Below are 164,636 nucleotides of genomic sequence, written 5' to 3'. Positions count from 1 at the left end.
AGCTTTTACTATTTTTGATAAAAAGAAAAAATGAGTAGAAATTATAAGTTTCATAATTCCGAAGGATTATATTTTGTAAGTTTTGCTGTTGTGGGTTGGCTGGATGTCTTTACAAGAAATGAATACAAAGATTTAGTTTTAGAAAGTTTAGAATTTTGTCAAAAAAACAAAGGAATGGAAATACATGCTTGGTGCATAATGACCAACCATGTTCATTTAATTTTTAGAAGTATAGAAAATCAAAAACCAGAACTTTTATTAGGCGATTTTAAAAGGTTTACAAGTAGAAGCGTTGTCAAAGCCATACAAGAAAACCCAAAAGAAAGCAGAAAAGAATTTTTGTTAGATTATTTTAAAAAAGAAGCTGAAAAAAGTTCAAATACAACTAATTTTCAATTGTTTTGGGTTTACCAAATTAGGCAATATTTTAATGAACGCAAAAACAAGTTATCAACAAGTATTTTGTAAATTACCTAAACTAAAACAAAAGCGTGACAAAATTTTCATTTTGAAAAAAATGTCACAACAAGTGTGGCAAAATTTTTGATTTGAAAAAATTGTCACAGAAAGCGTGACAAAAAAATGGTTTAAAAAAAAGTGTCACACTACATGAAAAACAAAAACAACATTAGAGCATTAACAGGAATGAGTCAAGAAAATTTGGCTTTACTGCTTCAGGTGAGTCGAAGTCAAATTGCTATGTTTGAATCTGGCAAACGCAACTTACCCATCCAAGCGATGGAAAAACTAGCTTTGTTATTAACACTTTCACAAAAAGAAAGCACTACCACCGAAACCAAAAAAGCAACTCGAACTCAAGAACAAGAATTCTTGCAAAATTGTATCGTTAAAAACAAACATCAACAACTTTTAGTAGCACGTAAGATTACTAGCTTTATAAAAAAACAAGAGCGAATAGCTGTTTTAGAAAAGATGAGCAGACTTATCATGCAAGAAGAAAAAAATTTAAAAAACTACGATCTAAGTCTTTTAAAATATAGGACTACAAAAAACCAAACACAACCTAATTTTAATACACAATTAGTTGCTCTTCAACTCAAAAAAAAGGTTTTAGAATATGAAGAGCAATTGATAAAAGAACAACTAAAAGAAACCAATTCTCTACTAACTAAAGATAAAAAAACAAAATAAAACTTTTAAAAGGAGGAAAAAAACGTAAGAAAATGTAGGTTATTATATTTTTAATTAAAGTTTAACTATTGTAGTTAAAGTTGTATTAAAATACTAAATGAAAAAATGATCTGGCATTGGAGTTGCTGATGTAAAAAAAATAACTATAAATTTTTTTATTATGTACTCAGTAACAAATCTTACAACAATTGCCGACTGCGATGTGTTGTTAACCATGGCAAACAAAGAACAAGGAGATTTAACATTCAAAAAACTTTCCGAAGAACGTTTGGTAACCAATTACAGTACCACCTCGGTAGAGATTGATGCCGTGCTACAAGGAGTATTAGCAGAAATTAGTGCTGTTGATACTATTATAGCTGCTTTACCAGAAGGCCCAACAAAAGAAACGGAAGAAAAACGAAAAGTACGTTTAGAGTACAAAAAGTTTTTATTAGAAAACCGAAAAGAAAGCTATGGAGCTGTTGCGCTTTTAGAAAAGCAATTGGACTTAGAACGTGTTAACAAACAATTAGATGAAGTTAATGCTTTTATTGCCGCAATTACCGCCCACAAGGCCACTTTGTAAAACCAACTATAACCGTCATTAACTTGGCGGTTTTTTTATGATGAAATTTCAAACTTTTGTTATAATTTCATCAATATTTGCTAAGTCGTTTGAATATTCTATATTTTTGCATCATTAAATAACACACACAATGAAATCGCTACAAAAAACTCGTTTGCGTAAGCAAACAACCATAAATAAAAAGGCGATTCTATATGTTTCCGCTAAAAAATAAAATCAAAACATATGAAAGTAGCCGTAGTAGGCGCTACCGGAATGGTAGGCGAAATAATGCTTCAAGTATTGGCAGAACGTAATTTTCCTGTAACAGAGTTAATTCCAGTTGCTTCTGAAAAATCAGTAGGAAAAGAAATCGAATGGAAAGGGAACACCTATAAAGTAGTAGGTTTACAAACCGCTGTAGATATGAAACCTGAGATTGCTTTGTTTTCGGCAGGAGGAGAAACTTCTTTAGAATGGGCTCCAAAATTTGCTGCTGCAGGAACAACTGTAATCGATAATTCATCGGCTTGGCGTATGGATGCTACTAAAAAATTAGTCGTTCCAGAAATCAATGCAAACGTTTTAACTAAAGAAGATAAAATTATTGCAAATCCAAACTGTTCAACGATTCAAATGGTAATGGCTTTAGCGCCTTTGCACACAAAATATGATATCAAACGTATTGTTGTTTCAACATATCAATCTATTACAGGAACAGGTGTTAAAGCAGTGCGTCAGTTAGAAAATGAATATGCAGGAATTGAAGGTGAAATGGCATACAAATATCCTATTCACAGAAATGCCATTCCACAATGTGATAGTTTTGAAGCAAACGGCTACACCAAAGAAGAAATGAAATTGGTGCGCGAAACGCAAAAAATCTTAAACGACAAAACCATTGCGGTTACTGCAACTGCCATTCGTATTCCAGTCGTTGGTGGACACAGTGAAGCGGTTAACGTTCAGTTTGAAAACGATTTTGATGTAAACGAAGTACGTCAAATTTTACACAACACGCCTGGTGTAACAGTTCAAGATAATTTAGACACTTACACCTATCCAATGCCAATTTACGCACAAGGAAAAGATGATGTTTTTGTAGGAAGAATCCGAAGAGATGAAAGTCAACCCAACACCATTAACATGTGGATTGTAGCTGACAACTTAAGAAAAGGAGCTGCAACAAACACGATTCAAATTGCGGAATATTTAGTTGCGAATAAATTAGTATAATTTTAGCCACTGATTTCACAGATTAGCACGGATTGAATCCTTTTGAATCCTTTAATCCGTGGCAATAAGAATTCACTTTGAATTAATTTCAAAATACTTGTTTGAAAATAATCTAGAATAAATTTTTAGCCACTGATTACACAGATTAACACGAATTGAATCCTTTTGAATCTTTTAATCCGTGGCAATAAGAATTCACTTTGAATTAATTTCAAAATACTTGGTTGAAAATAATCTAGAATAAATTTTTAGCCACTGATTACATGGATTAGCACGGATTTAATCCTTTTGAATCCTTTAATCCGTGGCTAAAACAAACAACCACGAACTAGCGAATAAGTCATCAAAACTTAAAAATTCGTTAATTCGTGGTTTCTTTTTTTCCTTTCTATCGAAAAAACTATCTTTGTGATTGTGAAAAAGAAGTTACTCTATATCAATCTAGTTTTGATGCTCTCAGTATTATTTGCTGTAAGTTATCAGTCTATTCATACTTTTTCGCACGAACACCATCTTAAAACTGAATGTTGTGATGATTCACATCATTTGACTTTTAAAACTTCTGAAAAAACGTTTACCGAAAGCGAAGATTGTCCTATTTGTGATTTCAAATTTGCGGCTTTCCTTTCACCAGAAGTTTTACACTTTGATTTTATTTCTTCGTTTTACGAAATTCCGTATCAATTCAACAGTAATGAATCTTGCATTACGTTTGAAGGAAATTCGTTCTATCTTCGTGGCCCACCCGTTTTTATGGCTTAAATAATTGCTCCCGAAACTTCGGGATTGTTTTCTAAACAAGGCTTACATTGTTGTATATCAAAATGATGTACAACAAATTGCTGTATTATTTATCAAATAAAAACAAGTTAAAAAATGAAATATCTTTTCAATATACTACTGCTATTGTCTTCAATAGCGGGCTTTTCTCAATTTAAAATTAGCGGGTATGTTACCGATGCCAACAACCAAAAATTATCTGGTGTTATCGTTCATATCGAAGAAAATAATTCGGAAACTACAACCGACGAAAATGGTTTTTATCAATTTTCATCGTTACCAAAAGGAACTAACAAAATTATTTTTCATTTATCGGGTTACGAAACCAAGAGTGAAATCGTTACAAATAACGGAGCCGAAATCAAACTGAACGTAATTCTAACCGAAAAAGAACAACATTTAGAGGAAGTAATTGTTTCTACTTTATACAACAAAATGCAATCGCAAAATGTGATGAAAGTAGAACATGCTTCGGTAAACACTTTAAAAGAAAACGGAGCTACTTCGCTTATTGACGGAATTGCAACGATTCCAGGCGTATCTCAGATTTCAACAGGAAATTCGATTGGAAAACCTGTAATTCGTGGATTGAGCGGAAATCGTGTTTTGGTCTATTCGCAAGGTGTTCGCATGGAAAATCAGCAATTTGGTGAAGAACACGGCTTAGGTTTAAACGCTGCTGGAATTGAAAGCGTGGAAGTCATTAAAGGTCCGGCTTCTTTATTATATGGTTCTGATGCATTGGGCGGTGTTATTTATTTTAATCCTGAAAAATATGCGCCTTTTCAAGAAAAATCAGCCGATTTCGAGCAACAATATTTTACCAATACGCAAGGAACTTCCACTACTTTCGGATTTAAAGCATCGCCATCGAATTTTAAATTTTTGGTTAGAGGAAATTACACGTCGCATGCCGATTACAAAGTTCCGAATGGCGATAGAATCATCAATACGCGTTTCATCGAGAAAGATTTTAAATCGGGAATTGGCTATTCGAATTCAAAAATTTCTACCGATTTTAGATACAATTATAACAACTTAAATTTGGGTTTACCCGAAGAAGATTTAGAAAATTCTGGATTCCGAAATCCACTTTATCCAAAACAAGAAGTGGTTAATCATGTGTTGAGTTTAAACCAAAAAGTGTATTTCAAAAACTCAAAAATAGAAGGTGATTTTGGCTATTCATTAAACGATAGAAAAGAATTAGAAGCACCAGACGAAATTGCGTTATCCATGAAATTGAAAACTGCGAGTTACAATGTGAAATATTTTTTTCCAAAAATGAATCGTTGGGAAAGCATCATTGGAATTCAAGGAATTGACCAAACCAATACTAATTTCGGAGAAGAATTGTTAATTCCAGATGCAAATGTGAAAGATTTTGGTGCTTTTGCTACAACCAATTACACTTGGAACTCCAACATTCTACAAGCGGGAATTCGTTATGATAATAGAAAAATCAACACTTCCACTCACGGAATTGAAGGTGAAGAAGGCTATTTTGAAGCTATTGATAAAAACTTCAATAGTTTCAACGCTTCTTTAGGTTACAAAACCAATTTATCAAGCTATATTTCAACCCGAATTAATATTGCTTCTGGATTTAGAGCTCCGAATTTATCCGAATTAACTTCAAATGGCGTTCACGAAGGAAGTAATCGTTATGAAATTGGTAATTCTGAATTAAAAAACGAACAAAATTTTCAAGTGGATTTGAATTTAGAATACAAAAGCGAACACTTTGAATGGTTCATAAACGGATTTTACAATCACGTAAACAATTACATTTACATTACGCCAACAGGTACCGAAATTGACGGAAATGACGTGTACAATTATGTGCAAAACAATGCTTATTTATTTGGTGGAGAAGCTGGAATTCACTTTCATCCGCATCCGTATGATTGGTTACATTTTACGAGTAGTTTTGAGAGTGTTACAGGAAAACAAGATGATAATTACTTACCATTAATCCCAGCGAATCAATGGAAAAACAACATTCGTATGGAATTTGAATCGTTTAAATATTTCAAAAACGCTTATCTATCCTATTTCTTCAATTACACATTCAAGCAAAGTAATATTAGTGAATTTGAAACTAGAACGCCAGACTACTTGTTGATTAATTTCGCTGTTGGAGGAAAAGTAACAATCGGGAAAACAGCATTCCATTTAAACTTGAATGCTAATAACCTTTTAGACAAAACTTATACGAATCACTTATCAAGATTAAAAGCAGACGGCATTAACAATATGGGTAAAAATGTAATATTGAGTTTAAACTTTGATTTATAATTAACAACTCTTTACAATTCATTTGAATATCTTTGTTATCATCAATAAACACAATATGAAAAAAACAATAACAATATCCGCTATTGTTTGTACACTTGTTATGAACGCACAAACAACTAAAATCAATTATCCCGAAACGAAAAAAATCGACCACATTGACACTTATTTTGGTGAACAAATTAACGATTATTATCGCTGGTTAGAAGACGATAGAAGTCCGGAAACAGAAATGTGGGTAAAAAAACAGAATGTAGTAACAAATGTTTATTTAAATAGAATTCCATACAGAAACCAGCTAAAAGAGCGAATGGAAAAACTATGGAACTACGAAAAAATTGGAGCTCCTTTTAAAGAAGGTGATTATACGTATTATTACAAAAATAATGGCCTTCAAAATCAATCTGTACTTTACAGAAAAGACGCTAGCGGTAAAGAAGAAATCTTTTTAGATCCGAATACCTTTTCAAAAGACGGAACAACTTCGTTAGGCGGAATTAACTTTTCAAAAGACGGAAGCTTAGTTGCGTATTCCATTTCGGAAGGCGGAAGCGATTGGAGAAAAGTAGTTGTAATGGAAGCCAAAACCAAAAAAATTATCGGCGATACAATTGTAGATGTAAAATTCAGTGGTGTTTCTTGGTACAAGAATGAAGGTTTCTATTATTCAAGCTACGACAAACCAGTTGGAAGCGAATTATCAGCAAAAACCGACCAACACAAATTATATTATCACAAATTAAACACTTCGCAAAAAACAGATAAATTGATTTTTGGTGGCGATGTAAAAAGAAGATATGTTGGTGGTGGCGTTTCGGAAGATGAGAAATATTTGTTTATTTCTGCTGCGAATTCGACTTCTGGAAACGAATTATATTATTTAGATTTATCTAAACCTGATAGTAAAATCGTAACGTTAATTGACAATTACGAAAACGACAATGATGTTTTAGACAACAAAGGGTCAAAAATTTATTTGGTTACCAATTACAAAGCACCAAACAAACGCGTGGTGACTTTTGATTTATCAAATCCAGCAAAAGAAAACTGGAAAGATTGCATCGCTGAAACTGAAAATGTATTGTCGCCAAATACTGGTGGTGGTTATATTTTCGCAAGTTATATGAAAGATGCAGTTTCGTTCATCAAACAATACGATTACAACGGAAAATTAGTGCGTGATATTCAATTACCAGGTGTTGGAACAGCGGGTGGTTTTGGTGGAAAAGAAAAAGAAACTACTTTATATTTTTCCTTTACAAATTATGTAACACCAGGAACTACTTATGCTTTTGATCCAAAAACAGGAAAATCAGAAGTATATCAAAAACCTAAAGTAGATTTCAATTCGGCAGATTACGAATCAAAACAAGTGTTTTACACTTCAAAAGATGGCACCAAAATTCCAATGATTATTACGTATAAAAAAGGGACAAAATTAAACGGAAAAAATCCAACTATTTTATATGGTTACGGAGGATTTAATGTTAGTTTAACCCCTTCTTTTAGCATCGCGAATGCCGTTTGGTTAGAAAATGGAGGCATTTACGCTGTTGCGAATTTACGCGGCGGTGGAGAATACGGTAAAAAATGGCACGATGCCGGAACGCAATTGAAAAAGCAAAACGTTTTTGATGATTTCATTGCGGCAGCTGAATATCTAATCAAAGAAAAATATACTTCGTCTGATTATTTAGCGATAAAAGGAGGTTCAAACGGAGGTTTATTAGTTGGTGCGGTAATGACACAACGACCTGATTTAGTAAAAGTAGCGTTACCAGCAGTTGGCGTTTTAGATATGTTACGTTATCATACATTTACAGCTGGTGCAGGATGGGCTTACGATTATGGAACATCGGAACAAAGCAAAGAAATGTTTGAATACATTAAAGGGTATTCACCAGTTCATAACGTAAAAGCAGGTACTAAATATCCAGCAACTATGGTGACTACTGGAGACCATGATGACCGTGTTGTTCCAGCACACAGTTTCAAATTTGCTGCAGAATTACAAGCCAAACAAGCGGGTGATAATCCAGTTTTAATTCGCATTGATGTAAATGCGGGTCACGGAGCTGGAAAATCGGTTGCGGCTACGATTCAAGAAAATGTGGATATGCAAGTCTTTACACTTTATAATATGGGTGTTAAAGAATTAAAATAGAAAAGTTAAAAAACTGATAAAAGAGCCTTCGGGCTCTTTTTTTATGCAATAAAATTTCAAAAAGCGGGTTTTCTATTTTATGAGAATTTCAGTTTTTATATCCATCATTATTGCTTCTATTGGATTACAAAGTTGTAATTCAACCGTAAAAAGCGTGTATCGAGATGACTTTAGAAGTGCTTCAAAACCTGAAATCGAAAAAGTTCAAAAAGAAGTCAATGCCCAAAACAGTAACAAAAGTATTTTATTTCTAACTCAAGTGTACAAGGGAGAAAAAATCATCATTACGCAAAAAGGAAAAACGATTTACTCTGAATATCCCATCACTAATTTAAACAATAGAATTGCTTCTTATTTAAGTTTCAACAACCAACAAGATTTGGTAATTAAAGATATAAGCTCTAAAAAAGAAATCTTAATTCCTACCAAAAAATCAAGCAAACACAAATATGTTTATGTAATGAAAAAAGTAACTAAAGGAAAATTTCAATTCATTATTACCTATAGCAATACACTTAGACCGATAAAATAAAAAAAAACAGCAAAATCATAATGAGGTTTTGCTGTTTCTTGTTTTTCTAAAATTTTTATTCTTTTGGAAGTGGTGCCCCTACCGCGATATCACAACGATGACCTTCTTGACCATGAGGCGGATTCATTCCTGGAGGAGTTGATGTTCCAACAATTGTTGTTGAGCCACTTTTTGAATTAATATTCATCACCGGTTGCTCAATAGGTTTTTGATTTACTACAGGAGTAGTCTTTTGAGATTGAGTGTTTTGTGCTGGTTTTGAATTCAATGGTGCTCCAACAGGTATTTCACAACGATGACCAGGTTGACCATGTGGTGGATTCATTCCTGCTGCCGTTTGTGTTGCTGCTTGAGCGGTTTGTTGTTGTACAGGTTGCACTTGCTGACCTTGATTACCAACTCGCTGTTTCAACCAAGCTTCACCAGAAAAAGGCTGAGCTGGTTGTTGTGTTTCTTCAACTGGTTTAACTTCTTCATCTTTTTTACAAGAAAAAAATAAGATTGAACTTAGAACACTTAGTAATACTATTTTCTTTTTCATCGATTTGCAATTTTAACGTGTTCAAATATAAAACTTTAAATTTTGATTTAGAAAAATAGCTTACATTTTATTACTCAAACAGAAATAATTAGACATAAAAAAACCTCTCATTTCTGAGAGGTTTAGTACCCGGAGTGGGAATCGAACAATCCCCAACATCCTCTTTATTTTCGGGTGTTTCAAATCTTGAGATTTGAATGGTCACCGAATTAGTCCCCTTAAATATGATTTCAATTATATTGAAATAGCATACACAAATATAAGTATTTAATATCAATTTACCCAATAATATAAGGTTCAACTTGTTCAAATTTTAAGCCTGTATATTGGCAAAATTCTTCAATACTTACTAAGCTCTTTTTAGGCTTATTGAGTGACTTTCTTATGTCGTTCAATAGTCTTGAACTTTGACGATTACTTCTTCCTGTTATGAGCTGTATATCTTTTGGATATATGCATGCTCTTTTTAATGGTCGATTCATACTTTAACCTAGCTTTTGAGTTGGCTTTGAGATAGCTTAAAATTACTTAATTCTTGTTTCGGTTTTACGCCGATTGGAGATTTTACTTTAGAGTGAAAAAGGAAATATTTAGACAAAAGTGTTGACTTTGGACATTTTGGACATAGCAGTGTTTTTTGATGGGTTTTGTGTGGGAAATTTGCGGTGTAATTATTTCAGGAAGGGTTGCAACCGAGTTTTGAATGATTAATGAAAGTGAATGAATGTTGAATTAAAATTTTGAAGTTATGGCTAGACAGAAAGGCATAATTAAATTAAAAGGTACTATCGGGGATATTACTTTTTACAAGACGCAGGATGGGCATTTAGCTCGTGAAAAAGGTGGTATTGAAGCAAGTAGAATTGCTAGTGACCCTGCGTTTCAAAGAACGCGTGAGAACGGTTCTGAGTTTGGTAGAGCTGGAAAAGCAGGTAAGCTTTTGAGAACAGCTTTAAGACCATTGTTGTTGAATTCTGCTGATGGTAGAATGGTAAGTCGTTTGACGCAACAAATGGTGAAGGTTATCCAAATGGATGCTGTGAGTGAAAGAGGATTACGAAATGTAATTGATGGTGAAATTGAATTGGTACTTGGTTTCGAATTTAATATTCGTGGGAAATTAGGAACTTCTTTGTTTGCCCCTTTTACAACGGATATTGACCGCGTTGCTGGAACTTTGGATGTTAGTATCCCATCTTTTATTCCTGCGAACATGATTGCTGCTCCTAGTGGAACAACTCACTTTAAGGTGATCTCTGGTGGTGCTGCGATTGACTTTACTGGAGAATCGTATGAAGTGGCTACTTCTGAAACTGCGATTTTACCTTGGGATGCTACAGCTACGACTGTAATTAACTTGAGTAATGCGGTGACTGCGAACTCTACTCACCCACTTGTTTTGGCTCTTGGTGTGGAGTTTTACCAACAAATTAATGGGCAAATGTATCCGTTGAAAAATGGAGCTTTTAACCCGTTATCGATTGTGGCAGTTGATGGAGGTGTTTAATTAGTAGGCAGTCTCAGTCGCAGTTTGCAGTTATGGTGCTGTTTTTGACAAGAACTTATTTCCCTGAAGGAACGAATGGAAAATTGGAATGTGAGGGCAAATTGATTAGTTATACTATTGAATTGCCATGGAAGCGAAATGAGCGAGGGATTTCCTGTATTCCTGAAGGGAAATATTTTATTAGAAAGCGATACAGTGCGAAATACAAATGGCATTTGGAATTGGTAGATGTACCAAATAGAACGTATATTTTGGTACATCCTGCGAATAATGCACAAAAGGAATTGCGTGGTTGTATTGCTCCGGTGACGAAACTTTCTGGACCTGGTTTAGGTTTGCTATCTAGAAAAGCTTTTACGAAGTTGAAAGACTTAGTTTATAAAGCTTTGGACAATGAAGAAAGTGTAGAATTGATTGTACAATAGATCCTTTACAGGATGACAAAAACAAAGATTATGAATGTAGTAGAACGTGCTAAGGCACCCACCCCGAAATTTTTTAAGGTGTTGCGCACCATTGGATTAGCCTTGTTAGCAGTAAGTGGAAGCATTGTAGCTGCTCCAGTAGCTTTACCTGCTGTTGTTGTAACCGTTGCGGGTTATGCTGCCGTTGCAGGTGGTGTTTTATCTGCGGTAAGCCAAATTACTGTTGATACTTCGACAAGCTCAGTACAGGTTAAGGATAATACTATCCTAGGCAACAAAAAAGATGAGGTTAAGCCCGAAACTGACGTTGGAGCGAATGGATAATTCGTTAACTTTGAAGGCAGGAACTTTTGGAGGATTTGCATTGAGTGTTATCCCTAATTTAACCTCAGCAGATGTCTTAAAAACAATAGTTTTAGCCTTTATTGGAGCAGTAGTTAGTTTTGGTGTTACGTTGCTTTTAAAGCAATTGACCTCGAAAAAGAAATAAGCTTAGTTTTGATTGGTAACCTTTACTGAGTATGAGAAAGCCTAGTCGTAATAGATTAGGCTTTTTGTATTTTAATGTTCCTTAGCTTTGTTCTGTTGAGGAACTTAGTACTGAGTTCAGTGAGCTGGGCTAAATTAATTAAAAAAAAATGCAACCTATAAAGCAATAGAGCCAAAAGGTAAATGAATTATTTATTTTTTGAATGGTCTTAATTTCTTAATTTTTGTACCATCCTTGAGAGAAACATTAACGTTATCATCAATCTTTTTATTATCTAAAAATGAGAGTCTTGTTTCGAACTTTTTAATACTCTTTCTTCTTTTTTCTTCTTTTGAAAGAGTTTTAAATTTGTTATTAAAATCTGATTCTATCAATCCTTGAACAACAAAATTATCATTATCAATTATATTTAAAAGTTTGAAATAGTTTTCGAAGTCGTCAAATTCAATATTCAGTAAACTTGCTGCTATGAGATAAGCAGAATATTCTTGATCTTTTTTTTCTTCGATTGACACGAACGTCTTATTTGAGAGTTCTTCTATCATTTCATTAAATAATGAATTCAATAATTCCTTAAGAGTAATCGATGAATGGTGGAATTCATACCAAAAGGCTAATATTTTATTTGCACCGTAAGTAGTATGTAAAAAAGATTTGATATCTAAATATTTTTCTTCATCAGTATTTGTAATGAATTTCAAAGCACTTTGAATACTTTCCAAATTTTTCAAAACGGCTTTTCTTCTATTTTCAACAGGGGTATTATACAATGCTTGAATTAAATATCCCAAACCACTCACATTAATGATATATTCATGAAAATTTTGAGGAACTGAATTTTGAAGTATATCATCGATTAATTGAGGAGAATCTTTCGTCATACCAGCATAATAAATCGCAACATTTTGCCACCAAACATCATTAAAGTTTTTTATAAATTCAGATTTTCCGTTAATGCTATGATTGTAAAACTGATATGCTGTGAAGTACTCTTGAAAAGAAAGGTGTTTAAATTCAATTTCTCCGCGCTCATTTTCGATTAATAGATTGATATCTTGTATTAAGTCGTTTAGCAACTCTGAGACATCATATTTTTGACCGCGTTCTGATGCGAAATCAGATATTAATTTTTCTAAATTATCTTTTGAAATACTCTTTGACCGATTGACGTGCAAATATTCAGCAATAAATGACAATACACTTCTATGGACCCCTACTTTTAATAAATCAAGATGACTTTCATTTATATTTTTGTTCAACAAAACGTCAACGAAATATTTGTATAAATCTGATATTGTTGCAGGAATTTCATAACCATCTTCATCAAAAAGTGAAGTTAACAATGTAAGAGTTAATGGCGTTTTAGGAAGTTTATCTAAAATTCGTGAATCTTTTAAAGACTTAATAAGTCGCTTACCCTTTAGTTCTTCACCATCAAAATATCGATCAATAAATGTTTCAGCTTGTTGAATTGAAATATTAATTATATCAAAGTATCTAAAATTTAGTTGACGACATGTTCCTAACAGTGAATCAGAATTTCTTGATGAACAAAAGATTTGAATTGTTGAATTAGTCATATGAAATGTTTTAACTGCCTCTAACGCTTTATCTTTGTTCTCTTTATCTCCAATTTCATCTAGCGCATCAATAAACAATATAAAATTTTTCTCTTCAAACAATACTTCAGTATCAAAATTTAAATCTTTATAAATTTCATTAGTAAAATATTTGTGAATTGTATTACTAACATCAAAATTGTTATCTTGTAAATCTCTAAACTTGATAATTATAGGATAAAATTCAAAATCATTCCTGATGGAATTTTCATAAATTATATTATTAGCAATTTGTTTAAAAAGTGTTGTTTTCCCTGAACCTGACTCACCAACAATTAGAGAACACTCTTTAACTTTATTTAACTCCTCGACTTCAAACCATTTTCTGCGAAACTGTGCATTAACCTCATCATAATAGTATTCAGCCAATTTCAATTTGATAGTATTTTTTAGAAGTTTCTCTATTTTAGAATCGTTGAGACTAAGTGTCTTAGAAAAGTCATCGTATTTATTTCTGTTTTGAAATAACTCAATGTAATGTTTGTATTTTTTTGAACCTTTAAGCCAAAATCTAGGATAATATTTATCTATAAATTTTACTAATTCATCGTAACTCCAAAAAGATATATTTGCATTGTTATAAAATTCATCCTTAAAAAATTTCTGCTTCGCACCACTATTGACTTTACCATTGGTTACTATTCTAACTTTTGCAATATTAATCTTCCCAAATTTTAAGGACTCGTAAGCATAATCAAAACATTCTTGAACTTGAGCTTTTAACTCTGCATTCATTCTAGATGTTCCAGTTATATCACCTTTTTTAACAACGAAAGCCGTCCATTCATCAATCTCTTCAATTCTGTCAGGTAAAGATGCAATTAAATCTTTTCCATATTCTGGAACATTTCCGCTCTCGTGAGTAATTGTAACATTTTCATAACCCATATAAGGAAGCAAATCTTTTAATATTTCATGTATATCTGTTTCTTTAGAAACACTTTGAAGCTTTGCTATTTTCTCTTTTTCAAGCATTTTTAGATCTTTTGAAATTTAGGATAACTATCTACAAATATATCAATAATTTTATTTGTAAAATTATTTTTGCTAAAGTAGGACTTATTGACAACTAAAATCACATATAGCTTATATATAACTATACAAAGTAGAACCAATGTATAAAATTTTGGTTGTATTTGCTATATTTTTTATTAATATCAAATATATACATCATTTTGATTATCTATCCTTTTTTGAATAAAAAAGCCCAGACTAATTGGTCCAGGCTATCTGTTACTTCATTCTATACCTCATCATAATAGCGTTTTTGAGTTCGTTGATGAGGTGGATGTTTTTGTTGTAGTGGTTTTCCTGTTCTTGCAGCAGCTTTAGTGCTTGCACGTTTTTTTTGTGCAGCAGGTGTTCTTGCATCATACGTGTAGCTCTTGGATTGAACTCTTTTCTGAAGTCATAAAGCGTTATAAATGGAATTACAGAACCTTTAAGATAAGGATACCAGAACTTAGATTTCCATAGGCTCATGGCTATCCAAAAAATGTCCTCTTTTTGAGCTTCGGTTTGAAATACTAAAACAAAGCTGTTTGTAAAAGCTTCATTGCTAGGCTTTCCGCTATTCAGTCCTTTTGATAATACGAAAAAGTGCGGTTTGGCATAGTGCGCCCCAGGTTGGTGGGTTTTAATAAAAATTGTGTCCATAATACAAGGATTTAACAGGTTAACTTCCTTCGTCTTCCTATTTTGGTGCCCGAAATGTGATTGAATACCGAGATGCCCCACACACATTTTTGCAAAAGAAAAAAGGAAAAAAAAGAAAGCCGTCTTGCCTTGTGGAGGGTTTCAAAAAAGCAAGTTTTTCGGATAAAATACTACCCATATGCGTCTGTGGAAACGCTAAGTGGATGTTGTGGTATTGAAAATGTATGGGTGGAGATTTTATCCGGAACCGAAGGCTTGAACTTGCTTTTTTGAATACCCGGAACAAACCTTTGGCTTCTTTTTTATCCTTTTTTTTGTAAAAATGTTTACCCCAAATGTTCTTGTGAACTGGGGTTTTAGGGGTGTTCAATCGGGACTGGTGAACAAGGGTGTGGTTTTCTTTTTTTTTGCTAGACGACCTCGACTACGCTCGGTTTGACAATATGGCTTTGTGAAGATGAGAAAAAAGAAAAACACACTCTTGTGGTAGTTTGATTTTTGAGGATGCTTGATGGTTCAGTTAGCAGTCGCAGTTTTCAGTTAGCAGTTAACGCCTGATGAAAATGGGAAGCATCTTCAAAAAACAATGAAAATTACGTTAGCGGTAGCGTTCCTATTTTTTTTCGGGTGGGTGCGGCTGGGAGCGGATATTTTACATAATAACCCTTATAACTTTCAGGGGGACTGCGTGGGGTGTTGGGAATGAATTATAAGGTTTATTATGTAATAATAGCTTGGGAGTGGTTTTTGTGTGTTTTTAGCGTTTGTTTTTTGGATTGGGTGCAAGTGGATAAAAAAAGGCGGACTGTGCGCGAGGGGTTGGGAAAACAGGGAGCCTTTTTTTATTGACTTACTTTGGGTAAAACAAGTGCTAAAAACACACAAAATACCACTAGTGTGGTGGGGAGCTTTGGACTGGGTGGGCGCAAATAAATTAGCGAAGCGTTCCTATTTAAAACAAAGAAACCAAGAAAGCCATTTGCTTACTATCTAGCCCCGATAGAAGTGATACCGTGTTTAACGGATAGCGGGAAAATGGAAACCAGGGATTTCAAAAACATTCACTTTTATAGATATTAAATTAGATTTCTAAAAGCTCTAAATAATTTAAGAATGTTTTAATTTCACTTTTATATTTTTCTGGAAGTTTTTTGACGTCATTATTTACAAGATATAATACTAAAAAAGAAATATGTTTTCTAAAAAACAAAAACTTATTGTTTGTTTTTTGAAAATCTGGATTGTAATAATCCTTTAAATTATTGCTTTTTAAAACTAAAATATCAAATAATTCATCTATTGTTTTATTTTCAGTTTCAATCCCAATTTTATTTAGTTCTTGGAAAATTGTTTTAGAATCTGTTTTTAAATTAATTATTTCTCCTTTGTCATTTTCAAAACAAATATTATTTAACAGCTTCTTTATATGTTGTTCAAACTGTTCTTCTTTAGAAAGCTTATTATATTGTGCAATTGTCATTATTAATTATTTTTAAAATTAGAAATAAGTAAAATAAAAATTCATCTATTAACCGACTAACCATAACTTCAGTTATATCTTCAGTATTAAATAAATTAATTCCTTCTACCCTATCAGGTTCTGTTTTGGTGTAAACGGATTGTGCATTCGAAGGAACCGATAAAACCAAAAAAACGAATTGAAATACCATCCTAGATTATCAAGAAACCATTTACATTAACAAATGGACTAATTACACTTTCTTGATTAATTGCAGCAATAGTTAAGAAAACGATATGATGTTTGTTTTTATCCATACTCTTTAATTTTTACGTAACCAACCTAAAATAGACGCCTTGTCTAATTCCCATTTGCTATTTACTTGGTTCAAATTGATGGTTTCTCTTGAATTCCCAAAACGTCCTGGATTCTGTTGGATGATTTCGATTTCATCTTCTGTTACTTTGGAAACAATAGCAACGTGACCGTAAGGATTAAAGCTATTGGCATCAAAGATGAGAATGTCATTGATTTTTGGTTTTGTGTTACTTGGATTGGAAAACTGAAGCAAATCTCTATCGGAATTGCGTTCGTTGTCTTTCAGATTTGGATTATAAAAATCTTTTGCGTGACCGAACGTATTTGGCATTTTGTGGTTTAAGTGGTCGTAATAGTAGCGTTTTACAAACTCTACGCATTGGTATTTAAGTCCGTAATTGTAGCCTTCTGCGCTACGATTTCTTCCTAAATTGGTATCTGTACTGCCATTGTAATAGACTGGAATGTTATTAAAACTGTCTATTTTATCCCCTACTTTAGGCTGGTTTAAAATGTGTTTTTTTGTAATGCATTTTAACATTAACACTACAGCTAAACACATCACTGCAATGACTGCAGCTCTTAAAATTCTATTTATTTTCATCTTCTTATTTTTGATTATCAATTGCCTTTTTTAAATTATAATGAAATATGAATTCGTTTTTGTAGTACACTAAATTTCCTTTGTACAAAGTGTTTAATCCCTTTGAATCGGTAATAGCAACAACAGCTTGGTCATATTCTTCCACTCCTTTTCTTTTATGTATTTCAAATTTAACATTAGCCACTCCTTTTACTTCATTATAGCTATTAGAATAGTTCCAATCAAAATAATAAATCGTATGGAATTGGTTTACCTTATCTACTTTAATACTCGTTACACTGCCCATACTGTGTGAGTTTTGAACTAAAATTACATTAGCAAAATCAATATTCCCATTGGACTCTTCCCAAAGTAAATACCTCTCATTCTCATAAGAATAATAACTATCTTCTTTGTTGTTATGACTGCTGTAGGTTACTTGAACCGCTCCGAAAATAGGATTGTCGTCCTGTGCAAAAGTTATTACATGAATTACTAGTGCTATTAAAATGTAAATAGTTTTCATTATAAAATGTTTGTTTTATTATTTGATGAGTAGGTTGGTTTTATTATCAACGAAATATTGAATACTACTATTTTTATAAATTACTTTCCTGTTCCAATTCCCATCATCGTCATATTCATGTATGAAATTGATATCCTCAACTAATCTTTTTGAAGTACCGAATACCATTTGTTCTTTGATGCAGTTGTTGTATTCGTCGAAAAAATACAACCTACAATGCTCTGGTTCTTTTTTATAATTGAAACGTTGCATCTCGATACAATTGCCATTACTATCGAATTTGTGTTCCCAAAATTGTTTAATTCGTTTAAATGGTAATTCAACCTCAACCAAAGTCATTAGTTTGTCATTATCATAATAGTATTCATATCTTTGGTAAGGGCGTTTGTCTTCTTTCCAATATTCCACTATTTTTTTGTCTTTTAGAAGCGTTGTTTTATCATAATATGAAGGTTTGTCGTATAAGAAATGTAGACAAATGGTACTATCGTTATCATAAAAAAAATTCTTTTCTGTATGCTCCACTTCAAAATTATCATTGTAAGAAATGAAAGTTGTTTTCTTTAAAACACCTCCTTTTTCATAGTGATACATTATTTTCTTTTCCAAATAACTGAACATATGATGCATCAGCTTTGCCGTTGGCAATAAATCCATAAAGACTGTTTTCTCTTCATAACCGTTTTTAATTTCATAAAAAAGTAAACCATCTGGGTTGTATTTTTTCACAGAAGTGTATTTTGAATGATAATCAATACCATCTTCAGGTAACCAAATACCTGGGGTTACTTCTTTTGGTTTATATGCTAAATACTCGCAGTTCATACTTAAAATGTTACATGATACACATCAGATTCGTTTCTTGGCATGTTTCTGTACTCAAATGCTCCTTCTTCATCAATAATTTCTACAATATCAAAAGTGGTACAATCGGCTGGTAATCCTTCAAACAATAAGGTAAAATTATGTTGACCAGATGGTCCAATTGGTTGCCATTTGGGATACATTACGATATTGAAATGATGCAGTAATTTGCATTTATGCGAAGTCCCTTTTGGAATTAAATAAATGGTTGGCCATACACGAATGGTATGAAAGTTTGGAATCCCGAACGTATTTGCATGTACAATTACTTGTTTTTCCACTTGTGTATTGTATTGCTCCAGAAGTTCTGGAGCAATATCAATTTTTTCTTCTGTTACTGTTACCATAGTTACTTATAAATTTTACAATTGATTGTAATGCTCTGTATTTTTTGCTATAATATTTCCTTCTACATCCAAGAGAACACCACCCGAAGGAATACTATTTAGTGTTGGTTCTTTGTCTTGTTCAAAATAGTAGGCTTTGTTAGCATTAATGACTAAAGCCACTTTTACGTTTCTATTTTGTTTTTTACTTTCTTTTTGTTGTACCAAAGTGACATGCTCTACCATGATTTGTTCTATTTCCTCTGCTGTTATTTCTACTTCTGCATTTATAACAATCGAAATACCTGGTAATGTATTGGAAACTGGATTGATGTGAACCGGAATTTGTGAAAAACAAGGCGAATTTTCCTGTTTGATAATCACATAAGGAAATCTACCATAATGGGTGGGAAAATTTTGACTAGTGAATTGGTGTTCGGCGGTTTCTTGCCATTCGAAATACGAGCAACGGAAATTGGCTAAATACTCACTTGTTTTGGTATTTAGTTCTGTATTCCATAGCAAAATGTATTTTGCTTGTGTTTGGATGATAAAACTACCTGAAGCCTCTCCGATACTGAAAGCTTTTCCTGTAAATTCCAACTTTTCGTTGAAATACCAGATTTCGTATGGTTTACAATTGGTCCAATCTAAAAGTGTGGTGAGTTGGTCGTGTTGTATTTCTAAAAATACAGGATGTGTTTTATCAAACGTTATATCGCTAAGACTTACGTTTGTTTTTTGGATGATGACGTGTTGCGCACCAAAGATTTTATATTCTTTGTGTGTATTGTTATGAACTGGATTGTGATGTAAGCTTATGAAGTGAATATTAGTTGTTTTCATTTTGATGCGATTTTAAAATAAGGGTTTGATTTACTAACTGAATTGGATTTTGTAATGACACGGATTTTACTGTGCCGTTTTGATGGAATTCAACGAATGAATTGAGGTTCCATTTCCGTTCCAACATTTCTGAAATACACGATTTCAACAAATAAGTTCTAGCTGTTGTCCAGCCTTTTTTTTGTGTTTCCTGATTGAATACTTCGATGAGTTCTTCATCAGAAAGGGAATGGAAATTTGTTTTCCATTGGCTTTGTACTACTGCATAATTTAGCATAACATAACAAATTAAAAATTAAACAAAAGTTGTTATGTCGCATCAAAACGGTAAAAGAATTGTGGTTTCTCAACACATTTGAACGACTGTTCCGCATACTAGGCCACCGTGTCGTGAGTTGATCGGTTGGCTAGCCCGAGGGCTATCTGGATGCTGGACACATAATTAAAGAAAATAAATGAGATATGCAAATTTATTTAAGTACGTGTGTTAACTCTCCGAAAGCTGGAGGATACATAGGTACTTTAGCTTCATCGTTAGTTGTAATATAAATTTCTAACCTTTCGGCTAAAATTCTACAACCATCATTAAAAACTTTAATATTTTCCTCTGTTGGTTCAAAAACTTTTACATAGTCACCTATGTACTTTTGATCTTCAAGCCAAGTTAGTGTGTATAAAAAATATCCTCCTTTCTTTTCTAATTCAGCAAATACGGTTCCTTCATTATTGGCAATTACCAAACCTCTCAATTTTTGACAAAACCGATTGTAGTCTTCAATGTTGGTGAAAAATGAATTAATTAAATTTCTTTCGTTTGACCATTCCATGTTTTTTAAGTTTTAGATTATTATTTAAAAATTTTTAGTTGAATCATTCTTAATTAAACCTTTAATTGGTTTTATTTTTTTGATGGTGAATCACTAAAAAAACTATACAATCCAAGAAATAAAACAAATGGAATAATTACAAACATTGCTATTTTTATTACTTGTATTACTAATCCAATAAATAACATTGTGAGGAACACACTGAAAGGGTCATTACCAAATAATTTCATAATTTCTATATTTTAATTGTTTTATAGTTTATATGAAAAAGATAAAAAGGTAACCCTATTGCTAAAAAAAATTATTCTAGTAGTACAAAACCTGCCCAATAGTAAGGGGAATATTTTTCTTTCATTTTGTTTTGGGCTTCACTGAAAGCTTCTTGTATGGATTTACCACTAAAACATGCTGCATAGAAATTTTCGAATAATTCTGAGGTTTGGGCATCAGGAACTTTCCACAAACTCATGATGATATTTTGAACACCTGCCATTTTAAATGCGCGTTGTAAGCCAAAAACACCTTCGCTACCATTTATTTGACCTAAACCCGTTTCACAAGCACTTAACACTACTAATTTACAATTACTTAAATCTAGATTAGCGATTTCTTTAGCGGTTAAAATACCATCATCTGCATTTGTTTCATTATTGGTTTTTCTCCACGAATTATTTGCTCCAGCAAGTAGTAAACCAGAACGCATCATAGGGTCTTCTGATGCTAAATAGATTCTTTTTTTAGCTTCTACTGGAATGTTTTTATCTAAATCTGATAATTCCTGTTTTGTATTTTCAAAGAAAAAGCCATGAGTTGCTAAATGTAATATGAAAGGATTTGCTTTTCCGCTTAATTGCTTTACACTCTCTTCTGTAGCTGCACTTTCTGTTTTAATTGTAGTTTTGAAGTTATACATAATTGCTTCTTTATTAATCTTATTTACCTCATCATTGGTGCCAGGTAAATAATTAAACTCCAAAATTCCACTTCTGGTTGCTAAATCATTTAATTCGTTTGGATAAGCTTCTTTATAAACCTCAACCTGTTTTTTGTTGTAATTAATTCCACCATATAAAACAATCTCAAAATTATCTTTTTTATTGATGGTTAATGGTTTATAATCTACCAATGTAGTTGTAGTACCTAAAAGAATTAACTTGTACTTTTCGCCCAAAGTTTGATTTGTATTTACAGGTAAGGCTTTAAAATTTATTTGGTGCGCCAAACCCGAAGGAGCTAGATAAATTGTATTACTATTTTTTAATTCTGCTTCTAGTGGTTTGTAAAACAAATCGCTGATTTCTTTATCTGAATATTGCTTATTAATTATTTTGGATTGTATTGAATCGTGCGCTTTGTTGTTTCTTTCTAATAAAACCGCTAGTTGTTTTTCTTCAAACAGACTTACAAACTTTGGAAACTTGCTGTCTTTTTTAATTACAAAAGCACCATACATAGTACTATCAGTCCATTTGTTATTGTAATAATTGAACGAAACTAAGTCTATAACTACATCGTTTGGTTTTAGTTTTTCTTGAATTTGCTTCCAAGTAACCGATAATGATTTTTTTGCCTCTGCAAAAGTAGAAGACAAACGTGTTATTTCTTTTTCGAGACTTTCTGTTTCTGCTTTTAATTGGTCATATGTTGCTGGTTTTTGTGCTGCCGGAAGTTCTTCAATTTTGGTGATATATCTTTTGTTGTCTAGAAATCGTTGGTACTTTTCTTTAAGATTAGTATCCCCGTTTTTTTCAATGGTTGCTTTTATTCGTTGTTGGTTGCGAAGGGATAGGTTCTTAAGAAGAAGTTGGTTTTCGTATATTGCGCTATTGAGCGATGGATATTGGTTTGGGTGATTCTGGACATACGAATAAGTTATGGCTCCTTGCTTTTTATTAACAAAAATATAATTTTGAATTTCGGTTACACTAAAAAAAGAAGTTATCTTTTCTAAAACGTTTTTTTCTCTTTCATGAGCTCTTAATAAATATTCCATTGCCTTTTCGGATAATGAAAATTGATTGTAAAAACTAAATGTATAGTACATTAAATCATCATAAAAAGAGAGTTCACCATCAATTTTATCAGCTAATTCAATAGCTTTTACAAAATATTTTTCTGCATTATTAAAATCATTTTTTTGCTGATACATCAAGCCTATACTTAATAAAAGAGAAGCGTCATTTCGGGGGTTCTGACCTATTTTATCTTTTCTAATTTCATAAGCTAGTAGATAATTTTTTTCTGAATTAACATAATCAACTCTATATTTATATATCAAACCTAAATCAGATAAATCTTTAGAATATGCATATTTTAAGCTATCAAATAAGGGATTTTGTCTTATTAATTGAATCCTTTTTAAAGCAGAATCCAAAGCATTGTTCAAATCTCCAATAGCTAAGTAATAACTACACCAAGAGCGAAAAATCATGTAATGAGATATATCGTTTTTATCATAACTTGATTTCATACTTTGGTATAAAGCATCTGCTTTAGTCAAGTAATAGTAAGCTTTATCATTATTATTCAACTCCAAATAAAAATCTACGATTCTATTTAGAATGTTTAACTGGTCACTAGAATTAATTTTTTCAATCTCAGTAATTGATTGTAGAAAAAAAATTTCTGCGTTATTTAAGTCGCCTTTATTTAAATAATTTTCTGCCAATAACACTAATGATTTTATATACTCAAGACTTTTTTCACCGAAAAAAATTTTATTAATCTTAATAAGTTCTTGTAAATACAATTCAGATAAATCGTATTTTCCTTCAAAACTATAACCAGTGATTAAACCTTGTAAAGCAATCGTATAATTATTTATATTATCAGAATTCAGATTTTTATTTATTGACAATACTTTTTCGAAAAAAAATCTAGACTTTGAATAGTCTGATTGTTGCGAATAAGATATTCCTAAATTTATTAACGATTTAGTGTATTCTTTGCTCGATTCTCCAAAATATTGCTTTTTTAGCTCGAGACTTTCACTATAAAATTCTTGTGATTCTTTAAACTTTTGTTGATTTCCAAATCTCATACCCAAAATGTCTACAACAAAAAAGTAAGCTGAAATTGTTGATTTATCAATATTATTTTTAAGATTAGTATAGGATTCCAAAAGCAATTGATCTGTTTTTTTGTGATTACCTATTTCGTCAAAATAAATTGCAAATGATATCAATGCACTATTATAAATTTGACTATTTACACCCTGATATTTTTTAGTTAACTCACAAACATATGTATATACTTCTTCGGCTTTTTTATAATTTTTATTCTCTTTGTAGAGAACCGCTAAATCCAACAAAAATTTACTGTATTCTGGGTGTTCTATACCATCAATATTTTTTTTTATTTCTATTGCTTTTAGGAAATAATTTTCAGATTTGATAAACTCTTTATCAGAAAATTTTAAATTACCTAGATTCCTATATGTATTTGCTATAATAGCATGATTTTCCCCGAATAGACTTTTTTCTATTTCTAACTCCTGTAAATAATTAATTTCAGCTTTTTTTATATCCCCAATTTTTGAATAAGATAAAGCTAAATGATTTAATAAAATACCAAGATTTGTTTTTGGAATTGAATTATCCTTTTTTAATTTTTCTCCATACAATATAGCTTTATTGTAATTTCCGTTTTGATAATAATATCTAGTACTATCAATTTGCGATCTTGATAATTGAAAAAATAATACAAAAAATATCACCAATTTTAACTTCATATTACCAATTGATTATTTGATTAGTGAAAGATTTAGATGATTTAGAAAAAGCTAATTCACAATAGCTATCTGGATCATTTGGTTTCAATATAACCTTTTTTTCTTCTACCTTATCAAGTTCATAATTATCATCAAAAACATCATACTTCATTGCTATATTTATTGCTGACAAATCATCTTGAACACTTGGAAATAAAATGCATTCAATTTCACCATTATGTAAAAAATTAAATATTCTATTAGCATAAAACGAACTTAAAAAGTAGTCAAAGTGATTATTAGCATCGACATCCTTTGAAAAACAATCCGATAAAAAACAAACGAATAAATCTATATTTTTTTTAATTTCACTATCCTTTTCATTTAGTTTTTTGATATACTCTTGTCTTAGTTCGAAAAAATTCAAATTAAATACTTCATTATAAATAAAAGGAAAATTCTTAAAAATTGGAGAAACTGTCAGCATTCTTTCGTTTTTTAATTTCCACACTGAAACAGTTATTATATCATTGTTTTCAGCTCTAGATTCTTTTAGAGCTGAAATTATATTATCAGTTCCATACAATATTTTTTCTCCAATCAAATTTGCTCTACCGTTTGTTTTTGCGCCTTCGGGTGGATATTTTAATTTTTTAATTTCATTAATTGTTTTCTCGCTTTTATCTTCATTTACCCTTTTATTAATTGTAACTCTTGAAAATGAATGTATTTTTTTCTTAAAAGTTAAATTTGAAATAAATCTAAATTGATTCAATAATATAAATTCTATTTGCTTGGCTGTATTTTCATTGATTGAGTTTTTTTTTAAATATTGTCTCAAGTTTGATATGTAATATTTAATTTCTTGGTGATTGTTCATAAAAATTATTTAACATGATTAACCCATCAAAATTTCAATTCAAAATTCCATTCCACCTTTTGCAGCTTACTTTTAACTTCTTCCAAATTGTTGATTAATTCTTCGAAAGAAGGTTTATTTTCTTCGTAAATCATGTCTTCTTTCATTTTGGTATAATCTGTTTTCCATTCGTCCATTTTACTCTCTATTGGAATTGGATTAAGTGTTTTTGGGTTGTGTAAGTTGTAATCTACATCGCCCACTTTAGAATACTTGTATCGGTGTGCCACTATAGTTTCGTATAATTCTTTGTCGTTTATTGCTTTATCTGCAATTCCGTTTTTCGATAGATGGTATAGGTCATATAAATGACGGCTTAAACGATCTACTCGCATTTTATCTGTTGGGCGGTGAAACTCCTCTTGTAATAAAAACATTTTTTCTAGGAAGGTTCGTTCTGCATTTACTGCAGGTACATGAAACAGAGGCTCTGAAAATTCCCTATCGACAAAAACCTCATCTACTAATGCTCCAAAAGATCTAACCGTGAAAGGTTCTCTTAATGAACGACAACTTACTTCAATTTGAACTCTTGGTAAAATGTATGCTGTATCCGCTGGAATTACATTAGGATAATAGATTTCTAATACTCTAGGGTCTTGGTCACTGTCTTTCGCTTCTATAATTTTAAAGTCAAGATTTTTGTACCCTCTTTTTTCAAATGCTGCTTCTAGCTCTTTAAAAAAAGTTTCAGTTGTATAAATACCCGCTGTTTTTCTTAATTTATCTCTTTGGTTCTTTCCTAACTCACCTTTGAACCCAAAAAACTCTTTATCTATAGCTAAATCAATATCTTCTGAAAATCTATTTATTAGTTTCCAAGCTTTACTTAAAGAAGTTCCTCCTTTGAAAACTAAGTGCTGTGCTATTTCCATTTGAAAGATAATTTCTAATGTGCGACTTACCCACCAATCTTTTTCAACAGCAAAAGGCTTCATACCCATTTGAGTTGCAATAGCGTTAAAAACCGCTTCTTTTTCTGTTCTGCTTACTTTATAGAAATCAATTTTTGCCATTTTCTATTGCTTTTCTCATTATTTTTTGAATCCAAACCGGAGCCAATGCTATATCGTGTAATAAGTCTTTTGTATCTTCTTTTTTCAACAAACCAATAATTTTGATTTCTTCTTCTGTGGTTACCTTACCATTTCCAATTTCTTTCAATGCTTGAATGACTAATCGACTAATTTTTCCTTTTGCCAGTAAGTTTTTAGGTGTAGTTTTTTTAAATCTTATCTTTCTTTTACCTACTTTTATTTCTCTTGGAGAGCCATCTGTAAGTAATACAATATTCATAGGTACTTGTGTACTCAATCCTAGTGCATTAAGTGCATAGCTCCCTGTAGGTATGGTTCTTATTCTGTCTCTTTTAGCAATGGCTTCGGCTACTTCTTCTGCTGAAGGAACTAATGGCCCTATCAATTTGCTGATTTTTGGGCGAACGTAAATACCCTGTGCTACACGAACAATTATTTGTTTATTTTCCAACCTATCCAACGCTTTTCGTACAGCATCGGACGAACCATAATCCATATAATCGTCAGGAATAATCAAAACTCCTTTTGGTTTGCTTTTTATAGATTTTTCTATTTGTTTTTCAACACTTTGAGTCATTTTAAAACTGTATTATTTGTCACAAATATAGCAAAAATTTGTGACAGAAAAATTAAGTTTACTATACTAACGATTTCTTCATTAATCAAAGGCTTGTAACAAAATTATTTTTCTATTTCCTGCCAAATGGCATCTGCTTTTGTTTCGTTATCTGCATGATAATAGGCAATTGCTAGAATTCGTTTTGCTTCGTTTGTATTTTGTTGTTCTTTTGATAATTCTTTTATTTTACCAATAGCAGCTTCTGGATTATCTAACAAATCGAAAACACAAGCAAGATTAACAAATGCCATAGTGTAGTTAGGGTCTAAACTGATTGCTTTTTCAAAGTCTTTTTGAGCCGATTTTAAAAGTTGTACCATTTTGGCTTGGTCAGCTTCAGCACCTCTAGTTCCATTTTGATTTAAACGGCTCGAGTTGTCCAGCTCCAAAGGATATAGAAAACGTTTTGGAAATTTGTGTTCTTCCAATGTTAGCACTTTTAAATCTAAAGCGCTTAACGTTTTAATTACTCCTAAATTATTGTAATTTTCACGTGATGGAAAATAAGTGTTGATTTCTTCCAATAGTTGCATTGCTTCATCATACTTTTTTGCTTCTTTTAACCGAATTGATTTTTGAAAAGCAAGATAGAGCTCACTAGTTTTTTGTTTCACGGCAATTGCCATTTGTTTTCTTTCTGCTTTTGAAGGATAACCCGGATTAATTTCAGGTAATTGATATTGTTTATAGATACCCTCTATAGTTTTTTCATAGCAATCAAAAGGATTGTAGCCTGCAATGGCTGCATAGAAAAACCCTTGATAATCGGCTTGAGTTTCTCTACTTATTTTATCGGACTTAGAAACCATTTTTAGTTTTTGAGCTAATTCAGCATTATTTTTTCTAACTACAAATGCAAAATCAGCACAAAAAGTATGGTCGTTATAGTAATGTGCTAATTCATGACTTAAAACTACGGCTAATGCATTTGTACTATCCTTACCAAAAGAACGACAGAGATCATAAAACTTAACGTCGACCATAATAGTTGGCTGAGGTGAAGTTGTGTACAAAGCTGGTGTTGTTTTGATAGCTTCCTTTTTAAAATAGGCTAATTTTGGAGCTGCTTTAGAATTGCCATAAGCCAATACTAAGTTTTTGAAAACAGATTCAATTTGTTTTTCTGTATAAGTTTGACCCATAGAGAAAAAAGAAATAAAAGCAAGTATTAATGTCGTGCTTAGTTTCAAATTATTTTGAAGATTTCTATTCATTTTCAAAAATGATTTTTTCTAATTCTTCTCTAACTTTATTATCTTTTACTTTTTCTAATTCAAGTGGAATTTCTGTTTTTTGTAATTTATAAAAATCGGATTTATCGTAAAAATACAGTGAACCGTCAGCTGTTGTTAAAATAGATTCTTTACGATTTAAGGCTTTTTTATAAACCGAAAGCGAAATCCCATCAAAAATATATTTATTATTTAATCCCGTTAATTTTTTATATTCTTCTATATATTCGGGGTTGTTATCTCTTTTTAAAGCCTCCTTTAAACCTTCAATTTTTTTACTGTAATCGATATAGTTGATTTTAAATCCTTTTTTGTTGTTTGAATCTGAATATCCTAATGCGCTCTGACTTGACAACACCGAAACAGCTGTGTCTTTAGCTGCTACAGAAGTTGATTTATCCTTAACTATTTCTTGTATTGGGTCTGTCTTGTCTAAATTCTTAACAGAATCCAAAGGTTTTTGATTATCCTTTGGAGTTACAACAAAATCTGTATCAGGTTGCTTTATTTCAGAATTTGAAAAGTAAACCCAAGTACCTACAGCGACAACAAAACAAGAGGCAACAGCATACTTAACCCATGTTAAAGAAATCACTTTAGAAGTAGCGGATTTCTCCGATACTGGAACTAATGATGTTGCAGCAGCGACATGAGAAAAATCGGTTAGTTCTTCATCCCATTGTTTGAATTTTTTTTTTAGGTTTTCTCTTTCGGTCTTTTTAATTGCAGCTTCTAAATCATTTTCAGGAATTTCAAATGTTACTTTTTCATAAGCTTTGGGTAATTCCTCTCTAATGCGTTCGCGTTCTAATTTTGTTATTACACCTTTAACGGTTTTAAAATAGTTAACCTGTTCAATAAACAGTTTACTATTATTCGCTAATAAAATATCAATAGCTTCGTCGCTACCCTCTAAAACATGAAGTTCAGCAAGTTCTTTAATGAAATTAGTATGAATTGATGTGAGATTTTTAATTACTTTCTCTGGATCCTTTAATTGCAATTCATAAACCACTTTGAAAATAGGTTTAGCATCATTTTCGTAAAGTAATATTGATGAGGTAAATGCTTTCCAAAAATCATCATTCAAATTTGATTGATTGAAGTTATTGTCCTTTTCCAAAACTGGAAGCACTAATGATTTTATTATTTGTTCTGATTTCTTCATGTTTAGTTATTCAACTCATTGAACGCTAATTTCTCTAATCTTTTTTGACATCTTGCCTTTTGATTTTTTGTATTATCTGCATTAGAATAACCAAAAGTTTCCGCTAATTCACTCATACTTTTTTTATGATACCAAAACAACGTTAAAAGCTCATAACAATGCCCTCCAGCATCTTTTATTTTTAACAATGCTTTCTCAATTGCTTGAAAATAAGGCTCATTCGTATTATCAATAACATCTAAACTATCTGTAATATTTAGGTAAGATAGCTCTGAATTGTCATCATCATCCTCATTATTTTCAATAAAATCTACTGTAATTTCACTTTTATTAAAGGTGTTGAGTAATTGAAATCTACAAACAGAATTTAGATACGTTTGGAAAGAACAAGTTAATTCAAAATTTCCTTTGGTTATTTTCTCGTACAACACTAAAATAGCATCTTGAAATACGTCTTCTAGTTCGTATTCATTCATTTTAGAAGTCATTTTTTTCATAAAACGAATGCTGTTAGATTTACAATTTTTATAAACGTAACCTAAATTATCGCTATTTTCTTTAATTTTTTTAAGTAACTCTTGGTCTGAATTTTGAGATAAATTGAGAATTTTTGCCATTATAGTTGGTTTAATAAAACTTATAAACGGCTACAATTTAGGAATTTTTATATAAAAAGTCACAATTCTCAACATCTGTTTATTTTTTCCTCCAATTCCAAGGTGCAATCGGATTTCTTTGTTGCCACAAACCTACTTTAGATTTTCTGGCTTGAATTTCCAATTTTGCATAGTCATTATCTGAAGAGTATTTTTTAAAGTGCCAAGCTAATCCATTTTTAATTAACTCTTTGTTGATATTTATGTTATAACAATACACTTCTGCAATCAATCTTTTGTATCGGTCTTTTTTACCATTACTCACTATTTTTACCATTTTACCAAAACAAAGATCAGATGCTTTCCACTTAGCATTTTTTCCATAAGGTTGGTTTTTTTCAGGACAATCAATGTGATTTAAACGAATTGTTATTTCGGAATTGTTATATAATACTTTGAACGTATCTCCATCTTTGATTCCGACAACTTTTGCTTGAAATGTTTTTGGAATTTGCGTTTGGCAGAACGACCAATTATGGGCTAAAATTGTAAAAAAAAGAATTGCTGCTATTTTCATTGTTTTATGAATTGGTTAATTGTATTTACTGTTATATCTGTTGCTTGTTCGCGATGTGAAAATTGGATTTTTCTAGCATTCATTCTTTGTAACCAATCTGTCCAGTAGGCTTTTAAAATTTCGAAATCTTTACCTTTTCCAGTTTTTCGTTCGTTTACTTCGCAAATTAATATTTCGGTATTGGATAAATCTACGTTTACTTTTGGAATGTTTAAGCCTAACATTGAAATCATTTCGTTTGTATTTCCGATGATTAAAGATTTGTATAGTTGAGGTATCAGTTTTGTATCAGCCGCTCTATCTTCAGCTTCTAAATATCCATCTGTAATAATAACAATTTTATTTACGTAGTTATCAAATAGCGTATTCTTTTTAATCCTGCTCTCTAAGTATCTTTTGAAATAAAATACATAATCTGCGCCCAGTGGTTTTTGAATTGCCGAATTGTACATTTTCTCTATCCCCATATTAAATTGGTCTGTTTTATCGGCTGTAAAATACAATCGATTACTTTTTCCTTTATGACTTGACAAATCAAATTGTAGATTATTTGCTATTGCATTAAATTGTCCCTTAGCTTGTTCTACATCCGTTACATCAATTATCAATTTGTCTTTTGAATCCTGTTTTAGCATTGAAACTTCTACAAATGACTTCCAGATGTTTGAAAGTATTATTTTGTCGTTAGCCACTTGATTAGGATTATTAATTTGATCTAAAATTCTTCTTGACAAGTCTGGAACCACAATTACATTTATGCTAGTTTTTGCTGATGGTAACCACTCTAAACATTGTTTGATTTCTTCTTCATTTAAATTGAAAGTACTCAACTTTTTACGTACCTCATCTTGAAATTCAATGGCAATACTTTTATTTCCGTTTTCGTATGTTTCTAACAAATCGAATTTATATTTGTCAAAAATTGATTTTACTTCATTCATATTTGCACTAACTTGAATTTCATCGATAGCAGTATTTAATTTTGACGGCATTGAAATTAGACTTATGAAAAGTATAAAAAATACTATTACTGCGATTAAAATGTAAATGGGTTTTTTACTTTTAACTTTATTCACTCTTCTTGTTTCCATAACTTGATTGATTACGCGTTTAGATTTTCAATTTTTGATTTCATCCAATTTGTTTGTACTCTAATTGCTTCATTATTTAATTTTAAAGCTTCATCCGAATTGAAATTTCCATTAGTAAAATATTGCCAACCTCCCATAAAATCTCCGATTGCTGCTTTTAAAGTTGAAATGTTAATTGGGATGTCTCCAGTTTCATAACCACTTATGTTTTTTTCTTTGTCTTCAATTTTCGCATTGCATGATAAAATATCACTTTCTGCCTTAGCAATTTTCGATAGAATAATGTTTAATTCATTTCTCTTTTCTTGAATTCTATTGCTAATGTTTCCTAGCATTATTTTGGTTTTTTCATTTTCTGTTTTTAAATAGGAATGACTTAACACATAGTTTAATAAGAATCCCCAAATAACATAAACTACAAACCCTAATATCAACACTAAGTAAAAATTAATATCCGAAAATATCATATTGAAATTCCATAGTTCATTCGTTCGACCAGCATTAAACTCATTGTTATGAACTCCTTCGGCAATTTTATAACCGATGAACGCATCGGCAATAAATGTTATAAAGAGCAATACCGAAATCAAACCATATTTTTGTGATTTTCCTTCTTTAACCAATCCTTTATTTTCTTCTAATGCATTGTGAATTAAAAACCCTAATCCTAAAAAAATCACTGGAAAAAGTATTATCAAAGCAAAAACCCCACCACCTCGATTCAAAGCATCTGAAAAAACATTTGCATTTATGAAACCTAAACTTCCTTGCTTTATTCCATAAAAAGAAGAATAACCGGAAGAAGAATAAAAGACAAACAAGTAAAGTGTAAGTAGAATTGTTATGAAAGCTCCAATGATAAAGGAAGTTGTATCACCTAATTCACCTTCACCATTTTTAATATCAATTCTTTCTAATTCAAGTTCTTGAATTTCGTTTTCTTTATCAATTTTGTTTGCGTTGTAAGTAGTGATTTCGGCTTGAAGATCATTTTTTCTGCTTTTTTCCAATATTACTTCTTCTCTCAATCTTGAAATTCTATTTTTAACACCTGTTTCGTCTAACTTTTGGTCTTCTAAAAACTTGTCATATACTTTGTTTAAATAGCCATCGATGCTTTCAGGATTTGATTGTGAATTTGTTGCTGATTGAAAACCATATTGGGTTAATGTAATTTTATCGGAAGTTATACTTTCTTGCATGTCTTTTTGATTTTAATTAATTATCTCACATACGTTTTATTTCCATTGCTATTGATGTAGTAGGTTCCACCTCTAGGACCCGTATAGATAGTTTGTGAACTATACGAAGGTGTTGAGTAAGTTGACGGATAACTTGCAGGCGTCACATAAGTGGAAGTTGAATAACTCGGTGTTGAATAACTTGATCTAGCAGGAGTTGAATAAGTTGGAGTTGTGTAAGGAGAACTTACAGGCTTGTAATATGTATTTGGATACGAAGTACTTCTAGGTAATGTTCCTGCTTTACCTGTATGGGGATTTACATTTCCTCTTGTTGTCCAATTATCATTTACTGTATGATTTTTCTCTGTTCTATAGTGTCCTTGAACATAGGTTCCATTACTTCTGTAATACCCATCAACCCAAACTTGAGATTGTGCAAATGAAAAAGCTGTTGTTAAAAAAAATACGATTAAAAAGAATAAATTTTTCATGATAATAAGTTTTAAAATGTTATTGATAATTTGTTTTATACTTGTTTATATGAAACATTTAAAAAGGTAACCCATCAATTTTTATTTTTTTTTAAAAAACTTAAATAAGAAAATTACATTATTAAAAAAATACAGCATTAAACCTTGTTAATCAATGATTTATAATGTTTTAAAAATTTCAATTATTCAAAAAATATTTTCAATTTTCTACTGTAATTAATCTTGGAGAGATACTCTATGAATTCAGGTAACTCTGATAATTGAAGAAGTCCGTTTGTTTTTTTGGTAATTTGTTTTACTTCAAAATCAGCTATGTGCTTTTTATAATTAACTTCTCCAAGTGTAAACATTATAGCTAATTCAGCTGAAACAAATAATTGATATTCATTTTCAAATTCAAAATTTTCTGGTAAGTACAATGTTATTTTTACTTTTTTACTGGATATATTGTAATCATCTAATTTTATTAAAGATTGTTGTATGATCTTATTGAAAACTTCTGGTATTTGATTGTAATTCTCAGGTGTCACCGGTTTTATAAAAGTTTGAACTGAAAAATGCTCTAATCTAGGTGCGGTATCTCCTAAAGCAACAAGTTTCGGAAATAGTTTTTTGTATCCATAAGCCGAAAAAATAATTTGATGTTTTTGAGATTCTGAAGAATTTTCCAAGAAAAAGCACTCGATTCTTTTTGAAACATAATCTAAATTTTGATCAAAATATTTGATTACTTCATCGGTATTAATACCCAGTTTTACTGCGTAGTAAATAGTTTTTTCATTATCTTGGAACCAGGTCCAAAAGTTTTGGATGGTTTTTAGTTGGCGAGGGTTTAATTCTTTGTTCATTTTGTTTCAAGTTTAAGGTTTCAGGTTGTGGTTTTAAGCTGCGCTTAAAAGTTAGCCTACTTCGTAGGAGATATTTCGACAAGCTCAGTATGACAATTCAATTCTTTAGAAATATTGAAAATTATCTTTTATCCTTGGATTCATTGCTGAAGGTGATTAGGTTGAACATTGACCTCATCCTTGAACGGAGGCGGTTGCCGTAGAGGGCTTCAATTTCGCTGGCGGAGAGGTTTGTGGTGATGTGGGTGATGGATTGATTTTGAACGAAGTCTTCGTAGCGTGAAATGATAATTTCTGCCATGACGTTGAGGTCGTTGCCGTAGTGTTTTATGTTTTGTTCGGCACCTAAATCGTCAAAACAATAGCCGTTTAGACGTGATTGTGTGTGTTCTTTTTGGGTGTAATTTTGGAGTGATTCGAAGCCGTTTTTTGCGAACTCGAATGATATTTCTCTACACGTTTTAATTTTGTAGTCGTGTTTGTGGTAAAAAAATGGTCGAATTAATGCCATAATTGACGTTTTACCGCATCCAATTGGTCCCGACAATAAAATACCTTTCCGAAGGTCTAAATTGAGCTCTAAAGCCATTTTTTCATCTCGAATAGCATAAATTACCAATTTGAGAATGGTTTGGTGGTCGATGGCTTCAATTTTGAAATAACGACCGTAGATGAGTTTGCCCTGGTACTCGATGTAGTTTAAGCACCAGTTGAAGTTATATACCTTGATTCCGTTTTGGATAACGAAAGTGTCTTTGATGGTGTTAAAGTGCTTCTCCATAATTTTTTTGATTTGTTACGTGAAGGTGGTTTGGATTAAGATTTATTGTTTTGGTTTCTGTTCTAACAGAATTATTCGGTTTGTTTCCAAACTTCTTTGTGTTAAGCATCCAATTTCTTGCTGCTGCTTTCCAGTCTTTCATTTTGGTTCTGCCACCAACTAGCCAGCCGTTGCTTTCGAAGTAATTGAAAAAGCGTTGTGCTTCAACTTCGGGAAATTTTTTTTCAAGGAAGTAGATTTGGGTTTCTTCCAAAGTGGGTTTTGGAGGTCTCGACTTCGCTCGACTTGACAAAGGAGCTTCCTCAATCTTTTTCTTTTTTTCGCGCAACTTTTTTTCTTTTTCTTTTTCAATTTTTAAATCCGATTCTTGAACCTCATCAAAAATTGAATTTGTAAAAATTAATTTTTTTTCATTTTTTAAATTTTCTTGCTTAGCTATGTTTATAATGTTTGTATTGTTTATATTGTTTATATAAGGTACATGTTTAGAGCTTGTTTGATGCTTGTTTAGAGCTTGTTTAGTAACCTGTTCATTAACCTGTTCAATGACTTGGTCATTTTTTGACTTGGTTGCACGCTTTTTTAGTTCTTTTTTTGGCACTGGTTTGGTGTAAAAATCCAAGTTGCAGACTTCCAAAATAGAACCTTTAAATGGGTTGAATGATGGTTTATAAATCACGTATTCTCTTTCGGTTAAATCTTTCATGCATTTGTGGTAGGTTGCTGTTGATGCAATTTTGCTAATGCGCATCAACTCATCACGTGAAATACTAATTGGATTTTGAAAGCGGTTTTGGTTCCATAGTTGGAAAATGGCCATGTAGAGGCTTATGTGGGTTGGGTTGAGGTCGTAATCGGCGCTTACTTTTTCGAAGAAGCCGGTTAGGTGTTTTATGTAGTTCATTTTTTGAGTGATTAATAATTAGTGAATAGTGATAAGCGCTGCTTGAACCGTGTTCAAGATTATACCTGCTTTGCAGGACACTTCGACAGGCTCAGTGTGACAATTGCTGTTGTATTGTTGTATTTGTGTGAGATTTACAGGTGCATACTTCGCAAGTGCCGTTGCAGGTGTTTGTGTTTTCCTCCATGTTACTTTTCTAGCATTTTTATGATGTCCTCGTAGTTGTAGTAAATGATTCCTCCGATTCGTTTGTATTTTAGCGTTCCGTTGATGCGGAGGTTTTGTAAGGTACCTGGAGAAATTTTTAGGAGTTCACGAACTTCGGCTGATTTGAGCCATTGTTTCGATGAAGTGTCGGTGTTGTTTGTGTTTTTGATTTCATTCAGAAGTAAATTTCCAAAGTTGAGTAAATCTCGTTTCGTTACAATTTGATGTTGTAATAATTCGATGTTGTCTGTTTCTGGGAACAGGGCTTTGTGATTGAAGTTCATAATGCTATTTTTTGTAGTTATTTGGTACAAAACAATCGCATTTGAAAAAGAAAAGTTCCCAAGTTGGTACCAACTTGGGAACGATTTTTATACTTTTTGAATGAATTTAGTTGTCTTTATTTATAATCGTTTTCGATTTTGGTTTCCAAAACCTTTTGTAAGTGACTTAAAAATCGAGTTTGGTTAGTTTTACGTTTTTTTATATCTCCGAAGCTTCCGTAAACTTTGTCTTCTAATTCAATTTGAAAAGCTTTTTCAAAAACGTGGGTGATTTCTTTAATATCAGCTTCACCATTATCGAAAACTTTAGCTTCATGTAACGCATAAATCAATTCAATTAAATCGACATTTTTAGCTGTCCAATGAAGATTGGAATTGAATTGAATATTCATAATTGAACATGATTTATTTAAATTGTCTATTCTATTTTCAACATGTAAAGCAAGCAATTCGTATGCAATTACTTTTGCTAATAAATAATCATGCGATGTACAAAGTTTCGCATCTTGATTGATAACAATACAATCGTTCAAAATTAAGTCCTTGTATTCTTTTCTAGTGAAGTATAATTCGTCAAATTGAGTTGATTGACTTTTAATGTACTTAATAAATTCTCTATTCTTTCTATGAAATTGATTGATTGAATCCAGTTTTTTCTCGAAATGTTTTACTTTTTTGTTTTTGTCAATCGGCTGGGTAGCAATCAACAATAAAACCTCTTTGTAAAATATAAGTTTAGCGACTATGTTTGGTTTTACTTCTTTAAAAAAAGTGATTTCATCTTGTACCGTTTCAAAGGCATGATTCTTTAACCAATCGGAAAGCTGTTTTAAAATGTCTTCAATAAACATTATTATCTTTTTTGCTTTTTCTATCTCATCGGAATAGGTGTTAAGGATTAAACTTAATTCGTTTTCAAAATCTAATAGGGAGTTGTTTTTTATAGCTGTTATCATAAAAAAAATAGATTTTAGTTTGTCAAAATAAACTAAAATCTATTAAAATATTGCAAAAAAATACTAAAAATATTACAAGAGTCTAAAATTTTTAGTAATTTATTGATTTACTTTGAGTTTGTAAATTTGAGTTGAATTTGGCTTTCAATATTTGCATATCCTCACTAATTTTCTTGTCTAAAATCTTAGCGTAGTGTTGCGTTGTTTTTAAGTTTGTGTGCCCTAACATTTTACTTACTGTTTCAATAGGAACTCCATTACTCAATGTTACAGTTGTTGCAAAAGTGTGTCGCGCTATATGGAATGTTAGTTCTTTGTTGATTCCGCATACATCCGCAATTTCTTTCAGATAGGCATTCATTTTTTGATTGGAGAGAATAGGAAGAATACTACCTGTGTTCAAACAAACTGGATTCTCAGAATATTTATCAATAATCATTTCTGCAACTGGTAACAATGGAATTTTTGAAGCTATATCTGTCTTTTGACGATTTTTAAAAATCCATTTACTACCATCAATCCCAATGCTAATATTCTCCTTTTTAAGTTGCTGCACATCCACATAGGCTAAACCTGTAAAACAACTGAAAACAAAAATGTCTCTTACAAGTTCTAATCTAGGTACTACGAATTGTTTGTTCAACATACTTTCAATTTCAAGCTCGGTTAAATATTCTCTCTCCACAACTTTGAGTTTGGCTTTGTAGTTAGATAGTGGGTCTTTTTCTATCCAACCATTATCAAGACAGATATTGATGATTTTACCGACACTTTTTACATATTTAATAGTCGTATTGTTGTTGCACTTCAAAGTAGATCTCAGATAAAAATCAAATCCGGTCATCATTGCAAAATCTATTTTCTTAACAGGAACATCCGAAACATTATAACTCCCTACAAGATACTTTTCAAAATGTGACAAAGTAGTTTTGAAATTCTTCCAAGTGTTATAGGAATATTCAGTTCCAATAAGTTTATCCATTTTATCGTTGTGCTCTTTAAACACCTTTACAATGGTGATTGCTTTTTCTTCTTTACCAAACAACTTATTCCTTAATGTTTCAAATGTGATAACTTCATTCTCCAGAAGTAGTTGTTTTTGCGCTTCAAACAATTTGTTGCTTAACAATGTTAGATATTCATTCACTGAACGAGCTTCTTCTGAATTTCCTTTCATTTTGCGCATTTCAGTTGACCATTTGGATTTTTCCACTTGTTTTTGTGTAGAAATTTCGAATCGTTTTCCATCTACAGTAACTCTCATGTAAATTGGAATTAGTCCTTTTGAAGTCATTTTAGCGGACTTCAAAATAAATGTTGAAGAGATTTTTGCATTCATAGTCTGGTAACCTTTTGATTAAATAATTTACTAATTCTTTATTATTTAGTCAAGATGTTTAATGATTGAACAGCCTTATTTTATTGGGCTTTTCATCATTTTAGGGGACCAATTTTTGATTTTCAAAATAGGTCACCTAATTGGACACCTTGCGAATGCTATTTCTTGAATAATTTGGATGGGTTGAAAATGAAAAAACCCCTTAAATCGTATTATTTAAGGGGTTTTGTATGATTTTGTAGTTAAAATCGTACCCGGAGTGGGAATCGAACCCACACACCTAAGTACACGAGTTTGAGTCGTGCGCGTCTACCAATTCCGCCATCCGGGCAATGGAAAATGATGGTTATATCATTAAGTGGGTGCAAATGTAAAAAATATTTCTGCAATTCATAAAAAAATAGTTAAAAATATCCTTTCAGAGTTCGATTTTATTTCTAAATTTGCACCTCGTTAACACAACACAACACTAACTAACTACTAAACAATAAATTAACATGCTGTATCAAGAACCAGAAGCAAAAATTTTTGCATGTTCTCAGAGTGTGTATTTAGCCGAACAAATTGCTGAAAAGTATGGCGTTCCGCTAGGTAAGATTACGTTCTCTAAATATAGTGATGGCGAATTTCAGCCTTCTTTTGAAGAATCGATAAGAGGATTGCGCGTATTCCTTGTTTGTTCCACTTTCCCAAGTTCGGACAATTTAATGGAATTATTATTGATGATTGATGCAGCAAAAAGAGCATCAGCCCGTCATATTACAGCGGTTATCCCTTACTTCGGTTGGGCAAGACAAGACAGAAAAGATAAGCCAAGAGTGCCAATTGGAGCTAAATTAGTTGCAAAACTTTTAGAAACTGCTGGAGCAACCCGAATTATGACTATGGATTTACATGCCGATCAAATTCAAGGGTTCTTTGAAAAACCAGTAGATCATTTGTTTGCTTCTACTATCTTTTTGCCTTATGTGAGAAGTTTAAATTTAGAAAATTTAACTATCGCATCTCCAGATATGGGAGGTTCAAAAAGAGCGTATGCATATTCTAAATTTTTAGAATCTGACGTTGTAGTTTGTTACAAGCAAAGAAAAAAAGCGAATGTAATTGACACAATGGAGTTAATCGGAGACGTGAAAGGCAGAAATGTTATTTTAGTTGACGACATGATTGACACCGGAGGAACATTAGCAAAAGCAGCTGATGTAATGATGGAAAAAGGAGCTTTAAGTGTAAGAGCAATCTGTACACACCCAATTTTATCAGGTGAAGCGTACGAAAAAATAGAAAATTCTAAATTATTAGAATTAATTGTTACCGATTCAATTCCGTTAAGAAAAGAATCAAAGAAAATAAGAGTCGTAAGTTGCGCGCCATTATTTGCGGAAGTAATGCATATGGTACAAAACAACAACTCTATCAGTGGTAAATTTTTGATGTAATTATTGGCAATAAGCTCTAAGCAAAAACCTTTGTTACATTCAGCATAAAGCCTAAAGCTTAATGCCTAAAGCAGAATTATTAATAATTATATATATTTTACAATGAAATCAATTACGATTAAAGGATCAGAAAGAGAAAACGTAGGTAAAAAGGCAACTAAAGCCGTACGTGATGCTGGAATGGTTCCTTGCGTTATCTACGGAGGAAATCAACCAGTTCATTTTGTTGCAGACGAAAGAGCATTTAAAGATTTGGTTTACACTCCAAACGCACACACAGTTGTAGTTGAGTTAAACGGAACGTCTTACAATGTTATCATGCAAGACATTCAATTCCACCCAGTTTCTGACAAAATTTTACACATTGACTTCTTCCAATTAAGTGATGACAAAGAGATCATCATGGAAGTACCAGTTAAAGTTACAGGAACTTCTCCAGGGGTATTATTAGGAGGTGTTTTACGTTTAAACCAACGTCGTTTAAAAGTAAAAGCTTTACCTAAATTCTTACCTGACTTCGTTGAAGCTAACATTTCAGAATTACAAATGGGTAATAAATTGTATGTAACTAAATTAGAAACAAACAATTTCAAATTAATGCACCCAGATAATACTGTAGTTTGTCAAGTGAGAATTTCTCGTGCGGCAATGAAAGCAGCTCAAGAAGCAGCAAAAGCAGAAAAAGGAGCAAAAAAGAAAAAATAATTTCTTTTCAATCTATACAAAAGAGCATCAGTTTTTACTGGTGCTTTTTTTATGCTTTTCTGTATCTAAACTTTGCATTACTTTTGCAAAATGAATTGGCTATCAAATCTATTTAAGAAACAAAAACAAGAATGTTTACCCATGAAGAAATTCTTAATTGTAGGGCTAGGAAATATTGGCTCAGAATATGCAAATACACGACACAATATCGGATTTAAAGTTTTAGATTATTTAGCTCACAAGGAAGGAATTTCTTTTCAAACGGTAAAATTGGGTGAAATAGCCGAACTAAAAATTAAAGGAAGAACCTTATTATTACTTAAGCCAAATACCTACATGAATTTGAGTGGGAAAGCGGTAAAATATTGGTTAGAAAAAGAAAATATCGAAAAAGAAAATATGTTGGTCATTACTGACGACTTAAATTTAGCCTTTGGAACTATCCGAATAAGAACCAAAGGAAGCGACGGCGGTCATAACGGACTTAAAAACATTCAATTATTATTAAACTCAACAGAGTATCCTAGATATAGATTTGGGATTAGTGATGCTTTTAAAAAGGGGCAACAAGTTGATTATGTTTTAGGCGAATGGTCAGAAGAAGAAAAAGAAAAACTAAAAGAACGATTAGAAATTAGTTCTGAAATAATAAAATCTTTCGCTTTGGCAGGTTTAAACAACACCATGAATACTTATAATGGAAAATAAAAAAGGGAAGCTTTAAGCTTCCCTTTTTCTATAATTACTAATCCAATTATTGAACTACAATTTTCTTTACTTCTTTTCTAGCACCATCTTGAACTGTTACAAGATAAATTCCAGATTGAACATTATTTAATTGAATAGACTCGTTAAATAAGCCTGAATTGTTATAATTATGAGTGAAAATTTCTCTTCCTCTTAAATCATGTACAACAATTTTAATCTCATTGTTTGAATTTGAAGAAAATTGTACATTAAAGTTTCCACTATTTGGATTAGGGTAAATAACAAAATTATCTAATCCGAAGGATTCACTTGCTAAAACGGCAACTTGTTCAGTACGACATAACTGAATCATAAAAGTGTTAAAAGAAGCAGCACTAACGTTTGAATCTACTACAGTATCTTTAAAATACACTTTCCAAGATCCAGCACTATTATTTCCTGCATAAGCTGCAATATTAGCACTTGAAAAAGGAACAAAAGTACCGCCGTCATTTGTAGTTGCGCAATTAACAGGAGAGCCTGAAACGTCAAACCCTTTGTTCATATTTGCTCCTGTACAAGTAATATTATTATACCAAAGCGCTGTGTTTAAAGATGCTTGCCATGGAGCCATTAATAAGATATTAAATTGGCCAATATTTGGATGCGTTACGTTTGCATAAAAATTAGCATCTGAAATTGTATAAGAATCAGTAATGGTTAATGCAACTCCTGGGTAAGAAGCGTCTGCACTTTCAGTAATTGCTGCATTTAATGTAAAAGGATAATCAGTACAAATATTTTGTGTTTGGTATGTATAATTTCCAACAGCAAATGATTTACTAATATTAAAGAAGATATTTGCACTTGCTTTTACTTTAAATCTACAATCAGCACCCGAAACACCTGCTGGTAAAGTTACTGATTGCGAACCGTCATTAGGAGTTCCTGATAATAAAGTATAAGGGAATGTTAGCCCTCCATCATTTGAAAACAAAATATCTACATTTGCCGCTCCTGCTATAGTTTGGTGTCCAGTTGTAGCACTTGTAGTTCCTGTCCAAGTAACAACATGAGATGAGCCAATAGCATAAACATCTGTATTTGCAGCAGCTGGATATGAAACGGTTAAAGCGTCTTTATTAGCAACGTTAACAACCATATTATCAAACTGTGTTAAACCACCACCACCAACAACTGAATTATCTCTTCCTGTTAATCTGAAGTTAAGTGTTCTTGTAACAGAAGATAAAAATTCAGCAGGAATATTTCCCCCGGCTGTGCTTACTGAACCTCTTAATACAGATTCTAATCTAGGAAAAGTTCTAGATGGAGATGTGCTAGGAGGGTATGATCTGAAAACAGCTCCTGAAGTCTTTGTTGCTGAAGGAACACAATCATTATCTTCAGTTCCATTAAGTAATGAAACTGTACACAAATCTGAGTAGGTTGCAGCCTCATCATATTGTTCCCAACAATAAGTAAAAGTTCCTCCTCCAGTATCTGTCATAGTTCCAGTTAAAGTAAATGGGGTGCTTTTAGGAATTGAATAGTCTGCACCTGCATTAACAACTGGTACTCCATGAGTTAAAGCGGTTTCAACATCACATGTTTTTGTTGCCATATTAGCTTGCACTTGAGCAATACTTGCCGCATGAAAGTAATCGTCAGAGTTGTTTTGAAGATTAAAATTTGTAATTCCAGCGTAAGCCATGATTGTTGAACCTCCTCCTGGTTCATAGTTTACAGAATTGTTCTCTCTTGAGTGTGTAAAAGTGTGATTTGCACCTAATTGATGTCCCATTTCATGCGCTACATAATCAATATCAAATGAGTCACCTGATGGTACGTCATCTGCAGGAGAAGTGAATCCAGAACCTTTATTTTTATCTGTAGTTGATGCAGTATCATCGGTACAAATACATCCAATACATCCTGCGTTACCTCCACCACCAGAAGCTCCAAATAGGTGACCTATATCGTAAGCAGCATTGTTTGCTACTAAAGATGTAGCTGGACCAGTTAAACTAGAACTTAAAGTGTTTTGTAATTCCGCATTCCAAGCACCCGCAGATCCTGTAGCTGCGTCAGAATATGGGTCAGTAGCTGGATTATAATAAATAACATTTGTTGAGTTAGCTACAATGTTCATATGAATAGCTAAATCTCTATTATTAACTCCATTAACACGTGTCATGGTGTTGTTATATGCTGTTAAAACCAATGCGCTTTGTGTAGCATTAGAAGCGCCAAAATAATTAGCATACTCAGCAGTACATGATAAAGCTAAACGAAATGTTCTCAAAACAGGATCGCTTGTCATGGTTGTATTACCGTTTCTTCCTAAATCAGCAATTTGTTGCTCTTCATTAGTAAGGCAAGTAAAAGGTAATTTGTTGTTAACATTTGACTTTTTATAAACAGAAAAAATAGTAGCATCAATATTGTATGGCTCCATAAATTCAGTAGATTTGTTAGCTCTAAAAGTCATTGTTTGAAGAGAGTTAACTCCAAAACTCAAGCGAACTTGAGCAGTTTTATCATCAATACCCAAACCTGCATAGGCACGAATGTTTGGATACTGTGCTTGAAGTTCTGCATCAAAATTAGATGCTTCAAACATTTCAAAGCGTTCTAATTTTCCGTCTGCGTTTGGTAATGCGATTATTACTCCTCTTTTGTCAAGTTCTTTTCTGTCAGGAGCACTTAATAAAGCCTGTTTGATTCCATCAAGATTTAGCTGAAATAATTTAAATTCTAGCGGAAAATTTTCCCTTGTAACACTTTTGTGTTTAACTATACCTTCATTTTTAGGTACTTCTTTCCAAAACTTCTCGGTTTGTGCATTTGAGACAAAACCACAGAACATAGAAAAAGTTAAAATTAGTAATGTTTTTTTCATGATTAGTTAAATTTAATAAATACAAAAATAGATATTTTTTGATTAATAGTTCTAGTTTTTAAAATATTAACAAAATTATTTCTTTTTTTAGTTTAATTAAATTGCTTAATAAATAATTAATTTAAACCTTTTATTCTTTGAGTAAAGTCAAATATCTTTGCAGAAACCATTTTAATTTGAAAACCCACTATTCTGTTTTTGATTTTAACCAATTAAAGCAAACAATCATCACTATTGGTACTTTTGATGGTGTTCATTTGGGACATCAATCTATTTTAAAAAAAGTAGTTGAAGCAAAAGAAAATAATACTTACGAAGCTTCATTACTTACTTTTTTCCCGCATCCAAGAATGGTTTTGCAACAAGATACCTCTATTAAGTTGTTAAATACAATCGATGAAAAAGCAGAATTACTAGATAAGTTCGGCATCGATAACCTTATCATTCATCCTTTTGATGCAGCATTTTCTAATTTATCTGCAGAGGAATTTGTAAAAGAAATCCTGATTGATCGATTAAATATTCATAAAATTATTATTGGTCACGACCATCGCTTTGGAAAAAATAGAACAGCTGACATTAGTGATTTAATTTTATTTGGAAAAAAATATGGTTTTGAAGTGGAGCAAATTAACGCTCATGAAATTGATGAAATAGCTATTAGTTCTACCAAAATACGAAAAGCTTTGATGGAAGGAAACATCAAACTAGCTAATCAATTTTTAGGATATTCTTATTTTATTTCTGGAAAAGTGATTGAGGGAAAAAAAATTGGTAGAACTTTAGGTTTTCCAACCGCTAATATTCAGATTAACGAAAGTTATAAATTGTTGCCTAAAAATGGGGTTTACATAGTGTCTAGTGAAATTAACGATAGTCTGTATTTTGGTATGATGAATATTGGCAAAAATCCAACAATTGGAGAAAATGACCAATCAATTGAAGTTCATTATTTTGATATGAGTGAAAATATCTACAATGAAAAATTAAAAATATCAATCCTAGAACATATTAGAGACGAGCGAAAATTCAATTCGCTTTCAGATTTACAAGCCCAACTTGAAAAGGACAAATTATTTTCACTAAACTACATTCAAAATTTAAAATGAAATTTCTTTTCAAAGCAATCGATAACAGTCCATTAGTCGTTTTCCGAATATTTTTTGGGTTTTTAGTTGCTTGTGAAAGTTTTGGTGCTATTTTTACTGGTTGGGTTAAACGAGTTTTGATTGACCCCGAGTTCACTTTTTCATTTATTGGTTTTGAATGGCTTCAACCTTTGCCAGGATTTGGCATGTATTTATATTTTGCTCTTATGGGAATCTTCGGATTAGCCATAATGGTTGGATATCGATATCGTGTTGCCATTATTGCTTATACCCTTTTGTGGGCTGGTGCTTATTTCATGCAAAAATCATCTTATAACAATCACTATTACTTATTACTTTTAATTAGTTTTTTGATGATTTTTCTTCCCGCAAATCGATATGTTTCGCTTGATGTGAAACAAAATCGAGTTTCAGAGGAAAAAACAATGCCATATTGGATAAATTTACTTTTTATCATTCAAATTTCCATTGTTTACTTTTACGCTTCAATTGCAAAATTTTATCCCGATTGGCTTGACGGAACATTCACAAAAAACTTACTAGCAGGAACTACCACAAGACCATTTTTTTTAGAACTTTTCTCCCAAAAGTGGTTTTATTTATTTATTGCTTATGCTGGAATTTTATTTGATCTTTTGGTAGTACCTTTACTTCTTTTTAAAAAAACTAGAACTTTAGCTTTACTTACATCACTGGTATTTCATATCTTCAATGCGATAACATTGCAAATCGGTATTTTTCCTTTTTTTGCTTTAACTTTTGCTTTGTTTTTTTACGAACCCGAAACTATTCGGAAAATATTCCTTAGAAAGAAGCCAAGTGTTGAAAATGAAAATTTACCTCAAAGTTTCTACAGAAAAAGAATCGTATACGTTTTGATGGTTCCTTATTTAATTATACAACTTTTACTTCCGCTTCGTCATCATTTTATTGAAGGGGATGTACTTTGGACAGAAGAAGGTCATCGGTTGAGCTGGCGCATGATGCTACGCGAGCGAAATGGCTTTATCACAATCCAGATTAAGGATTTAAAAACGGGAAATGTTTCTATTTACGATTACCGAAAAAACCTTACTGATAAACAAGCGCAAAATTTAGCCACTAAACCCGATTTCATTTGGCAATACTGTCAAAGAATCAAAGAAGAATACAAAGGCAAACCCATTGCTATTTACATCGAGTGTAAAAACAGTATTAATAGAAAAGAATATAAAAGTTTAATTGATCCCAATTATGACATGGCAAAAGCCGAATGGGATTATTTTAGACATAACAACTGGATTCTTAATTAGAATTGAAAAAGCATTTTATTGAAATGATTTGGTTAAATAAAAATAATTTCCAATATTTCATATGCGGAATATGTACGGGATATGTACGGGATATGTACGGGATATGTATGGGATATGTACGGGATATAAATGCGACATATACAAGACAAAAAAATCCCGATTTGCATCGGGATTTTTTTTATTTATTCATTTCTGTGAAATACTTGTAGAATAATGGAATGGTTTCGATTCCTTTTAAGTAATTAAAAACCCCAAAATGTTCGTTTGGCGAGTGAATTGCATCGCTATCTAACCCAAATCCCATTAAGATAGTTTTGCTTTTTAATTCCTTTTCAAATAACGCCACAATAGGAATACTTCCACCAGAACGAACCGGAATTGCAGGAACGCCAAATGTTTCGGTATATGCTTTATTCGCAGCTCTATAACCAACGCTATCGATAGGTGTAACATAACCTTGTCCACCGTGATGCGGTTTTACTACCACTTTCACAGATTTAGGTGCGATACTTTCGAAATGTTTTTTGAACAATTCCGTGATTTCTTCCCAATCTTGATTTGGTACTAAACGCATTGAAATTTTAGCATATGCTTTACTTGCGATAACCGTTTTAGCTCCTTCACCTGTGTAGCCACCCCAAATTCCATTAACATCCAAAGTTGGACGAATTGAGTTTCTTTCATTGGTAACATAACCCGTTTCTCCGTGAACATCTTCGATATCTAAAGCTTTTTTGTATTTCTCTAATGAGAAAGGTGCTTTTGCCATCTCAGCTCTTTCAGCAGCAGATAATTCTTCTACTTTATCGTAAAAACCAGGAATAGTAATGTGATTGTTTTCATCATGTAACGAAGCGATCATTTTGGTTAATACATTAATTGGATTCGCTACTGCTCCACCATATAATCCTGAGTGTAAATCTCTGTTTGGTCCAGTAACTTCGACTTCAACATAACTTAAACCCCTCAAACCTGTTGTAATAGATGGTTGTTGGTTAGAAATCATTCCCGTATCTGAAATCAAAATTACATCATTCGCTAATTTCTCTTGATTTCTTTCTACGAACCATCCTAAGCTTTTTGAACCTACTTCTTCTTCCCCTTCAATCATGAATTTTACGTTACATGGCAAGCAATTGTTTTGAATCATGTACTCAAACGCTTTAACGTGCATATACATTTGTCCCTTATCATCACAAGCCCCACGAGCAAAAATAGCTCCTTCTGGGTGAATTTCTGTTGTTTTAATTACAGGTTCAAAAGGTGGCGAAGTCCATAATTCCATTGGATCTGGTGGTTGCACATCATAATGTCCGTACACTAAAACTGTTGGTAAATTTTTATCGATGATTTTTTCTCCGTAAACAATTGGATAACCTGGTGTTTCGCAAAGCTCTACGAAATCGCAACCTGCATTTTCTAAACTTGCTTTAACTGCCTCGGCTGTTAATACTACATCGTGAGCATAAGCGCTATCAGCACTTACTGATGGTATTTTTAAAAGTTCTATTAATTCGTTTAAAAAACGTTCTTTATTTTCTTGAACGTATTGTTTTATATTGTCCATTGTGATTGTTTGATAAAGTTCAAAAATACAAAATTGATTTCAAATGAAATAAAAAAAGCCCAATCTTTAACGATTGGGCTTTTAAAACATATACAGTTATAGACTAAAAAATCAATTTCTTAGAAACTTTTTTACCATTTTCAAGGGTAACTTGAATAAGTAATGGCGCTTTATTTTTTTGTAGCGTGTTAATTTCAAATGTTTCTGCATTAATCTCTTTTTCGTTGATCAATAATTGCCCTAACACATTGTGAATCTGCACACTTTGAATACTTTGATTTGTTGCCTGAACCGTAATTACATCTGAAGACGAAATCAATATATTAGAATCGTTTTCAAAGTCATCGTTACTTAATGTTTCATTTGTGTATCTAATAATAAAACGCTCTGAAAAGATCCCTGCATTAGACGTAAATACATAAGGTGCTGTCGATAAATTATGAATTATATTTAACTGTTTATCTTCTAAATATACTGTTTGCCCTTGAGCAAATATCCCATCAGCTTTTCTTATTGCAATTGTAATGTTACTTGTAGCACCTACACTTAATCCCATAGGAACTCTATCATTCACATCAAATGGAAGACTTCTACCTTGAATTATGAACGGTTCTTTATCAATTAATGAATAGAAACTAATCGTTGTATTTGGTTTATGAATACAATCGTAGAAATGATCCCTTCCATAAGTTGCATTTGAAGCATACCCTAATAAAGTTCTATCGGATTGACCTGTGGTTGTATTAACAACATCTAACCACACTCTGTGTTTTTCCTGGTCTTCAAATGATTCAGCAACAGATGCATTTCTAAAGAAATCACTATTGTTATAATTTGCATACCCTACACCAGTTCTAAAACTATTATTAAAATCGATTGTATTTGGTGTAGAAGCAACATGTAACATATTAACCATAAACCCTTGCCCAGAAGCAATTTTTCCAGCAAAAGTATCAGGATCTGTAGAACCTAAACCATTATATTTGATATAATCTGTTGCAGAATAATTGTATTGATAATTGTTGTAAAATGGATCAGTAATAGATGTTGGTAATAACCCATGTGTCCAAACCCAAACAGCACCTTCAATTTTAGTTTGATTGGCTACTAAAAACTCTTCGGCGTCAATGGCTGAAGGATAAGGGTTTCCAACTAAATTCCAGTTATCATCATATTTGGTTGTAAACACATTATTTGAATTAGCTGGCTCCGCATCATAATCAGCTCCATCAAAAATTCCTCTTTGAATTGGTAAAGTAAATGCTCCGTTATTTGGTTTACCAGAAAAAATAAGATTCATTGCTTGAGCTGTTGTAGCACCATTAGATGCTCTTGCTATATATCCTTGTCCTTTGGTCATGTTACCAGATGCATTTGCCCAGTTTCCTAATGTCCCATTCGCATTTGCTGCTAAAGTATTCCAATAATAGCGGTATGCATTTGGTAAACTTGTCACTGCAAAATTCTCAACAGGTGAACTCCAAAATACATAATCTAAATTGCGAACTTGAGCCGTTCTATTTACTTGAAATTTTGTTCCTGTGTAAACACCATCATTAGTATCAGTCTCGTTTACTTGAATAAATTGTCCGTTATTTTGAATGGTTAAATCTCCATTATGAGTTAATCTATTGTTTACTCTAACATAACCAGCACCATCAATATTTAAAACTCTTCCTGAATTAATTACTAAATTTCCTTCCGCAACTAAATCATTAGAAACACTAGTGTCAAAAGAATTATTTAACACAACATTGTAGAAAACTTCTGTTCCTAATGGTGTAACGTTATTTATTATTTGTGGAGAAGTTCCTGTAAAATAAACTGTTCCATTTCCTTCTGAAAATGCTGCATTTCCAACACTATTTGTCCAATTCCCAAACAAATACAATTGACCATCAGCAGTACCTGCATTACTATCGTCCATGTCTAAAACTCCTGAGGGTAAATCTATAAGTAAATTACCATGCACTTCGAGTTTATTATTAACATTACTAGTTACTTCTACTTTTTCACCTGTAATCGTTAAGTTTTTTGCTTTCGCAATATTTCCATAATAGGCAGCAAAAGGTTCTGTTATATCTACAATTGCCTGTCTATCGAATGTGTTATCGCCAACTAAAACATCTACTGTTTCATCAGGAACTACCAAAGTATCCCAGTTTCCACAATTGAACCAGTTGGTATCTTGTTTACCTGTCCACTTTCCGTTAATATAAGTATTTCCGGCTACCGTTAAAGCAGGGCATACTGTTGACCCTTTATAATCATAACCACCAGCAATGTAGGTTGCGTTTGATATATAAGTATCCCAATTTGCAGAGTTATTTATTAAAGCAATCCAATCAAATCGACCATTTGTTAAAGTTGAAAAATCTGGATTTATAGGGTCATTAAATTTCACTTTAGCGTTCCCTACAACATTAGTAGTATAACATTCTAATCCATCAATAACAGTAGACCATCTAGTGTCTTGTGAAGCTCCTCCAGGTGCTGTATTCCATCCACTTTCAGACCAACCATAAAGAACATTTCCATTGTACGTACTTTGATGACCTGTATCATTAATCCAAGTACCACCTTGCATAATCCAAATATCATCATCTGAATTTAAGCTGAATCCTCCAATTGAAGTACCACTTAATGCCGTTTTATTCCAGTTAGCATCAAGACTTCCACAGGTGTAAATATCAAAATGTGATGGACTTGTTACATTAGCCGTAGTTGACTCAAAAACCACGATGGTACCTTTTGGTAAAACAGATCCTGTTCTAGTAATCGTGACTAAACCTTCTGTACCACCCCAAAGACCCGAAAATTGTCGTTCATAACCGTTATCTGTTAAGAAAATTGTGGTACCCGGCAGAATATCTTCAAAACAAACAAAAGCAATTTGATCGGTTCCAGAACCTATATCTGTATTAACAGCAATAATTGCTAAATCTCCTCTTTGAAGTTGTGTAATAGCGAAAATATCATAAAGATTACTCAATCCGTTAGTTAAGCCAACTGCACTTGCCGTCATTTGATAATTTGTTCCAATAACCGAATGAATAATGTTAGAAAAAGTTGCCACTCCTGCAACAGCATTTACACTCAATGGAGCTCCTGTTATTGTGCCTGTACTATTCAATGTAACAGCTCCAGTAAAATTAAGATCTCTATTACCACAAGCGTCTGTAGCTGTAACAACCACATTAGGCATTGCAACTGTTACCCCAGTAGAAGAAGGTTGAGTTGTAAAACTTAAAGAGGTAGCAAGAACTTCAATAAAATTTACAGCATTGTCTGGTGTTGATGCAACAGGTGCACCTGAGTTTTTGCCAGAACCTGTTGTTAAAAATGTAATATTTGCTTGTGTTATTGAAAAATCAAAGTCGTTACCATCAACTGCTGATGTACCTAATGGGCAAGTTAATGATAATCGCATAGTTAATGTTTTTGAACCATTATCTGGTGCAAGAACTGATATTCCAGAAAAAACAATATTATTTGCGTTTATAGTTCCATTAGCAACGAATGTTGATCCATCAAACAAGGCAACTGACTGTATAGCATGTGTCCAATTAGAAATACTATTTGCTCCTCCTTGCGTAATAGTTAATGCTGTTAATGTTGTTGGTAAATTATCTGCATCCGAAGAAGCTCCTCCATCTCTAATAGTAAAAGACCATGCTTGAACACCATCAGTAACTGTTGAAATAGTTGTCGTATTTACTGTGCTTGAAATAGTTGCAGGTGACGAACCCGCTACAGCAACAATATCAGAATTTTGTGTTGGATTTATAGTTATAGTTACAATTCCAGATGTTGCGCTTGTACCTATTACATTGGTTGCAGAAAAATTAATAGTAAACGTTCCTGTATCTGTAGGCATTCCTGTAATAGCACCAGTAGTTGTATTTAAAGACAAACCAACTGGTAACACACCGCTCGTAATTGCATAACTTGTAGGTGAATTTGTTGAAAGTGTTGACAAATTAAATGTTGTAATTGCCGTACCTGACGTTCCCGAAAAAGAACCATTTGAAACAACCGGAACCCCTATTGTAGTAAAAGTTCTAATCGGGCTATAAGTATAATTTACACCATCAAAAACATAAGCACGGTAGGTATAATTTGTATTTGGGCTTAGGCCAACAATTCCTTCACTATAAGTTCCAGTCCCACCTACTGCAACACCTGAAGTAGTTGTTACACCAATACCTGCATTTGCAGGTAAATTGTTTACTGCAGTTTCAGAATAAACAAATCCCTTTTGAATACTTGCAGGGCAAACACCAAGAGTTGTAACATTACCGTTTAAGGTTGCAGAAACATCTAATACAGCCGTTGCACCACCACCAGAAGTTACCGCTTGTGCTATCGATGCATTACCCGTACCTGTTAATGCTGTTGAAGGCGAATTACTACCCGATGTTGCACTTGCCACAGTAATGGTAGCGTTTCTTGTGCCAGTGGCAGAAGGTGTAAATGTTACCACATAGGTAGCTGTACCACCTGCAACAATTGTAGTGCTCGATAAACCCGAAACCACAAAGTTAGTATTGTGCGTACCACTGCTTACTACGGTTACACCTGCTGCATCTACTGTTCCACTATTAGTAATAGTATAAGTTACCGCTGTTGTAGGTGTACCTACACACGAGCTGCCTAAATTGGTAGTTGCTGGTGTTATGGCAAGGATTGGGGCTGGACCAGCTGAATAAACAGTTGAAGAAAAATCATCTATATACCCTACACCTGTTGTTGTATTTTTAATAGAAATAATAATAGCAGTACTAGCATCATTCACTGTTACAGTATATTCCGTAAATGCTCCAACTGTAGACCCTGCAGTTGCGGTTAATGTAGTAGTAGTTCCTCCAATGGTTTTAGAAACTTGTGTTACTTTATTTGCCCAAAATTTAACAACACCACAAGTATTTAAACTAGGTGTGTTCATAACTCCAGTAGTAGCCTTGATTTGACAACCATAAGTACCAGAATTTTTATTGGTTGTTCTCAATAAAGCATCTACTCCAGTCCATGTACCACTAGATAAAGTTGCAGTAGTAACATATCCAGAAGTAGACAATCCAGACTCAAATCCTTCTGTAATCTGCCCCCAACTCAACAAACTGGTTAAAAACGCTAAAAAGAATAATTTTGTTTTCATAATATTCAAAAATAATTTTTAAAAAAATGGTGCTTTTTGTAGGGGAATTAAAAGCATACAAACATAGTTTATTTTTGAGGGATAAAAAAAAATTTCTGTTATTAAATTGTTATTATTTTTAATATTAAATATTGATAGTTAAGTGTTTGGAAATTAATTTTTTATTTTTATTTTTGAAATTAGTATTAACTTTTAAAAAAATTACGCTATGTCAAATTTATCTGAAAACCGAATTAATGTAGTGATTACACCTGCCGACATTACGGCAATTAACACCAGTGTTAACACAATTTTGTCGAAAATTCCGGCAAACACTACACTAACCGATGAGCAACGCTTGAGCTACAACGCCATTAATGTGGCAAACAAAGTGTTTGCCGAAGATTGCCTAATTGAAGCCCAGCTTAATGGAGCGGGTATTTTGCCAGGCTTTGTTAGCCTGCCCAACATGCAAAACGATTTAACCGTTTTTGACCAACTGGACCAAATGGAAAGTGCCTTGAACAACGCATTGCAACGCATTGCCGACGCCAAACGCATTGCTGGGCACGAGGCATACGGGCAAGCTAACGTTATTTACAACGCTTTTAGAACCGCAAACGACAGCGGCATAGCCAACGCCAAAGCATCGGTAGACAAACTAAAACCCCGATATGAAGCTCAAGGAAACGGCACAGGCAGAAACGCAAACAACACCATCTAACTGCACAAAATTCTTGTTTTTTAAAATCCGACAATGTTTCAAATATTGTCGGATTTTTTTTTGTTCTATGGCTAACATAGTTTTAAACCATATTATATAAAAATTGTTTATTTAGTAATTAAAAATGATAACTAAATAAACATATTTAACATTTAACCTAATATTAATTTTAAATAAATAAACTAAAATTATTATTAAATATTAAAAATAGATAATTAAAAATATATTAATTTTAATAAAAACAACAAAAACTATTATTTAATATAATTTAATATTTATTAAATAATCAAAATCATTAATTTATTAAACAATAATTTAAAATAAAATAGTATTTTTGATGTACTAATGTTAGAAATTCACAAACACAAAAGCCATGAACATCAACATCGGACAACTACTCACCCAACATTTCGAAAAACACCGCACACGCCGTGCTGCACTGGCACGCCACATGGGCATTTTTACATCGGGAATACTACGCTATCAAAAATGTGAAAGCTTGCAAACCAAAACATTGGTAACGCTTTGCACGCACCTAAAACACAATTTTTTTATGGATATTGCACTAATGCTTCCGCCCGAATACACCACCACTACTAACCCATTTGAAGCCAAAAATCAACGCATTGCCGAGCTGGAAGAAGAACTAAAACTGGTTAAAACCGAACGCGACGTGCTGCTAAAAGTGATGGGTAAATGAATTGTGAATTGTATCTAAAGTCCAAAAATGGAAAACTACACGTTTGAAGAAATAAAACACAAACTGGAATATTACTGCTCCTACCAAGACCGTTGCCACAAAGAGGTGGAACAAAAACTCAACAGTTTTACTCTAATTACTGCATTGAAAGAAAAGGTAATTGTGCATTTAATCGAAAATAATTTTATCAACGAAGAACGTTTTGCCAAAAGTTTTGCACGCGGCAAACACAACTACAAAGGCTGGGGTAAAAATCGCATTGTAAACGAATTAAAGTTTAGAAATATCTCTTCGAGAATTATCGAAACGGCTTTAAAGGAAATTCCTGAAGCTACTTATTTAGAGAATTTTCATGCTCTTGCCGAGAAAAATTGGGAAATAATAAAAGAGCCAAAAGGACAAAAACGAAATAAAAAGTTTGTTGATTTTTTACTTCGAAAAGGTTATGAAACGAGTTTGATTTATGAGAAGTTGAATGAGTTGGAAGCTGGAAGTTAGAAGTTATTACACAGAGATTCACAGAGCAACTTAGAGATACACTGAGTTTTAAAAAAAACTTTATAAAGTTCTTTGTAAAACTTAACGAAACTTTAAACCGCAGATTCGCAGATTTTGCATGATGTTGCACGAAGTTTTTACACCGAGCTACACGGAGATTTTTTTGAAGTGGATTGTGTTGAAAAGAGATGCTCAGAGGCGTTTTACTTTTTTGATTTAAAGGAGTTAAAGTGAATTGTTTATAGAAGGAATTGTCCCCTTGAGGGGACTTTAGGGGTGTAGTGATGCTGATTTAACCGCAAAATTCGCAAGGTTTTAAAAATTTACTTTGCGCTACTTTGTGTAACAATAAAACCGCAGATTCGCAGATTTTGCATGATGTTGCACGAAGTTTTTACACCGAGCTACACGGAGATTTTTTTGAAGTGGATTGTGTTGAAAAGAGATGCTCAGAGGCGTTTTACTTTTTTGATTTAAAGGAGTTAAAGTGAATTGTTTATAGAAGGAATTGTCCCCTTGAGGGGACTTTAGGGGTGTAGTGATGCTGATTTAACCGCAAATTTTGGCGGGTTTTAAAAATTTACTTTGCGCTACTTTGTGAAAAACTTTGCCCTACTTTGTGTAACAATAAAACCGTACTTTTGCAAAAAAAATAATCCATGTTAGAAAATAAAGACCAATCAAGAACCAGTTTATCGCAATTAGGCGAATTTGGCTTAATTGAACACTTAACTAAAAACTTTACTATTAATCAAGAATCAACACTAAAAGGAATTGGTGACGATGCTGCGGTATTGAATTTTGGAGATAAAAAAGCCGTAATTTCAACCGATTTATTAGTAGAAGGTGTTCATTTTGATTTGGCTTACATGCCGTTAAAACACTTAGGATACAAAGCAGTCGTTGCCAATGTATCTGATATTTGCGCGATGAACGCAACTCCAACTCAAATTACGGTTTCAGTAGCGGTTTCAAATCGTTTTCCATTGGAAGCTTTGGAAGAATTGTTTGAAGGAATTACGTTAGCTTCTAAAATTTACAATGTCGATGTTATTGGTGGCGATACAACTTCTTCGCAAAAAGGATTAATCATTAGCATTACTGCAATTGGTGAAGCGAATTTAGAAGATATCGTTTACCGAAGTGGAGCGAAAGAAAATGATTTATTAGTGGTTTCAGGTGATATTGGTGCGGCTTATATGGGATTGCAAGTTTTGGAACGCGAAAAACAAGTGTTTCAAGTGAATCCAAACAACCAACCGGTTTTAGACGATTACACGTATTTAATTGAACGTCAATTAAAACCAGAAGCCAGAACTGATATAAAGGAACTTTTAGAAAAATTAGAAGTAAAACCAACTGCCATGATTGATATTTCGGATGGTTTGTCGTCGGAGATTTTGCATTTGTGCAAACAAAGTAATGTAGGTTGTAATTTATACGAAGAGAAAATTCCAGTGGATCCACAATTAATTAATGTGTGTGAAGAATTTAATTTAGACATCACAACTGTAGCATTAAGCGGTGGCGAAGATTACGAATTGCTTTTCACCATTAAAATGGAAGATTTTGATAAAATCAAAGGCAATCCAAATTTCACCGTAATCGGGCATATGGTTGCCACTTCCGAAGGAAATCATTTAATCACAAGAGCGAATACAAAAATTGCATTGAAAGCAAGAGGTTGGAATGCTTTGAGTGAGTAAAAAAATAGAAACGAAGTAACTCAAACGTCACTTCGAGTGATTTTATAAAGTAAAAATACTAATTTTTGCTTTGTAAAATTGTATCGAGAACTGTAGCTAAGATTCGTTTTCATTAGTTCTCGATACATTTTGTATTTGTAAATCTAAGGCTTTCCAAATACAAAACACTCGAAGTGACGAAAGTGGAAAACCGAGAGTTCAGAAAATATAAAACCCCGAATTTCAAATGAAATTCGGGGTTTACTTTTTACTTTGAGCTTTTTACTTTTTACTTCTCAACTACATTTTCATCAACCAGTTTCTCATTGAAACTTCGTTATTGATGATATCACGTAATTCCGAAATCTTCACTCTATCTTGTTGCATAGAATCTCTATGACGAATGGTTACCGTTTCATCTTCTAATGTTTGATGATCAACTGTAATACAGAATGGCGTTCCAAGAGCATCTTGTCTTCTGTAACGTCTTCCAACCGCGTCTTTTTCATCATATGCTACGTTGAAATCCCATTTCAAATCATCGATAATTTTGCGCGCTACCTCTGGTAAACCGTCTTTTTTAACCAATGGTAAAACAGCAGCTTTTGTCGGCGCTAATACTGAAGGTAAACGTAAAACTGTTCTTGTTGAACCATCTTCTAAAACTTCTTCTTGTAACGAGTTTGAGAAAACCGCTAAGAACATTCTATCTAAACCAACCGAAGTTTCCACCACATAAGGCGTGTAATTCGAATTGGTATCGTTATCAAAATATTGTATTTTTTTACCTGAATATTGTTCGTGCGCTTTCAAATCGAAATCGGTTCTTGAGTGAATTCCTTCTAATTCTTTGAATCCGAATGGGAAGTTGAATTCGATATCTGCAGCAGCGTTTGCATAATGTGCTAATTTTTCATGGTCGTGGAATCGATAGTTTTCTTTTCCTAAACCAAGCGATTGATGCCATCTTAAACGCGTTTCTTTCCAGTATTCGTACCATTTCATTTCTTCTCCTGGTTTAACGAAAAACTGCATTTCCATTTGTTCAAATTCTCGCATACGGAAGATAAATTGTCTTGCTACAATCTCGTTTCTAAACGCTTTACCCGTTTGAGCAATTCCAAAAGGAATTTTCATACGTCCGGTTTTTTGCACATTTAAAAAGTTCACGAAAATACCTTGAGCCGTTTCTGGACGAAGGTATAAATCCATCGCATTTTCAGCAGAAGCACCTAATTTAGTTCCGAACATTAAGTTGAATTGCTTAACATCGGTCCAGTTTTTTGAACCACTTTCAGGACAAGCAATTTCTAATTCTTCGATTAAGGCTTTTACATCGGCAAGGTTTTCTGTCTCTAAAGAGCGCGCCATTCTTTCTAGAATTGCTGCCTTTTTAGACAAATATTCCATCACACGAGGATTCGTTGTTTTGTATTGTTCTTCATCAAATGAAGCCCCAAAACGCTCACGTGCTTTGTCGATTTCTTTTTGTGCTTTTTGGTTTAATTTTTCTGCATAATCCTCAATTAAAACATCGGCACGGTATCTTTTTTTAGAATCTTTATTATCGATTAATGGATCGTTAAACGCATCAACGTGTCCAGAAGCTTTCCAAGTGGTTGGATGCATTAAAATTGCAGCGTCTAATCCTACAATATTTTCGTGCATTTGCACCATAGATTGCCACCAGTATTCACGGATGTTCTTTTTTAACTCCACACCGTTTTGAGCGTAGTCATATACTGCGCTTAAACCATCGTAAATTTCGCTTGACGGAAATATATATCCGTATTCTTTTGCATGCGAAACTACATTTTTGAAAATATCATCTTGTTTTGCCATAGTGCAAAAGTAAAAATAGGAATGAAATAAAGAAAAGAAATTAAGGAATAAAAATAAGAATTATTAATATTCGAAAATTGTAGTACCAATTTTAACAAAATCGTGGTAAATATTGATTTTGTATTTCCCTTTAATCGTTTTATTTTTTTCTAAATCGACATAAGTACAAACATCAGTATCTTTTTTCTGGTAATTAGTAGTAACGGAAGCACTATATTGTAACTTAACATTAGCATCTGATTCAACAAAAGTATCCCCTAAAGAAATAATTTGATTTTTGGGGTTTACCACTTGCACATAAATTGTCTTTTCACCCGAATTTACCAATTGATTTTCTTCTAAAGTAAAACAAACTCTTAATTGTTGAATTTTGGCTTCACTCATTTTGTAAGCATCAGAGTAAATTTTAACTCCTTTGGCATTTATGTTTAATGCAGAAAGGTTATTTGTTTTAGAGTTGTTCTTTTTGGTTTCAACTAAATTAGCAACAGTAAGATTACGATTCTCTTTTTTTGCTGTTTGCAATTCTTTCGCATAAAAAACAATTGAATCTTGTACAAGACTACTTTTAGAAGATTTATCTACAATAGCGTTAGAATTGTTTGGTTTGATTACTTGATCAAATTTAATACTGTCGATTTTATTCTTAGCGCTAACTGAATCGTATTTGTGAAGAATTTCAGTTAACTGACTTTCAAGAACTTTGTTCTCTAAATCAGAGCTTTGAGCATAGGCATTAAATTCATCTAAAACTTTATAATATTTGACACCTAAAAATAACGACAACAGCATCAATATTAAGATGCTAATTTTTGTTATTTTGTTTTTTCTGCGTGCCATTTTATAAACTTTTTTATAAATTTATTTAAAAATGTTAATGTTGATATAATTAATCGATAAAATGGTAAAATATCTGTTAAACTTACTTTTTCCAAAACTTTGTATGGGATGTGACTCATTACTACTTCAAAATGAAAAAATCATTTGTACGAATTGTAATCATCACTTACCTTATACCAACCATCATATTTTGGCCGGCAATGATACGACAAAAAAATTTTATGGCATAATTCCCGTTGAATTTAGTGCCGCCATGCTGTATTTTCACAAAAAAGGGATTGTTCAAAACTTAATTCATAATCTAAAATACAAAAAACACCAAGAAATTGGAACCTTGCTAGGTGAATGGTATGCAAAAGACTTAGAATCCGTTGCAAATATAAAAACAGTCTCCGAAATAATTCCAGTACCTCTTCATAAAAAAAGATTAGAAGAAAGAGGTTACAATCAAATCACAACCTTTTGCGAAGCACTGTCAAATGAACTTAAGATTCCGTACAACCCTAATTTATTGTATAGAAGCAGATATTCTAAAACACAAACAAAAAAAGACAAAGAAAATAGGAAAGATATAACCAACGCCTTGTTTGATGTTCATTTTACTGAAGCAGATTCCAATAAACATTTTTTGCTTGTAGATGATGTTATGACCTCAGGCGCAACATTAGAAGCATGCGCAAAAGCTTTATTAAAAATACCAAACAGCAAAGTAAGTATCGTAACGATTGCTTACACGCAATCATAAAAAATACTAAAATTTGTATGTTTGTACTAATTATAGTCGTTATTTTGTAACCACATTATTTGAGAAAATGACAAAATTTAAATACATAGCTTTTTTATCAGCAAGTCTTTTATTGTTAACCAATTGTGCTAAAAGAGGCACTATTACTGGAGGCAAAAAAGACACTATTGCGCCAAAAATTATAAATAGTTTACCTGAAAATTTTACTACTAATTTTAAAGGAAACGAAATCAAAATTAATTTTGATGAATTAATTAAAGTGAAAGACATCAACAAACAATTGATCATTTCACCTCCAATGAAAAAACAACCTATCATTGTGCCGCAAGGAAGTGCTAGCAAATATATTTCAATTAAAATCTTAGACACTTTAGTACCAAATACAACTTACAGCTTCAACTTTGGACAAAGTATTACCGACAATAATGAAGGAAATCCGTATTCACAATTCAAATACGTTTTATCTACCGGAAGCTATGTTGACTCTCTAACCGTTGTAGGAAAAGTTAAAGACGCATATGAGCAAAAACCTGATAGTTTTATTAGTGTTATGCTTTATGATGCTAAAACATTTACTGATTCAACCGTATACAAAGAAACACCTCTTTACATTACTAGCACATTAGATAGCTTAAAAGTATTTTCTCTTGAAAATCTTAAAGAAGGTTCTTATAAAATTGTAGCCATAAAAGACAAAGCAAATAACAATAAATACAATCCTGATACAGATAAAATAGGGTTTATTGACTATCCAATAACAATTCCAACATCAGACATGTTTGAATTAGAGTTATTTCAAGAAAAGAAACCGTTTAAAACTTTTAAACCAACCCAAGAAAGCAATAACAAACTTTTTTTAGGTTACGAGGGAGATTTTAAAAACACTTCAATTAGTGCCAGCTATAACAACAAAGAAGTGCCTATTAAAATTGCGAGATTTCCTGAAAAAAATAAAGATTCTGTACAGATTTTTTATCCCAACGTAAAAATGGATTCCATTCAAATTACTGTCAAAAACGGAACCTATTCTAAAAACTTCACTTCAAAACTAAAAAATCTAAAAGAAGCCGATTCGCTAGATATTGTAAACAAAACAGGAGCAGTATTGCCTTTTAGAGATGCTTTCGTTTTAAAAACAACCACGCCTGTAGTAACTATTGATGAATCAAAAATTATTTTAAAAAACAAAGACTCGGTAGCCGTGAAGTTCACAACGAAATATCATGATTTTGATCAAGAAATTGCTTTTGATTTCAAAAAAGAAGAAAATGAAAAATATACTATAGAATTGTTTCCTGGCGCTGTAAAAGACCTTTATAACAAGTCTAACGACTCCTTAAAATTCAATTTTGCTACCAAACAACTTTCCGATTATGGAAACTTAAAAATTAATCTGATAAACGTAAAACGTTTTCCTTTCATAATTGAATTATTAGATAAGAATGAGGTGTTATACAAAGCTACTTCAACAAAAGAAACAAGTATCTATTTTGAAACTATCGACCCAAAATTATACACTATAAGAATCATCTACGACGATAATTCTGATAATGAATGGACAACTGGTAATTACTTAGCTAAAAAACAAGCCGAAGAAATCATCTATTTTCCAAAGCTAATTGACGTTAGAGCCAACTGGGATGTGGAACAAGATTTTATTTTGGATTAGAGGATTTCAAAAGCATCTTTATCGTTCAGAAAATTGAATTTATCTCTAGCTTCGTTTTGGGAGCTTTTATCTAATTCAAAGATAAAAACACCTAATTCATTTTCGCAGTCCACAATTGTATTCCCTAAAAAGTCAATTGCTTTTGAATGTCCGGGATAGTCTAAATGATTTGCATCTTCGCCTATTCTATTTACACCAATGGTGTAACACATGTTTTCTATGGCACGTGCCTTTAATAAAGCGTCCCATGCATTAATACGAGGTTTTGGCCAATTGGCAACGTACAATAACAAATCGTAATTTTCAACATTTCGAACAAAAACTGGAAAACGCAAATCATAGCAAATTTGTAAGCAAATATTCCAATTGTTATAGTTTACAATGACTTTCTCAGTTCCTTTTGTGTACACTTTTTCTTCTCCAGCTAAGGTAAATAAATGTCTTTTGTTGTAAAACTGTACTTCGCCAGATGGAAACACAAAAACCATTCGGTTATAGAAATTTTCATCCTCTTTGATGACTAAACTTCCTGTAATAGCACACGTTTTCTTTTTAGCCAAATCTTTTAGCCAAGCCATAGTTTCCCCTTCCATAGTTTCAGCCACAGTAGATGGATTCATTGTAAAACCTGATGTAAACATTTCGGGCAAAACAAATAAATCAAATGGCTCGTCTTCATTCAAGAAATATTCTTCGATGAATGTTCTATTGATTTCAGGATTTTGCCAAGCTAATTTGGTTTGAAAAAGCGCTATTTTCATCTATTCTGTTTTAATTGAATATTTCCAATCTTGTATTGGATGATTATTACTAATTGAGGGTATTAAAACCATTGGTATTCCTGCAACAATAAAGCTTCCTCCAATTAATGCCCCCCAAGCCCCAGTTCCAACAGTTGCAGCACCAGCAATTATCACAAAAGAACCATAAACAATGAAAATAGGATTTGCTATGGCTCCAAAAAGTGATTTTTTCTTCATTTTTATGATATCTTCTAACAGCACAACTTTATCTTCAATTATAATACTTGTGGAGTCTTTTATTGTAAATCTTCCGTAAAATTTTTCCCCATCTTTAGTCCATACTTTTATACGTTTATTCTCATCAATCTCTTTGGTGAATTTAGAGTTTAATTGTTGAATAACTAAAACCCTATTTTGCGATAAAACCGAAATGGAAAAAAGAAAGAAAAACAAAAGAAATAGCTGTTTCATATTGACAAATTTATCAGGTTAAAATTACCATTTTATTCTTTTATTTAATAATGTTTAAGAAATATTTAAACAATAAAAAACGCATCCAAATTAATGAATGCGTTTTTTATTTTTGTACTAAATTATTTAATCAACTATAACATATTCAAATGAACCAGTTACTGTATGATTTTGATTGGTACCATCATTAGTAATTAACTCAAAAGTACCAGTCACTAAATTTGTAACAGGATCTATCGAAGTAACATTTATTTTTCCACTTGTTGTATTAACAACTTTAACAACACCATCAATTTTGATGTCCATGTCGGCAAAATAACCATTAGTTTGAATAGCATTTGTAAAAAGATGCTCTCCTACAACAACATTTGTTTTTGGGATAGCTAATTTCATTTCTACTTTTCTATCAATAACTGGTCTACCAGTCAATGATGATTGAGAAAACCCATATAATAAATTATAATCCGGACCAAAAGTACCTCCTAATGGATTTGCTAAATTACTATCATTTTGTAAGACAATATGTTCACCATCTAAATAAATCTCCATAGGATAAACTGTATCTATTGGATCAACATTATTGTTATTAGAAGAGTCTTCAGATGAACAAGAAAACAATGTTACAAACAAAAGTAAAATTGATATTTTAAAAATTGATTTCATAAAATTTATTTTAAACTTGCTTTTAAGTATTCTCTGTTCATGCGAGCAATATTCTCTAAAGAAATTCCTTTTGGACATTCGATTTCACATGCTCCAGTGTTTGTACAATTTCCGAATCCTTCTTCGTCCATTTGACGCACCATGTTTAACACACGTTGTGTAGCTTCTACTTTACCTTGTGGTAATAATGCATATTGTGATACTTTAGCTCCCACAAACAACATTGCAGAACCGTTTTTACAAGTAGCCACACAAGCACCACACCCAATACAAGCAGCCGCTTCAAAAGCTTTGTCTGCATCGTCTTTTGGAACTGGAATTGAGTTCGCATCAATCGTATTTCCAGATGTATTTACCGATACGAAACCTCCAGCTTGTTGAATTCTATCGAAAGCACTTCTATCAACCACTAAATCTTTGATTACAGGAAACGCTTTACTTCTCCATGGTTCGATGTAGATGGTATCGCCATCGTTGAACATTCTCATGTGTAACTGACAAGTAGTAATTCCTGTATCAGGTCCGTGAGCACGACCGTTGATGTATAAAGAACACATTCCGCAAATACCTTCACGACAGTCGTGATCAAATGCCACTGGTTCTTTTTTCTCGTTAATTAATTGCTCGTTTAATTGGTCTAACATTTCCAAAAACGAACTTGCAGTAGAAACATTATCTAATTTATATGTTTCCATGCTCCCTTTTGAATTAGCATTCTTTTGACGCCAAATTTTAAGGTTTATGTTTATGTTTTTTGTACTCATAAATTATATCTTTTATTCTGGTTTATCAGCATTTTCAAAATTCATATCAGGATTTAAAACCATAATTTTGGTAGAATTGTTTTGTTTTAAATCTTTATATTTCTCTAATGCGGCAATGATATTACTTTCTTTATCTTGAGATGTTAATTTTGATTGAAACTTTACAACAGAAGTTTCTTTCTTTACAGTTCTATAAAACATTTTTCTATGTCTCTTTTCCTTAGGATTTTGTGGAACAACAGCAACAGCAGCAATAAAAGCACCCATTCTAGCTTCAAGATCAATTACATATACTTTGTTTGCTTCAAGATTTGCCTCGACAAAATCTCTATTCTCAGAAGCAGCCCAAAATAAATGCTGACCAGGTTCACATTCATAAAGAAAATAATTTCCATATTCTAAAGCCCCAATAAACAAATCTTTATCGTAGACTCTAAAATTTACCATCATTGCTCCATTTGATCTAGTAATATAAACCAATGCTTTTCCTTCTGAAGGTTTAACAACAGGTTGATTGGTTATTTTTTGAGAAAAAATGTTAGTAATTCCTAAAAAGAAAATCACTAAAATCAATACATGGCGTAATTTATTCATAAAATACTATTTATAATTACGTGCAGCAATTTTTATTTCTTCGTATTTCAATTCTTCTTTGTGAAGCTCTTCTTTGCTGATGTCATCACCTTTGTATTCCCAAGCTCCAACAAATTTGAAGTTTTCGTCATCACGTAATGTTTCACCTTCAGCGTCTTGATACTCTTCACGGAAGTGACCTCCACAAGATTCTTTACGTTGTAAAGCATCCATTGCCATCAATTGACCTAACTCGATGAAATCGGCAACTCTTAATACTTTTTCTAACTCAGGGTTTAATTCGTCTGCGCTTCCAGGAACATAAACATCTTTGTAGAAATCTTCTTTTAATTGAGCAATTTCTGCAATAGCTTCTTTTAAGCCAGCTTCATTTCTTCCCATTCCTACTTTATTCCACATAATCAAACCTAATTTTTTATGGAAATAATCAACCGATTTTGTACCGTTGTTGTTTAAGAATTTACTAATTGAATCTTTCACTCTAGCTTCTGCTTCTAAGAATTCTGGAGAATCTGTAGAGATTTTTCCAGTTCTAATTTCATCTGCTAAATAGTTAGAAATGGTGTATGGCAACACGAAATATCCATCCGCTAAACCTTGCATTAAAGCCGAAGCTCCTAAACGGTTAGCTCCGTGATCAGAGAAGTTTGCTTCACCAGCAACGAAACAACCTGGAATTGTAGATTGTAGGTTATAATCCACCCAAACACCACCCATAGTATAGTGAACTGCTGGATAAATTTTCATTGGTGTTTCATAAGGATTCTCATCCGTGATTTTTTGATACATCGTAAACAAGTTACCATATTTCTCTTCTAACCACTGTTTTCCTAAAGCTGTAATTTCTTCTGGAGTTGGATTATGATTTCCTTTCGCGTAAGCGGCTTGTTTACCTTTTGTTTGAATTTCTGTAGAGAAATCTAAGTAAACTCCCTCGTTAGTATCATTCGCTTCGATTCCGTAACCAGCATCACAACGCTCTTTTGCAGCTCTTGAAGCTACGTCACGAGGTACTAAGTTTCCAAACGCAGGATATCTTCTTTCTAAGTAGTAATCTCTATCTTCTTCAGCAATTTGAGTTGGTTTTAATTTCCCAGCTCTAATTGCTTCTGCATCTTCTTTTTTCTTTGGAACCCAAATACGTCCTGAGTTACGTAACGATTCAGACATCAACGTTAATTTTGACTGATTCGTTCCGTGAACTGGAATACATGTTGGGTGAATTTGTACATAACATGGATTAGCGAATAATGCTCCTTGTTTGTGGATTTTCCATCCAGCTGTTACGTTACTTCCCATTGCGTTTGTAGAAAGGAAATATACGTTTCCGTAACCTCCAGAAGCGATAACAACTGCGTGAGCTGAATGTCTTTCGATTTCTCCTGTGATTAAGTTACGAGCGATAATTCCACGCGCTTTTCCGTCTACTTTAACAATATCTAACATTTCGTGACGGTTGTACATTTTTACGCGACCCAACCCGATTTGTCTTGATAAAGCTGAATATGCTCCTAATAATAATTGTTGTCCAGTTTGTCCAGCAGCGTAAAAAGTACGTTGTACTTGCGTTCCACCAAACGAACGGTTGTCTAACATTCCACCATATTCGCGAGCGAAAGGAACACCTTGCGCCACACATTGGTCAATGATGTTACCGGAAACTTCTGCTAAACGATGAACGTTTGCTTCACGTGCACGATAGTCACCACCTTTAATTGTATCATAGAAAAGACGGTAAACACTATCACCATCATTTTGATAATTTTTTGCTGCATTAATACCTCCTTGAGCCGCAATAGAGTGTGCACGACGAGGTGAATCTTGAAAACAGAATGCTTTTACATTATATCCCATTTCTCCAAGAGAAGCAGCAGCAGAAGCACCTGCTAAACCAGTTCCTACCACAATAATATCGATTTTTGGTCTATTGTTTGGAGCAACTAATTTCAAGTGGTTTTTATGATCGGTCCATTTGTCTTTTAATGGACCCGCTGGTATTTTAGAATCTAACTTCATAATATATACTGATGTTGATTATTTTTTAAAGTGTAAGATAATAGGAATAATTGCAAATAATAGCGGAACTATAATTGCAAATGCTTTTCCGAAAAACTTAATTACAGGTGTAAACTTATTATTAACACCTAAAGATTGGAAAGCACTTTGAAAACCGTGCCATAAGTGAAATGCTAAAGCTAACATAGCTAAAACATAACCAATTGTAAAATACAATCCATACTTCGCATCTTTGAAGAAGTCTACAGTTAGTTTATGTAAATCTTTGTAACCAATGAAAACTACTTCCCCAGTTTTTTTATTTACGATTTTAGTCATGTCTTTAACTTCTAAATCGTATTGCCCTTGAGTTTGTGCTTTAATCATCTCAAAAAACTCTTTTGAAAGTTTCCCTGTTTGATCTAACTGCATAAACGGCATTTGAGAATCTTTTGTTCCAACTAATTGAATTTGTTTTCCTCCCATCCCGTTGTCAATTTCTTTTTTGACTAAAGGCATGTTTTGGTCAAAATGCATTTTTGCCCAAAAGTTTACCATGTGAGTAGCAATAAAAACCAAAATAACAGTTCCTAAAACAGCCATATTTCTTGAAGCTAAACTACTTGAAGAACCATCTGTCTTAGCATAACCAATTGGTCTTGCTTTTTTGTTTTGGAATGTCAACATAATTCCATCAATAGCATGGAATATAATTGAAATGTAAGTAACATAAGAAAGTAACTTAACTGCAGGATTGGTGGTCATGAATAATGCATATTCATTGAATTGCTGACTGGTTCCGAAAATCAATTGAAGATTTCCTGCCAAATGTCCCGCCAAAAACAAGCATAAGAATAAACCTGTAAGAGCCATCCAGTATTTTTTTACGATAGATGACTTCAATAGTGCCGATTTTGCCATAATTTTTATTTGATTGTACTAGTTTAATAAAAAATCAAACAAAAATAAGACTATTTGAAATTAACTACAACCTTTTGAAGCTAATTTATAATGATTTTAAAATGAGTTTAACTATTGTTGAATATCAAAGGATTAAAAGGCTTTTCATATTCAAATGTATAGCATTTTTGCAAAAAAATTATTTCACATAAGATGGAATCAATCCTCTTAGCCCCATATCTATAACATTTTCACCAATAGAAGGCTCGTATTTGCCATCAGCCGTTACTTCTTGCCACTCAAAACTATTATTGGTTGACAATGATAAAGTAACCACTACATCACGAGTTTCATTGCCGTTAATGACTAAATTTTGCGCAAATTTACCAGTTACCACACAAGAACCTGACGGAATTGGTGAAGTCGACGCAATAGGATTTGGAACTGTAGTAGCACCAGCTGGCGCTTGGCCTGAAGTAGCATATGGAAAATCAGTCAAAGCGAAAGCCCAGTAACCTTGCAAACGATTTCCGTTTACAGGAAATGAATTGTTACCTATAGCATGTGTTGTGATGTAAGTATTATATCCAACAAAACTAGCAAGCTTTCCTTGATAATCGGCACCATTATTTCGTACCGAAATTCCATATTCTTGATACGCCAAAGAAACACGAACATATTCATAATTTCCTTGTGCAACTTGACTTAAAGGAATCCTTAAAAAGGCTTCTCCTTCACCCACAATTACAGCTTTACTAAAATCAATTGCAACCGAACCTCCTTGAGTAGTCTCATCAGCATGATATAAAACAGTTCCCTGAGTTAATTGGGTGTAAGCATTTGGAGCCAATTCAAAATAATGAGCACTAATTTTACTAAAATCTGGAGATTGAGCAGCATGACCCGTTGGAATTGCAGCTGGTTGACCCAAATTATTCAAACGCACTTGATTAGGATCAAATTTGAATTTTACAATTAAATAGGGTTCGTTCACCGTATCATCTTCATCCTCACAAGAGAAAAAAGAAAAAACAGAAACTAAAATCAAAAAAAATCCAACAATTCTTTTCATAAAATCAAAATTAACGTTTGAAATAGTAAATTTAAAACATCTGCTTAATCAACTAACGTAAATATTACAGCAAATAGTATGCCTTTTTAACTATTTTTTAGGATTTAAAATTTCGAATGATTTGCTTTCTGAAATTTTATCTTTTGAAATCGTAAGCTTAAATTTCCCAATTGGCAAATAAAACTTCTTGTTTTCAGCTTCTTTGATTTTGATATTCTTATCTTTTTTATTCCAATTATCCGCAACATTTTTTGTCATCGAATAATCAAAATTAAACGAATTCAATCCTTTTTTAGCTTCAACTTTTTGAGTGTGAACCACCAATCCTGCTTCATTCGCAATCGAAACATTCACAATTCCATCTGCATTAGCATAAAACCAAATTGTTTGCGATGGCTCACTCGGTTTTCCCCAAGCGTAGCTTTGAGTTCCCCAACGATCGGATTTTGTTCTATCGTTTACTTTGAATAAATGCAGGTTTTTAGCTAAAACATCTTTCGTTAATTCCTGAACTTTAGAAATGTCCATTTTATAAATCGAACGTCCGTGAGTTCCAACGATTAATTCTTTCGCTTTCGTTTGAATAACGGCATCATGAACTGCTACATTTGGCATTCCGTTTGAAAAATCTTGCCAAGTTGCACCTTTGTCTATCGAAATAAACAAACCATTATCGGTTCCAATGTATAAAACATTCTCATTTGCCGAATCTTCAACAATTACGTTAACTGCTTGCGTTAATCCATTTGAGATTGAAGTCCAAGTAGTTCCAAAATCGTCCGAAACAAAAGCATAACTTTCGAAATTATCGTTTCTGTATCCGTTTAAAGTTGCATAAACTCTTTCTTTTTTATGAGTCGAAGCCGTAACTCTTGAAACCCATAAGCTTTGAGGTAAATTACCCGAAATCAATTGCCATGAAGCTCCACCATCTTTCGAAACGTGAATTTTTCCATCATCAGAACCTGCATAAAGCAGTCCAAATTGAAATTTACTTTCTGAAATGGTTGAAATAGTTCCAAAAGCTACATTTCCTTCTTTTGCACCATTGGTTAAATCGCCTGAAATTCGTTCCCACGTTTCGCCTTGATTCATTGAACGATGTAAAAACTCCGAACCCATATACAAAATATCTTGGTTGTGCGAAGACAATAAAATCGGTGTTTGCCAATTGAAACGGTATGGCTTTTCTCCTTTTGGAGCTCTTGGTGTGATGAAATCAAACTTACCTTCTTTTTGATTGATTCTGTAGTAGTTTCCAAATTGATATCCTGTGAAAACTACATTTGGATTACGACTATCAATTTGAATTTGCATGCCATCGCCGCCAATTAACTCTTGATACGGATATTTTCCCTCTTGATGCCAAGCGACAGAGTGAGCATATTCATTATTTCCAAACCAAACGCCGTTGTCTTGCATTCCGCCATAAACATTGTAATTTTCTTGATAATCCACATTCACGGCATACAATTGACCCAGCGCTTCATTGTTGCATTTAATCCAATGTGCTCCATTATCGTATGAAATATTCACACCTCCATCATTCCCGTTGATAATGTGATTTGGATTTTCTGGATTTATCCATGTTACATGATGATCGGCATGTACATTTTCTTTTGAAATGGCTGTGAACGTTTTTCCTCCATCTTCCGAAAACAATAACGGAACACCACCAATGTAAACACGATTTTGATTTTTATCATCTACCGAAATGTTCGCGAAATAATAGCCATACGTGTAAAACATATCGTCTATATAATTCTGATTCGTTTTATTCCAAGATTTTCCACCGTCTTCTGATTTGTAGACTTCGCAACCAATTACTTCGGTTTCAAACAACGCTTTATTCGCGTCAGATAAAACAGCTAAAACTTCTTTTGGCTCCATATTATTATCGGCAACCCAATTTTTAATGTTTTCAGCACGATATTTATCTCTAAAACCACTTTCTTTCAAAGCAATGTTCAATTCTTTATTCGAAATTTCCATGAAATCCGCACCTGGAGTTGACAACATTGTGGTCAATTTATTTTTTGAAGCTGTTTTTGGTCGTTTGTTCTGATTATCAACAACGGCATAAATTACATTTTCATTGAATAGTGCCAAACCAATTCTTCCCACACCTTCATTCGCAGGAAATCCGCTTTCTTTTGTAGTAATCAATTTCCAAGAAGTTCCGCCGTCTTCACTCTTATAAATACCCGATTTTTCACCATCACCATCAAAGTGCCACGCTTTTCTATCTTTTTGCCAAGATGCCGCAAACATGATTTTAGGATTAGTTTTCGAAACCGCTAAATCAATAATTCCAGCATCTTCCGCTACAAATAAAGTTTGTTTCCAAGATTTTCCACCATCAGTTGACTTATAAATCCCACGTTCTTTGTTAGTTGTATATAAATGTCCGACAGCAGCCACGACAATTTCATTTAAATTACTTGGGTTGACCCAAATTCTGCTAATGTGATGCGAATCTTTTAATCCTAAATTTTCCCAAGTTTTGCCTTTATCCGAAGATTTTAAAACTCCAACTCCAGCATAAGACGAACGCGAAGCATTCACCTCGCCTGTTCCAACCCAAATAGTTCCCGAATTCCAATCCACTGTAACGGAACCACAATTTACCGTTTCCGCCGAATCCATCACAGGCGAAAAAGAAGTCCCGTTGTTATTGGTATACCAAAGACCGCCTGTAGCATAAGCCACGTAAAACTCGGTTGGATTTTTTGGATTTACAGCTAAATCAACCACACGACCACTCATGATGGTTGGTCCGATATTTTTAGCTTCCACTTGATTAAACAACGAATTTTGAGCGATTGTCGATTGCACAATCAATAAAAACAGGATAGTAATTTGCTTCATCTCGAAAAAATTTGTTGAAAATTAGCCAAAACATTGCACTTCTACAAAATTTCTAAAGTATTTAACAACTTTTCATTTTTATCTTATTAATTTTGGAGAACAAAACATTTACATCATGAAATACCATCAAATAGACCGCAATTTGTACGTGAAAAACAGAGCTAAATTTACGACTCAAATGAAACCTAATAGTGTTGCGGTATTCAATTCAAACGATATTTATCCCGTAAGTGCTGATAGCACATTGCCTTTTGCACAACATAGAGATATTTTATATTTATCTGGCGTAGACCAAGAAGAAAGTATTTTATTGCTTTTTCCAGATGCACCTTACGAACATTTGAAAGAAATTTTATTCTTAAAAGAAACGAATGAGCACATTGCCATTTGGGAAGGTGAAAAACTTACTAAAGAAAGAGCTTTCGAAGTTTCTGGAATTAAATCGGTGATTTGGTTACAAGATTTCCACAAAACGTTGAAAGAAATCATGGCGTATGCCGATACGATTTACATCAACACTAACGAACATTACAGAGCGGTTATTGAAACTGAAACTCGTGAAGCGCGTTTTATCAAATGGTGGAAAGAAAATTATCCAGCACACAAAGTAGAAAAATCGAATCCTATTTTACAAAGATTGCGTTCGGTTAAAGAAAGTGAGGAATTGGATTTAATCCAAAAAGCTTGTGATATTACCGAAAAAGGTTTTAGAAGAGTTTTGAATTTCGTAAAACCAGGTGTTATGGAGTACGAAATCGAAGCCGAATTTGCTCATGAATTTTTAAGAAATCGTTCGAAAGGTTTTGCTTACACGCCAATTATTGCTTCCGGAAATAACGCAAATGTGTTGCACTATATCGAAAACAACCAACAATGTAAAGCTGGCGATTTAATTTTATTAGACGTTGGAGCAGAATATGCGAATTATTCAAGTGATATGACGCGTATGGTTCCAGTTTCGGGTCGTTTTACGGATAGACAAAAAGCGGTTTACAATGCCGTTTTAAATGTGAAAAACGAAGCTACAAAAATGTTGGTTCCAGGTACATTATGGAAACAATATCATGTAGAAGTGGGTAAAATCATGACTTCAGAATTGCTTGGTTTAGGATTAATCGATAAAGCTGATGTGCAAAACGAAAATCCAGATTGGCCAGCGTATAAAAAATATTTCATGCACGGCACTTCGCACCACATGGGATTAGACACGCACGATTACGGATTATTGCACGAACCTATGCAAGCCAATATGGTGTTCACCGTTGAGCCAGGAATTTACATTCCGAAAGAAGGTTTTGGTATTCGTTTAGAAGACGATATGGTAATTCAAGAAAAAGGTGCTGCGTTTAATTTAATGCGCAATATTCCAATTGAAATTGAGGAAATTGAAGCGATAATGAATAGTTAGTTTTCAGTCTCAGTCTCAGTTTACAGTATAGACGGCTTGCAGAAATGTGAGCCGTTTTTTTATCCTTATTTGTCAAGCTGAACTTGTTTCAGCTTCTCTTCTTCATTAAAAGATTCTGAAACGAGTTCAGAATGACAAAACCAAACTAAACCAATGGAATCACTTCAACTACCATTTCATTCCCAGCTTTGTCATAATAACTGCAAGTCATTTTATCCATTACCACAACCCATTTTTCAACGCCCGATTTGGCGCAATCGTTTAAAAACGTCATATAATCGGTGTTGCCTTGTTGGTGCGATTTTAAGTCGGATTTGAATTGCGCAACGTTGCTTTCATCAGCAATAGTTAAGGTTTCTGAAAAACCTTCTGATGACGTTTGAAAATTATCTTTTCCAAAATAATGGGTATGATTATCAAACACAAACGTTTCGAAAGAAGTAACACCAAGCACAATAATGTCTTGCATGTATTTTGGAAAATCGGCACCGCTTTTTACTTTGGCGTGCGCTTCATGGATTTGTTGGATAGTGAACATGAGAGAATGATTTTATAGTGCTAAAATACGTTTTTATACTCAATCTTGTCCTACTGAAAGCATCTCTTTATGAGATTCCTCTGGAATGACAAGTTTGTGTTGAGAAAATCCTTTCGCACTTCGCGAAAAAACTTTGCGCTCTTTGCGTTTAAACTCTACCTTTGCCCTCATGAAAACAACCACCTTCAAAAACACCAAAATCAGTTACACCGACCAAGGAAAAGGAACGGCTGTGGTTTTGTTGCATGGTTTTTTGGAAAATCAATCGATGTGGAGGGCGTTTATTCCTGAATTGGTGAAGAAACACCGCATCATTACTATCGATTTGTTAGGTCATGGCGAAACGGAATGTTTGGGTTATGTCCACACCATGGAAGACCAAGCCGATATGGTGCATCACGTATTACACGAACTAAAAATTAGAAAAGCGGTTTTAATTGGGCATTCAATGGGCGGTTATGTGGCGTTAGCTTTCGCCGAATTGTATCCTGACAATGTCAAAGGAATTGTATTACAAAACTCCACTTCAAGAGCTGATAGCGACGAACGAAAAGCAAATCGTGATAGAGCTATTGTAGCAGTGAAACAAAATTATTCGGCATTCATTCGCATGAGTATTGCTAATTTGTTCAGTGAAGACAATCGCGAGCGTTTGACAGATATTATCGAAGAAGTAAAATTAGAAGCTTTAAAAACACCTCTTCAAGGAATTGTTGCTGCATTGGAAGGCATGAAAATCAGAAAAGATCGCGAAGTTATTTTGCACTTTGCGCCTTATCCGATTCAACTTATTCTGGGTAAAAAAGACCCAGTTTTAAATTATGATGACAATTTAGAACAAATCGAAGGCACACAAGTACAACTCACCACTTTTGAAGACGGCCACATGAGTCACTTTGAAAATCAATCGGAATTGTTAGCGGTTTTGAGTGGATTTTTGAAAAGGGTTTAGTTATTTAAATGCAAAGAACACAAAGTTTTTTCGCAAAATTCGCAAGGTTTTATTTCAATTATACTTTTTCTTTAAACGGAATTTCTGGATTGAAAATTTCTACAATCAATTTTTCTAATTCCGATTTAAAATCTTCTAAAATATCATTTGAAATAACAAGTTCAGCCTCTTTCCCTTTTCCTAATCCGAAAGGTAAAAAACCGTTTTTCATGTTTTTGAACGAAACAATTCCTGCTGAAACTTCTCTATTTTGTTTTAATTCGTGATTTTCAAACATCAAAGCATAGCACAACAACTGAATGATTTTTTCATTTTTTATATCCGAAGTCAAATCACCAAAATCTTGAATTTTTAAGCTGTTTCCATCTACTTTTCCAGTTTTGTAATCGATGATTCTGATAGTGCCATCGCGCTCTTCAATTCGGTCGACTTTACCTGCGATTTTTATTGGAAAGGGTAAAGATTTCACTTCGATTTCACAAGACAAACTAGCTTCTAATAGCAATACTTTTATGGCTTGACCTTCTTCGATGTCTTTCTTTTCCAATTGTAGAAAATTGTAAACATTTCGTTTCGCTACTTCAAACGCCAATAGGTTTTTTCCTTTGGTAATTTCACCTTCTTTGTAAATTTCTTTGAAATGTTTTAGAATGACTTCATTAATTTTAGCTTCCATCGCTTCAATGTGATGCAATGCCAAAAACTGATTCAAATAGGGCGTATACAATTCTTCCAAAGCATTGTGAATAATGGTACCCAAAGTATTCACTGCGATGTTTTCTTCCACTTCATCCGCTTCGTTGATGCGCAAAATACGTTGCATGTAAAACTGTAACGGATTTCGAATATAATTCGTCAACGACGATGGTGAAAATCCTTTATCCGTTGCAATTTCGTGCAAACGTGCTAGAATTTTATCGGTTTTTGGAATGGTAACGGGTTCGTATGCTTTTTCGGGTAAAACCGCGTTATAAATTGTACTTATGATATTGTGTTTTGGTTGTTTCTCGATTTCCAATTGGGTAATAAAACGGCTTTTTTCTCCAGCATCGATTCCTTCGTTATCGGTATTATAAAGTAACCACACATTTTTTGCACGCAACAACAAATGATAAAAGTGATAGCAATAAATCGCATCTTTTTCTTTGTAAGTTGGCAAACCTAGTTCTTTCTTTACATCATACGGAATGAATGAATTTTGCGATTTTCCAGCAGGAAATTTACCTTCATTTACCGAAGTAATAATCACATTTTCAAAATCCAATACACGGCTCTCTAAAACACCCATTACTTGAAGACCACTCAAAGGTTCGCCTTCAAAAGAAACTTCCGCTAAATCGATAATTTGCTTGTAAATGGATTGAAGCGATGGCAAACTTTCAATTTGATTATAAGTTTCGTGATAATTGGTTAATTTATTTATCGTTTTAAAAACGGAATACACAAAAGCTTTCGTAACTTTTTCTTCGGCATCATCGTTACTTAAATAGGATTTTATGGTTAGTAAAATCGAATTCAAATTCACTAAAATATCGGAAATTGAATCATCCCAACGTGTAAATAATAATTTGAAGAATTTGTTTTCTGTATTCGGATATTTTTCTTCGTATAAACTGAATAATTTTTGATTCGAAAAGAAGGTAAAATTGTTGTTATTAATCACTTTTACTACTTCTTCCACTTTACAATACGGTTCTACCAAAGGATGATTCAGAATATCTAAAACTTCTTTATAGTAGAAAGTATAGCTTTTTTCGTTACGCTGTTTGGCATTGGTATGTAACTTGAACAACTTACTAATCAACAATTGTGCAGGATTATTTTTACTCGGATAACCCATCGTAATATTCAATGCATCAACTGTTTCAGGTAATCCATACAAAACTGGAAGCAACAGGTTTTCATCTCCAAGAACAACAGCGGTTTTTTCTAAATTTGGGTTTTCAGATTGAATTTTTTCAATTATTGTCCCAACGATTTTAGCTTGACCAATACTTTTTGGAGTACCAATAATTTCAATATTTTTTTCCTCACTAAAGTGATTTACTACCCATTCGAAATCTTGATTAACAAAAGGCTTCCATTCTTTTTTAAACTTTCGAATGAACAAACCTGCATCGTGATAGGAATCGTCCAAAAATACCTCATCGATATCCCAATAAATTTTGGCTTTGTTTTCGTTGGCTAAATGTTTGAATATGCGCTCTTCAGCTTGATTTAAAGCATTAAAACCCGCAAAATAGATTTGATGGATAATGGTTGTGGTAAACGAAGCTAAATTATTTACTGCTTCTCTGTATAATAAACCTTGATAACCGATTCCTTTTTTTAATAAATGCTTGTAAAAAGATTCGTAATACAAAGGCAATTTAGCCCAAAACTCTAAATGAGTTGTGATTAATTTGGTTTTGTCTTGTGGCTGTAAATCCCAACGTTTTAATGCTTCGATATCTTCTAAATAAGAGAACACGCGATTTGGGTCTAATAAATATCTATCGATTTCATTAAAATCTTGAATAGCAGTTTTTGCCCAAGTAGCAAATTCTTCAAAGGTTTGTTGTTTGGATTTATCTGTTACAGAAAGATAAACTTCGTAGAATTCAAATAATAATTCAATTGGATCAATTGTCCGAAGTCCAGAAATTTCTTGAATAAAATCTTCAATACTAATGATAGTGGGAGCAAACGAAGTTGTTTCTAATTGATTTTTAAGACTTTCTAAAAGAAATACTTTGGCTCTTTTATTGGGTAAAACAATCAAACAATTCGATAATTCAATATCAGATTGTGATAAAATAATGGCGCTTAACTTATCTAAAAAAGTATCTTGTTTCATTTTATAAAAATAAAAAAACGTCCCGAAATATCGGGACGTTTCTTATTATATTTTAGAAAGAAATTATTTAACCAATTTCACTTCTACTCTTCTGTTGTTAGCTTTACCTTTAGCAGTTTTGTTAGAATCTACTGGCATAGACTCACCAAAACCTTTAGAAGATAATCTAGAAGCATCGATACCGTTTTCAACTAAGAAGTTTTTAACAGCAGCAGCTCTATCTTCAGATAATTTTTGGTTAGAAGCGTCAGAACCTGTATTATCTGTGTGACCTTCTAATGAGAACTTAGCAGTTGGATACTCTTTTAAGATAGCAGCCATAGCTTTTAAAACTGGAATTGTTTGTTTTTGGAAAGAAGCTTTACCAGAGTTAAACAAGATAGTTTTACCGTAATCATTTAATTTTTTCATTGTATCGTCAGATACTTCTGGACAACCATTGTTAGCAACAGTACCAGCTACAGTAGGACATTTGTCATCTTTATCAGCAACACCGTCATTATCTGTATCAGGCCATGGACAACCAGCGTTATCTTTAGCACCAGCTACAGTAGGACATTTGTCATCTTTATCAGCAACACCGTCACCGTCAGCATCTGGACATCCGTTCATCATTTTAGTTCCTTTGTCATCTGGACAAGCATCTTCTTTGTTGATGATTCCGTCTCCGTCTGTATCAGGACAACCGTTTAATTCTTTAGTACCTGCTTCTTCTGGACAAGCATCTTCAGAATCTTGGATTCCGTCTTTATCTGTATCTGGACATCCTTTGAATTCTGGTAAACCAGCAACTTCTGGACATGCATCATCTTTGTCATAAATTCCGTCACCGTCTGTATCTTTACCTCCAAATTTGAAAGATAAACCAGCAAAGTGTTGAATGTGTGTTGGAACATCTTGACCAGCTACTCTGTTATCATCAAATGAATGTTTGTAAGTAGATTGGAATTGTAAACCAACATGCTCTGTAAACCAAAAAGTTAATCCTAAACCTCCATTAACTGTACCTGCAGAAGCATCTCCAAGGAAATTGTAACCTCCACCAATGTTAATAGAAGGATCTAACCATTTAGATTTTAATAAATCCATGAAGCTGTATTTAATAACAGCATCAAATGCGTAATATTTTAAATTACCTGGGTTTGAAACTAAATCTGTTGACTCAGTTCCATCAACTCTAGTTACCCATTTATCAATTGAATTAACAGAACCTGTTACTCCAAAAGAAAAACCATCTCCAACGTATCTAGATACGTTTAAATAAGAAACTGAAGGTAAAATGTTCCAGTTTTCTTTAACATTCAATAATTGGATGAATTTTGGACTGTCATTACCAACAGCACTAACTTTAGTGTCAACTCCATTTACCCCAAAAGACACTGCCCATGGGTTGTTGCTATCTTGTGCTTGCGATGTTAAACCAGCAAACAATAAAGCTGCAGCAAATAATTTGTTAAGATGTTTCATACTTGTTTTATTTAATTACAATGCGTTATAATTGGAACAAAAGTAATACGTTTTTTTTAACTACAAAAAGTTTTGTTAAAAAAATTACTTATTTGTCCGATTTTTACTTGATTATTTCTAATTTTTTGGCCACCTCAGTAAAAGCCTCTATAGCTTTGTCCAAATGTTCTTGTGTGTGTGCAGCTGATAATTGTACACGAATACGCGCTTTATCTTTAGGAACTACTGGGAAGAAAAATCCTATAACATAGATTCCTTTTTTTAACAGTTCTTCTGCCATTACTTGAGATAATTTGGCATCGTACAACATTACAGGTACAATTGCAGAGTCGCCATCGATGAAATCAATACCAGCTTTTCTTAATCCTGCTTTGAAATAATTGGTGTTCCACTCTAATTTATCTCTTAATGTGGTATCTTTCTCTAACAATTCAAAAACTTTTAAAGATGCACCAACAATCGAAGGCGCTAACGAATTAGAAAATAAATAAGGACGAGAACGTTGACGTAAAATTTCTATGATTTCTTTTTTTGCCGTTGTGTAACCACCCATGGCTCCACCTAAAGCTTTTCCTAAAGTTCCAGTGATGATATCAACTCTTCCCATTACACCTTTAGCTTCTAATGTTCCTTTTCCTGTAGCTCCAATAAAACCAGCAGCGTGACATTCGTCAACCATAACCATGGCATCGTACTTATCGGCTAAGTCACAAATTTTATCTAATGGCGCTACTAATCCGTCCATTGAGAAAACTCCGTCGGTTACAATTAATTTAAAACGGTGACCTGCTTCAGTTGCTTTGATTAACTGTTGCTCTAAGTCTTCCATGTTGTTATTTTCGTAACGATAACGAGCTGCTTTACACAAACGAACACCATCAATAATAGAAGCATGATTCAAAGAATCAGAAATAATACAATCTTCTTCTCCTAATAAAGGCTCGAAAACTCCTCCATTCGCATCAAAAGCCGCTGCGTATAAAATAGTATCTTCTGTTCCGTAGAAATCGGCAATCTTTTTTTCTAATTCTTTATGAATATCTTGAGTTCCACAAATAAAACGCACTGATGACATTCCAAAACCATGAGAATCTAAAGCATCTTTTGCTGCTTGCACTACTTCTGGATGAGATGATAATCCTAAATAATTATTCGCGCAAAAATTTAAAACCGTTTCACCTGTCGAAATTGTAATTTCTGCTCCTTGAGGCGAAGTGATAATGCGTTCTTTTTTAAATAATCCGTTTTCTTGAATTGTATTTAATTCGTTTTGTAGGTGTTGTTGGATTTTTCCGTACATAATATGTTTATTGTTACTAGTTTGTTGTTTAGAATTACAAAGTTACTATTTCTATACTTTCTCCTATATATATAAGTGCTTTTTTTGCAACGGTATAGTTCATTTCTTGTAAAGCCATTTCGTATTCTTCTAATTGTGCTTTGTGTTTGTTGTGTTTTTCTCCAGTTTTGTAATCTAACAAATACGCTACATTATCTTTGATTACGACTCTATCAGGTTTACTGTTTTTAGTAGCTTTTTTGATGATGTTTTGTTCGTTGAAAACTTTTGCATCGGCATCAAAAAACGAAATCAATTCTTCATGATGCACAATTTTTTCAATCGTTTCTTTAAAAATTGCATTTTGGGAAAACGTTATCAATCCCAATTCCGTTGCTTTTTGAATGGCTAAATCCACATCGTCTTTCGTTTGAATAAACGCCATAATTTCGTGCAAAATATTCCCAAAGTTAATCGCATCCTGCTGAATTGTTCCCCACATTAGGGCTTCGTGCTGTGCTATTTTGATATTTTTTGGATTTAATTTATGCGAAACAATTCCGATTTGATTGTGATTGCCATCGTGAGATTTGTTAGTTGAAATTCGGGCTGGATTTCCAAACTCGTATTCTGATTTGGTTTCTTCATATTTCCCGATATTTTGTAAAAACTCTAGAAAATAGTAAGACAAATTGTTGGTAACCAAATCGCCTTTTTTCGTTTTCAGTTTATTCGAAATCACATACAACTGTTCTTCGGCACGCGTTAAAGCCACGTACAAAACATTAATCGTATCTAAAACTTCTTCTTGGTTTTTAGTTTGAAAAATAGTTTTAGCTTCGTTTCCGTAAGTTTCCACTTCTTTTTTATTGTTGATAAGTGCTTTTGGAAAATCTACATTCGCATCTTCTAACGGAATCCACAATTTGTCTTTTGGTTTGCTTGAAAAATTCTCTTCCGCAAAAGGAAAAATCACCACCGGAAATTCCAATCCTTTTGATTTGTGAATCGTCATGATGCGAACCGCGTTTGTTCCTTCTGGTGATGGAATACTTTTTTGGTAGCCAATTTTGTCCCAATACTCTAGGAAATCCGCAATACTCGATTGTACTTTGACATCTTTCTCTAAAACCAAATCCAAGAAATATTGCAAATACGAAGTATTCACTTTGTCATTTAAGAAAGTTGCGATTAAAATTTCAACTGCTTCGTATAATGATTTCTTCTTGCAATTTTTGAACGAAATTTCTACTCCGATAGTTTTCAAAAACGTTTCTAATTCTCCCGAATTTTTATCTTTGGCAGCCAAAATGAAATCATGAATTTCTAATTCTGACTGTAAATATTTCGCAATGAAATACAAGAAATAGACTTTCGATTCGTCGTCTTTTGGATTTTTCAAATAGCGAAGTAACGCAATCAACAACTTTACTTCCGTAGCATTTTGAATCAATAAGGTTTCCGAAGACAAAATTGGAACGCTGTTTTCAGTTAAGAAGTTCGCTAATTTAATTCCAGGTGCTTTAGTTCGCGTAAGCAAAACGATGTCTTTGTATTCAAATCCGTTCGCGATACATTTTTCAATGGTTCGTAAGGTTTGATTCAAGTAAAATTTATCTTTTACCGAAATCGAATCGTTATCCGAGTCAAAACCTTCGACTTCCGTTTCGTCTTCTGGCACTTCAATAAATGACAAATTTACATAACCGCCATTTTTAGAATTGATTTCCTGATGTGAAAGGTTTTCGTACAGATTTTTATAATCTGGATTTTCAAATTTATCGGATAATTGCTTGAAAAAAGCGTTATTAAACCGAATCACTTCGCTATAACTTCGGTAATTCGTGCCCAAACGAAGGGTTTCTTTGTCTTTATTGGAAAACGGATTGTGTTTTTTATCTTCTTTCGCCAAATCAATAAATTGTTCGGCTTTTCCGCCACGCCAACGATAAATCGCTTGTTTTGGATCGCCAACCAACATCAAAGTTCCTTGTTGACCAAAATCGTCTTGGCCAGATAATGCATTATCGATTAACGGAATCAAATTTTGCCATTGCATTACCGAAGTATCCTGAAATTCATCGATAAAATAATGACGGTATTTTTCGCCCAAACGCTCATAAATAAAGGGAGCTGGCTGGTTTTGTATTTCGTTATGAATGATTTTATTGAAATCGGAAATCGAAACTAAATTTTGCTCTTCCTGAATTTGCTTGAATTCCTGATAAATCGTGTTTAATAACGACAATGGATTTAAGTTTTGCAGAAAAGCTTCGTACATTGAAATTTTTCCAACTTTCTCATTGATTGTTAGCACCGAAGCTAAAATTTCGGAAGCTTTTTCATCAATAAAATCTTTATCAGATTGTGGAACGGTTTTGGAATAACCACTTTCTGAACCATCTAAATATTTGATTACCGTTTCATTAATAGCAATTTTATCATCAACTATTTTCTCTAAAAAATTAGGAACCAAACTTCTGTAAAACGATTTTCGAGAAACACCATTTCCATCAATCGAATCCAAAACACTCTGAGCTATTGCTTTACAATCGTGTTTTAGTTGTTTGATTTCTTCTTGTAATTTCTTTTTTACGATTCCGAAATCATCCAAACTCTTATCTGCCATTTCTTTGATTTCTTCCGAATTGTTTTCGTTAGTAATCAATTGGGCCACCTTTAATAATTCGGCTGAAATATCCCAGTTTTTATCATCGTCGGTTTTTTCTTTTGAAAATTCGATAAGTAATTTGGTTAAATTAGGATCATCACCTGCTTTGGAAATCACTAAATCAATCGCTTCTTGTAATAAGGAATCGGTTTCCAGCGACACTTCAAAATTCGGAGGTAAATTCAAATCTTGGGCAAACGTTCGGATAACTTTGTGCGTGAATTTATCAATCGTAGAAATATCAAACGCTGCATAATTGTGAATGATATTTTTGATGATAGCTTTCGATTTATCTTTTAAAGTAGCGATGCTTAATTTGGTTTCCGAAGCTACATCTTTTAGCAATTCCATCGCTTTTTCGGACGTGTTATCCAATGAAAATTGGTACAAACTCGACACAATTCGGGTTTTCATTTCTTCTACCGCTTTGTTGGTAAAAGTTATGGCTAGAATTTTTCGATACGCATCATCATTCGAAGCTAAAAAAAGAATTTTTAAGTATTCTTTCGTTAGCGTGTAAGTTTTTCCAGAGCCAGCCGAAGCGTCGTATATGGTGAAAGCGGTTGTATTCAATGTTATATTTATCTTACTAATAGTGGTATAAAAACTATCTATTTTTGAATCCGAAGTTTAATTTGTAAATTTGGTGAAAATATTATTAATCTAAAAATTAAATATCATGGCTTTTGAATTACCACAATTACCTTATGCTTACGACGCATTAGAACCACATATTGATGCTAGAACAATGGAAATCCACCATTCTAAACACCACAACGCTTATGTTACCAACTTAAACGCCGCTATTACTGGAACGGATTTAGAAGGAAAATCTATTGAAGATATCATGAAAAATCTTGATATGAACAATATGCCAGTTCGTAACAACGGTGGTGGGCACTATAACCACACTATGTTTTGGGAAATTATGTCGCCAAACGGTGGTGGTTTACCAACAGGTGAATTAGCAACTGCAATTGATGCAGCATTTGGTTCATTTGACGCATTTAAAGCTGAATTTTCTAAAGCGGGAGCTACTCGTTTTGGTTCAGGATGGGCTTGGTTATGTGTGAAAGATGGAAAATTAGAAGTTTGTTCTACTCCAAATCAAGACAATCCATTAATGCCAGGTGTGGCTTGTGGCGGACAACCAATTTTAGGAATGGATGTTTGGGAACACGCTTATTACTTACACTATCAAAACCGTCGTCCTGATTATATGGAAGCGTTTTTTAATGTAATTAACTGGACTGAAGTTGCAAAACGTTTTGCTGCAGCGAAATAATTAAGAATAAATAAAATTAAAAAAGGCGAGGATTGATAAATCTTCGCCTTTTTTGTTACCAAGTTTATTAAAATAAAAAAGGTGAAATTGCTTTCACCCTTTTTGCCCCAAATCTACCATAAAACTTAACCTACTAATTTTCTGGTAGCACTAAAGTAGAACTCTCTTTTATATGTGACGAAAAAAATTGTTGAATAACACAAAAACTCGATGAAATGCATTTTTGAAAAACAAAATAAGTTAATTTTTTACTTTTTCTAACAAATTCATTCATTTTTGGGTAATAAAAAAGGCACGCATTGCGTACCCTTTTTGCCCCAAATCTACCATAAAACTTAACCTACTAATTTTCTGGTAGTACTAAAGTACTTCAAGATAGTATGCTTGCATAAAAAAATTGTTAAACGAAATAAAAAGTCGATGAAATGCACTTTTTTAATAAAATTTGCCCTTACCTTTTGTTAAAACGACAATTTTAGACAAAAAAAAGGCACGCATTGCGTACCCTTTTTGCCCCAAATCTACCATAAACTTAACCTACTAATTTTCTGGTAGTGCTAAAGTATGGCGAGATTTTATATTACTATAAAAAAATTGTTAAACGAAATAAAAAGTCGATGAAACGCCTTTTTTAATAAGCGCGAGCATCTTTTCCTTCATAAAAATTCATAAATGCACGATTTACTACACGATTTCCTCCATCTGTTGGATAATCTCCTGTGAAATACCAATCTCCTAAGTTTTTCGGACAAGCTTTATGCAAATCTTCCACCGTTTGGTAAATGATTTTTACTTCAGCTTTTGTGTCTTCTGGCGTAAGCATTTCGGCAATTTTATCTGAAATTTCTTGATCAGTGAATGGCGCATAGATTTCTTTTACATAATTCACCACATCAGCATCACTAAAATCCTCTTGTGCTTTCGATTTTTGATACACTTCTTCTACTATATGATATAAATTACGCTCTTTCAACAATTCTAAGGCTGCTCTGAACGCTACTAATCCTTCTAATTTCGCCATATCGATTCCGTAACAATCTGGGTAACGAATTTGAGGTGCCGATGAAACTACGACAATTTTCTTTGGATGCAAACGATCCATCATTTTAATGATACTTTGTTTTAAAGTAGTTCCTCTTACAATACTATCATCAATAATCACTAAATTATCGGTTGGTTTTACCACGCCATACGTTACATCGTACACGTGAGCTACTAAATCATCGCGACTACTATCTTCAGTAATAAACGTTCTTAATTTTGCGTCTTTAATTGCTATTTTCTCAGTTCTGATTTTTACTGAAAGTAATTCTTTTAAAGTATCTTCCGTCAACGTATCTTTTTGCTCGATAATTGCTTTGGCTTTTCTTTGATTTAAGAAATCTTGAGCCGCTTCTGACATTCCGTAAAAAGAAGTTTCTGCTGTATTAGGAATAAAAGAGAAAACGGTGTTATCGGTATCGTTATCGATTGCCTTTAAAACACTTGGGAAGATTAATTTTCCTAGTTCTTTGCGCTCTCTGTAAATTTCGGCATCGCTTCCGCGAGAAAAATAAATACGTTCAAACGAACACGCTTTTTTGATTAACGGAGTTCTCACTTCTTGAATAGAAACATTTCCGTTTTTCTTGATGATGATAGCACTTCCAGGATCTAATTCTTGCACTTTTTCGAAAGGTACATTGAAAACCGTTTGGATTACTGGACGTTCTGAAGCCACTACTACAATTTCATCATCTTCGTAGAAATACACAGGACGAATTCCGGCAGGATCGCGCAAAACAAACGAATCGCCATGACCGAAAAGTCCAGCCATTGCGTAACCTCCATCGAAATTACGAGATGCGCGTTCTAAAATGCGTTGTACATTTAATCGTTCTCCGATAATTGGCGAAGCTTCTTGCTTAGAATACCCTTCGTGTTTGCATTGTTTGTATAATTCGGTAACCTCATCATCTAAGAAATGTCCAATTTTTTCCATTACGGTAACGGTATCGGCCATTTGTTTTGGATGTTGCCCTAAGTCAATTAAGTTTTGGAATAACTCTTTTACGTTGGTCATGTTGAAATTTCCCGCAACAATTAAATTTCGATGCATCCAATTGTTTTGACGAAGGAAAGGATGAACGCTTTCGATGCTATTTTTACCGAAAGTTCCATAACGAACGTGACCTAAAAACACTTCTCCCAAATATGGAATATTTTGTTTTTGAAGTGCCACATTGTTTTGATACTCTGGATGTTCTTCTAACTCGCGACTGATTCTGTCGTTAATTTGAGCGAAGATATCCTTGATAGGTTGCGGGTCGTTTGAACGAATACGGCTAATGTATCTTTCTCCTGGATTTACATCCAATTTAATACTCGCTAATCCAGCTCCGTCTTGACCGCGGTTGTGTTGCTTCTCCATAAGTAAGTACATTTTTTGTACACCATAGAAAGCGGTTCCGTATTTTTCTTTATAGAATTCTAACGGTTTTTTTAATCGTAGTAATGCAATTCCACATTCGTGTTGTATAGCGTCACTCATAAGTTGTTGTGTTGTTGTAGGTTGTTGTAATTCTTATTCTTTTTGAAACAAAAAATGCCCCGAAATTTCGAGGCACGTTTTTATTCTTCTAATTCTATTTCAAATTGCGTTAAGGCTTTGAATTGTTTCAAACGCGCATTCACTTCGTTTTTATCTAAAGTTTCCATTCGCTCAGTTCCAAATTTCTCCACACAGAAAGAAGCTAAGTTTGAACCGTAAATAATAGCGTTCTTCAAATTGCCAAACGAAATGTTTTCTGATTGTGCGATGTAACCTGCGAAACCTCCTGCGAATGTATCACCAGCTCCTGTTGGATCAAACACTTCTTCTAATGGTAAAGCTGGAGCAAAGAATACGTCTTTGTTATGGAACAATAACGCTCCGTGCTCTCCTTTTTTAATTACCACATATTTTGGTCCCATGGTATGGATTTTAGCCGCTGCTTTAACCAAAGAATATTCTCCTGATAATTGACGCGCTTCTTCATCGTTGATGGTAATAACATCTACACGTTTGATAACGTCTAATAATTCTGGTAACGCACAATCCATCCAAAAGTTCATCGTATCTAAAACGACTAATTTTGGTTGTTCCGTCATTTGGTTTAAAACTCCTGATTGCACTATTGGGTGTAAGTTTCCTAATAAAACTACATCCGAATTTTTATACGCTTGTGGCACCACTGGATTAAAATCGGCCAAAACGTTTAATTCTGTTACTAAAGTGTCACGAGAATTTAAGTCGTTGTGGTATTTTCCACTCCAAAAGAAGGTTTTCCCACCTTTTACAATTTCGATTCCTTCGATATTTACTCCTTTATTTTCTAATAAATCTAAATATTCCTTTGGAAAATCTTCTCCAACCACAGAAACTACTGCTGCATCTACATTAAAAAAATTAGACGCTAAACCAATGTAAGTAGCGGCTCCACCTAAAATTTTATCTGTTTTTCCGAAAGGCGTTTCAATAGCATCAAAAGCTACTGTTCCTACTATTAATAGTTTGTTCATTAAATTAAATTTGAAATAAGGTGCAAAGATAAGTTTTTGTTTAGAAGTTTAAAAGTTTAAGTGTTTAAAAGTTTAAAAGGTTAGAGTTTTGAGTTGTTTTTGTAGATTTGTTAAAAAACTAGAAATGAAATCTTTTAAAAAGATAATTTTAATTGGCTTAATCGTCTCTTTTTATTTTATTCAGATTTCTTACAATGGAAATACAAGTAATTCATTAGGAAGTGGATTGATGGATTTTGTAATAAACGGAGAACTTCTTGATTTATATTTAACCTACATTGTGATTAATTTGTCATTTATCTTTTGGTTTTTAAAATCAGAAAAAAGACATTCTCTATTATTTATTATAATTCCAATGCTTATTTGGTATTTTTGGAAGATTAAATATGAAGGAATTATTGATAAAGATTTGTACTTTAAAAGCTCGATACCTTATCTTTTATTTAGTTTTTCATCATTATTTAGTGGAATCTATAAAGCAAAAAAATAATCTACAACAACTTCCCTTCTTCTCGCTCATAAAACTCGTCAATAGATAATTTTTCTTGTTGCGATGCCATAACGGCTAATTCATCGCAGCGTTCATTTTGCGGATGACTGTTGTGTCCTTTTACCCATTGAAAATCAACTTGGTGTTTTCGGTAAATTTTTAAGAAACGCATCCATAAATCGGGGTTTTTCTTGGCTTTGAAATTGATTTTTTCCCACTGAAATACCCAGCGCTTTTCTACAGAATCCACCACGTATTTCGAATCGGAAACGACTAAGACTTTAGTTTTTGGGTTTTTTAATTTCTCTAAACCTACTATTACGGCTAATAATTCCATTCTATTATTAGTAGACAATCTAAAACCTTCGTAAAATTCTTTTTTATACGGAGTTCCTACCATTTCCATCACCACGCCATAGCCAGCCGGTCCGGGATTTCCCTTCGCAGCACCGTCTGTGTATATGTGGACTTCGTGTGACATGTTTATTTAGATATTTGGATGCTCTGGAAAATTTCATCAAATAATTTTGAGTTTTCTTCTTTTCCAACTTCCTCAATAAAATTTAATGATATAAAATATCCTTTTAAAAGAATATAATAACTATGACTAACAATTTTATATTCCTTTCCATTATTTTTCATAGTAAATTGAACATCAAATTTTACAGCTTTTTTACCCGAAACATTAATAGGAATCGGTTGCTGTGTAAACCGGAAGTCTTCAAAAATTTTCAAAGCATCTTCTGTAGATGATTGAACTTCTTTTATAAAACTTTCAATCGAGTTGCTCTTAGTTTCCATTGTTCTAACCTTGATAGTTGGAATGATTCCAACAACTCTTTTGGGGTCGTATTTGGAGTATGTAATAAGTTGTTTTGTATTTGTTTTTAACAAAAGATCCAATTGTTCATCTGTTAAATCATATTGTTCAAGATTTTTTAGAGCTTCTTCATCTTTAATAACATGCCATCCTTGAGGAGAATTCATTGAAAAACCTATTTTTTTAATCTCAAATTTTTCTTGACTTATTACCTGAAAAAAACAAAAGAATGTACAAATAATAAATATCTTTTTCATGACAATAGTTTGCTTATAGTTTCAGGAAAATATTGATGTTCTAATTCATGGATTTTATTCGCAATTTCTTCCGCGGTTTTGCAATCTTCGATATTGACCGCTTTTTGAAAAATGAACTCGCCTTCATCGTAATGTTCGTTTACATAATGAATGGTGATTCCGGTTTCTTTTTCTTTATTTTCTAAAACAGCTTGGTGCACATTCATGCCGTACATTCCTTTTCCGCCGTATTTTGGTAATAAAGCAGGATGAATATTGATTACTTTTGGGTATTCCTTTAATATAGACTCGGGAAATTTTAATAGAAATCCTGCTAAAACGATTAAATCAGGCTGAAATTGGTGCAGTTTTTCGAGCACAAAACCTTCATTTAATTGACTTTTTGAAAAAACGACTGAAGGAATGTTATGATTTTTTGCTCTATCTAACACTTTGGCATCTGGTTTGTTAGAAAAGATAGCGACTACAGTTCCTTGGTTATTTTTTTTAAAATAGCGAATAATTTCTTCGGCATTTGAGCCATTTCCGGAAGCAAAAAGCACAATATTCTTCATTTCAGTATTGATTTCTTCCCACAAAAAAAAGAATAATTATTGGTAAAAAATAAAAAAAAGAGGCCTTTGTGAATATTTTTTTTTATTTTCGTAGTCACATTTAGTAACAAAAAGGTTGTTTTAAAATAAAGTTTTTTATTTTTGCCAACAAATTAAATTAAAAATTAAAGATTATGTCAGACATTGCATCAAGAGTAAAAGCGATTATCGTAGACAAATTAGGTGTTGACGAAAACGAAGTTGTAACAGAAGCAAGCTTCACAAATGATTTAGGAGCTGATTCATTAGACACTGTTGAGCTTATTATGGAGTTCGAAAAAGAATTTGATATCCAAATTCCAGACGACCAAGCTGAAAACATTGCTACTGTAGGTCAAGCTATTTCTTACATCGAAGAAGCTAAAAAATAATAAATAAAACACCCGTGTGCATTTTTTGCATGCGGGTTTTTATTATTTTAAAGAAATTAGACTATTTTTGATTGAATTTCAATCACAATATATTGAAATACCCTTGTCTCTTTATTCATTATAACTAAAGAAAACACGGGTATTATTTGTTTAAACGATTTTTTAAAAATTAGAATATGCAATTAAAGCGTGTTGTTGTAACAGGTCTTGGAGCGTTAACTCCTATTGGGAATACTCTTCAAGAATATTGGGACGGTCTTGTGAACGGAAAAAGTGGCGCTGCCCCTATTACTTATTACGATACTGAAAAGCATAAAACCAAATTTGCTTGTGAGATTAAAAACTTCAATGTAGAAGATTTTATCGACAAAAAAGAGGTTCGCAGAATGGATAAGTTTGCTCAATATGCTATTGTTGCGAGTGACGAAGCCATCAAAGATGCTGGTATTTCCTTAGAAAATGTAAATAAACATAGAGTTGGAGTTATTTGGGGAGCAGGTATTGGAGGTTTACAAACTTTCCAAGACGAAGTAATGAATTATGCCGCTGGTGATGGAACACCGCGTTTTAATCCATTCTTTATTCCTAAAATGATTGCAGATATTGCTCCTGGACACATTTCAATGCGAAATGGTTTTATGGGACCTAACTATACTACGGTTTCTGCATGTGCTTCTTCGGCAAATGCTTTAGTAGATGCGTTCAACTACATTCGTTTAGGAATGTGTGATGTTGTGGTTTCAGGTGGTTCTGAAGCAGCCGTAACTATTGCAGGTATGGGCGGATTTAACTCAATGCAAGCTTTATCAACTAGAAACGAAAGTCCAGAAACAGCTTCAAGACCTTTTGATGCTACTCGTGATGGATTTGTTTTAGGTGAAGGTGCTGGTGCTTTAGTATTAGAAGAGTACGAACATGCGATTGCGCGTGGTGCTAAAATCTACTGTGAAGTAGGTGGTGGTGGTTTATCTTCTGATGCGTATCACTTAACAGCTCCACACCCAGAAGGAATTGGAGTTATTGCTGTAATGGAAAACTGTTTACGTGACGCTGGTTTAAAACCAGAAGATGTAGACCACATTAACACTCACGGAACTTCAACACCGCTTGGAGACGTTGCTGAGTTAAAAGCAATTAGCCATGTTTTTGGTGATCACGCTAAAAACATTAATATTAACTCAACTAAATCGATGACAGGTCACTTACTTGGTGCTGCTGGTGCTATTGAAGCAATTGCTTCTATCTTAGCGATGCAGAACGGCATTGTGCCTCCAACGATTAATCATACAACTGTAGACGAAAACATTGATCCATCATTAAACTTAACTTTAAACAAAGCGCAAAAACGCGAAATTAAAGTGGCCATGAGTAATACTTTTGGTTTTGGTGGACATAACGCTTGTGTTTTATTCAAAAAATTTGAGAACTAAACATGCGTCGTTTATTTAATAAAATACGAAAAAATTCCCGTTCTCAAGAAGACGGGATTTTTTTTGAAAAAATTACCAAAATTCTCGGCTTTGAACCTAAAGAACTGAGATATTACAAAAAAGCATTTACCCATCGTTCAGCAAATAAATTGGATGAAAAAGGAAATCCATTTAATTACGAACGCTTGGAATTCCTTGGTGATGCGATGTTGGGAAGCGTTATCGCAGCTCATTTATACAACGAAGTTCCATCGGGAGATGAAGGTTATTTGACAAAAATGCGTTCGAAAATTGTCAGTAGAGAACATTTGAACGAACTTGGACGTGATTTCAACTTATTGCAATTTGTAGAAAGCAAAGTCAATTCGAGTCAGTTTGGCGAAAACATTCATGGTAATTTATTTGAAGCTTTTATTGGCGCTATTTATTTAGACAAAGGCTTTACGTATTGCGAAAAATTCATCCAAAATAAAATCATTAAACAATATGTTGACATTGCCAAACTAGAAGGTAAAGTCATCAGTTACAAAAGTTTAATCATCGAATGGTGCCAAAAAGAAAAAGTACCTTTCGCCTTTGATTTTATCGAAGATAATGGACAAGAAGGACAAAAATATTTCAGCGTAAAATTGTCGATCAATAACAAAATTATCGCTAAAGCTAGAGCTACTTCTAAGAAAAAAGCGGAAGAAAAAGCTGCCCAAAGAGCGTATTTTGTCTTTCAAGAAAAAATTTCGAAAAAATAATCCCCTACTCAAACGTTTGAGTTTATAAATTATCGTTAAGAACTACTCAATGGGTAGTTTTTAACGTATTTTAGCCTTATCTTTACCCCTTAATTTTGGAAAATGGCCATTCATAAAATTCAAATAAACGATTTTATTTCAGATGATTATGAGTTAATTGCCTTGCATTCATCTTTAGAAGATTACAAATTAGCGTATTGCTTAAACAGGGAATTGGGATTGCAGTTACAAAAAAATGATAACTACGTAGAAATTGCCATACCAGAAGGGAAAAGCGCTTTTGAGAATTTCGCTTTTGATGATGAAAAGAACGATGTAATTTGGACCTTAATCGAAAATAAAACTACGATTATCAATTCGGACAAACAAACGAGTTCGCTTTTTGAACAAGTTGACATTACCGTTTTTTTACTTCCAGAATATAAAAAAGCAGATTATTTGATTAAAATTGAAAATATCGATTACGGTTTTGACGCCGATAAAACAATTGATAAAATATTAAAAATCAAAAATGTAACCACTGCTTATACCGTTGATACAACAAACTTAAAATCAAAAAATAATTTAATTTTTTAATTAAAATGCCGACAAATAAAAAAACTAAAATTGTAGCTACATTAGGCCCAGCTTGTAGCACAAAAGAAGTGCTTAAAAATATGGTGGATGCTGGAGTTAATGTCTTCCGAATTAACTTTTCACATGCTGATTATACCGATGTTACTGCTCGAATTGACATGATTAGAGAACTAAACGATGAGTTTGGTTATACCACTTCCATCTTAGCCGATTTACAAGGTCCGAAATTGCGTGTAGGCGTAATGAAAGAAGACGTAGTAGTAAGCAAAGGCGATAAAATCACGTTCACTACGGCAGAAGACATCTTAGGAACTGCAGAGCGTGTTTACATGAACTACAAAGAATTTCCAAAAGATGTAAATCCAGGAGAACGAATCTTATTAGACGACGGAAAATTAATTTTCGAAGTTACTAAAACCGATAAAAATACTGAAGTTGAAGCGGTAGTAATTCAAGGTGGTCCTTTGAAATCCAAAAAAGGAGTAAACTTACCAAACACGAAAGTTTCGCTTCCTGCTTTAACCGAAAAAGACATTCGCGATGCTAAATTCGCTATCGAAAACGATGTGGATTGGATTGCATTATCGTTTGTAAGAACTCCAAAAGATTTAGAAGATTTGCAAGATTTGATTGCAGAACATTCGGATCATAAAATTCCAATTATTGCCAAAATTGAAAAACCTGAAGCGGTTGAAAACATTGATAAAATCGTAGCGTTTTGTGATGGATTGATGGTAGCTCGTGGTGATTTAGGAGTAGAAGTTCCGGCAGAAGAAGTGCCATTGATTCAGAAAAAATTGATTCACAGAGCAAAAACAGCTCGTATTCCAGTAATTGTAGCAACACAAATGATGGAAACGATGATTACATCATTAACGCCAACACGTGCTGAAGTAAACGACGTAGCAAACTCAGTAATGGACGGAGCTGATGCGGTAATGTTATCTGGAGAAACTTCAGTAGGAAATTATCCTGTAGAAGTAATTCAAACCATGACGCGTATTATTGAAAGTGTGGAAGATTCTCCACTTATCAAAGTGCCGATTTCGCAACCGATGGTTAAAAACAGTCGCTACATTACCAAATCGATTTGTTACCACGCTTCTCAGATGGCGGATACCATTAATGCTAAAGCGATTACAACGTTAACCAACTCAGGTTATACGGCATTTCAAATTTCAGCTTGGCGTCCAAAATCGCATATTTTAGTGTTTACATCTAACAAGCGTATTTTAACTCAGTTGAACTTGTTATGGGGTGTAAGAGCCTACTTCTACGACAAATTAGTTAGTACAGATGATACAATTGAAGACATCAACACCATTTGTAAAGAAAAGAAATACGTAAAAAAAGGCGACATGGTAGTAAACTTAGCCGCAATGCCTATCGTAGCAAAAGGAATGGTAAACACGATGCGTGTTTCTGAAATAGAATAAGCTTTACTTTATAATTATAAAAAAACGAGTGCTACATTACTAGCACTCGTTTTTATTTTTATTTCCTTTGTCATTCTGAGCTCGTCTCAGAATCTCAAAATAAAATTAATAAATTAGAAGCTGAAACGAGTTCAGCTTGACAGAAGTAGTAGTTTTACTATTTGGATAACTTTAAGCCGCAATTTTCTCAAATGCGATAAAATTTATTACTTTTCCTTTATCGTTGAAAATAGGAAATCCTTTGATGTGACATTTGTATAACGAGCCATCTTTACAATAATTGATTACGTTTTTCTCAAAAGGTACTTTGTTTAAAATAGCCTGTCTGATTTCGAAACTTATATTAGAATCTGTTTTTGGACCTTGAAACATTTTTGGTGAGTTTCCAATAACTTCTTGTGCTTCGTAACCGTTCATTTTTTTGATGTTTTTACTAGCGAAAACAATTTTTAATTGCGCATCTGTAACCACAATAACAGCTTCATCTTGTAAACTTTCTTTGTAATTCCAAACCGATTTCCATTGATTTTTGTTAGCTATTTGATGTAACGAATTTACATCATGAAGCAACACATTTGTTTGCAATAAAAACTGAGAATAAATATCCCAAGACACTAACGGCATTGCTTTTATAGCGCCATTTTCATACTGTTTTGCAAACGCAGCATCGTAAACTTTGAACTCCATAACGATTGTAATTTAATATAAAACTAAAAAGAAAAATGAATCAATAAGTTAGAAAAGGCAACTTTAACGCTTGTTTAAGTTGGGAAATGGAATGAAAAAACCTCCATTTTGGATTGAAAATGGAGGTTTTCATTTTAGCTGTTTGGTTGCTAACGCGAGAATCAAAGTTATTTTACATAACAAAAAATAGCTCCACAATGCTTGTCGAATCCACAGGGAGTACAACTACAATAACATATCATTTTTTTATTTCGCAATTTTTGAACTTTTTTTAAAAGACCAGATCGTGTTCTTTTTACAGATGTTTTTGAAATACTTTTTGTGCACATAATTTTTTTTTAAATATATGAAAAAATATCAAAATTGAACTTAAATTTAAAACACTAAGCATTGATTATAAAAACTTACAGATCATTTTCTTTGTTATTCAAAATTGAATTTCTTGATATTGAAAGTATTAAAAGCAAAACCAACAAAACCAAAGTAATTTGCACGAAAGAAAAACTTAGGTAATTAAATATTAAACCAATTATTGCAATATTAGAAATTCCTAAAATCCAAAAATAAGACTCGCAGATTAATTCTAGAAGTTTTACTCTAACTGTTATACGTGACTTTATTTTTATAAAAATTTCCAACTCATTAGGATATTTAGTAAAAAAATTATTCTCTTTTAATGTTTTGAAATCTTGATTTGAAATTGTTTTTATATAAGATAAGTCATTAAAATTAATTTTTAACAAAAAAACCATATATATATTTGTAATTAAGATTGTTATGATTAATAGTATTAAGAACGTCGAGCTTTCTTTTACTTTTTCAATAGCAAACAAAGTTGTTGCAATTAATAATGGAAAACCAATTATTTTTTGAGTCAAATTATTTAATATTTCAGAGACGTCTTTAAAATACTTTGATTTATACTCATCATATTCTTTTCTTATTTTATCAATAGATAAATTATTTAAATATATCTCAAAATTTATTCTTGCATTGTTTGTAATTTCATTTAATTCTTCAAATACACTGTAAATTCTATTCTCTGAATCAAATCTACTAGCGTATTCGATAATTGAACTTTTTAAAAATTTTGGCAAATGATGATTTTTTTCAACAAAGCAGTTTTTGAAGTTTTCTAGAGAATTATTTAAATTTATATTCTCATCAAAGTGTGATATTTGGTTATGATATTTAACAATCAATCGCCCTTTGTCTGTTAAACTAGTAAAAACAATTTTTCTTGATATGTCATTTAAATAATCAACAAAATGGAAAGCTTCTTCAGTGTCAATTTCTTGAGTTTTTAAGAAATCTATAAAATCGTTAAAGGAAATAGCATTTTTGAAAAAATAATTTTCGTTTTTTTCTTCAAAATTTATGTATGTTGAATTATTTATTAATGAATAAGGTAAATTATCAGGATTTAAAATTAAAACATTATTATTATTTTTTACTTCAGTTAGTTTTAGATAAGAATTAAAATCATGGTAAATTTTTAATGGTAAATTTTCTTTTTCAACACTTAATGTTACATTTCTTATGTTTTCAACTTTAATATTTAAAGCAATAAGTTGACTTTCAATATTTGCAGAATAATGAAAGTCAATTTTATCTGGTTTTATTTCAAAACCAGATTGTTGAAAAATTTCAAATATTTTTCTATGAGTTTCTAACATTAGTTATTACCTATTTCGTTTCTCAATGCATTAGCGAAACTTTGTGATTCAATTATCACAAGATTTGGATTATCTTCTGACAATCTAACCTTTTCGTTTAAGACCCCTCGAGAGAATTTTAAGTTTATCCCATCTCTATTAACCTCAAGTTTAATGAATTTTTTTAATTGCCTTTTATTGAATCTAAATTCAGTATCAATAGAAATATTCTTTTCATCAGCAAAATTTGTTATTATGTTTTCATCTTGATAAAAATGTTGACTTAAATCTCGGACATTTATCGTGTCTGTTGGGCTACTCGAAGCATAACTGTAAACTAAATTTCTGAATGTCTCTATTTCATATTGAGCATTTGTTTCAGGATTTATAGGGGGTTCTATTTGAGTTATGATTTCATAAAGTGATTTTGTATAATCACTGCTTGATTCAAGTTGCTGAATTGAAATCCAATTTTTAAAATATTCTGAGACTTCTTGTTGTCTTAGTTGAGTAAATGAAAGATAATTTATTTCTTCTTCGTCAATTCTATTTTCATTTATTCGACATGCCATAGCTAAATTTTTGGTGTCGACATACTCAACTGTTTGTATAGAAAATGAATTTGCCGTTTTGTTTAAAATTTTACCTTCAACATCACGAATTAAAAAAACAGCAACAAAATTATATCCGTTATCAATATATTCAGTAAATACAAAATATCCTCCAGTTGCAAAAGTAATAGGCTGAATCAGCCCGACTAAATTACCAATTACGAGCCTTGTAAAGTTTATGAAGTCTACATTACTTCTGATAGTGGCCCTATATTCTGTAAACTTTTCTGGAAAATATTTACCTTCTGAATTATCAAATACTGCATATAAAATCCTGTCGCTTTTATAACTATCTGAAAGAGCTGTAACTAAAGCCGTAGATTCAGCATTGTTAGGTATTAATTCTTCAGAAAGTATTAATTCTACCTCATTGCTTTCACTTTCTTTAATTAATTCATGAATTATAATCTTACTAAGTTCCATTTAAATTTTATTTAGAAATTTATTATTCATCTTTAAAATAAATAATAAAATATTAACTCTGCAATATACCAAAATTCTCACAAACTCATTGCTGTAGTTTTTCTGCACATTTTGTTAAAATTTCACCTTTTTTAAAACTCAAACTTCAATTGTACTGAAACACTTTTTTGCGGTAAATCTGTTTTGGTTTTTTCTTCGTTGTTTAAGTTGTGGATGGAAATTCCTAGTAATCTTACGGAGTTTCTTAGGCGCTCTTGGTAAAGTAAATCTTTGGCAACGTCTAAAATGATGTTTTTGTCGTTTACAAAATACGGCAAAGTTTTGCTTCGGGTTTGCAAGGTGAAATCGGAGTATTTTATTTTTAGGGTGATGGTTTTTCCTGATATTTTGCTTTTTTGGAGGCGTTTTTCTAATTCTTTGGCAATGCTTTGCAAACGTTCTTCCATGAAAATTTCGGAAGATAAATTTTCTCCAAAAGTACGTTCCGCTCCTACTGATTTTATCTTACGATTTGGTTTAACCACGCTGTTATGAATGCCACGCACAATTTGGTAATAATGAAAACCGCTGTTACCAAAATGTTTCTCTAAATATTCCAACGGTTTTTGCTTTAAATCATAACCCGTAAAAATACCCAATTGATACATTTTTTCAGCTGTAACTTTTCCAACTCCATAGAATTTTTTAATATCTAACTTTTCTAAAAACGCTTCTACCTCATCTGGATTTACCGTTTTTTGTCCGTTAGGTTTGTTATAATCGGAAGCGATTTTGGCAACAAATTTATTTACTGAAATTCCTGCCGAAGCGGTTAATCCAACTTCTTCAAAAATACGCTTTCTGATTTCTTGAGCAATTAATGTCGCGCTGGGATTGCCTTTTTTATTTTCGGTAACGTCTAAATAGGCTTCATCGAGCGATAATGGCTCAACTAAATCAGTGTAATCGTGGAATATCTTTCTGATTTTTTTGGAAATCTCTTTGTAACGGTCAAATCTTGGTCGCACAAAAATTAAATCGGGACATAATTTCTTCGCTTGAATGCCACTAATCGCACTTCGAACACCAAATTTTCTCGCTTCGTAACTTGCTGCTGAAACCACGCCACGAACTTCACTTCCGCCAACAGCCAAAGGCTTTCCTTTCAACTCTGGATTATCCATTTGCTCTACCGATGCATAAAACGCATCCATGTCTACGTGAATTATTTTTCGGTAGTGCTCGCTCATAAATTATTCAGTAGGAAAAAAGAAACTCATCGGTTTTCTAAAGAAATGTTGCTTTATCGAAGTGATAATTGGGCGTAACTCTGCCAACGGAATATTGCGCGAACGAAACGCCAATCCAAGCGACAAACCAAAACTTACAATAAAGTTCACAAAACCAATAATTCCGATGCCTAAAATACCCCAAAATAACATTGCATTGTTCACCATATAATCGGCGCCGTAAATCGCTAAAGCTAAGTTTCCGCTAGCAAACGTAATATGTCGGATGTCTAAATTCAATCCTAAAAACAAACCTACAGAAGCTGTACTTCCTAAGAAAACTCCGAACCAAAAGTTGGAAATAATTCCTGCCCAATAACGTTCGTACCATTTCGAGATTTTTTCGGCTTTCGCTTTTCCAAAATTCAATTTTAGCAACGGATGCTCTTTAATTCGGTAATAGACATCAAAATGCTTGTCGCGATTTGCAATACTTCCCGAGATAATTCCAGACAAAAACAAGAAAAATCCAGCAATTGCCGCATGAAAAATCGCCATGGAATGTATTGGACTTAAATCGGTAACTAGTTTTTCCCATTTGGTTTCGGCAATATTGTAATCAAAAGCTAAATCGATTAGCCAAATTCCTAAAAGCGCAACCGGAAAAGCCATCACAACATTTCCAACAAAAGCAATAAACTGGGAACGGAATAATCGGGCGAATAAAATAGCGAAACTTTTGTGTTTTTCTCCATCTCCGTTGGCTTGCTTTTTTAATCCGTCTTCCAAGGCGTTAATTAAAGCAGCAGCTGTCATGGCAGGCTGTTTGGTGGCTAAAGTAAATCCTAAAACATAAATCGCAATAAAACCAAACGAATAATTCATACTATACAAAAATGCCTGACCAAAGTAACTACTATCAGCTTTGGAAAGCATAATTTTAAAGATACACAAAAATCCTACAATCAATCCGCCACCCAAAGCTGCATACAACATTTTGAAATACTCCGTTTTGGATTCGGTTATATAGTGTTCGCCTGTTTTTGCGGTGTGTTGCGTGATTTCGTACGACAACAATTGCGTGCTTTCGTTGAATAATTTTCTTACGTTAGTTTTTAAGCAATTGTATTTGATGAGTTTTATCGCTAATTCAATTGATTTTGCTTTTTTGTCTTCGGGTTTATCGATTACCAAAAGCGGCATTAAAACGCCAACACGATACAATTGCTGTTTGATGCGCAACAAGTTTTGGTTCACGCGCAGTGAAATTCCGTATTTAGAGGAGTTTTGAAAGGCTTTCTCGACAAATTCGTTACATTGTTTATACAACACCAGCAACTGTTTGTAATTGATGTCAGATGAAGTCGTATAAAATTCCGATTCTTTATTGCGAATCGTATTTTCAATAGCATACAATTCTTTCTCAAAAGCAGCAAATGGACTTTCTAAATCGGCATATTCAGGCACCATTTTCATTACTTCGGTTTCCAATGCTTTTCCGCTGGTGCGTTGCGACAACAAATTGATAGCTTGCATCACTTCATACAAAGGAGAATTAACTGCAACCGATTCATAAATTGTTTCGAAATGAAATAATTCAAAAAGGATTTCTAACTCAGATTTTGGAATTTTATTAATCCAAACCGGATCAGAATCCACATAAAAAACCTGATTTAAAACATATTGTAAGGTGTTTTTTGGTGCTTGATAGGGTAAAATTTTAGCGAAAACACGCTTTTTAACTTCGTAGAAGAAATCGGTATCTTGAAGAATTCCGGCATCGGTTAAAATAGCATCGAAATTTTTACTTTGTAAAACCGTCTGCAAATACGCCACAAAATTGATTCGTTCCTTATCGTTATTTGAAAAAAATTCGATAATAGGAAAAAGACTTATTTGTTCTGGTTTTTTTGGATTTCTTGGACGGATAGCGTTAACCAATTGAACTAAAATATCAATTTCGTTTTCTTCGTTGCGCCATAATTGCAATTCATTAAAGTATTTTTTAAGAATTTCGTCGGGCGTAATGTGATTTTTGCTGATAAATAAATTCATAATTTTGGTCATAGAATCGTAAAGATACAAAGAGAAAGTATTTTTTAGTAATTTAGAAGCCTAAATAAATATTAAATTTTGACAGAAATAGAGCGCAAATTTTTGGTTACGTCAACCGATTTTATTTCGGAAAGTACGACTCAGTTTAGAATTGTACAAGGCTATTTGAATTCAAATCCAGAACGAACTGTTAGAGTTAGAATCAAAGGTGACAAAGGTTTTTTAACCATAAAAGGCAAAGGAAACGAATCGGGCATGAGTCGTTTTGAGTGGGAAAAAGAAATCGCCATTTCTGAAGCTGAAGCGTTATTACTACTTTGTGAAAAAGGCGCTATTGATAAAATTCGGTACGAAGTTCCAGTGGGAAATCACACCTATGAAGTTGATGTTTTTGCAGGTGAAAACGAAGGTTTAATCGTGGCAGAAATTGAACTGCAATCAGAAAATGAATCTTTTGAAAAACCGAATTGGTTAGGCGAAGAAGTCACTTCTGACGAACGTTATTATAATGCTTTTTTGAGTAACAACCCTTTTAAATCTTGGTAAAATGAAAACACTTTTTGGAATACTTGCCTTGGTTTTATTATTTGCTTGCGGTTCAAATACCGTAATTTATCCTGACAAACCGAAAACCAATCACGAAACCTTTAGCTACAAAGAAGGTGATACTACTTATGTGATGCAGAAATATTTTTTGGTTATGCTAAAAAAAGGTCCTAATCGCGAACATTCAAAGGAAGAAGCTGCCGAAATCCAGAAAAAACATATGGAACACATCAATTGGTTAGCAAAAACAAATAAAATTAGCATCGCTGGTCCATCTGACAAGCATGAAACTATTGCAGGATTTTTACTTTTCAACACTGAAACTATGAAAGAAGCGGATAGTTTGGCGAATCTTGACCCAGCGGTTAAAGCAGGAAGATTAGTGGTGGAAACAGTGCCTTGGTGGGCGTCAAAAGGTAGTAAACTGAAATAATTATTCTACGATTGCTATACTCACGCGTAAGGGAGAGCGTCCGTTGTTGTGAGAAATATCTAAAAATGGTCGTTTTGCCAAGTCGATTTCTCTTCCTCTAGTGTGTGGTCCTCTGTCGTTAATGGTCACAATAACACTTTTGTTATTCGCTAAATTAGTTACTTTTACCTTGGTGCCAAATTTTAGCGATCTATGTGCCGCCGTATATTTTTTATTACTAAAAACTTGTCCACTTGCGGTTCTTCTGCCATTTAATTTATCGGAATAATGAGAAGCTTCTACATTTTTCTTGTATAATTTGGTTTTTAGATTGGTTAAAGAATCGGCAACTCGAATAGAATCTGATTTTTTTATCGAATCTAAAAGTTGAAGGGAATCTTTTTTCTTAACGGTATCATATAAAGAAGCTTTTCTAACGAAACCAGATTTAGTTTCATTAGAAAAGCCTACTAATGCGGCAACAAGTAATACAAATGCAACTATTAAGATATTTTGCTTCATAATTTATTGATTTTGTTGACTTATTACCAAAGATTGTACCAAAAACTAATTGAACCAATTAGCCCAAGGAAGTCTCGATAAGATTAATATTAAACCTAATGTATAAAAAACGGCAATCTTTTTGAATTTTCCGTTGTTACTTTCTTCTTTTTTATGTTTTGACCATCCGATTGTAATTAGTGCCAAAGCAATAATATTAATTAATGGATGTTCTAACGAAGTCAAACGCATAGCAGCGTCTTTCATGTTTCCTAATTGAGCAGAACCTAATGGAGAAACAAAATACAAAATCAAACCTACTAACAATTGAATGTGGCAGATGATTAAGGTAAATAAAGACAAACGTAAGTCTTTATCAGTAAATAATTTTTTAGAAGTTAATCCAAAAATGGCATTAATAGAAGCCAATAACAATAAGCCTAAAGCGGCATACGCTAAAATAGAGTGAACAGATTGAATAGTTTCGTACATACCTAATTTTTTTAAAGTGAATTACAAATATAGGAAATTAAAAACCCCTTACCCAAAAAAATGAATAAGAGGTTTTTATGTAATACATTTTGAAAACTTATTTCAAATATGCTTTTAACAAAAATGAAGTAGAACTATCGTGATTTTTCACTTCTTTTGACTCGATTTCATCTAAGATGGAATTAGCTAATTGTTTTCCTAATTCCACGCCCCATTGGTCATAACTAAAGATGTTCCAAATGATACCTTGCACGAAGATCTTGTGTTCGTACATGGCAACTAAAGCACCTAATGACTCTGGCGTTAATTTATTGACAAGAATAGTATTTGTTGGTTTATTTCCCGAAAAGACTTTGAAAGGCAATAGAAAATCGGCTTTTTCACCTGAAATTCCTTGTTTCTCGAATTCTGCTTTTACTTGCACTTCGGTTTTTCCCATTAATAAAGCTTCGGTTTGCGCAAAGAAATTAGACATTAATTTGTCATGATGATCTTTGTTTCCGTAAAGCGATTGTTTGAATCCGATGAAATCTGTTGGAATTAATTTGGTTCCTTGATGAATCAACTGGAAAAACGCGTGTTGCGAATTTGTTCCAGGTTCACCCCAAATAATGGTTCCCGTTTGATAATTTACTGGTTTTCCATCTCTACCAATACTTTTTCCGTTACTTTCCATGATACCTTGTTGCAGGTATGGTGCTAACTTCTGTAAATATTGGGTATACGGAATTAAAGCTTCGCTTTCGGCACCAAAAAAGTTGTTGTACCAAATGCTTAGTAAAGCTAAAATTACCGGAATATTTTTTTCGAAAGACTCGTTTTTGAAATGTTCGTCCATTTCGTTGGCACCTTTCAATAATTTATCGAAATTATCAAACCCAACTGCTAAACTTACGGATAAACCTACCGCGCTCCATAACGAAAAACGACCCCCAACCCAATCCCACATTGGGAAAACGTTATCAGGATTAATTCCGAATTCGGTTACTTTTTGGATATTGGTTGAAACCGCTACGAAATGCTTAGCCACATCGTCTTGTGAAGCCGATTGTAAGAACCAACTTCTGATAGTTTCAGCATTGGATAAGGTTTCTTGCGTAGTGAAAGTTTTAGAAACGACTACAAATAAAGTAGTTTCTGGATTTAATTTCTTGATTACTTCGTTAACGTGATCGCCATCGACATTAGAAACAAAATGGACGTTTAAATGATTTTTATAGAATTGTAAAGCTTCTACAATCATGGCTGGACCTAAATCAGAACCACCAATTCCAATATTTACAATATCAGTAAATGGTTTTCCTGTAAATCCTTTTTTATTTCCTGAGATAACTTCGTTAGAGAAGTTTTTGATTTTATTTTTTACCGAATATACTTCTGGCATTACGTTAACACCATCAACTAAAATATTAGCTGATTCTTTTGCACGAAGCGCCGTGTGTAAAACCGCTCTATTTTCGGTTTGATTAATTAAATCACCTTGAAAATAACTTGAAATTGCTTGTTTTAATTCAACTTCGTTAGCTAAATTCAATAACAAATCTAAGGTTTCTTGATTGATGATGTTTTTAGAATAATCTACTAAAAAATCATTCCATTGTATGTGAAATTTCTCTGCTCTATTCGCATCAGAAGCAAACAAATCTTTCATAGATGTTGCTTGCATTTTCTCAAAGTGAGATTGTATTTGCTGCCATGCAGCTGTTTGTGATGGGTTTACTTTTGGTAGTGCCATTATTCTTTAAATTTTACTGCAGTTATACTATCCAATTCTTTCTTTAAAGGGGCAATATGTGCTAAATATTTTTGTTTATGAGATTCATTCATCGGTTCGGCATTTGGTAATTTCAGCCTAAGCGGATCTACTTGAACGCCATTTTTCCAAAAACGGTAACAAACGTGAGGACCCGTCGCTAAACCTGTACTTCCTACTTTACCAATCACTTGTCCTTGTGTAACGCGTTGTCCGTTTCGAACCAAAATTTTAGACATGTGCAAATATTGCGTAGAATAAGTTGAGCTATGACGAACTTTTACAAAATTTCCATTACCCGCTGTATAACCAGTTCGTTCTACAACGCCTGAAGCAGTGGTTTTAATTGGTGTTCCATGAGGAGCTGCATAATCGGTTCCGTTATGGGCTTTGAAACGCATTTGCACAGGATGAAAACGTCTGCCCGAAAAACGAGACGAAATTCTAAAATAATCCAACGGAGCTTTTAAGAACATACTTTTTAAACCTTTTCCGTTTTCATCATAAAAATCTTCATATTTCTGATTTTCGGATAATTTATATGGGAAAGCGAAGATTTTCTTGCCTTTATGCTCAAAATAAGACGCTTCAATACTTTCCACTCCCACGTAAATAGAATCGTCGATGTAACGTTCGTTTATAGTAACTGCAAATTTATCCCCTTTTTGAATCTTGAAGAAATCGACGGTATAAGCATAAATATTCGCTAACTTATTAGCTAAACCAGCGCTAACTCCGGCATTACTTAGAGTTTCGGATAATGAACCTTCGATTTCCGCCGCTACTACTCTTCTTCTTAAAGTGGTGGGTTTTTGTTTGTTTGAAACTACTATAGAATCTCTAAAATCAACCACGGTGTAATTAATCCTATCCTCAATATAAACTAAAGCTTGAAGCGTGTTAGGCTTTTTCTTATCGAGAAACATGATATAAGGTTTGCCAGCTTTAATTCTTTTAACATTGAATGAATCTTTTACTTTTTCAGTAACATCGTGAATGCGTAAACTATCTTTTAATGGGAATTTTTCTAGTAATTTTCCAAATGTATCACCAGAGCGAATAGTATCTCTAACCACTTTATAGTCGTTAAATGTAAATCCGTACTCTTTTATGATGGGTTCTTTTTTTACTACTGCTTTTTTAGCTTTTTCTGATTCATCTTTCGAATTACAAGCAGTAAAAAAAGTAACAAATAAAATGGCTAATACTAAATATCTCAATGTTTTTTGTTTTGTGCGCTATGGCGGTTATTCTCCCCAGTTATCTAATTCTTCTTTCGTCCATAGTTCAGGAAAAAATATTCGTTTTTGGTATTTTGGTAACATGTATTTTTTCCAATCACTTCCGCCTGTTGCTTCGTGATTTCCTGGTACACTTTCAATGTATTTTTTGGCAGCATTAAAGTGACCCATTACCCAAGTTATATTAACCGTTTTGTCGTAATGACGCATCGCAGCAACTAATTCAGGATTTTGTTGATCGGCTTCTGGTAATTGTTTGAATTTTCTCCACAAATTAATCGTGTTGTATTCTTCCATCCAATCTAAGAACACTTTTTTGTATTTTCTTTCGAATTCTAAAATCAGATATGATTTTTCACCCGTATGATAATCTTTTCCTGCAGCTTGCCAATACAAATGTTCAAAAGTATGTTCGTATGGTGTATTTCTATCAATAGTAGCTCTAAAACGATTATCGATTAAGTTAATTAAATCCGTTGAACTGAATTCAATTAAACGATATTGTGCCGATTGGAAACCGCTCGCTGGTGTTAAAGTATTTCGGAATTTTAAATATTGTTCAGGCTCCATTCCGTCTTTCATAATGTCGAAAGAAGTGGTTAGCATATCGAAATAACGACTAATTCTTCCTAATTTCTCCGTGAAATAATCAGTTGTAGGTTTTTCGTTATGACACAACTGGTTCATTTCCCAAAGAATCATTTTGAACAACAATTCATTTACTTGATGATACATTACAAACACCATTTCATCTGGCAAAGTGGTGCGTTGTGTTTGAAGACTCAAAAGCGCATCCGTTTGAATATAATCCCAATAGGTAATGGGTTTAGCCCAAAGTAACCCTTCTAAATGAGTGGATGTATTTTGATTTATTGCTTCAAATTTATCATGAAGTTGATCTAATTGTTCTTGAATTTTTGGAGTTACTTCCATTATCTTTCTACTTTTACTTTAAATGAATTTTTTAAGCCTTTAAAAGCTTCTAAATCGGCTTTTAAAGAACCCACTGCTAAACTTGCCTTTATACGGATTGGGATTTTATTATCATCATCTGATATCCAAACAGTTAAACTTTCCTCTTCTTTAAAAACTCTACCCGCTTGAACGTAGGGTCTAAAAATCATACAAGAAACTTTTCCAAATTTAGTTTTTATATCTTCTCTACCAATAAATTTTAGCTTAAATTTTGTGGTTTCATTGTCAAAAAACATATCAATTGAGACAGATTCTCCAACTTTTAATTTGTCAATTTTTGGATGATTTCTCAAATAGTAAAATGAAGACACAATATCTTGTACTTCTTCTGGAACAGAAAATGTTTTTTCGGTTTTATGTTTATAATCTTTAACTAAAACCGTATTTCGATCTTGATTAAAAAAGCCTTCTTGATTTTTTGTATAACCTCCTTCATCAATTTTTCTAACAAATTGATACGGCTTTCCCGTTTGTTTGTCGAAATAACTTTCGTAATTATCATCAACTTCAAAGAAAAATTTGGTCATTCCTACGGTCCAACCTTTTCCTACAACGTGATGTACTTTTTTATTGTTTTTGACTGCGTCTTTAATTTCTAAAGTGGCATAGCCTGCATTAACCATTCCATAGTGAATTCGAAGTTTAAACCACTCTCCAGTAGTATATGCATTTTCTTGTACTACAAAAGAATTTGTAAACACAAATAAAACGAGAAGTAAGATAATTTTTTTCATAGTTTATTCATTTTTAGAAATGAAAATGCAATTTCTGTTCCAAAAATACTAAAACAAAAAAACCCAGTCAAAAATATGACTGAGTTTTTATGCTATTAACCAACCAAAAAACTATAAATTATGAAAATTTATTACAAAGCAAGGCAAACTACCTCCTTGTTTTGCGAGTGCAAAGGTATATATGTTTTTGAATTATTCTTAGTTAAATTTCAACTTTAACATTTTTTTATCAAAAATGACACCACTACAACGTTGTAATTTGATGATTTGTCAATAATTTTAACTTTTTATAACGTACCTCGCAATTCTTGCTCACGCTCAATTGACTCAAAAAGGGCTTTAAAGTTACCTGCACCAAACCCACGAGCACCCATTCTTTGAATAATTTCAAAGAAAAGTGTTGGACGATCTTCAACTGGCTTGGTAAAAATTTGTAACAAATAACCTTCCTCGTCAGCATCAATCATGATACCTAATTTTTGAAGTTCGTTAATATCTTCTTTAAATTTAGACATGTGATCTTTTAATCTTTCTGGAATTGCATCATAATATGCTTGAGGTGGCGTACTTAAAAACTCGATTCCTCTAGCACGCATTTCAGCTACGGTTGAAATGATATCATCAGTTGCCACAGCAATGTGCTGCACTCCTTCTCCTTCATAAAAGTCTAAATATTCTTCAATTTGAGAACGTTTTTTACCTTCCGCTGGTTCGTTAATTGGGAATTTAATTCTACCATTACCATTAGACATTACTTTAGACATTAAAGCAGAATATTCTGTAGTAATTTGTTTGTCATCAAATGAAAGGAAATTTACAAATCCCATAACATCTTCAAACCATTTTACTGCTTCATTCATTCTGTTCCAACCCGTATTACCTACCATGTGGTCGATATATTTTAATCCTACTGGTGTTGGGTTATAATCTGATTTCCATTCGCTATAGCCTGGTAAAAAGATTCCGTTATAATTTTTGCGTTCTACAAAAACGAAAACAGTTTCACCATAAGCTCCATAAATACCTGCACGAACCACTTCTCCATTTTCGTCTTTTTCAACTACTGGTTCAAAATAAGATTTTGCACCACGCTTAGTTGTTTCTTCGTAAGACTGACGTGCATCTTCTACCCAAAGGGCAATCACTTTAACTCCATCACCATGTTTTTTTACATGTTCTCCAATTGGAGAATCACTATTTAAAGCGGTAGTTAATACCAAACGGATTTTGTCTTGTTTTAAAACGTAAGACGCCTTGTCTTTAACTCCTGTTTCTAATCCTGCATAGGCTAAAGATTGAAACCCGAAAGCTGTTTTATAAAAATGCGCTGCTTGTTTTGCGTTTCCTACGTAAAATTCTACGTAATCTGTTCCCATTAAAGGCAAGAAGTCTTGTGCTCCTTCAAATATTTTTTCTAATCCGTATTCTACTGATTTTATTTCTTGTGACATGATTCTAATATTTTAAAAATGGTACTATTTACCAAAAGTTGTGTTTAATTTTTTATTCCTCTAACCAAGATTGATAATACGTTTCATCTGCAATACCCATGGCATCTTCCGTAACCATTAAAGGTTTGAAAGTATCTACCATTACCGCTAATTCTAACGTTTCTTTTTTACCAATACTTCTTTCTGCTGCTCCTGGGTGTGGCCCGTGAGGAATTCCGGCAGGATGTAAAGAAATATTTCCTGGTTTCACATCATTTCTGCTCATAAAATCGCCATCTACATAATACAATACCTCATCAGCATCAATATTACTGTGGTTATATGGAGCAGGAATTGACAATGGGTGATAATCGTATAACCTTGGTACAAACGAACAAATTACGAAAGCATTTGTTTCAAACGTTTGGTGAATTGGTGGTGGTAAATGAATTCTACCTGTAATTGGTTCGAAATCGTGAATTGAAAACGCATATGGATAATTAAATCCGTCGTATCCAATTACATCAAACGGATGTGAAGCATAAACCATTTCGAAAATTTCGTCTTTTTTCTTTACTTTAATTACGAAATCTCCTTTTTCATTATAGGTTTCTAATTCTTCTGGACGACGAATATCTCTTTCGCAAAATGGCGAATGTTCTAATAATTGTCCAAACCAGTTTCTGTATTGTTTTGGAGTATAAACTGGCGAATGTGATTCAACAATAAACAAACGATTGTCTTCGGTATCGAAATCCATTTTATAAATCATTCCTCTTGGAACTACTAAATAATCGCCATATTTGAAATCTAAATTTCCTAACATGGTTCTTAGTTTTCCTGTTCCTTTGTGGATGAAAATTACTTCATCTGAATCGGTATTTTTATAAAAATAATCCGTTGTAGATTTTCTTGGTGCAGCCAAAACAATGTGACAATCCGAATTCGTCAAAACAATTTTTCTACTTTCTAGATAATCATCTTGCGGTTCAATTTCAAATCCTCTTAATTTATAAGACTGAATGTTATTTGATTTCGCAATTTTTGGCGCAACACTGTATTGTCTTCTGATTTCTTTAACCTGAGTTGGTCTTTGCTCGTGATATGAATTGGTAGACATTCCGTCAAAACCAACCGTTCCGAACAACTGCTCATAATACAAATCACCGTTTGGTTTACGGAATTGTATATGACGTTTGTGAGGAATATTCCCTAGTTTGTGATATATTGGCATTTTTTCTTTTATTAAAAGTTCTAATAATAGCTTAAAGCAAGATTATAAATCTAGCTGTAAATCAAAAAAGAAGTTTTGCTCACTCAGGATTTCTCTTGATGAGGAACTTTAAATGCGAAAGTAAGTCGGTCCAATTTTTCATCATTACAAATATCGTAAAAAAATTTTAAAACCAAAATCCTACTGAAAACCATGTGTAATGGTTTCTTGTTTCTGGCGACCATGAATGTTTAATTTCTACTGGTCCAATAACTGTTTCCATACCATAACCTAAAGAATAGCCTGAATAATTAGGTTTTACTAACCATGTATCAATGGTATCAAAAATCTTATTTCCTATATTAGCAAAGTTAGCACTAAAATTCAAATGATGCTTCTTAAAAACTTCATAATCTGCTGTTAATAAAAGTTTTACATAGCTATCTCCTGCCAAACTTAAGAAATCATAACCAAAAAAAGGCTTAATATTATTTACTTGCTGAAATCCGTAACCTCCTAAAATAAAATCGAAATAAGAAACGCTTCTTTCACCAATTGCAAAACCACCTTCGGTTTGGAGCTTAAAAGTCATGTTTTTAAAAACGGGTTGTGCAAAACCAAAATCTGCTTTTGCAACAGTAAAACGCTCAAAATTATTTTTATAATCTGACGAGTATCCATAGTATCTTATCTCGGAATTAAAATTCCAACCCGTTCTGGAAAAATATTTTTTATCAAATGAATCGTACTTCATAAATCCAAAAACCGACAAATAATTACTATCTTCAAAAACAGGTTTTGTGTTTTCTAATGTTTCCGATTCTAATCTTAAAAATTTAAACTCTACTCCTCCACCAAGTGAAAATTTTTGAGCAAAAATGGTTTGTAAATACGCTTGATTACTCAAGTCAAAAAAATCTACGTTTATTGCATTGGCTGTAGTATTAAAAACAACGTCATCAGCAATGTTACTTGTAATATTTCTATTGAAGGTTGTTAATTTAGAATTGAAACCAAAACTCCAATAAAATCCGTTATCAATATAATAATCAAAATTGTATCGAATGTTATCTCCCAAAATCAAATCTAATGACGCAACATCATTTTTAGCCAAGAGTCGTTTCTTAGTATAATTCAATAAGATTCCACTTTTAAATAAATCGTCATAATGCAATCCGAACTTCAAAAACGCAGTATTTTCATTTTCTTTCAAGTGCAAGATTAATTTATCACCATCTTGCATTTTTTCAAATGAATAATTAATAGCACTGAAATTTTGTGTAGCATTTAAGTTTAAAACCCCTTTTTGCAACTGAGTCATTGAGATTTTGGTGTTTCTTTTAAATTTCAACTTACCAATAATATACGCTCTAGTGAAATTATCTAATTTATTAAAAACGATATCTTTAATGTAGATAGAATCTTGAGCGATTACATTGCCATTATTTCTAGAACCTAAGTTGCTGAAAGGCGTTAATTCTTTAACAAATTCTAGTGCTTTTTCTTTCCCTTTCCCAATAATTTCTTTCCCTTTATCAAACGCTACAACAGTAAATCCTTTTATGTCTGGTTTGATGTAAATATCGGTAGCTTTTTGCTTTCCTTCCATTTTTTCTATCATGGAAAAATTATTGATTTGTGCTAAAACGGAAGTAACACCTTTTAACTCATCTCTAGTTTTTAAACCATCTTGTACATCAACACCAATAACAATGTCAATTCCTCGAGATTTTAATTCTTCAATAGGATAATTATCCACAACACCACCATCGATTAAAACCCTGCCGTTTATTTCAACCGGACTATACAAAGTAGGTAATGCACCACTTGCAATCATGTTTTGAGCTAAAACACCCGAATCCAAAACCACTTTTTCACCCGTTTCGGCATCTGTTGCAATACATAAGAAAGGAATAGGCAGTTGTTTGAAATCACGAACATGACTCACATGCTGTGTTAAAGAAGACAATAAATTGAAATTATAAAGTCCTTTTGATAATCCAGAAGGTAATCCCAATTTAAATTTATTAAAGGGAAGTGTTAAAGCGTAAATCTCGTCATTTCGCTTTTCATAAAACGATTTAGAACCTCTTGGTGTATAATCCTGAAGTAAGGCATCAACATCCACATTAGAAAAAATAGAATCCAATTGCTCTGCATTATAGCCAGATGCATACAATCCACCTACAATCGCACCCATACTGGTTCCAGCCACATAATCAACTTTTATACCAAGTGAATCGATTACTTTTAGAACGCCAATATGTGCCAATCCTTTTGCACCACCACCACTAAGCACAAGTCCAACTTTTGGTCGCGGGTTTTCTTGTCCTAAGCTGATTTGGGTTAGAAATAGTAGGCTTACAAACAAGAGGAGTTTTTTCATTTCTATTTAGGAGTATTTTTCTTGTAAAAGTCGGAAATTTTTTTGGCTTTTGAAACACCTACAACTTCAGAAATAGCTTTTTCGTCGGCAATTTGCAATCTTTTAACACTTTTGAAATGTTTCATTAAAGTAATCATCGTTTTTTCTCCAATACCCGGAATACTTTCCAAACTATTGGTTAAAGCTGATTTACTTCTTTTATCTCTGTGATGCGTTATTCCAAATCGATGTGCTTCGTTTCGTAAATACTGAATCACTTTCAAGGTTTCCGATTTTTTATCCAAATACAACGGCACCGAATCACCCGGATAAAATAATTCTTCCAAACGTTTTGCAATTCCGATAATGGCAATTTTTCCTCGTAAACCTAAATCATCCAAACTTTTTAAAGCCGAAGACAACTGCCCTTTTCCTCCATCAATAATAATCAATTGCGGTAAAGGTTGATTTTCATCTAACATCCGTTTGTATCTACGATACACCACTTCTTCCATCGAAGCGAAATCATTTGGGCCTTCAACGGTTTTGATATTGAAATGACGGTAATCTTTTTTACTCGGTTTTCCATCTTTAAAAACCACGCAAGCCGAAACCGGATTCGTTCCTTGAATGTTCGAGTTATCAAAACACTCAATATGTCTTGGCTCTACTGATAAACGCAAATCTTTCTGCATTTGTGCCATGATGCGATTTGTGTGTCGCTCTGGGTCAACAATTTGAATTTGTTTTAATTGGTCTAATCGATAAAATTTGGCGTTACGCTCCGATAAATCTAAAATTTGCTTTTTATCGCCCAATTGCGGGACGGTTACTTTTATATTTTCGCCCAAATCAATCGCAAACGGAACTACAATTTCTCTCGCATTTAAATGAAAACGTTCGCGTAATTCTACCACGGCTAATTCCAACAATTCTTCGTTGGTTTCATTCAATTTTTTCTTTAATTCCAACGTATGCGAACGAACGATAGCTCCATGTGAAATCTGTAAAAAGTTCACATACGCCATCGTTTCATCCGAAATAATAGAAAACACATCCAAGTTGGTGATTTTCGGATTTAAAACCGTAGAACGCGATTGGTAATTTTCTAAAACCTCGATTTTTTCTTTGATTTTTTGCGCTTCTTCAAACTTCATTTCCATCGCTAAATCAGTCATTAATTTTTTGAAATCTTTCAAACTTTCTTTGAAATTTCCCTTCAAAATTTGACGGATTTTTTCGACTTGATTTTGATAGTTTTCAGCCGTTTCATATCCTTCACAAGCGCCTTTACAATTGCCAATATGATATTCCAAACAGACTTTGAATTTTCCAGAATCGATATTAGCTTTTGATAAATCGTAAGTACAAGTTCTAAGCGGATATAATTCTTTAATCAAATCCAAAATCGTATGAACGGTTTTAAAACTGGTGTAAGGTCCAAAATATTCCGAACCATCTTTAATCATTTTTCGAGTGGAAAATATTCTTGGAAATCGTTCGTTTTTGATGCAAATCCAAGGATAAGTTTTATCATCGCGAAGCAAGACATTGTAACGCGGTTGCAGCTTTTTAATCAGGTTGTTTTCCAACAATAATGCATCGGTTTCCGTAGGAACAACAATGTGTTTTATCGTAACTATCTTCTTAACTAAAACCGAAGTTTTATAATTGTCGTGATTCTTAGTAAAATACGATTGAACGCGTTTTTTTAAGTTTTTCGCTTTCCCAACATATAGAATTTTTCCTTCCTTATCATAATACTGATACACACCTGGATTATCGGGTAAAGTTTGGATTTGAAGTTCTAATGGTGTTTGCATTTTTAAAAAAGAGGTAAAGAACAAAGATAAGAGAATTGTTTTAATTGGCACGCGGAATACGCGGATGCTTTGCAGTACAGATGAAACGAATTTAAACATTGCAAACTTTGGGTTTAAAATGCATGTTCCAATAAAATATTGATTTTTGAAATTGAAATTGCCCTTGTTCTTGAACTTTTCGTATTTTTAACACCTTAGAATCAACCAAATGACAGCCTCAAAACCACTTGTAATACTAAAAGAAACCATTTTAGCGGGCGAAAGCAAAACCATTAACATGGAAATTGCCAAGTTGCACACCATGAACAAATTGAAAATTCCCATTATTGTGGAACGTTCAAAACTTGATGGCCCAACGGTTTTATTTACCGCTTGTTTGCATGGCGATGAAATCAATGGAACTGAAATTGTGCGTCAGTTAATTGTTCAAAAAATCAACAAACCGAAACGCGGTACGATAATTTGTATTCCGATTATCAATATTTTCGGATTTGTCAATCAAACGCGTGAATTTCCAGATGGTCGCGATTTGAATCGAGTGTTTCCTGGTAGTAAAACGGGTTCATTAGCGAGTCGTTTTGCCTATTATATCTTAAAAGATATTATTCCGCACGTGGATTATGCAATTGATTTTCATGCCGGTGGTGCGAGCCGTTTTAATGCTCCACAAATTAGAATTGTGCCTGAAAATCCAGAATTAAAGGAACTTTCGGATGTTTTCAATGCGCCTTTTACGTTGTATTCGAAGAATATTTCGGGTTCGTTTCGAAATTCTTGCGATAGATTAGGCGTTAAAATGTTGTTGTTTGAAGGTGGAAAATCATTGGATTTAAATCTTCAAGTTACTGAAGAAGCGGTGGAAGGAACTAAACGATTTCTAAACCATTTAGAAATGCTAAATTCGAGAAAAAAAGCAACAAAAAAAGAAAGCAAATCTATTTACATCGAAAAATCGAGTTGGATTAGAGCAAAATATTCAGGCATGTTTCATGGTTTAACCGCGATTGGTAGTTTTGTTAAAAAAGGGGATTTATTAGCTACTATTTCTGATCCTTATGGGAAAATCGAACATAAAGTAAAAGCACCACATGAAGGTTATATAATCAATGTGAATGACGCACCCATTATTTATCAAGGCGATGCTATTTTTCACATTTCTACTCATTTAGAATAGGAAAGCTAACAATTATCATGTTTTTATTGGTTTTTCAACTGTAAATTCGCCAAAATTTTAGGTATGAACTTCTGGAAAAAATTAACACACGAAGAAAGAAAAGCCCGTATTGAAAAGGCTTTACACGATAATGTTAACTTCTCAAAAGACGCTTCTTTAGGTTATCCTGCGTCTAAATTAGATAGTCGCGTTTTTTATGATGATGCCCCTTTTTTGAAAGATGCACCAACGCTTCAAACCTATGTTGCCAATCCAAATAACATTGGTTGCCACACTTTTGGGACTTCTGAAAAAGCATTTTATGGTACACAAGAAATTGAGCGTGAGGTTTTAAACGTAATTGCAGTTGATATTTTCAAAGCCAAAGAAAACGAATTCGACGGTTACATCGCTCCTGGCGGAACTGAAGCGAACATTCAAGCGATTTGGGTTTTTAGAAATGAATTCATGCACAAATTCGATGCAAAATTAGACGAAATCGCCATTTTAGCTTCGGAAGACACGCATTATTCGATTCCAAAAGCTTCTAATTTATTGCAAATTGACTGGTTGAAAATTCCCGTTGGTTTTGAAAATCGTGAAATTGATACAGTTGCTTTGGACAATATCATTTCGGAAGCGAAAAATAAAGGTAAAAAATACTTCATCACCGTTTCGAATATGGGAACAACCATGTTTGGTTCGGTTGATAATCCTGAAGATTATATTTCTATTTTAGAGAAACACAACGTTACTTATCGTCTACATATTGACGGCGCTTATGGCGGATTTGTGTATCCGTTTAGCAATCAAAAATCGAATATCAACTTTATTAATCCAAAAATTAGTTCGATTACGATTGATGCGCACAAAATGTTACAAGCTCCTTATGGAACAGGTGTTTTTGTTTGCCGAAAAGGTTTAATCGAAAACGTATTAACCAAAGAAGCCGAATACGTAGAAGGAATGGATTTAACCCTTTGCGGAAGTCGTTCTGGTGCGAATGCGGTTGCGGTTTGGATGATTTTATTTACTTACGGCGCTTATGGTTGGTTTGAAAAAGTAAGTATTTTACAAATGCGCACCCAATTTTTATGTCACGAATTAGACAAACTAAATATCAAATATTTCCGCGAACCGTTTATGAATATCGTAACGATTCATGCCGAATCCATCCCAGAAAAAATTGCTGAAAAGTATGATTTGGTGCCGCAACAACACAACGAAAACAACAAATGGTACAAAATTGTGTTAATGGATCACGTAGAAGTAGAACATTTGACTAAATTTATTGAAGAACTAAAAAAGTTATAATAATTTCGGTATTTTTGAGTTTTTAGTAAAAACTATAACTCATGAAAAAACTTACAGCAATTCTATTTGTTGCATTGTCGTATTTGACATTTGCACAACCAACAGAGAATCAAATTAGAGTAGTTGGAAAACACTCTGAAACGATAAAAGCAACTCAAATAGAATTGATTTTTACGCTTCAAGAAGTAACAACGCTTACTTATAGCAAAGAAAAACAAGTTATTAAAACTATTCCTGAAGTGCTGGAAGAAGTTCAACAGTTTATTACGAAAAACAATTATTCTAAAGAAAAACTGAGTTTTCAATCTATTTCAGATAAGACTTTTGGTAATAATACCCGAAATTATAGTCTATCATTAAACAATATTGAAAAGGGAATTGAGTTAATCAACAACCTGAAAGTAAACGGAGTTACAGCGGTACAAATTAATTATGTGTTTGATAAATCAGAGGTATTAGCTCAAGAAATGTCATCAAAAGCGCTGGAAAATGCCAAATCAAAAGCTGAATTTTTAGCATCAAAATCCAATAAAAAAATTGGGAAACTTTTAATTATTGATGATAATACGCCAAATTGGGGTGTAACAGGTGGAACGCCCAATTATTTAGCAAACAATAACAAACAACCAGAACAAACTAATACGTACACTCTTTATGTAACGTATGAATTGTTAGATAAATAATAGATGTTGGATAAAAAATCGTTAAGACAAAAGGCAAAAGCTGAAAGGCAAAAGTTAACTCAAGAGGAAATCGAAGACAAAAGTTTGGCGATTGCGAACCAATTGTTGCGTATGGACATTTGGGATAAATTGTATTATCATTTGTTTTTAACGATTGAAGAGCAAAAAGAAATCAATACCGAATATATTCTTCAAATTTTAGCGGGAAAAGATAAAGAAATCGTCATTTCGAAGTGCGAGTTTGCTACTTTAGGAATGACGCATTTTTTATTAACGAATAATACCAAAATCAAAAAAAACAGTTACAACGTTCCAGAACCGGTTGATGGTTTAGAAGTTCCTGATGCAAAAATTGATGTGGTTTTTGTACCGCTTTTAGCTTATGATAAGCAAGGAAACCGCGTGGGTTACGGAAAAGGCTTCTACGATAACTTTTTAAGCAAATGTAAGCCCGAAACGATTAAAATTGGGTTATCGTTCTTCCCTCCTGAAGAAAAAATTAATGATGTTTCAGCAAATGATGTGAAATTGGATTTTTGTGTGACGCCTGAGGAGATTTATAAGTTTTAATTAAAGTGAAAATCGCATTTTAAAAAAGACTTGTCTTGGTCTTAATTGAAAGTTTGTTTCAGTATAGCTAAAGTCTGAAACAGCAATAGTTGTATAACTTTCTGTATTAAAAATATTATTTAATTGAAATTCAAAATCAATATTTTTCTTTTTCCAAGTATAACGATATAGAAAATCTAAAAATTCAGATTTAACGTTTGTTGTAAATGAATTATTAATTAAAAATTCAGACTTTAAAGCTAAATAATGATTTTCTTTAGGGTAAAAATTAAGATTAAAACTATGTAATTGATTAGCTATCAATTTATTTTCTGTTTCTTGGATTTTATTTTTTGAAAAAACAACGTTAGATTTTAACTCGACTTCGAATTTATCTGTTACTTCTGAATTTATTTTTAATTCAAATACTGAATTGTTGTTTGAAATTTCATTCAAATTATTGTTAACCAATTGAAAAAAAGTCGATTTTGAAAACGATGAATTTAAAGTGAAAGTTGATTTAATTTCTGAAATGTATTTACTTAATTTAAAATTTAAATTGTGGTTTTTTCTTTCATTATCAATTCTAAAAGTTTGAAGTTCTGATGCTCCAAACTGATTAATTGATATACTATACAAAATATTATTTTGAAGTATTGAATACGTGTAAAAAAACGAACCAAACCAAGATTTTACTGGATTTCTATAATTAATCCCGAAACTGAATCCATCGTTAATCATTTCGGGAAAAACGCTATTAAAACGCTGAATATTTCTATAACCAGTTAAAATGTAGCCATTATAAAGTTGATTAACATTGCCAAATTGATAGCTACGGTTATAATTGGCACTAATTTTCCAAAAAGATGTAATTTCATTAGAAATTGAAATGCGAGGTTCAAATACAAATCTATTTTTATTTTCTTTATAATCTTGAAAATTATTCCACGCAAAATTGTAGTAATTTATAGGCAAATTAACATCGAATCGCCAGCTTTCATTTTTATATTGAACTTGTGTTTGTGAATAAATTTTTGCTTTGTTCCAATTAAATTTATTCTGAAATTCAACATCATCTACTAGTATTAAGTTTGTAAATATTTGAGAATCTAAGTTTTCATTTTCATATAAAAACCCTACTCTTTGGTTTATTGAAAATTTCTTTAAAGCTTTAGTGAAACTTAATGCATTATTAGTAAAAAAAACCTTGTTTTCAACACTTTGATTTGTTTGTTCATAAGCGTTTCCATTGTTCAAAAAATCAGGAAATTGGCCCGGATTTATTATTATACTTTGTGGTGTTATATTTAGTGAAATATTTGAATGGAAAGTAACTAGCTGTTTGCCAAGTGTAAAAATGTTCTTGAAATTATTATTAAACGAAAAAAAATGATTCGTCAAACGTTGGTTTATTTGTATGCTGTTTTGATTTAAAAATCCCGTTTGTGAATCCCAAAACCCTTTAAATTGAAATTTGTTTTTTAAATAGTTCTTTTTTGAATTTCGTTCTAAAATAAGATTTGTTTCTAAATTATTTCCAAACAGTCTATTTTGCTTAGTTTCTGAAAGACGAATTGTATCTAAAGATGTGAAATATTGAGTTGTTGTGTTTCCGTTTTGTAAAAAATAATCATTAGAATAAGAAATGTTTGATTTAAGTTGGTATTCATTTTTTAATTTCTGTAAAAAATTCATAGAAATTAAATGAGAGCGATTGTCTAACCATCTTTTTTCTGAAAAATTTGGAGTACTTATCCCTTGAATAGAAAGCCAATCTTCTTTTTCATTATTATTATCAAAATTATCTATTAAATCTTCGAGTGTTAAAGTCTTTATTTGATCATTTATGTTGTTACCAATATTATTAGTTTGATAAGATGTGAGTATTTGCTTTGTCTTTGTAAAAAGTAAAGGAGTAATATTAGCTTCGTATAAAACAGGATTCATTCCAACACCTAATTCAGCTTGACCAGTAACAGAAACATTATTTTTAAGTTTAATATTTAAAGCTGCGTTTTCAGAAAAAACTAAACTGTCTAACACCTTTATTGGTTGATGATTTTCTAAAATTTGCACTTTTGAAACTTGGTTATATGGTAGGTTTTTATTTGCCAAGTTATATTTACCTTCAAGTAAGTCTAAGCCTTCAATATAATATTTATTAATAGGTTTACCTTGATATAAAATTTTTCCATCTGGTAAAACATCTATGCCAGGCATTTTTGCTATAATATCTGCAATTGTTCTGTCTTTCTCACTTGCAAAACTGGCTACATTATAACTTAAAGTATCGCCTTTTTTTCGTATCGAACTCTCTTTTACTATTACTTCTTTTAATTTTGTAACAGAGGGAGTAAGAGTATAGTTTTTTGTTTGAGTTTCATTGGTAACTATTTCAATTACAGATTCGTAATTAAATGCTTTAATTTGGAGTTTAACTTCTTTAAGAGTAGTTGTAAATTTCAGATTGTAATTTCCCTCAAAATCAGATATTGAATAAGACAAAATAGTATCATCAGTACCATATAAAACAACAGTTACATCTGAAACGGGACTTTTTTCATTATCAAATATTTGACCTCGAATTGTGTTTTGTGCAAAAGAGATTGTAGTAAACAATAGAAATAAAAATACTTTATAACTGATTGTTTTTTCTCTTTTCATGATAATATTTACTTTGAATATCTATAAATTAAAATTTACTAATTCAATAGAATTCAATTATATTGTATAATAGTTCTGGTTTTTAAAACTAATTAACATCAAACAAAAACTTAGCATCTAAATATTGTTTAATTTTTTTGTTCATCAATTTTTTAGTTTGTTCATCAGCAGCCATAGTTTGCACTTCTTTCATTGTTCCTTCAATTGTTTTATAAAAATTCTCTTTTTTCGTTTCAATTACTTTTTTTCCTTTTTCTAATTCTGGAAATAAATTAGATTCATTTTTAATTCCTTTAACTGTAATTACATAAGAACTATCTTCGTTTTGAATTTTTAATATCAAACCCGGCAAACCATTAAAAACAAAAGGACCATTATTTATAGGTATTTCAGTTGAAAACCAAGCATAATATTTTTTTCCTTCATATACTGTTTCTGCCTTCTGAACTTTATAGCCTAAAATTTCTTCAGAACTATTACTGATAATTTGCCAATTTAATTGCGGTAAACTACTTTTATACTGAACGATTTTTAATCCACTATTAATTTGGTAAATGTAGTCGTTACTTTTTTTCCAAATAAAATAATTTATCAAATTCTTTTTGTCATTGTTTAATATATAAGATTGAAATCCTTGAAGGTCTTTATTTATTAAATAATATCTTTTTACTGAATCGTTTTTAATCTTATTTTGACTGGTATATACAGACTCATTCTGATTTAAAAGCAAAACCATTTCTTCATTAATATGATTATTTTCAGAAACTTTCACATTCAAATCGTAACTGATTTTTTGAGTATATTTCTCTTGAGAAAAACAAAAAAGACAATTAATAACAACTAAAAAACCTATTATTTTATTCATTTTACACACAATTTTAAAAATAATTATTCTTTTAAAAGACCAATTACATATAAATAACTGGTCTTTATATTTAAATTAATCAAGGAAAGAAAGTAATTCCACAAAACAATACATCAACGGCAGCCACTAATTCAAAAATAGCATCTGTTGACATATCATCTTCAATTTCAAATACCAAAACCGTGCCACAAGAAGTGCCAACAATTAAAGGCATCTCTCTCATTAATTGATTATCAAGATTTATACTAACTGAATTTTCTGTTTTTGATGTTTCAAAATTACTTGTTGAAGCAAAAGTAAAACTTCCTACTAGCATAAAAACTAGTGATAAAAATAAATTTTTCATAATTTATAAATTTTTAAGATTAAAAAATGTTTTCTCGAGAATTTTGTACCTCACAAATTTTAACATCTTTAAAAAAAATTCCTAAAACCTATTGTACTTAATTATACCAATATGGTATAATTATTTTATTTTTCTTTACTTTCCTTTTATAAAAAATTGTCGTATAATTGCAGAACCCCCTTAAACGCTTTAAATTTAGAAAGAAATTGAACAATTTTTTTTTATAATTATTATGGTAAAAGAAGCGGTAAAATTGATTAGAAAAATGAGAATTGAGAAAAACTATTCTCAAGAATATGTAGCCTCAAAACTGAATATTTCTCAAAGTTATTATGGAAGAATAGAAAACGGCAAAACAAGCCTTAATTTAAAAACATTAAAAGAAATATTAATTGTTTTTGAAATTGACTATTGTGTGTTTTTCTCAAAAATAAAAGAATCAGAAAACTAGTGATTTTAATTATTTTGCCAAAATATGACTTTCTCCAAAAGCTCTTTTGTTAAATACAATCAAAATCCCAACACCAGTTGAAATCGCTACATCGGCCACGTTGAAAATAGCGTTGAAGAAAGTGAAGTGTTTGCCGCCCCAGATTGGCAGCCAAGAAGGTAAGTTTCCTTCCCACATTGGAAAATAGAACATATCTACTACTTCACCGTGAAACCAAGTACCATAAGGTTGGTCTGAAAAAGCGGTTGCTACTTGATGATAGCTATCATTAAAAATGACACCGTAAAAAACAGAATCGATAATATTACCTAAAGCGCCTGTAAAAATCAAAGCAATTGCTACGATTAAATAATTAGAAGCATGCTTTCTCACTGAATCCCATAACCACCAAGCGATTCCACCTACCGCTACGATACGGAATAAGGTTAAGATTAATTTTCCATGTTCGCCAGGAATTTCAGCGCCCCAAGCCATGCCTTCATTCTCTATAAAATGAATTTGAAACCATTCTAAACCCATTACTTTTATGGATTCTCCAATAAAAAAATGTGTCTTGATATAGATTTTTGAAATCTGATCAATTAATAAAATAGCAATGATTAATAAATAGGCTTTCTTTAACGACATGTTCAATTTTTTTGCAAAAATAGTGGAATTTATCAAATAAAAAACGCCCCAAACGGAGCGTTAGTATAATTTTGTAAAAAGATTAACGTTGCAAGTTTTTTGCTTCGATACTCATAGTAGCATGAGGAACGATTTTTAATCTTTCTTTACTTATTAATTTGCCAGTAACTTTACAAATACCATAGGTTTTGTTCTCGATACGAATCAAGGCATTTTTTAAATCTCTAATGAATTTTTCTTGACGAATAGCTAATTGCGAATTGGCTTCTTTACTCATGGTTTCACTGCCTTCTTCAAATGCTTTAAACGTTGGTGATGTATCATCAGTTCCGTTGTTTAAGTCATTCATATAAGCACTCTTAATAAGCTCTAAATCGTTTTTAGCTTTTTCTAATTTCGCTTGAATTAACGCTTTGAATTCAGCCAAATCAGCGTCTGAATATCTAATTTGCTCCTCTACCATAATTTCAATATTTTTTTATAGTTATACGTTGATTAAAAGCTTTTGGCTTTTATTTTGAAATTAATATGCTTGTTTTAATATCATCAAACTCAATTTCCGTACCATTTTCAAGGGTTGGAACAAAAATTAATGATTCGGTTAGTGTTTCTGACTTAATATACGATTCATTAGCTAAAACGGCCTCCTCAACTTGCGGATTTTTTTCCATTTTAACGGTAATCTTGTCAGTCACTTCAAAACCAGAATCTTTTCTTATATTTTGGATTCTGTTAATCAATTCTCTCGCAATCCCTTCTTTTCTTAATTCATCGGAAATTGTAATGTCTAACGCTACTGTAATTCCGTTTGAATTGGCTACTAACCAACCTGGGATATCTTGCGATGAAATTTCAACATCATCTTGTGATAAAGTTATACTTTTTCCTGCAATATCCATAACTAACTCACCATCACGCTCTAATTTGGCAATTTGTTCTTGTTCAAAATTTTGTATCTCTTTGGAAATCAATCCCATATCCTTACCAAAACGTGGTCCTAATGTTTTAAAATTAGGCTTAATTTGCTTCACTAAAACACCCGAAGCATCGTCTAACAACTCCACTTCTTTCACGTTTACTTCCGCTTTAATTAGGTCAGAAACTGCCTCAATTTCAGCACGCTGATTGTCGTCAAGTACAGGAATCATAACCCTTTGCAACGGTTGGCGCACTTTAATCATTTCCTTCTTACGAAGTGATAAAACTAGTGAAGAAACCGTTTGTGCCTTCATCATTTTGCTTTCTAATGATTTATCAACAAAGTTTTCAACCATTTTTGGAAACTCGGCCAAATGTACGCTTTCAAACGACTCAGAACCTGTAGCTTGTGTTAAATCTCTGTAAAGTTTGTCCATAAAGAACGGAGCAATAGGTGCCGAAAGCTTCGCAACCGTTACCAAACAAGTATATAACGTTTGATAAGCCGCAATTTTATCTTGTGCATAATCGCCTTTCCAGAATCTTCTTCTACACAAACGAACGTACCAGTTACTCAAGTTTTCTTGTACGAAATCAGAAATAGCACGAGCCGCCCTTGTTGGTTCGTAATCCGCATACGCTTCATCCACTAATTGAATTAACGTATGTAATTCCGATAAAATCCAACGGTCGATTTCGGGTCTTTCGTTTAATGGAACTTCGGCTTCGTTGTATTTGAAACCATCGATATTCGCATATAAAGCAAAGAACGAATACGTATTATATAACGTTCCAAAGAATTTTCTTCGTACCTCAGCAACACCTTCAATATCAAATTTTAAGTTGTCCCAAGGATTTGCATTCGAAATCATGTACCAACGTGTAGCATCTGGACCGTATTCAGCCAAAGTGGTGAATGGGTCAACAGCATTTCCTAAACGTTTCGACATTTTTTGTCCGTTTTTGTCTAAAACTAATCCGTTTGAAACTACGTTTTTATAAGCAACTTTATCAAAAACTAAGGTTCCGATAGCGTGTAACGTATAGAACCAACCACGAGTTTGGTCAACACCTTCTGCGATAAAATCGGCTGGAAATGCTTTATTTTCGTCGATTAACTCTTTGTTCTCAAATGGATAATGCCATTGTGCATAAGGCATCGCACCTGAATCGAACCAAACGTCAATTAAATCCGTTTCACGTTTCATTGGTTTTCCTAATGGAGAAACTAAAACAATGTTATCCACTACGTTTTTATGTAAATCCACTAAATCGTAGTTAGCTTCGCTCATGTCACCAATTTTGAATCCTTTGTATGGATTTTCAGTTTGGAAACCTGCTGCGATTGATTTTTCAATTTCGTTATACAATTCTTCAACTGAACCTACCAACATTTCCTCGGTTCCGTCTTCGCTTCTCCAAATTGGTAAAGGAATTCCCCAATATCTTGAACGTGATAAATTCCAATCATTTGCATTTTTCAACCAATTTCCGAAACGACCTTCTCCTGTAGCTTTTGGTTTCCAGTTGATGGTTTCGTTTAAGTCAAACATTCTATCTTTAATTTCGGTTACTTTGATGAACCAAGAGTCTAATGGATAGTATAAAATCGGTTTGTCCGTTCTCCAACAATGTGGGTAACTGTGGACGTATTTTTCAACCTTAAAGGCTTTGTTTTCTTCTTTTAATTGGATAGCAATTTCTACGTCAGCTGAGCGTTCTGGCGCTTCTCCGTCGTTGTAATATTCGTTTTTAACGTATTTCCCAGAATAATCACCTAAACCTTGGATGAATCTTCCTTGTAAGTCTACCAATGGCACAGGATTTCCGTTTTCGTCTAAGACTAACATTGGTGGTACTTCTGGAGTTGCTTCTTTAGCAACTTTAGCATCATCAGCTCCAAATGTTGGTGCTGTATGTACAATTCCAGTTCCATCTTCCGTTGTTACGAAATCACCAGAAATTACTCTAAATGCATTTTCTGGATTTTGATATGGTAACGCTAATGGTAGTAATTGTTCGTAACGAATTCCAACTAAATCAGCACCTTTTGCTTCGGCTAAAATTTGGTATGGAATCTTTTTATCTTCTGATTTGTAATTTGCAAAATCAGCATCTGATTCCGCAACAAAATACTTTCCGCCGAATTGTTTTCCAACTAAATTCTTAGCTAAAACTACATTTACCGCTTCAAAAGTATATTGATTGAACGTTTTTACTAAAACATAATCGATTTTTGGTCCAACTGTCAACGCTGTGTTTGATGGCAACGTCCAAGGAGTTGTCGTCCAAGCTAAGAAATGAACCGTTCCAAAACCTTGCAAGAAACTTGGTAACGTTTGGTCTTTTGCTTTGAATTGGGCAACAATCGTAGTATCAGTAACATCGCGATACGAACCTGGTTGATTCACTTCGTGAGAAGATAATCCAGTTCCCGCTTTTGGCGAATACGGTTGGATTGTGTAGCCTTTGTATAGTAAATCTTTGTTGTAAATTTGTTTTAGCAACCACCACACGGTTTCCATGTATTTGGATTTGTATGTCACATACGGATCTTCCATGTCTACCCAATACCCCATTTTTTCGGTCAAGTCATTCCAAACATCTGTATAACGCATAACGGTTCTTTTACACGCTTCGTTGTATTCGGTAACCGAAATGGTTTTTCCGATATCTTCTTTAGTGATACCTAATTCTTTTTCGGTACCTAATTCTACAGGTAATCCGTGCGTATCCCAGCCCGCTTTACGCTTAACTTGGTAGCCTTTTTGAGTTTTATAACGACAAAAAATATCTTTAATTGCACGCGCCATTACGTGGTGAATTCCAGGCAAACCATTTGCAGATGGTGGCCCTTCAAAAAACACGTAAGGTGAAGCTCCTTCGCGAGAAGTTACCGATTGTTCAAAGATGTGGTTTTTTTTCCAAAAATCAAGAACTTCTGATGCTACTGTTGGCAAGTCAAGTCCTTTGTATTCAGTAAATTTTGTGCTCATTTTGTCGCTTTCTTAAATCAGTTTGCGAAAGTAATGATTTAAAGGTAAAAGGCAAAAGGTAAAAGGCAAAAGTTAAGACTTAGGAAAAAACTTCTTTTAAAACTTCTAACGATTTAGGTTTTTTGAAGCCTTCAAGATGTAAAGTATAGAAATCTAATAGGATTTTTAGCAAAATTTGGCGTTCTAATCCAGCGAAAGTTTTCTGATTGGAATCGAATTTTAGTTCGATTAATCGTTTGAATAATTGTGTTTCATGCGCTGAAACTGTATTCACGGATTGAAATGGCGTAAAAAAACCCTCTTTGACATCAAAGAAATCGAATTCCATTTCAGAAACATCAGGATAAAAACCTAAGAATTTGGTCATTTCCATCATCAAAATTAGATGAAAATTCGTGGCTTCTTCATGGGCATCCAACCAAAGTAATGCGGTTTCTAAAAAAGAAAAAAAGTTTTCATTTTTCTCTTCTTCATGAATACTGTTATGCAAAATTTCGGAAAGAAAAATTACAATAGTGCTTTTTACAATATCTGTATTTATCGAATGAAAACTGTGTGCTAATTTGATTTCTTTGAAGTGTTCAAGTGTGCCTTTATTTTTGTGATTCGCTTCGATTTCAATAATCGTTAACGGTTGAAAATAGGCAATTTTTTGATTCCCTTTTTTGTTAGAATAAGCGCTTGGAACGAAATAACTTTTCAAACCATCAGATTGCGTGAAACACTTTACAATCAAGCTTTTTTCTTGATATTTTAATGCCGAAATTACGATGGCTTTAGTTTTGACTAGCATTGGATTATCTAATAATCATCACTTTTTTTACGGTAGAATCCAACGCGTCTTCTGAAGCCACAAAAATCATATACACTCCTGATGCTACTTTGTGCTTTCCGAAAGCTTTGGTATCCCATTCAATAGTCCCTCCTGACGACGTAGTTTCGTAAACTAAATTTCCTTCTATGTCTGTGATTTTCACATTGGCTTTATCCGTTAATCCGCTAATTTTTACTGTTCCTACGAAATTTGGGCGCACTGGATTTGGATAGACAAAAACATCACTTAAACTATCACTTGGTTTAGTTGAAGTTCCTAAAAACGAAACCATTCCTTTGTCTGTTGCAAAAAACACTTCGCCTGAAACGCCATCAATTTCTATATCGTTGATGTTATCACTTGGTAGTGGCGAATTGTTTTTGGTAAATCGATAAATCGTTTCTTGACCATCTGAAGACACTAAGAAAACACCTCCATCAGCAATAGAAACCCATTTTCTGTTAGCACCATCTACAGCAATATCTAAAATCGTTTGTTGGTAAAACAACTCTTGTGCTAAATCGCCTTCTTGAATGATAATAGAATTAACGGTTAGTTCCGTTTCAGAAATAAAACGATCTACAGAAACGACTCTTAATCCTGCAAAGGTTCCAATCCATAATTGGTTTCTATTATCAACCGCAACACAACGCACATCATTATCCGCTAAGTTCCCATTTATTGAATTGACCACAATAAATTTATTGTTGTAATTTTCATTAAAGGCAATTAATCCATCATTCAATGTGGGAATCCATTTTGTTCTATTTTTATCAATAGCCATTGGCCCATATCTACCCGTTGAAGCCGTAGGAGCAACATCTGCTAAATTATAAGATTGCCATTGTCCATTTGAACGTAACACCTTTATTGCCTTATCAACAAAAGCATTTGTTAACCATAGATTTCCGTCTTTATCAAAGGCCGGGCTGTTTATACGAATATCGACATAACTTGGACTTCCCGGCACAACTAATGACTCTAAACCATTAGGTCCTGTGTTTGTGTTGTTAAAAAGCTCTATATTTTCATTTTCTATTTTCAGCAATCCTGAAAAATAAGAAGTGGCATATACTTGATTTGGATTGTTTGGATTAATAACAATGTCACTTATAGACTTAGCTTGAAACAAATCGTTATAAGGAATTAATTCCCAACCATTATCAGTTGAAAACTTACTAATTCCAAATTCATCTAAAGCATAAGGATTATAATCTCTTGAATAATCACCATAAACTGCCCATAAATAATTGGGTGCTTTTTTTACTCTAAAAATATAATTTCTAACCGGACCGCTAGGTGACATTGCTTCAAAAACACTAGGATTAGTTAGTGCAGCAGAAAAAAGTCCGTCTTTTTCAGTTCCAATATATAAAATACCATTTACTACTGTTGCGGCTTTAAAAATTGCATTGTAATTAGGGATTTGAGTAATGTGCGCAATTTGACTGTAGGCTTGATTTAAAACAAATACATGATTTTGAGTAGTAACAATTAATTCTGTCCCATTTGTTTTAATCTTAAGTCCGGCTTGCGTTTGATTTAAAACTTGCTGAAACGAAGTACCATTATAACGATACGTTTTTGCATCAGCATTCATGGCTACTAATTCATTATTAAAAGTTACAATTCCTCCCCAAAAGCCGGTATCAAAAGTTTGCCATTGGCTAAAATCATATAAATTAGGATTGGCTAAATCTCCTTTTCTAATACCAAAACTTCTAGTAACCGCATAAATTTGATTGTTTAAAACGGTGGTTTGTAGTACTTCTGTTTCTTCACCAGATGTACCAATGAAATAAGTAATAATAAATTCGGAAGTTGCAACATCCATTACAGAAATTCCATAGTCTGTAGCAATATATAACTTTCCTTCGTGCTCATAAAAATCATTGATTTTCTTTTTATTTGGAGGCACTGGAACTTCGTTAATAATATCCACTTTAGTAGAAACGGATCCGTCGGAATTAATGATTAACAATAATCCATTAGTGTTACCAGCAAAAGTTTTATTAGCAGTTTGCGAATGATGAATGGTGGTAATTGATTCTGGCTTTAATCCATTTATAGAATTAAAAATTTTTAAATCGCTAGATGTAATTGCTTTTGAGAAAACTGCGTTTTGAGTTGCTGCAAAAACAGCATCTGAAGCTGATTCCACATCAACTATTTCATTATATGAAAAATAACCTTTCCACAACTGATTACTTTGTTGTGCAAAAAAAGATTGAGAAATAATAAATAAAAAAATGTAAATCGCTTTTTTCATTTCAAGTATTTAATACAAATATACTACAAACGTATTAATTTTAATTTTGATATGTTTTACAAAAGAAAAAAGCTCTTTTAGTTTCCTAAAAGAGCTTTTCATATTATTTAAAGCCTGTTATTATACTACACCTTGAGCTAACATAGCATCAGCTACTTTAACGAAACCAGCAATATTGGCTCCTTTAACATAGTTTACATAACCATCAGCTTCTGTACCGTATTTTTTACACTGTCCGTGAATACCTGTCATGATGTCTTTTAAACGAGCATCAACTTCTTCACTTGTCCAGTTTAAACGAATAGAGTTTTGCGTCATTTCTAAACCTGACGCTGCAACACCACCTGCATTAGCTGCTTTTCCTGGAGCAAATAATACTTTTGCATCTAAGAATTGTTTAATAGCGTCTAAAGTACATGGCATATTTGCTGCTTCAGTTACACACATAACTCCATTAGCAATTAATTTTTTAGCATCTTCTTCATTCAATTCATTTTGAGTTGCACATGGAATAGCTATATCCACTTTTGCTTCCCATGGACTTTTTCCTTTATGAAAAACAGCGCTTGGGAATTTTTCAGCAAAACTTTCTGCTCTATTATTTCCACTAGCTCTCATTTCTAACATGTACTCGATTTTCTCTCCAGAAATTCCATCAGCATCATAAATGTAACCATCAGGTCCAGAAATAGTAACTAATTTTCCTCCTAATTCATTTACTTTTAAAGCAACACCCCAAGCTACGTTTCCGAAACCTGAAATAGCGACAGTTTTTCCTTCGATTGATTCTCCTTTAGTCTTAAGCATTTGTTGAGTAAAGTAAACAACTCCATAACCTGTAGCTTCAGGGCGAATTAAAGAACCTCCGTAAGCTAACCCTTTTCCAGTTAAAACTCCAGTAAATTCATTTCTAATTCTTTTGTATTGACCAAACATGTAACCAATTTCTCTTGCTCCAACACCAATATCTCCAGCAGGAACGTCTAAGTCTGGACCAATATGACGACATAATTCAGTCATAAATGATTGACAAAAACGCATTACTTCTGCATCAGATTTTCCTTGTGGATCGAAATCAGAACCTCCTTTACCACCTCCCATTGGAAGTGTAGTTAAGCTATTTTTAAATACTTGTTCAAAAGCTAAAAACTTAAGTACAGATAAATTTACTGTTGGATGAAAACGAAGACCTCCTTTATAAGGTCCAATTGCAGAATTCATTTGAATACGGAATCCTCTATTCACTTGAATTTCTCCTTTATCATCCACCCATGGCACTCTAAAAATAACTGAACGCTCTGGCTCAGCCATTCTTAAAAGTACATTTTTTCCATCATACTTTTTTTCGTTTGCAATAAAAGGCATTACTGTTTCAGCAAATTCTCTAACTGCTTGTAAAAATTCTGGCTCGTTTGGATTTTTGGCTTCAATAAGAGCCATAAAATCATTAATTTTTTGTTCCATTATTCTATAAAACTTGTAGATAAACTAATTCGTTAAATATGTGTTTTTTTTCTCAAATTACGAATTTCGCAAAATTTAAGTCGACAAATATACATTTTAAAAATTACTTAGTATATTTTTAAGAAAAATTTATAATGCTTGCGATGTGTTTTTATTTGATAACATACTTATATATATTTTTATACAAGAAAAACATTCTTTTTTTTTTGAAGTGAAGTTAGTTTTTATATATTTGTCCGATAATGGAAAAATTTTAGCGATGACTAAAAAAATTAAATACCTACTAATATTGCTTTTGGGAGCGAATTTTTCAATGAATGCACAATTTGGCTTCTCTCATGAAGTTGGAGCTTTTATTGGAGGAGTTGCTTTTCAATCTGATTTTGGCGTAAGACATGATTTTAAAACTAATGCAGGAAACACAGGGATTGGTGTTGGATTAGTACACTATATGAATTTTGCTTATCGTGCAGAATGTAACTGTTACACTCCAGAAACTTATTTCAACGACCACTTTAAAGTTCGTTCTGAGTTATCTTACAACAGTACAAAATTAGAACATTTTGGTGAATTTGCAGACAAACAAACTCTAGCTGGCGCTCAACTTCGAGCAATGAAAGGAGAAGCGAAAGTTACAGATGTGGGTATGCAATTAGAATACTTTCCATTAAGTATTCGTGAGTTCACCGCAACTGATGGATCTTGGGCACCATTTATTGGTCTTGGAGCACATTACTCATTTTTTGACAACAATACGTATTCAACATTACCAGGAGGATTAGGAAATCCAAACAATGTTTATCCTAGATATTTACCAGATGGTTTTTCTTCTGAAGGAGGAAGTACTTGGTCTGTTGTTTCTTCCGTAGGTACACGTTATAAACTTACTGAACTTTCAGATTTATTCTTCGAATTAAGATGGCAATACTATTTTTCTGACTGGGTAGACGGTTTAAATAAAAACCCAGACCTTTGGAAAGAAAATAAATCTAACGATTGGAACTTGTGGTTTCACTTCGGATACATTTATTATTTAGATTAATAAAAGTACAATATAAAAAAATCCCGATTCTCACGAATCGGGATTTTTTGTTTTCCGTTACTTCTACTATTTAAAAGCTTGTTCTAAATCAGTTAATAAATCTTCGATATCTTCAATTCCTACACTCAAACGAACTAAGTCATCTGAAATACCCACTTCTTTTCTTTTATCTTCTGGAATAGATGCGTGCGTCATTAAAGCTGGATGATTCGCTAATGACTCTACTCCTCCTAATGATTCTGCTAAAGTGAAAACTTTTAAATTTTCTAAGAATTTAATCGCATCTTCTTTTTTACCTGATTTAAAAGTAAACGTTACCATTCCTCCAAAACCACTCATTTGCTTTTTAGCAATTTCATGAAATGGATGCGAAGCTAATCCCGGATAATACACTCTTTCCACTAAAGGATGATTATCTAAATATGCCGCTACTTTTTCGCCGTTTTCACAATGACGTTGCACACGCAAATGCAATGTTTTGATTCCTCTTAAAACTAAGAAAGAATCCATTGGCCCTAAAGTTGCTCCCGTTGCGAATTGTTTGAAATGTAATTCTTCGCCTAATGCTTTATCTTTGATAATTAAAGCGCCCGCTATTACATCTGAGTGACCTCCTAAATATTTGGTTGCCGAATGCATTACAATATCTGCACCTAAATCTAATGGTTTTTGCAAATAAGGCGTTGCAAAAGTATTATCAACTGCAAACAAAATATTATGTTTTTTGGTGATTTGAGCAATCGCTGCAATATCAGCTAATTTCATTAATGGATTTGTTGGTGTTTCCACCCAAACCAATTTCGTGTTTTCATTGATTAACGATTGGAATTTTTCCAAATCATTCATATCCACAAAATGAAATTTGATCCCACTATCTTTATATAATCTTGTGAACAATCTATAAGTTCCGCCGTACAAATCGTCCATAGCGATGATTTCGTCACCTGCTTTAAACATACGCAACAAACAATCGGTTGCTGCTAATCCCGAAGAAAAAGCTAAACCTCTTGCTCCGTTTTCGATACTTGCTAAAGCATCTTCTAAAGCCGTTCTCGTTGGGTTTGCTGCTCTACTGTATTCATAATCACCAATTGGTTTCCCTGGACTTGATTGTACATAAGTCGAAGTTTGAAATACCGGTGGCATTACGGCTCCCGTTACTTTTTCATGATGTTGCCCACCATGTATCGTTTTTGTATTGAATTTCATTTTTTAAAAATTTTTACAAAGGTAAATAAAAGTTGGTTGATGCTACTTTTCGAATCGTTAACAATTCGCTAAATATGCTTTTTAATCGACATCATTATTCCTAAATGAATGCCTTCGTGATAATTATTGAACTCCATCGCTTCTTTCCAAGTTCCTAAATGAAATCCTGTTTTGGTTTGATACGGATGAAATTCTTTGAAAACACCGGATTTAAAATCGGATTTGGTTTTTTCAACCATTTCAGATAATAATTGTTTGATTTCATCTACTTCAGCTTGCGTAGTTTTCCCATCTGGTCGCGAACCGTTTTGATATTTCTCAAATAGTGAATCCGGAATGTGCATTGGTAAACCTGACAAAGCGTAAACCAATTTCTGTTGAGAAACAATAACGTGACCAATGTTCCAAATCAAATTATTGCTCATTCCTGCTGGAATTGTATTCAATTGTTCCAACGAATAATTATCTAAGAAATTCTTGTATAATCCGCGGCTAGTTTCCCAAATTCTAAAAGTTGCGTCCATGTCTAATTTTTTTTATAAAATTACTGATTTTTAGAATTCAAAAGGCTGTATTTTTGCATCAGAAATTGAAAAACAATAAAATGAACAAAATATACTATTTGGCTTCGTGTGATACGTGCCGAAAAATCATCAAATCACTTCCAAATTCTGATAAATTAACGTTTATCGATATTCGTCAAAATCCAATTTCGGAAAGTGATTTAGAAGAAATGTACCAACTTTCGGGAAGTTACGAAGCACTTTTCAGCAAAAAAGCGCAATTGTATAAATCATTAGGTTTAAAAGATAAAAATCTAACGGAAGCCGATTTCAAAAAATACCTTTTAGAACATTACACGTTTTTGAGTCGCCCAGTTTTTATTATCGATGGGAAGATTTACATTGGAAATAGTCCAAAAAACATTCACGAAGTAATTACCGTTTTAAGCTAATGTCAAAAAGAAGTTGGGCACTAGTTGCCGCTACCTTAGTTTCCATCATTTACGGTGTAACTTTTACGATTGCCAAAGACGTAATGCCAAAATATGTCGACGCATTTGGGTTTATCGTGATGCGTGTTGGTGGTTCGGTTTTATTATTTTGGTTGATTTCTTTTTTTGGACCCAAAGAAAAAATCGCTAAAGAAGATTTTCCTCGAATTATTGCCGCTGCGTTCTTCGGAGTTGCTTTTAACATGCTGACTTTTTTCAAAGGATTGAGTTATACATCGCCTATTATGGGAGCCGTTTTAATGGTAACAACTCCTATGATTGTCCTAGTTTTATCCGCTTTCATCATGAAAGAACGCATGGAAAACCGAAAAGTGTTAGGAATCATTTTAGGCTTAGCCGGAACGATAACTTTAATTCTCTACGGAAAATCATTGGTAAACGCTACAAACGCATCTTTAGGAAATTTATTAGTTTTTGTAAATGCCGTTTCTTACGGATTTTACCTCATCATCGTGAAGAAATTAATGGATAAATACAACGCCTTCACCTTCGTGAAATGGATTTATACTTTTGGTTTTTTGATGGTATTGCCTTTTGGTTGGGGCGAATTTCAAGCTATAGATTTTGCTAATTTACCAACAGATATCATCTGGAAAATTGGTTTTGTAGTCGTGTTTTCAACCTTCTTAACCTATTTGCTAAATTTAGTTTCCATGCGCGAATTAAAACCAACAACCGTAGCGGTTTTCATCTATTTACAGCCACTTTTCGCTACTATTTTCGCCGTGAGTTTAGGAAAAGACGATTTAAGTTTAGTGAAATTGATTTCAGCTATGTTGATATTTGTCGGAGTTTATTTGGTAACGCAGAAAAAAGTGACTAGTGACAAGTAATTAGTAACTAGCTTTTTTTGAAAAAACTAATCACTATTCACTCTTCACTAATTACTAAGAACTTTTCTTATCTTTGAAGACATTTTTATAACGTATGATACACTCCATGACGGGTTTTGGGAAAGCATCTTTGCAATTACCAACCAAAAAAATTACCGTAGAAATCAAATCGCTAAACAGTAAAGGTTTAGACTTAAATACACGAATGCCATCGGTTTTTCGTGAAATGGAATTGGGTTTACGCAATCAAATTTCGCAACGTTTAGAGCGCGGAAAGGTTGATTTTTCATTATATGTAGAAGTAACTGGCGAAGAAACGACTTCAAAAATTAATGTACCAATTGTAAAAGGTTATATTAACCAAATGAAAGCCGTAATTCCAAATGCTGACGAAACGGAATTAATGAAAATGGCGGTTCGTATGCCTGATGCATTAAAAACCGAACGCGATGAAATCGATGAAAACGAATGGAAACAAATCCAAACCGTGATTGATGAAGCGTTGGAAAATATCGCAAATTTCAGAAAAGACGAAGGCGCTTCTTTGGAAAAAGAATTCCAATTGCGCATTTCAAACATCAATAATTTAATGAACGAAGCGGTTTCTTACGATGCCGAACGCGTGGAAACCGTAAAAACACGTTTAAGAACTGCTTTAGATGAATTAAAAGTCAATGTAGATGAAAATCGTTTCGAGCAAGAATTGATTTTCTATTTAGAAAAATATGATATTACCGAAGAAAAAGTGCGTTTGGGCAACCATTTGAACTATTTCTTAGAAACACTAAACGGAACAGAAGCCAACGGAAGAAAATTAGGTTTCATCACACAAGAAATGGGAAGAGAAATCAACACCATGGGTTCAAAATCAAACCATTCCGAAATGCAAAAATTGGTGGTAATGATGAAAGATGAATTGGAAAAGATTAAAGAACAGGTATTGAACGTTTTGTAATCGGATTGAAATGGGGATTATTTTATTGTTTTATTTTATTGTCCTTTTTGTAATTATAGGATTATCCATTTTGCAAATTTTCAAATTGAGAAAAGAAATCAATTTTAATAAAACAATATTTTACAGCATTTTAGCATCAATACTTTTTTTATTCATTACTAATTTAACATATGCAAATTCAAAGGAAGTTTATGCTTTCGGACCTTTTTTTCTGATTCCATTTATCACAATAGTTATTCCTTTTAGTTTGGGAGCTATTCTAAATGTTATTAAAAAAGAAAAATTAAAAATTATTTCTAATTCATTAATAATTAGTATTTTAATTTCAATTATTGTAATGATAATTTTTAATGAATATTTAGATGTAATAGAAAGGTTTAACTTGAAAATTTATTATTAAACACACAACATAATGATCAAAGGAAAATTATTAGTATTCTCTGCGCCATCAGGTTCAGGAAAAACCACTATAGTAAGACATTTATTAGCCCAACCCGATTTGAATTTAGAATTTTCGATTTCGTGTACTACGCGTGCGCCTCGGGGCGAAGAGGTTGATGGAAAAGATTATTATTTCATCTCTTGGGACGAATTCAAAAAGCACATTAAAGCGGAAGATTTCGTAGAATGGGAAGAAGTGTATACCGATAATTTCTACGGCACTTTAAAAACCGAAGTAGAACGCATCTGGGCTTTAGGAAAACACGTAATTTTTGACATTGATGTAGCAGGTGGATTGCGTATTAAAAGCAAATTTCCAAACGAAACCTTAGCTGTTTTCGTAAAACCACCAAGCGTTGACGAATTAAAACGTCGCCTAAAACAACGTTCCACTGAAAGTGAAGACAAAATCAACATGCGTATCGCTAAAGCATCAGTAGAATTAGCAACTGCTCCTCAATTTGACACCATCATCAAAAATTATGATTTGGATGTGGCAAAAGAAGACGCATACAAATTGGTAAAGGATTTTATAAATAAAGAGTAATTAGTAAAAAGTGATTAGTAATTAGCTAAAAATGAATGAAATAAAATCATACAAAGATTTATTAATCTGGAAAAAAGGAATTACAATTGTAAAATTAGTTTATCAACTTGTAAAAACTTTTCCACAAGAAGAAATGTATGCGCTTTCAAGTCAATTAAAAAGAGCTACTGTTTCAATTCCTTCAAATATTGCTGAAGGTTATGGTAGAAATACCGATAAATCATTTAGTCACTTTTTAGACATAGCAAGAGGTTCTTTATTTGAAATTGAAACACAATTAATTATTGCGAAAGAATTAGGCTTTATTACTAATTTGGAATTATTTCAAGAATTATTAAATCAAATTGAAGAAGAGTCAAAAATGATTAACGCTTTTTCCAAAACACTTAAAGCTATTCACTAATCACTCTTTACTAATCACTAAAAAGATGAAAATCGGATTGTATTTCGGAACGTTTAACCCCATTCACATTGGGCATTTAATTATTGCCAATCACATGGCGGAGCATTCTGATTTGGATCAAATTTGGATGGTGGTTACACCGCATAATCCACATAAAAAGAAAAGCACTTTATTAGATGATTACCATCGTTTGCACATGGTGCATTTGGCAACGGAAGATTACCCAAAAATTCAACCTTCGGATATCGAATTCAAATTACCGCAACCGAATTTTACGGTAAATACCTTAGCGCATTTACAAGAAAAATTTCCAAAACATGAGTTTTCCTTAATCATGGGCGAAGACAATTTGAACTCACTCCACAAGTGGAAAAACTACGAAGTCATTTTGCAAAACCACAATATTTATGTCTATCCACGACTAAATTCTGGTGAAAATGATGAGCAATTTGTCAATCATTCTAAAATTCACCGAGTTGGAGCGCCTGTAATTGAATTATCTTCTACCTTCATTCGCGAAAGCATTAAAAACGGTAAAAATGTGATTCCAATGTTGCCGAATAAAGTTTGGGAATACGTGGAACATAATTTGTTTTTTAAGAAGTAATGAATTTTAAAGCTAAAATTTATATCAAAGATAAATCTTTACCATTTTATAAAAGATGGGATAATTCTGAACAACTACAATGGATTTCAATATCATTTGCATTAATATTTTTACTTATTTTATCAAACGCAGAAAATAATATTGAAAGCACATTTGAAAGTATTCTAAAAAATATAATTTATGTCTGTTTAGGATTATTTATAATCTCAGTTATTATGAGATTTGGTGAATATGAAAAATTAAATGGAAAACTTGAAGGAGAAATTTCTTTTGAAAAAGATGGAATAAAAATTAATAATCAACTCTTTGAATTTAATCAAATCAATGATTTTAATATAGAATTTTCAGATAAATATGGTAACCGAACAGGAAAATCAAATGGCGCCTTTTTATCACAAGGTTTAAAAAACAGTATTTCTTTTTATTATAATGATAAATTAATTTTAACATATTTTCAATTGTATTCATCTGAACAAATCGAAGCAATTAAAAAAGATCTGTTTTTTATAATTACTAGTGAACTTATCATTTTCAAAAAACAATATCTAAATCTTGTAGACAAGAAACATAAAAGCACGACTGATTATCTGTTTTTTATAGAAAAAATGAAAAAAGAAAGCAAACTATCTTAACATTCCTTTACCATTCGTTCCCAATCCCATTGCGTAACTTTGTATTCTTAAAAAATAAATGTTATGCTAAACTTCGAATTATACAATCCAGTAAATTATGTCTTTGGAAAAGGACAAATTGAAAAACTAACTGATTTAGTTCCTTCAAATACTAAAATTCTGCTTGCCTATGGTGGCGGAAGTATCTTCAAAAATGGTGTTTACGACCAAGTAAAAGCCGCTTTACCGAATCACGATATTGTAGAATTTGGTGGTATTGAACCAAATCCTCGTTTTGAAACTTTGATGAAAGCCGTTGAAATTATTCGTGCTGAAAAAATCGGTTTTATCTTAGCTGTTGGTGGCGGAAGCGTGATTGATGGCGTGAAATTTATTTCGGCAGCCGTTAATTTTGAAGGTGACGAAGCCGATATTTTAAAAAAACGTATTTTATTTAAAGATGCTTCTAAAGTGATTCCTTTTGGAACCGTTTTAACCTTACCAGCAACCGGTTCGGAAATGAATTCAGGCGCTGTAGTTACGATTGAAGCTACACAAGAAAAATTAACTTTAGGCGGAAGTGCTTTATTCCCAGTTTTTTCAATTGTAGATCCAACAGTAATTACTTCGTTACCAAAAAGACAATTGCAAAACGGAGTTGTGGATGCGTTCACACACGTAATGGAGCAATATTTGACTTATACACACGACGCTTTATTGCAAGACCGAATTTCAGAAAGTATTTTACAAACGCTAATTGAAATTGGTCCAGATGTAGTGGAAAATCCGAGTGATTATAAATTGGCTTCCAACTTTGTTTGGAGTGCAACCATGGCATTGAATGGCTTGATTCAAAAAGGAGTTCCTTCTGATTGGGCAACACACATGATTGGTCATGAATTAACGGCTTTATACGAAATTGACCATGCGAGAACGTTGGCTATCATTGGTCCAAATTTATACCGCGTAATGTTCGACACGAAAAAAGACAAATTAGCGCAATACGGCCAACGCGTTTGGAATATTCAAGGCAATTCAACCGAAGAAATTGCAGAAAAAGCGATTGAAAAAACAGTTGAATTCTTCCATAAAATGGGAATGAAAACCAAAATTTCGGAAAACGCTGAAAACATCGAAAAAACAGCCGATTTTATTGTTAATCGTTTCGAAGAAAGAGGTTGGAAAGCCATGGGTGAAAAGCAAAACATCACCTTAGAAAAAGTGAGAGCAATTGTAGAAATGAGTTATTAAAAAATACGTATTCGTCATAATAAAGGCGCGGAGTTTTTCTTCGTGCCTTTGTATTAAAAAGAGTTTCGCAAACGTTTTTTGTAAATCCTTTTTAAATGCCTATTTTTGATGTTCTAAATTAAATCGTAAAATGGAAAAAAAGCCAAAATTTGCCGTCATTGGAGGAGGGAGTTGGGCTACTGCAATTGCGAAAATGCTTTGTGAAAATCAAGACGAAATTGCTTGGTACATGCGAAGTACTTATGCTATTGAGCATTTAAAACATCAAAAACACAATCCAAACTATTTGAGTTCGGTTGCGTTTGACACCAATAAATTAAAACTTACCAACGATATCAACGAAGCGGTTGCTTATGCTGATTACATTATTTTTGTGGTTCCGTCAGCTTTTTTAAGCAAAGAATTAGAAAGTTTGACTGAAAGTTTGGAAGGAAAAATCATTTTTTCAGCTATTAAAGGAATTGTTCCAGAATCAAGTTTGATTGTGGGCGAACATTTTCATACCAAATTCAATATTCCGTTTGAAAATATTGGGGTTATCACGGGTCCGTGTCATGCGGAAGAAGTAGCAATGGAACGTTTATCGTACCTAACAATTGCTTGTAGCGATAAGAAAAAAGCCAAATTCGTAGCTAAAAATCTGAGTTCGCACTACATCAAAGCCAAAACTTCTGATGATATTATTGGAACCGAATATGCAGCCGTTTTAAAAAATATTTACGCAATTGCAGCCGGAATTGCTCATGGTTTAGGCTATGGCGATAACTTTCAAGCGGTTTTGATGAGTAACGGTATTCGCGAAATGAAGAAATTCATTCGTAAAGTGCATAAAATGAAGCGAAACATTAATAATTCGGCTTATCTAGGCGATTTATTGGTAACAGGATATTCTGTTTTTTCTCGAAATAGAATGTTCGGAAACATGATTGGAAAAGGCTACACCGTAAAATCAGCACAAATGGAAATGAGCATGGTGGCTGAAGGTTATTACGCTGTAAAAAGTGCTTACAAATTAAACAAAGAATATGGAGCTGATACTCCAATTATTGATGCCGTTTACGAAATTTTATACGAAAACAAAGACGCTAAAACCGTTTTTAAAGCCTTGACAGAAAAATTAAACTAAAAACCCATGCTATTTTCACTAAAAACCGGCGCTATTGATCATTTAATCGATCATCCTGGAATTATTACGGCTTTTACAATAACCATCATTGCTATGTTGGTATTAGATTTAGGAGTTTTAAATAAAAAAGGTCACGTAATTTCTAATCGTGAAGCGGCTATTTGGTCCGTGATTTGGATTTCTTTAGCAATGGGATTCAGTGGTATCATTTATCACTACATGGGAGCCGAAAAATTCATGCAATTTCAAGGCGCGTATTGGATTGAAAAAGCACTTTCAGTTGATAATTTATTCGTTTTTATTTTAGTTTTTGGCTATTTCAATGTGGCAAAAGAAGCTCAACACAAAGTATTATTTTGGGGTGTAATTGGTGCTTTAGTGTTTAGAGCGATTTTCATTTTTGCGGGCGTTTGGTTACTGAACTACACCTATTTGCCCGAAATGGAACTTTTTGGACAACTAGTCGAAATCAATTATTTGCTTACCCTTTTCGGAATTATTTTGATTGTTGCCGGAATTAAATCGGCATTAAGTCAGGAAGAAGATGAAGGAAGTAAAGATTTTAGCAAAAGTGCTGGTTCAAAATTTGTACACAAGTTTTTTAAAGTAAGTCCGAATTTTGATGGCGATAAATTTTTCACCATTCAAAACGGAATCAAAATGGCAACGCCTTTATTTGTAGTGGTTGCTATCGTTGAATTTACCGACTTATTATTTGCGATTGACAGTATTCCAGCGATTTTTGCGATTGCTCCAGACGATCCGTTTATTCTTTATACGTCGAATATTTTTGCGATTTTAGGATTGCGTTCGTTGTATTTCCTTTTGGCGAACTTTATGTATATGTTCAGTAAATTGAAATATGGATTAGGATTTATCTTGGCTTTTATCGGAACTAAAATGATTATAGCGCCGTTTTACCACGTTCCAACGAGTTTGTCTTTGTGTGTTGTTGGTGGTGCTTTAATCTTGTCTGTAATCGCTTCTTTGTTGTTTCCTGATAAGGATTAATCTCAGGATTAATCTCATAACACTAAGTATACAAAGAAGGCACAAAAAACACTATTAAAGTGAACTTTGTGCCTTCTTTTATTTTTTACAATACGATTTACTTTATTGTAATCTCATCTACAAATATAAACGCTTCGCCACCAAAACCTTGATGCCATTCTGGTAACTTACCGAAGTTTTTAGCGATTACTTTTACGTAACGTGCTGTTTTCTTCTTGTCTAAAAGAACTTCAAATTCTCTAGTAGATGAATTTTCATCTTTTGGATCAATTCCACTATTTTTAGCAATATCAAGACTTCCAACAGAGGTAAAATTGACATTATCTGTTGAAATAAAAAACTCCAAATAAGTAGGCATCAAAATCCAAGAACGACTATCTTGTAAAAAATTTGCCTTAAATGAAAATAATTCTTTCACTTCTTTTAAATCTATTACCGCTTCAAAATCCTGACTTTGGTAGCCTTGCCAATCGCCTTTTCTCCAGTTTTCGGTTCCTAAAATACCATCTAACAACCCTTCTGGACCACCTGCATGATATTGCGGATTGTAAACCGATTTTATGTTGATGCTGTAGTTGTTTGGTTTTTTGAAGAAGTTTGCAGAAATAGTATTGCTTTGTCCTTCCTTTGTTTTCACATAAGCTTCAATAGTTGAAGTTTGCGATATTTCAAAAGGTTTTGTGTATTTAACAAACATTTTCTTTGCCAAATGATCCTCTTTATCATTAATCATGAAATAAATTTCGTCGTTTGAATATTGAGATTTTAATTCAATCTTCATTTTATCTTTGAAAGCTTTACTTTCGGCTTGAATTACTGGAACTGATATAAACTTATTTATTTCAACTTCTGAAACATCATAGATGTTACCAAAATTTTGCTCAAAAAACCCAAAATTATAATTTCTTTGTCCAACATCATTTTTAGCTAAAATGCCAATTTTTCCATTTTCAAAATTAACTTTTATCTTTTCGAAATAAGGTCTTACTGTTTGCCATTCTGGTTTTCCTGGAGTCACTGAATAAATTCCCATCGAACTCAAAACATACCAAGCGCTCATCTGTCCGCAGTCTTCGTTTCCGATTAATCCATCTGGTGTGTTTGTGTAGAAATTATCTAAAATATACTTGACTTTTGCATTCGTTTTTTCGGGTTTCCCCACATAATTGTACAAATACGCCATGTGGTGACTTGGTTCGTTTCCGTGTGCATATTGCCCAATTAAACCGGTTACATCGACTTGTTCTCTACCGGTAGTTTTGCTTTCGCTATTGAACATTTCGTCTAACTTGGCTTCAAATTTTTCAGGTCCGCCATAAGCTTGAATCATGCCGTAAATATCTTGTGGTACGAAAAACGAATATTGCCACGAATTACCTTCGGTGAAATTATTATTAACTTCTCTTGGGTCGAAAGGTTTGTCCCAGCCACCGTTTTTCTTTGGACGCATAAAACCGGTTTCCCAATCGAAAATATTTTTCCAATTTTGAGAGCGTTTCATGAAATATTGATAATCTTCTTGCTTGTTTAAAATTTGTGCCATTTGTGCAATACACCAATCGTCATAAGCATATTCTAAGGTTTTGGAAACGCTTTCGTGTTCGTCATCAATCGAAATGAAACCATTTTTCTTGTAGGCATCCAAACCTAAAACATCACGCATAGCTGAAGCTTTACTGGCTTCAAAGGCTTTTTCGTAATCAAAACCTTTAATGCCTTTTACCATCGCATCTGCAATTACTGAAACCGAATGATAACCAATCATACAATCGGTTTCATTAGAGGTCAATTCCCAAACCGGTAATCTGCCGCCTTGTTCATATTGTTTGATGAACGTATTGATGTAATCGGCAGTTCGTTTTTTATCAATCAAAGTGTACAACGGATGCGCTCCTCTAAACGTGTCCCACAACGAAAAAACCGTGTAATAATCAAATCCTTCTGCAACATGAATTTTGTTGTCTCTACCGCGATATTTTCCGTCTAAATCTTGAGCGATATTTGGTTGCATCATGGTGTGATACAATGCTGTGTAGAAAATCGCTAATTTATCTTTATCATCAGACGTGACTTCAATTTTTGATAATTCTTTGTTCCAAAGTGTAATGGCTTCTTTGTGTACTTTATCGAAATCCCAATGTTTGATTTCGGAACTGTTTAATTTAGCACCTTCATAACTCGTTGGTGAAAGTGCTACTTTTATAAGGATTTTTTCGCCTTTTTTGACTTGTTTGGAGAAACTCATAGCCACTTTTGATCCAGAATATTCTTTTCTATTACTTACTGAATCGGATATGAATTTATTCAAGTTCATCGGTTTGTTAAACTCAATTCGGGCATATACATATTGATCGCGTGCCCAAGCTTCGCTTCTTCTTAAAATTTCAATTGTTCTATCATCAATAATTCTAATTATACCTTCCAAAAGTTTGTCGCGATGATTCAAATCTAAAATAATATTAGCTTGACCATCTTTATTAAACGTATATTCATGAAAACCAACTCGTGTTGAAGTGGTAAATCGCACATCGATATTGTGTTTGTCTAATTTCACGGAATAAAACCCAGCGGAAGCTTTTTCATTGGCATGCGAAAAAGTTGAAGAGTACACTTTATTATCAAACGAAGGTTCTCCCATTGTTGGCATCAACATGATATCTCCATAATCGGAAACACCAGTTCCATTCAAATGCGTGTGCGAAAATCCGTAAATCAAATTATCCGAATAATGATAACCGCTACAGCCATCCCAACTGCCATCTATTCTGGTGTCAGGAGAAAGTTGTACCATTCCGTAAGGAACTGTTGCGCCAGGAAAAGTATGTCCGTGACCGCCAGTTCCAATAAATGGGTTGACGTGTTTGGCGAAATCTTGTGCAAAACCAAAAGCGGTTATAAATAATACGGAAAAAAGGATTTTCTTCATTTTAAATCAATTTGAAACCATAAAATTGCGCAAAAAATATGAGGTAAGCAATCTTACTAATTAAAATGAGATAGAAATATGGTTTTTAGGGAAACAAAAAACCACGAATACAAAATCAGTGCATTCGTGGTTTCAATATTATAATTAACTAAAATTTAATTCGCGAAAACGCCTCTTTTGTTGATAATAGGTAAATCGGCAGTAGCTTTTTCGTTGATAGAATTTACTCTAAACACAAAGGTTTTATCATACAATTGTCCGTTTGAGAAATAAGACAACATAAATTCGTTGTTCAATTGTAAAACGTTGTTTTCTAACAATTCTACTTTAACGGCTGTTCTTGGTTCAACTTTAGCAAACGCATGACGAAACGTTCCTGTTTTGCGTTCTTCACCATTGATTAAACCATAAGCGCGTGAAACTACCATAGCCATTTCCAATAAATTATCAGTGTCGTTTACTAAGTAAGCGTACCAAGAATTCTCCATAAAATCGTCGTTCCATTCTTGAAAAGCTACAATGTGAACGCCTTCTACTTTTGGGATGATAATGTCTTTTTTCATTGAAACAGTATTAAGATTAAAGAATTAATTATTAAGACTTTATCTTAATTTATATACTCGATTTGAATTGCTCTAAGAAACGTACGTCGTTTTCATAAAACATACGGATATCACCAATTTGGTATAACAACATCGCAATACGTTCTACTCCCATTCCGAAAGCGAAACCTGTGTGTTCATCTGGATTGATGCCGCAATTTTTCAATACATTAGGGTCAACCATTCCGCAACCACCAATTTCTAACCAACCGGTTCCTTTGGTAATTCGGTAATCTGTTTCGGTTTTTAATCCCCAATAAATATCGATTTCAGCACTTGGTTCTGTAAATGGGAAATACGATGGACGTAAACGAATTTTCGATTTTCCAAACATTTCTTTCGTGAAATACAATAACGTCTGTTTTAAATCGGCAAATGAAACGTCTTTATCAATATACAATCCTTCCACTTGATGGAAAATACAGTGCGAACGCGAAGAAACTGCCTCGTTACGGAAAACTCTTCCTGGAGAAATCGTACGAATTGGCGGTTTGTTGTTTTCCATATAACGCACTTGCACCGATGAAGTGTGTGTTCTCAACAAAACATCAGGATTGGTTTGAATGAAAAACGTATCCTGCATATCTCTTGCCGGATGGTATTCTGGTAAATTTAATGCGGTAAAATTGTGCCAATCGTCTTCGATTTCTGGACCTTCGGACACGTTAAAACCAATGGTTGAAAAAATATCAATCATTTGATTTTTTACAATAGAAATTGGGTGACGAGAACCAATGTTCATCGCTTCTCCTGGACGCGTAGTGTCGCCATAAATTCCTTTTGCTTCTTCTTTATTTTCTAAAGCGTCTTGAATGGTTTTTACCTTTTCTTCTGCCGAAGTTTTCAATTCGTTGATTACTTGTCCAAATTCCTTCTTTTGTTCGTTTGGAACATTTTTGAATTCGGCAAAAAAGTCTTTCAACAAGCCTTTACTTCCTAAATACTTGATTCGGAAGGCTTCTAATTGTTCTTTATTATCGGTTTGAAAAGCTTTTACTTCTTCAATATGGGCTTTAATCGTTTCTGTCATCGCTCGTTGTATAAAGGTGCAAATTTAGTTATTTTTAGTGATTAGTGAAAAGTGATTAGTAATTAGTTTTAATCTATCAACTCTTTCTCTAAAAAGTAGCTTACAATTGCTTCTTTCATTAGTACCGCTTGTTCACCTGCTTTTAGTGGTGGCAATTCTTCTTTTACTTTGTAATGGGGCCAGCCGTCGTTGTCGAAATATTCAAACTCGTAGTAACCGTAAGGTTCTAACAAACGGCAAATGGCGATGTGCATTAGGTTTACTTTTTCATCTTTTTTGAAAGTAGCGTGAATTTTTCCCAATTCTTGCACACCAATTAAGTAGATGATTCCTTCTAAATCAAGGTCTTCTCCGCCTGAAAATTTTTCTGATAATATGTTGACAACGCTTTCCCAACGTTCTTTTAATTGTATATCTCTGGACATTTTTTTTAAGTTTGAAGATGGATGCTGGAAGCACAAAGTTTCCCATCAATCTAATAATATTTCTGCAAAGATAACAACAGAAAACCACTTTCAACAATTCTTTTATCTTTGTTCATTATTCTATTTTCTTTAAAATGAGTTTTATTGATATTGTTTTTGCGGTTTTATTGGGTTTTGCGGTTTATAAAGGATTGAAAAACGGGCTTTTTGTGGAAGTCGCTTCATTTATAGCTTTGATTTTAGGAATTTATTTAGCGATTAAATTTTCGAATTTAGTAGGCGCTATTTTTACTGGATTTGTACCAAGTTGGAATCCGAAATATATTGAAATTACGGCTTTTATCATTACGTTTTTGTTGGTGGTGATAGGAATTCATTTAAGCGCAAAAATTCTAACCAAATTAGCGGATTTTGCTTTTTTAGGTTGGATTAACAAATTGGCTGGTGTGCTTTTTAGTTTGTTGAAAACGATTCTAGCATTGAGTGTAGTGCTTTTTATCTTTGAGAAAATCAACATTAATAATATGCTACTTTCTAAAGAAACGCAAGACAATTCGATTTTTTATAATCCAATTCAGAATATTTCAAAAGCGATTTATCCTACGATTGAAGGTTGGTATGATAGTTTGAAGAAAGAAGTTGAGAGTGAATAAAGTTTCTACAAGCTAAGTCTGAACACTTTCAACTGAACACTGAACACTACCTCTTCACTTCCTTAATCGCTTCTTTGTTAATCCAAGCTTTGGTTTTATCGGTTAGTTCTACTTGTTTCCAGTTGCCTAATTCTTCTAAAACGAAAACTTTTGTACCTTCATGAAGTGTTACTACATCTTCCGAACTATTTTTTGGTTCGGCTTTCAAAGTGGTTGCTTCTGCAAAAACGATGGCTGGATTGTAATTCGCATCAAATTTCTTCTGTAAAAAAGCAGAGAAAACGGTTACGCCAATTCCGATTAAAAACAACAGAAACAAACTGAAAAAAGTGCGTTTTAGAAACACCGTATTTCCAAAATAATAACCTAAAAACGAAAGTAAACTTAAAAAAGCAATAATAACCGCAATCCAAGCCCAAGTATCATAATGAAATGCGCTTGTGAACTCTTTCACCATTTTCTTAAAACCTACTTCTGGAAGGATTTTAATGTCGTCTATTGCCATTTTTTGGGCAAATGATAGATTCGTTTGAATAACTTCGTCATCTGGGTTTAAAAGCAATGCTTTTTCATAATTATAAATCGATGGCGCTACTTTTCCAAGTTTGTAGTAACAGTTACCAATATTAAAATACAAATCTGCCGATTCGTTACCTTGATTTGCAATACTTTCGAAAGATTGTAACGCTTGTTCGTAATCGCCTTTGTTATACAAATCATTTGCTTTTTTGAAGGTAGCGTCAATGGATTCACTTGCATTGGCAAATGAAATCAAAAACAAAAGGAATAGTATAAATTTATTTTTCATTATTTCAATTGTTTTTCAAGTTCTGAAATTCGTTCCACAGCTCGTTCAAAATCATTTGTCATGGCAATATCGGTTGCTGGAGCGTATCGTGCGAATTCGCAATCGTTCATTAATTCCATGAATTGAGAAATACTTTCTTCGGATGCGTTTCGTTGTTGTAATAATTCTATGATATTGTCTTTACTCATTTCAACGGTTTCGATATGTAATTTAGCTTTTAGGAAATTGTGTAATGCCTTTTCCATTGCCATATAAAACGGAACTTTGTCACCCATTTGTTTTTTGGCTTCCGACAAATATTTCTTCACTAATCGGTTATTATTTCTAACTCTGTTTCCAACCACATCGGCATCTTTTGCTTCTTTTTGTTTTCTAGCAATCATCACAATTGGAATTAGTAAAAGTGGCGCAATCAATAAGCCATAAAACAATCCTGAACCTAAGAAATCTTCTCTCGATTTTGAAACGAATTCCGTTTTCAACTTATTAAATTGGAATACTTCTTTTTTCTGAATCGCTTGTTTGTTAGTGCTTGGTGTATTAGCTACAAACGTTGCGTCACCTTCCGCTACATCAATTGTAATTTCTTTTGATGTGATGGTTTTATACGATTTACTTACCAAATCGTAATACGCAAACTCCATCGGTTTAATCGTATATTTTCCTTTAAATTGTGGAATTATCGTGTATTTGTCCGAAACTTTTCCGACCATACCTGTTAATGGTGTTTGTACACTTTCGGTATGTGATGGTTCGTACATTTCTAAAGCAGTTGGCACCACTGGTTTTGGTAAAGTGAATAATTTTAAATTTCCTTTGCCTGAAACACTTACTTCTAAATCTAACGATTCGCCTGCTTTTAAAGCTGTTTTAGAAGGTATTACTTTGAAATCAAATTTTCCTACGGCACCTGTAAATCCTGCTGGTTTTCCGTTTCCTGGAAGTGGTTTTACGTTAATAGTTTGTGTTCCTGTTGAAAGTGATTTTTCAATAGTTGTCATTTCATATTGTCCTAAAAAATCTCTTCTTCCAGTTGGTACTTCTGCATCTATATCAATTTTAAATGGTTCAATAGTTTTAGCACCCGCTTCTAAAGGATACAAAATCACTTTTCTAAGCTCTACCATTGCATAATCCTTTCCGTTATACTTTCCTCGCTCAGCTCTTAATTGCTTAATATCAATATATTGACTCCAAAAATCTTCATATTTTGGAGCTTTAAAATTTCTAAAATTAGAAACTTCATTACTGTAAGGAAAATACATTTTGTAAACCACGGTAATAGGTTCATTAACATAAGGATTTTTAGATGAGATTTCAGCCACTAAATGAATTCCTTCTCCAAAGTTCATATTATTAGGCTGGCCTGGATACGTTGGTAATTGAATAGGATCAGTAATGGTGATTTTTATAGGTGCCGACTTGTATGTTGTTTCATTAAATTGTACTGAAGCAGAACCTATAGTAAATTTTCCCTTTTTAATAGGTGTCAAATAATAATAATATTTTGTATAAATCTTTCTTTTATGTGTTAATCTTCCATTCACATAAAAAGTTTCTTCATCTTGTCCTTTAAAAATAGTTGGCCCATCAACTTTAAAACCATCAAATTTCGGCGGAACAAAATTGTCGCCTTCATTATTAATGGAAAAAATCAATTGAATTTTTTCATTTAATCCATAAGAACTTCTCTCCGTTAACGCTTCAAATTTTACTTGAGCGGAAACAGACAAAGCCGATAGAAAAAAAAGTACAATATGTATTTGCTTTAAAAATTTCATTTTCGTTTTAGTCGTTCTTTATTTTACAATAATTGAAAACTCTTTAGACTTTATTGATTTGTGTTGTTGATTAATTTCGTCGTAAAAATAGAAATCTATTGATTTAAATTCTATTTTACCATCCATAATTGCTTTTAACTTATATGTTCTTGAGGCAATTGTTTTAATTTTAGTTTCCTCAATTGTGTTCTCATTTTGTATTACATCTGAAACAACTTCAATTCCATTGGGTAATCTTAATTTAGGAATCATTTCATCTTCTAAAAAACCTTCTCCATAAACTTGGACTTGAACTTCAAAAATTTTATTTTTTCTAATTGAAGTTTTCTCTGGTTCAATGACATCAATTTTATAATTTCCGTAAGGATAAACATAATTATAGGGTAATCTGAAGTTTTCAAAGTTTTGAACTTTTATTCGCTCTGAAACCACTGGAATTATTTTTCTTGCTGCCTTTAAAACACTTTCGTTTTCAATTTCAGAAACTTCTTTATTATAATGAACAATAATTTTATTGTGGATATAGGTATCGTATAATTCTTTAAATCGCAATACGTCTGTCCTAATCACAACACAATTGTATTCTTTTCCGTTATAATCAGCTAAAAAAGGGGCATCGGCATTTTCTGAAATTGAATAAATAAAAAAATCGTCTACATATTCTTTTTCAAAATCTAACTGTATCGAAGATGGCCTAATATCTTTATCATAATACAATTTATATTTTACTGTAATTGGCTGATAGCGATGCGGTTTATAATTTGAAATTTCTGGAATTATAAAAAGTTTATTTTCTGCATTTAAAGGATCGTTTTCAATCGTTTCACCTTTCACATTTATAACAATTGGATTGGATTGATACTTTTTACCATTATAGTCAAAAGTTACTTTTTCTATTGTTGATAATCCAATTCTTTTAGGCTTTAAATAGTACTTGTGAGTTACTTTTGCTGACTTAATTCCATTTTTTATAGTTACCGCACTAGCTATGCTTTTTTGAGAATAAAAATCAAAATCATTAAACGTTGGCTCAACCAATTCGGCATCGTTGGTGTTAATTTCAAATTCAACCGTTAGCACATCAAAAAAACCTATTTCTGTGCTTGAAACTTTTTCAGAAATAATTATTTTCTCTTCTTGAGAAAATCCCCATTGAGAGTTAAAAACAAGAAATAAAACAACTATTTTTTTTATAGAATTCATGATTAATTACCAATCTTTTTCATTTGAAACCGGACGTGCTTTTACTTTCTTCGCATTCACTTTGTCCTGCACTTTCTTCTCTGAATTATTAACTGCATCTAAAATATTATCGATGCGTTGTTTGTCGGCGCCACTAGGTTTTGGATTATCGTTTTTATCTTCTTTTTTCTCTCCGTCACCTTTGTCTTCTTTTTTGTCTTCGCCTTTATTCTTGTCTTGATCTTTTTTGTCGTTTCCTTTATCGTTTTTGTTGTTTTCTGGTTGTGGCTTTTTATCTTGACCTCCACCACCTTTGTTGTCTTTCTTGTTGTCTTTTGGAGGCGGATTGTCTTTTTTCTTTCTTTTTGCCAAAGCATAATTGTAACGCGTTTCTTCGTCATTTGGATTGTTTCTCAACGCATTCTTGTAGGCTTCTGCTGCCGCCTCATAATTTTTATCTAACATGAAGGTATTGCCCAAATTATGATAAATTCGGTGCTTTTCTTCTTTCGTTTTCGCGTGTTCTAAGGCTTGGATATATCGGATTTGCGCTTCACCTTGTTGGTTTTGACGATACTCACTATTTCCTAAGTTATATCCAGCAGTTGCTTTTTTAGGAGATTTTTTTGATTCCGTTACACGAAAATCAGCTTCGGCATCAGCGTATTTCTTTTCTTTAAATGACTGATTTCCGTTGTAAAGATTTTTGTCTTTTTCTTGTCCGAAAAGCAAAATACTATTCAATAATAGCACTATGTAAAGTTTCTTACGCATGTTTCTTTTCATTAAATAAGTTCAACTTTTGCACCCATGCCGTTTTTTTCTCTAATAGGAAAACATCTACTAACAATAATAAAAACCCTAAAGCTAAAAACCATTGATATTGCGATTCAAAATCAGCAATTTGTTGCGATTCGAATTCTGATTTTTCGATTTTATCTAAGGATTTTTTTACTTCTTCCACCACATCTTTTGTAGCAGTTCCTACAATATATTTTGATTTGGTATTGTCGGCGATTTTCTTTAAAATTTCAGGATATAACTTAGTAATTACGGTTTCTCCTTCTTGGTCTTTTTTGTAAGATACGATAGTACCTCTATCATCACGTAACGGAATTGGGCCGCCTTTTTCAGTTCCAACGCCAATTGTAATAATACGAACTCCTTTTTCTTTTGCCAATTCAACAGCATCTTCTACTCCATCTCCGTGGTCTTCCCCATCAGAAACCAAAATGATTAGTTTGCTTGTATCTTTTACATCAAAGAAATCTACAGCTAATTGAATAGCATCGTTAAAAGCCGTTCCTTGCGAAGACACCATATTAGTGTTCATACTTTGCAAGTACATTTTAGCAATGCTGTAATCGGTAGTCATTGGTAAAACTGGGTAGGCACTTCCGGCGTAACCTACAATTCCTACACGGTCGTTTCCTAATTGGTTAATGATTTGCGAAACGATTTGCTTGGTTTTTTCCAATCGGTTAGGGGCTACGTCTTCAGCTAGCATACTTTTTGAAATGTCGACTGCAAATACAATATCAATTCCTTGACGTTTTACGGTTTCCATTTTCGTTCCCATTTTTGGGTTCACCAAAGCAATAATAATACAAGCCAATGCTAACAACAAAACTCCTAATTTCAAGGCCGGTTTAAAACTCGATTTCTCTGGTGCCAATTGATTAAACAATTCCAAATCGGCAAAAACAGCTTGTCTTTTTCTTTTCCAAAACAAATTGAATAGAAAAAGTGCTACTATTATGGGTAATAGTGCTAATAAGTAAAAATATATTGGACTTTCTAATTCAAACATTGTTTTTCTTTCTAAACGATTCCTCTAAAAACTGAATTTCGTAATAACACCTCAACACCTAACAATACAAAAGCAATCAACACGAAAGGTTTGTATTTCTCGTCGTAATTATAGAATTTCTTCTCGTCAATTTCGGTGGTTTCTAACTTATTGATTTCGTCATAAATGGCTTGTAATTTCTTATTTGATGTAGCTCGAAAATATTTTGCATCGGTTGCTTTTGCAATTTCTTTCATTAAGCTTTCATCAATTTCTACAGGCATATTTCTAAACACCAATTTACCATTTGCATCTTTAGCTACAGGAAACATCGCTTGTCCGTTTGTTCCAATTCCAATGGTATATACTTTTATGCCATATTCCTTTGCAATTTCAGAAGCAGTTCTAGGATCGATGGTTCCTGAATTGTTCACACCATCCGTTAATAAAATGATGATTCTGCTTTTCGCTTTGCTATCTTTAATTCGATTGATGGCAGTGGCTAAACCAACCCCAATTCCGGTTCCATCAGCAATAATGGAATCATCATATTCGATGGTTTTTAGCGATTGTAAAATAATGGTTTTATCTGAAGTTACTGGAGTTCTCGTGTAACTTTCACCAGCATAAACTACTAATCCAATTCTATCATTAACACGATCTTGCACAAATGTTGAAGCTACTTTCTTCAATGCTTCTAAACGATTTGGTTTTAAATCATTGGCCAACATACTACTCGAAACGTCTATTGCCATTACAATATCGATTCCTTTTGTGGTTTTCGATTTTGAAGTTACGTCAACGCTTCTTGGTCTTGCTAATGCGATGATTATTGAACTTAATGCTAAAATTCGCAATACATATAAAAATGGTTTTGCTTTAGCCAAGAAAGTTCTGTTCTGCTTGAATGGTTCTAATGAACTCATTTTTACCGTTGCCGAAAGTTGGTTTCTTTTGTAAAATAACCAAGCTATTGCAATTGGCAAAACCAAAAACAACCACAAAAATTCCGGATTTAAAAAGGTTACTTTTCCCATTATTTCTTGGCTTTTCTTAGTTCAATTGAATTCTGAATTTTCTCAATAATCTCCATGGCATGCTTATCTTCTTCTCTATACATAAAGAAAAATTCTTGAGCGCCTCCTGGTTGCGACAACACCATAATGTCGTACTGCATTTTTATATCTTCTTCGCTATCAGGGTCCAAAGCCGTGAATGTTCCATAGGCTTTTTTACCTGAAAGACCTTTTACATTTTCAAATTCGCCAGTTTTTACGATGATATTTTTAGCTCCAAACTTTTCTAATTCTTTCAAATCGGCTTCCAATGCTAAATCTAAATCTATCTTCGTGGTATCTTTGTAAGCGGTTGTAATTAAAACAATTGAGAAGTCATCTGTAATATTTCCATAGGCAAAACGACTGGTTGATTTTACGTTTTCTGGAAGATTATTTTGAATTTTCTCATCAATCGTTCGCTTTAAAACTTTTGGCGATGAAATAATGATAGCAGGTTCGCCATATTCCGAAGTAATCCATTCTTTTTCCAACAATTCTTTGGTAGAATAGCCAAAATAACTGTCTTTCACAAAATCAAATCCTATCGTATAAGCGAAAATTACAACAGAAGCAACCAATAAAAAGGCTGAAATTCCGGCTGAAAGCGCTAAACGTTTTGCTTTTTGTTTTTGCATTTCTTTCTTACGAACTTCTTCAGCAAATAAAATTGCAGCTTGATCTTCGGTTCTAGGTAAAGCTTTATCAATTACCAACAAGAATTTATCGATGATTTTTTTATCGGTTTCAATTTCGAATGGTAACGGTTGTGATTTAGCAAATTTTACCAAATCGGAATTTTCTAAAACTTTCTTGAACTTATCTAATTCTTCACGATTGACAAACATTTTTTTATCGGCAATCGCTTTTTTCAACGCTTCCATTAACTCACTTGAAGTACTTTCCATTGCTGGAATATGGATGGATTCTTCGATATACGTTCTTGTAATATCGGTCATTTCAGAATAATATTCTTTGACATCACCACGTTGCACCAACTGTTTTTTATCTAAGTTTTGAAGATATGCAATCGCTTTTTCAATTGGCGAAGCGAAAAATTCTTCTTTTTGTTTTTTGTCTTTTTGTAATCGCTTGATGATGAAATATGAAGCAAATCCTGAAGCCACAATCAAAACCAATAAAATCAAAAGTTTCCACCATTCGCTCATTGGTTTTTCTTCGGTAGCGATGATGTCTTTGATGTCGTACATTTGTTGTTTTGTGGTATCAACTTTTACATCGTTGACTAAAATCGAAAGCGAATCGGTACGGAATTCTTTCTGGTTGATTTTCACTAATAATTTTGGAATTACATAGCGTCCCGAATCAAATTGGGTTAACCCGTACTTTTTGATTAATTCGTATTGGTTGTCGTTTTTTACGGTATCAATTGGGTATGATTCTAATATTTCCAAAGCACCAAAAAACTTTCCATCTGGAAAAACGACTTTATCTTTAGCGTTTACTTTTGCTTTGATGGTTAAATTGAATTGCGATCCAATTTTAATTTGAGTTGAGTCAATAGAAGACGAGATTTGTTGGGCAAAACCCAAAAATCCGAACAATAAAGCAATATATAAGTAAAGTTTCTTTTTCATTTTTCTTAATTACGCGCTTTAAAATAACCCAATAATTTGGTTACATAGCTTTCATCTACTCTTGAACTAATCGTTCCCGCTCCACATTTTGAAAAAATATCCTTGAAATAATTTACGTTTTCACGATAGTATTTTTCGTAATCCATTCGCACTTTATAGGAGGTTGTATCTACCAAAAGTGTTTCGCCTGTTTCAGCATCTAGCATATTTACTACTCCAATATTTGGAATGCTTTCTTCTCTTTGGTCAAACACTCGGATTCCGGTTACATCATGACGTTTTGAAGCTATTTTCAACGTGTGTTCATAATCTTTCACCATGAAATCGGAAATTAAAAACACGATGGCTTTCTTTTTCAAAACGCTTGATAAATATTTCAAAGCTTGCGATAAATCGGTTTTTTTGCTTTTCGATTCGAATTCGATTAACTCACGAATAATTCGCAAAACGTGTGATTTTCCTTTTTTTGGCGGAATAAACAATTCGATTTGGTCTGAAAATAAAAGCAAACCAATTTTATCATTATTTTGAGTCGCCGAAAACGCTAATGTGGCCGCAATTTCGGTAATCATATCACGCTTTAACTGATTTTTTGTGCCAAAACTTTCAGAACCTGAAATGTCTACCATTAACATCATGGTTAATTCGCGTTCTTCTTCAAATACTTTTACGAAAGGTTCGTTATAGCGTGCGGTTACATTCCAATCGATAGCTCTTACGTCGTCACCGTATTGGTATTGGCGCACTTCTGAAAACGTCATCCCGCGTCCTTTAAAAGACGTGTGATATTCTCCCGAAAAGATATGATCACTCAATCTTCGGGTTTTGATTTCTATTTTTCGAACTTTCTTTAGAATTTCTTTGGTATCCATTTTTATTAGTTGGCAGTCGCAGTTAACAGTCGCAGTTTAAGAATAGAATTATCTGAACACTGAGACTGAACACTGATAACTAAATTAAGGCACTTCAACTTCGTTAACAATTCTGCTAATAATGTCTTCTGTGGTTACATTTTCAGCTTCTGCTTCGTAAGTAATTCCGATTCTGTGACGTAATACATCGTATACTACAGCACGAACGTCTTCTGGAATTACATACCCTCTACGTTTGATGAAAGCGTAACATTTAGCAGCAGTGGCTAAGTTGATACTTCCACGTGGCGAAGCTCCAAAACTGATTAATGGTTTTAGACTTTCTAATTTATATTTTTCTGGATAACGTGTTGCGAAAATTAAGTCTAAGATGTATTTCTCGATTTTTTCGTCCATGTATACTTCACGAACAGCTTCTTGCGCTCTTAAAATTTGCTCTAACGAAACCACTTGGTTAACTTTTTCAAAAGCACCTTTTAAGTTTTGACGAATCACGTGACGCTCTTCCTCCATTTTTGGATAATCGATAACCACTTTCAACATGAAACGGTCAACTTGCGCTTCTGGTAATGGATAGGTTCCTTCTTGGTCAACAGGGTTTTGCGTTGCCATTACCAAGAATGGTTTGTCTAACTTAAACGTTTCGTCACCAATGGTAACTTGCTTTTCTTGCATGGCTTCTAACAAAGCTGATTGCACTTTTGCAGGCGCACGATTAATCTCATCCGCTAATACGAAATTAGCGAAAATTGGACCTTTACGAATCGTAAAATCATTTTGTTTGATATTATAAATCATTGTTCCAACCACATCGGCAGGCAATAAATCGGGTGTAAACTGAATACGGCTAAATGAACCGTGAACAGCTTGCGATAGCGTATTAATGGCTAAGGTTTTTGCTAATCCAGGAACTCCTTCCAATAAAATATGTCCTTGACCCAACAAACCTATTAATAATCGCTCGACCATGTGTTTTTGACCTACGATTACCTTATTCATTTCCATTGTAAGTAAGTCTATAAAAGCACTTTCTCTTTCAATCTTTTCATTAATTGCTCTAATGTCTAAGGTTGATGTATTTTCTTCCATTTTATGATTGTATTTGGCGGTGTGAAATTAACAACATTTTTTAACACTGCAAATTGAAATTTTTTTTAGTTTTAACTTGTTAACATTGCGTTAAAAATGCATAAAAAAGGTTGATTTTATGAGTGTTTTATGATTCTATTTTATAATTTTAAGAAAAAATTAAAAACACAACAAATATGTCAGTACAATTATCCCCTATTATTGCCGGAGTTATGAATTGGGGTGTTTGGGATAAAAACCTAAATACCAATGAGTTTACTCACTTAATTAATTTATTCATAGAAAACGGAATTACTACTTTTGATCATGCCGATATTTATGGAGGTTATACAACAGAGGCTTCATTTGGAAAAGCGCTTTCTGAAAGTAAGATAGATCGCAAAAAAATTCAATTAATTACTAAATGTGGAATTCAATATACTTCTGAAAACAGACCTAATAATTCGATTAAACATTACGAATACTCGAAAGATTATATTATTTGGTCAGCCGAAAATTCATTAAAAAATCTACAAACCGATTATTTGGATGTTTTATTACTTCACCGTCCAAGTCCATTAATGCAAGCTGATGAAATTGCGGAAGCGGTTTCGAAATTAAAAGCAGATGGAAAAATTCTATCTTTTGGAGTTTCTAATTTTACGTCATCTCAAACCGAATTATTGCGTCAGAAAACGGATGTTTCTTTTAATCAGGTACAATTTTCCGCAACGCATCATGAAGCTATGTTAGATGGAAGTTTCGATTACATGCAAATCCACAATATCAAACCGATGGCTTGGAATCCGTTAGGAACCGTTTTTAGGGAAAATACCGACCAAACATTTAGATTACGTCAACTTTTGGCTAAGTTAGTTGAGAAATATCACATTGGTTCTGATATTATTTTATTGGCTTGGATTATGCAACATCCTGCTGGAATTTCTCCAGTAGCAGGAACGGTTAATTCAGGAAGAATTCAGCAATTGATGAAAGCAAAATCATTAGTTTTAGACAAACAAGATTGGTTTGCTATCTGGACAGAAAGTATGGGGCATAAAGTGCCTTAAAAAGAGTAATTAGTGAAAAGTGATTAGTAAAAAGTCCATTTTTTTATGTTAATCACTTTTTACTTGTAACCATTCACTAAAAAAATGATCAACAAGCGCTTACTTATCAAAAATCTTTTAGCTCATCATGATGAGAACAGTTTTTATGATAAGAAGCGCCAGTTGAATTTACACACTAAAGAAGGAAAAGCAAAATTCTTAAAACACATTTGTGCACTTTCCAATTCTAATCCAAGTAACAATTCTTATATTGTAGTTGGAGTTGAAGATGAAACCAATGAAATCGTTGGGGATGATTTTTTTGATGATAGTCGAATTCAGAATTTGGTGAATGCTTTTTTGGAAAATCCACCTAAAATTCAGTATGAAAATGTGCCTTTTCCGAATCTTCCAAAAGATAAAGTGGTGGGATTAGTGACGATTAAACCGAAATCTAAAAATTCCTACTTCAAGAAAGGAATTCATACTATTGAAGCGAATACTTATTTCGTAAGAAAAGGCAGTAATACATCGCCAACGACGGAGAAAATTCCGTATTCGAAACAAAATGTGGAAACGGTTATTAGCATTGAAAATAGTTCTCGAAACAGTATTGAACACACGCTAGAAAGTGTTTTAGATTTCATCAACAATCGCCATAAAGATTTGCCTTCTAAATACAAGGTTTTCAAAGAATTATTTGTGGTTTGCTGGGCTGGAAACAAGAAAAAAGTTCGGGATAAAGAGTATTATTCTCGTGTTGATATTGAGTTAGTAAACGAACAAGTAAAATTGTTTTACTCGGCATTAGATGAAGTTTGTATTGAATATGACGAGAATAGTTTTGTGATTACCGAATACATTTCTTTAGGATTAAATGATAAAACGAGTTATTATCCGTTTGAAAAAGTAACCTTGACTTTTTTTGACAATGGTTATTACAAAATGAATTCAGAAATGTTGTTTGAACCGCCTCAATACAACCGAAAAATGTTGCATCACATTTATAATTCTAATTTGGTCTTATTAGGAAAGCTTCAAAAAGGATTGCCACTAAATGATTCTGAAAAGCGAGATTTGGAGAACTTACCTCACATTATGATGATTTGCTATTTAAATGGTTTTGATGAAGCAAAGCAAAAATTAATTGATTCAAAACCGTACTTAAAATTACTTGAAAACCCTTTAATCTACGTGTCTTTTAAAGAAGTGATGCGGATTTTAAGAAAAATGAAATACGACTAATACAATTTTTTATTTTTTATAAAAAGTATCAATGCCAAATAGGAAACAAAAAGAAAAACACCTAAAATGTAAATCAGCTCAAATTGCGCATGATAACCAATGCATTTAGACAAAAATGTGTTACTTTCCAAAAAAAGTGTGTTGTAGGTTAAATCGACCACAGTGTATAGCCAAACCAAACTCAGAAACAACAAAAACAGCAAGATTTTAGTATATAGTTTCATCCTTTTTATTATTTTAATTACAATGTAAAGGTAAGGACGCTCTTTGAATGGGTTGCTGTAGTTTTTCTGCACATTTTGTTAAAATTTCATATCAAGCCTCTTTTTTTCGCTTCTTTAATAATGTCTTCGTCAGAGCCTTTTTCAATATTGAAAAACTCTTTTATATGGGCTTTTCTTTTATCAATTGCGCTTAGTGTAATGTTGATATGTTCTGGCATGTTTTTCGTTTTTATACCTTGAGCCAAAAGAGTAATAATTTGTTGGTAATATTCGTCTAATAGAAAATCATTTGCCATTACTTCGTTAATATTTTGTTGCACGGTGCGACTCTTATATTTTTCTCCACCAACAATTTGATTAAAAGCAGATAAAAGTTCTTGGGCTGAAAAATCACTTTTAACTAAAAACCCTTCAGGTTCTATTTCTCTATGAATTTTGTATAACAAAAAGGCTTCAATGTGCGATGTTAGAATTATAATTTTTGTAGTAGGCATATAACTTCTAACTAATCTTGCTAAATCATGTCCTGAATAAATTTTTTGTTCAGGAAAAGCGGGTAAACTTAAATCAATAAAAACTACATCGTAGGTTAATTCATTCTTATTTTCAGCAATTAAATAATAAGCACTTTCGCAATTATAAGCTGGTGTAACATTAATTTCACAATCCAAATCGTTAAAAGAGAGAATGCTTTTATACCCTTCTATCATGGAAGGATGGTCATCAATCATTAATACATTTAGCTTTTTAGTTTCCAAAATTCTTGTTTTTATAATTTAACTTTTAAAGACACTTTAGTTCCGTTATTTATTTCAGATGAAATTTTTAGTCTCCCGTTTATCGATACTGCTCGACTTTCCATGTTTTTTAGTCCAATTCCTGATTTTAATTTTGAAACCTTAAAACCAACACCATTGTCTTTTATAGACAAATATAAGAAACCTTCATCAATGCTTAAAGTTATCGAAATCAAAGTAGCTTTTGCATGTTTATTGATATTATTTAACGTTTCTTGAATAATCCTATAAATATTCATCTTAACTAAAGCCGAAAGTGATTCGATTGCTTCATCAGATGAAATTGTACTTTCGCAAATAGTATCATAGGTTTCCTTTTGATTTTGAAGCAACTGCTCTAAAATACTTTTGTAATTTCCTTTATTGAGAAAAGATTCAAAATTTAATTCATGAGCAACCGTTCTTATTTCACTTTCTACACTTTGAATTTTATCAATATATTCAATACTTCTTTTTATAACAGTTTCATCTGGCTTTTGAGTTAACGCAAATAAATTAAATCGAATACTAGCCAACTTATTTAGAATGTTATCATGAAGATCTTGAGAAATTCGTAATTGTTCTTTCTTTTTTGCTTCTTCTAACTCATCTTGTTTGTCGAGCATTAATTTATAAATCTCCTCATTTGCCATTTGTTGTTCTTGACTAAACAACAATTCTCTATGCTTACTTCTTTGATAAAGAATAATATAAAACAATATTCCAAAAGATATAATAAGTAACGATGAGATTAAAATAATTCGAAAACGATTTGAAATAGCCTCTTTTTCTACAATAATTTCATCTGTTTCAAATTCAATTCTTGCTAATTTATTACGTGTTAAGCGCTCTTGTTGCTGTAAACTATCGCTAATTTTTATATATTCCTTAGCGTATTTTAAACCTTCTTTAGGTTTTAATTCTGTGTAGAAATCGAGTGTTTGTAAAAGTTCTTTGTTGTAGTTAGACTCTTTAGCTAAACGATTGGCTTCTTCGTTATATTGAAGCGCAATAGTAGTATCATTTTTAGATAAATAATATTCAACAAGGTGAACTCTAATGTTTATTTTACTGTAAATGTCATCGATTTCATCTCCAAGTTCTAATGCTTCTTTAAATTCCTTAAGACCTTCATTTTTATTAATTTTGAAACGAGAATAAGCAAAATTATCTAATAAAGAAATATATAAAACCGGCTGTATTTCTTTTAAGTTGTTAATCTTTAATCCTTCTGTAAAAATTTCACCAGCTTCTTTAAACTTACCTAAATTTAAATATACAAAACCAATATTATTTATGGCTTGAGCCTGTAATAAAGGTTTATAATTGTCATTCTCAATCTCCTTAATTTGTGATAAGGATTTTTGATGATATTCTAATGCTTTTTCATAATTTCCTAAACCCACCAAAGAACTTCCTAAATTCACATAACATTCATAAATTAACTCTTGATCTTTAATCTCGGTTGCAACATTTAAAACTTTAACCGTCTCTATCTCACTACCTATAAAATCTTTTTCATAGGATAAAATATAGGCTTTATGTAATTTTGTACTTGCTAAATTCGGCTTGTCATTTAAATTTTCATATTTTTTCTCTGCTTCCAAATAATAATAATATGCACTATCATTTTTTGAAGTAGAAAAATAATAATCTCCTAAATAATATTCTGCTCTTGCAATATTTAATGAGTCCTTGTTAGATTTGGAAATTTCTAAAACTTTATTGGTTATTTCTTTGTATTTCTCATATTCCAAAACTCCAAAATAGCGATTGGCTATTTTAAAATAGTTCTTTATTTTCAGTGAGTCGGAATAATTTGAATTTTCAATTAGTTGCTCTACCGAATCCATATATTTCAAACGAGTGACTTTATCCAAATTTACATTTGAACTATTTTCAAAATAGGCATCTAATTTTTTTTGATTTATAGCCTTATCCTCATTTGAATTACATCCAATGAGAATAAAGAAACTAAATAAAACCCGTTGGGTGAAATTAAATTAATTGATTTTTGATTTTATTTATTGGTCTATCAAAGATAAATTTATTGATATATTGAACTAGAGTTAATGCTGTTATTTTGGCTAGAATTCGAGTTTTAAATCCCTCAAAAGTTTTAGCATAATTTCTTCTAATTAAAAATTGGTCACACAGTTGCGAGAATAAAGTTTCAATTCTTTTTCTTGCTTTTCTGAAAACATACGGCTGTGGTTTATAATTCACTTGATTCATTCTTTTTGGCGTTTCCAATTTAATATTTGCTGATTGGAATAAATCGAGTTGTATACTATCAGACAGATATCCTCGGTCTCCAAGTAGCA

149 protein-coding genes and 1 tRNA gene are annotated in these 164,636 nt (G+C 32.8%); 54 read left to right on the top strand and 96 right to left on the bottom strand.

Annotated features, from left to right (window positions below):
• Positions 1-30: 30 nt before the first annotated feature.
• From BP92_RS15870 to BP92_RS0106115, 8 genes are all read left to right on the top strand, one after another.
• Positions 31-468 (top strand): transposase, encoded by a 438-nt coding sequence (locus BP92_RS15870; protein WP_245598364.1) that lies wholly within the window; start codon positions 31-33, stop codon positions 466-468.
• Between the two features lie 141 nt (positions 469-609).
• A complete protein-coding gene (locus tag BP92_RS0106145) occupies positions 610-1,152 on the top strand; it encodes a helix-turn-helix transcriptional regulator (RefSeq protein WP_026725253.1) in 543 nt (180 codons plus the stop codon).
• 160 nt (positions 1,153-1,312) lie between these two features.
• Entirely contained in the window at positions 1,313-1,720 is a 408-nt protein-coding gene (locus BP92_RS0106140) for a hypothetical protein (RefSeq protein ID WP_026725252.1), read from the top strand.
• Between the two features lie 225 nt (positions 1,721-1,945).
• The gene (locus BP92_RS0106135) at positions 1,946-2,935 is read left to right on the top strand and encodes an aspartate-semialdehyde dehydrogenase (RefSeq protein WP_026725251.1); all 990 of its coding nucleotides are present in this window, start codon (positions 1,946-1,948) and stop codon (positions 2,933-2,935) included.
• A 450-nt stretch (positions 2,936-3,385) separates the two neighbouring features.
• A complete protein-coding gene (locus BP92_RS16700) occupies positions 3,386-3,697 on the top strand; it encodes a hypothetical protein (RefSeq protein ID WP_051604406.1) in 312 nt (103 codons plus the stop codon).
• A 114-nt stretch (positions 3,698-3,811) separates the two neighbouring features.
• Positions 3,812-6,013 carry a TonB-dependent receptor gene (locus BP92_RS0106125; RefSeq protein WP_026725250.1) on the top strand — a complete coding sequence of 734 codons (2,202 nt, stop codon included), beginning with the start codon at positions 3,812-3,814 and terminating at the stop codon, positions 6,011-6,013.
• A gap of 55 nt (positions 6,014-6,068) precedes the next feature.
• The gene (locus tag BP92_RS0106120; RefSeq protein WP_026725249.1) at positions 6,069-8,174 is read left to right on the top strand and encodes a prolyl oligopeptidase family serine peptidase; all 2,106 of its coding nucleotides are present in this window, start codon (positions 6,069-6,071) and stop codon (positions 8,172-8,174) included.
• Positions 8,175-8,253: 79 nt separating this feature from the next.
• Positions 8,254-8,706, top strand: coding sequence for a hypothetical protein (locus BP92_RS0106115; RefSeq protein WP_026725248.1), 453 nt, complete (start codon positions 8,254-8,256; stop codon positions 8,704-8,706).
• A 55-nt stretch (positions 8,707-8,761) separates the two neighbouring features.
• Here the strand turns inward: BP92_RS0106115 and BP92_RS15860 are convergent, their stop codons facing one another.
• Positions 8,762-9,247, bottom strand: a complete 486-nt coding sequence (locus BP92_RS15860; protein ID WP_051604405.1) for a hypothetical protein — start codon at positions 9,245-9,247, stop codon at positions 8,762-8,764.
• A 278-nt stretch (positions 9,248-9,525) separates the two neighbouring features.
• Positions 9,526-9,729: a hypothetical protein gene (locus BP92_RS17255; RefSeq protein WP_084329667.1), complete on the bottom strand. Its 204-nt coding sequence runs from the start codon at positions 9,727-9,729 to the stop codon at positions 9,526-9,528.
• Positions 9,730-9,995: 266 nt separating this feature from the next.
• On the opposite strand from BP92_RS17255, the gene BP92_RS0106105 reads away from it, so the two are divergent.
• Genes BP92_RS0106105 through BP92_RS17210 form a run of 4 tightly spaced genes read left to right on the top strand, consistent with a single transcriptional unit; the run spans position 9,996 to position 11,669 of the window.
• A complete protein-coding gene (locus BP92_RS0106105) occupies positions 9,996-10,754 on the top strand; it encodes a hypothetical protein (protein WP_026725247.1) in 759 nt (252 codons plus the stop codon).
• Between the two features lie 32 nt (positions 10,755-10,786).
• Positions 10,787-11,179, top strand: a complete 393-nt coding sequence (locus BP92_RS0106100) for a DUF5675 family protein (RefSeq protein WP_026725246.1) — start codon at positions 10,787-10,789, stop codon at positions 11,177-11,179.
• 30 nt (positions 11,180-11,209) lie between these two features.
• Entirely contained in the window at positions 11,210-11,503 is a 294-nt protein-coding gene (locus tag BP92_RS15855; protein ID WP_051604408.1) for a hypothetical protein, read from the top strand.
• Positions 11,496-11,669, top strand: a complete 174-nt coding sequence (locus tag BP92_RS17210; RefSeq protein ID WP_162833736.1) for a hypothetical protein — start codon at positions 11,496-11,498, stop codon at positions 11,667-11,669. The genes BP92_RS15855 and BP92_RS17210 overlap by 8 nt, the downstream gene beginning before the upstream one ends.
• A 191-nt stretch (positions 11,670-11,860) precedes the next feature.
• On the opposite strand, the gene BP92_RS0106085 is transcribed toward BP92_RS17210, so the two are convergent.
• From BP92_RS0106085 to BP92_RS0105925, 28 genes are all read right to left on the bottom strand, one after another.
• Positions 11,861-14,263: an NACHT domain-containing protein gene (locus BP92_RS0106085; RefSeq protein ID WP_026725245.1), complete on the bottom strand. Its 2,403-nt coding sequence runs from the start codon at positions 14,261-14,263 to the stop codon at positions 11,861-11,863.
• Between the two features lie 258 nt (positions 14,264-14,521).
• Positions 14,522-14,944 carry a DUF6943 family protein gene (locus BP92_RS0106080; protein ID WP_026725244.1) on the bottom strand — a complete coding sequence of 141 codons (423 nt, stop codon included), beginning with the start codon at positions 14,942-14,944 and terminating at the stop codon, positions 14,522-14,524.
• Between the two features lie 1,081 nt (positions 14,945-16,025).
• Positions 16,026-16,424, bottom strand: coding sequence for a hypothetical protein (locus BP92_RS0106070; RefSeq protein ID WP_026725242.1), 399 nt, complete (start codon positions 16,422-16,424; stop codon positions 16,026-16,028).
• 301 nt (positions 16,425-16,725) lie between these two features.
• Positions 16,726-17,325: a CHAP domain-containing protein gene (locus BP92_RS0106055; protein WP_026725240.1), complete on the bottom strand. Its 600-nt coding sequence runs from the start codon at positions 17,323-17,325 to the stop codon at positions 16,726-16,728.
• A 4-nt stretch (positions 17,326-17,329) separates the two neighbouring features.
• Positions 17,330-17,830, bottom strand: a complete 501-nt coding sequence (locus BP92_RS0106050) for a hypothetical protein (protein WP_026725239.1) — start codon at positions 17,828-17,830, stop codon at positions 17,330-17,332.
• 18 nt (positions 17,831-17,848) lie between these two features.
• Positions 17,849-18,655, bottom strand: coding sequence for a hypothetical protein (locus BP92_RS0106045; protein WP_026725238.1), 807 nt, complete (start codon positions 18,653-18,655; stop codon positions 17,849-17,851).
• Between the two features lie 2 nt (positions 18,656-18,657).
• Complete coding sequence (locus tag BP92_RS0106040) at positions 18,658-19,041, bottom strand: hypothetical protein (protein ID WP_026725237.1); 384 nt, start codon at positions 19,039-19,041, stop codon at positions 18,658-18,660.
• Between the two features lie 15 nt (positions 19,042-19,056).
• The gene (locus tag BP92_RS0106035) at positions 19,057-19,866 is read right to left on the bottom strand and encodes a hypothetical protein (RefSeq protein ID WP_026725236.1); all 810 of its coding nucleotides are present in this window, start codon (positions 19,864-19,866) and stop codon (positions 19,057-19,059) included.
• Positions 19,853-20,143, bottom strand: a complete 291-nt coding sequence (locus BP92_RS0106030; protein WP_026725235.1) for a hypothetical protein — start codon at positions 20,141-20,143, stop codon at positions 19,853-19,855. Before BP92_RS0106030 ends, BP92_RS0106035 begins: the two co-directional genes overlap by 14 nt.
• 193 nt (positions 20,144-20,336) lie before the next feature.
• Positions 20,337-20,693: a hypothetical protein gene (locus BP92_RS0106025; protein ID WP_026725234.1), complete on the bottom strand. Its 357-nt coding sequence runs from the start codon at positions 20,691-20,693 to the stop codon at positions 20,337-20,339.
• 301 nt (positions 20,694-20,994) lie between these two features.
• On the bottom strand, positions 20,995-24,423 hold the full coding sequence (locus BP92_RS0106015) for a CHAT domain-containing protein (RefSeq protein WP_026725233.1): 3,429 nt from the start codon (positions 24,421-24,423) through the stop codon (positions 20,995-20,997).
• Between the two features lies 1 nt (position 24,424).
• Complete coding sequence (locus tag BP92_RS0106010) at positions 24,425-25,282, bottom strand: hypothetical protein (RefSeq protein WP_026725232.1); 858 nt, start codon at positions 25,280-25,282, stop codon at positions 24,425-24,427.
• Between the two features lie 26 nt (positions 25,283-25,308).
• Positions 25,309-26,337 carry a nucleotidyl transferase AbiEii/AbiGii toxin family protein gene (locus BP92_RS0106005; RefSeq protein WP_026725231.1) on the bottom strand — a complete coding sequence of 343 codons (1,029 nt, stop codon included), beginning with the start codon at positions 26,335-26,337 and terminating at the stop codon, positions 25,309-25,311.
• On the bottom strand, positions 26,324-26,935 hold the full coding sequence (locus tag BP92_RS0106000) for a DUF6088 family protein (protein WP_026725230.1): 612 nt from the start codon (positions 26,933-26,935) through the stop codon (positions 26,324-26,326). Before BP92_RS0106000 ends, BP92_RS0106005 begins: the two co-directional genes overlap by 14 nt.
• 104 nt (positions 26,936-27,039) lie before the next feature.
• A complete protein-coding gene (locus tag BP92_RS0105995; RefSeq protein WP_026725229.1) occupies positions 27,040-28,191 on the bottom strand; it encodes a M48 family metalloprotease in 1,152 nt (383 codons plus the stop codon).
• The gene (locus BP92_RS0105990) at positions 28,184-29,377 is read right to left on the bottom strand and encodes a hypothetical protein (RefSeq protein ID WP_026725228.1); all 1,194 of its coding nucleotides are present in this window, start codon (positions 29,375-29,377) and stop codon (positions 28,184-28,186) included. The genes BP92_RS0105995 and BP92_RS0105990 overlap by 8 nt, the downstream gene beginning before the upstream one ends.
• 2 nt (positions 29,378-29,379) lie before the next feature.
• Positions 29,380-29,994, bottom strand: coding sequence for an RNA polymerase sigma factor (locus BP92_RS0105985; RefSeq protein WP_035692972.1), 615 nt, complete (start codon positions 29,992-29,994; stop codon positions 29,380-29,382).
• A gap of 79 nt (positions 29,995-30,073) precedes the next feature.
• Positions 30,074-30,550 (bottom strand): thermonuclease family protein, encoded by a 477-nt coding sequence (locus tag BP92_RS0105980; protein ID WP_026725226.1) that lies wholly within the window; start codon positions 30,548-30,550, stop codon positions 30,074-30,076.
• Positions 30,547-31,641 carry a hypothetical protein gene (locus BP92_RS0105975; RefSeq protein ID WP_150111875.1) on the bottom strand — a complete coding sequence of 365 codons (1,095 nt, stop codon included), beginning with the start codon at positions 31,639-31,641 and terminating at the stop codon, positions 30,547-30,549. The genes BP92_RS0105980 and BP92_RS0105975 overlap by 4 nt, the downstream gene beginning before the upstream one ends.
• Before the next feature lie 11 nt (positions 31,642-31,652).
• Entirely contained in the window at positions 31,653-32,843 is a 1,191-nt protein-coding gene (locus BP92_RS0105970; RefSeq protein ID WP_026725224.1) for a hypothetical protein, read from the bottom strand.
• 20 nt (positions 32,844-32,863) lie between these two features.
• Entirely contained in the window at positions 32,864-33,316 is a 453-nt protein-coding gene (locus BP92_RS17005; protein ID WP_051604404.1) for a hypothetical protein, read from the bottom strand.
• Between the two features lie 182 nt (positions 33,317-33,498).
• Positions 33,499-34,164, bottom strand: a complete 666-nt coding sequence (locus BP92_RS0105960) for a hypothetical protein (RefSeq protein WP_026725223.1) — start codon at positions 34,162-34,164, stop codon at positions 33,499-33,501.
• Positions 34,165-34,285: 121 nt separating this feature from the next.
• Positions 34,286-34,945 carry a P-loop NTPase family protein gene (locus BP92_RS0105955; protein WP_026725222.1) on the bottom strand — a complete coding sequence of 220 codons (660 nt, stop codon included), beginning with the start codon at positions 34,943-34,945 and terminating at the stop codon, positions 34,286-34,288.
• On the bottom strand, positions 34,929-35,849 hold the full coding sequence (locus tag BP92_RS0105950) for a hypothetical protein (RefSeq protein WP_026725221.1): 921 nt from the start codon (positions 35,847-35,849) through the stop codon (positions 34,929-34,931). Before BP92_RS0105950 ends, BP92_RS0105955 begins: the two co-directional genes overlap by 17 nt.
• A gap of 188 nt (positions 35,850-36,037) precedes the next feature.
• Positions 36,038-36,340 carry a helix-turn-helix domain-containing protein gene (locus BP92_RS0105945; RefSeq protein ID WP_051604403.1) on the bottom strand — a complete coding sequence of 101 codons (303 nt, stop codon included), beginning with the start codon at positions 36,338-36,340 and terminating at the stop codon, positions 36,038-36,040.
• 116 nt (positions 36,341-36,456) lie between these two features.
• Positions 36,457-37,296 (bottom strand): RteC domain-containing protein, encoded by an 840-nt coding sequence (locus tag BP92_RS0105935; protein ID WP_026725219.1) that lies wholly within the window; start codon positions 37,294-37,296, stop codon positions 36,457-36,459.
• Between the two features lie 91 nt (positions 37,297-37,387).
• Positions 37,388-38,635 (bottom strand): site-specific integrase, encoded by a 1,248-nt coding sequence (locus BP92_RS0105930; RefSeq protein ID WP_026725218.1) that lies wholly within the window; start codon positions 38,633-38,635, stop codon positions 37,388-37,390.
• Positions 38,636-38,886: 251 nt separating this feature from the next.
• Positions 38,887-38,966: transfer RNA gene (locus BP92_RS0105925), tRNA-Leu, on the bottom strand.
• 166 nt (positions 38,967-39,132) lie between these two features.
• Between BP92_RS0105925 and BP92_RS0105920 the strand changes: the two genes are divergently transcribed.
• From BP92_RS0105920 to pth, 3 genes are all read left to right on the top strand, one after another.
• Positions 39,133-40,074 (top strand): ribose-phosphate pyrophosphokinase, encoded by a 942-nt coding sequence (locus tag BP92_RS0105920; protein WP_026725217.1) that lies wholly within the window; start codon positions 39,133-39,135, stop codon positions 40,072-40,074.
• A gap of 102 nt (positions 40,075-40,176) precedes the next feature.
• Positions 40,177-40,779, top strand: coding sequence for a 50S ribosomal protein L25/general stress protein Ctc (locus BP92_RS0105915; protein WP_026725216.1), 603 nt, complete (start codon positions 40,177-40,179; stop codon positions 40,777-40,779).
• Between the two features lie 141 nt (positions 40,780-40,920).
• Complete coding sequence (pth, locus tag BP92_RS0105910; protein WP_035692980.1) at positions 40,921-41,487, top strand: aminoacyl-tRNA hydrolase; 567 nt, start codon at positions 40,921-40,923, stop codon at positions 41,485-41,487.
• Positions 41,488-41,533: 46 nt separating this feature from the next.
• Here pth and BP92_RS0105905 read toward each other — a convergent pair whose 3' ends face one another.
• Complete coding sequence (locus BP92_RS0105905) at positions 41,534-44,368, bottom strand: zinc-dependent metalloprotease (protein WP_026725214.1); 2,835 nt, start codon at positions 44,366-44,368, stop codon at positions 41,534-41,536.
• A gap of 176 nt (positions 44,369-44,544) precedes the next feature.
• Between BP92_RS0105905 and BP92_RS0105900 the strand changes: the two genes are divergently transcribed.
• Together BP92_RS0105900 and BP92_RS0105895 are read left to right on the top strand one after the other, a co-directional pair.
• The gene (locus BP92_RS0105900; protein ID WP_026725213.1) at positions 44,545-45,477 is read left to right on the top strand and encodes a bifunctional riboflavin kinase/FAD synthetase; all 933 of its coding nucleotides are present in this window, start codon (positions 44,545-44,547) and stop codon (positions 45,475-45,477) included.
• Positions 45,474-46,769, top strand: coding sequence for an HTTM domain-containing protein (locus BP92_RS0105895; RefSeq protein ID WP_026725212.1), 1,296 nt, complete (start codon positions 45,474-45,476; stop codon positions 46,767-46,769). Before BP92_RS0105900 ends, BP92_RS0105895 begins: the two co-directional genes overlap by 4 nt.
• Positions 46,770-46,947: 178 nt before the next feature.
• Here BP92_RS0105895 and BP92_RS0105890 read toward each other — a convergent pair whose 3' ends face one another.
• Together BP92_RS0105890 and BP92_RS0105885 are read right to left on the bottom strand one after the other, a co-directional pair.
• The gene (locus BP92_RS0105890; protein ID WP_026725211.1) at positions 46,948-48,336 is read right to left on the bottom strand and encodes a dipeptidase; all 1,389 of its coding nucleotides are present in this window, start codon (positions 48,334-48,336) and stop codon (positions 46,948-46,950) included.
• Between the two features lie 103 nt (positions 48,337-48,439).
• Positions 48,440-53,494: a putative Ig domain-containing protein gene (locus tag BP92_RS0105885; protein ID WP_026725210.1), complete on the bottom strand. Its 5,055-nt coding sequence runs from the start codon at positions 53,492-53,494 to the stop codon at positions 48,440-48,442.
• A 208-nt stretch (positions 53,495-53,702) separates the two neighbouring features.
• Between BP92_RS0105885 and BP92_RS0105880 the strand changes: the two genes are divergently transcribed.
• The 4 genes from BP92_RS0105880 to thiL all read left to right on the top strand — a co-directional run bounded on the left by BP92_RS0105880 (position 53,703) and on the right by thiL (position 57,101).
• Entirely contained in the window at positions 53,703-54,197 is a 495-nt protein-coding gene (locus BP92_RS0105880) for a hypothetical protein (protein ID WP_026725209.1), read from the top strand.
• A gap of 373 nt (positions 54,198-54,570) precedes the next feature.
• Entirely contained in the window at positions 54,571-54,897 is a 327-nt protein-coding gene (locus tag BP92_RS17000) for a hypothetical protein (RefSeq protein WP_150111874.1), read from the top strand.
• A 27-nt stretch (positions 54,898-54,924) separates the two neighbouring features.
• Positions 54,925-55,395: a regulatory protein RecX gene (locus tag BP92_RS0105870; protein ID WP_026725208.1), complete on the top strand. Its 471-nt coding sequence runs from the start codon at positions 54,925-54,927 to the stop codon at positions 55,393-55,395.
• 659 nt (positions 55,396-56,054) lie between these two features.
• A complete protein-coding gene (gene thiL, locus BP92_RS0105865) occupies positions 56,055-57,101 on the top strand; it encodes a thiamine-phosphate kinase (protein WP_026725207.1) in 1,047 nt (348 codons plus the stop codon).
• A 279-nt stretch (positions 57,102-57,380) separates the two neighbouring features.
• Here the strand turns inward: thiL and BP92_RS0105860 are convergent, their stop codons facing one another.
• Together BP92_RS0105860 and BP92_RS0105855 are read right to left on the bottom strand one after the other, a co-directional pair.
• Positions 57,381-58,922, bottom strand: coding sequence for a glycine--tRNA ligase (locus BP92_RS0105860; protein WP_026725206.1), 1,542 nt, complete (start codon positions 58,920-58,922; stop codon positions 57,381-57,383).
• Between the two features lie 63 nt (positions 58,923-58,985).
• Positions 58,986-59,762 (bottom strand): hypothetical protein, encoded by a 777-nt coding sequence (locus tag BP92_RS0105855; protein ID WP_026725205.1) that lies wholly within the window; start codon positions 59,760-59,762, stop codon positions 58,986-58,988.
• 190 nt (positions 59,763-59,952) lie between these two features.
• Here BP92_RS0105855 and BP92_RS0105850 point away from each other — a divergent pair, with 190 nt between their 5' ends.
• Positions 59,953-60,507 carry a ComF family protein gene (locus tag BP92_RS0105850; protein WP_316929526.1) on the top strand — a complete coding sequence of 185 codons (555 nt, stop codon included), beginning with the start codon at positions 59,953-59,955 and terminating at the stop codon, positions 60,505-60,507.
• A 67-nt stretch (positions 60,508-60,574) separates the two neighbouring features.
• Positions 60,575-62,176 (top strand): Ig-like domain-containing protein, encoded by a 1,602-nt coding sequence (locus tag BP92_RS0105845; protein ID WP_026725203.1) that lies wholly within the window; start codon positions 60,575-60,577, stop codon positions 62,174-62,176.
• Here the strand turns inward: BP92_RS0105845 and BP92_RS0105840 are convergent.
• The 9 genes from BP92_RS0105840 to BP92_RS0105800 all read right to left on the bottom strand — a co-directional run bounded on the left by BP92_RS0105840 (position 62,173) and on the right by BP92_RS0105800 (position 72,246).
• Positions 62,173-62,937, bottom strand: a complete 765-nt coding sequence (locus BP92_RS0105840) for a nitrilase family protein (protein WP_026725202.1) — start codon at positions 62,935-62,937, stop codon at positions 62,173-62,175. The genes BP92_RS0105845 and BP92_RS0105840 overlap by 4 nt on opposite strands.
• On the bottom strand, positions 62,938-63,390 hold the full coding sequence (locus tag BP92_RS0105835) for a hypothetical protein (protein ID WP_026725201.1): 453 nt from the start codon (positions 63,388-63,390) through the stop codon (positions 62,938-62,940). It abuts the gene before it with no gap.
• Between the two features lie 126 nt (positions 63,391-63,516).
• A complete protein-coding gene (locus BP92_RS0105830; protein ID WP_150111873.1) occupies positions 63,517-64,020 on the bottom strand; it encodes a hypothetical protein in 504 nt (167 codons plus the stop codon).
• A gap of 38 nt (positions 64,021-64,058) precedes the next feature.
• On the bottom strand, positions 64,059-64,817 hold the full coding sequence (locus BP92_RS0105825) for a succinate dehydrogenase/fumarate reductase iron-sulfur subunit (protein ID WP_026725199.1): 759 nt from the start codon (positions 64,815-64,817) through the stop codon (positions 64,059-64,061).
• 12 nt (positions 64,818-64,829) lie between these two features.
• Positions 64,830-65,411, bottom strand: coding sequence for a hypothetical protein (locus BP92_RS0105820; protein WP_026725198.1), 582 nt, complete (start codon positions 65,409-65,411; stop codon positions 64,830-64,832).
• A 6-nt stretch (positions 65,412-65,417) separates the two neighbouring features.
• Positions 65,418-67,427, bottom strand: a complete 2,010-nt coding sequence (locus tag BP92_RS0105815; protein WP_026725197.1) for a fumarate reductase/succinate dehydrogenase flavoprotein subunit — start codon at positions 67,425-67,427, stop codon at positions 65,418-65,420.
• A gap of 18 nt (positions 67,428-67,445) precedes the next feature.
• The gene (locus BP92_RS0105810) at positions 67,446-68,327 is read right to left on the bottom strand and encodes a succinate dehydrogenase cytochrome b subunit (protein WP_026725196.1); all 882 of its coding nucleotides are present in this window, start codon (positions 68,325-68,327) and stop codon (positions 67,446-67,448) included.
• Positions 68,328-68,505: 178 nt separating this feature from the next.
• Complete coding sequence (locus tag BP92_RS0105805; RefSeq protein ID WP_026725195.1) at positions 68,506-69,378, bottom strand: hypothetical protein; 873 nt, start codon at positions 69,376-69,378, stop codon at positions 68,506-68,508.
• A 90-nt stretch (positions 69,379-69,468) separates the two neighbouring features.
• Positions 69,469-72,246, bottom strand: coding sequence for a VPS10 domain-containing protein (locus tag BP92_RS0105800; RefSeq protein WP_026725194.1), 2,778 nt, complete (start codon positions 72,244-72,246; stop codon positions 69,469-69,471).
• 115 nt (positions 72,247-72,361) lie between these two features.
• Here BP92_RS0105800 and BP92_RS0105795 point away from each other — a divergent pair, with 115 nt between their 5' ends.
• Positions 72,362-73,654 (top strand): aminopeptidase P family protein, encoded by a 1,293-nt coding sequence (locus BP92_RS0105795; RefSeq protein ID WP_026725193.1) that lies wholly within the window; start codon positions 72,362-72,364, stop codon positions 73,652-73,654.
• Between the two features lie 145 nt (positions 73,655-73,799).
• On the opposite strand, the gene BP92_RS0105790 is transcribed toward BP92_RS0105795, so the two are convergent.
• On the bottom strand, positions 73,800-74,192 hold the full coding sequence (locus BP92_RS0105790; protein WP_026725192.1) for a DUF1398 domain-containing protein: 393 nt from the start codon (positions 74,190-74,192) through the stop codon (positions 73,800-73,802).
• Between the two features lie 169 nt (positions 74,193-74,361).
• Here BP92_RS0105790 and BP92_RS0105780 point away from each other — a divergent pair, with 169 nt between their 5' ends.
• A complete protein-coding gene (locus BP92_RS0105780; protein ID WP_026725191.1) occupies positions 74,362-75,144 on the top strand; it encodes an alpha/beta fold hydrolase in 783 nt (260 codons plus the stop codon).
• Between the two features lie 58 nt (positions 75,145-75,202).
• Here the strand turns inward: BP92_RS0105780 and BP92_RS0105775 are convergent, their stop codons facing one another.
• The 4 genes from BP92_RS0105775 to BP92_RS0105760 all read right to left on the bottom strand — a co-directional run bounded on the left by BP92_RS0105775 (position 75,203) and on the right by BP92_RS0105760 (position 83,970).
• Positions 75,203-77,980: a PD-(D/E)XK nuclease family protein gene (locus BP92_RS0105775; protein ID WP_026725190.1), complete on the bottom strand. Its 2,778-nt coding sequence runs from the start codon at positions 77,978-77,980 to the stop codon at positions 75,203-75,205.
• 63 nt (positions 77,981-78,043) lie between these two features.
• Positions 78,044-79,447: an OmpA family protein gene (locus tag BP92_RS0105770; protein WP_026725189.1), complete on the bottom strand. Its 1,404-nt coding sequence runs from the start codon at positions 79,445-79,447 to the stop codon at positions 78,044-78,046.
• Between the two features lie 103 nt (positions 79,448-79,550).
• Entirely contained in the window at positions 79,551-80,747 is a 1,197-nt protein-coding gene (kbl, locus tag BP92_RS0105765) for a glycine C-acetyltransferase (RefSeq protein WP_026725188.1), read from the bottom strand.
• Positions 80,748-80,781: 34 nt separating this feature from the next.
• Entirely contained in the window at positions 80,782-83,970 is a 3,189-nt protein-coding gene (locus BP92_RS0105760; protein ID WP_026725187.1) for a UvrD-helicase domain-containing protein, read from the bottom strand.
• Between the two features lie 106 nt (positions 83,971-84,076).
• On the opposite strand from BP92_RS0105760, the gene BP92_RS0105755 reads away from it, so the two are divergent.
• A complete protein-coding gene (locus BP92_RS0105755) occupies positions 84,077-84,682 on the top strand; it encodes a superoxide dismutase (RefSeq protein WP_026725186.1) in 606 nt (201 codons plus the stop codon).
• Between the two features lie 631 nt (positions 84,683-85,313).
• On the opposite strand, the gene BP92_RS0105745 is transcribed toward BP92_RS0105755, so the two are convergent.
• A complete protein-coding gene (locus BP92_RS0105745; RefSeq protein WP_026725185.1) occupies positions 85,314-87,212 on the bottom strand; it encodes an amidophosphoribosyltransferase in 1,899 nt (632 codons plus the stop codon).
• A gap of 80 nt (positions 87,213-87,292) precedes the next feature.
• Positions 87,293-88,222, bottom strand: coding sequence for a PfkB family carbohydrate kinase (locus BP92_RS0105740; protein WP_026725184.1), 930 nt, complete (start codon positions 88,220-88,222; stop codon positions 87,293-87,295).
• A gap of 124 nt (positions 88,223-88,346) precedes the next feature.
• Here BP92_RS0105740 and BP92_RS0105735 point away from each other — a divergent pair, with 124 nt between their 5' ends.
• Positions 88,347-88,712: a hypothetical protein gene (locus BP92_RS0105735; RefSeq protein WP_026725183.1), complete on the top strand. Its 366-nt coding sequence runs from the start codon at positions 88,347-88,349 to the stop codon at positions 88,710-88,712.
• A 1-nt stretch (position 88,713) separates the two neighbouring features.
• Here the strand turns inward: BP92_RS0105735 and rnhA are convergent, their stop codons facing one another.
• The 3 genes from rnhA to purN are packed head-to-tail and all read right to left on the bottom strand — an operon-like array spanning position 88,714 to position 90,343.
• Entirely contained in the window at positions 88,714-89,193 is a 480-nt protein-coding gene (rnhA, locus tag BP92_RS0105730) for a ribonuclease HI (protein WP_026725182.1), read from the bottom strand.
• 2 nt (positions 89,194-89,195) lie between these two features.
• The gene (locus BP92_RS0105725) at positions 89,196-89,789 is read right to left on the bottom strand and encodes a hypothetical protein (RefSeq protein WP_026725181.1); all 594 of its coding nucleotides are present in this window, start codon (positions 89,787-89,789) and stop codon (positions 89,196-89,198) included.
• Positions 89,786-90,343: a phosphoribosylglycinamide formyltransferase gene (gene purN, locus BP92_RS0105720; RefSeq protein ID WP_026725180.1), complete on the bottom strand. Its 558-nt coding sequence runs from the start codon at positions 90,341-90,343 to the stop codon at positions 89,786-89,788. Before purN ends, BP92_RS0105725 begins: the two co-directional genes overlap by 4 nt.
• A 173-nt stretch (positions 90,344-90,516) precedes the next feature.
• Here purN and BP92_RS0105715 point away from each other — a divergent pair, with 173 nt between their 5' ends.
• From BP92_RS0105715 to pyk, 5 genes are all read left to right on the top strand, one after another.
• Positions 90,517-90,753, top strand: a complete 237-nt coding sequence (locus tag BP92_RS0105715) for an acyl carrier protein (protein WP_007137004.1) — start codon at positions 90,517-90,519, stop codon at positions 90,751-90,753.
• 176 nt (positions 90,754-90,929) lie between these two features.
• Entirely contained in the window at positions 90,930-92,183 is a 1,254-nt protein-coding gene (gene fabF / locus BP92_RS0105710) for a beta-ketoacyl-ACP synthase II (RefSeq protein ID WP_026725179.1), read from the top strand.
• Between the two features lie 2 nt (positions 92,184-92,185).
• Positions 92,186-92,929, top strand: coding sequence for a ribonuclease III (rnc, locus tag BP92_RS0105705; protein ID WP_026725178.1), 744 nt, complete (start codon positions 92,186-92,188; stop codon positions 92,927-92,929).
• Positions 92,930-93,031: 102 nt separating this feature from the next.
• Positions 93,032-93,505 (top strand): IPExxxVDY family protein, encoded by a 474-nt coding sequence (locus tag BP92_RS0105700; protein ID WP_026725177.1) that lies wholly within the window; start codon positions 93,032-93,034, stop codon positions 93,503-93,505.
• A 5-nt stretch (positions 93,506-93,510) separates the two neighbouring features.
• Entirely contained in the window at positions 93,511-94,941 is a 1,431-nt protein-coding gene (gene pyk, locus BP92_RS0105695; protein WP_026725176.1) for a pyruvate kinase, read from the top strand.
• A 171-nt stretch (positions 94,942-95,112) separates the two neighbouring features.
• Here the strand turns inward: pyk and BP92_RS0105690 are convergent, their stop codons facing one another.
• From BP92_RS0105690 to BP92_RS0105665, 5 genes are all read right to left on the bottom strand, one after another.
• Positions 95,113-95,628: a PAS domain-containing protein gene (locus tag BP92_RS0105690; protein WP_026725175.1), complete on the bottom strand. Its 516-nt coding sequence runs from the start codon at positions 95,626-95,628 to the stop codon at positions 95,113-95,115.
• Between the two features lie 404 nt (positions 95,629-96,032).
• On the bottom strand, positions 96,033-97,304 hold the full coding sequence (locus BP92_RS0105680; RefSeq protein ID WP_026725174.1) for a hypothetical protein: 1,272 nt from the start codon (positions 97,302-97,304) through the stop codon (positions 96,033-96,035).
• A complete protein-coding gene (locus BP92_RS0105675; protein WP_026725173.1) occupies positions 97,304-98,317 on the bottom strand; it encodes a nucleoid-associated protein in 1,014 nt (337 codons plus the stop codon). The genes BP92_RS0105680 and BP92_RS0105675 overlap by 1 nt, the downstream gene beginning before the upstream one ends.
• 131 nt (positions 98,318-98,448) lie before the next feature.
• On the bottom strand, positions 98,449-99,546 hold the full coding sequence (gene dinB / locus BP92_RS0105670; RefSeq protein WP_026725172.1) for a DNA polymerase IV: 1,098 nt from the start codon (positions 99,544-99,546) through the stop codon (positions 98,449-98,451).
• Between the two features lie 3 nt (positions 99,547-99,549).
• A complete protein-coding gene (locus tag BP92_RS0105665; protein ID WP_035692979.1) occupies positions 99,550-101,580 on the bottom strand; it encodes a recombinase in 2,031 nt (676 codons plus the stop codon).
• 78 nt (positions 101,581-101,658) lie between these two features.
• On the opposite strand from BP92_RS0105665, the gene BP92_RS0105660 reads away from it, so the two are divergent.
• The gene (locus tag BP92_RS0105660) at positions 101,659-102,126 is read left to right on the top strand and encodes a CYTH domain-containing protein (protein ID WP_026725170.1); all 468 of its coding nucleotides are present in this window, start codon (positions 101,659-101,661) and stop codon (positions 102,124-102,126) included.
• A gap of 1 nt (position 102,127) precedes the next feature.
• Entirely contained in the window at positions 102,128-102,559 is a 432-nt protein-coding gene (locus BP92_RS0105655) for a YciI family protein (protein WP_026725169.1), read from the top strand.
• On the opposite strand, the gene BP92_RS0105650 is transcribed toward BP92_RS0105655, so the two are convergent.
• The 10 genes from BP92_RS0105650 to uvrC all read right to left on the bottom strand — a co-directional run bounded on the left by BP92_RS0105650 (position 102,560) and on the right by uvrC (position 115,065).
• Positions 102,560-103,060, bottom strand: a complete 501-nt coding sequence (locus BP92_RS0105650) for a septal ring lytic transglycosylase RlpA family protein (protein WP_026725168.1) — start codon at positions 103,058-103,060, stop codon at positions 102,560-102,562.
• 45 nt (positions 103,061-103,105) lie between these two features.
• Positions 103,106-103,531, bottom strand: coding sequence for a hypothetical protein (locus BP92_RS0105645; protein WP_026725167.1), 426 nt, complete (start codon positions 103,529-103,531; stop codon positions 103,106-103,108).
• 97 nt (positions 103,532-103,628) lie between these two features.
• Positions 103,629-105,266, bottom strand: coding sequence for a glucose-6-phosphate isomerase (gene pgi, locus BP92_RS0105640; protein ID WP_026725166.1), 1,638 nt, complete (start codon positions 105,264-105,266; stop codon positions 103,629-103,631).
• Positions 105,266-106,504 (bottom strand): M23 family metallopeptidase, encoded by a 1,239-nt coding sequence (locus BP92_RS0105635; protein ID WP_026725165.1) that lies wholly within the window; start codon positions 106,502-106,504, stop codon positions 105,266-105,268. The genes pgi and BP92_RS0105635 overlap by 1 nt, the downstream gene beginning before the upstream one ends.
• A 27-nt stretch (positions 106,505-106,531) precedes the next feature.
• A complete protein-coding gene (locus BP92_RS0105630; RefSeq protein ID WP_026725164.1) occupies positions 106,532-107,458 on the bottom strand; it encodes a tryptophan 2,3-dioxygenase family protein in 927 nt (308 codons plus the stop codon).
• Complete coding sequence (locus BP92_RS0105625; RefSeq protein ID WP_026725163.1) at positions 107,458-108,234, bottom strand: DUF3108 domain-containing protein; 777 nt, start codon at positions 108,232-108,234, stop codon at positions 107,458-107,460. The genes BP92_RS0105630 and BP92_RS0105625 overlap by 1 nt, the downstream gene beginning before the upstream one ends.
• A gap of 287 nt (positions 108,235-108,521) precedes the next feature.
• Positions 108,522-109,685, bottom strand: a complete 1,164-nt coding sequence (hppD, locus tag BP92_RS0105620; RefSeq protein WP_026725162.1) for a 4-hydroxyphenylpyruvate dioxygenase — start codon at positions 109,683-109,685, stop codon at positions 108,522-108,524.
• A 52-nt stretch (positions 109,686-109,737) separates the two neighbouring features.
• Positions 109,738-110,898 carry a homogentisate 1,2-dioxygenase gene (locus BP92_RS0105615; protein ID WP_026725161.1) on the bottom strand — a complete coding sequence of 387 codons (1,161 nt, stop codon included), beginning with the start codon at positions 110,896-110,898 and terminating at the stop codon, positions 109,738-109,740.
• A 166-nt stretch (positions 110,899-111,064) separates the two neighbouring features.
• Positions 111,065-113,263: a patatin-like phospholipase family protein gene (locus tag BP92_RS0105610; protein ID WP_026725160.1), complete on the bottom strand. Its 2,199-nt coding sequence runs from the start codon at positions 113,261-113,263 to the stop codon at positions 111,065-111,067.
• A gap of 2 nt (positions 113,264-113,265) precedes the next feature.
• Positions 113,266-115,065, bottom strand: a complete 1,800-nt coding sequence (gene uvrC, locus BP92_RS0105605) for an excinuclease ABC subunit UvrC (protein ID WP_026725159.1) — start codon at positions 115,063-115,065, stop codon at positions 113,266-113,268.
• Between the two features lie 208 nt (positions 115,066-115,273).
• On the opposite strand from uvrC, the gene BP92_RS0105600 reads away from it, so the two are divergent.
• The 4 genes from BP92_RS0105600 (at position 115,274) to BP92_RS0105585 (ending at position 118,785) form a co-directional block, all read left to right on the top strand.
• Positions 115,274-116,239 (top strand): succinylglutamate desuccinylase/aspartoacylase family protein, encoded by a 966-nt coding sequence (locus BP92_RS0105600; RefSeq protein ID WP_026725158.1) that lies wholly within the window; start codon positions 115,274-115,276, stop codon positions 116,237-116,239.
• Positions 116,240-116,302: 63 nt separating this feature from the next.
• The gene (locus BP92_RS0105595; RefSeq protein WP_026725157.1) at positions 116,303-117,532 is read left to right on the top strand and encodes an aminotransferase class I/II-fold pyridoxal phosphate-dependent enzyme; all 1,230 of its coding nucleotides are present in this window, start codon (positions 116,303-116,305) and stop codon (positions 117,530-117,532) included.
• Between the two features lie 41 nt (positions 117,533-117,573).
• Complete coding sequence (locus BP92_RS0105590) at positions 117,574-118,215, top strand: SIMPL domain-containing protein (RefSeq protein ID WP_026725156.1); 642 nt, start codon at positions 117,574-117,576, stop codon at positions 118,213-118,215.
• A gap of 6 nt (positions 118,216-118,221) precedes the next feature.
• Positions 118,222-118,785: a 5-formyltetrahydrofolate cyclo-ligase gene (locus tag BP92_RS0105585; protein ID WP_026725155.1), complete on the top strand. Its 564-nt coding sequence runs from the start codon at positions 118,222-118,224 to the stop codon at positions 118,783-118,785.
• Here BP92_RS0105585 and BP92_RS0105580 read toward each other — a convergent pair whose 3' ends face one another.
• The 3 genes from BP92_RS0105580 to BP92_RS0105570 all read right to left on the bottom strand — a co-directional run bounded on the left by BP92_RS0105580 (position 118,786) and on the right by BP92_RS0105570 (position 122,639).
• Positions 118,786-121,428 (bottom strand): TonB-dependent receptor, encoded by a 2,643-nt coding sequence (locus tag BP92_RS0105580; protein WP_026725154.1) that lies wholly within the window; start codon positions 121,426-121,428, stop codon positions 118,786-118,788.
• A gap of 88 nt (positions 121,429-121,516) precedes the next feature.
• Positions 121,517-122,293: a GLPGLI family protein gene (locus BP92_RS16690; RefSeq protein ID WP_026725153.1), complete on the bottom strand. Its 777-nt coding sequence runs from the start codon at positions 122,291-122,293 to the stop codon at positions 121,517-121,519.
• Between the two features lie 79 nt (positions 122,294-122,372).
• Positions 122,373-122,639, bottom strand: coding sequence for a hypothetical protein (locus BP92_RS0105570; protein WP_026725152.1), 267 nt, complete (start codon positions 122,637-122,639; stop codon positions 122,373-122,375).
• A 232-nt stretch (positions 122,640-122,871) separates the two neighbouring features.
• Between BP92_RS0105570 and BP92_RS15840 the strand changes: the two genes are divergently transcribed.
• Positions 122,872-123,090: a helix-turn-helix domain-containing protein gene (locus BP92_RS15840; RefSeq protein ID WP_035692962.1), complete on the top strand. Its 219-nt coding sequence runs from the start codon at positions 122,872-122,874 to the stop codon at positions 123,088-123,090.
• Between the two features lie 9 nt (positions 123,091-123,099).
• Here BP92_RS15840 and BP92_RS0105560 read toward each other — a convergent pair whose 3' ends face one another.
• From BP92_RS0105560 to gdhA, 6 genes are all read right to left on the bottom strand, one after another.
• Positions 123,100-123,717 (bottom strand): lipoprotein signal peptidase, encoded by a 618-nt coding sequence (locus BP92_RS0105560; protein ID WP_026725151.1) that lies wholly within the window; start codon positions 123,715-123,717, stop codon positions 123,100-123,102.
• A gap of 82 nt (positions 123,718-123,799) precedes the next feature.
• The gene (locus BP92_RS0105555) at positions 123,800-124,180 is read right to left on the bottom strand and encodes a TraR/DksA family transcriptional regulator (RefSeq protein WP_026725150.1); all 381 of its coding nucleotides are present in this window, start codon (positions 124,178-124,180) and stop codon (positions 123,800-123,802) included.
• Positions 124,181-124,229: 49 nt separating this feature from the next.
• Complete coding sequence (gene ileS, locus BP92_RS0105550; RefSeq protein ID WP_026725149.1) at positions 124,230-127,631, bottom strand: isoleucine--tRNA ligase; 3,402 nt, start codon at positions 127,629-127,631, stop codon at positions 124,230-124,232.
• Positions 127,632-127,710: 79 nt separating this feature from the next.
• Entirely contained in the window at positions 127,711-128,424 is a 714-nt protein-coding gene (gene recO, locus BP92_RS0105545; RefSeq protein ID WP_026725148.1) for a DNA repair protein RecO, read from the bottom strand.
• Positions 128,425-128,428: 4 nt separating this feature from the next.
• Entirely contained in the window at positions 128,429-130,714 is a 2,286-nt protein-coding gene (gene porZ / locus BP92_RS0105540; RefSeq protein ID WP_026725147.1) for a type IX secretion system anionic LPS delivery protein PorZ, read from the bottom strand.
• A gap of 120 nt (positions 130,715-130,834) precedes the next feature.
• On the bottom strand, positions 130,835-132,178 hold the full coding sequence (gene gdhA / locus BP92_RS0105535) for an NADP-specific glutamate dehydrogenase (protein WP_026725146.1): 1,344 nt from the start codon (positions 132,176-132,178) through the stop codon (positions 130,835-130,837).
• A gap of 259 nt (positions 132,179-132,437) precedes the next feature.
• Here gdhA and BP92_RS0105530 point away from each other — a divergent pair, with 259 nt between their 5' ends.
• A complete protein-coding gene (locus tag BP92_RS0105530) occupies positions 132,438-133,220 on the top strand; it encodes a THC0290_0291 family protein (RefSeq protein ID WP_026725145.1) in 783 nt (260 codons plus the stop codon).
• 66 nt (positions 133,221-133,286) lie between these two features.
• On the opposite strand, the gene BP92_RS0105525 is transcribed toward BP92_RS0105530, so the two are convergent.
• Together BP92_RS0105525 and BP92_RS0105520 are read right to left on the bottom strand one after the other, a co-directional pair.
• Positions 133,287-134,429 carry a cystathionine gamma-synthase gene (locus tag BP92_RS0105525; RefSeq protein ID WP_026725144.1) on the bottom strand — a complete coding sequence of 381 codons (1,143 nt, stop codon included), beginning with the start codon at positions 134,427-134,429 and terminating at the stop codon, positions 133,287-133,289.
• A gap of 68 nt (positions 134,430-134,497) precedes the next feature.
• On the bottom strand, positions 134,498-134,953 hold the full coding sequence (locus BP92_RS0105520; RefSeq protein ID WP_026725143.1) for a DinB family protein: 456 nt from the start codon (positions 134,951-134,953) through the stop codon (positions 134,498-134,500).
• 80 nt (positions 134,954-135,033) lie between these two features.
• Between BP92_RS0105520 and BP92_RS0105515 the strand changes: the two genes are divergently transcribed.
• The 11 genes from BP92_RS0105515 to BP92_RS0105465 all read left to right on the top strand — a co-directional run bounded on the left by BP92_RS0105515 (position 135,034) and on the right by BP92_RS0105465 (position 143,229).
• Positions 135,034-135,384 carry an arsenate reductase family protein gene (locus BP92_RS0105515; RefSeq protein ID WP_026725142.1) on the top strand — a complete coding sequence of 117 codons (351 nt, stop codon included), beginning with the start codon at positions 135,034-135,036 and terminating at the stop codon, positions 135,382-135,384.
• Positions 135,384-136,277: a DMT family transporter gene (locus tag BP92_RS0105510; protein ID WP_026725141.1), complete on the top strand. Its 894-nt coding sequence runs from the start codon at positions 135,384-135,386 to the stop codon at positions 136,275-136,277. Before BP92_RS0105515 ends, BP92_RS0105510 begins: the two co-directional genes overlap by 1 nt.
• A 94-nt stretch (positions 136,278-136,371) precedes the next feature.
• On the top strand, positions 136,372-137,232 hold the full coding sequence (locus tag BP92_RS0105505; RefSeq protein WP_035692959.1) for a YicC/YloC family endoribonuclease: 861 nt from the start codon (positions 136,372-136,374) through the stop codon (positions 137,230-137,232).
• Between the two features lie 85 nt (positions 137,233-137,317).
• On the top strand, positions 137,318-137,632 hold the full coding sequence (locus tag BP92_RS0105500) for a hypothetical protein (RefSeq protein WP_150111872.1): 315 nt from the start codon (positions 137,318-137,320) through the stop codon (positions 137,630-137,632).
• 12 nt (positions 137,633-137,644) lie between these two features.
• Positions 137,645-138,220 carry a guanylate kinase gene (gmk, locus tag BP92_RS0105495; protein WP_026725138.1) on the top strand — a complete coding sequence of 192 codons (576 nt, stop codon included), beginning with the start codon at positions 137,645-137,647 and terminating at the stop codon, positions 138,218-138,220.
• 31 nt (positions 138,221-138,251) lie between these two features.
• Positions 138,252-138,623 carry a four helix bundle protein gene (locus BP92_RS0105490; protein ID WP_035692958.1) on the top strand — a complete coding sequence of 124 codons (372 nt, stop codon included), beginning with the start codon at positions 138,252-138,254 and terminating at the stop codon, positions 138,621-138,623.
• A gap of 25 nt (positions 138,624-138,648) precedes the next feature.
• Positions 138,649-139,230: a nicotinate (nicotinamide) nucleotide adenylyltransferase gene (gene nadD, locus BP92_RS0105485; protein ID WP_026725136.1), complete on the top strand. Its 582-nt coding sequence runs from the start codon at positions 138,649-138,651 to the stop codon at positions 139,228-139,230.
• Positions 139,230-139,862: a hypothetical protein gene (locus tag BP92_RS0105480; protein ID WP_026725135.1), complete on the top strand. Its 633-nt coding sequence runs from the start codon at positions 139,230-139,232 to the stop codon at positions 139,860-139,862. The genes nadD and BP92_RS0105480 overlap by 1 nt, the downstream gene beginning before the upstream one ends.
• 63 nt (positions 139,863-139,925) lie before the next feature.
• Entirely contained in the window at positions 139,926-141,092 is a 1,167-nt protein-coding gene (locus BP92_RS0105475) for an iron-containing alcohol dehydrogenase (protein WP_026725134.1), read from the top strand.
• A gap of 130 nt (positions 141,093-141,222) precedes the next feature.
• Positions 141,223-142,218 (top strand): NAD(P)H-dependent glycerol-3-phosphate dehydrogenase, encoded by a 996-nt coding sequence (locus tag BP92_RS0105470; protein ID WP_026725133.1) that lies wholly within the window; start codon positions 141,223-141,225, stop codon positions 142,216-142,218.
• A gap of 33 nt (positions 142,219-142,251) precedes the next feature.
• Positions 142,252-143,229 carry a TerC/Alx family metal homeostasis membrane protein gene (locus tag BP92_RS0105465; protein WP_026725132.1) on the top strand — a complete coding sequence of 326 codons (978 nt, stop codon included), beginning with the start codon at positions 142,252-142,254 and terminating at the stop codon, positions 143,227-143,229.
• 97 nt (positions 143,230-143,326) lie between these two features.
• Here the strand turns inward: BP92_RS0105465 and BP92_RS0105460 are convergent, their stop codons facing one another.
• From BP92_RS0105460 to BP92_RS0105445, 4 genes are all read right to left on the bottom strand, one after another.
• Entirely contained in the window at positions 143,327-146,155 is a 2,829-nt protein-coding gene (locus BP92_RS0105460) for a GH92 family glycosyl hydrolase (RefSeq protein ID WP_026725131.1), read from the bottom strand.
• A 155-nt stretch (positions 146,156-146,310) separates the two neighbouring features.
• The gene (locus BP92_RS0105455) at positions 146,311-146,718 is read right to left on the bottom strand and encodes a hypothetical protein (protein ID WP_026725130.1); all 408 of its coding nucleotides are present in this window, start codon (positions 146,716-146,718) and stop codon (positions 146,311-146,313) included.
• Positions 146,719-146,767: 49 nt separating this feature from the next.
• The gene (gene pheS / locus BP92_RS0105450; protein WP_026725129.1) at positions 146,768-147,787 is read right to left on the bottom strand and encodes a phenylalanine--tRNA ligase subunit alpha; all 1,020 of its coding nucleotides are present in this window, start codon (positions 147,785-147,787) and stop codon (positions 146,768-146,770) included.
• 68 nt (positions 147,788-147,855) lie between these two features.
• On the bottom strand, positions 147,856-148,212 hold the full coding sequence (locus BP92_RS0105445) for a hypothetical protein (RefSeq protein ID WP_026725128.1): 357 nt from the start codon (positions 148,210-148,212) through the stop codon (positions 147,856-147,858).
• A 134-nt stretch (positions 148,213-148,346) separates the two neighbouring features.
• Here BP92_RS0105445 and BP92_RS0105440 point away from each other — a divergent pair, with 134 nt between their 5' ends.
• Positions 148,347-148,865: a CvpA family protein gene (locus BP92_RS0105440; protein ID WP_026725127.1), complete on the top strand. Its 519-nt coding sequence runs from the start codon at positions 148,347-148,349 to the stop codon at positions 148,863-148,865.
• 46 nt (positions 148,866-148,911) lie between these two features.
• Here BP92_RS0105440 and BP92_RS0105435 read toward each other — a convergent pair whose 3' ends face one another.
• The 9 genes from BP92_RS0105435 to BP92_RS0105395 all read right to left on the bottom strand — a co-directional run bounded on the left by BP92_RS0105435 (position 148,912) and on the right by BP92_RS0105395 (position 159,039).
• Positions 148,912-149,673, bottom strand: coding sequence for a tetratricopeptide repeat protein (locus BP92_RS0105435; RefSeq protein ID WP_026725126.1), 762 nt, complete (start codon positions 149,671-149,673; stop codon positions 148,912-148,914).
• A complete protein-coding gene (locus BP92_RS0105430; RefSeq protein ID WP_035692955.1) occupies positions 149,673-151,454 on the bottom strand; it encodes a BatD family protein in 1,782 nt (593 codons plus the stop codon). Before BP92_RS0105430 ends, BP92_RS0105435 begins: the two co-directional genes overlap by 1 nt.
• Positions 151,455-151,472: 18 nt before the next feature.
• Positions 151,473-152,657: a BatD family protein gene (locus BP92_RS0105425; RefSeq protein ID WP_026725124.1), complete on the bottom strand. Its 1,185-nt coding sequence runs from the start codon at positions 152,655-152,657 to the stop codon at positions 151,473-151,475.
• Between the two features lie 6 nt (positions 152,658-152,663).
• The gene (locus BP92_RS0105420; protein WP_026725123.1) at positions 152,664-153,410 is read right to left on the bottom strand and encodes a tetratricopeptide repeat protein; all 747 of its coding nucleotides are present in this window, start codon (positions 153,408-153,410) and stop codon (positions 152,664-152,666) included.
• Positions 153,403-154,446: a vWA domain-containing protein gene (locus BP92_RS0105415; protein WP_026725122.1), complete on the bottom strand. Its 1,044-nt coding sequence runs from the start codon at positions 154,444-154,446 to the stop codon at positions 153,403-153,405. The genes BP92_RS0105420 and BP92_RS0105415 overlap by 8 nt, the downstream gene beginning before the upstream one ends.
• 11 nt (positions 154,447-154,457) lie before the next feature.
• Complete coding sequence (locus tag BP92_RS0105410; protein WP_026725121.1) at positions 154,458-155,462, bottom strand: vWA domain-containing protein; 1,005 nt, start codon at positions 155,460-155,462, stop codon at positions 154,458-154,460.
• On the bottom strand, positions 155,462-157,078 hold the full coding sequence (locus tag BP92_RS0105405) for a BatD family protein (RefSeq protein ID WP_026725120.1): 1,617 nt from the start codon (positions 157,076-157,078) through the stop codon (positions 155,462-155,464). The genes BP92_RS0105410 and BP92_RS0105405 overlap by 1 nt, the downstream gene beginning before the upstream one ends.
• A gap of 5 nt (positions 157,079-157,083) precedes the next feature.
• Positions 157,084-157,950, bottom strand: coding sequence for a DUF58 domain-containing protein (locus BP92_RS0105400; RefSeq protein ID WP_026725119.1), 867 nt, complete (start codon positions 157,948-157,950; stop codon positions 157,084-157,086).
• An 84-nt stretch (positions 157,951-158,034) separates the two neighbouring features.
• Complete coding sequence (locus BP92_RS0105395; RefSeq protein WP_026725118.1) at positions 158,035-159,039, bottom strand: AAA family ATPase; 1,005 nt, start codon at positions 159,037-159,039, stop codon at positions 158,035-158,037.
• Positions 159,040-159,215: 176 nt separating this feature from the next.
• On the opposite strand from BP92_RS0105395, the gene BP92_RS0105390 reads away from it, so the two are divergent.
• On the top strand, positions 159,216-160,088 hold the full coding sequence (locus BP92_RS0105390; protein ID WP_026725117.1) for an aldo/keto reductase: 873 nt from the start codon (positions 159,216-159,218) through the stop codon (positions 160,086-160,088).
• A gap of 84 nt (positions 160,089-160,172) precedes the next feature.
• Complete coding sequence (locus BP92_RS0105385) at positions 160,173-161,312, top strand: ATP-binding protein (RefSeq protein WP_026725116.1); 1,140 nt, start codon at positions 160,173-160,175, stop codon at positions 161,310-161,312.
• Between the two features lie 310 nt (positions 161,313-161,622).
• Here BP92_RS0105385 and BP92_RS0105380 read toward each other — a convergent pair whose 3' ends face one another.
• From BP92_RS0105380 to BP92_RS0105370, 3 genes are all read right to left on the bottom strand, one after another.
• Complete coding sequence (locus BP92_RS0105380; RefSeq protein WP_150111871.1) at positions 161,623-162,294, bottom strand: response regulator; 672 nt, start codon at positions 162,292-162,294, stop codon at positions 161,623-161,625.
• Positions 162,295-162,305: 11 nt separating this feature from the next.
• Entirely contained in the window at positions 162,306-164,192 is a 1,887-nt protein-coding gene (locus BP92_RS0105375) for a tetratricopeptide repeat-containing sensor histidine kinase (RefSeq protein ID WP_150111870.1), read from the bottom strand.
• Between the two features lie 118 nt (positions 164,193-164,310).
• A partial coding sequence (locus BP92_RS0105370; RefSeq protein WP_026725113.1) for a transposase occupies positions 164,311-164,636 on the bottom strand: 326 nt, incomplete at its 5' end.

Source organism: Flavobacterium sasangense DSM 21067 (assembly GCF_000686885.1).
GTDB lineage: Bacteria > Bacteroidota > Bacteroidia > Flavobacteriales > Flavobacteriaceae > Flavobacterium > Flavobacterium sasangense.
Note: the sequence above shows the minus strand (reverse complement) of the source record. Positions and strands in the feature narration are given on the sequence as shown.

Excerpts from the sequence above, each read along its gene's own strand:
- BP92_RS15870 (WP_245598364.1), top strand. The coding sequence starts at position 31 with ATGAGTAGAAATTATAAGTTTCATAATTCCGAAGGATTATATTTTGTA.
- BP92_RS0106145 (WP_026725253.1), top strand. The coding sequence starts at position 610 with ATGAAAAACAAAAACAACATTAGAGCATTAACAGGAATGAGTCAAGAA.
- BP92_RS0106140 (WP_026725252.1), top strand. The coding sequence starts at position 1,313 with ATGTACTCAGTAACAAATCTTACAACAATTGCCGACTGCGATGTGTTG.
- BP92_RS0106135 (WP_026725251.1), top strand. The coding sequence starts at position 1,946 with ATGAAAGTAGCCGTAGTAGGCGCTACCGGAATGGTAGGCGAAATAATG.
- BP92_RS16700 (WP_051604406.1), top strand. The coding sequence starts at position 3,386 with ATGCTCTCAGTATTATTTGCTGTAAGTTATCAGTCTATTCATACTTTT.
- BP92_RS0106125 (WP_026725250.1), top strand. The coding sequence starts at position 3,812 with ATGAAATATCTTTTCAATATACTACTGCTATTGTCTTCAATAGCGGGC.
- BP92_RS0106120 (WP_026725249.1), top strand. The coding sequence starts at position 6,069 with ATGAAAAAAACAATAACAATATCCGCTATTGTTTGTACACTTGTTATG.
- BP92_RS0106115 (WP_026725248.1), top strand. The coding sequence starts at position 8,254 with ATGAGAATTTCAGTTTTTATATCCATCATTATTGCTTCTATTGGATTA.
- BP92_RS15860 (WP_051604405.1), bottom strand. The coding sequence starts at position 9,247 with ATGAAAAAGAAAATAGTATTACTAAGTGTTCTAAGTTCAATCTTATTT.
- BP92_RS17255 (WP_084329667.1), bottom strand. The coding sequence starts at position 9,729 with ATGAATCGACCATTAAAAAGAGCATGCATATATCCAAAAGATATACAG.
- BP92_RS0106105 (WP_026725247.1), top strand. The coding sequence starts at position 9,996 with ATGGCTAGACAGAAAGGCATAATTAAATTAAAAGGTACTATCGGGGAT.
- BP92_RS0106100 (WP_026725246.1), top strand. The coding sequence starts at position 10,787 with ATGGTGCTGTTTTTGACAAGAACTTATTTCCCTGAAGGAACGAATGGA.
- BP92_RS15855 (WP_051604408.1), top strand. The coding sequence starts at position 11,210 with ATGAATGTAGTAGAACGTGCTAAGGCACCCACCCCGAAATTTTTTAAG.
- BP92_RS17210 (WP_162833736.1), top strand. The coding sequence starts at position 11,496 with ATGGATAATTCGTTAACTTTGAAGGCAGGAACTTTTGGAGGATTTGCA.
- BP92_RS0106085 (WP_026725245.1), bottom strand. The coding sequence starts at position 14,263 with ATGCTTGAAAAAGAGAAAATAGCAAAGCTTCAAAGTGTTTCTAAAGAA.
- BP92_RS0106080 (WP_026725244.1), bottom strand. The coding sequence starts at position 14,944 with ATGGACACAATTTTTATTAAAACCCACCAACCTGGGGCGCACTATGCC.
- BP92_RS0106070 (WP_026725242.1), bottom strand. The coding sequence starts at position 16,424 with ATGACAATTGCACAATATAATAAGCTTTCTAAAGAAGAACAGTTTGAA.
- BP92_RS0106055 (WP_026725240.1), bottom strand. The coding sequence starts at position 17,325 with ATGAAAATAAATAGAATTTTAAGAGCTGCAGTCATTGCAGTGATGTGT.
- BP92_RS0106050 (WP_026725239.1), bottom strand. The coding sequence starts at position 17,830 with ATGAAAACTATTTACATTTTAATAGCACTAGTAATTCATGTAATAACT.
- BP92_RS0106045 (WP_026725238.1), bottom strand. The coding sequence starts at position 18,655 with ATGAACTGCGAGTATTTAGCATATAAACCAAAAGAAGTAACCCCAGGT.
- BP92_RS0106040 (WP_026725237.1), bottom strand. The coding sequence starts at position 19,041 with ATGGTAACAGTAACAGAAGAAAAAATTGATATTGCTCCAGAACTTCTG.
- BP92_RS0106035 (WP_026725236.1), bottom strand. The coding sequence starts at position 19,866 with ATGAAAACAACTAATATTCACTTCATAAGCTTACATCACAATCCAGTT.
- BP92_RS0106030 (WP_026725235.1), bottom strand. The coding sequence starts at position 20,143 with ATGCTAAATTATGCAGTAGTACAAAGCCAATGGAAAACAAATTTCCAT.
- BP92_RS0106025 (WP_026725234.1), bottom strand. The coding sequence starts at position 20,693 with ATGGAATGGTCAAACGAAAGAAATTTAATTAATTCATTTTTCACCAAC.
- BP92_RS0106015 (WP_026725233.1), bottom strand. The coding sequence starts at position 24,423 with ATGAAGTTAAAATTGGTGATATTTTTTGTATTATTTTTTCAATTATCA.
- BP92_RS0106010 (WP_026725232.1), bottom strand. The coding sequence starts at position 25,282 with ATGAACAATCACCAAGAAATTAAATATTACATATCAAACTTGAGACAA.
- BP92_RS0106005 (WP_026725231.1), bottom strand. The coding sequence starts at position 26,337 with ATGGCAAAAATTGATTTCTATAAAGTAAGCAGAACAGAAAAAGAAGCG.
- BP92_RS0106000 (WP_026725230.1), bottom strand. The coding sequence starts at position 26,935 with ATGACTCAAAGTGTTGAAAAACAAATAGAAAAATCTATAAAAAGCAAA.
- BP92_RS0105995 (WP_026725229.1), bottom strand. The coding sequence starts at position 28,191 with ATGAATAGAAATCTTCAAAATAATTTGAAACTAAGCACGACATTAATA.
- BP92_RS0105990 (WP_026725228.1), bottom strand. The coding sequence starts at position 29,377 with ATGAAGAAATCAGAACAAATAATAAAATCATTAGTGCTTCCAGTTTTG.
- BP92_RS0105985 (WP_035692972.1), bottom strand. The coding sequence starts at position 29,994 with ATGGCAAAAATTCTCAATTTATCTCAAAATTCAGACCAAGAGTTACTT.
- BP92_RS0105980 (WP_026725226.1), bottom strand. The coding sequence starts at position 30,550 with ATGAAAATAGCAGCAATTCTTTTTTTTACAATTTTAGCCCATAATTGG.
- BP92_RS0105975 (WP_150111875.1), bottom strand. The coding sequence starts at position 31,641 with ATGGAAACAAGAAGAGTGAATAAAGTTAAAAGTAAAAAACCCATTTAC.
- BP92_RS0105970 (WP_026725224.1), bottom strand. The coding sequence starts at position 32,843 with ATGCAAGAAAGTATAACTTCCGATAAAATTACATTAACCCAATATGGT.
- BP92_RS17005 (WP_051604404.1), bottom strand. The coding sequence starts at position 33,316 with ATGAAAAATTTATTCTTTTTAATCGTATTTTTTTTAACAACAGCTTTT.
- BP92_RS0105960 (WP_026725223.1), bottom strand. The coding sequence starts at position 34,164 with ATGAACAAAGAATTAAACCCTCGCCAACTAAAAACCATCCAAAACTTT.
- BP92_RS0105955 (WP_026725222.1), bottom strand. The coding sequence starts at position 34,945 with ATGGAGAAGCACTTTAACACCATCAAAGACACTTTCGTTATCCAAAAC.
- BP92_RS0105950 (WP_026725221.1), bottom strand. The coding sequence starts at position 35,849 with ATGAACTACATAAAACACCTAACCGGCTTCTTCGAAAAAGTAAGCGCC.
- BP92_RS0105945 (WP_051604403.1), bottom strand. The coding sequence starts at position 36,340 with ATGAACTTCAATCACAAAGCCCTGTTCCCAGAAACAGACAACATCGAA.
- BP92_RS0105935 (WP_026725219.1), bottom strand. The coding sequence starts at position 37,296 with ATGATAACAGCTATAAAAAACAACTCCCTATTAGATTTTGAAAACGAA.
- BP92_RS0105930 (WP_026725218.1), bottom strand. The coding sequence starts at position 38,635 with ATGAATGCAAAAATCTCTTCAACATTTATTTTGAAGTCCGCTAAAATG.
- BP92_RS0105920 (WP_026725217.1), top strand. The coding sequence starts at position 39,133 with ATGCTGTATCAAGAACCAGAAGCAAAAATTTTTGCATGTTCTCAGAGT.
- BP92_RS0105915 (WP_026725216.1), top strand. The coding sequence starts at position 40,177 with ATGAAATCAATTACGATTAAAGGATCAGAAAGAGAAAACGTAGGTAAA.
- pth (WP_035692980.1), top strand. The coding sequence starts at position 40,921 with ATGAAGAAATTCTTAATTGTAGGGCTAGGAAATATTGGCTCAGAATAT.
- BP92_RS0105905 (WP_026725214.1), bottom strand. The coding sequence starts at position 44,368 with ATGAAAAAAACATTACTAATTTTAACTTTTTCTATGTTCTGTGGTTTT.
- BP92_RS0105895 (WP_026725212.1), top strand. The coding sequence starts at position 45,474 with ATGAAATTTCTTTTCAAAGCAATCGATAACAGTCCATTAGTCGTTTTC.
- BP92_RS0105890 (WP_026725211.1), bottom strand. The coding sequence starts at position 48,336 with ATGGACAATATAAAACAATACGTTCAAGAAAATAAAGAACGTTTTTTA.
- BP92_RS0105885 (WP_026725210.1), bottom strand. The coding sequence starts at position 53,494 with ATGAAAACAAAATTATTCTTTTTAGCGTTTTTAACCAGTTTGTTGAGT.
- BP92_RS0105880 (WP_026725209.1), top strand. The coding sequence starts at position 53,703 with ATGTCAAATTTATCTGAAAACCGAATTAATGTAGTGATTACACCTGCC.
- BP92_RS17000 (WP_150111874.1), top strand. The coding sequence starts at position 54,571 with ATGAACATCAACATCGGACAACTACTCACCCAACATTTCGAAAAACAC.
- BP92_RS0105870 (WP_026725208.1), top strand. The coding sequence starts at position 54,925 with ATGGAAAACTACACGTTTGAAGAAATAAAACACAAACTGGAATATTAC.
- thiL (WP_026725207.1), top strand. The coding sequence starts at position 56,055 with ATGTTAGAAAATAAAGACCAATCAAGAACCAGTTTATCGCAATTAGGC.
- BP92_RS0105860 (WP_026725206.1), bottom strand. The coding sequence starts at position 58,922 with ATGGCAAAACAAGATGATATTTTCAAAAATGTAGTTTCGCATGCAAAA.
- BP92_RS0105855 (WP_026725205.1), bottom strand. The coding sequence starts at position 59,762 with ATGGCACGCAGAAAAAACAAAATAACAAAAATTAGCATCTTAATATTG.
- BP92_RS0105845 (WP_026725203.1), top strand. The coding sequence starts at position 60,575 with ATGACAAAATTTAAATACATAGCTTTTTTATCAGCAAGTCTTTTATTG.
- BP92_RS0105840 (WP_026725202.1), bottom strand. The coding sequence starts at position 62,937 with ATGAAAATAGCGCTTTTTCAAACCAAATTAGCTTGGCAAAATCCTGAA.
- BP92_RS0105835 (WP_026725201.1), bottom strand. The coding sequence starts at position 63,390 with ATGAAACAGCTATTTCTTTTGTTTTTCTTTCTTTTTTCCATTTCGGTT.
- BP92_RS0105825 (WP_026725199.1), bottom strand. The coding sequence starts at position 64,817 with ATGAGTACAAAAAACATAAACATAAACCTTAAAATTTGGCGTCAAAAG.
- BP92_RS0105820 (WP_026725198.1), bottom strand. The coding sequence starts at position 65,411 with ATGAATAAATTACGCCATGTATTGATTTTAGTGATTTTCTTTTTAGGA.
- BP92_RS0105815 (WP_026725197.1), bottom strand. The coding sequence starts at position 67,427 with ATGAAGTTAGATTCTAAAATACCAGCGGGTCCATTAAAAGACAAATGG.
- BP92_RS0105810 (WP_026725196.1), bottom strand. The coding sequence starts at position 68,327 with ATGGCAAAATCGGCACTATTGAAGTCATCTATCGTAAAAAAATACTGG.
- BP92_RS0105805 (WP_026725195.1), bottom strand. The coding sequence starts at position 69,378 with ATGAAAAGAATTGTTGGATTTTTTTTGATTTTAGTTTCTGTTTTTTCT.
- BP92_RS0105800 (WP_026725194.1), bottom strand. The coding sequence starts at position 72,246 with ATGAAGCAAATTACTATCCTGTTTTTATTGATTGTGCAATCGACAATC.
- BP92_RS0105795 (WP_026725193.1), top strand. The coding sequence starts at position 72,362 with ATGAAATACCATCAAATAGACCGCAATTTGTACGTGAAAAACAGAGCT.
- BP92_RS0105790 (WP_026725192.1), bottom strand. The coding sequence starts at position 74,192 with ATGTTCACTATCCAACAAATCCATGAAGCGCACGCCAAAGTAAAAAGC.
- BP92_RS0105780 (WP_026725191.1), top strand. The coding sequence starts at position 74,362 with ATGAAAACAACCACCTTCAAAAACACCAAAATCAGTTACACCGACCAA.
- BP92_RS0105775 (WP_026725190.1), bottom strand. The coding sequence starts at position 77,980 with ATGAAACAAGATACTTTTTTAGATAAGTTAAGCGCCATTATTTTATCA.
- BP92_RS0105770 (WP_026725189.1), bottom strand. The coding sequence starts at position 79,447 with ATGAAACATCTTAACAAATTATTTGCTGCAGCTTTATTGTTTGCTGGT.
- kbl (WP_026725188.1), bottom strand. The coding sequence starts at position 80,747 with ATGTACGGAAAAATCCAACAACACCTACAAAACGAATTAAATACAATT.
- BP92_RS0105755 (WP_026725186.1), top strand. The coding sequence starts at position 84,077 with ATGGCTTTTGAATTACCACAATTACCTTATGCTTACGACGCATTAGAA.
- BP92_RS0105745 (WP_026725185.1), bottom strand. The coding sequence starts at position 87,212 with ATGAGTGACGCTATACAACACGAATGTGGAATTGCATTACTACGATTA.
- BP92_RS0105740 (WP_026725184.1), bottom strand. The coding sequence starts at position 88,222 with ATGAACAAACTATTAATAGTAGGAACAGTAGCTTTTGATGCTATTGAA.
- BP92_RS0105735 (WP_026725183.1), top strand. The coding sequence starts at position 88,347 with ATGAAATCTTTTAAAAAGATAATTTTAATTGGCTTAATCGTCTCTTTT.
- rnhA (WP_026725182.1), bottom strand. The coding sequence starts at position 89,193 with ATGTCACACGAAGTCCACATATACACAGACGGTGCTGCGAAGGGAAAT.
- BP92_RS0105725 (WP_026725181.1), bottom strand. The coding sequence starts at position 89,789 with ATGAAAAAGATATTTATTATTTGTACATTCTTTTGTTTTTTTCAGGTA.
- purN (WP_026725180.1), bottom strand. The coding sequence starts at position 90,343 with ATGAAGAATATTGTGCTTTTTGCTTCCGGAAATGGCTCAAATGCCGAA.
- BP92_RS0105715 (WP_007137004.1), top strand. The coding sequence starts at position 90,517 with ATGTCAGACATTGCATCAAGAGTAAAAGCGATTATCGTAGACAAATTA.
- fabF (WP_026725179.1), top strand. The coding sequence starts at position 90,930 with ATGCAATTAAAGCGTGTTGTTGTAACAGGTCTTGGAGCGTTAACTCCT.
- rnc (WP_026725178.1), top strand. The coding sequence starts at position 92,186 with ATGCGTCGTTTATTTAATAAAATACGAAAAAATTCCCGTTCTCAAGAA.
- BP92_RS0105700 (WP_026725177.1), top strand. The coding sequence starts at position 93,032 with ATGGCCATTCATAAAATTCAAATAAACGATTTTATTTCAGATGATTAT.
- pyk (WP_026725176.1), top strand. The coding sequence starts at position 93,511 with ATGCCGACAAATAAAAAAACTAAAATTGTAGCTACATTAGGCCCAGCT.
- BP92_RS0105690 (WP_026725175.1), bottom strand. The coding sequence starts at position 95,628 with ATGGAGTTCAAAGTTTACGATGCTGCGTTTGCAAAACAGTATGAAAAT.
- BP92_RS0105680 (WP_026725174.1), bottom strand. The coding sequence starts at position 97,304 with ATGTTAGAAACTCATAGAAAAATATTTGAAATTTTTCAACAATCTGGT.
- BP92_RS0105675 (WP_026725173.1), bottom strand. The coding sequence starts at position 98,317 with ATGGAACTTAGTAAGATTATAATTCATGAATTAATTAAAGAAAGTGAA.
- dinB (WP_026725172.1), bottom strand. The coding sequence starts at position 99,546 with ATGAGCGAGCACTACCGAAAAATAATTCACGTAGACATGGATGCGTTT.
- BP92_RS0105665 (WP_035692979.1), bottom strand. The coding sequence starts at position 101,580 with ATGAATTTATTTATCAGCAAAAATCACATTACGCCCGACGAAATTCTT.
- BP92_RS0105655 (WP_026725169.1), top strand. The coding sequence starts at position 102,128 with ATGAAAACACTTTTTGGAATACTTGCCTTGGTTTTATTATTTGCTTGC.
- BP92_RS0105650 (WP_026725168.1), bottom strand. The coding sequence starts at position 103,060 with ATGAAGCAAAATATCTTAATAGTTGCATTTGTATTACTTGTTGCCGCA.
- BP92_RS0105645 (WP_026725167.1), bottom strand. The coding sequence starts at position 103,531 with ATGTACGAAACTATTCAATCTGTTCACTCTATTTTAGCGTATGCCGCT.
- pgi (WP_026725166.1), bottom strand. The coding sequence starts at position 105,266 with ATGGCACTACCAAAAGTAAACCCATCACAAACAGCTGCATGGCAGCAA.
- BP92_RS0105630 (WP_026725164.1), bottom strand. The coding sequence starts at position 107,458 with ATGGAAGTAACTCCAAAAATTCAAGAACAATTAGATCAACTTCATGAT.
- BP92_RS0105625 (WP_026725163.1), bottom strand. The coding sequence starts at position 108,234 with ATGAAAAAAATTATCTTACTTCTCGTTTTATTTGTGTTTACAAATTCT.
- hppD (WP_026725162.1), bottom strand. The coding sequence starts at position 109,685 with ATGTCACAAGAAATAAAATCAGTAGAATACGGATTAGAAAAAATATTT.
- BP92_RS0105615 (WP_026725161.1), bottom strand. The coding sequence starts at position 110,898 with ATGCCAATATATCACAAACTAGGGAATATTCCTCACAAACGTCATATA.
- BP92_RS0105610 (WP_026725160.1), bottom strand. The coding sequence starts at position 113,263 with ATGAAAAAACTCCTCTTGTTTGTAAGCCTACTATTTCTAACCCAAATC.
- uvrC (WP_026725159.1), bottom strand. The coding sequence starts at position 115,065 with ATGCAAACACCATTAGAACTTCAAATCCAAACTTTACCCGATAATCCA.
- BP92_RS0105600 (WP_026725158.1), top strand. The coding sequence starts at position 115,274 with ATGACAGCCTCAAAACCACTTGTAATACTAAAAGAAACCATTTTAGCG.
- BP92_RS0105595 (WP_026725157.1), top strand. The coding sequence starts at position 116,303 with ATGAACTTCTGGAAAAAATTAACACACGAAGAAAGAAAAGCCCGTATT.
- BP92_RS0105590 (WP_026725156.1), top strand. The coding sequence starts at position 117,574 with ATGAAAAAACTTACAGCAATTCTATTTGTTGCATTGTCGTATTTGACA.
- BP92_RS0105580 (WP_026725154.1), bottom strand. The coding sequence starts at position 121,428 with ATGAAAAGAGAAAAAACAATCAGTTATAAAGTATTTTTATTTCTATTG.
- BP92_RS16690 (WP_026725153.1), bottom strand. The coding sequence starts at position 122,293 with ATGAATAAAATAATAGGTTTTTTAGTTGTTATTAATTGTCTTTTTTGT.
- BP92_RS0105570 (WP_026725152.1), bottom strand. The coding sequence starts at position 122,639 with ATGAAAAATTTATTTTTATCACTAGTTTTTATGCTAGTAGGAAGTTTT.
- BP92_RS15840 (WP_035692962.1), top strand. The coding sequence starts at position 122,872 with ATGGTAAAAGAAGCGGTAAAATTGATTAGAAAAATGAGAATTGAGAAA.
- BP92_RS0105560 (WP_026725151.1), bottom strand. The coding sequence starts at position 123,717 with ATGTCGTTAAAGAAAGCCTATTTATTAATCATTGCTATTTTATTAATT.
- BP92_RS0105555 (WP_026725150.1), bottom strand. The coding sequence starts at position 124,180 with ATGGTAGAGGAGCAAATTAGATATTCAGACGCTGATTTGGCTGAATTC.
- ileS (WP_026725149.1), bottom strand. The coding sequence starts at position 127,631 with ATGAGCACAAAATTTACTGAATACAAAGGACTTGACTTGCCAACAGTA.
- recO (WP_026725148.1), bottom strand. The coding sequence starts at position 128,424 with ATGCTAGTCAAAACTAAAGCCATCGTAATTTCGGCATTAAAATATCAA.
- porZ (WP_026725147.1), bottom strand. The coding sequence starts at position 130,714 with ATGAAAAAAGCGATTTACATTTTTTTATTTATTATTTCTCAATCTTTT.
- gdhA (WP_026725146.1), bottom strand. The coding sequence starts at position 132,178 with ATGGAACAAAAAATTAATGATTTTATGGCTCTTATTGAAGCCAAAAAT.
- BP92_RS0105530 (WP_026725145.1), top strand. The coding sequence starts at position 132,438 with ATGACTAAAAAAATTAAATACCTACTAATATTGCTTTTGGGAGCGAAT.
- BP92_RS0105525 (WP_026725144.1), bottom strand. The coding sequence starts at position 134,429 with ATGAAATTCAATACAAAAACGATACATGGTGGGCAACATCATGAAAAA.
- BP92_RS0105520 (WP_026725143.1), bottom strand. The coding sequence starts at position 134,953 with ATGGACGCAACTTTTAGAATTTGGGAAACTAGCCGCGGATTATACAAG.
- BP92_RS0105515 (WP_026725142.1), top strand. The coding sequence starts at position 135,034 with ATGAACAAAATATACTATTTGGCTTCGTGTGATACGTGCCGAAAAATC.
- BP92_RS0105510 (WP_026725141.1), top strand. The coding sequence starts at position 135,384 with ATGTCAAAAAGAAGTTGGGCACTAGTTGCCGCTACCTTAGTTTCCATC.
- BP92_RS0105505 (WP_035692959.1), top strand. The coding sequence starts at position 136,372 with ATGATACACTCCATGACGGGTTTTGGGAAAGCATCTTTGCAATTACCA.
- gmk (WP_026725138.1), top strand. The coding sequence starts at position 137,645 with ATGATCAAAGGAAAATTATTAGTATTCTCTGCGCCATCAGGTTCAGGA.
- BP92_RS0105490 (WP_035692958.1), top strand. The coding sequence starts at position 138,252 with ATGAATGAAATAAAATCATACAAAGATTTATTAATCTGGAAAAAAGGA.
- nadD (WP_026725136.1), top strand. The coding sequence starts at position 138,649 with ATGAAAATCGGATTGTATTTCGGAACGTTTAACCCCATTCACATTGGG.
- BP92_RS0105480 (WP_026725135.1), top strand. The coding sequence starts at position 139,230 with ATGAATTTTAAAGCTAAAATTTATATCAAAGATAAATCTTTACCATTT.
- BP92_RS0105475 (WP_026725134.1), top strand. The coding sequence starts at position 139,926 with ATGCTAAACTTCGAATTATACAATCCAGTAAATTATGTCTTTGGAAAA.
- BP92_RS0105470 (WP_026725133.1), top strand. The coding sequence starts at position 141,223 with ATGGAAAAAAAGCCAAAATTTGCCGTCATTGGAGGAGGGAGTTGGGCT.
- BP92_RS0105460 (WP_026725131.1), bottom strand. The coding sequence starts at position 146,155 with ATGAAGAAAATCCTTTTTTCCGTATTATTTATAACCGCTTTTGGTTTT.
- BP92_RS0105455 (WP_026725130.1), bottom strand. The coding sequence starts at position 146,718 with ATGAAAAAAGACATTATCATCCCAAAAGTAGAAGGCGTTCACATTGTA.
- pheS (WP_026725129.1), bottom strand. The coding sequence starts at position 147,787 with ATGACAGAAACGATTAAAGCCCATATTGAAGAAGTAAAAGCTTTTCAA.
- BP92_RS0105445 (WP_026725128.1), bottom strand. The coding sequence starts at position 148,212 with ATGTCCAGAGATATACAATTAAAAGAACGTTGGGAAAGCGTTGTCAAC.
- BP92_RS0105440 (WP_026725127.1), top strand. The coding sequence starts at position 148,347 with ATGAGTTTTATTGATATTGTTTTTGCGGTTTTATTGGGTTTTGCGGTT.
- BP92_RS0105435 (WP_026725126.1), bottom strand. The coding sequence starts at position 149,673 with ATGAAAAATAAATTTATACTATTCCTTTTGTTTTTGATTTCATTTGCC.
- BP92_RS0105430 (WP_035692955.1), bottom strand. The coding sequence starts at position 151,454 with ATGAAATTTTTAAAGCAAATACATATTGTACTTTTTTTTCTATCGGCT.
- BP92_RS0105425 (WP_026725124.1), bottom strand. The coding sequence starts at position 152,657 with ATGAATTCTATAAAAAAAATAGTTGTTTTATTTCTTGTTTTTAACTCT.
- BP92_RS0105420 (WP_026725123.1), bottom strand. The coding sequence starts at position 153,410 with ATGCGTAAGAAACTTTACATAGTGCTATTATTGAATAGTATTTTGCTT.
- BP92_RS0105415 (WP_026725122.1), bottom strand. The coding sequence starts at position 154,446 with ATGTTTGAATTAGAAAGTCCAATATATTTTTACTTATTAGCACTATTA.
- BP92_RS0105410 (WP_026725121.1), bottom strand. The coding sequence starts at position 155,462 with ATGGGAAAAGTAACCTTTTTAAATCCGGAATTTTTGTGGTTGTTTTTG.
- BP92_RS0105405 (WP_026725120.1), bottom strand. The coding sequence starts at position 157,078 with ATGAAAAAGAAACTTTACTTATATATTGCTTTATTGTTCGGATTTTTG.
- BP92_RS0105400 (WP_026725119.1), bottom strand. The coding sequence starts at position 157,950 with ATGGATACCAAAGAAATTCTAAAGAAAGTTCGAAAAATAGAAATCAAA.
- BP92_RS0105395 (WP_026725118.1), bottom strand. The coding sequence starts at position 159,039 with ATGGAAGAAAATACATCAACCTTAGACATTAGAGCAATTAATGAAAAG.
- BP92_RS0105390 (WP_026725117.1), top strand. The coding sequence starts at position 159,216 with ATGTCAGTACAATTATCCCCTATTATTGCCGGAGTTATGAATTGGGGT.
- BP92_RS0105385 (WP_026725116.1), top strand. The coding sequence starts at position 160,173 with ATGATCAACAAGCGCTTACTTATCAAAAATCTTTTAGCTCATCATGAT.